This window comes from Pseudomonas sp. LBUM1676 (assembly GCF_059695605.1).
Genome location: NZ_CP166777.1, coordinates 1,439,043 through 1,665,956, shown reverse-complemented (window position 1 = coordinate 1,665,956; position 226,914 = coordinate 1,439,043). Strand labels below are relative to the sequence as shown.

Here is a 226,914-nt window from a genome sequence, read left to right as displayed (position 1 = left end):
CAGATCCACCCGCGCGGCAATCCGCTCGTTGTGCAAGAACGGCAACACGTAATAGCCATAGACCCGCTTGTGCCGGGGCGTGTAAATCTCCAGCCGGTAGCGAAAATCGAACAGCCGTTCGGTGCGGCTGCGTTCCCAGATCAGCGAGTCGAAGGGTGACAGCAGCGCACTGGTCTGAACCTTGCGCGGCACTTTCGGCTCGGGCAGGCAGAACGCCGGTTGGCGCCAGCCCTGAACCTCGCAGGTCAGCAAGTCACCGCGTTCGACCAACTCCGCCAGGCGCGGCCGGCTGTCTGCCGGACCCAGGCGAAAATAGTCGCGCAGGTCCTTTTCCGTACCGACACCCAAGGCCGTTGCCGCGTGCAGCAACAAACCACGCTGCGCCTCGGCTTCCGAGAGCTGGGGCTGCTGCAGAATCGTCGATGGAATCACCCGCTCCGGCAAATCATAAAGCCGCTCGAATCCGCGCCGCCCGGCCACGGTCACTTCACCGGCGGCGAACAACCATTCCAGTGCATGTTTCTCCGCGCTCCAGTCCCACCAGGGCCCTGCCCGTTCTTGCCGGGTCGAGAGACTGCCGGCCCCCAGCGCGCCAAGCGCCTGAACCGAGGCCAGCACCCGGCGTATCGTCTCCTGCTGCTCCCGGCCGAACCGCGCCAGTTGCTGATAGATATCCTCGCCACGGCTCGCGCGCAGCATGCGCCAGCGCATCAACGGGTACATCGACAGGGGCAGCAGCGAGGCTTCGTGCCCCCAATATTCGAACAGCGTGCGTTGCCGGCCCTGACCCCAGGCAGCCTGGTCAAGTAAATCAGCCGAGTAATGGCCGAGGCGGGAGAACAACGGCAGGTAGTGCGAGCGCACCAATGCATTGACCGAGTCGATCTGCACCGAACCCAGGCGTTCGATCAATCGATTGACCCGGGCCGACTTGACCAGCGGTGGCGGCTGACGCCCGGTAAATCCCTGGGCAGCGAGTGCCAGGCGTCTGGCCTGTTTCAAGGAAAAGCTCGAGGAAGTGGACATTCAACGGTCCATGGCGAGGTTTCTCCCCACCTTAGCGACCTGGGCATAAAACGCCAGCGCCGCCGTCTTATCGCTTGAGCGGATCGTCCCAGAACGGCCGGGCCGACTCCATCATGACCTCAGCCCGACTCAAGCCGATATCGCGCAGACAGTCGTCGCTCAAGCGCGCCAGTTCGGCGCGGTCCCTGCTCAATTGTCCCCAGCGCTTCAGCTGCGCCGTTGCCCTGGAGAGCGGCAGGCCGACCCTGCTCAAGGTCGTACTCAATGTCTGTAGCGTGCTGTTTCTTGCAGTCAATATTCGTTCCATGAAGTGACTCCTCTACGTCGAGGCGGCAGTCTTGGGCAGTTGTCGGATTCGCTCCAGCGAATGTCTATGACTGCCTGTTTCTGCTCGGCACAGACCCAATTTTTCCGGGCATTGCGCCTGAATCATGGGGTTGTGACCAAGCATGTCTCACCGACCATTGAGCTTATTTTCCATTGCTCAGGGGGTCTTGCCAGAAGTGTCGCTCGGCTTCCTGCGCGACATCCGCGCGAGTCAGACCGATATCCTTCAACGCTTCATCACTCATACCCGCCAACATTTCCCGTTCGCGGTGCAGTTCGTACCAGCGGTTGATCTTGTGCAGCAGGTCGGACACCAGGTGGATGGAGTGTTTTTCTACCGTGATAAAATCGTTTTGACCTTTCATCGTGTTGCCCTCCGTTTGGATGGCTCAAGTGTCGCGCCGGCGCTAAGATCAATCCAACGAATGTTTCTGATGCAACACATCTCGGAGATTGATGAATGTCCGCCTACCCGAGTATCGACACCGAAGTGCTGCGCACCTTTGTCGCCATTGCCGACCAGGGCGGTTTTACCCGCGCCGGTGAACACGTCAACCGCACCCAGTCCGCCGTGAGCATGCAGATGAAGCGCCTGGAAGAGGACGTGTTGCAGCGCCAGTTATTCCAGCGCGATGGACGGCAGGTGCGGCTGACGGCTGAAGGCCAGGTGCTGCTGGGTTATGCTCGACGCATCCTCAAGCTGCACAGCGAGGTGTTCAATACCTTGCGCGAACCGCACATGGTCGGCACGGTGCGCATCGGCACACCGGACGACTACGTCATGCGCTTTCTGCCGGGGATTCTGCGTCGATTTGCCCAGTCCTATCCGCTGATCCAGATCGAGGTGCACTGCGAATCATCAAAACAATTGCTGCTGCGCCAGGACCTGGACCTGTCCATCGTCACCCGGGAACCGGGCAACGAGATCGGCCAGTTGCTGCGCAAGGAGCGGTTTGTCTGGGCCGAAGCGCAGTGCTACAGCGTGCATGAGCAGACGCCGTTGCCGCTGGCGATGTTCAACAGCGACTGTTTCTGCAGGCTGTGGGCGTGCAATGCGCTGGACGCCATGGGCCGCGATTACCGCGTCGCCTACAACAGCTCCAGCCTGTCGGCGATCATGGCGGTGGTCAGTGCCGGCCTGGCCATCACCGCACAACTGGAAAGCCTTATCACCCACGACATGCGCATTCTCGGTGAAGCCGAAGACCTTCCGGTCCTGCCAGAGGCGAGCATCATGCTGCTGCGCAACCTGCACAATCCGTCGCCGATCACCGAGTGCCTGGCCGAGCACATCGTCGAAGGCTTCAAACTTTAACGGCGAGCATCACCGCGCACACCACCAGGAACCCGCAGAACAGCCCGCGCAGCAGCCGCTCCGGCAAGGCGTGGGCGACCTTCACCCCCCAACTGATGCTCATCAGGCCGCCGACCGCCAAGGGCACGCCGATCATCCAGTCCACTTCATGGTGCACTGCATAAGTGACCAGCGTGACACTGGTACTCGGTAATGCCAGCGCCAGTGACAGCCCTTGCGCAACCACCTGGCTGGTGCCGAATATACTGGTCAAAACCGGCGTTGCCACCACCGCCGCGCCCACGCCAAACAAGCCGCCCATGCTGCCTGACGCGGCGCCGAGGACACCCAGCCACCTTGGCGAATTGTTCATCTGCGCCGAAGGCGGCGAAGGGGTGATGAACATTCGCACCAGGTTGTAGGCCGACAGCGCAACCAGGAACGCAACAAACGCGATGCGCATGGTTTGCGCATCGATGCCGACCGCCCAGATCGAGCCGATCCAGGCGAAACAGAAGCCCATCGAAGCCAGCGGCAAGGCAAGGCGCATCTCGATCCGGTTGCGCTGGTGATAACGCCACAGCGCCAGCATGACATTGGGCACTACCATCACCAGCGCCGTGCCTTGGGCGATCTGCTGATCGAGGCCGAACAGCACGCCCAGCAGTGGAATCGCGACCAGACCGCCGCCGATGCCGAATAATCCACCCAGGGTTCCCAAGGCGGCGCCGAACACCAGGTACATCAAAAACTCGATCACTTGCCATTCCCTCAACGTCAGTGTGTTCATGCTACGCAGTCAGCTCTGGCAGGGAAACGCACAGCAACGCACAATGGCAATGCCAAATTCGCACAAGCGCAGACGATGCATGAATCCCAATCAATTGACCGAGCAACTGGGCCTGTTCCTCGACGTGCTGGAAACCGGCAGCTTTTCCGCCGCGTCCCGCCGCCATCCACTGACTCCATCGGCAGTGGCGCGACGCATCGACAGCCTGGAAAATGCCGTTGGCAGCCAGTTGTTCATGCGCAGCACCCACGCGGTGCGGGCGACACCGGCAGGATTGGCCTTTGCCGAGCGCGCGCGGCGGATCGTGGCAGAACTGCAGTTGGCCCGGGCGGAAGCGGTATCCCTCAGCAGTGCACCGGAGGGTCTGATCCGGATTGATGCGCCGGCAGCGTTCGGTCGGCTGCACCTGGCGCCGGTGATCGCCGATTTTCTGCTGCTCTACCCCGGCCTCGACGTGCAGCTGCATCTGATCGAGAGTTTTGTCGACATGCAGGGCTTGAACCTGGGCAAGGTCGACCTGGTGCTGCGCGCCGGGCAACTGGCCGACACCCGGCTGGTGGCCACACCGCTGGCCAGCATGGTACGTATCGCCTGCGCCAGCCCCGACTATTTGCAGCAACAGGGTGTACCGACTGATCCGGCGCAACTGGCCGAACATGCCGGTCTCGACTGGGAGGGCCTGGCGCCGCCCTTCGCCTGGCGCTTCGAGCGCGACGGGCACCTGCAGCTTCACCGCCCTGGGCGCATCCGCCTGAGCGCCAATAACGCCGAAGCGCTGCTCTGCGGCGCACTGGCCGGGCTGGGTGTCGCGCACTTGCCCACCTGGCTTACCAGCGAGCACTTGCTGCGCGGCGACCTGCTGCCGTTGTTCTGCGAGAACGGCCTGCCGCCACCAGAGACCACCGGCATCTATGCCCTGCGCCTGGAGCGACAAGCCGATTCACGCAGTCGCTTGTTGCTGGAATACCTCAAGACCCGCTTCAGCCCGGTGCCGCCGTGGGATCTGGCGCTGCAGAACAGCCTCGAGCGTCACTGATGCCTGGAATGCTTGCACCCGAATTATCTGGCGCGTTAAAGATTCGCCCGCTAGATTTGTCACGATCACTGATCAAGGCTTCGAAATGACCACCAAGCGCAACACCCCGGATAACTGCGACGAACTGCTGCTGGATAACCAGGCCTGCTTCGCCCTGCATTCCACCTCGTTGCTGATGACCAAGGTCTACAAGCCGCTGTTGCAGGCATTGGGTCTGACCTATCCGCAATACCTGGCGATGATGGTGTTGTGGGAACGGGACGGTTTGACCGTAGGCGAAATCAGCACGCGACTGCTGACGGATCCTGGCTCGCTGACCCCCCTGCTCAAACGCCTGGAGGTCGAAGGCTTGCTCAGCCGTACCCGCAGCCGTGAGGATGAGCGAGTGGTGATCGTTGAACTCACCGAGCAAGGCCGCGCCCTGCGGGACAAGGCCCGTGATGTGCCTCGGTGCATTCTCGGCGCCAGCGGGATGACGCTGGACAGGCTGCAGAAACTGCAAGCGGAGCTGCAGGAGCTACGCAGTAATCTGCAAGACAGCCTCTGATCCCAGCAACACCTCGATCCATTGTGGGAGGGCGATCTCGGATCACCTTCCTCAAAAAATTCACTGTCGAAGAACCCCTTTCCCGACCGCTCTGATTCTGCAATCCCCTCATACCTGAACTCGCGCCTGATCAGTCTCATCAAATCCTTTTCCGAAATTTAGCTTGCGCACTAAACATTAGCGCGATACATTCATTTCGCACTTATTTAGCGCGCAAACATTTAGCGTAAACAAACAGACCCGAACGAGGCTTTCTCCATGCAAACTCTCTACACCGCAATCGCAACCTCCACCGGTGGCCGTGACGGTCGTGCGGTTTCCAACGACAACATCCTCGACGTCAAGCTCGCCACGCCCAAGGAACTCGGCGGTGCCGGCGGCGCAGCGACCAACCCTGAGCAACTGTTCGCAGCCGGCTACTCCGCCTGCTTTATCGGCGCGCTGAAATTCGTCGCCAGCCAGACCAAACGCAGCATCCCCAATGACGCTTCGATCACCGCTCATGTCGGCATCGGCCAGATCCCTGGTGGTTTCGGGCTGGACATCGACCTGCACATCAGCCTGCCCGGCCTTGAGCAAGCCGATGCGCAAAGCCTGGTCGAAGCAGCCCACCAGGTCTGCCCGTATTCCAACGCCACCCGGGGCAATGTCGATGTGCGCTTGCACGTGACTGTCTGATCGTTGGGAACGAGCACTGTGCAACTCGAGGGACTGAAGAAATAACGCCGTACAAATGTGGGAGCGAGCCTGCTCGCGATGGCGGCGGCACCTTCAACATTGATGTCGACTGTTCTACCGCCATCGCGAGCAAGCTCGCTCCCACATGTTCTGCGTTGGTCTCTAAATCACAGCAGGCACAAAAAAGCCCGACTCAATGGTCGGGCTTTTTCATTCCTGAAGCGGTGCTTATTTCGCACGGCCTTTGTAGGAACCGCCTTCGCGGGTATCGATCTCGATCATGTCGCCGATTTCGATGAAGTCGGCAACCGACAGTTCGGTACCGTTCTTCAGTTTGGCAGGCTTCATCACCTTGCCGGAAGTGTCGCCGCGAGCGGAACCTTCGGTGTAGTCGACCTGACGCACGATGGTGGTCGGCAGTTCTACGGAAACCAGACGCTCTTCGAAGAAGATCGCTTCGCAGACGTCGGTCATGCCTTCTTCGACGAAAGGCAGAACGGCTTCGATGTCTTCAGCGTTCAGCTCGTACATGGTGTAGTCGGTGGTGTCCATGAACGTGTAAGTGTCGCCGCTGATGAAGGACAGGGTCGCTTCCTTGCGGTCGAGGATCACGTCGTCCAGTTTGTCGTCGGCGCTGTAAACGATCTCGGTCTTGTAACCGGTCAGCAGGTTTTTCAGCTTGGTCTTCATGATCGCGCTGTTACGACCGGACTTGGTGAATTCAGCTTTCTGAACCAGCCAAGGATCGTTTTCGAGACGGATCACGGTACCGGGTTTCAGTTCTTTACCAGTTTTCATTGCGAATATCCGAATTTGGATGGGATTTACAAAAATCTAGGCCGCGTATCATATCCAATTTACATAAAACTGTACCAGCGCCGCGGCAAGATCAGCCTGCAAGGCCTGTTCCAGACACCACGCTTCGGCATGTTTTTGCAGTTCGGGCCAGTGTTTGCGGGTCGATTGCCAGTGGTCGGTCATTGTCTCACCCGCGTTCCATGCCCGCCAGAGACCGCTGATCGCCTCGCTGGCAGGCGGCGAAAGACCTTTTACATAGCGCTCAAGGAAGGCCTCGAGCTTGTCCAGATGGACATCTTCTTCCTGCTGATAGATGTGCCAGAGCAACGGCCGCCCAGCCCATTGCGCGCGGACAAAGGAGTCTTCGCCGCGCACGGCGTTGAAATCGCAGCTCCATAACAGCTGGTCATACTGATCCTGTCGGACGAATGGCAGGACTTGCACGGTCAAGGCTTCGCGCACATGCACGGCGCCGGCCGCCAACCCGTCTACGCCCAACCAGCGTTCGACGTCTCCGAGAATCCGCCCTTCCGGTACCAGCAGATGGGTGGGCATCGAATCGCCCGCCAGGGTGTCGAGCCAACTCGCCAGCCCGGTATTCTCGTAGGCAAACAGCGAGATCAATTGCGCGCCCTCGGCGCGATCGATCCTCAGGCCTTGCAGGAATTTTCGCTGGGCCTCGGGACTTTGCTGAAACTGCCGACGCCGCTCCAGCAACCCGTTCTCACGCAATAACCCACCGGTGCCCTTCTCGAACCCGGGGAAGAAAAAGAACTTCTGCACGTGCTTGTACTTTACCGACGGCAAACCGTGGCAGCCAACGATCCAGTTCTCGGCGCTCAGATAGTCGAGATTCATCCAGAGCGGCGGTTTTTCCCTCGCGGCCATGGCGTCCATGTAAGCACCGGGCAACTGGCAAGCGAAGGCGGCGATGACCACATCAGCCGCCTCGGTGGGTTGCCAGTCGGCCGTCCACTGACGCACCTCGACCCCCTCTTGCCATTGCTGTGAGGCGTTGAGGTCGATGGCCGGACACAAGCGTTCAAAGGCGCGCAGATCATCGACCCACAGGCGCACCGCCAGCGAATGCTCGGCCACCAGTTGTCGGGCCAGGCGCCAGGTCACACCGATGTCGCCAAAGTTGTCGACCACGGTGCAAAAAATATCCCAGCGGGTTTTCAGTTCAGGCATTCCAGGCTCCCGTTGGCAAAGGCGCCGATTCTGCGCATAAATTACCCCGTACAGAAGACCCGACGGCGATTAATCTTCATGCGACAATCGCCACTGCCCGCGACCATCCGCCAGGAGGCAGCCATGCCCTACCGATCCAACCCGCGCCGGCCGTTGCCGATCCAGCTCAAGGCGTTGCAACTGAGTACCAGCATCGCCCTCGGTCTGTGGCTGGGATTCATGGCAATAGCGCTGACCGCCTGGCTCGCCTCGCGCCTGTTGTTCAGCGAGCAACTGGCACCCGTCGCCGCCGCGGTAGAGCAACTGGCCAAACCGCCGGTGGTGGCGCAGCCGGTGCCGGATATTCCACCCCAGAGCCCGCTGTTCGACCAGTATGAAGAGAATCTGCGCAAGAACGAGCAGCAGCAACGCCTCGATCAGGCTCGCGGCAGCAACCGCAACCTGGCCAATCCGAAATGCCAGTTCTGGCTGCAACAGGACCGCACCGCACCCAGCGAAAAAAGCCGGGCCAATGTCATGCAATTCTGCGACTGACCATGAATAAACACTCTGTCCACCAACTGATTCTCGACAAGCTGCGGATCGATCTCGACATCGCCGAGCGCGCCGCGCAAACCGCTTACGAAACCGCGACCCATGAAGAGAACATCGCCGAAAACAAGTACGACACCCTGGGGCTGGAGGCGTCTTATCTGGCGGCCGGACAGGCTAAACGGGTGGAAGAAATCAGGCAGTCACTCACGCTTTGCCAGAACCTGATTCTGCGCCCCTACGACAATCGGCGCGGCATCGAAGTCGGCGCCCTGCTCGGTCTGAAGGACGAGAAGGGTCGCGAGCAATGGCTGTTCCTGGCCCCCGACGCGGCCGGCTTGAAGATCGATCTGGTGGGGCAGCTGATCACCGTCATCACCCCTCGCTCGCCACTGGGCAAAAGCCTGCTGGGCAAGTTCGACGGCGACGAGGTGGAGATCCTGGTGGCGGGCACTCGGCAACAGTTCGCTGTCACCGAGGTGATCTAGGAGGGCAGGCGCTTAATGGACCGGTAGCTCGACGCCGTCGAACAGTTCTTCCAGTTCCTGCTTGTTGTGGCACTGAATGGCCTTGGCCATGACTTCGCGGGTCAGGTGTGGCGCAAACTTCTCGATGAAGTCGCACATGAAGCCACGCAGGAAGGTGCCGCGACGGAAACCGATCTTGGTGACGCTGGATTCGAACAGCTCGCTGGCATCGAGCATCACCAGGTCACTGTCGAGTTTGCTGTCCACCGCCATTTTCGCCACGATGCCCACGCCCAGGCCCAGCCGCACGTAAGTCTTGATCACGTCGGCGTCGGCCGCCGTGAACACCACTTTGGGTGTCAGGCCGCGATGGCTGAAGGCTTCGTCGAGCTTTGAACGTCCGGTGAAACCGAACACATAAGTGACGATCGGGTATTCGGCCAGGGCTTCGAGGGTCAGCTTCGACAGCTTGGTCAGCGGGTGGCCGTGCGGCACGACCACGCAGCGGTTCCAGCGATAGCACGGCATCATCACCAGATCGCCGAACAGTTCGAGCGCTTCGGTGGCGATGGCAAAATCCACGGTGCCGTCAGCGGCCATTTCCGCGATCTGCATCGGCGAACCCTGGTGCATGTGCAGGGCAACGTCCGGGTATTGCTTGATGAAATTGCTGATCACCGGCGGCAAGGCATAACGGGCCTGGGTGTGCGTTGTGGCAATCGACAGGGTGCCCTTCTTCTCGTTGGAGAATTCCTGGGCGATCTGCTTGATGCTTTCTACCTTGCGCAGGATCTCGCCGGCGGTGGTGATGATGCGCTCGCCGGCCGGTGTGACGCGAGTCAGGTGCTTGCCGCTGCGGGCGAAAACCTCGACTCCCAATTCGTCTTCCAGCAGGCGGATCTGCTTGCTGATGCCCGGCTGCGAGGTGTACAGGCTTTGGGCTGTTGCCGAGACGTTGAGGTCGTGGTGCGCCACTTCCCAGATGTAGCGCAGTTGTTGAAGCTTCATATCAATCCCTCAAAGCAGGTAGACGCCACGGGCATCAGCGACGGTATATAACTATATTAATGGTTTGAAGAATAAATCTAGAACTTTTTTGTCAAACTGCCGTTATTCGTGTTCTAGCGATCCCCTTGGCGCCGACGCTCCACCCGGGGTACCAGATAGACCGGCACCCGCGACAGTTGCAACACCCGCGCCGCGGTCCTGCCCAGCGGCGTTTCCGCGCCAGCCCCATGGCTATGACTACCTACGATCAACAAATCCACGGAGAGTTTCTGCGCCTGGTCGAGAATCACCTGCGACGGGTCGCCCTGCAGCACCCGCACCGCCTTGATCCGTTCCAGGTCCTGCACACCGTCCTCTCCCAGCTCCTCACGAAAGCTGTCGAGGACCCGCCGCTCGATATTGGCGATCACCGTATTCAAGCCCTGATTGTGAAACTCGTTCAGCGCCTGCTCATCGAGGTAACTCTGCAGCACCGACTCGGCGAACAGCCCCATCGGCTCGACGGCGTGCACCACATAGAGGTCGGCGTTGAATGTTTTCGCCAGCGCCAGGGCATGCTGCATCACCAAAGGCGCGTACAGGCCGAGGTCAGTGGCATATAGCATCGAACGAATCATATGACCTCCTCGAGTGCCAACATGGCGGAGATTGATTCAGCTTAGCAGTGCCTTGGCGAGTACGACGGGCCGTGCAACACCTTGAAGCGCAGGCTTAAACCTTTTGCTCGTTGCTTATGCCGTGGGGCACATGACCAGTGGCAACCACCTCGCGGGCCAACTCGCAGTGGCCGGCCTGATCGTCGAAAAACACGTCAGCGGCAAAGGCTTCGAGAAACGCCGACTTGGTCAGGCCGCCGAGGAACAACGACTCGTCCAGACGAATGTCCCACTCGCGCAAGGTGCGGATCACCCGCTCATGGGCCGGCGCCGAACGCGCCGTCACCAGGGCCGTACGAATCGGACAGGCGTCGTCGGGAAACTCGCGCTGCAACAGGTTGAGGGCGGCCAGGAAGCCTTTGAACGGTCCGCCGCGCAAAGGCTCGCGGGCCGCTTCGCGTTCGCTGGCCTGGAAGGCTTCCAGACCACCGGACTGATAGACGCGCTCCGATTCGTCGGAAAACAACACCGCGTCGCCGTCGAAGGCAATGCGCAACTCATCGCTGGCCGCACGACTGGCGCCGCCGGACAGAATGGTCGCCGCGGCAAACCCGGCATCCAGCGCACTGCGCACGTCTTCGGCATGGGTGGAGAGAAACAGGTCGCAGCCAAAGGCCTTCAGGTACGGATAAGGACTGCGCCCGCCGACAAAGGCCGCACGGGAAATCGCCAGGCCATAATGATGGATCGAATTGAACACCCGCAGCCCGGTGTCGGCACTGTTGCGCGACACCAGGATCACCTCGACCCGGGCGCGGCCCAGATGGGTATTGAGGTTCAGCAGTTTCTGCACCAACGGGAATGCATCGCCGGGCTCGAGGATTTCGTCTTCGTGTTCGATCTGATACTGCCGGTAGGCCTCGACACCGCTCGACAGATAGACCTTGTGGCTTTCGCTCAGGTCGAACAACGCTCGCGAGGAAATCGCCAGCACCAGTTTGTCGTCGATAGTTTTCGCCATGCCCTTCCCCCTCAGGTTGACCGACTCAGGTGTTACGTCGATCGATAAAACTCAAACTGCGGTACAACGCTTCAACTCGCGGCAACTCGCACCCTGCCGCCTTGGCCGCCGCCAGGGGCCGGGCGTAAATCGCCGCCAGCTCGAGCGGTCGGTTGTGCAGGAAATCGTGGTACATGCTCGGCCAGTAGTCGGGCATTTTCTCGGTCACTGCGAACAGGTGCTCGGCATAACCGGCAGGAATCTGGTGACCGCAGGCGGTTGCGCCCCGAACCACCTCGGCCATCAGCGCCTTGATCAGTTCCCGGCTGTCGGCATCGGCCATCAGGGGTGTGGTGCTTGCACCGAGCAGCACCGAAAGACCGTTATACGGGATATTCCACACCAGTTTTTGCCAGCGCGCCTGGTGCAGGTTCGTCATGGTTTGGGAGTCGATGCCAGCGGCGCGAAACAGCCTGGCGCCCTCCTCGAGAATGACCATGCGCGTCGGCTCATCGACGGCGGGACCGCTGTGGTAACCGACATGCACCGCGCCAAGTGCCTGATGGGTGATGATCCCGGGCCCGGCTCGATGGACGCAGATATAGCAGAGCCCTCCCAGCAGGTGCAGGGAATCGGGAAGCCTCTCGCGCAAGCTGTCTTCGACGTCCAGGCCGTTTTGCAACAACAGCACTTTGGCATTCGGCGCCGCAGCCTGAATGATCGCCGGCGCCAGATCCGCATTGCCGGTGGTCTTGGCACCCACCAGCAACCAGTCGCAGGGCGGCATGTCTTCGGCCGTCGAACAGGCCTGGACCGGGTTTAATGTCAGTGCACCATGCACCGCACTGTCGAGTTGCAACCCGCGTTCGGCCACGGCCGAAAATTCACTGCGCAACAGAAAATGCACATCGAAACCGGCTCGCGCCAGCATCACCCCATAAAACCCGCCGATCGCACCGGTTCCGATAATACCGATTGTCGGTTTGGCTACTGCACCCGTCATGGCAACTCCTCTGCTGTCCTGGTCAGCGCCTGACCTACGGCCACATTGAGATCGTCACGGGTCAGGCGTGATTTCAGTGTCCCAAAAAACTCACCGTCGCGTACCACGAACAGCGCGGGCAAATGTAAGACCTGGTAACGCTCGACGATCCCGCCATTGTTCCCGGCATCTATCCAGCACAACCGATCCACGTCCAGATCCAGGCGTGGCAGTCGCTCACGGGCAAACCGGCAACCGGCGCAGCCGATACTGGTGAAAATCACCAGCGAAACACCGCTCATCGCCAGCAGCCGTTGGTCGGCGTCGAAATCAGTCAGTTCCAATTCGACCACTATACTGGTGGGAACAATGTCAGATGGCCGACACATGGAGTCCGTGCTCATGGGACGTTTTCTTCCTCATCCTGACGATGTACCCGTTGAATTGACGTTGCTCACACCCGAGTGTATTTCGCGGCAACAGCTGCACACTATCAGCCTCGGGGGCATGGCTTGCAATTACCACCGTGCGTGGCGTCACGGAACGGCGCTGGAAGTGCGCATGCCGAGCGTGAACCCGGACCTGCGCTACCTGGGTTATGTGGCCTGGTGCCTGCGACGCAAGCACGGCTATCTGGTGGGCATCGCTTTCGTTGACGAGCAGACGCTATTCACGGCGCGAATGGGCGAGCAGGTGTGCCAGATCGAACGTTATTGCCGCATGCATGATACCCACAGCGACTTGCACGATAACCAGGCACTGGCCCTCGAATGGGTCCAGGAGCACGCCGACGAGTTCTCCCACGACACGGTTCGCCGGGCATTTGCACAACCAGTGCTGGAATAAGCGACGCTCTCGCAGGGTTTCCCAACGCGTTGTTGCTTCAAACCGGTGTCTGCCCATTGTCGAGCCACGGTGTAACGCGCTAAGGTTCGGCTCCCCGACGCGCTTAATTTGCTGTGCTCCGCCGCGCGGGTTCGCTGGCGGCCGGCACCCGTGACCTGACGAGTAAACGATGGCTGATTTACCGATCAACGACCTAAACGTCGCCTCCAACGAGACGCTGATCACTCCTGATCAGCTCAAGCGTGATATCCCTCTGAGCGACGCTGCCCTGCGCACCGTCACCCAGGGTCGCGAAGTCATTCGCAACATTCTGGACGGCACCGATCACCGCCTGTTCGTCGTCATCGGGCCTTGCTCGATCCACGACCTCAAGGCTGCCCACGAATACGCCGAGCGCCTGAAGGCACTCGCCGCGGAAGTGTCCGATACCCTGTATCTGGTCATGCGCGTGTATTTCGAGAAGCCACGTACCACCGTCGGCTGGAAAGGCTTGATCAACGACCCGTACCTGGACGATTCCTTCAAGATCCAGGACGGCTTGCACATCGGCCGTCAGTTGCTGCTGGACCTGGCCGAGATGGGCCTGCCGACCGCGACCGAAGCCCTCGACCCGATCTCCCCGCAGTACCTGCAGGACCTGATCAGCTGGTCGGCCATCGGCGCACGCACCACCGAGTCCCAGACTCACCGTGAGATGGCCTCCGGCCTGTCCTCGGCTGTCGGCTTCAAGAACGGCACCGACGGTGGCCTGACGGTGGCGATCAACGCCCTGCAGTCGGTTTCCAGCCCGCACCGTTTCCTGGGGATCAACCAGGAAGGTGGCGTGTCGATCGTCACCACCAAGGGCAACGCCTACGGTCACGTGGTATTGCGCGGTGGCAACGGCAAGCCGAACTACGATTCGGTCAGTGTCGCGCTCTGCGAGCAGGCGCTGAACAAGGCGAAGATCAAGCCGAACATCATGGTCGACTGCAGCCACGCCAACTCCAACAAGGACCCGGCCCTGCAACCGCTGGTGATGGAGAACGTCGCCAACCAGATCCTCGAAGGCAACCAGTCGATCATCGGCCTGATGGTCGAAAGTCATCTGAACTGGGGCTGCCAGTCGATCCCTAAAGACCTCGCCGACCTGCAATACGGCGTGTCGATCACCGATGCCTGCATCGACTGGACCGCTACCGAAACCACCTTGCGCAGCATGCATGCCAAGCTCAAGGATGTGCTGCCGAAACGCGCACGCACCTGATCGCTGCTTCAGAAAAAAAAAGCGCCAGACAAAAAAACGCCGGGCTGAGCCCGGCGTTTTTTCATGCGTTGGCGTTCACTGGCTCAGCTTCGCGGCATGTCGCTGGTGACGCTCCATGTAGCGCTCCACGTAGGAGCACGACGGAATGACGGTGTAACCCATTTCCTCGGCGTATTGCAGCGCCTGCTCGGTCAATGCCGCCGCAATGCCACGGCCACGCAGCGCGTTGGGCACGAAAGTGCGATAAATATCCAGGGTCTGTTTTCCCAGGTCCATATAGGTCAGGTAGGCACGATGACCGTCCACGGTGGTCTCGAACTGATGACCAGCCTGGTCATGGTGGATGGACAACGCCTCGCTCATCACTACTCCTCGCGGGTCTTGAATTCTGACCCCTACCTTACCGATGTTTTTCCGGCGAAGGAACATCTACGCCACCCCGTGCCTGAAAGGACACCGAGAAGAGCTGCACGATCTCGCGCAACCGGGCACGTACAAATAGTAGGCACCATTGGCAAAAATGCTCAAGGTACGCTCGTCATCATGCAGGTTGGCGGGTGCCGCTCCGAGTAGCGCAGGGACGGCTCGACCGGGTATTGCCCCAGGTCGGCGCCCGAACATTGCCGGATATTGAGACTTAGACGAACGCCCCTCGTTAAAGTCACCTCAACTAGGAGAAAGATATGAGAGGTGCCGCACACATGCTGAACAAAAGTGTAGACGAATCCATATAGACAGACTTTGCCCAAGACCGGTAAAACTGCTGCGGGCACGGGGAACTTTTTACCCGGGCTCGCTCAACTCGGGCCTCGCAGCTGGATATTTTTTAAACAATGCAGTTAAAAGTTGCTCGAAAAAGAATCAACGCCTACAATTTTTTTTGCTTCTTGCTACACGTCAGTTTACTTACTAGAAGTAATGGGTAGTATGTACGCCGGCCATTTCCTCACTCTGAGGAGACAGCTACTAAATAGAAAGTCCTTGAAGGGGAACACGATGAACAACGTTCTGAAATTCTCTGCTCTGGCTCTGGCCGCAGTTCTGGCTACCGGTTGCAGCAGCGTATCGAAAGAAACCGAAGCACGTCTGACCGCTACTGAAGACGCAGCAGCTCGCTCCCAGGCTCGTGCAGACGAAGCTTACCGTAAAGCTGATGAAGCTCTGGCTGCTGCTCAAAAAGCACAACAGACTGCTGACGAAGCTAACGAGCGTGCTCTGCGCATGCTGGAAAAAGCTAGCCGCAAGTAATAGTCCTTCGGGATTGTTATCAAGCCGACCCATTCATGGGTCGGCTTTTTTTTGCCTGCGGTTTCGTCCAGACAAAAAAAACCGCCGACGCGGTCAGCATCGGCGGGTTCGTTTCAAGCGTTATTGCAGTGGATCGAGCGGTGCACTCGTCATCATCGGCGCCGATGCGTCCGGCACGCCGATTTCCACCGGCAGGCCGTCTTCGGCAGCTACCACGTCGCGGACCACATCCCAATTCATGCGCAGGTTGTTGGTGATGTCCTCACGCTTGAGCATCGCATTGATCACCCCGGTGTGCTTGTCCACCACCGACGGGTTGCCCTGGTCGTCCAGTGGTGTGTGCGCTTCCAGGTAAACCTTGCCGCCACTGACGCCGAATTTGTACGGATCGCTGATGATGCGTACCGACGTGCCGACCGGCACCATGTCGGCCATTTCCAGCACGTTGTTGTTGAACATGCGGAAGCAGCCGTGGCTGGTGCGCATGCCGATGCCGAACTTCTTGTTCGAACCGTGAATCAGGTAACCCGGGGTACCCAGGGTGAACTTGAACGGCCCCAGCGGGTTATCCGGGCCTGCCGGCACTACGTTGGGCAACGGATCACCATCGGCGGCGTGCTCGGCCTTGATCGACGCCGGAGGGGTCCAGGTCGGGTTCGGCGTCTTGGCGATGATGCTGGTGTGGGCAATCGGCGAGCCCCAGCCTTCGCGGCCGATACCCAGCGGGAAGGTGTAGACCACGTCCCGGCCTTTGGGGAAGTAATACAGGCGGTACTCGGCCAGGTTGATGACGATGCCTTCACGCGGGCCTGGTGGCAGGATGAAACGCGTCGGCAGCACGATCTCGGTGCCGGCGCCCGGCAACCATGGATCGACCCCGGGGTTGGCCGCGACCATCTCCGAATAGCCCAGGTCGTAGGTAGTACCAAGGTCGGCGAAGGTGTCTTCGTACTTGGCCTTGATCACTTGCACCTGGCCGACGATGTCTTCACCGGGCGGTGGCAGGGGCAGTTCCAATGCCGCGACCGGACCCGCAACGCACAGGGCGGCAAGGGTCAGGCAGCGGGTGACGGCAGGAAAACGCGGCAACATCCGGAAAATCCTTCGCATGATCGACAAGGGTATAAAAACGGGATTGTACACCGGCGTCCGTTATTTCGGGGAGGTCGGGACTGTTACAGGCGATGCAAGGCAGCGGTGGGCTTGCCTGTGGCGAGGGAGCTTGCTCCCGCTGGGCAGCGAAGCGGCCCCATTCTCTAGCTAAAAAAGAAGGGGCCTGCTGCGCAGTCCAGCGGGAGCAAGCTCCCTCGCCACAGGGCCCTAGAGCTCGAAGCGCAACTCAGGCCAGATCGGCGACGTACCGCGTTTCTGCGATTCCAGAATGGCCCGGCACAGCGAGCACAGGCGCTGGTCCTGGAACACCCGGCGGTCAACGCTCGACCAGCGTGGCTGTGCGGGCAGCAGGCTGCCGCACAGGGTGCGGTCCGCCGAGCCGCCCAACTCCAGCTGACGGGTCACCAGATGCACCCGTACTTCCTGGCAGGCGAACAGATCCAGCTGCTCGTCAGGCTCGATCAGTTGGTAGGCAAAAAGTGACCAGGCGGGACGCGGCATCGGGGGCTCCAAATCGGGGGCGCCACCTTAGCCGAAACGCGACCGCTAGAAAAGCGTCAAAGCAGCGGTTTCAGTGCCGGCCAGACATTTTCCAGCAACTTGTCCTGGGCCCCTGCGGCCGGGTGCAGGCCGTCGGCCTGCATCAAGTCCGGATGCCCGCCTACACCGTCGAGAAAAAACGGCACCAACGGGATTTTTTTCTCGTCGGCCACCTTGGTGTACACCTCGGCAAAAGCCTTGGTGTAGCGCTCGCCATAATTGGGTGGCAATTGCATGCCGAGCAGCAGCACCTTGGCACCGCTGGCGCGGGAGCTGTCGATCATCGACGCAAGATTTTGTTGCAATTGCGTTGGCAGCATTCCGCGCAGTCCGTCATTGCCACCCAACTCGAGGATCACCAGCTCCGGCTTATGCTCTGCAAGCAGCGCTGGCAGGCGCGCCTGGCCGCCTGCACTGGTGTCGCCGCTGATGGACGCGTTGATCACCTTATCGTCGAAACCTTCGCGCTTGAGCCGTTGCTCGAGCAGCGAGACCCACCCCAAGCGGGTATCCAGGCCGAAACCGGCGCTGATACTATCGCCAACGATCAGGACTGTACCCGCCGCTGCGTTCTGGGCCACGCACATCAAGGCCAGGCCAGCACTCAAAAACCACACTCGCATCGGATTCTCCATGGGCGCAAGCATTCTCACCGCGAAGAACCTCAGCAAAGTGGTATCCAGCGCGGAAGGTGAACTGACTATCCTGCACGAACTCAGCCTGGAACTGAACAAGGGCGACAGCCTGGCCATCGTCGGCGCCTCCGGTTCCGGCAAATCCACCCTCCTCGGCCTGCTGGCCGGCCTCGACCTGCCGAGCAGCGGCGAAGTCACCCTTGCCGGGCAGGGCCTGAGCCAGCTCGATGAAGACCAGCGCGCGCGCATCCGGGCCGAACACGTCGGATTTGTCTTTCAATCATTCCAGTTGCTCGACAGTCTCAACGCCCTGGAAAACGTCATGCTGCCGCTGGAACTCGACGGTCGCAAAGACGCCCGGGAGCGTGCCACCGAATTGCTGCAACGGGTCGGCCTTGGCCAACGCCTGAGCCACTCGCCCCGCCAGCTCTCCGGTGGCGAACAGCAGCGCGTGGCCATCGCCCGCGCCTTTGCCGCGGAACCGGATGTGTTGTTTGCCGACGAACCCACCGGCAATCTCGACAGTCACACCGGCGAACGCATCAGCGACCTGCTGTTTGAACTCAACCAGGAAAGCGGCACGACCCTGGTACTGGTGACCCACGATGAACGCCTGGCACATCGCTGCCGGCGCCTGATCCGTCTTGAAGCCGGCCTGCTGGTCGCCCCCCTGGAGCCTTGATGGCACGCCTGCCGCTGTTGCGTCTGTTCAGCCTCGCTATCCGCCAACTGCTGCGCGACGCCCGCGCCGGTGAACTGCGGGTGTTGTTCTTCGCCTTGCTGGTGGCGGTGGCGTCGAGTACCGCCATCGGCTACTTCGGTGCCCGCCTCAACGGCGCGATGATGTTGCGCGCCACGGAATTTCTCGGCGCCGACCTGTTGCTCGAAGGCAGCTCGCCGGCGCGCCCCGAACAGATCAGAAGCGGCATCGAACTGGGCCTGGAACACGCGCAGGTGGTGGAGTTTTCCAGCGTCATCGCCACCGACAACGGCATCCAGCTCTCCAGTATCAAAGCCGCCGACGACGTCTACCCGCTGCGCGGCGAACTGAAAAGCACCCCCGCGCCCTTTGCCGAGGAAGAATCCGGTGGCGGGCCCAAACCCGGCGAAGCCTGGGTCGAAGGGCGGCTGCTGACCGCGCTGGACCTGAAGATCGGCGACAGCATCGACGTCGGCATGAAAACCCTGAAACTGGTGCGCGTGCTGACCTACGAACCCGACCGTGCCGGCAATTTCTACAGCCTCACGCCGCGCGTGCTGATCAACCTCGGTGACCTCGCGGCGACCGGCGTGGTGCAACCCGGCAGCCGGGTCAGCTACCGCGAACTCTGGCGCGGCACAGCCGAGGCGCTGGAAACCTATCGGCAACTGATCAAGCCCGGGCTGGCCCCCAACCAGCGCATACAGGATGCCCGCGACGGCAACCGGCAGATCGGCGGCGCCCTGGGCAAGGCCGAACGTTACTTGAACATGGCCAGTCTGGTGGCGGTGCTGCTGGCCGGTGTGGCGGTGGCGTTGTCGGCGACGCGCTTCGCCACCCGCCGATTCGATGCCAGCGCCTTGTTGCGCTGCCTGGGGCTGTCCCGGCGGGAAACCATGGTGCTGTTCAGTCTGCAGCTGACGGTACTGGGGCTCCTCGCCAGTATCAGCGGCGCCTTTATCGGCTGGCTGGCGCAGCTCGGCCTGTTCGCCTTGCTGCATGACCTGGTGCCGACCGATGTGCCTCCGGGCGGCCTGTTTCCGGGCCTCGCCGGGATCGGCACCGGGCTGGTGGCGCTGGCCGGTTTTGCCTTGCCGCCGCTGGCGGCGCTGGGTCGGGTGCCACCCTTGCGCGTATTGCGGCGGGACATGTTGCCGATTCCCACCAGCACCTGGATGGTCTACGGCGCCGCGTTGGGCGCCCTTGGCCTGATCATGTGGCGCTTGAGCCTGGACTTACTGCTGACCTTCGCCCTGCTCGGCGGTGGTGTGATTGCCGCGCTGGTATTGGGCGGTTTGCTGTTGCTGCTGCTCAAGAGCCTGCGTCGAATGCTCGCGCGTGCTTCCTTGCCGTGGCGCCTCGGGTTGGGCCAGCTGCTGCGCCATCCGCTGGCCGCCGCGGGGCAGGCACTGGCCTTCGGTCTGATTCTGCTGTCCATGGCGTTGATCGCCCTGTTGCGCGGCGAGTTGCTGGACACCTGGCAGAACCAGCTGCCAAAAAACGCACCGAACTATTTCGCGCTGAACATTCTGCCGGCGGACAAACAAGCCTTCACCGATCGGTTGATCGAACTGTCGGCGCAGTCTGCGCCGTTGTACCCGGTGGTTCCGGGGCGACTGATCAGCATCAATGGCGAGCCGGTGCAGGAAATCGTCAGCAAGGATTCGGCCGGAGATCGGGCGATCCAGCGCGACCTGAGCCTGACCTGGGCGGCGGACCTGCCGGCGGGCAACAAACTCACCGCGGGCAACTGGTGGCCCGAACAGGCGCCGGACGAGATCCCCGGCGTGTCGGTGGAAGGCAAGGTGGCCGAGAGTCTGAAGCTCAAGCTCGGTGATCACATGGTGTTTACCGTCGGCGGGATGAATCGCGAAGCGAAAGTCACCAGCCTGCGAGACATCAACTGGGACAACTTCCAGCCGAACTTCTTCATGATCTTCCAGCCCGGCACCCTCAAGGATCTGCCGGCGACCTACCTGACCAGTTTCTATCTGGCGGCCGGTCATGATCAGCAGATCGTCGACCTGTCCCGGTCCTTTCCGGCAGTGACGATTCTGCAAGTCGAAGCCTTGCTCGCGCAGTTGCGCAGCATCCTCGCCCAAGTCACCCTGGCGGTGGAGTACGTGCTGCTGTTCGTATTGGCGGCGGGAATGGCGGTGTTGTTCTCCGGATTGCAAGCGACCCTGGACGAGCGCATCCGCCAGGGTGCCTTGTTGCGAGCCCTGGGCGCTGAGCGACAGCTGCTGGTCAAGGCCCGGCGCATCGAGTTCGGCTTGCTGGGCGCGGTCAGCGGCCTGTTGGCGGCGCTGGGCTCGGAACTGGTGAGCCTGGTGCTTTACCGCTATGCCTTCGACCTGCCCTGGCACCCGCACCCGTGGTTGCTGGTGCTGCCATTGATCGGCGCTGTGCTGATCGGTGGCGCCGGTGTATTCGGCACTCGCCGCGCCTTGAACGCCAGCCCCCTGACAGTCTTGCGCGAGGGTTGATAGACTCAGGTCTTCTCACCACAAGAAGTTGCCATGAGCCGTTATCGCCCTCCCCGCACCGCTGGCACCGCGCTGATCACCCCCGAGGGTGAAGCGCGGATGCGGGCCGAATTCCATGAGCTCTGGCATGTGCGCCGCCCGCAAGTCACGCAGTCGGTCAGCGAGGCCGCGGCCCAGGGGGATCGCTCGGAGAACGCCGAGTACACCTACGGCAAGAAAATGCTGCGCGAGATCGACAGTCGCGTGCGCTTTCTCACCAAGCGGCTGGAAGCGCTTAAGGTGGTCAGCGAGAAGCCGAGCGATCCGAACAAAGTTTATTTTGGCGCCTGGGTCACCATCGAAGACGAGGACGGCAAGGAGTCGCGCTATCGCATCGTCGGGCCGGATGAACTGGATTTGAAGCTGGGCCTGATCAGCATCGACTCGCCGCTGGCGCGGGCGCTGATCGGCAAGGCACTGGACGCCGAAGTCCGGGTCCAGACGCCTACCGGCGAGCAGTGTGTGTATATCGTGGCGATCGACTATCCCTGAGCCGCAGCGCTCTGAGCCTCAGCGGCGGGTAATCAGCCCTTGCCGGGCAACCCGGGTCAGCTGCCTGATCACTTCCGGGGCGTCTTCACGACTTGGCGATTGAATCACCGCCAGATCAAAGCTGTCGCTGGCAAATCGAGCCAGGGATTCTCCGTCTTCAACAAACTGGATCAGGAAGGCTGCAGGTCCGCCGGTGCGACGTGGCCAGCCATCGAGATAACGCAACAGCGTCGGCTGGTGTTTGCCGCCCAGCAGGATCTTTGGATTGCGCTGGGTCAGGTGGGCCGTGATCGGCGCGGGGCGTATAACGGGGCTTAGTGCATTCATCGTGTCGTGTCTCAGCCTCAAAAAGTCTGCATGGCAGGTGAGAGGCAACACCGAACCAGCGCTTTAGCGGTATTTCGAAGCTTGCTTCAAGCTTCTGTCGGCAACTGAATGAGTCACCTGGCGCCCCGCAAGTAGCTGTTTAAATCGGCGCATGGGCAGCATCCTAGAGAAGCTGACCGGACAGTGTCAAGAATGACGCGCAACAAAAAAACGGGCTGCGCAATGGGGATATGTACATCATCAAGAGTCAGGCCGGCTGTCAGGCCGCCTTCGCCAGCAAGCTGGCTCCTACAGGTGATTGCGGTACATCTGTAAGAACGGGTTGGCTGCAAGGCCGCCTTCGCGGGCAGCCTCGCGCCTGCAGGGGAACAGCGCCGTCAACCAGCGATGGCACGATCGACCGACAGCTTGCCTGCACCTTCGATCAACACCGCGATACTGCCGCCCAGCAGGGCCAGGGCGAATTCATAGCCGTTGTTGGCCATGAACAACCCGTTGCCAATATGCACAGTGAAAATAGCGACCAGCGAAAGGAAAGTCAGACCCAAAGCTGCCGGGCGCGCCAGAAGGCCAATGATCAGGGCCAGGCCGCCGAAGAATTCAGTACCACCTGCCAGCGTCGCCATCACATAGCCTGGCGTCAGACCGATGCTCTCCATGTACTGCGCGGTGCCCGCCAGACCGTAACCACCGAACGCCCCGAAGAGTTTCTGCGCACCGTGGGCAGCGAAGATGATGCCGACGAAAATCCGCAGGACAGTCAGGCCATAGCCGGCGCGGGTAAACAGTACCTTGTTGATCAGTGTGCTCATGCTGTGTCATCCATTCAGAAGTGGGGTGTTGGTTGGCCGCTATATTAATCAGTAAATATCATGTTAAAAGCGCAAAAAACCCGCCGTAACAATCAGTTTATTCGATCATTTACGTAAGACCACTTTCGGCCCCCCGGGCTCCAACGACTCCCGCTCCCGATCGAACGCCAGGTAATACTTGTTCACGCTATTAACATAGCTGACGGCTCCCATTCCCACCTGCTCCATGGCGATGCGCTCCACCTGGAAGAACCACTGATTGGGGTTCAAGCCCCGTCGACGCGCTTCGGCACGCATGCCTTGCACGCGCTCCGGCCCCATGTTGTAGGCCGCCAGCACGAACGCCATGCGCTCGCGTTCGTTGAGTTTGGGGCTGGAAAAGAATTTGCGGCGGATCATAGACAGGTACTTGGCCCCGGCCTGCACATTGGCGTCGAGGTTCTGGATATTGTTGACCCCCACTCGCTGGGCCGCGGAGGGAGTGATCTGCATCAGGCCGGTGGGGCCGCTGCCACTGCGGGCATTGGGTTGCAGGGAGGACTCCTTGAACGCCAGCGCCGCCAGGTTCAGCCAATCCATGCCCTGGGCGTCAGCGTGTTTCTGCAGCACCGGTCGAAGTTTCTCCAGGCGCTGTCGATCAGCCTTGGCCAAGGGGTAGTGCACCCGATACAAGCGTCGATAGGTGCGCAGGAACGTGACGTCCTGATCCGATGGTTTTTTGTAGCCGGTCAGGAAGCGATCGATGCTCGCGCGCAACATCGAAGCATCGCGGCGCACGAACCAGAACTCTTCGCCCGGCTCGCTGATGAGCACCTGGCGATCAAAACGCAACTTGGGCAGGATCTTGCCCCAGCGCTCGGCAATCGGTTGTTCGACGATGGTCAGGTGAAAAATCCCGCCCTGGACCATTTCCAGTACATCCTCGACCGCCAGGCTGGGGTCGACCCACTCGATCTTCACGGGCGCCAGCTTGTGCAGCGCCAGCTTCTGATTGATCTGACTGACCGCGTCGCCAGCAGCACTGCCGGTGGGCAGCGCCAGGGTTTTGCCCGAGAGTTGTTCCAGACGGGTGTAGCGTCGCTCGCCCTTGATCCCGACCAGCAGCAAGGGTACGTTGCTCGAAATCGGCGCACTGGTGCTGACGGCGGAGCCTGGTCGCAGATCGAGCAGTTCCCCCGGCGCCACCAGATCCCCCTCGCCGCGCTGCAACGCACCGAGCAATTGATCCTTGGCCTTGGGAATGATCTTCAGGGTGATTTCCTGACCGTCACGGGCGTGACCGTTGAGGTACTGTTCGAAGGCGCGCAGACGATGATATTCGACGCCAATGGCCTGGCCCTGGACTTCGCCGGAGCTGTTTCGGCTCTGATTGACCAGCACCCTCAACACCCGGCTGCTGCGGATATCCGCCAGATCGCGGACCTTGACTGCCGGCACGGCTTGCAGCGGCCCGGCCAGACGCGCAACCGCCGGCATCGGCAGCAGCAGCGAACAACACAGCAGTAATAAAACCGAGGGACGTGTCATCCACTCTCCGCAAAGAATACCGGTTCGATCTCAAGCATTTTTCGTCGAGTCGAACGACAGAAACAGAGCGCTCCGGGCGCTGGCAAGGTGCCGAGAATTGGCACAGCAATAGCACATCGGCTAGCCGGAGCTGTCTCGCGACACCAAGAGACAGCATTAACTCATTGTAGTTCTTGGCTTTTCTGATAAATCTTCAGCTCTGATATGCTTTCCGGCCTTTGGTCCGAGGTAGCACCATGCAACTCATCGATATCGGCGTCAACCTGACCAACCCCAGCTTTGCCGACAAACACCAGGCTGTACTCGATCGCGCCTACGCTGCCGGCGTCTGCCAATTGGTGCTCACCGGCACCAGTGTCGAGGGCAGCGAACAGGCGCTGGAGCTGTGCCGCCAACTGGATGAAACGTCGCAACGCCTGTTCGCCACCGCCGGCATTCATCCCCACTCGGCCAGCGACTGGAACGCCGACAGCGCCCAGCGTCTGCGCGGTTTGCTCAAGGAACCGAATGTGGTGGCCGTGGGTGAATGCGGGCTGGATTTCAATCGCGATTTCTCGCCGCGTCCGCAACAGGAAAAGGTCCTGGAAGAACACCTGGCGATGGCGGTCGAACTGCAGATGCCGGTGTTTCTCCACGAGCGCGATGCCAGCCAGCGCCTGCTGGAGATCCTGCGTGATTACCGTGATCAGTTGCCGGCCGCGGTGGTGCATTGCTTCACCGGCGAGAAAAAGGCCCTGTTCAGCTACCTCGATCTGGATTTGCACATCGGCATCACTGGCTGGATTTGCGACGAGCGCCGGGGTACGCACCTGCATCCGCTGGTGAAGGAAATCAAACGCGGGCGGTTGATGCTGGAAAGCGATGCGCCGTACCTGTTACCGCGCAGTTTGCGGCCCAAGCCGAAAAATGGTCGCAATGAGCCGGCGTATCTCACCGAAGTGTTGCGCGAAGTGGCGCTGCATCGAGGGGAAAGCGAGGAAGAGCTGGCAGCCCACAGCACGGCGTGTGCGCGGGCGTTCTATGGGCTGCCAATGGTCGATTGACAAACTATCGACTTTTGACGCAAAACCGACCCTGTGGGAGCGAGCTTGCTCCGGGCGGCGTTCCGACGATAGCGGACTGGCATTCAAAATCAATTTTGACTGTTCAACCGCAATCGCGAGCAAGCTCGCTCCCACAAAGAATCCTATTCGCTGACCGGTACTTAGTGACCGCTGCGCATCATTTCCTTGGGTACATACTTGCCGATCTCGAACTTGCCGATCGCCGCGCGGTGCACTTCGTCCGGGCCGTCGGCCAGGCGCAGGGTGCGTTGCATCGCGTACATGTAGGCCAGGGGGAAATCGTTGGACACCCCTGCCCCGCCATGGATCTGGATCGCCCGGTCGATGACCCGCAAGGCCACGTTCGGTGCCACCACCTTGATCTGCGCGATTTCGCTTTTCGCAATCTTGTTGCCGACGGTGTCCATCATGTATGCGGCCTTCAATGTCAGCAGACGCGCCATGTCGATCTCCATCCGCGAGTCGGCGATCTTGTCGATGTTGCCGCCCAGACGTGCAAGGGGTTTACCGAACGCGGTACGGTTCACCGCGCGCTTGCACATCAGTTCCAGCGCGCGCTCGGCCATGCCGATCGAGCGCATGCAGTGATGAATCCGGCCAGGGCCAAGGCGACCCTGGGCGATTTCGAAGCCACGCCCTTCACCCAACAGGACGTTTTCGTACGGCACCCTCACGTTTTCGAACAACACTTCAGCATGCCCGTGGGGCGCGTCGTCGTAACCGAACACCGGTAGCGGACGCACGATCTTCACGCCCGGGGCATCCACCGGCACCAGAATCATCGAGTGCTGGGCATGGCGCGGTGCATCGGGATTGCTCAGACCCATGAAGATCAGAATCTTGCAGCGCGGATCGCAGGCACCCGAGGTCCACCATTTCTTGCCGTTGATCACCCACTCGTCGCCATCGCGCACGGCGCGGGCCGCCATGTTGGTGGCGTCGGAGGACGCCACGTCCGGTTCGGTCATGGCGAACGCCGAACGAATTTCACCGCGCAGCAGCGGTTCGAGCCAGCGTTGCTTTTGTTCTTCGTTGGCGTAGCGCACCAGCACTTCCATGTTGCCAGTGTCCGGCGCAGAGCAGTTGAACGGCTCCGGGCCCAGCAGCGAACGACCCATGATTTCCGCCAGTGGCGCGTATTCCAGATTGGTCAGGCCGGCGCCGAGTTCGGACTCAGGCAGAAACAAATTCCACAGCCCTTCAGCCTTGGCCTTGAGTTTGAGCTCCTCCATGATTGCGGTCGGCTGCCAGCGATCGCCCTCGGCAACCTGGCGCTCGAACACGGCTTCGGCAGGATAAACGTAGGTGTCCATGAACGCGGTCACGCGCTCACGCAGTTCTTGCACCTTGGGCGAATAAGCGAAATCCATGGGCAGCTCTACCTTTTAACAGGGGATTCAGAGGAGTTGTTCAGGTCATGCAATCGATGCTAGAACAGCTACGAAAATTTACCTAGCCTATTCTCGGCGTGTATTAACATTCATCACCGATATATGATCGACTGATCGTCAAGGCCACCCAGCCCACATAATAAGAGTGCAGTGCAATGAATCTGAGCAAGGTCGACCTCAATCTTTTCATCGTCTTCGACGCGATCTACACCGAAGCCAACCTGACCCGGGCCGGGCAGATTGTCGGCATCACTCAACCGGCGGTATCGAACGCTCTGGCCCGCCTGCGCGAGACCTTCAACGATCCGTTGTTCGTACGCACCGCCCAGGGCATGGTCCCCACTCCGATGGCCCAGAACATCATCGGCCCGGTGCGCAACGCCCTCTCTCTGTTGCGGGTCTCGGTGCAGGAAAGCCGCATCTTCAATCCACTGCAGGCGGTCAAGACCTACCGCATCAGCATGACCGACCTCACCGAAGCGGTGATCCTGCCGCCACTGTTCCAGCGCCTGCGTCGCCTGGCCCCCACGGTGATCATCGAGAGTTTCCTGTCCAAGCGCCGCGAAACCACCAAGGAACTGGCAGCCGGCCGCCTCGACTTCGCCGTCGACGCGCCGCTCAACACCGACCCACAGGTGCGCCACGTCAAGTTGATGGAAGACCGCTACGTGTGTGCCATGCGCAAGGGGCACCCCCTGGCCGCCAAGGAAAAGTTCACCCTCGATGATTATCTGTCCCTGACCCACATCCATATCTCCAGCCGTCGCAGCGGCCTTGGCCATGTCGATCTGGCACTGGGCAAGATGGGCATCCAGCGCAAGATTGCCCTGCGCTCCCAGCATTACCTGATGGCCTCGCAAGTGTTGCAGCAGACCGACATGGTCATGACCGTGCCGGAGCGTTTCGCCCGCCGCCATGACTTGTACTCGGTGAACTTGCCGGTCAACGACGTGCCGCCGGTGGAAACCCACCTCTACTGGCACGAAAGCACCGACCAGGACCCGGCCAACCGCTGGATGCGCGAACAGATGATCGAGTTGTGCCAGCAGGTGACGGCCCATGAAAAGAAGCTGGACAAGGTCCAGCAATGACCTCGCCCCCTGCCCAAACGCTCAACGAAGAAACCCGGCAACCTCGCTCGCCGCTGCCGCCAGATGCTGTTCATGAGTAAACCCCGAAGCCTTCAGGGGCTTCAAGTCATGATCTGCCGCCGGCAGCCAGAACACCTCGATACCCGGTGCCAGCCGGTAAGCCTCGACGGCCTCGCGATTGCCCAGCGCATCCCGCTCGCCCTGGACAATCAACGTGCGCGTTTTCAACGCCGCCAAATGCTCGACCCGCGGCTTTTCCGGTTTGCCAACCGCATAAAACGGATAGCCCAGGCACACCAGCGCATCCGCCCCCAGCTCATCCGCTAATAGACTGGCCATACGCCCGCCCATGGACTTGCCGCCAATGGCCAGACGCCCAGCGACATGGCGTCGCACCACGGCATGGACCTCACGCCAGCACTCCAGCAGTTTGGGGGCCGGGTTGGGTGGACGTTTGCCGCCATCGAGGCGCCGCTGCGCCATATAGGGGAACTCGAAGCGCAGCACGTTGACCCCCAGCGCAGCCAGGCGTGCGGCGATGTCGTCCATCCAGCCACTGTCCATCGGCGCACCGGCGCCATGGGCAAGGATCAGCGTCACGGTCTCGGCCGAACCCTGTGCGGCAGCCGTATTCCACAACCATCCGTGGTCACGTACACACTGCGCCCATTGATCCCCGTCAATACTGGCCTTGTGCTCTTTGTCCATGCTTGCCTCGCTTTTAGTCTGCCTATAACTCCAGGCGAAGAGAGCGTTGCCTTGCGCAAACGCGGCTCTTCAGCTGAACCGTGGATGGGGAACCATGAACACTTCTAACAGTACCGCCTACAACTACAAGGTGGTCCGCCAATTCGCCATTATGACGGTGGTGTGGGGCATCGTCGGCATGGGCCTCGGGGTTTTTCTCGCAGCCCAGTTGGTGTGGCCCGAACTCAATTTCGACTTGCCGTGGACCAGCTTCGGCCGCCTGCGCCCGTTGCACACCAATGCGGTGATCTTCGCCTTTGGCGGCTGTGCCCTGTTCGCCAGTTCGTTCTATTCGGTGCAGCGTACCTGCCAGACCCAGCTGTTTGCGCCGAAAATCGCCGCGTTCTGCTTCTGGGGCTGGCAAGTGGTGATCCTGCTGGCGGCGATCAGCCTGCCGCTGGGTTACACCACTTCCAAGGAATACGCCGAACTCGAATGGCCAATCGACATTCTGATCACCATAGTCTGGGTCGCCTACGCGGTGGTGTTCTTCGGCACGATCATGCAACGCAAGACCCGGCACATTTATGTGGGCAACTGGTTCTTCGGTGCGTTCATCATCACCGTGGCGATTCTGCACATCGTCAACAACGTTGAATTGCCGGTGAGTTTCACCAAGTCCTACTCGGTGTACGCGGGGGCGACCGATGCCATGGTGCAGTGGTGGTACGGGCACAACGCCGTAGGCTTTTTCCTCACCGCCGGCTTCCTCGGGATGATGTATTACTTCGTGCCGAAACAGGCCGAACGCCCGGTGTACTCCTATCGCTTGTCGATCGTGCATTTCTGGGCACTGATCACCCTGTACATCTGGGCAGGTCCGCACCACTTGCACTACACCGCGTTGCCGGACTGGGCCCAGTCGCTGGGCATGGTGATGTCGCTGATCCTGCTCGCGCCGAGCTGGGGCGGGATGATCAACGGCATGATGACACTCTCGGGCGCCTGGCATAAGTTGCGCAGCGACCCGATCCTGCGCTTCCTCGTGGTGTCGCTGGCGTTCTACGGCATGTCGACCTTCGAAGGGCCGATGATGGCGATCAAGACGGTCAACGCCCTCTCGCACTACACCGACTGGACCATCGGCCACGTTCACGCCGGCGCCCTCGGCTGGGTGGCGATGATCTCGATCGGCGCGCTGTACCACATGATCCCGAAAGTCTTCGGCCGCACGCAGATGCACAGCATCGGCCTGATCAACGCGCACTTCTGGCTCGCCACCATCGGCACCGTGCTCTACATCGCCTCGATGTGGGTCAACGGCATTGCCCAGGGCCTGATGTGGCGCGCGATCAATGAAGACGGGACGCTGACCTACTCCTTCGTCGAAACCCTGGTGGCCAGCCATCCCGGTTTCGTCGTGCGCCTGGTGGGTGGCGCGATCTTCTTCAGCGGCATGCTGCTGATGGCCTACAACACCTGGCGCACCGTGCGGGCCTCGCAGCCCGCCGACGTCGCCGCCGCCGCGCAGATCGCCTGAGGAGGCCGCCATGAAACACGAAACAATCGAGAAAAACGTCGGCCTGCTGATGCTGCTGATGGTGCTGGCCGTGAGCATCGGCGGCCTGACCCAGATCGTTCCGCTGTTCTTCCAGGATGTGACCAACAAGCCGGTGGAAGGCATGAAGCCCTACACCGCGCTGCAACTGGAAGGGCGCGACATTTATATCCGCGAAGGCTGCGTCGGTTGCCACTCGCAGATGATCCGGCCGTTCCGCGCCGAGACCGAACGCTACGGTCACTACTCGGTGGCCGGGGAAAGCGTCTGGGATCACCCGTTCCTGTGGGGTTCCAAGCGCACCGGTCCGGACCTGGCCAGGGTCGGCGGTCGCTACTCCGAAGACTGGCACCGCGCGCATCTGTACAACCCGCGCAACGTGGTGCCGGAATCGAAGATGCCCGGCTATCCGTGGCTGGTGGCCAATCAGCTCGACAGCAGTCACACCGAAAGCAAGATCAAGGCGATGCGCACCCTCGGCGTGCCCTATACCGACGATGACATCGCCGGTGCGACGGACTCGCTCAAGGGCAAGACCGAAATGGACGCGCTGGTCGCCTACCTGCAAGTGCTCGGCACATCCATCAAGAGCAAGAGGTGAGCCATGGCCATGCCCTTTGAAATAGTGAGCGAAATGAGCAGTGGAATGATCCGCGGCCTGGGCACGGTCGTGGTGTTCGTCGCCTTCGTGGGCCTGACGCTGTGGGTGTTCAACAGCAAGCGCAACCCGGCGTTCGCCGAAGCACGCCTGTTGCCCTTCGCCGATGAACCGAGACCCGACGACGCCCAAGAACCTTCAACAAGGAGTACCCGGCCATGAGCACTTTCTGGAGTACGTGGATCTGCGTACTGACCATCGGCAGCCTGATCGGCCTGACCTGGCTGCTGATCGGCACCCGCAAGGGCGAGACCAAGGGCAGCGTGGACCAGACCATGGGCCACAGCTTCGACGGCATCGAAGAATATGACAATCCACTGCCGCAGTGGTGGTTCATGCTGTTCGCCGGCACGCTGGTGTTCGCCGTGGGTTATCTGGTGCTTTACCCGGGCCTGGGTAACTGGAAAGGCATCCTGCCGGGCTACGAGGACGGCTGGACCGGCGTCCATGAATGGGAAAAGGAGATGAACAAGGCCGAGGCGAAGTTCGGGCCGATCTTCGCCAAATTCGCGGCCATGCCCGTGGAAGAAGTCGCCAAGGACCCGCAAGCGCTGACCATGGGCGGTCGCCTTTTTGCCTCCAATTGCGCGGTGTGCCACGGCTCGGATGCCAAGGGCGCCTTTGGCTTCCCGAACCTGGCCGACAGCCACTGGCGCTGGGGTGGCGACGCGCAGATGATAAAGACCACGATCCTCGGCGGGCGCATGGCCGCCATGCCGGCCTGGGGTGAGATCCTCGGTGAAGCCGGCGTGAAGAACGTCGCCGCTTATGTGCGTCACGATCTGGCCGGCCTGTCGCTGCCGGACGACAGCACCGCCGACCTGCACGCCGGACAGCAAGCCTACAGCACCACCTGCGTCGCCTGTCACGGCGCGCACGGCCAGGGCACTGAAGCCATGGGCGCACCGAACCTGACGCAACCGGCCGGTTTCATCTACGGGACCAGCCTGGCGCAACTGCAGCAGACCATTCGTCATGGCCGCCAGGGCCATATGCCAGCCCAGATCGAACTGCTGGGCAACGACAAAGTGCAATTGCTGGCCGCTTATGTGTACAGCCTGTCAAATGGACTGAATACAGAGCGTTTGCAGGCCGAAGGCAAAAGCGAATAATTCTTGAGCGCTACACTGTCGCATTCTCTCGGATGCGGCAGTTCCCTGCCCCTTTGCGACCCATTGTCGCACCCTCCCTTAGTCCTCCTTTCGGTTCCCCGGATTCGGGTCTAAGCTTGCTCCGATGAAGACTGGCATGAGCCGGCTCCAGGTCGATCTTACCCGATGTGTTCGACGAATTTGCTCGATGACAGGCCGCAAAGGCTGGTAGACACCGGCTGTCGTGCCAATTGCCATCAGCCGCCCGATCGTCACGTTTGAACACAACCCGTTACAACTGACCTGACCCCCTCACCCCTTTCGTCCGCTGCGGCATTTTGGCCGGGGGCAATTTTGTCCTTACGCCGCGCATGGAAAGGCCGCAGAATCAGCTTTTGAAAGCATTGACCCAGGTCATGGCGCGTTGCAATGACCCCCCGCTTTCTCCATACTTGCGGCCGATTTTTACTCCTAATAAAACACCCAAACCGTGGAACCTTAGAATGAGCACAGCAATCAGTCCGACTGCTTATAACTATAAGGTAGTCCGCCAGTTCGCCATCATGACGGTGGTCTGGGGGATCCTTGGCATGGGGCTCGGTGTCTTCATCGCCTCGCAACTGGTCTGGCCGGAGTTGAACTTCGGTCTGCCATGGACGAGCTTTGGACGCCTGCGCCCGTTGCACACCAACCTGGTGATTTTCGCCTTCGGTGGTTGTGCACTGTTTGCCACTTCTTATTACGTCGTGCAGCGAACCTGCCAAACGCGACTGATTTCCGACAGCCTCGCCGCCTTCACCTTCTGGGGATGGCAAGCGGTGATCGTCGGCGCGATCATTACCTTGCCGCTGGGTTACACCACCACCAAGGAATACGCGGAACTGGAATGGCCCCTGGCTATTCTGCTGGCCATTGTCTGGGTCTCCTACGGTCTGGTGTTCTTCGGCACCATCACCAAGCGGAACACCAAGCACATCTACGTCGGTAACTGGTTCTACGGTGCCTTCATCGTCGTGACGGCGATGCTGCACATCGTCAACCACGCCTCCCTGCCGGTGAGCTTCTTCAAGTCCTACTCGGCCTACTCGGGCGCGACGGATGCGATGATCCAGTGGTGGTACGGCCACAACGCGGTCGGTTTCTTCCTGACCACCGGCTTCCTGGGGATGATGTATTACTTCGTGCCGAAGCAGGCCGAGCGTCCGATCTACTCCTATCGCCTGTCGATCGTGCACTTCTGGGCGCTGATCACCCTGTACATCTGGGCCGGTCCGCACCACCTGCACTACACCGCGCTGCCGGACTGGGCTCAGTCTTTGGGCATGGCGATGTCGATCATCCTGCTGGCGCCAAGCTGGGGCGGCATGATCAACGGCATGATGACCCTCTCGGGCGCCTGGCATAAGCTGCGCACCGACCCGATCCTGCGCTTCCTCGTGGTGTCGCTGGCGTTCTACGGCATGTCGACCTTCGAAGGCCCGATGATGGCCATCAAGACCGTCAACTCGTTGTCGCACTACACCGACTGGACCATCGGCCACGTACACGCCGGTGCTCTTGGCTGGGTAGCGATGATCTCGATCGGCGCGATCTACCACATGATCCCGAAACTGTTCGGTCGCGCGCAGATGCACAGCATCGGCCTGATCAACGCCCACTTCTGGCTCGCGACCATCGGTACCGTGCTCTACATCGCTTCGATGTGGGTCAACGGCATCACCCAGGGTCTGATGTGGCGTGCAATCAACGACGATGGCACCCTCACCTACTCGTTCGTCGAAGCGCTGCAAGCCAGCCACCCTGGCTTCATCGTCCGCGCCCTGGGCGGTGCGTTCTTCGCCAGCGGCATGCTGTTCATGGCCTACAACGTATGGCGTACCGTACGTGCCTCGAACCCGGCTGAAGCCAAAGCTGCTGAACAGATTGCTGTAGTTGGAGCTCACTGATGAAGCATGAAGCAGTCGAGAAGAATATTGGCCTGCTGGCCTTCTTCATGGTTATCGCCGTCAGCGTCGGCGGCCTGACCCAGATCGTTCCGCTGTTTTTCCAGGATGTCACCAACAAGCCGGTCGAAGGCATGAAGCCTCGCACCGCCCTTGAACTGGAAGGCCGTGATATCTACATCGCCAACGGTTGTGTCGGCTGCCACTCGCAGATGATCCGCCCGTTCCGTGCTGAAACCGAACGTTACGGCCACTACTCGGTCGCCGGTGAAAGCGTCTGGGACCACCCGTTCCTGTGGGGTTCCAAGCGTACCGGTCCGGACCTGGCCCGTGTTGGCGGTCGTTACTCCGATGACTGGCAGCGTGCGCACTTGTACAACCCGCGCAACGTGGTGCCTGAGTCGAAAATGCCGGCCTACCCGTTCCTCGTGGAAAACAAGCTCGACGGCAAAGACACCGCCAAGAAAATGGAAGTCTTGCGCACGCTCGGCGTTCCTTACACCGACGAAGACATCGCCGGTGCACAGGATGCCGTGAAGGGCAAAACCGAAATGGACGCGCTGGTGGCCTATCTGCAAGGCCTGGGCACCATCATCAAAAGCAAACGGTGATTTAGATGGATATCGGGATGATTCGTGGCCTGGGCACCGTTGTTGTGATGGTGGCCTTCATCGGTCTGGCGTTGTGGGTATTCAGCCCCAAGCGCAAGTCGGAGTTTGAAGACGCGACCTTGCTGCCTTTCGCGGATGATCCCGAAGCCATCAAGCACGTCGAGCAAGCTTCTAGGAGTAACAAAGAATGACTACGTTCTGGAGTCTGTACGTCACAGTCCTCAGTCTCGGCACCATCTTCGCCCTGACCTGGCTGCTGCTGTCCACCCGCAAGGGCCAGCGCAGCGAAGCCACCGAAGAAACGGTTGGCCACTCCTTCGACGGGATCGAGGAGTACGACAACCCGCTGCCAAAATGGTGGTTCATGCTGTTCGTCGGCACCATCATCTTCGCCCTGGGCTACCTGGTGCTGTACCCGGGCCTGGGCAACTGGAAAGGCCTGCTGCCAGGTTACGACTACCTCGATAACGACAAGCAGGTCGCGTTCGCCAACGGCCAGCCTGGCTGGACCGGCGTTCACGAGTGGGAAAAGGAAATGGCCAAATCGGACGCCAGGTTCGGTCCGATCTTTGCCAAGTTCTCGTCCATGCCCATCGAAGAAGTGGCCAAGGATCCGCAAGCCCTGAAGATGGGTGGCCGCCTGTTCGCCTCCAACTGCTCGGTCTGCCATGGTTCCGACGCCAAGGGCGCCTACGGCTTCCCTAACCTGACCGACGCCGACTGGCGCTGGGGCGGTGAAGCGCAAGCCATCAAGACCACCATCATGGGCGGTCGTCATGCCGTGATGCCGGCCTGGGCTGAAGTGATTGGCGAGCAAGGCGTGGCTGATGTCGCCGCGTTCGTGCTGACCAACCTCGATGGCCGCAAGCTGCCGGAAAGCGCCAAGGCCGACCCGGTTGCCGGGCAGAAACTGTTCGCGGCCAACTGCGTGGCGTGCCACGGTCCGGCCGGCAAAGGTACGCCAGCCATGGGCGCCCCTGACCTGACCCACCCGGGCGCGTTCATCTACGGTTCGAGCTTCGCTCAGCTGCAGCAGACCATCCGTTACGGCCGTCAGGGCCAGATGCCTGCGCAAGAACAGCTGCAAGGCAACGACAAGGTCCACCTGCTGGCCGCTTACGTCTACAGCCTGTCTCACGGTGAGAAGGCTCCGGCGGAAGATGCCCAGTAACGCTTGATGCAATAAAAAACGGCCCCGCCAATGAGAATTGGCGGGGCCGTTTTGTCATGGGCGCCTTTTTCATAAATTGAAACCGATATTCGATACGCTTGCAGACCCGTCAGCGGTAACGTCGACAGACTTGGCGACCGACATGAAGCCAGTCTGCCAGGACAAGGAAGTCACTCACCATTAAACAAGGAATGCATCCAATGACTGATCATGAAAACAACGATGTCTGTAAGGGCCCGGTATTACCTGAGCCTGTGAAAGAAGAATCCCTTCCGGATCTTGAGCCCGTAACCATCGAATGCTCTTTACCCCCGGAACCTGAACCTGCGCCAACCTCGCAGCGTCGTACCAACTTTGCGGCTCCCGCCACCGGCAAAGGCAGCGGGATCGACAGCCTGGGGCAAGGAAACCTGCTTTAAGTCGTGCCCCTTGAGCGCAGCGGACAACCGCTGCGCTCCGAGAGAGCACGACGCTACGTCGGTGTGCAATTTCATTCAGCTATAGTCAATTGATCTGGATCATGATTTGTTACATCTGTTACACCATCCAGGCCCTTCCCCCAACGCGACCAAAGGTCGCACCCTTGAGCCAGAGCGACAGGCGTATCATTGCGCCACTGCTACACCCTTTTTGACCGCGGTCGGCACGTACTGACCGGGGCATTTTTCCACTGCCGTGGGATGCAATGATGAGCAATCAGATTCCGGTACACGACGTTACCCCGCCTGCCAAAAATACCAACAACAGCGTCGACCTCTACGCCTCACGGGAAAAGATCTACACCCGCGCCTTCACCGGCCTTTTCCGCAACCTGCGGATGATGGGCGGTGCCGGGCTGTTTCTGCTGTATTTCGGTACGGTCTGGCTGAGCTGGGGTGGCCATCAGGCGGTCTGGTGGAACCTGCCGGAGCGCAAGTTCTTCATTTTTGGCGCGACCTTCTGGCCCCAGGACTTCATCCTGCTCTCGGGGATCCTGATCGTCAGCGCGTTCGGCCTGTTCTTCATCACCGTGTATGCCGGGCGGGTCTGGTGTGGCTATACCTGCCCGCAAAGTGTCTGGACCTGGATTTTCATGTGGTGCGAGAAGGTCACCGAAGGCGACCGCAACCAGCGCATCAAGCTCGACAAGGCGCCGATGAGCGCCAACAAGTTCCTGCGCAAGTTCAGCAAGCACGCGATGTGGCTGTTGATCGGCTTCGTGACCGGCATGACCTTCGTCGGCTACTTCTCGCCGATCCGCGAACTGACCACCGATTTCTTCACCGGGCAAGCCGATGGCTGGTCGTACTTCTGGGTCGGTTTCTTCACCCTCGCCACCTACGGCAACGCCGGCTGGTTGCGTGAGCAGGTGTGCATCTACATGTGCCCGTACGCACGCTTCCAGAGCGTGATGTTCGACAAGGACACCCTGATCGTGTCCTACGACCCGCGTCGGGGTGAATCCCGCGGCCCACGCAAGAAAGGCGTGGACTACAAGGCCATGGGCCTGGGTGATTGCATCGACTGCACCATGTGCGTCCAGGTCTGCCCGACCGGTATCGACATCCGCGACGGCCTGCAGGTCGAATGCATCGGCTGTGCGGCCTGCATCGATGCGTGCGACAGCATCATGGACAAAATGGACTATCCGCGCGGCCTGATCAGCTACACCACCGAGCACAACCTGTCCGGGCAGAAAACCAATAAACTGCGTCCCCGTCTGCTCGGCTATGCCACGGTGCTGCTGGCGATGATCGCCTTGCTGGTCACCGCGTTCTTCATGCGCTCGCTGGTCGGCTTCGACGTCAGCAAGGACCGCGTGCTGTACCGCGAGAACGCCGAAGGCCGGATCGAAAACGTCTACAGCCTGAAGATTATGAACAAGGACCAGCGTGACCACACCTACTTGCTGGACGCCACTGGCCTGCCGGACCTCAAGCTGCAAGGCAAGCGCGAAATCAAAGTCGCCGCCGGAGAAATTTTCAGCCAGCCGGTCGAGTTGTCCAGCGCACCGGAACAACTGCCGTCGAGTACCAACGAGGTGACATTCATCCTCAAGGACGCCGATGACGCCAGCATCCACGTTGAAGCCAAGAGCCGGTTCATCGGCCCACAAATTCGTTGAGAGAAGTGATCATGCCCGCAGCAAATGCCACAAGTCCCTGGTACAAGCACCTTTGGCCGTGGATCATCATCGCCATCCTGGCCTGCTCGGTAGCCCTGACCTTGTCCATGGTGACGATCGCGGTGAACAACCCGGACAACCTGGTCAACGATAACTACTACGAGGCCGGCAAGGGTATCAACCGTTCGCTTGACCGTGAACTGCTGGCCCAGACCCTGCTGTTGCGCGCCAGCGTTCATCTGGATGGTGTGACCGGTGAAGTCGACGTACGTTTGAACGGCAACAGCGCACCGGCCACCCTGGAGCTGAACCTGATCTCGCCGACCCAGCCAGAGAAGGATCGCAAGATCACCCTCGCCCGCAGCGAAACCGAACAGGGGCGCTACATCGGCCAGGTGAACGACAAGGTCGAAGGCCGCCGCTTCGTCGAGTTGCTGGGCGTGCAGGAGGGGAAAACCTGGCGCATGTTCGAGGAAGAACAGGTCAGTCATGACAAGGATCTGCTGCTGGGTGATGAACCGCTGCAAGGCGCGGAAGACCTGAAGAAGTAAAGTCGCGCTTCGCGAGCAGGCTCGCTCCCACAGGGTTTTGTGAACACCACACATCCAATGTGGGAGCGGGCTTGCTCGCGAAGAGGCCCTTCCTGACGACACAGATTCAGCGACACTAGTGAAACCCCATGACCAGTCCAACCCCCTGCTACCACTGCGCCCTGCCCGTCCCGGCCGGCAGCCGCTTCACCGCAGCCGTCCTCGGTGAAACCCGTGAGTTCTGCTGCCCGGGTTGCCAGGCCGTGGCCGAAGCGATCGTCGCCGGGGGCCTGGACAGCTATTACCAGCATCGCAGCGAAGCATCGGCCAACCCCGAAGCCCTGCCGGTACAGTTGGTGGACGAGCTGGCGTTGTACGACCGCGCCGACGTGCAAGAACCCTTCGTCCGTCACGAAGGCGACCTCGCCGAAACCACTTTGCTGATGGAAGGCATCAGTTGCGCCGCCTGCGGCTGGTTGATCGAGAAGCACCTGCGTGGCCTGCCGGCGGTGGCCGAAGCACGCCTCAACCTGTCCAACCATCGCCTGCATGTACGCTGGGCCGACGCGCAATTGCCGCTGAGCCAGGTACTGAGCGAATTGCGCCACATCGGTTATGCCGCCCACCCCTATCAAGCCGACCGTGCCAGCGAACAACTGGCCAGTGAAAACCGCCTGGCCCTGCGCCAGCTCGGCGTCGCCGGCCTGCTGTGGTTCCAGGCGATGATGGCGACCATGGCCACCTGGCCGGAATTCAATATCGACCTCAGCCCCGAGCTGCACACCATCCTGCGCTGGGTCGCGCTGTTCCTGACGACACCGATCGTGTTCTACAGCTGTGCGCCCTTCTTCAAGGGCGCCATGCGCGACCTGCGCACCCGCCACCTGACCATGGACGTTTCGGTCTCGCTGGCGATCGGCAGCGCCTACATCGCCGGGATCTGGACCTCGATCACCGGGGTCGGCGAGCTGTACTTCGATGCCGTCGGCATGTTTGCGCTGTTCCTGCTGGCCGGGCGGTATCTGGAACGTCGCGCCCGGGAACGTACCGCCGCCGCCACCGCGCAGCTGGTCAATCTGTTGCCCGCTTCGTGCCTGCGTTTGAGCGCCGACGGCCAGAGCGAGCGGATCCTGCTCAGCGAATTGCGCGTGGGCGATCAGGTGCTGGTGCATCCCGGCGCGATCCTCCCGGCCGACGGCAAGATCCTCGACGGCCAGTCGAGCATCGACGAATCCCTGCTCACCGGCGAATACCTGCCGCAGTCACGGATGCCGGGCGATGCCGTCACCGCCGGCACCCTGAACGTCGAGGGCGCGCTGACGGTGCAAGTCCTGGCCCTTGGCCAGGACACCCGCCTGTCCGCCATCGTCCGCCTGCTGGACCGGGCCCAGGCCGAGAAGCCGCGACTGGCGGAAATCGCCGACCGCGCCGCGCAGTGGTTCCTGCTGCTGTCGCTGATTGCCGCCGCTGTCATCGGTTTCATCTGGTGGGAACTGGATTCGTCACGGGCGTTCTGGATCGTACTGGCGATGCTGGTTGCGACCTGTCCGTGCGCCCTGTCCCTGGCCACGCCGACCGCCCTCACCGCCGCCACCGGCACCCTGCACAAACTGGGACTGTTGTTGACCCGCGGCCATGTGCTGGAAGGCCTGAACCAGATCGACACGGTGATTTTCGACAAGACCGGCACCTTGACCGAAGGCCGCCTGGCGCTACGTTCGATCCGCCCGCTCGGCGCGCTCGACAGTGATCAATGCCTGAGTCTGGCCGCCGCCTTGGAAAACCGCTCCGAACACCCGATCGCCCGCGCGTTCGGTCGAGCGCCGCTGGCCGCCGAAGAAGTCCACAACACGCCCGGCCTGGGCCTTGAAGGATTGGTCGGCGAGCAACGCCTGCGCATCGGCCAGCCGGGTTTTGTCTGCGCACTCAGTGGCGCTGCCGTGCCCGTCATGCCCGATGAAGCCGGTCAATGGCTGCTGCTCGGCGACAACCGGGGGCCGCTGGCGTGGTTCGTCCTCGACGACCGCTTGCGCAGCGACGCCCCCGCCCTGCTCGCCGCGTGCAAGGCCCGCGGCTGGCGCACGTTGCTATTGTCCGGCGACAGCTCGCCGATGGTTGCCAGCGTCGCCCTGGAGCTCGGCATTGACGAGGCTCGGGGTGGCTTGCGTCCGGACGACAAACTGCAGGTGCTGCAACAATTGCACAAGGAAGGGCGCAAGGTGTTGATGCTGGGTGACGGGGTCAACGATGTGCCGGTGCTGGCCGCCGCCGACATCAGCGTCGCCATGGGCTCGGCTACCGATCTGGCGAAGACCAGTGCCGATGCGGTGCTGTTGTCGAACCGCCTCGACGCCCTGGTACAAGCCTTCAGCCTGGCTCGGCGCACCCGTCGGGTAATCATCGAGAACCTGCTGTGGGCCGGGCTGTACAATGGCCTCATGTTGCCCTTCGCCGCCCTCGGCTGGATCACCCCGGTATGGGCCGCGGTCGGCATGTCCATCAGTTCGTTGACCGTGGTGCTGAACGCCCTGCGCCTGACTCGCCTGCCGAGCGCGCCTGCCGTCAGCGCCACGCCACAAACCCGCCCGCTGCCGGCCTGAGCCGCGCGGGCATGGAGTGACCCATGCCAGCTCTCTACGTGATGATCCCGGCCGCGCTGCTGATCGTGGCCATTGCGATCTACATCTTCTTCTGGGCGGTCGACAGCGGCCAGTACGACGACCTCGACGGCCCGGCCCACAGCATCCTGTTCGACGACCAGGACCCGAACCACCAGGCAGCGGTCGACGAGGCCGGCGGCCAACCGGCCAAACCGGCCAAACCGGACGACAAGGCGCCTCCGCATGCTTGAGTTGGCGCCCCTGTTAGTGTCTGCGGTGATTCTCGGCCTGCTCGGCGGTGGTCATTGCCTGGGCATGTGCGGCGGCTTGATGGGCGCGCTGACCCTGGCGATTCCCCAGGAGCAGCGCAGCCGACGCTTTCGGCTGCTGCTGGCCTACAACCTGGGGCGAATTCTCAGCTACGCCGCGGCCGGCCTGTTGGTCGGACTGGCCGGTTGGGCGGTGGCCAACAGTCCGGCAGCGATGTTCATGCGCGTCATCGCCGGGCTGCTGCTGATCGCCATGGGCCTGTACCTCGCCGGTTGGTGGAGCGGCCTGACCCGCATCGAAAGCCTCGGTCGCGGCCTGTGGCGGCACATCCAGCCGGTTGCCAACAAACTGCTGCCAGTGTCGAGCCTGCCCCGCGCATTGCTGCTGGGGGCGCTCTGGGGCTGGTTGCCGTGTGGACTGGTCTACAGCACCCTGCTGTGGTCGGCGAGCCAGGGCAATGCGCTGGACAGTGCGCTGCTGATGCTCGCGTTCGGCCTGGGCACCTGGCCGGTGCTACTGGCTACCGGGCTGGCAGCCGAGCGGGTGACGGCGGTGTTGCGCAAACGCAGCGTGCGCGTGGCCGGTGGGTTGCTGGTGATGCTGTTTGGCATCTGGACCTTGCCTGGGCCGCATCAGCATTGGTTGATGGGGCATTAGATCAGCGGCGCGGCTTTCGCGAGCAGGCTCGCTCCCACAGGGGATTCGTGAACACCGCAAATCCAATGTGGGAGCGAGCCTGCTCGCGAAGAGGTCGTCACTGACAACACCGATCCTCACCTTGATGCAAATCAAGATGCCCATACGCTGCGCCCCCTAGACTCGCCCACACAGCCAGCCTATCCGGGGGAACGCCCGCATGATGCTCGACGCCATTCGTTGGGACACCGATCTGATCCGCCGTTACGACCTGGCGGGACCACGTTACACCTCGTACCCGACCGCGGTGCAGTTCGACGCTCATGTGGGCACCTTCGACCTGTTCCAGGCCTTGCGCGAAAGCCGCAAGGCCGTGCGCCCGCTGTCGCTGTATGTGCACGTGCCCTTCTGCGCGAACATTTGCTACTACTGCGCCTGCAACAAAGTCATCACCAAGGACCGCGGCCGGGCCGCCCCCTACTTGCAGCGCCTGGAACAGGAAATCCAGCTGATCGGCTGCCATCTCGACCCGGCACAGAAAGTCGAGCAGCTGCACTTCGGCGGCGGCACCCCGACTTTTCTCAGTCACGACGAACTGCGCCAGTTGATGGCCCGCTTGCGTAAAAGTTTCAACCTGCTGGACGATGATTCCGGCGACTACGGCATCGAGATCGATCCTCGCGAAGCCGATTGGTCGACCATGGGACTGCTCCGTGAACTGGGCTTCAATCGGGTCAGCATCGGCCTGCAAGACCTCGATCCGGCGGTGCAACGAGCGGTCAATCGCCTGCAAAGCCTGGAGGAAACCCGCGCGGTGATCGACGCCGCCCGAACCCTGCAATTTCGCTCGATCAACATTGATCTGATCTACGGTCTGCCAAAACAGACGCCCGAGAATTTCGCCCGCACCATTGACGAAGTCATCGCGTTGCAACCCGATCGACTGTCAGTGTTCAACTACGCGCACCTGCCGGAACGCTTCATGCCGCAGCGGCGCATCAACAGTGATGATCTGCCGACGCCAGCGCAGAAACTGGAGATGCTCCAGGGCACGATCCAACAACTGACCGCCGCCGGTTACCGCTACATCGGCATGGATCACTTCGCGCTACCCGACGATGAGCTGGCGATTGCCCAGGAAGAGTCGACCCTGCAACGCAACTTCCAGGGTTACACCACCCACGGTCATTGCGACCTGATCGGCCTGGGCGTATCGGCCATCAGCCAGATCGGTGACCTGTACTGCCAGAACAGCAGTGACCTGAACCAGTATCAAAACGCGCTGGCGTCCTCGCAACCAGCCACCCATCGCGGCCTGCTGTGCAACGCCGATGATCGTTTGCGACGGGCGGTCATCCACCAATTGATCTGCCATTTCCACCTGGAGTTCGCCCGGATCGAACAAACCTTCAACATCGATTTTCAAGGTTACTTCGCCGAACTCTGGCCGCAGTTGCAGCGCATGGCCGCGGACGGCCTGATCGAACTCGACAATGAAAAAATCAGCGTACTGCCTGCCGGACGATTATTGGTACGTTCGGTGTGCATGGTGTTCGATGCCTATTTGGGGCAACTCGATCACCAGCGTTTTTCACGAGTGATCTAAGCCTGCGGCAAAATCGCCAGGCGCTGGCCTGAATGTCCTCCCGTGAGTTACCCTTACGGCTTATGTGTGTTTTTTCCCACAAGGATTGAAGAAATGTCCGAGCCAGTAAAACTGCGCGCTCATAGCCAGGCCCATTGCAAGGATTGCAGCCTGGCCCCCCTCTGCTTGCCACTTTCTCTGAATCTGGAAGACATGGAAGCGCTGGACGAAATCGTCAAACGTGGCCGCCCGCTGAAAAAGGGCGAGTTCCTGTTCCGTCAGGGCGACACGTTCGATTCCGTTTATGCAGTTCGCTCCGGCGCCCTGAAGACCTTCAGCCTGAGCGATGGTGGCGAAGAACAGCTCACCGGTTTCCATCTGCCGAGTGAACTGGTCGGCTTGTCGGGCATGGACACCGAAAAACACCCGGTCTCGGCGCAAGCCCTGGAAACCACCTCGGTGTGTGAAATCCCTTTCGAGCGCCTCGACGAGCTGGCGCTGCAACTGCCACAACTGCGCCGGCAGTTGATGCGGGTGATGAGCCGCGAGATCCGTGACGATCAGCAAATGATGTTGCTGCTGTCGAAGAAAACCGCCGACGAGCGCATCGCGACGTTCCTGGTCAACCTCTCGGCCCGCTTCCGCGCCCGGGGTTTCTCGGCCAATCAGTTCCGCCTGAGCATGTCGCGCAACGAAATCGGCAATTACCTGGGGCTGGCGGTGGAAACCGTGTCCCGGGTGTTTACGCGCTTTCAGCAAAATGAACTGATTGCCGCTGAAGGCAAGGAGATCCATATTCTGGACCCGATCCAGCTCTGCGCCCTGGCCGGCGGCTCGATCGAAGGCTGACAGCCATGGTTGCGGCTGAGCGAAACGGTTCAGCCGCCGTTATACTGCGACGTTTGCAGCCTGCCAGGACACTTCGACGATGGTCTTCGACTCCTTCGACATCAAATCCCTGATCCGCCCCGTGATCGACTTCCCCAAGCCGGGCGTGATCTTTCGCGACATCACCCCGTTGTTCCAGTCGCCCACGGCCCTGCGCCTGGTGATGGACAGCTTTGCCCACCGTTATGTCGAAGCCGACTTCACCCACATCGGCGCAATGGACGCCCGTGGTTTTCTGATCGGTTCGGTGCTGGCCTATCAGTTGAACAAGCCGCTGGTGTTGTTCCGCAAGCAGGGCAAACTGCCGGCCGAGGTGCTGGCCGAGGGTTATGCGACCGAGTACGGCGAAGCCTTTCTTGAAGTCCATGCCGACAGCCTGTGCGAAGGCGATTCGGTGGTGATGTTCGATGATCTGATTGCCACCGGCGGTACGCTGATTGCCGCGGCGAACCTGATCCGGCGCATGGGCGCGCGGGTGCATGAAGCGGCGGCGATCATTGATCTGCCGGAGCTGGGTGGGTCGCAGCGGTTGGAAGATATGGGGATTGCTACTTTTTGCCTGACGCAGTTTGCATTGGACGATAAGTAAGGCGGCGTCTGCATTGACGCCGCAACACCCGAAACTTAAAGCCCCATCTGCTTACTGATAATCTCGTTCATCACTTCCCGCGTCCCACCGCCGATCGACAGAATCCGGTTATCCCGGTACAGCCGCTCCACCAGGCTGTCGCGCATATACCCCAATCCCCCCAGAATCTGCACCGCATCACGGGTAATCCGGTCTGCCGTGTCCGTCGCAAAATTCTTCGCCATGGAAATCTCCTTGATCACGCTCTGCCCGGCCGCCATTTTCGCCGCCTGGCGGTAGGTGAACTCTCGTGAGACTTCCAGCGCCGTGGCCATTTCCGCCAGGCGATGCTTGAGCACCTGGAACTTGCCGATGGGCTTGCCGAAGGCTTCGCGCTGACGGGCCCATTTCAGGCTTTCCTCCAGTGCAAGCTGGGCGGTCATGTTGGCCATCAGCGCCAGGGCCAGGCGTTCGCTCTGGAAGTTGCCCATGATGCAGGCGAAGCCCATATTCTGCGCGCCGATCAAATTGCTTGCGGGCACCGGGCAATCGTCGAAGAACAGCTCGGCGGTGTCCGACGCCCACCAGCCCATTTTCTTGAGCTGCCGACCCACGGTGAAACCGGGTGTGCCCTTCTCGATCAGCAGCAGACTGATGCCGCCAAACCCTGGCTCGCCGGTACGCACCGCAACCGTGTAGAAGTCCGCGCGCACGCCACTGGTGATAAAGGTCTTGCTGCCGCTGACCCGATAGCAGTCGCCATCACGCACGGCGCGGGTTTGCAGGTTGGCCACGTCGGAGCCGCCGCTGGGCTCGGTGATGGCCAGCGCGCTGATCTTCTCCCCGGCCAGCACTGGCGGGACCACGCGATCACGCACTTCAGGCCTGGCCCATTTGAGGATCGGCGGCAGGCCGATGTCCAACGAGCCCAGCCCCGCCACCAGGCCACCGGAACCGCAGCGCATCAGCTCTTCGCTGGCCGCGACCTTGGCGAACAGGTCACCTTCGTGGCTGCCGCCCAGAGCTTCGGGGTAGCCGATTCCCAGAATCCCCGCCGCACCGGCCTTGAGGTAGAGCTCGCGGGGGAAACTCTCGGCTTCTTCCCATTGGTCGATGTCGGGAAGAATCTCGCGTTCGACGAAACGCCTGACGCTGTCGCGGACCAATTGGTGGCTGGGATCGAAGTATTCCTGATAGGCAGGCATCGGCGAACTCCACTGAAGGTTCAGCGAAGTTAACCGAGCGCTTGCTTGGTTTTCAACAAGATTGTGTGAATCAGGTAGTTCCGACGAAGGCGTCAGTTCAGGCGCTACAAAGCGATCGGCTTACGCCCCGCAAACGAATGCGCCAACGTCCCGCCATCGACCAATTCCAATTCGCCGCCCAAGGGCACGCCATGGGCGATGCGCGAGGCGATCAGGCCTTTGTTGTCGAGCAACTGGGCGATGTAGTGCGCCGTGGCCTCACCTTCCACTGTCGGGTTGGTTGCCAGGATAACTTCAGTAAAGGTGCCCGCCTCTTCGATCCGCGCCAGCAATTGCGGAATACCGATGGCCTCAGGCCCGAGACCGTCAAGAGGCGACAGGTGTCCCTTGAGCACGAAATAGCGCCCACGGAAGCCGGTCTGCTCCACCGCATAGACATCCATCGGTCCTTCCACCACGCAGAGCAAGGTATCGTCGCGCCGGGTGTCGGCGCATTGCGGGCAAAGATCGTCTTCGGTCAGGGTGCGGCACAACCGGCAGTGGCCCACTCCTTCCATGGCCTGACTCAGTGCCAGGGCCAGGCGCGAGCCACCGCTGCGATCACGCTCGAGCAGCTGCAACGCCATGCGTTGGGCAGTTTTCTGACCGACACCTGGCAAAATTCGCAGGGCGTCGATCAGTTGGCGAATCAGAGGGCTGAAGCTCATGGGGGAAAAGTCCGACAAAACAACGAGACGCGGTTTATACCCGCGCCTCCATTGAGCGTCAAATAGCAGTGTCAATTACTCGGTCTGCGCGAGCCGAACCACCAGTTTGCCGAAGTTGCGTCCTTCGAGCAGACCGATGAACGCCTCGGGCGCATTCTCCAGACCATCGACCACATCCTCGCGGAATTTCACTTTGCCGTCACGCACCCAGGGCGCCATGGCGCTGATGAACTCCGGCTGACGATCGCCATAGTCGTCGAAGACGATGAAGCCCTGGATCCGCACCCGCTTGGTCAGCACGGTGCGCTGCAGTTGCGGCAGCTGATCCGGCCCGGTCGGTGCCTCGTGAGCGTTGTACGAAGCGATCAGACCGCAGAGCGGAATCCGCGCCTTGGGGTTGAGCAGCGGCAGCACCGCGTCGAACACCTTGCCGCCGACGTTCTCGTAATAGATGTCGATGCCGTCGGGACATGCCTGGGCCAGCTCATCAGCGAAGTTGGCGCTCTTGTGATCGATGCAGGCATCAAAGCCCAGCTCTTCGACCACGTATCGGCACTTTTGCTCACCACCGGCCACGCCGACCACCCGCAGGCCTTTGATCTTCGCCACCTGGCCGACCACCGAGCCCACCGCACCGGACGCGGCCGCGACCACCAGGGTTTCGCCGGCCTGGGGCTGGCCGATGTCCATCAGTCCCATGTAGGCGGTCATGCCCGGCATGCCCAGCACACCCAGCGCCATCGACGGGCTCGGCAGCCCGGAGGGCACCGGCATGATATTGCGACCGTCGCTGATGCTGTGGCTCTGCCAGCCGGTAGCGCCGACGACCAGATCGCCTTCGTGGAATTTCGGGTTCAGCGAGCGCTCGACCCGGCTGACCGCCCCACCGGTCATCACTTCGCCGATTTCCACCGGCGCGGCGTAGGACGGCGCGTCACTCATGCGCCCGCGCATGTAAGGGTCCAGCGACAGGTAAAGGGTCTTGAGCAGCACCTGGCCGTCGGCCAGGTCCGGCAGCGCTTGCCTTTCCAGGCGGAAATTCTCCGGCGTCGGCGCGCCTGTGGGGCGCGATGCCAGGACGATACGTTGGTTTAGAGTCAATGCTTCGGGCATGCGAGCGTCTCCTTGAACAAACAATTCGGTGGTATAGGGAGCAGACCGTCGTGGCGGTGTCGGGTTCGATGTTTCTGCCTTGCGCTGACCATCCATGGTTCATCGTTCATCGTGGATATGCAATCGGCGACGTGGCGTTGCCACCGCGTGCGGGAAGCATCAGTCAGGTTTGAATCCCTGGGCGAGCAACCAGCTGCGCACCACTCGCCCCTGCTCCACCGTCAACCCCGCCAACGCCTGTGCCGCCGGTTCGGTACGCAACCGCCGCAGCAACGGCGCCAACTCGATCCCCTGCACATGCCAGATACCCAATGGCTGATCGGCCGTGATCACCACCTCGGCCTCATCGACAAAGCCATCCCTGAGCACCGGCGCGCGCTCGATTCTCAGCGCGTTGAAATCCGCCTCGGCGTGGGCGAGCCCGGTATCCGGCCACTGTCGCCGCGCCTGCCAGAACGGTTGCTCCGACCAGCGCTGCTCATCGGCATAAAAATCGCGCCCGATCCGCGCAAATCGCAAAAACAACTGCTCGACCCGCTGCTGATGAAACCGTTGCGCCAGCGCCGCTCGTTCAGGTTTGCGCAACAGTGTGTTGATCACCGTAGGCGCCTGTAACGCCGAAGACAGCGACTGGAAAATCCCGTTGCCCGACAGCGGATCCACCGCCATGGCCGCATCGCCGACCCGAATCCAGTGCTCGCCACACACCTGCGGGCACAGAATCGCCGTGCTGCTGCGCGCATGCAGCTGCAGATCGAGCTCAGGCCCGTGCGCAAAAAAAACCTGCGCCAACGCCGAGTCCTGGCGTCGCTGACGGCAGTAATCGAGCAACTGCGCCTTGCCTGGCAACCCGGAACTGGCGACGTCGACCGTCCATTGCCAGTAACACTGGCCATCGGTGCGCCGCGCCATCCACACCCAGCCGTCCTCCAGGCTTTCCACGGCGCTGGCGGTGGTGCCAGGCGTGCCTTGCCAGCGATTGAGCAGGCTGACCGTCTCCGGACCGCGCAGGCCCTTGCCAAGCGCCGGCGCCTGACGGCCCCGGGCCTCCACCAGAAAATCCGCCAGCAGCGCCGGGCGGCCTTCGAGCTCGATCCGATGTCCCGCCGCCGACGTGTGAACCGTCAACACCCGGGCTTCGATCAGCTCGACGCCCGCCAGGCGCAGGTCCTCGCGCAGGCCTCGATCGAAGCACGGGCGATCCAATAGATATTCGATGTTTTGCGCGTGCTGCTGGCCGTTCCACGACACCTGGCGCTGGGAAGGCAACGCCGCCTCTGCCAGCGCCCGATTCAACCCCGCACCTCGCAGCGCCTCGAGCACCCGCACCGAAACGCCTTCCAGCGCGGCAAAGCGACGCCACTCACTGACCAGGGTCACGGCATGACCGAGCCGCCTCAACCCCAGCGCGACGGCCGCACCTGCCGGGCCGGCGCCAAGAATGACGATGGCGGTCATGCGCCGGAGCGCCGTTCAGGGCCGCGATATCGGGCATTTTCGCGCAACCATTCGATGACCTGTTGGTTGCTCGCCTGGGGATGCGCCACCAGGTAACCCGCAACGTGCCCGCTCAAGGCCGCACAGCCCAGACTGGCGCCGGATTGCCCCGGATACGTCCCGTGCACGCAGGCCGCGAAATCCGCCTGGGCACTGTTGAGCCACGACCATTCCTGCTCGGCGCAACGCGCGTCACCGGTGACCCGCAACACCTGTGGATAATTCGCCGGGTACACGCCCTCGCCCTGGGCCGGACTGGACGCACACAGCAGAATGCCCCGAGCCACCGCCGCGGCGCAGGCTTCGCGCAGCAGGCTGCGATCCTGACGCAGACCAAGGCTCAGGTTGATCAGGCGCACGTCCTGCGCCACCAGCCAGTCGATGGCCGTGGCGATCTGCAAGGCGCTGGTGACCCCACGCTGGTCGAACACCTGGCCCACGCAAAACACCGCCGCCGGCGCCCGCCGCCCGATAGCCTCGATCACGGCGCTGCCGTGGCCGAGCGGATCGTCGCGCAGATCGCTTTCTGCCAGGCCATCGGCCAGTAACGAGAACCGTCGCCCGGCGACCACCTGCACCCGCTGCGCCGCCGAGTGACCGCTGTCCACCACGCCAATACGCAACTCAGGCTTCATGGGGCACCGTTTTCGACGTCAACACGCCGTCGAGCAACTCAAAGCGCAGATCGGCATCGGCCAGGGTCGAAGGACGATGGCTGATGAGGATTCGCGTACGTGCGGCAAACAGCCGGTCGATGGCCTCGATCACTTCGCGCTCGGTGGCTTCATCCACCGCCGAAGTGGCTTCGTCCAGCACCAGGATCAGGGGGTCCTGCAACAGTGCCCGGGCAATGGCGATGCGTTGTTTCTGCCCGCCGGACAGCTGCTGGCCGCGCTCGCCCAAGGGACTGTCGAGGCCTTCGGGCAACGACGCGATCAAGCTGTCCAGTTGCGCCAGCCGCGCCACTTCGGCGATCGCCTCGCGGGTGGCATCCGGTGCGGCGTAGGCCAGGTTGTCGGCGAGGCTGCCTCGAAACAGCACGATGTCCTGACTGACCACGGCAATTCGTCGACGCAGCTGGAACAGGTCCAGGTCCCGCAAGTCGACCTCCCCCAGCAACACCCGGCCGGATTGGGGATCGTGGTGCCGCTGCAGCAGGTCGATCAAGGTCGATTTACCAACCCCGGAGCCTCCGCTGAGGGCGACTTTCAAGCCGTAGGGAATATGGGCTTCGATACCGCGCAGGGTCGTCGGGCGACCGGGATGGCTGAAGTGCACATTATCGAACCGCAGCTCGCCAGAGCTTGGCATCGGCTGCGGCGCATCCGGCGTGAGCACGGTCGGCTGTTCTCCGCGCAACTCCATGACCCGCCCGAGGCTGACGGTCATCCGTTGAATGGCGACGTAGAGCCCGAGCAGGCTCTGGACCGGTCCGACCGCCATGCCCAGGTACGTCGAAAACGCGATCAGCGCGCCCAGTTGCCAAGTCCCCTGCACCACCCAGTAACCGCCAATCAAGAACGCACAGGCCCTCGATAGCGACGTCAGGGTGCCGGGCACGGCCTGGGTGAAGAACTCGGTCACTTGCAGGCGCAGCAGCTGGCTCATGTAGCCCTGCCCCAGGGTCTCCAGCCGCCGCGCTTCCCGTTGTTGCTGGCCCGCGGCCTGGATGAATTTCATCACCGGCAAGGTCTCGACCATGAATGACGACATGTCCGCCGAACGCTCGCGCAATTGCCGCACATCGCGCTCGACCTTGCGCCGCATCCAGCGCAGCCAGAGCACGTCGAGGGGAATCAGTACCAAGGCCAGCAGCGAGAGTTGCCACGACAGGGTCACCAACATCGCCACGGCGACCACCAGACCGATCACGCTCGATACCGCCGAGAACAGCGAATCCACGGCAAAGCGTTGAATCTCCGCCACGTCGCCATCGAGGCGCGACATCAGGTCACCGATGCGCCGCTGACCGTAGAAACCCGGCGAGAGCTTTTGCAAATGTCGGTATAGATCATCGCGCAGGGCAAACAGAATTCGTCCGGACAGCCGCGTGTGCAGGTAACGATTGACCCCGGATAGCAGCGTCCCGAGCAACCCGGCCACGATCATCAGCCCGGCGATCAGCACCAGCATGGAAAAGTTGCGCGCCAGCAGGCCGTCGTCGATCAGCAACTTGGTCAGCCACGGCTGCACCAGCACCAGGGCCGAAGCACAGGCCGACAGGCCGAGCAGCCCGGCAATCGCCAGGCGATGGGGTCGCACAAAGCTGTAGAGCCAGCGCAACGCCGCTTGCAAGGCCTCGGGATCCTGGCTGTGGATCAGCCGAACGATCAGGCGCTGCATCACGAGCGCAACTGTTTGAGCTTGCGATACAGGGTCGCGCGACTGATGCCCAGAGCGTCGGCGGCGGCCGAGACGTTGCCCTGGTGAGTGTCCAGGGATTGGCGAATCAACTCCAGTTCGTTTTCGCGAATGCTCCCCGACTGAGGGCGTTCAGTGGCGGTCAACTCGTCGAGCATGCTGTCGGGCAAGTGATCGAGGGTGAGCACCGTGTCGCCCGGTTCACGCATGGCCAGCGCGGTGCGCAGGACCATCTCCAGTTGGCGGATGTTGCCCGGCCAGTGATAGGCGCCGAGCAAGCGGTTCAAGTCGTCATGCAAGACCATCGTTGGCGCGTCGAGTTTGGCCAGCAAGCGACCGACCAGGCCGCTGAAGTCGTCGCGTTCACGCAATGCCGGAAGCATCACGCTGATGCCGTTGACCCGGTAGAACAGGTCTTCGCGGAAATGCTTTTCTTCCACCAGACGCTTGAGATCGCGGTGGGTCGCGCAGATCAGTGCGACGTCGATGTCTTGCTCTTCGCCTGCACCCAGCGGGGCGACTTTGCGATCCTGCAGCACGCGCAACAGACGTGCTTGCAGGGCCAGTGGCATGTCGCCGATTTCGTCGAGGAACAAGGTGCCGCCGTGGGCCTGTTGCAAACGCCCGATCATCCCGCCGCGACGGGAACCGGTGAACGCGCCTTCGCGGTAGCCAAACAGTTCCGACTCGATCAGGCCTTCGGGGATCGCCGCGCAGTTCACCGCGACAAAAGGTTTGTCGCAACGGGCGCCGGCCATATGCAGGGCACGGGCGATGACTTCCTTGCCGGTGCCGGTCTCACCGAGCAGCAACACCGGCAGTTCATTGGCCAGACCCTGGCGGGCCATGCGCAAGGCCCGGGCATAACGGACGTTGCTGCCGGCCAGAGATTCGAGGTCCGGTTGGGCCTTGGCGGTTTTGGCGGTGGTGCGCGGTGGGGTGCTGACGTTGATCGAGCGCTGGGGCGCGCGCAGGGTCTTGTAGAAGAATTCGCCTTTGGCGGTCTGCAAGCTGCCGACACCGCCCTGGTGCAGACGCGATAACAGTTGCAGGCCATCGACCCCAAGAAACTCTTCGCAGCGTCGACCGACCAGCGCCGAGCGCTCGGCGCGCAACAACTGGCAGGCCTGGGCACTGACCGCGAGAATCTGCCCGCCGAGGCTCACCGCCAACAGGCCTTGCCAAGGGGATTCGAGGTATTGCCGACGGCTGTGGAACGCCAGCACGATCTGGTCCGGATAACTGGCGTTGAATACGCGGCTTTCGATCTGGCTGACGGCCATGGCCAGCAACGCGGTGCTGTCGTGGACGCGGCCCAGCGGGCCTTCGCGGGTCAGGTCGAGGACGCCGAGGATGTCGCCCTGCGGGCAATAGATCGGCACTGAGGTACAGGAGAAATCGGTCAATCGATCGAGGTAATGCTCGCCGCAATCGATCAGCGTGGGCCGGGCTTCCACCAGTGCGGTGCCCAGGGCATTGGTGCCGCGAGCGGCTTCGCTCCAGCAGGCACCCAGGGTGATGTCTTGCAGGCCGCTGCCCTTGAGCCGGTCCGCGCGCCCTTCGACGGCGAGGATTGTCGCGTCGGAATTGGCCAGGATAATCAGCCCTTCCTTGCCCTGGCGTTCAGCCAGATAATCGATTGCCGGCAATGCCGCGTCGATCAGCAGTCGATTGCTCGCCAGCAGCACGTCGAGGCTCGCACTCGATTCCAGCGCCAGCTCGTGCTTGGCATTGAAATTCACGCCATGGCTGAGGCTGCGTCGCCACGAAGCGTCGATTTCCGCCCGCAACACGCCATCCGGGACTTCGCCCTCGAGATGGAGTTTTTCCCGGGCCAGCCGGGCTTCGCGGTGCAGCTTGGGGGTAGTTGTTTTTATCAGCGTCATCAAGCGCTCCGGATCGGTCCGCTTTGCGCTCATTTTAAGTTCAGCGGCCTGGCGCAATCTTTACGTTAACGTCAGGGCTATGGCAAGTGCCGCAGAGCGCTTGTGTTCCGTCAGGTGGTCCGCGTTATTGTTCTTCGCGAGCAGGCTCGCTCCCACAGGTTCAGCGTCGTTCACAAATCTGCGATACAACTCGGTCGCTGTGGGAGCGGGCTTGCTCGCGAAAGCGGCCTCCCAGTCACCATCAAACTCAGAGCTGCCACACCTCGCAGTTCACAAAAAACGCCCGGGCATTATCCTCCAGACTCTCCAGATGATACCCCCCCTCCTGCACAATCAAACACGGCAAGCCAAGGCTACGAATCCGCTCGCCCAGCAGTGCAAACCCTTCCCGAGTCACGGCCACTTTGCTCTGCGGATCCAGCTCGAAAATATCGAACCCCAGGGACAGCACCAGCACCTCGGCACCGAAGTCCTTTACCGCGTGCAGCGCCACTTCCAGTTGTTCCAGGAAGTGCGCTTCACTCGCGCCATGGGCCATCGGCAAGTTGAGGTTGAACCCCTCGCCTTTCCCGACACCACACTCATCGGCGAACCCGGCCACCCCCGGATAGAAGTTGGTCGGATCGCCATGCACCGAGACATAAAGCACATCGTCGCGGTCGTAGAAAATCTCCTGGATCCCCTGCCCGTGGTGCATGTCGGTGTCGAGCACCGCGACCCGCGAAAAACCGTTGCGCAGCACCTGCGCCGCCACCGCCGCGTTATTGACATAACAAAAACCGCCCGCCGCTTCCGCCCTGGCGTGGTGACCTGGTGGACGGCACAAGGCGTAGGCGGCAGGTTCGCCATCGAGCAACGCCTGGGCGCCGGCGACAGCGCTCTGTGCCGACCAATAGGCCGAACGCCAGGTCTGCTCGCCCACCGGGCAACTGCCGTCGGCCAGGTAACGCGCAGCCTGGGCGAGAACTCCACGCAAGGCGTTGGGTTCGCGGACGAAGATGTTCGACATCACTTCATCGCCCCAGTCCTCGGGGACTTCTTTCCAGCGTTGATGGGCTTCCTGCAGGAACGCCAGGTACGCCGCGCCGTGGACCGCCAGCAGCGGATCGAGCCCGGCATCGGTCGGTTGCTCGACCGTAAAGCCCAGCGAATGCGAGGCCTGCACCAATCGTTGAGCACGTTCCGGGACTTCCTGTGGCGTACGCATCTGCCCGCGGGAGTAATAGCTGCGTGGATGGTGAAGCAATTGTTCGGGATGGAAAAAACTGCGCATGGGGTCGATACCTGTCAGTTAACGTAAATATTGAAACCGAGCGAGCCCTCCTGTGGGAGCGAGCCTGCTCGCGAATGCGGTTTAACATTCAACAGAGAGGGTGACTGACCCACCGCATTCGCGAGCAAGTCGGATCGCCGCACCGTCGCTCCCACATGGATTGCGTTTATTCAGCTCTTCCGGCGCGAGCCAGCACGGCGTTGAGCAGCACATCGGTGCCTTGTCGCACATCGTCGGGCAATACATCTTCCGCTTCGTTATGGCTCAAGCCGCCGACGCACGGGATAAACACCATGGCCGTCGGGCAGAACCGCGCCAGGTGAATCGCGTCATGCCCGGCGCCGCTGACAATCGATTGCTGAGCGTAGCCCAGCGCATCCACCGCCTGCTGCACCGCCGCCACGCAATCGGCGTCGAACGGCGTCGCCGGACTGATCCAGTGCGGCGTGATCGTCAGCTTCAAGCCGCGAGCGTCGGCGATTGCCTGCAGTCGTGCACGCACTTGCTGCTCCATCGCCTCGATGGCTTCGTCGCGGTGATGACGCAGGTCGACGGTGAAATTCACCAGCCCGGGAATGGTGTTGCGCGACGATTTGTTGATGCTCAATTCGCCGACGGTGGTCAGGCCCTCAGGGGCGAAATCGCTGGCCAACCCTTCGATCGCCTGAACCATCCGCGCCACCCCGGACAAGGCGTCCTTGCGCAGTGGCATCGGCGTCGTACCGGCGTGGGCGGCCATGCCTTCGACCCGCACGTCGAGCCAGCGAATCGCCTGACCGCCGCTGACCACACCGATACTTTTTGCGTTGTCTTCAAGGATCGGCCCTTGTTCGATGTGGGCCTCAAAGTACGCGTCCACTGCGCCACCCAGCGGGCGCTCGCCGGCATAACCGAGGCGCTTCAACTCGTCGGCGACGCTGATACCATCGACGTCCCGCACCGCCAGTGCCGCGTCCAGTGGCATGATCCCGGTGAATACCGCCGAGCCGAACATTGCCGGGGTAAAGCGCGCGCCTTCTTCGTTAGTCCACACCGCCACTTCCAGCGGCTTGCGGGTCTGGATCCCCAGATCGTTGAGGCAACGCACTACTTCCAGGCCGGCGAGTACGCCATACACTCCATCGAATCGGCCGCCTTCAGGCTGGGTGTCGAGGTGACTGCCCATCATGACCGGCGCAGCGTCCGGATCGGTGCCGGCGCGGCGGGCGAACAGGTTGCCGATGGCATCCACGCTCAGGGTCATGCCGGCTTCGCGGCACCAGTGGGAAAACAGTTCGCGACCGGCCTTGTCTTCATCGCTCAGGGCCAGGCGGCAACTGCCGCCACGGGCGGTGGCGCCGATTTCGGCCATGGCCATCAGACTCGCCCACAGGCGTTCGCCGTTAATCTTCAACATAAGTCACTCCACGAAAATTCAGCTGGAAACGATGATTTCTGTTGTAGGAGCCGGCTGGCTGGCGATAGCGGTGTGTCAGACGACATCGCTGTTGACTGTTCCGCCGCCTTCGCTGCGGTGCGGCGATCCGACAAGCCAGCTCCTACAGGGGTTCGTTGTTCGTAATGGATCGGCGTCAGGCGTTGGCCAATTCAATGCGTTCAGCACTGGCATGGCGACGGGCAAGGGAAAGAACACAGATCAGCGAAGTCGCGGCGATCAGGCTGTAGAACACCGCCATCGGCCACCATTGGCCGGCGAATTTGTGCGCCAGCATCGTGCCGATCAGCGGCGTCAGGCCACCGGCCAGGGCTCCGCAAATCTGATAGGCCAGGGAGATCGCGGTGTAGCGCACACGGGTCTCGAACATGCCGCTGACGTAACCGGCGATCACCGCGTAGAACGACGCCATGCACACCACCGCCAGGGCAATGCCGAGGATGATCAGCGGCGCCTGCGCCGAGCTGACGAGCACGAACATCGGGTAGGGAGACGCCATGGCCAGTAACGACACCAGGCACAGGAATCGGGTCGCGCCCATCTTCTCGGCCACCCACGCCGCCAGCGGCTGGATACAGAACTGAATGATCGCCACCACGAACAGACATTCGAGGATCAACGAGCGCGGCAACTCAAGCTGCTGGGTGGTGTACGCGATCATGAAGGTGTTGGTGAAATACACCCCGGCGATGCCCAGGGTGTTGGCGCCGATGCACAGCAACAGCGGACGCCACGCGGTGCGCAGGACCTCCATGACCGGTGCCTGCTCCTTGCGCGTACTTTTGCTGGCCAGTTCGCGGCTGGCGAGGAACTCCGGCGACTCATTCACACCCAGGCGAATCGCCAGGCCGACCAGCAACAACAGCGAACTGGCGAGGAACGGCAGGCGCCAGCCCCAGCTCATCAGGTCTTCTTCCGGCAAACGAGTGACCGCGCTGAAGGCCAGCAACGACAGGATCAGACCCGCCGGGCTGCCGAGTTGGGCAAAAGAAGCGAAGAAATTGCGACGACCTTTCGGTGCATGCTCGCCGGCCATCAACACCGCCCCGCCCCACTCGCCACCGACGGCGATGCCCTGGACGATGCGCAGCAGAATCAGCAGCACCGGCGCCGCCGCGCCGATTTGCGCGTAAGTCGGCAGCAAGCCGATGCACACCGTGACCACGCCCATCATCAGCAAGGTGATGATCAACGATTTCTTGCGTCCGATGCGGTCGCCGATGTGGCCGAAGATAATCCCGCCCAACGGTCGCGCAAAGAAGCCCACGGCGAAGGTGCCGAAGGCGGCCATGGTGCTGAACAACTTGTCGTCGGAGGGGAAGAACAGCGCACCGAACACCAGCGCGGCGGCAGTGGCGTAGATGTAGAAGTCGTACCACTCGATCATGGTGCCGATAAAGGCTGCGGCTGCCGCACGGCGCGGCTGGGACGAAGCTTGGGGCTTCATGGGTCGGACTCCTTTGCTTGTTTTTTTGGCAGGAGAGAAACGGCTGAATCAAGGCACTCTGGTGGCGCCTGTCTGGGGGTGATTTATCGGCCCGGGGCTATGATTAGTCAATTTTCTATTTATTATGCTAAGTATTACTACAGCTTATAATCGAGAGCCCCATGGCCGAACGCGATGTGCAACGCCTGCTCAATGACCGCCTGGACTGGAACCTGCTGCGCACCTTCCGGGTAATCGGCCAGGAACTGAGCATCAGCCGCGCCGCCGCCCGTTTGCACCTGACCCAACCGGCGGTGAGCCAAGCGCTCAAGCGTCTGGAAGAACAACTGGGGAGGCAATTGATCGCCCGCCGCGGGCCACGGTTTGCCTTGACCGAAGTCGGCGAGCAGATCTTCGAACTGGCCGGTGAGATCTACGGCCAGATGTCCCAGGTCAGCAGCGTGCTGGAGCAACCGGCCGACGAAGTGATCGGCAAGGTGCGCTTGCTGATCATCAGCCGGATCTTCTCCGAGCGCTTCGATGACTTCCTCGCGGACTTCCATCGCCAGTATCCGCGGGTGGATCTGGAAGTCGATGTGATGCGCAGTTCCGACATCGTCAGCGCCCTGCAGGAAAAGACCGCGACCCTCGGCCTCAGCCTCAATCGCCGCCCGCAACCGCGCCTGGAGCAACGGCTGTTCCTGCGTCAGCGCTACGCGTTTTTCTGCGGCAAGCACCATGCAATGTTCGGCCGGCAGAACGTGGTCGAAGGGGATTTGCAGCGGGAGAATTTCGTCAGCTTCACCAGTGACCAGATCGGCGGCATGCTCTCGCCGCTAACGATTTTCCGTGATCAGCAGGGGTTCAGCGGACGGATCGTCGCCTCGTCACAGAGCCTGGAAGAAGTCCGGCGACTGGTGATCGCCGGGTTCGGTATTGGCTGTCTGCCCGAGCACGTGGTGGCGGCGGACGTCGAAGCCGGATTGCTCTGGCGCCTGCCGCCCCGTGAAGGGATTGCCGATGTGGACATTCATTTGCTGTGGAACCGCGAGCAGCGCATGAGCCGGGCCGAGACGATTTTTATCGAGAGCCTGCAGCGCTGCCTGACGGCTTAAACGCGTAACACCTGCGCCAACGGCTCACCGGCCCGCAAGCGTTCTAGCAAGTGCGGCTCGGCAGCATCCGAGGCCAAGGCCTGATCGATGACACCGGCCGCCGTTTGCCAGTCCAGGAATAGCACGCCATTGTCATCCGCCAGCACCAGATCACCGGGACGCACGGTCACGCCGGCGCAGTGAATCGGCTGATTGATCTGACTGTCGCCACGACCGTGCAACTTGGTGGTCAGCAGGCTGGTGCCGCGAGCGAAGACCGGTAGCCCGGCTTCACGCAGTTCCAACAGATCGGTGACCGCGCCGTCCACCACAATACCGACCGCACCGGCGCAGCTCGCCGCGCAACGGGTGACGGCGCCGACCGGGGCGTGTTGCCAGTCGCCACCGGTGTCGATCACCAGCACATCGCCGGGCTGGATCAACGCCAGGGCCTGATTGACCGCGATGGCATCGGCGCCCACCAGTTTCAGGGTCAGCGCGCGGCCGACCATTTTCACATTGGGCACCATGGCCCGCAGTTGTGAGTCGGCAAAGCCCTCCTCGAGGAAATGCCCCAGGGTCGCAAAGCTCACGGTCTTGAACTGCTCGATCAGCTGCGACTCATTCATGTTGCGACTCCCTGACAATCAATTCGGCGACACAGTCGATTTCCAGCGACACCCCCCAAAGCGCCACGCAAACCGTGGTGCGAGCGGGCGGCGCATGGCCGAGTAATTCGCGGTACACCGCATTGAATGGTTCCAGTTGCGCGGGGTCGGTGAGGTAGGCGTTGACCTTGATCACGTGGCTGAAGTCGGACCCGGCTTCAATCAGGATCGCCTGCAAATTACGCAGGGTTTGCCGCACCTGCCCGGTGAAGTCGGCGGGCTGGTCATCGAGCCCGCTCTGGGCCGGAATCTGCCCGGCGGTGAACACCAGGTGGCCGCTGACCACCGCCTGAGAGTAAGGGCCGACCGGGCCGATGAAGCCCGGGGCTGACTGAATTCTGCGCATGTTATTGAGTTCCTTTAATCAGGCAACGGCCGATTTGACCGGTTTGAAGGCTGGATCACCGGCAGGCACCGCCGCCGGGATTTCACTGATGTCCCGCTTGAAGGTTTCGGTCAGCAGCAACAGCGCCACCAACGAAATCAACGCAGCGCCGATCATGTACCAGGCCACCGAAGAGCCTTTGCCGGTCGCCGCCAGCAATGCGGTGGTAACGATCGGTGTCGCCGCGCTGCCGAGCAGGCCGGACAGCATGTAGCTGATCGACAACCCGGAATAGCGCACCCGCGTGCCGAACAACTCCGCAAGGAAAGTCGCAATCGGCCCGTAGTTGGCGGCAAAGGCGGTCATCAACAACAGGTAACCGAAGATCACCAATGACAACTCTTTGGTGTCCATCAACCAGAACATCGGGAACGCCACCAGGGCTTCGGCCACAATGCCCGCGACAATGATCGGCTTGCGCCCGTAACGGTCCGACAGTGCGCCGAACACCGGCAACATGACGATGCACCAGGCGCAGGACAGCAGCACCACGCCGAGCATCACACTGCGACTGAAGCCGAGATTCTGTGTACCGTAGGTCAGGCCGAACGCGACGATGATGTTGAACGATGCACCGGTCGACATGGTGGCGATCCCGCCCAGCACCACTTGTTTCCAGTACTTGCGGAACACTTCGGCGAGCGGCATTTTCACCTGCACCTCGGCCTCCTTGACCTTGTTGAAGGCCGGGGTTTCCGAGATGTTCAAGCGGATGTACAAGCCCACGGCAATCAGCAGCACGCTGGCCAGGAACGGAATACGCCAGCCCCAGGCCAACAGGTCCTCGGGGGACAGCCACGCGGCAATCAGCAGGAAGGCCAGGTTGGCAATCATGGTCCCGGCGGGAACGCCGATCTGTACCCAGGAACCGTACAAGCCGCGTTTGTTGGCGGGCGCATGTTCCACCGCCATCAATACCGCACCGCCCCACTCGCCGCCCAGCGCCAGGCCTTGAATCACCCTTAGCAGCAACAACAGTATCGGTGCCCAGATACCAATGGCCGCGTAGTTCGGTAATAGTCCGATGGCGAAAGTTGCGGCGCCCATGGTCAACAGCGAAACCAACAACATCGACTTGCGTCCCAGGCGGTCACCGAAATGCCCGAACAATGCCGCACCGACAATCCGTGCCAGATACGCCGACGCAAACGTACCGAACGCCAATAAGGTACCGATCAACGGATCGAAGTCCGGAAAGAATACTTTGTTGAACACCAGCGCCGAAGCCGTGGCAAAGACAAACAGGTCGTACCATTCCACCGTGGTGCCGATCACACTGGCCACGGCGACTTTTTTCATGTTGGTTGCAACTTGCGCAGGTGCGCCGGACTTTTCTACAGGCGATAACTCGCTCATCACTGTCTCCAGGAGTTCATAGAGAACTCGTTATTTAATTGTTTTGACTGGCAGTAAAATGTTCGTAGTGAGGATTATTGTTGTATCTCGCCCAGTTAAGCGGGCGAGTTCGCAAGGCACTTTCTTGTTAATAACCCAATGTTCGGTCGGCGCAATTCAATAGGGGTTTACCGGCATTAAGACGGCGAAAGTTCTCCGCTACTTGTTCGGCGATGCAGTCGTGGGAAGCGGCCGATGCCATGTGTGGGGTGATGGTGACGCCGGGCATTGTCCAGAGGCGGTGATCGGCTGGCAGCGGTTCCTGTTCGAAAACATCCAGCAGCGCGCCGCGCAGTTTTCCTCGTTTGAGCGCGTGTTCGAGGTCGTCGATGTTCAGGTGCCCGCCCCGGCCGCAATTGATCAGCGCGGCGCCGTTGGCGAGTCGGTCGAACGTGGCATTGCCGAGGATGCCGCGGGTTTCATTGGTCAAGGGCAGCAGGTTGATCAGCAGCTCCAGGCCATCGAGAAACGGATTGAGCTGTTGCGCGCCGGCAAAGGTCTGCACACTCGGCAGATCCTTGCTGCGGCGGGCCCAGCCACGAACGTCGTACCCGGCCGCGGCCAGATCCTGGGCAATGGCGCTGCCCAACGACCCCAGGCCCATCACCCCGACCTTGAACTGTCTCGCCGCCCGTTGCAGCGGCCGCTCCCAGTGCTGTTGCCGTTGCTGCAGCAGCACCTGATCGAAGCCGCGGTGATAGTGGATCACGGCCCAGCGCACGTACTCGGTCATGCCCTGGCGGTGGCCAGGATCGACCACCCGGCACACCGGCAAATCCGGGCACGACGGGTCGTGCTCCAGGTGATCGATACCGGCCGCCACCGAGTGAATCACTTGCAGGTTCGGCAATGCGCTGAGGCTGCCCGGCAAGGGAAACCAGCACGCGGCAATCTGCGCATTCCTGGCCCGCGGATCATCCGCCAGCACGGTGGTGAGCTGTGGTGCGCTGCGGGCAAACGCGGCTTGCAGTTGCTTGAGCAGCAAGGTGTCGCGGGACAGCAGAACCACGGTGTTGATGTCGGTTTTCACGATAAGTAGGACTCACGCTGGGATTCGATCAGGGTTAGAGCGGCCTCCCAGGCCAGGTCGATGATGTTGTCCTGCTCATCGCGGTCAAACTGTTCGGCGGTGTGTGCGCAGACTTCCGGGGACGGGTACTGCAGCGCCGAACCACCGGCCAGCGCCGCCACCTGTGCCTGACAGGCGCGCTCCAGAAAGTGGATTTCCTGGAACGCCTGAGCCACCCCGGAACCACCGACCAGCAAGCCGTGATTGCGCAGGATCATCGCCCGGTGCGGCCCCAGGTCGGCAATCAAGCGCTCGCGCTCATCCAGCGACAACGCGATGCCTTCATAGGTGTGATACGCCAGCTTGCCGTAGAACTTCAGCGCGTGCTGACTGATCGGCAGCAGTCCATGCTTCTGCGCGGCAACGGCCATGCCGGCGGCAGTGTGAGTATGGATCACGCAGTTGAGATCCGGGCGGGCCATGTGGATCGCCGAGTGAATGACGAAGCCGGCGGCGTTGACCCGGTGACCTTCATAGTACGGATCGACCACTCGACCGTCCTGATCGATGCGCACCAGGTCCGAAGCACGCATGCGGTCGAAAATGACCCCGTAGCGGTTGATCAGAAAGTGATGCTCAGGCCCCGGAATGCGCAGGGTGATATGGGTGTCGATCAGATCGGTCATGCGAAAGTGCGCGACCAGGCGATACAGCGCCGCCAGTTCGCAACGGGCCTTCCATTCAACCGGGCCGATGTGTTCAGGTTTACTCACGAATACACCTCTTTAGCTGCGTGGGTGACGACCGGGTTGGCGCGCAGGCGGGCCAGGCCGCAAACACCGATCAGGGACAGGGCCGAGAGCAACGTGAAGAACACCGCCAGCGGCAACCATTGTCCGGAAAACTTGCTTGCCAGCAGCGTGCCGATCAGCGGCGTGGTGCCGCCGGCCAGTGCGCAGCTGAGCTGGTACGCGATGGAAATGCCCGAGTAGCGCAGGTGCACCGGGAATGCCTGGGTCATATAGCCGGCAATCACCGCATACAGCGCCGAAAGAATCACCACCGCCAGGGCGATGCCCAGGGTCATCAACACAATGTTCTGCGTGCCCACCAGCAGGAACATCGGGTAAGGCGTGACCATGCACAGCAGCGCGACGAGCTTGAGGAAGCGGCCTTCGCCGATGCGCTCGGCGAGCAGTGCCGAGAGGGGTTGCGAGAGCAGCTGAATGACCGTCACCAGGAACAGGCAATCGAGAATCGTTGAGCGGGCGATGCCCTGGTACTGGGTGACGTAAGTGATCATGAAGGTGTTGGTGAAGAAGAACCCGGCCGAACCGATGGTCACGGCGGCAGCTGCAAACAGGATCTGCCGCCAGCAGGTGCGGATCACGTCCTTGACCGGGTACTTGGCGGTCTCGTTGTTGTCTTTCGCCTTGGCGAATTCCGGCGACTCGTGAACCCCGGAACGAATCATCAGGCCGACCATCATCAGCACACCACTGGCGAGAAACGGCAGGCGCCAGCCCCAGGCGAGGAAGTCTTCGGGCTCCAGCGAGGTCACCAGACGGAAGGCGATCAAGGCCAGCAACAGACCGGCCGGGCTGCCGAGCTGGGCAAAAGAGGCGTAGAAGGTCTTGCGTTTGGCCGGTGCGTGTTCGCTGGCCATCAACACCGCCCCGCCCCACTCGCCACCGACGGAAATGCCCTGGATCAGGCGCAGCACGATCAAGCCGATCGGCGCCCAGATGCCGACACTGGCGTAGCTGGGCAACAGGCCGATGCCTGCGGTGGCCACGCCCATCAGGGCCATGGTCACCAGGAGCATTTTCTTGCGACCCAAGCGATCACCCAAATGGCCGAAGACCATGCCGGCCATGGGCCGGGCGATGAAGCCGACGGCGAAACTGCCAAAGGCGGCAAGCGTGCTCATCACCGGGTCGCTGCTGGGAAAGAACACCTGCCCGAGCACCAGCGCCGCCGCTGTGGCGTAAATGTAGAAGTCGTAGAACTCGATGGTCGTGCCAATAAAGGCGGCGGCCGCGGCTCGACGCGGTTGAGGGGTAGTGTGCATGCAAGGACCCTGTGTATTTATAGTTTTGGGCAGGTAGTGAAGGCTGGTTAACGGTTGCACTCTGTGGCGCTTGTGGGCTTTATCGCTTCCGTGCCAGGATTAGTCAATTTTCATATTCTTATCTTTACTATTAGCACTACTACTACATGGAATATTTATGTCCTCCACTAACCCGTGGGTCGGCCGCCGCTTTCTGAACGACCGCCTCGACTGGAATCTGTTGCGCACCTACCTGGTGATCGGCCAGGAAGGCAGCATGAGCCGCGCTGCGGCGCGGTTGCACATCACGCAATCGGCGGTCAGCCAGGCCCTGAAACGGCTGGAGGAACAGCTGGAATGTGTGCTGATTGCCCGCAGTGGACGCCGCTTCGATCTGACGGAAACCGGGGAAGAAGTGCTGCGCATTGCCGCGGAAATCTATGGTGATATTTCCCGACTGGGCACAGTGGTGGAGAGTCGCCACGACGACTTGGTGGGCAAGATTCGCATCCTTACCGTCAGTGGCGTGCAAGCACGACATTACGATGACTTCCTCGCCGATTTCCATGAAACCCACCCGAAAATCGAGTTTGAAGTGGAGGTGATGGGCAGCTCGAACATCATCAGTTCGCTGCTGCAAAAGACCGCGACCATCGGCGTTGGACTGTGCCGTTTACCGCAACCGCGACTGGAGCAACGCGTTCTGTTTCGTGAGACTTATGCGTACTTCTGCGGCCAGCGTCATCGACTGTTCGGCCAAGAGAACCTGACCCTGGAACAACTCGCGGCGGAGCATTTCGTGAGCTTCACCAGCGATCAGCTCGGCGGTAACCTCTCGCCGTTGACACTGTTTCGCGACCAGCAGGGATTTACCGGCAAGATCGTTGCTTCATCGACGAGTTTTGAAGAGATTTACCGCTTGATTTGCGCAGGGTTTGGTATTGGCTGCCTACCGACGCACTTGGTGCGGCGGGATGTCGAGCAAGGTTTGCTCTGGCGTTTGCCGCCGGAAGACGGAGTGGTGGATTTCGATATCCAGCTGTTGTGGAATCGCGAGCAGAAGATGAGTCAGGCCGAAACCGTATTCCTTGACAGCTTCCAGCACATGCTCAGCATTCGTGAGCCTGTGCTGTGAAGCCTCGATCGGTCAGACGTGAGGGTCGCCTGGTTTTTTGATCGGCGCGGCATATTGCGGCTTGAGGTGGCCGTCCTGGTCGAGCAGCCAGGCGTCCATGATCTGCCGCACCACGGGACCGGCGACGCGACCACCGGCCTCGCCGTTTTCGATCATCACTGAAATGACGATCTTCGGATGCTCGGCCGGGGCGAAGCCGACGAACAAGGCGTTGTCGCGGTTACGCTCCAGGGTTTTCGCCCGGTTGTAGCGCTCACCCTGCTTGATCGCCACCACCTGCGCCGTCCCACTCTTGCCGGCAATGCGGTACTGCGCCCCCGCCGCTGCCGCCCGGGCAATCCCGCGAGCGTCGTGCATGACCATCTGCATGCCGTGGTTGACCTGCTCCCAGTCACGCGGGTCCTTGAGCAGGATGTTCGGCATCGGATGCTCATCCACCGGCGCTACGCCATCCACGGTCCTGGCCAGGTGCGGCCGATTCCAGACCCCCTTGTTGGCGATCAGCGCAGTAGCCTGGGCCAGCTGCAGCGGCGTGACCTGCATGTAGCCCTGGCCGATGCCCAGGATCACCGTCTCCCCAGGGAACCATGGCTGTCGGCGCGTGGCGCGCTTCCAGGCCTGGGATGGCATCAGGCCAGCAGACTCTTCGAACATGTCCAGGGACACTTTCTCGCCGAGACCGAACATCGCCATGTAGTCGTGCAGGCGGTCGATGCCCAGCTTGTGCGCCAGGTCGTAGAAGTAGGTGTCGTTGGAACGCATGATTGCCGCGTCCATGTCCACCCAGCCGTCGCCGCTGTGGTTCCAGTTGCGGTATTTGTGGTCGAAATCCGGCAATTGGTAATAGCCCGGATCGTAGACGCGGGTCTGCGGGGTGACCACGCCGGCGTCGAGGCCGGCAATCGCCACTTCCGGTTTGATGGTCGAGCCGGGGGCATAAAGGCCGCGCAGTACGCGGTTGAACAGCGGCCGGTCGATGGAGTCGTGCAGCGCCGCGTATTCCTTGAAGCTGATGCCCGTCACGAACAGGTTCGGGTCGAAACTTGGCTTGCTGACCATGGCCAGCACTTCGCCGGTCGACGGGTCGAGTGCGACCACTGAACCGCGACGATCACCCAATGCCTGCTCGGCGGCTTCCTGGAGTTTGACGTCGAGGCTCAGGACGATGTTTTTGCCCGGGGTCGGATCGGTATGCTTGAGCACGCGCAGCACCCGGCCTTGGGCGTTGGTTTCGACTTCTTCATAGCCAACGTGGCCGTGCAGTTTCGACTCGTAGAATTTCTCTATGCCGGTCTTGCCGATGGATTGGGCGCCACGGTATTCCACCGTATCCAGGGTTTTGGATTCTTTCTCGTTGATACGGCCGACGTAGCCGATCGAATGCGCGAAGTGCGCGCCCATCGGGTAGTGACGAACGAACTGCGGTTCGACGTCGATCCCCGGCAGCCGGAATTCATTCACGGCGAGTACCGCGATCTGTTCTTCGCTGAGTTCGTAGAACAGCGTGACGGGTACGAACGGATGGCGCGCCTGCTTCATCGCCTTGTCGAACAGCGCGCGGTCTTCGGCTGGCAAATGCAGGAGGTTGATCACTTCGTCCAGCTCGCCCTTGATATCGGAGGCGCGTTCGCGGGTGATCGTCAGGTTGAAGCTGGGGCGGTTATCGGCCAGGACCACGCCGTTGCGGTCATAGATCAGCCCTCGGGTCGGGGTGATCGGCAATACGTGCACGCGGTTGTTTTCGGAGATCGTCGAGTGGTAGTCGAACTCGAGCACTTGCAGGACATACAGGCGCACGACCAGTGCGCAAGTAATGGCGACGACGAACAGGGCGCAGGCCATCAGGCGTTTGTTGACCAGGCGCGTCTCTTGTTCGTGGTCCTTGATCGGTATCGGTTCGGGCATTTCTGCAGCAGCTCTTTGACTGTAAAGGGGGTGCCGATCCTCAGGCTTGAAAATAGTCCATTAAAAAACGAGCTGCACCATACCAAAAACCGTGCGGTCATTTTAGAGCGATTTTTTCGGGATGGATGTTCGACGAAGGAATTCGGGGTAGTGCGGGGCCAAAAACAAAACCCCTACCTGCATACGCAGATAGGGGTTTCGGAATTTAATCTTGACGATGACCTACTCTCACATGGGGAAACCCCACACTACCATCGGCGATGCATCGTTTCACTGCTGAGTTCGGGATGGGATCAGGTGGTTCCAATGCTCTATGGTCGTCAAGAAATTCGGGTACTGAGTCGCGACCAGCTGGCCTCGCTTCAGCAAATTGGGTATGTGATAGCTTTCGGTGTTTGCAAGATTCGAACTTTCGGTTCATTTCGTCTTCACACACCGCAATCTGATGCTCTTTCGAGTAGTCAAATTGCTTGGGTGTTATATGGTCAAGCCTCACGGGCAATTAGTATTGGTTAGCTCAACGCCTCACAGCGCTTACACACCCAACCTATCAACGTCGTAGTCTTCGACGGCCCTTCAGGGGACTCAAGGTCCCAGTGAGATCTCATCTTGAGGCTAGTTTCCCGCTTAGATGCTTTCAGCGGTTATCTATTCCGAACATAGCTACCCGGCAATGCCACTGGCGTGACAACCGGAACACCAGAGGTTCGTCCACTCCGGTCCTCTCGTACTAGGAGCAGCCCCTCTCAAATCTCAAACGTCCACGGCAGATAGGGACCGAACTGTCTCACGACGTTCTAAACCCAGCTCGCGTACCACTTTAAATGGCGAACAGCCATACCCTTGGGACCGGCTTCAGCCCCAGGATGTGATGAGCCGACATCGAGGTGCCAAACACCGCCGTCGATATGAACTCTTGGGCGGTATCAGCCTGTTATCCCCGGAGTACCTTTTATCCGTTGAGCGATGGCCCTTCCATACAGAACCACCGGATCACTAAGACCTACTTTCGTACCTGCTCGACGTGTCTGTCTCGCAGTCAAGCGCGCTTTTGCCTTTATACTCTACGACCGATTTCCGACCGGTCTGAGCGCACCTTCGTACTCCTCCGTTACTCTTTAGGAGGAGACCGCCCCAGTCAAACTACCCACCATACACTGTCCTCGATCCGGATAACGGACCTGAGTTAGAACCTCAAAGTTGCCAGGGTGGTATTTCAAGGTTGGCTCCACGCGAACTGGCGTCCACGCTTCAAAGCCTCCCACCTATCCTACACAAGCAAATTCAAAGTCCAGTGCAAAGCTATAGTAAAGGTTCACGGGGTCTTTCCGTCTAGCCGCGGATACACTGCATCTTCACAGCGATTTCAATTTCACTGAGTCTCGGGTGGAGACAGCGCCGCCATCGTTACGCCATTCGTGCAGGTCGGAACTTACCCGACAAGGAATTTCGCTACCTTAGGACCGTTATAGTTACGGCCGCCGTTTACCGGGGCTTCGATCAAGAGCTTCGCGTTAGCTAACCCCATCAATTAACCTTCCGGCACCGGGCAGGCGTCACACCCTATACGTCCACTTTCGTGTTTGCAGAGTGCTGTGTTTTTAATAAACAGTCGCAGCGGCCTGGTATCTTCGACCGGCATGAGCTTACGGAGCAAGTCCTTCACCCTCACCGGCGCACCTTCTCCCGAAGTTACGGTGCCATTTTGCCTAGTTCCTTCACCCGAGTTCTCTCAAGCGCCTTGGTATTCTCTACCCAACCACCTGTGTCGGTTTGGGGTACGGTTCCTGGTTACCTGAAGCTTAGAAGCTTTTCTTGGAAGCATGGCATCAACCACTTCGTGTTCTAAAAGAACACTCGTCATCAGCTCTCGGCCTTAGAATCCCGGATTTACCTAAGATTCCAGCCTACCACCTTAAACTTGGACAACCAACGCCAAGCTGGCCTAGCCTTCTCCGTCCCTCCATCGCAATAACCAGAAGTACAGGAATATTAACCTGTTTTCCATCGACTACGCTTTTCAGCCTCGCCTTAGGGACCGACTAACCCTGCGTCGATTAACGTTGCGCAGGAAACCTTGGTCTTTCGGCGTGGGTGTTTTTCACACCCATTGTCGTTACTCATGTCAGCATTCGCACTTCTGATACCTCCAGCAAGCTTCTCAACTCACCTTCACAGGCTTACAGAACGCTCCTCTACCGCATCACCTAAGTGATACCCGTAGCTTCGGTGTATGGTTTGAGCCCCGTTACATCTTCCGCGCAGGCCGACTCGACTAGTGAGCTATTACGCTTTCTTTAAAGGGTGGCTGCTTCTAAGCCAACCTCCTAGCTGTCTAAGCCTTCCCACATCGTTTCCCACTTAACCATAACTTTGGGACCTTAGCTGACGGTCTGGGTTGTTTCCCTTTTCACGACGGACGTTAGCACCCGCCGTGTGTCTCCCATGCTCGGCACTTGTAGGTATTCGGAGTTTGCATCGGTTTGGTAAGTCGGGATGACCCCCTAGCCGAAACAGTGCTCTACCCCCTACAGTGATACATGAGGCGCTACCTAAATAGCTTTCGAGGAGAACCAGCTATCTCCGAGCTTGATTAGCCTTTCACTCCGATCCACAGGTCATCCGCTAACTTTTCAACGGTAGTCGGTTCGGTCCTCCAGTTAGTGTTACCCAACCTTCAACCTGCCCATGGATAGATCGCCCGGTTTCGGGTCTATTCCCAGCGACTAGACGCCCTATTAAGACTCGCTTTCGCTACGCCTCCCCTATTCGGTTAAGCTCGCCACTGAAAATAAGTCGCTGACCCATTATACAAAAGGTACGCAGTCACCCAACAAAGTGGGCTCCCACTGCTTGTACGCATACGGTTTCAGGATCTATTTCACTCCCCTCTCCGGGGTTCTTTTCGCCTTTCCCTCACGGTACTAGTTCACTATCGGTCAGTCAGTAGTATTTAGCCTTGGAGGATGGTCCCCCCATATTCAGACAAAGTTTCTCGTGCTCCGTCCTACTCGATTTCATGACTAAGAGATTTTCGCGTACAGGGCTATCACCCACTATGGCCGCACTTTCCAGAGCGTTCCGCTAATCTCAAAGCCACTTAAGGGCTAGTCCCCGTTCGCTCGCCACTACTAAGGGAATCTCGGTTGATTTCTTTTCCTCAGGGTACTTAGATGTTTCAGTTCCCCTGGTTCGCTTCTTAAGCCTATGTATTCAGCTTAAGATACCTAACTTATGTTAGGTGGGTTCCCCCATTCAGACATCTCCGGATCAAAGTCTGTTTGCCGACTCCCCGAAGCTTTTCGCAGGCTACCACGTCTTTCATCGCCTCTGACTGCCAAGGCATCCACCGTATGCGCTTCTTCACTTGACCATATAACCCCAAGCAATCTGGTTATACTGTGAAGACGACATTCGCCGAAAATTCGATAATACTCAATTAAGAGCAACTCACAAATTTTACCTTAGCCTGAGCCGTTACCAGTGAAAGTAACGTTCAGTCTATCTTTCTATCACATACCCAAATTTTTAAAGAACGATCTAATCAAAGACTAGAAATCAACATTCATCACCGTCTTGGTGGAATGCTCATTTCTAAGCTTTCAACAAACAGAAGCAGTAGTGGTGGAGCCAAACGGGATCGAACCGTTGACCTCCTGCGTGCAAGGCAGGCGCTCTCCCAGCTGAGCTATGGCCCCGTATTTCTACAGGCGTTTCCCACACAAGCAAAATTGGTGGGTCTGGGCAGATTCGAACTGCCGACCTCACCCTTATCAGGGGTGCGCTCTAACCAACTGAGCTACAGACCCAATTTCGAGCTACTCAGGCCGACCTCACCCTGCTCTTTACCACAAAGCATGGGGTGTGCTCTAACCAACCAAGCTACAACCCAATTTCGGGCTGCTTCTAAATCGTCTTCTTCAATGAATCAAGCAATTCGTGTGGGAACTTATGGAGCAGCTGATGTCGTCGATTAAGGAGGTGATCCAGCCGCAGGTTCCCCTACGGCTACCTTGTTACGACTTCACCCCAGTCATGAATCACACCGTGGTAACCGTCCTCCCGAAGGTTAGACTAGCTACTTCTGGTGCAACCCACTCCCATGGTGTGACGGGCGGTGTGTACAAGGCCCGGGAACGTATTCACCGCGACATTCTGATTCGCGATTACTAGCGATTCCGACTTCACGCAGTCGAGTTGCAGACTGCGATCCGGACTACGATCGGTTTTCTGGGATTAGCTCCACCTCGCGGCTTGGCAACCCTCTGTACCGACCATTGTAGCACGTGTGTAGCCCAGGCCGTAAGGGCCATGATGACTTGACGTCATCCCCACCTTCCTCCGGTTTGTCACCGGCAGTCTCCTTAGAGTGCCCACCATTACGTGCTGGTAACTAAGGACAAGGGTTGCGCTCGTTACGGGACTTAACCCAACATCTCACGACACGAGCTGACGACAGCCATGCAGCACCTGTCTCAATGTTCCCGAAGGCACCAATCCATCTCTGGAAAGTTCATTGGATGTCAAGGCCTGGTAAGGTTCTTCGCGTTGCTTCGAATTAAACCACATGCTCCACCGCTTGTGCGGGCCCCCGTCAATTCATTTGAGTTTTAACCTTGCGGCCGTACTCCCCAGGCGGTCAACTTAATGCGTTAGCTGCGCCACTAAGAGCTCAAGGCTCCCAACGGCTAGTTGACATCGTTTACGGCGTGGACTACCAGGGTATCTAATCCTGTTTGCTCCCCACGCTTTCGCACCTCAGTGTCAGTATCAGTCCAGGTGGTCGCCTTCGCCACTGGTGTTCCTTCCTATATCTACGCATTTCACCGCTACACAGGAAATTCCACCACCCTCTACCATACTCTAGCTCGTCAGTTTTGAATGCAGTTCCCAGGTTGAGCCCGGGGATTTCACATCCAACTTAACGAACCACCTACGCGCGCTTTACGCCCAGTAATTCCGATTAACGCTTGCACCCTCTGTATTACCGCGGCTGCTGGCACAGAGTTAGCCGGTGCTTATTCTGTCGGTAACGTCAAAACAGATACGTATTAGGTAACTGCCCTTCCTCCCAACTTAAAGTGCTTTACAATCCGAAGACCTTCTTCACACACGCGGCATGGCTGGATCAGGCTTTCGCCCATTGTCCAATATTCCCCACTGCTGCCTCCCGTAGGAGTCTGGACCGTGTCTCAGTTCCAGTGTGACTGATCATCCTCTCAGACCAGTTACGGATCGTCGCCTTGGTGAGCCATTACCTCACCAACTAGCTAATCCGACCTAGGCTCATCTGATAGCGCAAGGCCCGAAGGTCCCCTGCTTTCTCCCGTAGGACGTATGCGGTATTAGCGTCCGTTTCCGAGCGTTATCCCCCACTACCAGGCAGATTCCTAGGCATTACTCACCCGTCCGCCGCTCGCCACCAGGTACAAGTACCCGTGCTGCCGCTCGACTTGCATGTGTTAGGCCTGCCGCCAGCGTTCAATCTGAGCCATGATCAAACTCTTCAGTTCAAACATCTTTGGGTTTTTAAGAAACCCTAAACTTGGCTCAGCAATCGTTGGTTACATCTTTGATTTCTCGCGGAGTAACTTGTGATGCTGATAATCTTGTTGACTATCAGTCTGACTCCACAAGCACCCACACGAATTGCTTGATTCAGTTGTTAAAGAGCGGTTGGTTAAGATCTTTCGTCTCAACCGAGGCGCGCATTCTACGCTTTCCTCTGCTGCTGTCAAGCGGTTATTTTCAGAAGTTTTCAAAGTTTCCTTTGCAACTTCAACCACTTGCGCTTCCGATCTCTCGTTAGCGGGAGGCGAATTCTACAGCGTTAGTCGCTGCTGTCAACACCTCTTTTACACCGCTTCGACCGAGAAGATCGAATCGTTAATAAGGCGACAACACACTGCCCTACCAACTCCTTCCAGGCTTCGATAACCTGAAGCACCTCGCTGCCGAAAACTGCTTAACTCTTTGTTTACCAAGGAGTTTTCCGTTTCGACTGCGCCGGAAGTGGGGCGAATTATAGACTTCTAGATTCTGCCGTCAAGCCCTGATTACGCATTTCTATCAGGATGTTCGAAATCGCCGCTTATATATAGACGCGACGGCGACGAATGCGCAGTATATTGCCCAACACATACATCTACACTCTCGCTTCCTTCCTTGGACGATGCCACGCATGAACGACCAGCCCCGCAGTCTTGCCTCGACCCTGTTCTCGGTGGGCCTGCTAATAATAGCCATGGCATCGATCCAGTCTGGAGCTTCCCTGGCCAAAAGCATGTTTCCCGTTGTAGGTGCCCAGGGGACGACTACCCTGCGCCTTATTTTTGCCAGCGTGATCATGCTGCTGATACTGCGTCCGTGGCGGGCGACGCTCACGGCAAAATCCCTGCGCACCGTCATTGTCTATGGCATGGCGCTGGGCGGCATGAACCTCCTCTTCTATATGTCCTTGCGCACCGTGCCCCTGGGTATCGCGGTTGCACTCGAGTTCACCGGCCCCCTGGCGGTCGCCATCTATGCCTCGCGCCGTGCCATCGACTTCTTGTGGATCGCCCTGGCCGCTGCCGGCCTGATGCTGTTGATACCGACTGGAGCCACCTCCGCCAGTATCGATCTGGCAGGTGCCGGCTATGCCTTGGGCGCGGGTGTCTGCTGGGCGCTGTATATCCTGTTCGGACAAAAAGCCGGTGCCGACAATGGCGTACAGACCGCAGCACTGGGGGTGATGATCGCTGCACTGTTCGTTGCCCCGATCGGCATCGTCCACGCTGGTGCCGCCTTGCTGACGCCGTCGCTGATCCCCATCGCCATCGGCGTTGCCCTGCTGTCCACCGCACTGCCGTACACCCTGGAGATGGTCGCCCTCACCCGCATGCCGGCGCGGACCTTCGGCACACTGATGAGCATCGAACCGGCGATCGGCGCACTGTCCGGCCTGCTGTTCCTCCAGGAATACCTCTCACTGTCACAATGGATGGCCATCCTGTGCATCATTCTGGCGTCCGTCGGCGCAACCATGACCATGGGCAACGCCGTCAAGCCCGCCGTCGTAGCGGATTGATATCAGCCTTTAACGAGGGTCTGGTATTTACCGCGCAATTAGGCCATGTTTAAGACCGTAACCCGGTGCCAGACATGGATTTTTCAGGAAAGGGACATCGGAGACGCTTCCAGCGAAAGCGAATGCTGCCAAACCCGGGCATCAAGATCCGGGGACGCTATAAGGACAGTAATGAAACGAATGTTGATACTGATCGTCGTGTTGGCCGTTGCGGGCTGCGCGGCGACGTCGAAACCCACGATCAAACACGGCAAGAAAGGGCTGCACATCAACTGTTCCGGGCTGTCGTCCTCCTGGGACAAGTGCTACACCAGTGCTGTCAATTCGTGCGCCCCCAAGGGTTACAAGGTCATCGCCAAGTCCGGCGATACCGTGGAAGAACCTGGCGATTATCCATTTGGTCTCAATCCTGCCGGCTACACCAGCCGCAGCATGATCGTCATCTGCAAATAGGGTAATGCCGCCAAGTCAGGTGCGGGGACCGGCGATCTGGCGGCCTATCTCTTCGTAACTGGATTTCAACACCGAGCGCTGTACATCCGGGGTGGCCAACATACGCGCCACGACCAAGGCCCCGACGCATTGCGACAGAATTGCCCAGGCCAGGCTGTCGCTTCCCAGGATTCGCGCCCAACTCTGCTGGAGCCGACAGATCCAGTGCTCCGCCTGCTGGCGAGTCGCGATGTCCGAACGGGCAATCTCCGCTCCCAAGGCGGGCAAAGCACAACCGGATCCCGGATGCTCGACATGGGCCATGCTCAGGTAATGCTTCAGGCAACGCTCAAGCTTGCCCCGGTCCTGATCAGCCCCCAATCGGGCCAGGCTCTGGCCCAGCTCTCGCTCGACGATTGACGCGAACAGTTCATCCTTCGACGAGAAGTGGCTGTAGAAAGCCGCGCCACTCAAGCCGATCGCTTTCATCAAACTGTCGACACCTACCGTCGAAAAACCGGACTGCTTGGCCGACTCCGCACTGCTTTGCAGCAGCTTCTCTTTGGTTTCCTGCTTGTGACTGGCCGAGTACCGCATGTGCCTTACCCTCAGATTTGAACACCTTGACGCCTGTCGAATCGTAGCATAACGTTCGTTTAGTTAACGATCGTTCATCAAAGGGATCCAGTCATGAATAACAACAAGGTCGTACTGGTCGTCGGCGCAGGGGATGCCACTGGCGGCGCCATCGCCAAGCGTTTTGCCCGTGAAGGTTTTGTGGCCTGTGTCACTCGGCGCAGCGCGGACAAACTCCAGCCGCTGGTGGACGCCATCCAGGCCAGTGGCGCACAAGCCCATGGATTCGCCTGCGATGCGCGCAAGGAAGAAGAGGTGATTGCGCTGGTCGAGCAGATCGAAACCGAAATCGGGCCCATCGAAGCGTTCGTCTTCAACATCGGTGCGAATGTGCCGTGCAGCATTCTCGATGAAACCGCGCGCAAGTATTTCAAGATCTGGGAAATGGCCTGCTTTTCAGGATTTCTCAACGGCCGCGAGGTGGCCAAGCGCATGGTCACGCGTCAACGGGGGACTATTTTGTTCACCGGCGCTACGGCCGGCCTGCGCGGTGCGGCAGGGTTTGCGGCGTTTGCCGGGGCCAAGCACGGGATTCGCGCACTGGCGCAAAGCATGGCCCGGGAATTGGGCCCACTGAATATCCACGTCGCCCATGTCGTCGTCGACGGCGCCATCGATACTGACTTCATCCGCGACAGCTTCCCGGAGAAATACGCAACCAAGGATCAGGACGGCATCCTCAACCCCGAACACATCGCTGAGAACTATTGGTACCTGCACAGCCAACCCCGGGACGCCTGGACCTTCGAACTGGACTTGCGTCCGTGGAACGAGCGTTGGTAAGCCCATCCCCTACAACAATAATCAGAGCACATCGACCATGAGCAAAACCGTGGAGTTCTTCTTCGATCTCGGCAGCCCTGCTACGTATTTGGCCTATACCCAACTGCCTAAGATCTGCGCACAGACCGACAGCCAGTTGATCTACATTCCGATCCTGCTGGGTGGTGTCTTCAAAGCCACGGGCAACGCCTCCCCGGCGACCATCCCGGCCAAAGGCCGCTACATGTTTCAAGACCTGGATCGCTATGCCCGGCGCTACGGCGTGCCACTGAAATTCAACCCGCACTTCCCCATCAACACCCTGATGCTCATGCGTGCCGTCACGGGCATGCAAATGCGCCATCCGCAACGCTTTCAGGCGTTCATCGACTGCCTGTTCCACGCGCTCTGGGTTGAAGGCCGCAGCCTCGATGACCTGGCGACCGTCGCGACGGTGTTGACGCAGAACGGCTTCCATCCAGAAGAAGTACTGGCCCTGACCGCCGATGAGGAAGTCAAGGCCGCGCTCAAAGACAACACTGAAAAAGCAGTGCAACGGGGTGTATTTGGCGCACCGAGCATCTTTGTCGAGGGTGAGTTGTTCTTTGGTCAGGATCGACTGGAGTTCGTGATTGAAGCCCTGAGTTAAATCTCGACGACCAACCGCCCCTGAGCAGCGCCGGACACGAGCAGCTCATGGGCGGCTTCGGCGGTGTCCAGCGTAAACTGCCGAGGGTCGAGCAAAGGAAGTAGCTGGCCCGCTTCAATCAACCGAGCCGCATCCCGAAGAATCTGCCCGTGATGCTCCCGCCCCTTGCCAGTCAGCAGGGGTAACAAGGTAAAGACCCCGGAATAGCTCGCCCCACGAAACGACAGGGGTGCAAGACTGTGCTGCCCCCAGCCGAGGCAACTCAGCACATGTCCTTCGTAAACCCGCACGGCGTTGAAGGACGCATCCAGTGTTTCACCGCCCACCGTGTCGTAGACGATGTCGAAACCCTCGCCGGCCGTATGCTCGGCCACATACTCTTCAACCGACACCTTGCGGTAATCAATAAAGGTTGCGCCGAAACCTTCTATTACCGCCCGCTGCCGTTCAGAGCCAGTGGCAAACACCTCGGCTCCGAAAGCCCGGGCGATCTGCACGGCAACATGGCCGACCCCACCCGCCCCACCGTGGATCAATACCTTTTGACCCGCTCGCACCCTGGCCCGGTCCACCAACCCTTCCCACGCGGTGATCAGTACCAACGGCAAGCCTGCTGCCTCGCGCATGCTCAAGTTGTTCGGTTTGTGGGCCAGCAAGCGCGCATCGACTACCGCGAACTCTGCCAGAGAACCTTGGGCTCCGCCGATTCCGGTCGCCATCGCGTAGACCTCATCGCCCGGCAGCCATCCGCCGACGCCCTCGCCCACGGTCTCTACCGTTCCCGCCAGATCCATTCCCAACACCGCCGGCAAAGGTTGACGGGCATGAGCAGCCTGACCCGAGCGAATCTTTCCATCCAAAGGGTTCACTCCGCTGGCCTTGATCCTGACCAATACTTGACCCGCCTCAGGCACAGGCCGCGCAATGGAGGCAAAACGTAACGGCCCATTGGCCGAATCAACAATCAGAGCATGCATTTCGAGTAAATCAGTCATTTCGCGAATTCCATCGGAGGTGGCGGTAGGCCGATCTTCCTCTCACTCACTCATGCCGATAAGACGCCATATAGCTATAGTGAGCATGCCCCATTGGCATGAATGAGAAGCCCCGTGGATAAACTCAATGCAATGGCCATCTTCGTCCGGGTGGTCGAACGTGGCAGCTTTTCCGCCGTTGCCCGGGAACTGCAAACCAGCCAGCCGACCATCAGTAAAGTCCTGCGAGCACTGGAAACCGGGCTGGGTGGAAAACTGATTTCCCGCAGTACCCGACATCTGTCCCTGACCGACGAAGGTCAGCGCTACTACAACGAATGCCGGCAAATCCTCGCGGCCGTCGACGCCGCAGAACACAGCTTTCAGTCCGGGCGTGAAAGCGTTGCCGGTAACCTGAGAGTGGGTTCATCAGTGAGCTTTGGTCGCTTGCAGATTGCTTCGCGACTGCCGGACTTCCTCAAACAGTGCCCTCAGGTGCACATTGATCTGCAACTGAGCGATCAGAATCAGGATCTGCTCAGCGAAGGGCTGGATGTCACGTTCAGGATCGGCGAGCTCAACGACAGCGGCCTGATTGCCCGCCGTATCGGCACCACCCACCGGATGACCATTGCCGCACCTGACTACCTGGCGCAACACGGCCAGCCGCAAACTCCGGAAGAACTGAGCAAACACAATTGCCTGCAGTTCAACCTGCTAAACAGTCAAAACCTGTGGGTTTACGAAAAAGATGCCCAACGCCACGAAGTGCGGATCAAGGGTAATGCGCAAAGCAATAACTCTGAGGCTATCCGCGAGATGGTGTTGGGAGGGCTGGGCATTGCGCTGTCGCCAGTGTGGCTGTTCAGCGAGGATCTGAAGGCCGGGCGAGTGAGGGCGATCCTGCAGGATTACACTGCGCACTCGCTGCCGATTCATGCCGTGTCCCCGGCGAATCGTCGCCAATCCGCCAGAGTCAAAGCCTTTGTCGACTACATGAGCCAGGCGCTGGCAACAGCGCCTGAACTCCTGCCAATCAAATAGCAGCGGTTCGGGTGTGCAACCACTCCAGGGCTGCACCGTCGAGCAGCGGGCTCAGCCGTTCGCGCACTTCGGCGTGGTAAGCGTTGAACCACTGCTTTTCATCCTCGGTCAGCAGCGATGGCTCCAGGCAGCGGGTATCGATCGGGCACAGGGTCAGGGTTTCGAATTCCAGGAACTCACCGAATTCGCTTTTGCCCGCCTCGCGGTTCAATACCAGGTTCTCGATCCGCACACCCCAGCGGCCCGGACGGTAGGTACCCGGCTCGATGGAAGTGATCATGCCGGGTTGCATGGCGGTTTGCGGCGCGGCTGCCGCCTGATAGGCGATGACCTGCGGTCCTTCGTGAACGTTGAGGAAGTAACCGACGCCGTGACCGGTGCCGTGCCCGTAGTCGACACTTTCGGCCCAGATCGGCGCCCGAGCGATGGCATCCAGCAATGGCGAGAGGATGCCTTTCGGGAACCGGGCACGGGACAAGGCGATCACGCCCTTGAGCACCCGCGTGCAATCGCGTTTCTGTTCTGCGGTCGGCGTACCGACCGGGACCATCCGCGTGATGTCGGTGGTGCCGCCCAGGTATTGGCCGCCGGAGTCGATCAGCAACAGACCGTCGCCCTCGATCACCGCATGCTCTTGCTCGGTTGCGTGGTAATGCGGCATCGCGCCATTGGCGTTGAACGCGGCGATGGTGTTGAAGCTCAGGGACACATAACCCGGACGTCGGGTACGCGCGGCGGTCAGGTGTTCGTCGATGGTCAGTTCGGTGATGCGTTCACGACCCCATGCCGACTCCAGCCAGGTGAAGAATTCACACAGCGCCGCACCGTCCTGCTCCATGGCCTGACGAATGTGCTCGGCATCGGCCAGGCTTTTCTGCGACTTGGCCAATGTCGTCGGGTTGAGGCCTTCGACCAGTTTCACCCCGCTATCCAGGTTATCCAGCAAACCCGCCGTGACCCGCGCCGGATCAACTTGCAGGCTCGCGCCGCTTGGCACGGCCCGCAAGGCATCGGCCACTTCGCTGTAATCGCGCAGGGTCACGCCGTCCTGTTCGAGGATCGCGCGCAGCTCGCTATCGACTTTGCTCAGGGCGACGAACAAGGTGGCCTGCTGCTGGCTGATCAAGGCGAAAGAGACGAATACCGGGTTGAACGACACATCGCCGCCGCGCAGGTTAAACAGCCAGGCGATGTCATCGAGGGTGGCGATGAAATGCCAGTCGGCACCGCGTTCTTTCAACACTTCGCGCAGCTTGGCGAGCTTTTCGCCGCGGCTGACCGTCGCCTGCGGCGGCAAGTGTTGATAGATCGGTTCGTTCGGCAGGTTCGGACGGTCGCTCCAGACTTCGCTCAACAGATCGATGTCGGTACGCAGCCGCGCGCCGCGGTCCTCGAGCTTGCCACCCAGGGTACGCGCCGAGGCCACGGCCATCACCGCACCATCCACCGCGACGACGCCGCCTTCGGGGGTTTGCTCGGCCAGCCAGTCCAGCGGGCTCGGTTGACCCGGTTGCAGCTTGACCAGTTCAATGCCGCTGCCCTGGAGTTCCTTGGTCGCTTGTTCCCAATAGCGGCTGTCAGCCCAGACTCCGGCGAAGTCCCTGGTCACGATCAGCGTGCCGACCGAGCCGTGGAAGCCCGACAACCACTGCCGTCCTTGCCAATAGCCCGGCAGGTATTCCGACAGGTGCGGATCGGCCGACGGCACCAGCAGGGCATGGATACCCTCCCGGCTCATCAGCTCGCGGGTGTGCGCCAGGCGCTCGGGCACCGATCCATTGATCGAAGGCTGCGTACTCATCGTGTCTCCTGCTAACCACTTCATCATTATTGTTGAGTGCCGATCGAAGCCGGCGCTTTATGGCGCTGTCGCCCAGAATGCCGGAGCACTGGCGCAGGCCGCTTTAATCAGGTGTACCGCTTGATCGACATCCTGCTCGGTGGTGAAGCGTCCCAGGCTCAGGCGGATGGTGCGACTCGCCGAGCGCGCGTTGTGCCCCAGGGCCAGCAGCACATGGGAGGGCGCATTGCTGGCGGAGTTACAGGCCGAGGTCGCGGAAAACGCGATCGAGGTGCTCAGCGCCGCAGAGCTGAACCCGCCTTCGTTGAAGGTCAGGCTCAGGGTATGGGGAATGCGCTGGGTCGCACTGCCATTGAGACGCACGCCGGGAATGTCGAGCAGTGGTTCGAGCAAGCGTTCACGTAGACGCGTGATCATGGCTTTTTCTTCGTCGAACACTTGCGCCGCCAATGCGAAGGCCACGCCCATGGCGGCAATCTGGTGGGTCGCCAGCGTTCCGGAGCGCAAACCGCCTTCGTGACCGCCGCCGTGGATCTGCGCCTGCAAGCGCTGCTGCGCGCGAGGGCCGACATACAGTGCACCGATGCCTTTGGGGCCATAAATCTTGTGGGCGGAAAACGACATCAGGTCCACCGGCCATTCGGCCAGGTCGATCGCCACTTTGCCTGCGCCCTGAGCCGCGTCGACATGGAACAAGGCATCGCGATCACGCACGACCTGGCCAATGGCGGGGATGTCATTGACGGTGCCCAACTCATTGTTGACCAACATCAGCGAGACCAGAAAGGTGTCCTCGCGCATCGCCTCGCTGACCGCCTGCGGGGTGATCAGGCCTTCCGCGTCCGGCACCAGGTAAGTCACGGCAACACCGACATCCTGCAATTGCCTCGCGGTGTCGAGAATGGCCTTGTGTTCGATCTGGCTGGTGATGATATGGCCGCCGGGAACTCCGCGAGCCTGGGCCACGCCCTTGAGGGCAAGGTTGTTCGATTCGGTGGCGCCGGAGGTCCAGACGATCTGCTGCGCCTGGGCGCCTACCAGCTGCGCCACCTGCTGCCGTGCCTGCTCGACCGATTGCCGGGCCTGCTGGCCGAACGCATGGGAGCTGGACGCCGGGTTGCCGAAATTGCCGTTGAAACCCAGACACTCGACCATGACCTGGATGACCCGCTCATCCACCGGCGTGGTGGCGGCGTAGTCGAAATACAGTGGACGTTTATTCATAGAAGACTCGCAGAGCGTGTTCCGGGATCAGGAAGCGCGTTACCGAACGGTCAAAACGCAACCTCGTGAGCTGCGCCGATCGTCAAGAACGTTAGAAATACCTGATCAGAGGCCGTTAAAGAAGCACAACTTCATTTAAAAGTGCGTAGGAACGCTCCTGAAGTCGAGCTTAACAGGCATCGGGCAACCGGTTGAAGCAACGCGTCAGCTAAAGCTTTCAAGCAACATCGGATACAACGAAACCACGAGCAACGCCGCCATGCCCCAGTTGAACAGGCGCAACCAGCGGCGATCCTTCAGCACATTGCGCAACAGCGTGCCACAAGCGGCCCAGACACTGACGCTCGGCAAATTGATCAGAGCGAAGACCGCGGCGATCACGATCACATTGGTGAAATACCCCTGCATCGGCGTATAGGTGCTGATGGCACCGATGGCCATGATCCAGGCCTTCGGGTTGACCCATTGAAACGCCGCCGCGCCCAGGTAGCTGATCGGCTTGGCCTGCCCTTGCTCGCTGTCGGAAACCGGCCCCGAGTGAGCGATTTTCCACGCCAGGTACAGCAAGTACGCCGCGCCGATGTAACGCAGCACGGTGTAGAGCAATGGATAAGTCTGAAACACCGCGCCCAGGCCGAAACCCACGGCGACGACCAGGACGAAGAAGCCGCAGGTGATACCGAGCATGTGGGGAATGGTGCGGTTAAAACCGAAATTCACGCCCGATGCCAGCAACATGGTGTTGTTCGGGCCGGGAGTGATCGAGGTCACCAGGGCAAACAGGGCAAAGCCCAACAGCAGATCGAGCGAGAGTGTCATCGTTGGCAGTCCATCCGGGTCAGTCAGGTATCGACCCTATCGCACACCTGGGGCGAAACCCACGGACAGTTGCGTGAAACTTCGAGCAGTACAGTCGCTCAGCTTGGGCGGCCGTGAAGCTGTACGGCGCGTTCGGCATTCATTTCACCCTGTTTGTCGAAGCTGAACGACTGCTGCGGTTCGCCGAGCAGTTCGGCTTTTTTTGCGTGGTATTCGTCGAAGGACAAGCCGCGACGATTCAACGCCTCCAGCGCCAACTCCCTGCTTTCTTCAGCGGTGTAGGGCCGTAGTTCCGGGGAAACATGACTGGCGCATCCGGCGAGAACGGAGGCGGCGAGCAGCAGGATAGTGGCGAGTAGGGGTTTCATGTTCTGGTGTCCTGGAATCTGGGTTCGGGCAATGAACACAGGCTACTCGCGCCGTTGGCTGGGTAGAAATCAACGCTCTCGATAGTCGGTATCGAGATTTGATCGCTGCCCCCTGTAGGAGCCGGCTTGCTGGCGAAGAGGCCGTCGAACCCGGTGGAGATCTTGCGGCCGCCTTCGCTGCGGTGCGGCGATCCGACAAGCCAGCTCCTACACAAACCCCACATATTTCCAAATGATCTATAAATATCAATCATTGGTCTTTTGAGGAATAACAAACACCCTTTATAACAACTCCATCGCCGCAAAAACTGTTGCCCACGCAACTGTTGTCCAGGCAACAGTCATTCAACAAACAGCCCTTCGAATCGAACAGTGTCTTCCGACCGTTGCGCTGAAAGCCTCGTAAACCGGGGCTCCGAGGGATTGGTACAGCTTTTGCTCAGCCCAGTGACTACTCACTGCTCCCAGAGCAACTGTTTAAAAAGGAACTGATCATGTCGCGCCCATTGAAAGTCGTTGCCCTCTCCGGCGGTACCTGGCGGCCGTCCCGCACCCTGGTGCTGACCCAGGCGCTGCTGGCGCAATTGGCCGAGCAATTGCCGATCGAGAGCAAGTTGATCGAGCTGGGTGACATCGCCCGGCCACTGGGCTCGGCGCTGTCCCGCCAGGAGTTGAGTGCGGACATTGAAGCCGAGCTGCAAGCCATTGAGAACGCCGACCTGCTGATCGTAGCCGCGCCGGTGTATCGCGGTTCCTACCCGGGCCTGCTCAAGCACCTGTTCGATCTGATCGACTTGAACGCGCTGATCGACACCCCGGTGTTGCTGGCAGCCACCGGTGGCAGCGAACGGCATGCGCTGGTCCTCGATCATCAGCTGCGGCCGCTGTTCAGTTTCTTCCAGGCCCTGACCTTGCCGATTGGCGTCTATGCCACCGAAGCCGACTTCTCCAACTACCAGATAACCAGTGAACTGCTCAAGGCCCGCATTCAACTGGCTGCAGAACGCGCGGCGCCGTTGTTCGGCGTGCACCCCAAAAATCTGCTGAAAATCGCTTAAGGATTTGTTCATGGATGTTTTCTGGTTTCTGCCAACCCATGGCGACGGCCATTACCTGGGCACTACCCAGGGCGCTCGCCCGGTAACGCTCAACTATCTGAAACAGGTAGCTCAAGCTGCCGACAGCCTTGGCTACCACGGTGTGCTGATTCCCACCGGACGTTCCTGCGAAGATTCGTGGGTGATCGCCTCGGCCTTGGTGCCGCTGACCGAACGCCTGCGTTACCTGGTGGCGATCCGGCCGGGCATCATCTCGCCGACCGTCTCCGCACGCATGGCGGCCACCCTGGATCGGCTGTCCAATGGCCGCCTGCTGATCAACGTGGTGACCGGCGGCGACCCGGATGAAAACCGTGGTGACGGCATTTTCCTCGATCACAGCGAGCGCTACGAAGTCACCGACGAATTCCTGAAGATCTGGCGCCGGGTGCTGCAAGGCGAATCGGTGGACTTCGAAGGCAAACACCTGCAGGTGCAAAACGCCAAGGCGCTGTACCCGCCCGTGCAGAAACCCTATCCGCCGCTGTACTTCGGCGGGTCTTCCGAAGCGGCCCATGAGCTCGCCGCCGAGCAGGTAGATGTCTACCTGACCTGGGGCGAACCGCCGGCCGCCGTGGCGGAAAAACTCGCCGACGTGCGCGAGCGCGCGGCTCGCAACGGACGCACGGTAAAGTTCGGGATTCGCTTGCACGTGATCGTGCGCGAGACGGCCGAAGAGGCTTGGAAGGCCGCGGATAAACTGATCGAACACATCAGCGACGAGACCATTGCCGCGGCACAAAAATCGTTCTCGCGTTTCGATTCCGAAGGTCAGCGTCGCATGGCAGCACTGCATGACGGACGCCGTGACAACCTGGAGATCGCACCCAACCTGTGGGCCGGTGTCGGCCTGGTGCGCGGCGGTGCCGGGACAGCGCTGGTGGGTGATCCGCAGCAAGTGGCGGCGCGGATCAAGGAGTATGCGGACCTGGGGATCGAGAGTTTCATCTTCTCCGGCTATCCGCACCTTGAAGAGGCTTATCGCTTTGCCGAGCTGGTGTTCCCGCTGTTGCCCGAGCCGTATGCCAGTCTGGCCGGGCGTGGGGTGACCAACCTCACCGGGCCGTTTGGCGAAATGATTGCCAACGACGTACTGCCCGCCAAAGCCACGGCCTGACAAGCAATCCCCTGTAGGAGCGGGCTTGCCCGCGAAGGCGTCGTAACATTCAAAGTAGATGTCGACTGTACGAACGCTTTCGCGAGCAAGCCCGCTCCCACAGGGGATCTGCTTCGATCTCAAAAAGGAACCCCGCGTGACCGCCAAGCCGCAAAGCGCCCTGTTATCCCCCTTGCAAACCGCCCGCCAGTTGGCCGCCGAATTTGCCCTGACCGCCGTCGAACGCGACGAGCGCGGTGGCACGCCCAAGGCCGAACGTGACGCCTTGCGCCACAGCGGTCTGCTCGCCTTGAGCATTCCCACCCAGTACGGCGGCCTCGGCGCCAGCTGGAGTGAAACCCTGACCATCGTGCGCGAATTCGCCAAGGTCGACAGTTCGATTGCCCATGTCTTCGGCTTCCATCACCTGATGCTCGCCACCGTGCGCCTGTTCGCCCGGCCCGAGCAATGGCAGCCGTGGTTCGAGCAGACCGCGCGCAAGAACTGGTTCTGGGGCAACGCCCTCAACCCGCTGGATACCCGCACCGTGGTGAAGAACCTCGGTGGTTGGCGCGAGTTCTCCGGCAAGAAAAGCTTCTGCTCCGGCGCCAGCGATTCGCAAATGCTGATAGCCTCGGCTGTAGACGAAAGTGCTGGCGGCAAACTGTTGATCGCCGCCATTCCCAGCGGCCGCAGCGGCATCACCTTGCACAACGACTGGAACAACATGGGCCAGCGCCAGACCGACAGCGGCAGCGCGACTTTCGAGCGGGTGCGGGTCGAAGAGTCGGAGTTGCTGCTGGATCCGGGGCCGTTGAGCACACCGTTTGCCTGCCTGCGCCCGTTGATCGCCCAGCTGACCTTCACCCACATGTTCCTTGGCATTGCCGAAGGCGCTTTCGAAGAGGCTCGGCAATACACCCTCACCGAAACCCGGCCGTGGCACAAATCCACTGCTCAGGATGTGCGTCAGGATCCTTATGTGCTTGGCCATTACGGCGAGTTCTGGGTGGCGCTCGAAGGCGTCCGCCTGCTGGTTGAGCGTGCCGCCCATTTGCTCGACCAGGCCTGGGCCAAGGGCCCGAACCTCAGCGCCGAGGAGCGTGGGCATCTTGCCACTGCCATCGCCACGGCCAAGGTCGCCGCCACCCGCAACGGCCTGGAACTCTGTAGCCGGTTGTTCGAAGTGACCGGGGCGCGCTCCACTCATGCCTCGCTCAGCCTGGACCGGCACTGGCGCAACCTGCGCACGCAAACCCTGCACGACCCGGTGGATTACAAACTCCATGAACTGGGCGACTGGGCGCTGAACCAGTCCCTGCCGATTCCGACTTTCTATTCATAGCCTTCTCATGGAGCCTGCCCCATGCAACTGCTGACCCTACCGCCCTCGCCCGCCCTGGCCACTTCGATCCGCGCTACCGCGCAGGTGTTCGAAGACCCGAAATCCCAGGCCTTGCTCGCACACATTCAACAAGTCGCGCCAAGTGAAGCCAGCGTGCTGATCATTGGCGAAACCGGCACCGGCAAGGAACTGGTGGCGCGGCATATCCACAACCTCAGCGCCCGGCGCAACCGCCCTTTCGTGGCGGTGAACTGCGGTGCGTTCTCTGAATCCCTGGTGGAGGCCGAGCTGTTCGGCCACGAAAAAGGCGCCTTCACCGGCGCGCTTAGCGCCAAGGCCGGATGGTTCGAAGAGGCCGACGGCGGCACTTTGTTCCTTGATGAAATCGGTGATCTGCCGATGGCGATTCAGGTCAAGTTGCTGCGCGTGCTGCAGGAGCGCGAAGTGGTGCGACTGGGTTCGCGCAAGAGCATTCCAATCGACGTGCGGGTATTGGCAGCCACTAATGTGCAACTGGAAAAAGCCATCAACGCCGGGCATTTTCGCGAGGACCTGTATTACCGCCTCGATGTCGTCAGCCTGGAATTGAGCCCGCTGCGCGATCGCCCCGGGGACATCCTGCCGCTGACCCGACACTTCGTCGAAGCCTACAGCCAGCGCCTTGGCTACGGCACCATCACCATCAGCAAGGAAGCCGAACTCAAGTTGCGCAGTTACAGTTGGCCGGGGAATATCCGCGAACTGGAAAACGTCATTCACCACACCTTGCTGATCTGCCGCAACAGCGTGATCGAACGCGATGACCTGCGCCTGTCGAACATGCGCATCGAGCGTCAGGACGATCACCATTCCCAGGTCGACGACTCACCGGAAGCCTTGCTCGATCGGGCGTTTCAAAAGCTCTTCGAGGAACAGGCCGGCGCGCTGCACGAGAAAGTCGAAGACGCCTTGCTGCGGGCGGCCTACCGCTTCAGCCATTACAACCAGGTGCACACCGCTGCACTGCTGGGGCTGAGCCGCAACGTGACCCGCACCCGACTGATCAAGATCGGCGAGCTGGCGGTGAACAAGCGCCGGCCAACGGAAAACGTCCAGGGCGAGCGCTTGATGCAGTTGTCGATCTAGGCGCTCACCCTTGCTGCACCAGGTTGCAGTGCAGCGCATTGTCGTGGCTGCGTTCCAGGCTGTGCAGCACCTGGAACGAACCGAAGGTCACGGTTTTCGCCTGATGAGCGCGGATCAACTGCCAGAAGTCCTGTTCGCCGCTTTCAAAACCCTGAAACGCGGCTTCCCCGGCCTCGCGGGATTGCCATTGCAGATAATTGAGCACCCGTCGGCCGTCGTCGCTGGCCTGGATGCTGGCGCTCAGAAATCCGGTGTGGCACTGAGCCAGGCGCTCGGTTTGGGCCGACAGTGCCGATACCAGCGCCGGTTGTTGATGAGGTTCGATCTCGAATTCGATCAGCTGGGTGAAGCTGCGATTTTTCTCTGACGCCTGCATGAATAGCCCCCACTTACCTGTAAGACGGACCTTGCGATCCGAAGGCCTGCAGGGTAAAACCTCTAGTTAACTAGAGGTCAAGGGGCATTTTTCAAATGATCACCTCGCAAAACCTGCATCAGGAACTCACTGTCGGCCAAGTGGCGGCGCGCAGTGGTGTCGCGGTCACGGCCCTGCACTTTTATGAAGCCAAGGGCCTGATCAAAAGCAGTCGCAATCAGGGCAATCAGCGACGTTATCCCCGGGGAGTGTTGCGGCGAGTGGCGTTGATCAAGGTTGCCCAGCGCTTGGGCATTCCGTTGGCGGAGATTGGCGAGGCCTTGAAATCCCTGCCGGACAACCGGGCGCCGACGGCGGCGGACTGGAAGGTGCTGTCGGCAAGGTGGAGTCGGGATCTGGATGAGCGGATCAATCAGCTGACATTGCTGCGGGACAAGCTCAATGGCTGTATTGGCTGTGGGTGTTTGTCGATGGAGGCGTGTCCGTTGCGTAATTTTGGTGACGTGCTGGGGGAACGGGGGCCGGGGGCGCAGCTGCTGGAATCGGGGACAGATCAAACATAGGGGCGCGGCCTTCGCGGGCAAGTGGGCCTACCGTAGGCTACGATCTTTTGTGAACTTGAAGGCTGTTGAGGATCAAAAATCAAGAGATCGTCCGAACGCGGTCCGCACCTTCGGCAACTCCTGCTCCTGTTGGGCCGCAGACCGACGAAACCTCTTCAACTCATAACAAAAGGGAGAACCGTCATGAGCGTCAAACCCATTCCCGAAGGTTTTCACAGCATCACCCCGTATCTGGGCATTCATAAGGCTGCTGAAGCCATCGAGTTCTACAAGAAAGCTTTTGGTGCCACCGAAGTCATGCGCCTGTCGATGCCCGACGGCGGCATCGGCCACGCCGAACTGCGTATCGGCGATTGTCCGATCATGCTGGGCACGCCATGCGATCAAGGGCCTTTGAGCAATCCGGACACATCGCCCTCCGTCGGGCTGCACCTGTATGTGAACGATGTGGACAAGTCATTCAAACAGGCGATTGCAGCCGGCGGCATCGTGGTATCCGAGGTCAAGGACCAGTTTTATGGCGACCGTTCGGGGACCCTGAAGGATCCCTATGGGCATCTGTGGTTCCTGGCTACGCACAAGGAGGATCTGACTCAGGAGCAGATTGAACAGCGGGCGAAGGAGATGTTTCAGCAGGGTTGAGATATTAGTGTCTGACCGGGCCTCTTCGCGAGCAGGCTCGCTCCCACAGTTGATCTTGGTGTTCACGAATAATGTGTACACCGCAGATCCATGTGGGAGCGAGCCTGCTCGCGAAGAGGCCCGATCAGGCACCGCGTACCTCCTTGAACACACTTCATGAACAATCACACCACACTTTGCGACTTGTCCTACGGACCCGACAATTTCAGGATGCAGGCATTACAACAAGGAGGCACCCCATGTTTGCCGGATTCCTGAAAGACCAGCGCCACGTCAACGGTGTGGACATTGCCTATCGCATCGGCGGCAGCGGGCCGGGCTTGCTGTTGCTGCACGGTCACCCGCAGACCCACGTCATCTGGCACAAGGTCGCCGAACAACTGTCCCGGCACTTCACCGTGATCGCCGCCGACCTGCGCGGTTACGGCGACAGCGGCAACCCACCGACCAACGACCGGCACACCCACTATTCGAAACGCGAGATGGCCAAGGATGCCGTGGTATCTGCGAGGACTACCGCGCCGGCGCCGGCATCGATCTGGAGCATGACCGCGCGGATATCGAGGCCGGTCATCAACTGGATCTGCCGTTGCTGGTGCTGTGGGGCGCCTACATGCCGCCGCTGGCCATTTTTGGCGTGCGGCGGATTGTCATTACCAAGCAAAATCAGTTTTGATGGGAACGCGAAACATTTTCTTTCATATTCCCCTTCGGGATTTCCGACGCTCATTCGTCTTATATAGATGCAGTCGGGCCGCGTAGGCAAAAGCCACGGCCGGACCTTTCATGGACCTCAACGCTGGGAAGCCCGCAGCAGAGGCCCTCTCATCGAACCAAGACCTTTAATCATGTCGAAGAAATCCCGCTCCAAACTCTGGTTTCTGGTCCACAGCTGGCTGGCCTTGCCCATCTGGTTTTTCGTGCTGATCGTCTGTGTGACCGGCACCCTGGCGGTGGTCAGCCAGGAAATCGTCTGGCTGGCCAACCCGCAAATGCGCGCCAGCCAGCCGACAGACGATGCACCGCTGCTCAGTTATGACCAGATCATCGCCGCCATCAAGAAGGCCGAACCCGACACCTTGGTCGAGTCCATCAGCCGACCCGACGAATCACACTTCGCCCTCGACGTGGACGTCAGCTATCCCGATGGTCGCTCAGTGACGGTCTACGTCAACCCGTACAGCGGCGTGATCCAGGGCACCGCCCCGCAATTCAATTTCAAGGCGTTTACCCGCGCCCTGCATGGCTGGTGGCTGGTGCCGTTCACCAACGGCTATAGCTGGGGCTGGTACCTGGTGTCGTTCCTCAGCCTGCCGTTGCTGGCGTCCCTGGTCACCGGGCTGGTGGTCTACAAGCGTTTCTGGAAAGGCTTCCTGCGCCCGACCCTGCGCATCCGCCACGGCGCGCGGATTTTCTGGGGCGACTTTCACCGTCTCAGCGGCATCTGGTCGATCTGGTTCATCGCGGTGATTTCCGTCACCAGCACCTGGTTCCTGATCGAAGCCTTCATGTTCGATAACCAGATTTCGATTTCCACCGCGCCGGTAGCGCTGGTGGTCCCGCGCGAGAGCGTGCCGATGACCGCCGATGGCGCACCGGCACCGATGATCAGCCTGGGGGCCGCGACTGCACAGGCCAAGGCAAGCATTCCCGGGCTGGAAGACAGTTTTGTCAGCATGCCCGCCAATGCCTACAGTTACCTCTCGGTGGGTGGCCGCAGTTGGTACCCGCTGATATTCCAGACCGCCGAAATCAACCCGTACACCGGCGATGTCGGCGCGACCCGCCTGCTGTCGGACCGCTCGGGCCTGGAACTGGTCACCGAATCCATGCGGCCGCTGCACACCGGCGATTTCGGTGGCCTGTGGATCAAGCTGATCTGGTTCTTCTTCGGCCTGCTCCTGAGCATGATGGTACTCAGCGGACTATTGATCTGGACCAAGCGCACGGCGCTGGCCACGGCCAACGCCTTCAAGCGCAGCAACAAAACCCCGCGCAGCCAGACCGCTGCGGCCTCCAGCCGTGAAACCACGGAGGTCAGCCAATGAGCCTGTTCACCGCAGAAAAACCGGGTTCGAAACTGAGCCGTTTCTGGCACAAATGGCGTTTCCACATCAACGTCCTGCTGTTGCTGGTGCCACTGGGATTCATGCCCAAGTATTTCGCCGACGCCGCGCTGTTTCGGGGTGATACGGGCCTGGGCGAGCGGGAAGTCGGTGAAGTTCAGGTCGGACCCTGGAGCCTGCGCCTGGCCGAGTTGCGCAATGAAGCGCCGAGGCTCGATGGCCCGGCCGGCTATATGAAGAACTTCAATGCGGCGCTGTGCGACAGCTGCCGCGATCAGGTCAAGGCGACTTACCTGCGCATCGGCAAGCCACGCAGCCTGCGCGCCGCCGGGGTGATTTTCTTCGGCACGCCGCACCGCATGGGGGCAATGCTGCCGATCCCCGAGAAGACCAAGGCCGACGCCGAGCTGTGGATCACCATGGAAGGCTGGGACGGCGCCATGCATCAGGCATCCATTCCGTTGAGCCAGGCATCCCCGGCCACCCTCGCCTGGCTGAACACACAAGGAGGAAAACCATGATCAGTGCTATCCGACCGCTGAGTGCCGCGTTGCTGGTGCTTTGCGCCGGTTTCAGCGCCAGCGCCCTGGCCCACAACCCGATGTGCGAGTGCAAGGCCATCGACGCCGAGCAGATCCAGTGCACCGGTGGCTTTTCCGATGGCAGCGGCGCGCCGGGGGTGACCCTGGATGTGATCGGCTACGACGAAACCATCCTGGTACCGGGCAAGCTCGGTGCCGATTCGACCCTGACCTTCAAGAAGCCCGGCGCCGAGTTCTACGTGCTGTTCGACGCCGGTCCCGGTCACGTGGTCGAGATCGACCAAGCGGACATCGAGGCCCCATGACCACGCCAACCACCCACGTCGTGCGCCCGGCCGGAGCCGGTCATGAAACCCTTTATGTGCTGCTGTTGTGCCTGATGATCCTGGCGGTGGCGGGCTCGGTGGTCGCCTGGCGCGGTGAGTCCGAGGAGGTCAGCAGCGTCGGCAGCCATCAACTGGATGCCCGTCGCGACCTCAGCGCCTCCGAGCAAGGCATCTACGCCGACCTGCGGGTGACGCTGGACGAAATTCACCTGTTGCGTCAGGAACAGCAAACCCTGCCGACCCCTGAAGTCCTCGCCGACGAGGGCTTCGCGCCGTTTGCGAAGGACGCCAGTTCCGTCAGCCGTGGCGGCCATGCCTGGCAATTGCTCGACGCCAAGGCTTACTTCGGCCAGAGCCAGGCGCCCGCCGTGGCCGGCTCGTTTCTGATGCGCCTGAGCGCTGAGGACAATGCCCCGGACATCTGGCTCAACCCCGGCAAAGCCCTCGCAGCCCCGACCGATCTGACTGACGCCGCGCTCGAAAGCGCCGGCTGGCAGCAGATCGTCGCCCAATTCGATGCCGGCGTGACCCGCCAGCACCGGCACTGAACCCTCGCCTTCACCCGAGAGAAGACCGCTTTCCCATGTCCAGTTCATCTCAACGCTCTTTGCTGCGCCTGCTGCTGGTTGGCCTGGTTGCCTGTCTGCTGACCCCGCTGGTCAGTGCGGACGAGGCCAAGCGCCTGCGCATCGGCATCACCCTGCACCCTTATTACAGCTACGTGGCCAACATCGTCGGCAACAAGGCCGAGGTGGTCCCGCTGATTCCGGCCGGCTTCAATCCTCACGCCTATGAGCCCCGGGCCGAAGACATCAAGCGTATCAGCGGGCTGGACGTGGTGGTGCTCAATGGCGTCGGCCATGACGACTTCGCCGACCGCATGATCGCCGCCAGCGAAACGCCGAACGTGCCGGTGATCGAAGCCAACGAAAACGTGCCTTTGCTGGCCGCCACCGGCGTCGCCGCCCGCGGTGCCGGCAAGGTCGTGAACCCGCACACCTTCCTGTCGATCAGCGCCTCGATTGCCCAGGTCAACAACATTGCCCGGGAACTGGGCAAGCTCGACCCGGCCAACGCCAAGACTTACACCCAGAACGCCCGCGCCTATGGCAAACGGCTGCGGCAGATGCGCGCCGACGCCCTGGCCAAACTGACCCAGGCACCGAACGCCGAACTGCGGGTGGCCACCGTGCATGCGGCCTATGACTACCTGCTGCGCGAATTCGGCCTCGAAGTCACCGCGGTGGTCGAGCCGGCCCATGGCATCGAGCCGAGCCCGAGCCAGCTGAAAAAAACCATCGACCAATTGCGCGAACTGGACGTGAAAGTGATTTTCTCGGAGATGGATTTCCCCTCCACTTACGTCGAGACCATCCAGCGTGAGTCCGGGGTGAAACTGTACCCGCTGTCGCACATTTCCTATGGTGAATACACGGCCGACAAATATGAAAAGGAAATGACCGGCAACCTCAATACCGTGGTCCGGGCGATTCAGGAGTCGGGCGCATGACGGCGAAAGAAACTCTCAGCGACTCCCCTGTGGGAGCGACGGTGCGACGATTCGACCTGCTCGCGAAGTCGTCCAGCCATTCAACATCATCGCTAAATGAGATACCGCATTCGCGAGCAGGCTCGCTCCCACAGGGTTTGGGTCCGACGCTGGATTTTGCGCAGGTCAGCTTGACCCTCGGCCGCACGACGATCCTCGACCAGGTGACTTTCCAGGTCCAGCCGGGCAGCGTGCATGCACTGGTCGGCCCCAACGGCGGCGGCAAGAGCTCGCTGATCAAGACCCTGCTCGGGCAGATGCCGCATCAGGGTCGCCTGAGCCTGCAATGGCCGGGCACGCCCGGGACGATCGGCTACGTACCTCAAGCACTGGAATTCGACCGCGGCCTGCCGATGACCGTCGACGATTTCATGGCCGCGATGTGCCAGCGGCGGCCGGCGTTCCTCGGTTTGAGCAAGCATTACGCGGCAGCGATCGGTGAAGCGCTGGAACGGGTCGGCATGCAGGACAAGCGCAAGCGGCGCATGGGCGCCTTGTCCGGCGGTGAACGCCAGCGCGTGTTGCTGGCGCAGGGGCTGATTCCGGCGCCGCAATTGCTGGTGCTCGATGAACCGATGTCGGCCCTCGATGAAGCGGGCATCCGGGTATTCGAACGGCTGCTCGGCGACTGGCGCCAGAGCGGTATCACCGTGCTGTGGATCGAGCATGACCTGGAAGCGGTCGGACGTCTGGCGGATCGCGTCACCGGCCTCAATCGGCGGGTACTGTTCGATGCCACGCCAAAACAGGCACTGACCCCGGAACGCCTGCTGACCCTGTTTTCGACCCATCCACGGAGCGCTGTCTGATGAGTTACGAAGCCTTTCGCTTGATGGTCCAGGGTTGGGCCTCCGCGGGTTATCTGCCCGAGGCACTGGCCTATGGATTCGTGGTCAACGCCCTGCTCGCCGGCTTGCTGATCGGCCCGGTGCTGGGCGGCCTGGGCACGCTGGTGGTGGTCAAGCGCTTCGCATTTTTCTCCGAAGCGGTGGGTCATGCCGCGTTGACCGGCGTCGCCATCGGCATCCTGCTCGGCGAACCCTACACCGGACCTTACGGCAGCCTGTTCGGCTACTGCCTGCTGTTCGGCATCCTGCTCAACTACCTGCGCAATCGCACCGGCCTGGCGCCGGACACCTTGATCGGCGTGTTCCTCTCGGTGTCCCTGGCACTGGGTGCGAGCCTGCTGTTGATCCTGGCCGGCAAGATCAACGTGCATATCCTGGAAAACGTGTTGTTCGGCTCGGTGCTGACGGTCAACGGCAATGACCTGCTGGTACTGGCCATCGTCGGTTCGCTGGTGATGGCGCTGGCCTTGCCGCTGTACAACCGCATCATGCTCGCCAGCTTCAACCCGCAACTGGCGGCGGTGCGCGGTGTGGCGGTGAAGACCCTGGATTACCTGTTCGTGATTCTGGTAACCCTGATTACCGTGGCGGCTGTAAAAGTCATTGGCGCGATCCTGGTTGGCGCCCTGCTGGTAATTCCGGCAGCGGCGGCGCGTTTGCTCAGCCAGTCGCTGAAGGGTTTCTTCTGGTGCTCGGTACTGATCGCCACGGTGAGCACCTTGTGCGGGATTCTCGCACCCATTGTCTTCGACCTGCCGATCCCGTCCGGTGCCGCGATCATTCTGGTGGCCGGTATCGCCTTCGCCCTCGCCGCCATTGCCCGTGGCGTCGTCCCCAGTCTGAAAGGGAACCTTGGATAAATGTCTTTTTCTCTGCGTCAATTGACCCTGGCCATCGCCCTGTGCGGACTGGCCAGTACATCCTTTGCGGCGGACAGCGCCAAACCGCTGCGCGTGCTGGCGTCCTTGCCGATTACCTACGGTCTGGGCGAAGTCTTGCTCAAGGGCACCGACGTCAGCCTTGAACGGGCGGCGCCGGCGAACCTGCCCGGCAGCCGTCAGACCGCCTACTTCACGGGTCGTGGCGCACCGGCACTGGCCAAACTGGCGACCGACGCCGATGCAGTGATTGGCGTGCGTTCGCTGTGGGCGGATGATCCGCTGTACCCGATCTCCCGCCGCAGCAATATCCGTATCGTCGAAGTCGACGCAGCGCGCCCGGTGGACGGTGCCCTGCCCGGCATCGCCGTGCAGCCGGGCAACAAGGTCGACGGGTTGAACAGTCAGCCATGGTTTTCCAGCAACAACATGGGGCGCATGGCGGACGTGATGGCGGCGGACCTGGTGCGCCTGGCGCCCGAGGCCAAGCCGAAAATCGAGGCCAACCTGGCGGCGCTGAAACAGCGTCTGCTCAAGTTCAGCGCCGACAACGAGTCGCGTCTGGCCAGTGCCGATAACCTCAGCGTGATGAGCCTGAGCGATCATTTCGGCTATCTGGTCGGTGGCCTCAACCTGGAGCTGATCGGCGTCGATGCGCGGCCGGATGCCGAGTGGACAGCCGATGCGCTCAAACAATTGGGTGCGACGCTCAAGGACAATGACGTGGCGGTGGTGTTGCATCATCGGCAGCCGTCGGAGGCGGTGAAAGCGGTGATTGCCGAGGCTGGGAGTCGGTTGGTGGTGTTGAGCGTGGATGCGGCGGATCCGGTGGCCGAGCTGGAGGGGAATGTGGATTTGGTCATTAAAGGGTTGAGCGGGGTGTAACGTCAGTTAATCCGCGTCATCGTTCTTCGCCGGCAAGCCGGTCTCGCTCCCACATTGGATCTATGGCGTGACACAAATCCCCTGTGGGAGCGAGCCTGCTCGCGAAGGCGGCTTGATAGACAACACAAATTCCAGACCTGAAAAAACCCGCTGACTGTCACCCGTTCAGCGGGCTTCTTTATGGGCGGTGACTCAGTGAGCCAAAGCCGCCTGCTCTTCCATCTTCTGCCGCAGGCTCAGCGGCCGCATGTCGGTCCAGGTTTCTTCAATGTAGGCCAGGCATTCCTTTTTCAGGCCGCTCTTGCCCACCGTGCGCCAGCCGGCAGGCACGGCCTTGTAGTCGGGCCAGATCGAGTATTGCTCTTCGTGGTTGACCACGACCTGAAAGAGGATGTCCTCGCGGTCGAATACTGACGTCATGCTGTCTCTCCATCGCTGTAGGGTGGGCTGCACGCTGTGTGCAGCCGCTATGTAGAAGGAACGTTCCGAGGAGCGGAAAATTTAGAGGCTCGCGGTGGCGGCGGCCATGGCCCGGCCGAAAATCTCGGCGACCCGATCGATCTCCGCAGCGGTAATCACCAGCGGCGGCAGGAAGCGCACTACACCGCCGTGGCGGCCACCGAGTTCGAGGATCAAGCCGCGCTTGAGGCATTCGCGCTGCACCAGCGGCGCCAGGCGAGCAAAGATCGGCGGGTGGCCTTGGGCATCCGGCGCGCCAGTCGGGTCGACCAGTTCCACGCCAAGCATCAAGCCACGACCACGGATGTCCCCCAATTGCGGGAAGTCCCGCTGCAGGATTCGCAGGTGCTCGCTCAAACGTTCGCCCATGGCGGCCGCGTGCTCGCAGATTCGGTGTTCAGTCAGGTAGCGCATCACCGCGGAGCCCGCGGCCATGGCCATCTGATTGCCGCGGAAGGTCCCGGCATGAGCGCCCGGCAGCCAGGTGTCGAGCCAGTCGCGATAGACCACCACCGCCAGGGGCAAACTGCCGCCGATGGCTTTGGACAGCACTACCACATCCGGAATGATCCCGGCATGCTCGAAGGCGAACATCTTGCCGGTGCGGGCAAAACCGCTCTGGATCTCATCGACGATCAGCGCCACGCCAGCCTGTTCGGTAATCCGCCGCAAGCCGCGCAGCCAGTCGAGATCGGCCGGGATCACCCCGCCCTCGCCCTGCACCACTTCGACGATCACCGCTGCCGGCAACTGCACCCCGGCTTCGGGGTCATTGAGCAGGTACTCCAGGTAATTGAGGTTGACCCGCACCCCTTGCGCGCCGCCAAGACCGAACGGGCAGCGGTAATCGTAAGGGTACGGCATGAACTGCACGCCGTTACTGAGCAAGGCACCCAAGGGTTTCTTCGGCCCCAGGCTGCCCATCAGGCTCAACGCGCCCTGGCTCATGCCGTGGTAACCGCCCTGAAACGACAGCACGGTGCTGCGGCCGGTGGCGGTGCGCACCAATTTCAGCGCAGCTTCTACCGCGTCGGTACCGGTGGGGCCGCAGAACTGGATTTTCGCTTCGGCGGCCAACGTGGGTGGCAACAGGCCGAACAGGTCCTGGACAAACTGATCCTTGACCGGGGTGGTCAGGTCGAGAGTGTGCAACGGCAGTTCATCGCTCAGCACTTGCTGGATCGCTTCGATCACCACCGGATGGTTATGCCCCAGCGCCAACGTGCCGGCGCCGGCCAGGCAGTCGATGAACGTGCGGCCTTCGACGTCCTCGACGTAAATGCCCTTGGCGCGCTTGAGCGCCAGCGGGATGCGTCGCGGGTAGCTGCGGGCATTCGATTCCTGACGGCTCTGACGGGCCAGCAACGGCGATTCATTGAACTGATAAAGCGCCTCGGTCGATGCCGGAGTGATCCGGGCCGACTGATCTTCCACAAGGCTGGTAGCGACTGACATCTCTCGACCCTCAAAAAGGTTTTCCTGTTGTGGAAACGCATCAGGGTCCCAAGGATTTAGCCCCCCGGTCAGCGCTCCATGACGGTGGAGACAGGCCTTTGTGCATCGGAATGGCGTGAAGCCCCGCGACCATGAAGGTTTGGGCGCAGGGCCGATACCCCAGATGGCGGTAAAACGCTTCGCTGGTACGGGTGCTGTTGAGTCGCGCCTGGCACCACCCCTGATTGGTTAGCCAGCCTTCAAGGTCCTGCACCAGCGCTTGCCCAGCCCCGCGTCGAAACCATTCCGGCTGCACGTAACAGAAAGAGATCCTGCCGCTGATGGCGGCCATGGCGACGCCGACCGGCTTGTCCTGCAGGAGGGCGATGTTCAAGTACAACCGTGGATCGGTCAGCCAGCGCTGGACATGTTCGATGGTCTTGCTGTGAGTCCAGGTGGCAACGGTTTGCGGATTATTGCGGTGGTCGAGCGCACAACCGACGCGGATGGAGCGCTCGACGATGCGGCTGATGATGCCGGCGTCGGCGGAGGTTGCCTTGCAGACGTGTATCGATGCATCCATGGCGCTGTTACCTCAATCCATTGAGTCAAAGCTGGCGGGGACGATAGCGCTGTGGAGACCGGGTGGCTAATGGAGAGGAGTTACATTTGATGTTCAATGTAAAACCAATGTGGGAGCGAGCCTGCTCGCGGATGCGATCTGTCAGTCACATCATTGATGGAAGTGCTGCCGCATTCGCGAGCAGGCTCGCTCCCACAAGGGGTTTGGAGCTGTTTTCAGATGGGTTGCAATGGCATGGTCAACTTGACCCGCAACCCATCCGGCCGACTGTCGAAATTCAGGGTGCAGCCGCAACGCTGCACAATGGCCTGGACAATCGCCAGCCCCAAGCCACAGCCGGTGCTCTGGCCGTTGCGCCAGAAACGTTGGGTCAGGTATTGCAGGTCATCTTCGGCAATGCCCGGGCCATGGTCGCGCACCACGAACTGCACGCGGTTATCGGTGGTTTCCAGGCTCAGTTCCACCGGCCCGTCGCCAGGGGTGTGACGCAGGGCGTTGTCCAGCAGGTTGCGCAGTGCGGCGATCGACAATACCGCCGGCATTTGCACCGGGGCGTGAGAGAGTTTCGGCGGTACCTGGAATCTGATCCGCTGGCGATCCCCGCTGGCCGCGTCCTGAATCGCCAGTTTCGCCACCTGCTCGGCACTGCATTGCACACCGTCGTCGAACGACAGACTGCCTTCGACCCGGGCCAGCAGCAACAATTGTTCAAGGGTCCGGTGCAGGCGATCGGCCCCCTCCTCGGCCCGGGCCAGGGACTGATCCCGGGCCGCGCCGTCGGTCATGCGTGCCACTTGCAGGTGAGTCTTGATCGCTGTCAGCGGGCTGCGCAATTCGTGGGCCGCGTCACCGGTCAGGCGGCGCTCGCGCTCGATGGTCTTGCCGATTCGCTGGAACAGCTGGTTCTGGGTATCGAGCAAGGGTTGCAGTTCACTGGGCAGCGGCTGGATCTGCAAGGGCTCAAGGGAGTCGGCACTGCGCCTCATCAAGGCATCGCGCATGCGATTGAGCGGCGCCAGCCCCTGGCCGATGCCCAGCCAGAGCAGGCACAGGCAGCCCAGCAGCGCCACACCCACCGGTACCGAAGCAGCCAACAGAATCGACATGTTCAGGGCTTCGCGCTCGATCTGCCGGTCGGCCGTGGTAATGCGCAAATCGCCGCGAGCCAGGGTGAAACTGCGCCACGGCGCGCCGTCGATGATTTGATCGTGAAAGCCCATCTTCTCGGCTTCCAGGGTTTGCTGGGGGTCGGTGTGACTGCGGGCAAGAATTTCACCGCGCAACGAACTGACCTGGCAGGCCATGCCGCCGGGGATATTCAGTTGTTCAGCGCTGAAATGAGTGCCCTCGCCCTTGCTGGGCAACGCCGGCAATTGCTCCATCAGGCCGGCGACCATGCGCGCCGATGCCACCAGCCGCTGGTCGAGGGAAAACATCATCTGATTGCGCAAGTCGCTGAGCATCCAGGCCGCTGCCAGGGCCCAGATCAGCGCAAAAGCGGCACCCAGAGTGAGGCTCAGGCGCAAACGCAGGCTCATCACTTCGATTGATCTCCGCCATCCGCCGGGCCCAGGCGATAGCCCAGGCCGCGCACCGTTTCGACGATACCGTTACCCAGTTTGCGCCGCAGGTGATGGATGTGCACGTTAAGTGCGTTGCTTTCCAATTCGTCGTTGAAACCGTAGACACTGTCCTTCAACTGCTCGGTGGACAGCACCCGGCCACGGTTGTGCAACAAGGCTTGCAACAGCGACTGCTCACGACGGGAAAGATCCACCGGCTGGCCGCCGAGCGTGGTTTCGCGGCTGCTCGGGTCGTACGTCAGGGCGCCGTGCTCGATCAGGTTGACGCTGCGCCCGGCCACCCGCCGTAACAAGGTGTGCAGGCGCGCCGCCAGTTCGCGCAGGTCGAACGGTTTGAGCAGGTAATCGTCGGCACCGGCCTGCAGGCCGTCGACACGGTCGGTGACCGAATCCCGGGCGGTAAGGATCAGCACCGGAATCTCCAGGCCGTGATGACGCAACTGTTGCAAAAGCTTCAGTCCGTCCTCATCGGGAAGGCCCAGATCGAGCACCATTACATCAAACTCGGCAACCTTGAGCATCGCCCGGGCCGCCGAGGCGGTGGCGACGTGCTCCACCGTCAGCCCCTGGGCGGTGAGGCCGGCGACAATGCCGCTGGCGATAAGCTCATCGTCTTCGCAAACCAATACGTGCATGGTGAGCTCCATAAAAAACACGATTTGAACAAACCAGCATTAAGTCGCGATTATGTCCGGGACCGCGACGGGATAGAAGCAAAAATTCTGTCCGTAAATATTGCATGACGTTAGCCTTTACAGGCGCAATTCAGGCGCACGACTAAATACAACTACAAGCCCAACCCATCTTACCCTGCCAAATATCGCAACACATCCGCTTTAAAGAACACTGCATAACCCGCCCTTCAAGATGTAGCATCAGAGCCGCAACTCAACACCATCAAGACAGAAGTAAAAATAATGGATTGCGAATCTGCCGCATCGTGCCCATCTACTTTTAATCAACTTTCAAACATACAAAGCGGCTCAATAAATTTTTCGAATCCGAACAACCAAAAGGAACCGAATCATGTCAACACTTGAAAACTTTGTTGCTGTCGACTGGCGCGCAGGAAAAGACAAAATATTCTTCTTTTTTAAAGACAGCAATACTTACAGTCGATTCGATCTCGGCGATAACCGGGTGCCTCAGGGTTATCCTAGAAAAATCACCCATGGCAATTGGCACGATTTTCACGAATACGCCAAAGATCTGCGATTTGGATTCACCACCCGACATATCGAAGCAGAGTTCTCGGACAACACCGATCAGGATCAGCTTTGGCTCTTCTATTATGAGCGTGGCATCCCAATGGTCTGCAAGTATGATCAGGATGAAGACAAAGTCATCAGGCACCGCACCGTCGAGGGGTCGGTATGGCACGACATTCTTCCATATTTTAAAAACATCGTCGCAGGCACATGGTGGGAGGACCCGCTATTTGACCATAATACATTCAGATTTCTCATGAACAACGGCCAATCACTATCCGTTAAATTTGCCCGACGACTGAGCTTATCAAAACGAGTGAAGGTTGAACCCATCTACAAGGCATGGCCTGACCTGGAGCCCTACAAGCATCGGATCATCACCGCTGCACAAAACGATCGGACACTCGCTGATAGTTACTACTATATTTTCCTGACCAATAACGAGTACATCACCTACAACATTCCGGAAAACAAAATCGAATACGGCCCGTATAAAGTCGATGACAACACCTGGCCCGGACTGGTACGCGTACCAAGACTTGAAATGTCAGCTACAGCGTCTGGCTCTGGAGTTGAAGCTTCCGTCTCGGTGCCCGGTGATTAATCATGAGTTAATCGCCCCTCCCCATTGTGCACCTCACTTGCACAGACATCGGGCCTAGCCATGCGTCAACTGTTTTTCCTTTTTGCTCTCTTGATCTCGGGCCTGGCCCAAGCGGGGACCAATCCATTCGAAACCAAACCCGACTTTCTTCCGGTCGGCCAGGCGTTCATCCTGACTTCCGAGCGCCTGGACTCCGGGGAAACCCAGCTGTTCTGGCAGATCGCCGACGGTTACTACCTCTATCAGCAACGCCTGAAATTCGATGGCCTGCCCCAGGATCAACGGCCTGTACTACCCGAGGGCGAGTCGCACAGCGATGAGTTCTTCGGTGAGCAGCAGATCTATCGCCAGGGCCTGGAACTGAAGATCCCGGCAGGCGCGACCGGTCAGATCAAGGTCGGCTTCCAGGGCTGTGCCGATGCAGGTCTGTGTTATCCGCCGCAAACCCAGGTTGTGGATCTGGGCGGCAAAGCTGCCACGGCAGCGGTCGAAGCACCGGACCAGGCCTTGGCCAGCGGCCTGCAACAAAGGGCGCTGGGCTGGAGCCTGCTGGTGTTCTTCGGCCTGGGCTTGCTGCTGGCCTTCACCCCTTGTTCGTTGCCGATGCTGCCGATCCTGGCGGGTTTGATCGTCGGCAGTGGTGCCACGCCCAAACGCGGTTTTGCGCTGGCCACCAGCTACGTCGTCAGCATGGCGCTGGTGTATGCGGCAATGGGCGTCCTGGCCTCGCTGCTCGGGGCGAATCTGCAAGCGCTGTTGCAAAATCCCTGGTTGCTGGGCAGTTTCGCTGCCGTGTTCGTGCTGCTGGCGTTGCCGATGTTCGGCTTTTTCGAGTTGCAACTGCCAGTGGCAGTGCGCGACCGGCTGGAAAACGTTTCGCGCAATCAGCGCGGCGGCAGCCTGATCGGCGCAGGCGTATTGGGCGCGTTGTCCGGCTTGCTGGTGGGGCCGTGCATGACCGCCCCGCTGGCGGGTGCCTTGCTCTATATCGCCCAAAGCGGCAACGCGCTGCATGGGGGGCTGATTCTGTTCGCCATGGGCATCGGCATCGGTGTCCCGCTGCTATTGCTGGTGACCGTCGGCAATCGCTTCCTGCCCAAACCCGGCGCGTGGATGAATCTGCTCAAAGGCGTGTTCGGCTTCCTGTTCCTCGCCACCGCGCTGCTGATGCTGCGTCCGGTACTGGCCGAATCGCTGTGGGTCGGGCTGAGTGGTGCATTGCTGTTGGTCGCCGCCTACAGTGCCTGGAAGCAGTCGGAAGGTTTCGGTCGCGTCGCCCACCTGTTCGGCGCCAGTTCGCTGTTGCTGGGCTTGTGGGGCAGCCTGTTGATGATCGGTGCCGCCGGCGGCAGTGATGATATTTACAAGCCGTTGCAGGTCTACAGCGCAACAAACCCAAGCAGCGCCGCAAGCCCTGTGGACCACGACGCTTTCACCACCATCAAGGATCCCGCCGCCCTGCAACGGGAACTCGACGCGGCACAGACCCAAGGCCAATGGGTGCTGCTGGACTACTATGCCGACTGGTGTGTGTCGTGCAAGGTCATGGAAAAACAGGTGTTCGGCCAAGCCCATGTACTGCAAGCCTTGAGCGATGTGCGCTTGCTGCGGCTGGACGTCACCGCCGACAATGCCGCCAGCCGCGAATTGCTCGGCCGATATAAAGTGCCGGGGCCACCGAGCCTGCTGTGGATCGGTGCCGACGGTATCGAGCGCCGCAGCCAGCGCATCACCGGCGAGGTCAATGCCGACACCTTCCTGCAACGTTGGACCACCACCCGAGACGCCCGTTAATGCTGACTTTTACCCTCGGCACCTTTGCCATTGCGCTTAACCACCTGCTGTTGATCAGCGCCCTGGCGCTGGCGACCTTCATCGGCTGGCGGGTGGCCAAGCGCGGTGGCGAGAATCCCGAGTCGGTGCTGTTCAGCCTGTTCCTGCTGGGCATGCTGGCGGCGCGGGTGGGTTTTGTCGCCCTTTACTGGACCCATTATCGGGACGATCCGTGGCAGATAATCGACTTGCGCGACGGCGGTTTCCTCGCCTGGCCAGGCGTGATCGTGCTGCTGCTCGGCGCCTTGTATCGCGGCTGGCGGCGCCCCGGCCTGCGCCGTCCCCTGGGATTCGGCGTGGCCAGCGGTCTGGCGTTCTGGCTGCTGGCGACCTTCTCCCTGACGATTTACGAGCAAGGCACGCGCCTGCCGGAAATCACCCTGCGCAATGCCGCCGGTGAAACGGTGCAACTGGCCGACTACAAGGGCGGCCCGCTGGTCATCAATCTGTGGGCCACCTGGTGCCCGCCGTGCCGGCGGGAAATGCCGGTGCTGGAAGACGCCCAGCAACAGCGCCCGGACCTGACCTTCCTGTTCGTCAACCAGGCCGAAAGCATGCAAAGCGTCAGCACCTATCTGGAAACCCAGGGCCTGAGCCTGTCCAATGTCCTGTTCGACGGCAGCGGCCGACTGGGCCAGGCCGTCGGTTCCATGGCATTACCGACTACGCTGTTCTATAGCCCCGAAGGTCGCCTGCTGGGCAGCCATCTGGGAGAGCTGTCGGAAGCCAGCCTGGCCCGCGCCCTGGAAAACTTCGACACCCCTTCTCCTGCCATACCCGCCACCTCTTCAAGGAAACTGCCATGCCCCGCCTCCGCCACCTGCTGACGTTGACCCTGGGCGCCGCCCTGCTGCACCTGCCGTCGGTACAGGCTGCCGAAGAATTGCCCGAAGCGATCAAAAAGATCGAAGCCAAAGGTGCGAAAATCGTCGGCCAATTCGATGCCCCCGACGGTTTGCGCGGCTATGCGGCGCAGTATCAGAACCGTGGCATGGCGTTATACCTGACCCCGGATGGCAAGCATGTCTTGCTGGGCAATCTGTATGACGCCCAGGGCAATGACCTGAGCATCGCGCCGTTGCAGAAACTGGTTTACGCACCGATGGCGAAGGAAATCTGGGGCAAGATGGAAGCCAGCAACTGGATCGCTGACGGCAACAAGGACGCACCGCGGGTCGTCTATATGTTCAGCGACCCCAACTGCCCTTACTGCAACATGTTCTGGGAGCAGGCACGCCCCTGGGTGAAGACCGGCAAGGTGCAGTTGCGCCACATCATGGTCGGCATCATCCGTGAGGACAGCCCGGGCAAATCCGCGGCGCTGCTGGCGGCCAAGGACCCGCAGAAAGCCTTGCAAGACCATGAAGGTGCCGGCAAGGGCAGCTCGCTCAAGGCCTTGAAAGAAGTGCCACCGGCGATTCAGGCGAAGCTTGCGGCGAACATGCAGTTGATGGAAGAGCTGGAGTTGTCCGCGACACCGGCGATTTTCTATATGGATGACAAGGGCGAATTGCAACAGCAGCAAGGCGCGCCATCGCCGGACAAGTTGGTGAAGATTCTCGGGGCCAAGTGACCTCGGGGGCCTCTTCGTCGAAACGCCGCCCGGAGCCGGCTCCGGGCGGCGTTCCGACGAAAGCGTCAGCAAGATCGACTAATGTCTTGCAGCCAAAAACCTCAGCAACTCCTCCGTCACGAACGGCGCATTCTCCAGACTGGAGATATGCCCCGCCTCCGGCACCAGCACATACGGGCAACCGATCAACTCGGCCATTTCCCTGGTTTCCGACGGTGGCCGCGGTTGGTCCTGGTCACCGCACATCAGCAGCGTGGTGTCAGCGTTCAGTTCGCCCAGGCGCGACAGCAGATCATCCCGGCCAAACGTAATCCGCCCCATCGGCACGATACTGTTGCGCAGACGATCCGACGGCAGCGTCACCAAAGAAGCACGGAAATCCTGATAAAGCGCCGACTGCGGGTCGATACCCGGACGGAAGAAGATCGGCACCACAATATCCAGCACCTGCGGCGATATCACGCCGGCCTCTTCGATCTGCTTCAGCAACGAGAAATAATATTGGCGGGTCGGCTCGGGCTCGTGACCGAGATAGGTGTCCATCAACACCAGGCCGTTGATTCGCTGCGGCGCCGACAAGGCCAGACGCGCACCCCACATGCCACCGACCGACAGCCCCACCAGCGTGACGCGATCAATGTCCAGATGATCAAGCAAGGCCAAACCCTGACGCGCGATGTCATCCAGCGACGTGGTGCCTTCGGGCAGCTGCCCGGACTCGCCATGGCCCCACAGGTCCAGGGCGATCACCCGGTACTGTTGCGACAGGGCGGCAATCTGCGGCGCCCACATGGCCTGGTCCCACAGATAACTGCCGGCCAGCAGTACTGCCGGGCCAGTGCCTTGATCAATGTAGTGAAGCAGTTGTCCGTCTATGGTTACGAAGGGCATCGACTGTTTCCTTTGTGAAATGGAATTCAGCAAAAAAAGCAGAGGCAGACTGAGCGGAGCTGATGCGGCAGTCAACGGACAAATCTGCGCAGAATGTGCCGGCCCTTTCGCGAGCAGGCTCGCTCCCACAATGGACCTGCGTTTGCAGAACTAATGTGGGAGCGAGCCTGCTCGCGAAGGGGGCATTACAGTCGCTAGAGAACTACAACCCCTCCAACTCCGCCATCAGATCATTGAGGCGATCGACCTTCTCCTCAGTGATATCACTCGCCGCCAACCCGTCGATGTACTCCGCCAACTCCTCCACCGTGCTGCACTCGAACATCGCGCGCAGCGGCACATCGCGTTGCAAGGTTTTCTGCACCCGTGACGCGATCTGCGTCGCCAGCAGCGAATGCCCGCCCAGCTCGAAGAAATTGTCGCGCACGCCGAGCTTCTCGACCTTCAGCACTTCGGCCCAGATATCAGCCAAGGTCTGCTCAAGCGTATTACGCGGCGCCTGGTAGTCCTGGCTCTGCAACTGGCCGATTTCCAGCGCTGGCAGGGCCTTGCGGTCGAGTTTGCCGTTGGCGTTGAGCGGCATCCGCTCGAGCCACAGCCAATGCAGCGGCACCATGTATTCCGGCAGCTCGGCGCGCAAGCGTTGCTTGATGCGCTCCAGCCGTTCAGCCGGGTTGAGTGCCGAATCAGCGGCCACCAGATAGCCGACCAGATGCTTGCCGTTGGCACCTTCTTGCACACCGACTGCCGCTTCGCGAACTTCTGGCTGTTCATGCAGACGCGCCTCGATTTCACCCAGCTCGATGCGGTAGCCGCGAATCTTCACTTGATGGTCGATCCGTCCGACGTATTCCAGCACACCGTCACTGCGACGACGGGCCAGGTCACCGGTCCGATACAGGCGATCACCCGGCTCACCGAACGGGTTCGGCACAAACACCTGGGCGGTGCGCAACGGGTCGCTGACATAACCGCGCCCCACCCCGGTGCCAGCGACGCACAACTCGCCCACCGCCCCCAACGGCACCAACTCCAGTGCACCATCGAGCAGGTACAAACGGTTGTTGTCGGTCGGCGTACCGATCGGCAGGTAACTGCCGCGCGTCGACGCCATGTCGACCCGGAAGAACGCCACGTCATCCGAGCACTCCGCCGGACCATAGGCATTCACCAGCCCGATGTCCGGGTAGCGCAGCAGCCATTGATGCGCCAGTTCCGGCGGCATCGCTTCACCGGTCGGCAGCATCCAGCGCAGACCGTCGAGGCTCATGCGTTCCTGGGCGAGCATGCCCTGGATCAGCGACGGCACGCTTTCCAGCACGCTGATGCCCTGGCTCTGGACATGCGCCAGCAAACCTTGCGGGTCGTGGGCGATGGTGTTCGGCACGATGTCCACCCGGGCGCCGAACAACGGTGCGGCGAGGAACTGCCAGACCGAAATGTCGAAGCTTTGCGAGGCGGTCTGGGCGATCACGTCGGCTTCGCTCAGGTTCAGGTACGGCACCTTGCTCAACTGGTTATTGAGCATGCCGCGCTGCTCGACCATCACCCCCTTGGGCAAGCCGGTGGAGCCCGAGGTGTAGATCACGTAGGCGAGGTTGTCCGGGCCGCTGTAGAGGCCAGGATTCAGCACCGAGACAGCGCTCGCCTGCACCTCTTCCCAGACCAGCAACTTCGGCCTGTTGGCGCAACCGAACTCATCCAGCAAGGCCAGCGCTTGCTCGCGGCAAGCCTGAGTGCAGACCAGCAACGGCGTGCGGCTCAAGTCGATGATCCGGCTCAAACGCTGGCTCGGCAGGCCCGGATCCAGCGGCAGATAACCGGCGCTGGCCTTGAAGCTGCCGATGATCATGCCCAGCAGATCGAGGTTACGTTCGGCCAGCAACGCCACCGGTTGATCCAGCCCGACACCGGCGCCCATCAGTGCATGACCGAGACGGTTGCTGCGCTGGTTCAGTTCAAGGTAACTGTGTTGCTGATCGAGGCAGCTGGCGGCAATCCGCTGCGGATACCGCGCAACCTGCGCCTCGAACAATTCGACGTAACTCTGCTCCAGCGGGTAATCGTGCTCACTCTGGTTGCAGCCGTGGATCAGGAAGTCCTGCTCCTCGGCCCCCAGCAGCGGCAGATCGGCCATGTCACCGTGGAAGCCTTCGACCAACGCCAACAGCAGGCGCTTGAACTCGCCGAGCATGCGCTCGATGGTCGACTCGTCGAAATAACGCTGGTCGTAGGACAGGTGCAGTCCGAGGTCATCGCCCGGGTAGCACACCGCCGTCAACGGGAAGTTGGTGTGGGTACGGCCCGAGTCCGAGGTCGCGTTGAGGCTTTGCGCGCGGTCCAGCACCGAGACTTCCACCGGGGCGTTTTCGAACACGAACAGGCTGTCGAACAGCGGCTGGCCCTTGGGCAGCTCGCTGTTTTCCTGGATGCTCACCAGCGGCAGGTACTCGTACTCGCGCAGTTGCATATTGCTGTCGAGCAACGCGCTGAGCCACTGGTGAACGCTGCAGCGCTGACTGTCCTCGGGCATTTTCACCCGCAGCGCAATGCTGTTGATGAACAGGCCCACCGTGCGTTGCATCTGCGGCATCTCCACCGGTCGCCCGGCCACGGTAACGCCGAACAGCACGTCGCGATCACCGCTCAAGCGCCGCAATACCAGGGCCCATGCCGCCTGGGCAAAAGTGTTGATGGTCAGTTGATGGGCCTGGGCCAATTCCCGCAGCCGGGCGCCGTCACGCGCATCGAGGCGGGTGTAGCGGTCACCGACGAGCATGCCGCCGCTGTCACCGGCATGCTCACGCAGGAACGGTCGGTCACTCGGAATCGGTGTGGTGCGTTCGAAGCCTTGCAGGTTGTGCTTCCACCACTGCCGCGCCTCGGACAGGCTCTGGCGTTGCAGCCAGCCGATGTAATCGCGATAACGCGGCGGCACCGCCAGCTGCGCTTCCCGGCCTTCGCCGAGGGCGCTGTAGATCTCGAAAAAATCGTTCATCAGCAGCGAACGGCACCAGGCATCGATCAGGATGTGGTGATTGCTCATCATGAACCAGTAGCGCGCCGCACCGACCCGGATCAGGCGCAGGTGGAAGGGTGCCTGGTTGAGTAGATCGAAACCGGCCTCGCGCTCGCTTTTGAGGAGTGCCTGCAACGTCGGCTCGTGTTCGGTTTCAGCCATCGCCGTCCAGTCCAGGTACTCGATCGGCGTGCTGCCCGGCCTGTGGATAACTTGCAGCATGTCTTCGCCGACGTTCCAGCAGAACGACGCGCGCAAGGCTTCGTGACGGGCGATCACCGCCTGCCAGGCCTGAGCGAAGCGCTGCGGATCGAGCTCGCTGTTGATGCGGTAACGGTCCTGCATGTAGTAGAGGCCGGTACCCGGTTCCAGCAAGGTGTGCAGCAGCATGCCTTCCTGCATCGGCGTCAGCGGGTAGACGTCTTCGATGACCGCTGCCGGAACCGGCAGCGCATCGAGTTGTGGCTGGGTCAGTTTCGCCAGCGGGAAGTCCGACGGGGTCAGGCCGCCCGCACCGTCCTGCAGGCAATGCTCGATCAGGCTCTGCAGTTCAGCGAGATAAGCCTGCGCCAGTTCGCCGATGGTCTGCGGATCGTGACGTTCGGCGCTGAAGGTCCAGCGCAGCACCAGTTCACCGCCGTACACCTGACTGTCGACGCTCAGCTCGTTGGGCAGCGGCGCCTTCGGATCATGCGCAGCGCCGACCGGCTCATCCAGCGGCCGGAACAACGCGTCGCTGGCAAAGCTCTGGTCGAACTGGCCGAGGTAGTTGAAGGTGACAGGCGCCACCGGCAGTGCAGCCATGGACTGGCGGCACAGATCATCGGCCAGGTAACGCAACACGCCGTAACCCAGGCCTTTGTGTGGCACCGCCCGCAGTTGTTCCTTGATCGCCTTGATCGAGGCGCCTTGCCCGTCCACTGGTGTGAGGCGCAGCGGGTAGGCACTGGTGAACCAGCCCACGCTGCGGGACAGGTCGATCTCGTCGAACAAGGGTTCGCGGCCGTGGCCTTCGAGTTGAATCAGTGCCGATTCATCACCGCTCCAGCGGCACAACACGCGGGCCAATGCCGTCAGCAACAGATCGTTGACCTGGGTGCGATAGGCACTCGGCGCCTGTTGCAGCAATTGGCGGGTGCGATCGCTGTCGAGGCGCACGCTGACGGTTTGCGCATGACGATTCTGCCGACCGCCCTCGGGGCGTTCGCACGGCCATTCAACCACCGGCCCTGCCAGGTGCGACTGCCACCAGCGCAATTCTTCGCGCAGGGATTCGCTGCCGGCATACGCCTGCAAGCGCGCGGACCAGTCCTTGAAGGCGCTGGTTTTCGCCGGCAACTTGATTGTCTGCTGCGCGACCCGTTGGCGATACGCGGTTTGCAGATCGTCCAGCAGCACCCGCCAGGACACCCCGTCCACCACCAGGTGGTGAATGGCGATGAACAGCCGTTGCCGGTCCCCTGGCGCGTCGACCAACAGTGCGCGCAGCAGCGGTCCCTGTTCGAGGTCGAAGCTGCGCTGGGCATCGGCGAACAATGCGCTGCATTGATCCATGGACGGCACGCGCACTTGCCAGAGCACCGCCGCATCGGAAACGGCCTGGTGTTCGGCCGTCCATTGCCCTGCGACTTCAGTGAAGCGCAAACGCAACGCGTCATGCTGTTCGATCACCGCCAGCAGCGCCGCTTCGAGGGCATGGGGCTCCAGGGTCACGGTCGGCTCCAGCAGCAACGCCTGGTTCCAGTGCTGACGCTGCGGGATGTCAGTGTCGAAGAACCAGTGCTGGATGGGTGTCAGGCGGGATTCGCCGGTGAGCAGGCCCTGCTCGGCAGAGAGTTGTCCGGTACGGGTGGCCACGGCCGCCAGGGTCTGCACGGTCTGGTGCTGGAACAAGTCCCGCGGGCTGAAATGAATGCCCTGCTGCCGCGCCCGGCTGACCACCTGGATCGACAGAATCGAGTCGCCGCCCAGTTCGAAGAAGTTGTCGTTGAGGCCCACCTGTTCGACGTTCAGCACTTCGCACCAGATGCCGGCCAGGGTCAGCTCAAGTTCGTTGCCTGGCGCCACGTACTGCTGACGGTTCAGCTCCGGATCCGGTGCCGGCAGCGCGCGCCGGTCGAGCTTGCCGTTGGCGGTCAGCGGCCAGCGAGCCAGCAGGGTCAGGTGCGTCGGCACCATGTAATCCGGCAGTTGCGATTTGAGGTGAGCCTTGAGCGATTCGCGCAGTTCGGCATGTTGCGTTTCGTCCTGCCCGGCGACCTCGGTGAGCACATAGCCGACCAGCTGTTTACCGCTCGGTGCATCGAGTGCCAGCACCACGGCTTCGTGCACGCACTGGTGTTCCAGCAATCGGGTTTCGATTTCGCCGAGTTCGATGCGGAAGCCACGAATCTTCACTTGATGGTCAATCCGCCCCAGGTACTCGACCAGGCCATCGGCACGCTGGCGCACCAGGTCACCGGTGCGGTACAGACGGCCGCCATCAGCGGCGAAGGGATCGGCGACGAAGCGTTCGGCGGTCATGCCCGGACGCTGGTGATAACCCTGCGCCAGACCCGCACCGCCGACGTACAACTCACCGGTCGCGCCTTGCGGCACCAGTGCCAGGTCGGCGTCGAGAATGTAAGCCACGCGAGCACCGATCACGCTGCCGATCGGCACGCTGCCCAGGCCTTCTTCCAACTGCTCCGGCGCCAGGCTGGCCAGCGGCATGACCACGGTTTCGGTCGGGCCGTAGGCGTTGAAGAACTGGCTTGGCTTGAACGCCGCGCGAATGCGCTGCAGGTGTTCGCCGGTCAGGGCTTCGCCGCCGGTGATGCACATGCGCACCGGCAGCGTCTCGCCCTGGGTCGCCAGCCATTGCGCCAACTGGCTGCCATAGCTCGGGGTGAAGCCGAGGATGTTGATGCGGTGGCGGCGAATCAGCCCGCAGATTTCTTCCGCGTCCCATTGGCCCTGGGCCCGCAGGACGACTTGCGCGCCGCTCAACAGCGGCACCAGCAAACGCTCGGTGGCCGCGTCGAAGTTGATCGAATAGAAATGCAGCTCGCAATCGTCCGGGCGCATGCCGAAGCGCTCGATCACGGCCCGGCAGTGCATGGCGATTTCACCGTGGGACACCACCACGCCTTTGGGTTTGCCGGTGGAGCCGGACGTGTAGATCAGGTACGCCTGGTGCTGCGCCAGACTGATAAACGGCAGCTCACTGGCGGGATAGTTGACCAGCTCGGCGGCGTCTTCTTCCAGGCTCCAGCGGGCGACCGTTGGCGGCAGTTCACCGAGCGCTTCGAACATCGCCGCATCGCTGAGCAGCAAACCGATGCCGCTGTCTTCGATCATGTAGTGCAGACGATCCAGCGGGTATTCCGGGTCCAGCGGCACGTAGGCGCCGCCGGCCTTGAGAATCGCCAGCAAGCCGATGACCATTTCCAGCGAACGCTCCAGCGCCAGGCCGACCCGGACCTGCGGGCCAACACCCCGCTCGCGCAGCATCCAGGCCAGGCGATTGGCGCGGCTGTCGAGCTCGGCGTAACTCAGGGTCTGCCCGGCGAAGGTCAATGCCGGGGCATCCTTGCGGGCCAGCGCTTGCTCGCTGAACAGGTGATGGATGCACTGATCCAGCCGATGTTCGCCCGGCTCGACGCCGAGGCTGTCGAGCAGGTCCTGTTGTTCCGTGGCTTCGAGCAACGGCAACTCACTGACGCGCTGTTGTGGATCGGCCAGCAGCGCCTCCAGCAGGTTGCGCCAGTGTGCGGCCATGCGGGCAATGCGCGGTTCGTCGAACAGGTCGGTGCTGTAGGTCAGGCAGCAACCCAGGCGGTGGTCAAGGTCGGTGACTTCCAGGTTGAGGTCGAACTTGGTCGCCCGCGCGTCGTTGGCCAGGTATTCGACCGTCATGCCGGCCAGGGTGCGGCTCTGCTGGAATTCCCAGCGCTGCACGTTGCACATCACCTGGAACAGCGGGTTGTAAGCGGCGCTGCGCGGCGGTTGCAAGGCTTCCACCAGGTGGTCGAACGGCAGGTCCTGGTGGGACTGGCCTTCGATGACGGTGTGGCGAACCTGCTCGAACAATTCACCGACCGACATCTGGCCGTCGAGCTGGCAACGCAAGACTTGAGTATTGAGGAAGGCACCGATCAGCCCCTCGCTTTCCGGGCGAATCCGGTTGGCCACCGGTGCGCCGATGCGCAGGTCGGTCTGGCCGCTGTAGCGATAAAGCAGCACGGCCAATGCGGCGGTCATGGTCATGAACAGGGTCAGGCCGTTTTGCGCATTGAAGGCGCGAACCCGTGCGGCGAGGTCATCGCTGAGGTCGAAACGGAACAGTTCGCCCTGATGGCTTTGCACCGGCGGACGCGGACGGTCTGCCGGCAACTCCAGCAGCGGATGCTCACGACCCAGTTGCGCGGTCCAGTAGTCGAGCTGGCGTTGACGCTCACCAGACTCCAGCCACTGGCGCTGCCAGACGCTGTAATCCAGGTATTGCACCGGCAGTGGCGCCAGCGGCGATTCGCGGTCATCGACAAACGCTTCGTATAGCGCGCTCAGTTCCCGGGCGAAAATGTCCATCGCCCAGCCTTCGGTGACGATGTGGTGCAGGGTCAGCACCAGGTAGTGCTCGTGCTCGGCGGTCTTGACCATGCAGGCGCGCAGCAGCGGTCCGGTTTCCAGATCGAACGGTTTATGGGCTTCGTCATCGGCCAGTTGCTGCACCGCCCACTCGCGGCCCTCTGCATCCAGCTCGGTAAAATCCTTGCAGTCCATGCGCATCCCGGTTTGCGGGTGAACCTGCTGCCGGGCCACGCCGTCGATGCTCGGGAAGGTCGTGCGCAAGGTTTCATGGCGCATGATCAGCGCTTGCAATGCTGCCTCGAAACGCTCGACATCAAGCTCCCCGCGCAGCCGCGCCATGCCACCGACGTTGTACGCCGGGCTGTCCGGTTCCATCTGCCAGAGGAACCACATGCGCTGCTGGGAATAGGACAACGGCACCGCTTGGCTGCGGTCGACTGTTGCAATCGGTGGTTGTTGGTTGGTGTTGCCGCTGGCCTGGATCAGTTGCACCTGGTCGGCAAACGCACCCAGCTCGCTGTTCTCGAACAATGCGCGCAGCGGCAACTCGACGTCGCAGGCCTGGCGGGTCCGGGAAATGATTTGCGTGGCCAACAACGAATGGCCGCCGAGGGCGAAGAAATCGTCGCGCAGGCCGATTTGCGAAAGCCCCAGGACTTCACGCCAGATGCCGGCGATTTGCTGTTGCAGTGCGGTGACCGGTTCAACGTGTTCGCGTACCTGCCATTGCGGTTCCGGCAAGGCGCGGCGGTTGAGTTTGCCGCTCGGGCTCAAGGGCATCTGCTCCAGGCGCATCAGCTGCGCCGGAACCATGTATTCCGGCAGTTCGGCCGCCAGCGCGGTTTTCAGGCGGGTACTTTGAGCGTCTTCGGTTTCGCTGGTTTCAGTGGCGGTGTAGTAACCGATCAACTGACCACCGGCCGCCGTGTCGCGCACCAGCACCACGGCTTGTGCAACGCCGTCCTGGGCCAGCAACCGTGCTTCAATTTCTTGCGGCTCGACACGGAAGCCGCGCAGCTTGACCTGCTGATCGAGACGGCCGAGGTATTCGATCACGCCATCGGCAGTCCAGCGTGCACGGTCGCCAGTGCGATACAGGCGGGCGCCCTGCTCGCCCAGCGGGTCGACCACAAAGCGTTCGGCAGTCAGGCCCGGACGGCCCAGATAACCCCGGGCCAGGCCGATGCCACTGATGCACAGTTCACCGGGCACGCCGGCCGGAACCGGGTTGAGATCGCTGTCGAGCACACGGCACAGCACATTGCCCAACGGGCGACCGATCGGCGAGCGTTCGCCATCGGCGCTTGTGCAGTGCCAATGGGTGACGTTGATCGCGGTTTCGGTCGGGCCGTAGCGGTTGTGCAATTGCACCGCCGGCAGTTGCGCCAGCACCCGGTTACGCAGTTCGGCAGGCAAGGCCTCGCCACCGGAGAACACCCGCCGCAGGCTGGAGCATTGGGTCGTGAGCGGCTCATCGATGAACAATGAAAGCAGCGGCGGTACAAAGTGCAGCGTGGTCACGCCGTACGCTTGAACCAGTTGGGCAATGCGCTGCGGATCGCGATGTTCACCGGGATTGGCGAGCAGCAAGCGTGCACCTGTGATCAACGGCCAGAAGCATTCCCACACCGACACGTCGAAACTGATCGGCGCCTTTTGCATCAGTACGTCGGTTTCATTCAGGCGATAGCTGTCCTGCATCCATTGCAGGCGTTCGGCGAGGGCGGCGTGGGTGTTGCCGACGCCCTTCGGCTGGCCGGTGGAACCCGAGGTGTAAATCACGTACGCGAGGTTGTCACCGTGCAGGTGCAGGCCCGGTGCATGGCTCGGCCAGCTTTCCAGATGCAGGGCGTCCATGGCAATCACACTGACGCCGTCGGTGGCCGGCAGGCGATCAAGCAATGGGGTCTGGGTCAGCAGCAATTCGACGCCGCTGTCGCCCAGCATGTAGGCCAGGCGTTCGGCCGGGTAATCCGGGTCCAGCGGCACGTAGGCGCCACCGGCCTTGATAATCGCCAGCAGGCCGATCAGCAACTGCGGCGAGCGCTCGGCGGCGATGGCCACGCAGACGTCCGGTCCGACACCTTTGTCGCGCAGGTAATGGGCCAGACGGTTGGCCTGGGTGTGCAGCTCGGCGAAGTCCAGTTGGCCACCGTCCCACAGCAAGGCGATGCGCTGCGGGGTCAGGCGCGCCTGTTCGTGGAGCAGCTCCGGCAGCCATTGGCTGGCCTGGGTGCAGGGTGCGGCGCTCCAGCTTGCCTGCTGCTGGTGCTCGTTCGGGGTCAGCAGTTGCAGGTCGCCAATGGCGGTTTGTGGCTGCGCGCAAACCGCTCGCAGCAGGTTGCTGAAATGCTCGGCCAGGCGCTCGATGGTCGCGGTGTCGAACAGCTCGCTGGCGTAATCGAAGGCCAGGCTCAGGCGACCCTTCTGATCTTCCTCACTGTGCAGTTGCAGGTCGAACTTGGCTTCGCGGCTGTGCCACGGCAGTTCTTCGGCGAGCAGCCCCGGCAGACGTTTTAATGCGCCGAGGTCACGTTGCTGGTGGTTGAACATGATCTGGAACAGACCTTGCTCGCGAGCCTGCGGGAAGGCTTCGAGCAGCTGTTCGAACGGCAGGTCCTGATGGGCTTGGGCACCCAATGCCGCCTCACGGGTTTGCGCCAGCAGTTCGATGAAGGGCTGGCGCGAATCCACCTCGGCGCGCAGCACCTGGGTGTTGATGAAGAAGCCGATCAGGCCCTGGGTTTCCAGGCGCGGACGGTTGGCATTGGGCACGCCGATGCGGATATCGCGCTGGCCGCTGTAGCGGTGCAACAGGCTTTGGAACGCCGCGAGCAGCAACATGAAGGCAGTGGATTGGTTGGCCTGGGCCGTCTGGCGGATGGCGTCGCTCAGCGTAGCGTCCAGCTTCACGCAATGCCGGGCAGCGCTGCGCAAATGCTGCGCCGATCGTGGATGATCGGTGGCCAGGCTCAGGGTCGGATGCTCTTCACCCAACTGCGCCTTCCAGTAAGCCAGCTGCCGCTCGCCCTGCCCTTGCGCCAGCCATTGGCGCTGCCAGCTGCCGTAGTCGGCGTACTGGGTCGGCAATGCTGAAAGAGTCGTTTTTTGTCCCTGAGATGCCGCGGCATACAGGCGTGAGAACTCGTCGATCAGCACGTTCAGCGACCAGCCATCGGCGATGATGTGGTGCAGCGTCACCAGCAGTTGGTGATCCTCATCATCGAGGCGCACCAACGTCACCCATAGCAGCGGGCCTTTCTCCAGATCGAATTGGGTGCGGGCTTCGTCCTCACGGATTTGCAGCGCACGGGCTTCACGCTCGGCGGCTGGCAGGTCGCTGATGTCGATCAGTTGCAGGTTGAATTCGGCGGCGCCATCGACCTGTTGCAGTGCTACGCCATCACGTTCGAAGAAGCGAGTGCGCAAGGATTCGTGGCGCTCGATCAGGTGTTGAAAACTGGCGCGTAACGCGTCTTGATCCAGCTCGCCGCGCAGGCGCAAGGCACCGGGAATGTTATAGGCGCTGCTCTGCGGGTCCAGCTGCCAGGTGATCCACAGACGGTTTTGCGCCAGGGATTGCGGCATCGCTTCGCTGCGCGACAGCGTGGTGATGATGCCTTGGGCCAGGCCACCGTCATGCTGTTGCCCGGCGATAGCGGCGGTGAACGCGCCCAGGGTCGGCGCTTCAAACAACAGGCGCAGGTTCAGCTCCAGACCCAGTTCTTCGCGCACCCGCGCAACCACCTGAGTCGCGGCAATGGAGTTGCCGCCGAGCAGGAAGAAGTGGTCGTCGGCGTCGACCTGACTGACCTGCAATTGCTCGCACCAGATCTGCCCGATCAGGGTTTGCAGTTCCGAGCCGGATTGAGTATTTCCTTGCTTCTCGGTAGCCGCCGACGGGAACACCGCGTAACTGTCGAGGCTGCCATCCGCCAGGCGATTGCGGCAGGCCGAGCGTTGCAGTTTGCCGCTGGAGGTCTTGGGCAGCGCGCCCGGGTTGAGCAGCACCACCACGCTCGGCGCCTCCTGGTACGCCTCGGCCACGGCTTGGCGAATGGCTTTGATCAACGCCTCGGGCGGCAGGATTTTTTGCACGCTGCGGCTGATCTCCGCGGCGATACCGATGCCTTCCTGGCCTTCGGTATTGACGGCGAACGCGGCAACGCGGCCTTTGCGCACCACTTCCACTTCGCGCTCGATGGTCTGTTCGATGTCCTGCGGGTACAGGTTGTGCCCGCGCACGATCAACATATCTTTCAGGCGCCCGGTGATGAACAGTTCACCGTCGTGCATGAAGCCCAGGTCACCGGTGCGCAGCCAGGTTTTTTCTTTGTATTGAACAAAGGTCCTGGCACTGGCCTCGGGGTTGCGCCAGTAGCCGTGGGCGATGCTCGGCCCGGCGGCCCAGACTTCGCCGACCGCGTTGTCGGCCAGTGCATCGAGCGCTATCGGATCGACAATCAGCACCGCGTGATCCGGCTGGCTGATACCGCAACTCATGATCGCACCGCCCTTACCCGGCTCTGCACGGTTCTGCGCCAACGCTTGATCGTCTACCCGCAGGTTGCCTATCCCTTGGCCGCGAGGGCTGCCGGCGACAAACAGCGTGGCTTCGGCCAGGCCATAGGACGCCATGAAACTGTCCGGGGTGAACCCGCACGCCGCGAACTTCTCGGCAAAGCGTTCCAGGGTGTCGAGCCGAATCGGTTCGGAGCCGGAATACGCCACGCGCCAACCGCTCAGGTCAAGGCGCTCCAGGGCCGATTCACTGACCCGTTCGCTGCACAGCCGATAGGCAAAATCCGGCCCGCCGCTGATGGTGCCGCCGTACTCGCTGATCGCTTCCAGCCAGCGCAACGGGCGGCCGAGGAAGTAGGCCGGCGACATCAATACACAGGGCACTCCGCTGAAGATCGGCTGCAACAGCCCGCCGATCAGTCCCATGTCGTGGTACAGCGGCAGCCAGCTGACGATCACATCGTCGGGGTTCAGATCGATGCCGAAACCGTGGCGAATCAGCAGCTCGTTAGCCACCAGGTTGCCGTGGCTGACTTGCACGCCTTTGGGCAATGCGGTGGAGCCGGAGGTGTATTGGAGGAAGGCGATGTGCTCGCCTTGCAGGTCCGGCGCAACCCAGCGTTCGGCCAGGCTGCCGTCGAGCGTATCGACGCACAGCAGCGGCGGCGCGCCTTCGATTTGCAGCAAGGAATCGCGCAGGCCGGCGCTGGTCAGCAGCAAGCGCGGTTCGGCATCGCTGATGATCGACAGCAGGCGTTCCTGATGGTGACGACGGGTCGACTCCGGCGGATAGGCCGGCACCGCGATCACACCGGCGTACAAGCAACCAAAGAATGCCGCGACGTAATCCGGGCCACTGGGAAACAGCAGCACGGCGCGATCACCCAACTCAGCCTCGGCCTGCAGTGCGCCGGCAATGGTCCTGGCGCGCTGGTCCAGCTCGCGATAACTGAGCACCACAGCCTGATCCTCGGTTTCGGCGAGAAAACGCAAGGCCAGCCGATCCGGCGTCAGGGCCGCGCGGCGCTGGAGGGCTTGGACCAGTGTGCTGGGGAGTTCGAACGCGTCGGTCATGGGGTTTCCTGCCTGGATTCGGCTGTAGGAGCGAGCTTGCTCGCGAAAAACCGGAGAACGCCGCGGGGTGTCAGGTGCCCATCGTCATTGTTAACGACCTTCGCGAGCGAGCTCGCTCCTACAGGGTTATGAGGATTGCGCTGTGCTATTCACCAATGAGAACGGATGGCATCTTGAATTAATTAGTCGGCGGGCGGGATCGGCAGCCCCGCTGCGGTGCGGCAGCGTGTCGCAGTTCTCACTTTGCACCTTCGGGGAGCATTAATTCTCTTTCTCAATTGACAATCATTATCATTCAACATAATTTGTCGCTCGATGTGTAGGACGGCACCGGTCTTCCAGTCGTCCCACTAACCTATTTGCAGCAGGGTGATTTCCATGACGGAACAAGTGTCCACAAGCAGGTGCGATTCACCGCTACTTCAGGCATTCGTCGACAATCGACTGATTCTGGTCAAGATTGCAGCCCGCATAACCGGCTGCCGCTCGCGTGCCGAAGACGTCGTTCAGGATGCGTTCTTCCGCCTGCAATCGGCGCCGCAGATCACGTCCTCGTTCAAGGCTCAACTGAGCTACCTGTTCCAGATCGTGCGCAACCTGGCGATCGATCACTACCGCAAACAGGCACTGGAACAGAAGTATTCGGGGCCTGAGGAAGAAGGCCTGAACGTGGTGATTCAAGGCGCTTCGCCGGAAACCTCGCACATCAATTTCTCGACCCTGGAAAACATTGCCGACGCGCTGACGGAGCTGCCCAGCCGCACCCGCTACGCCTTCGAGATGTACCGCCTGCATGGCGTGCCGCAGAAGGACATCGCCAAGGAGCTCGGCGTCTCGCCGACCCTGGTGAACTTCATGATTCGCGATGCCTTGGTGCATTGCCGCAAGGTGTCGGGGAGTCGTGTGGATACCTTTGCCCGCCGTTAAAATCTGAAATTTGCGTCGCCCCCTTCGCGAGCAAGCCCGCTCCCACAATTGGATCACCTGTGTTCACAAATCCTGTGTTCAATGGAGATCAAACTGTGGGAGCGGGCTTGCTCGCGAAGACGGACTCAAGGCCGAAGCAGGTCTTGAGCCCTACCCATCAAGCCAACTCACACCGATCAAAAAACCGCTCCCGCCCCACCACCATCAACGCCGCCCGCTTGTGCGGAAAATCAAACTCTTTCTCGCAGTGGAAACGCTGGCCCTGCATGTATCCGATCATCTTGCCGTTATCGGCCCGTGGTTCGGCCACCACCCGCTGAGTACGCGGATCATCGAGAAACAGGTAATGCACCAACGCCGACAACCAGCTCGCCACCTTGTGCGGGCCGCGGTGATGCTCTTCACCGACGAGCATGTGAATGCCCCGGTCGTAATCACCCGCCTCATAGAACGGCGCGATGCGATCTTCCTTGGCCCAATAGGCTTCGAAATAGGCAAACGGCTGATCATCGAAACAGCCGATCAGCGTCAGGGTGTGGGGGTCGGCCTCGAGTTTTTCCAGGTACTCGCGATGCTGCTGCAGACTGCCCTCCTCCTGCCAGAAGCTCGCCACCCGCGCACTGTTCTGCCAACGATTGAACCGCTCCAGATCATGCTCGATGTCCACCGTGCGCAGGGAGATCCACGCGCCCAACCGGGCATCGAAACGTCGATAGACCTCGCCCCGAGGTTTGACCGGTCGCAACGGATGACGTTTGCCGCCACTGATGACCCTGTGCTGCGGATAGGGACTGGCCAGCGCTTGACCGAGCCAGGGTTGCGCCAGCTGCCAGAACAGGCTGCGCTCGCAGCGATACTGACCGGGGATTTCGGTGGGCACCAGCAATCCGCCGAGCAAGGCGTCAGTGGGGATCTCGTCCAGCTGCCACGTCAGGCGCAGGCAGGCAGGGTCGCGGGCAAACAGCCAATAACAGGCTGTCCAAAGCTCATCGCTAGCGGGGCGATCGAAGCCTTGCTCTGTCTGCACCCGCAGTTCGGGTTCGCGCGTCAGACGCAACCTGATCAGCGGTCGTCCATCCAGGTCGAGGCTCAGCCGGCTTTCGGTTTCATCAGCTACAAGACGGTTTCCTGAGGGCAAGCTCAGGGCAGTCAGGTCATTCGGATTGGACATGGGTCGGGCTCACGTTAATCGTCGACAGTTAGGGGTATAACGTGAGCCAGCCCTGAAAATTTACCGCAACTCGCCGCAGCCCTCAGGGTGATTTAACCCAGATTTCGCGGATGATGTAGTCATTCCCGATGCCAGTGGCGACATGGCTGACAACCTGCAATTCCATCTGCGATGAGCACGCTGTAAACGACCCCTCAAGCACTTGCGAATGACTAATCTGCGTCTCCGGCACAATGACCTGCGTTCCGCAATTGAGTGATAGAACTGGAAATGCATGCCAGCCCATCCAACGGCGCACGTCTAACCCAAAGCTATAGGTTCGTCCCACTTCCAGGTTTGCAAAGCTCTTTTGCAACAAGACACCAAAAGACTCTTCAGAGGACGTATGGTTAAACAATGAATGGCCAGCCCCATCCTTGGCGACAGTGAGATCTCGAAAATCGGCCCCCGCCTCCCCCCGCATCCAACCATTCCAGTTATCCGTCCCGTCTTGCGCACTGAACGTCGTTCTATCTTCATAAGGCGCCCGAATCTCAAGACTCAGCGGCGGAAACAACGCCGGGCAAGCATATTCGCTTTCCTCCAGTGCGGCCTGAAAAACAAACGTGAGGTGACTGCCGGGTTCCAGCTCCTGCAATTGCTCCCAACCAATGCTTCGACTCCAGCCAGCCACAGTTTCTGCCTGTGTAAGAGGCTCGGCGTCAACGACGCGCAACATCCTTGTGGAGCCGTCGAGATTTTTCCCTGAGATATGCAAAGTAGTGGGTTGACCGACCGTCATGGATCGCCAACGTGCCACCTCAACGGTGAAGTCCCCTTCGGGCTGCAGGATAAGTACGTTGCCGTCGGCTTGCGCAACAATGGGTCGTGGAAGGCGCGGAATAGAATTCAATCGGTGATTTGACATGGCAGACGTCCTTTCTGAATGAGGCTCAACCCATCAACGGGTTGAACACCGGGAAAGTCATCTAAGCGCGCGTTAAACCGAGCGTCTACTGTCAAATCTGACAGTCTGATCATCGAAAAGCTGCAAATACGACGAATGGGCGACTGCCGCTTTCAGGTGACAGAAGCGGTATCGGTCAATCCTGGAGAATCGGCACCACGGCAATCCTGTACGGATCGAAAATCTTCAGCATCTGACCGTTGTCGCGCAACCCTTGCAGCAACTTGCCGAATGCGGCGCCACTGATGGGCGCCGTCGGACGCAGGATGGCGTAGTGGTGATAGATCTGATCGACGCGCTCGGACACCAGCAACTGATCGGCGACCTGTTGGTTGCGCAGCAGGTAGTCGCTCAGATAAGAGCGCGTCACCAGGGCAATGTCCGCTCGCCCGCGCAGCACCATCAGCAGGTTGCTGTCATGGGAATAGGTCAGTGTGGCGTTGAAGTTCTGCGCGAGAAATTTCGGGTCGGCATTGAAATTGGAAAATTCGTAGTGATAGCCGCTGAACAGCGCCAAACGTTTGCCGGTCAGGTCGGCAAAATAGTTCTGTTGCCGCCCGGGTTCGCGTTGCGCGACAAAAATCTCGGCGTCTTCCAGCCCCATGTCTACGCTGGTGTGGGGAATGTCCTTCCAGCCCCAGTTCGGGTTCTCGAAGATCGCCATGTCCACCCGGGCTTGCTTGAAGTCACCGAAGCGCCGGGGAATGGACGTCGGCACCAGGACAAATTGATAGTCGCGCTGCGAGGCATTGAGCGCCTCGACCAACTGCGGGAGCAGGCCGGTGTCGGCACCGGTTTCGGGGCGAACCGTATAGGGTGGGAAATGCGCGGCACCGATCCGCACCAGTTCCGCGGCCTGGGACGGCAATACCCCTATCGACGAAAGCGCCGCCAGCAAAAACACCGAGGCCGTCCGAATTGGCGAAGACATCAAACAACCCACTCCCCAGAAATTACGCTTCAATCCATTCAAGCTAGGCGGTTTCGGCCACTTAGCCAGTTTCGTTGTGTCCGGACAACACTATTATTTTTCTGCCAGCACCAGAATCAACGCTTCATCGGCCAATTGATCGAGGCTCAGGCTGCCGCCGGCACGGAACCAAGTGGTGGTCCAGGACAGTGCCCCGGTCAGGAAACGTCGGGTAATGAACACATCGCCGCGGATAAACCCGGCGTCCTTGGCCTCGCCCAGCACCTGCAGCCAGAGCTCTTCATAGATGTCCCGCAGGGCCAGCACCCGCGCTTGCCCTTCTTCGGAGAGCGAACGCCATTCGTAGACCAGCACCGCCATGGCTTCGCCGCTGCCGCCCATGATCGATTGCAGTTCGCAACGAATCAGCGCCAGCACCCGCTCGCGCACGCTGCCGGCCTCGGCCAGTTCCGCGCGCATCAGCGCCGTGTTATAGCGAATGGTCTCCTCCATCACCGCCCGCAGGATTTCGTCCTTGCTTTTGAAGTGATGAAAAATACTGCCGGACTGAATACCGACGGCGCTGGCCAGATCGCGCACGGTGGTGCGCTCGTAGCCTTTGTTGCGAAACAGGTGGGCCGCCACTTGCAGCAATTTGCCGCGGGCGCTGTCCGGGTCGGTCAATTGGCCGTCGTCGACCAATTCGCGCATCACCCTCAGGGCTTTTTGCTCGTCCACCCGTTCTCTCCTACAGTCGATCAATCCAATACGCCGCTCGCCACTGAAACAGCGGGGTGGCGCGGGCAATTTAAGCTGGCCGGAGCGACCAAGCAAGCGCTCGGGCAGAAGATAGTTTAGCCGTTTACAAACCAAGCGCTTGCTTGGTAGTCTCGATGCACTGCTGTCGGAGGTGGCTATGGCGTTGACGGGGTCCAAAACTATTCGCATCGGTTGCGCCAGCGCCTTCTGGGGCGACACCTGTACCGCCGCTGCGCAACTGGTGGAAGGCGGGCGCCTGGACTATCTGGTGTTCGACTACCTGGCCGAGATCACGATGTCGATCATGGCCGGCGCGCGAATGAAAGACCCCCAGGCCGGTTACGCCAGTGACTTCGTCGAAGTCCTCGGTCCCCTGCTCACTCGGCTCGCCGAACAGAACATTCGAGTCATCAGCAACGCCGGCGGAGTCAATCCACAGGCCTGCGCCGCCGCCCTGCAAGCCGCCTGTGACCAGGCCGGAGTGGCGCTGAAGATCGCCGTGCTGCTGGGTGACGACCTGCAACCGCAGTTCAGACAACTGCGCGGCCCTGGACTGCATGAAATGTTCAGCGGTGCGCCTCTGCCGCCGATGTGCGTCTCGACCAACGCCTACCTCGGTGCGCCGGGCATAGTCGAGGCCCTGCGCCTGGGTGCGGACATCGTGATTACCGGGCGCGTGGTCGACAGCGCCGTGGTCAGTGGCGCACTGGTCCACGAATTCGGCTGGTCCTGGCACGACTATGACAAACTCGCCCAGGCTGCGTTGGCCGGCCACATCATCGAATGCGGCGCCCAGTGCACGGGGGGCAACTTCACCGATTGGCGTGACGTTCCCGACTACGAACACATCGGCTTTCCCATCGTTGAAGTCAGCGCCGACAGCCAGTTCATCGTCAGCAAACCCGAAGGCTCCGGCGGCCTGGTCACGCCATTGACCGTCGGCGAGCAGATGCTCTATGAAATCGGCGACCCGCAGGCTTATCTGCTGCCGGACGTGATCTGCGATTTCACTCAAGTCAAACTGGTGCAACAAGGTAGAAACGCAGTTCAGGTGCATGGCGCGAAAGGCTTGCCGCCGACCGGTCAATACAAGGTCAGCGCAACGTACCCGGACGGTTTTCGTTGCACCGCCAGTTGCCTGATCGCCGGAATCGATGCGGTCGACAAGGCGCGTCGGGTCAGCGCGGCGATCATCGACAAGACCTCGGAAATTTTCGTTCAGCGCGGCTGGGCGCCCTACAGTGAAGTGAACATCGAGCTGCTGGGCAGCGAGGCCACCTATGGCCCCCATGGCCAGCGCCAGGACAGCCGCGAAGTGGTGATCAAGCTCGCCGTGCGCCATCCGGACAGACAGGCGCTGATCCTGTTCTCCCGGGAAATCGCCCAGGCCGCCACCGGCATGGCGCCCGGGCTGACCGGGATCGTCGGCGGGCGACCGACCGTGTATCCGCTGATCCGGCTGTTCTCGTTCCTCATCGACAAAACCGCCTGCACCCTGGAAATCGACTTTGCCGGTCAGCGCCATCGGTGTGCCCTGCCCGCGGTCGATGGGCTCGATACCGCGGATTTGCCCATCCCCCTGGACCCTCCCAAACCCACGGGCCTGGCCGACGCCAGTGTCGCCCTGATCAAGCTCGCGGTCGCGCGCTCCGGCGACAAAGGTAATCACAGCAACATCGGCGTCATGGCTCGCGAAGCCGAATACCTGCCGTGGATCGCCGAAGCCTTGACCCCCGAAGTGCTCGTCGACTGGATGAGGCATGTCCTTGACCCGGTCCACGGCCGGGTCGAGCGCTGGTATCTGCCCGCCACCCACAGCCTCAACTTCCTCCTGGAAAACGCCCTGGGCGGTGGCGGAGTGGCCAGCCTGCGCATCGATCCGCAAGGCAAGGCCTTTGCCCAACAACTGCTGGAAATCCAGATTCCGGTGCCTCAGCGCATCGCCGACCAGGTCAACTAGAGGGCAGCCGCCGTGGCCTACGATTCGATTTTCAAAGCCGATCTGTTTGCCGGCCACAACATCATCGTCACCGGTGGCGGCAGCGGCATCGGCCGTTGCACCGCTCACGAACTGGCGGCCCTCGGCGCCCATGTGCTGCTGATCGGGCGCAATGCCGACAAACTGAAAAACGTCACCGCCGAGATTGCCGAAGACGGCGGCAAGGCCGACTGGATGACCTGCGATATCCGCGAGGAAGAGGCCGTCAGGCACCTGGTCAGCGAGTTGATCCGCCAGCACGGCCCGATTCATGGGCTGGTCAACAATGCCGGCGGACAATACCCGTCGCCCCTGGCCGCGCTCAATCAGAAAGGGTTCGAAACCGTGGTGCGCACCAACCTGGTCGGCGGGTTCCTGATGGCCCGGGAAGTGTTCAACCAGTCCATGAGCAAGCACGGCGGCGCCATCGTCAATATGCTTGCCGACATGTGGGGCGGCATGCCCGGCATGGGTCACTCGGGCGCCGCACGCTCGGGCATGGACAACCTGACCAAGACCGCCGCGTTCGAATGGGGTTACGCGGGAGTGCGGGTCAACGCCGTGGCACCGGGCTGGATTGCCTCCAGCGGCATGGACACCTACGAAGGCGCGTTCAAGGCGGTGATTCCGACGCTGCGTGAACACGTGCCGCTCAAGCGGATCGGCACCGAATCGGAAGTCAGCGCAGCGATCGTGTTCCTGCTCAGCCCCGCAGCGGCGTTTGTCAGCGGCAGCACCCTGCGCATCGACGGTGCCGCAAGCCTGGGCGGGCGCGCCTGGCCGATCCACCAGGCGCGCAACAGCACGTCATACAACGGTTTTCACCGGGCGTACCTGCCTGACGTGCTCAAGGACAAGGAATAAGCCATGCCGGTGATCCAGTCGCAAGTGGACCCCTTCAGCGAACAGTTCGCCCGCAATCGCGCGGCGATGCTGGTCGGCATCGAGCACGTGCGTCAGCTCGAACAGAACCTGCTGGACAAGGCTGAAGCAGCCAGGCCCAAATTCGACAAGCGCGGGCAATTGCTGCCACGGGAACGACTCAACCTGCTGCTGGACCCTGGCGCGCCCTTCCTCGAACTGGCGAGCCTGGCCGGCTTCAAACTGCACGACGACAAGGACGGCAGCTCGGCCGGTGGCGGATTGATTGCCGGGATCGGTTACGTGTCAGGCGTGCGGGTGCTGGTGGTGGCGAACAACAGTGCGATCAAGGGCGGGACCATTTCCCCCAGCGGTTTGCAAAAATCCCTGCGCCTGCAACAGATCGCCATGGAAAACAAACTGCCGGTGATCACGCTCGCCGAAAGCGGCGGCGCCAACCTCAATTACGCGGCGCAGATTTTCGTCGAAGGCGCGCGCAGCTTTGCCAATCAGGCGCGGATGTCGGCCATGGGCCTGCCGCAGATCACCGTGGTCCACGGTTCAGCCACCGCCGGCGGTGCTTATCAACCTGGGTTGTCGGATTACGTGGTGGTGGTGCGCGGCAAGGCCAAGCTGTTTCTGGCCGGCCCGCCGCTGCTCAAGGCGGCCACCGGCGAAGTGGCCACCGATGAAGAACTGGGTGGCGCCCAGATGCACGCGCAAATGGCCGGCACCGCTGAATACCTGGCTGAGAACGATGCCGATGGCGTGCGTCAGGTGCGCGAGATTGTCAGGCTGTTGCCGTGGAATGCGCGGTTGCCAGTCCCCCCTGCGCGACAGTGGGAAGAACCGCTCTACCCGATCGACGAGCTGCTCGGGGTGATTCCCGATGACCCGAAGAAACCCTACGACGTGCGCGAGATCATCGCGCGGATTGCCGACGGCTCGAACTTCCTCGAATTCAAGGGCGAGTTCGATCAGCAAACCATCTGCGGTCACCTGCAGATCCAGGGCCGCGCCTGCGGCTTTATCGGTAACAACGGCCCGATCACCCCCAAGGGCGCGAGCAAGGCTGCCCAGTTCATTCAGCTGTGTGACCAGAGCCAGACGCCGCTGCTGTTTTTCCACAACACCACCGGGTTCATGGTCGGCACCGAAGCGGAACAGCAAGGCGTAATCAAGCACGGCGCGAAAATGATCCAGGCCGTGGCCAACGCGCGGGTGCCTAAACTGACCATCGTCGTCGGCGGTTCCTACGGCGCCGGCAACTACGCGATGTGCGGCCGCGGCCTCGACCCGCGTTTCATCTTCGCCTGGCCCAACAGCCGCACCGCGGTGATGGGCGGCGCCCAGGCCGGCAAGGTCTTGCGCATCGTCACCGAAGCCAAGCAGCTCAAGGAGGGTCTGGTCCCCGACCCGAACATGCTCGACATGCTGGAACAGGTCACCGCACAGAAACTCGACAGCCAGTCCACCGCGCTGTATGGCAGCGCCAGCCTGTGGGACGACGGGCTGATCGATCCGCGAGACACCCGGACGTTGCTCGGGTACTTGCTGGACATCTGTCACGAGGCCCAAGTGCGGCCGTTGCAAGCCAACAGTTTTGGTGTAGCCCGCTTCTAGGGGCGATCAGAGGAGAACAATAAAAATGATCTTCACCCAGGAACACGAAGCACTGCGCCGCACCGTCCGCCAATTCGTCGACCGCGAGATCAACCCTCACGTCGAAGAATGGGAAAAGGCCGGGGGTTTCCCGATCCATGAGATCTTCCGCAAGGCTGGCGAGCTCGGCCTGCTGGGAATTTCCAAACCGGAAAAATTCGGCGGCATGGGGCTCGACTACAGCTACTCGATCGTCGCCGCCGAGGAGTTCGGCACCATTCATTGTGGCGGCATCCCGATGTCCATCGGGGTGCAGACCGACATGTGCACCCCGGCTCTGGCACGTTTTGGCTCCGATGAATTGCGCGAAGAATTCCTGCGCCCGGCGATCGCCGGCGAGCAGGTCGGTTGCATCGGCGTCTCCGAAGTGGGCGCCGGTTCCGACGTGGCGGGCTTGACCACCCGCGCCCGCAAGGATGGCGATGACTACGTGATCAACGGCAGCAAGATGTGGATCACCAATTCGCCGAGCGCCGATTTCATCTGCCTGCTGGCCAACACCTCGGACGACAAGCCGCACATCAACAAATCACTGATCATGGTGCCGATGAACAGCCCCGGAATCAGCCTCGGTTCGCACCTGGACAAGCTCGGCATGCGCAGTTCGCAAACCGCCCAGGTATTTTTCGACAACGTGCGCGTGCCGCAACGCAACCGCATCGGCCACGAAGGCGCGGGCTTCATGATGCAGATGCTGCAGTTCCAGGAGGAACGCCTGTTCGGCGCGGCGAACATGATCAAGGGCCTGGAATACTGCATCGACAGCACCATCGAGTACTGCAAGGAACGCAAGACCTTCGGCAATGCGCTGATCGACAACCAGGTCATTCATTTCCGCCTGGCCGAACTGCAAACCGAAATCGAATGCCTGCGGGCACTGGTCTACCAGGCGACCGAGCAATACGTCAAAGGCCAGGACGTCACTCGCCTGGCGTCGATGGCCAAACTCAAGGCCGGGCGCCTGGGCCGCGAAGTCAGCGACAGTTGCCTGCAATACTGGGGCGGCATGGGCTTCATGTGGGACAACCCGGTGGCCCGGGCTTACCGCGACGTGCGGCTGGTATCGATCGGCGGCGGTGCCGACGAAATCATGTTGGGCATCATCTGCAAACTCATGGGCATCCTGCCGGGGAAAAACAAATGAGTACTTTACCGGTTTGCCAGACCCTGCTGCTGGAGCTGCATAACGGCGTCCTGCACATCACCCTCAACCGCGCCGAATGCCGTAACGCCATGAGTCTGCAGATGGTCGCCGAACTGCGTGCGGTGCTGGCGACGGTGTGCGATGACCGGGCGGTGCGTGCTCTGGTGATCGGTGGTGCCGGCGGGCATTTCTGTGCCGGCGGCGACATCAAGGACATGGCCAACGCCCGCGCCCACGGCCCGAGCGCCTACCGCGATTTGAACCGTGCCTTCGGCGCGCTGCTGCAAGCGGTGCAACACGCGCCGCAAGTGGTCATCACCGTGTTGCAAGGCGCCGTCCTCGGCGGTGGCCTGGGCCTGGCCTGTGTCAGCGACGTCGCCCTGGCCGATCATCAAGCGCAATTCGGCCTGCCGGAAACCAGTCTCGGTTTGCTGCCCGCGCAGATCGCCCCGTTCGTGGTCCAGCGCATCGGCCTGACCCAGGCGCGTCGGCTCGCCCTGACCGCGGCGCGTTTCGATGGCACCCAGGCCAAGCGGATCGGCCTGGTGCATTTTGTCGAACATGACGCGCAAGCCCTGGCTGAACGGCTCGATGAGGTGCTGGCCCATGTGTTGTGCTGCGCGCCGCAGGCCAATGCGCGGACCAAGCAACTGTTACTGGCGAGTGCGGGGCAGCCGGCGGATGCGTTGCTCGATGAAGCAGCCGGATGGTTCAGCGAGGCGGTGACCGGGGTTGAAGGGGTCGAGGGGACCCTGGCCTTTGTGCAGAAGCGTAAGCCGGGGTGGGCCCTTTAAAAGCTTCGCGAGCAAGCCTCGCTCCTACAAGGGTTTTGTGGTGTCACACATCCTGTAGGAGCGAGGCTTGCCCGCGAAGAGGCCGTCACAATCACCGCAAAACCAAGGGAATAAAACATGCCCGCCCTCAAAAAAATCCTCATCGCCAACCGCGGTGAAATCGCCTGCCGCATCCAGCGCACCGCCCAGGCCCTGGGCTATCGCACCGTCGCCGTCTTCAGCGATGCCGACGCCAATGCCCTGCACGTGCAGATGGCCGACGAAGCCGTCAACATCGGCCCGGCCCCGGTGCAGCAGTCTTATCTGAACAGTGCGGCAATCATCGACGCGGCCCGGCGCACCGGGGCCGACGCGATCCATCCCGGCTACGGCTTCCTCTCGGAAAACCCGGGCTTCGCCCTCGCCTGCCAACACGCCGGCATCACCTTCATCGGCCCCAGCCCCGATGCCATCGAGCTGATGGGCAGCAAGCGCCTGTCGAAACTCGCCATGCTCAAGGCCGGGGTGCCCTGCATCAAAGGTTATCAAGGCGCCGAACAGGACGACGCGACCCTGGGCCGCGAAGCCGAACGCATCGGCTACCCGCTGCTGATCAAGGCCAGTGCCGGCGGTGGCGGGCGCGGCATGCGCCTGGTCCATGACGGCGCGGATCTGCTGGCACAGCTTCGCAGCGCTCGCTCGGAAGCGCTGCACGGGTTTGGCAGTGACGAACTGATCCTCGAACAAGCGCTGCTCGATCCCCGGCATGTCGAGGTTCAGCTGTTCGGCGACCGGCACGGCAACCTGATCTACCTCGGTGAGCGCGACTGTTCGATCCAGCGCCGCCATCAGAAAGTCATCGAAGAAGCGCCGTGCCCGGTGATGACCCGCGAACTGCGCCAGGCCATGGGCGAAGCGGCGCTCAAGGCGGGGCGCGCGGTGAGTTATGTCGGCGCGGGTACCGTGGAATTCCTGCTGGATGCCAGCGGACAATTTTACTTTCTGGAGATGAACACCCGGTTGCAGGTGGAGCACCCGGTGACCGAATTGATCACCGGCCTCGACCTGGTGGCCTGGCAGCTGCTGGTCGCCGAAGGGCTGCCACTGCCGCTGCGGCAGGAGCAGGTGCAACTCGAAGGCCACGCCATGGAAGTGCGCTTGTATGCCGAAGACCCGACCCAGGGTTTTCTGCCACAGACCGGGCGCATTGCAACCTGGGAACCTGCATTGCAGGGCGGCGTGCGGATCGACCATGGCCTGATCGAAGGCCAGGACATCAGCGCCTTCTACGACCCGCTGCTGGGCAAGCTCATCGCCCACGGCGCCACCCGCGAAGAAGCCCGGCGCAAGTTGTTGCGGGCCGTGCAGGACAGCGTGCTGCTGGGCGTGCAGAGCAATCAGCGCCTGCTCGCCAGCTTGCTGGAACACCCGCAGTTCATCAGTGGCGAATTCAGCACCGGGTTCATCCCGACGTATTTTGCCGACCATCGCTGCCTGCATCCCCAGGCACCCGCCGCTGAAGCGCTGGCGATCGCTGCGGCGCTGTTTTATCAGGCATCGGCGCAGGCTCACTTGCCGCCCCTGGCCGGTTGGCGCAACAACGCCAGCGTGCCCTTGCACTATCGCATAGGCGTGGAAGACCAGGATTGGCCGGTGCAATTGCACGCGGTGCCTGGCGAACCCTACCGGATTCAAGTCGCCACCCAGACCCTCGAACTGCAGGTTATCCAGTGCGACGGACGCTGGGCGACCCTGGAAATCGACGGCATCCGCCAGCGCCATGCCTACCGTCTGGAACCCGCGCAGCTCTTGCTGTTCACCCGGCCTGGCAGCCTGCGACTGGTGGATCGAACCCAGGCCCTGGTCGGCAGCCAGGCGAACGTCAGCTGCGGCACGCTCAAGGCTCCGATGGACGGCGCGATTGTCGACGTGCTGGTCGCGGAAGGCAGCCCGGTCAGCAAGGGCCAGTTGCTGGTAGTGCTGGAGGCCATGAAAATGGAGCATCCCCTCAAGTCAGGCATCGACGGCGTGCTCAAACGCCTGCAAGTCAGGGTCGGCGATCAGGTGAAAAATCGTCAGATATTGTTGGAGGTCGAATAAGCCGCTAGGCGGATCCGCCGGCTTTGGCTACGCTCAAGCCCTATCGGAACGCGGATACCAGGAACCCTGCGATGCTTCATTGGCTGGTCATTGATCTGGAAGCCACCACCGATCAGGGTGGCTGGCCTGTTACGGAAATGGAAATCATCGAAATCGGCGCCACGCTGGTGGACCGCAAGGGGCGGGAACTGGACTCATTCCAGTGCTTCGTGCGGCCCCTGCGACGACCCTTGCTGACACCGTTTTGCCGGGAACTGACGCACATCACCCAGGCCAACGTCGACGAGGCCGAGCCGTTGAGCGAGGTCTGGGCGGCGTTCGAAGGCTGGCTCGTCCAACATCAGGCGCAGCTGGAAGGCTGGGCCAGTTGGGGAGACTACGATCGCAAGCAACTGCTGCAGGAATGGCAGCGCCTGCAGATCGACAGCGCCCTGAGCCGGGTGCCACACATGAACCTCAAGCAACGCTTTGCCAAGGCCCGTCGGCTTGAACGCCCGCTGGGGCTCAACGGCGCCCTGCAACTGGCGGGCATGCAGTTCACCGGACAGCAACACCGGGCACTGGAAGACGCGCGCAATACTGCACGTCTGCTGCCACTGGTCCTGCCCCTCTAGCGCGTGACGGCACCCGGGGCCTTGTGCATACTGGCCAGCCTTTTTCAGCCTTTTTCAGCCCTTTTCGAGGAATCGCCCATGTTTAAAGTCAACGAGTACTTCGACGGCACCGTCAAGTCGATCGCCTTTGGCACCGCAGAAGGTCCGGCGACCATCGGCGTCATGGCGCCGGGCGAGTACGAATTCGGCACCAGCCAGCGTGAGATCATGCATGTGGTGAGCGGCGCCCTGACCGTCCAACTGCCCGACAGCAGCAACTGGGAAACCTTCGCCGCCGGCAGCCAGTTCAACGTGCCCGCCAACAGCAAGTTCCAGCTGAAAGTGGCTGTCGACACCGCTTACCTGTGCGAATACCGCGGCTAAACCCTGGGGTTTTCACAGCAAAAAAAATGCCCGCGTCCAAGGACACGGGCATTTTTTATGGAAGCCTTTATTCCAGGATCGTCACCGGCATGCCGACTTCGAGCTGGCCGTCGCCGTCGTTGACCAGATTCTGGCCGAACATCGCACCCTCTTCCCGGGCCCGGTACTTCTGCAAGGTGGCCAGAGGCTCACGGTCATCGCTGCGTAAACCGGTTTGCGGGTCGACGGTGGTCAGGATGCAGCGCGAACAAGGCTTGACCACGCGGAACTCGACATCGCCGATACGAATGCGTTTCCAGCCATCTTCGGCAAACGCCTCGCCGCCTTCGATCACCAGGTTCGGTCGAAAGCGCAGCATCTCCAGCGGGCGCCCGACTTTTTGCGACAGGTCGTCTAAAGAGGCCTGCCCGATCAGCAACAGCGGGAAACCATCGGCGAAGGCCACGCGATCGTCATCCGTGCCATAGCCCGCCTGAGTGATCCGCGCGCGCTCGAGCGGGATCTGCACCAGGCGAGTCGGCTTGCCAATGAACTCACTGACCCAGGCACCCGCCTCATCCCCGGCATCCGGCACCCTCAAACTGTCTCGAAAGATGGTCACGCCCCGCAGTTCAGCGTCATTGCCCGGTAAAACGATATCAATCGGCGAGCGCCCCGGAGCACCGAGGGTCAAGCCGCCTTCGGCATTCCACAGCGCCGACAGCTGACTCATCTGCCCCGCTACGCGCTGGCTGAGGAACCGCCCGCTGGCCTCGTCCACCAGCATCCAGCGTCGATCCCCGTCCAGCCCCAGCTTGTCCAGGCTGGCCTGCTGCAGGACCTCGCCCTTGCAGGATTTCAACGGATAACGATACAGCGCGCTCAGACGCAACATGGTCAACTCTCTGCGAGGCCAAAAACGCCACCCTATACGAGCTTGAGCGGCGAATCAAAGGCTCCCACAGGTTGCTCGCATCGTTATCAGGCCGGGACCTGGTCGAGCAGCAGGCGCTGGCGCACCACATCGACGAGTTTGTCCGGCTGGAATTTGGAGAGGAAGTTATCGCAGCCCACCTTCTTCACCATCGAGTCGTTGAAGCTGCCGGACAAGGAGGTGTGCAGTACCACATGAAGGCCACGCAGGCGCGGGTCGTTGCGGATTTCGGTGGTCAGGCGATAACCGTCCATTTCCGGCATTTCCGCATCAGTGAAGACCATCAGCAGTTTGTCGGTCATGTTCACGCCCGTATCGGCCCAGGACTTGAGCAGGTTCAGGGCCTTCAAGCCATCGCTGGCAACGTGCATTTTCATGCCCAGTTGCCCCAGGGTGTCGCGCAATTGCGAAATCGCCACGTTGGAGTCATCCACCAGCAGCACTTCACGACCGCGGGCGCGTTCCAGAAGCGGATCGTCGAGTTTGTCGCGCGATACCTTGGCGTTGTAGGGGACGATTTCGGCCAGGACTTTTTCGACGTCGATGATTTCCACCAACTGGTCGTCGACCTTGCTGATGGCGGTCAGGTAGTGCTGGCGACCGGCGCTGGTCGGTGGCGGCAGGATGGCTTCCCAGTTCATGTTGACGATGCGGTCCACGCCACCGACCAGGAATGCCTGCACCGAACGGTTGTACTCGGTGACGATGATGGTGCTGGCGGGGCTTGGCACCAGTGGGCGCATGCCGATGGCCTGGGACAGGTCGATCACCGGCAGGGTCTGGCCACGCAGGTTGACCACGCCGCAGACAAACGGGTGGCGCTGGGGCATCAGAGTCAGCTTCGGCAGTTGCAGCACTTCCTGAACCTTGAACACGTTGATCGCGAACAATTGCCGTCCGGCCAGTCGAAACATGAGAATTTCCAGGCGATTCTCACCCACCAGTTGCGTGCGTTGGTCTACCGTGTCGAGAATGCCGGCCATCAAGGACTCCTGGGCTTGTTCTGATGAATTCACTACAGGGGGTTATCGGCTGTTTTTGTCAGACCTTGACCCCCAGGAGAAACACCACGTCCAGGCACGGGTGCCTTGTACGCTCGGGCTTTACTGCCCCTCAGGCGTTCGGCTGCCACTCAGTAGCGGCGAGTTTTCCGGCAGATGCACGCGCAGTGCCGCCGCACGTGCGCAGAACCGCAGACTGTCGCCTTCCAGCGGTTCACCATCGAGGTTGATATAAAGACCTTCCGCAACCTTGATCTCGACCCATGGCAAACGGGCGCGCACGAACATGTTGTCGATACCGAAACCGTCAGCCAACAGGGTTTTCAAGGTGCCGACCAGTTCCTGTGGCGCAGGCAAAATGCTGATATCCAGCAAGCCATCGTCTGCCAGTGCGTCCGGGCACAACACATGCCCACCGCCCGCCTGCCGGCCATTGCCGATACCCAATGCCAGCAGCTCGCCACTCCATTGGAAGTCAGGGCCCTGCAACTCGCCATAGGCCGCGTGCAATTCACTGAAGCGTGATAAGCCGGTGAACAGATAGGCCGCCCCGCCGAGGATTTTTTTCAGGTCCTCTGAGGTGTTGGCTGTCACCTGGCTGCCGAAACCACCGGTGGCCATATTCAGGAACACCTGCCCGCCCACTTCGCCCAGATCGATGGCGCTCGGCGCGACGTCCAGTAGCTCCAGCGCCTGATCCGGCTCCAGAGGCACACCGGCGGCGCGGGCAAAATCATTGGCCGTGCCCAGCGGCATCAACACCAGGCTGGCCTGCGTCGGCTGTGCGGCCATGGCCTCGGCAATATCACGCAGGGTGCCATCACCGCCGCCGGCGATGATTTGCGTGTAGCCCGCTGTCATCGCCTCCTCTACCAGCCGTTGCGCGTCGCCGCCCTCCCAGGTCAGGCGCACGGCCAGATCCCAACCCTGCTGGCGCTTGCCCTCGACGGCGGCGCGAACCGCCTCGTTGAGCGCCTGCTTGCCATGCAGAATCAATAACGCCTTGCGTTCGCTCATTGTGCTCACTCCCATGAATTGAATTCCGTCTGGGAGATATTGACCTCATCGCCCTGCAGAAAAGTCGATAGAAATTGAATTAATTCAGATCGAGCGGCCTTGAATGCGACAAGCAGGGATTTTTCCTACAAACCGTTAGGAATCGGCTCAATTGACCAGCCTGCCGTGAGTGGTACAACGTGGCGACTGCAATTATCAGTCATCAGCAGAAACAAACAGGGAAGTCCATGCAAAATCATGACATCAGATCACCGGTCATTCCGGTCGTACCGCTTGCAGAAAAACGCGCCAATCTTCAAGCCGAGCTAAAAAACAGCGCAACATTCACGGGAGCTACCGGTATGGAGGCGCGCATCGCTGAACTGGAGACCCACCTCAAATACATCCGAAGAGACATGGATGAAGTGCGTGGTGACGTCAAATCGATCAAGCACCGACTCGTCTATTCAGCCGGCGGAACAGTCGTGGTGCTCGGGCTTCTGGTGTGGATCGCCAACAGCCGTTTCGACCAGCTCGTCATGCTCCTGGGTCGGTGAAGATCAGTCATGACGCAAGACCCGGTCTTTTAAACCGGGTTTGCGTCGAAAGATCATGGCGGATTTCAGCCCAGGACTTCACTCAGCGGGATGAAGCTGACCCAGTCACCTTCGACCAGTGTGCGCTCTTCCTGCACTTCAACCAGACCATCGGCCCAGGCGGCACTGCGCAGCACCCCGGAACTCTGATTCCTGTAGATGATGGCCCGGCCGTTTTCCAGCCGCCCACGCAAGTACTCGCGCCGATTGCCGGCTTTGGGCCAGGCAAATCCTGCCGGTACCTGAAACTTCAGGGGCTCTACTGCCTTCACCCCCAGACGGCGCATCAGATAGGGCCTGGCCAACAGGGCGAACGTCACCAGGGTCGACGCCGGGTTGCCGGGCAAGCCGATCACCGGGACGCCGCGAAAATGCCCGAAGGTCAGCGGTTTGCCTGGCTTGATGGCCAGCTTCCACAAGGTCAACTCGCCCTCTTCGCGCAAGGCGATCCCCAGAAAATCGGCCTCACCGACCGACACGCCGCCGGTCGAGAGGATCAGGTCGACGTCTTTCAACTCGCCCAGGCGGGCGCGAGTGGTCGCCAGGTCGTCAACCAGAATGCCGGCATCTATTACTTCACAGCCAAGGCGTTGCAACCAGCTGCAGAGCAATACCCGATTGCTGTTGTAGATCTGTCCCGGCCCCAGCGCCTGACCCGGTTCAAGCAACTCATCGCCGGTCGACAGGACGGCAACGCGCAGTCTGCGAATCACCTCCAGCTCTGCACACCCCAGCGATGCCGCCAATCCCTGTTCGATGGGCCCCAGGCGCGTGCCGGCAGGCAAGATCAACTCACCGACAGTGGTTTCCTGGCCTTGCGGGCGGATGTTTTGCCCCGGGGCCATGGGTTCGATGAAACGCACTCGCTCATCGGCCTGGACCTCGGTGTTTTCCTGCATCTCGACGCAATCGGCACCGGCGGGAACCGGCGCACCGGTAAAGATTCGTGCGCAGGTGCCTGGCTGCAAGGGATCCGGGGCCTTGCCTGCAAATATTTTCTGACTGACCGGCAACGGTTCTCCCGTCCAGTCGGCCACGCGCAAGGCATAACCGTCCATGGCACTGTTGGGCCACGGCGGCAGGTCAAGCGTCGACACCAGGTCCTCAGCCAGCACCCTGCCTTGTACCTGCGCCAACGGCAGGCGTTCACGCTCGCGAATCGGTGTGGCTTCAGCCATTTCAAGCAAACGGGCCAGCGCCACCTCGACCGCCATCAGGCTGCCGGCCTTGCCCGTCTTACCCGCGGGATTCACAGGGTGCCGCCTGTTTCAGATGAGGCACGAAATTGCACGGGCGGTGCCGCGAATCCAGCTGCTCGGCGAGAATGCCGTCCCAGCCAGTGCGCACGGCATTGGTCGAACCCGGCAAACAACAGACCAGCGTGCCATTGGCCAGGCCGGCCAAGGCCCGGGACTGAACGGTCGAAGAACCGATATCGGCCACCGATATCTGCCGGAACAGCTCGCCAAAACCGTCGACCTGCTTGTCCAGCAGGCAGCCCACGGCTTCAGGCGTGCTGTCGCGCCCGGTAAAACCGGTGCCACCGGTGATCAGCACGACTTGCACCACATCGTCGGCAATCCAGTTGGCGACTTGCGCGCGAATTTTGTAGAGGTCATCTTTGAGCAACACCCGGGCCGCCAGATTATGGCCAGCGGCGGCCAGACGGTCGACGAAGAGCTGGCCTGAGGTATCGGTTTCCAGGGTACGGGTATCGCTGACAGTCAGCACCGCGATGTTGAGCGGCGCAAAAGGTACATCAGCCTTGGCTTTCATAGGCTCGTCCTGTTGTAGGAGAAACAGCCCGGTGTTATATCACAGCGCCTCATTTTTTCGCCGCCCCCATGGAGACCTGCCATGACCTCGAACACGGATTTGCCGCCCTGCTCCATCCTGCTCCTGGCCGGCGGGCGCGGCCACCGCATGGGTGGTCAGGATAAAGGGTTGCTGGAATGGCACGGTGAACCGCTGATTGCTCACCTGCACCGCAAGACCCGCCCATTGAGCGATGACCTGATCATCTCCTGCAACAGGAACCTGGAACGGTACGCACTCTATGCCGACCGATTGGTCCATGACGACGAGGGGGATTTCCCGGGGCCTTTGGCCGGTATCCGGGCTGGCTTGAGGGCGGCCAGGCATCCGCACCTGATGATATTGCCCTGTGACGTGCCACGCATCGATTCCGCGCTGCTCCAGAGCATGCGCGAAACCGCCAGCCAGCATCCGGACAAACCGTTGATGCTGCGCCAGGGTGAACATTGGGAACCTTTGCTGTGCATCATACCCGTGGCACTTTGCGAAGCCTTTGAAAGTGCCTGGCGCGACGGTGAACGCAGCCCGGGTCGTCTGATGCGCAAGCTGGGTGCCCATGCACTGCAATGCCCCGACAATGACCCTCGCCTGGCGAACCTGAATACCCCGGAACTGTTAAGCAGCCACGACACTGTGTCAGACTGACACTACCCACGGAACTTGCACTCGTTGTACACGTCTCAAGCTCGGTAACCAAAAGCATTCAAATCGGAGACACACTCATGACTCAACGGACCCTTGCCACTTTCATGCTCGCACTGGGCCTTGCGACCCTCGCCGGTTGCGCTTCGCCTACAGTGATCACCTTGAATGACGGTCGCGAAATCCAGGCCGTCGATGCACCAAAATACGATGACGAATCGGGCTTCTACGAATTCGAACAATTGGATGGCAAGCATAATCGCGTCAACAAGGATCAGGTTCGTACCGTCAAGGAGTTGTAATCGTCGCGGTGATGACCAGATGCAGAAAGCCCGCTTTATGCGGGCTTTTTCGTGGCCAAAAAACGCTGTTCACCACTGCAACGTAATAGCACTTTCGAAGTTTCTTTCCTGCCCGCTCACCGGATCGACAAACTTCAGCCCCTGGGCAAGCAGCTTCAAGGGATTGGCATAGTCATCCACGACGTCCTTGAGCACCTGCGGATAGAACGGGTCATTGCAGATACTCGCGCCCAGGGCGGTCATGTGCACGCGCAACTGGTGTTTCTTGCCCGTCACCGGGTACAGCGCATAACGCCAGAGCTCACCGTTTTTCTCCCGGACCTCGACGGCCGTCTCTGTGTTGCTGGCGCCCGGACCTTCCTGCATGCGGAAGAACGGCTCGCCATCGATGAGCCGGCTCTTGTGCACCAGTGGAAAAGTGAGATCAGGTAAAGCCCTGGCAATCGCCTCGTAGCGCTTTTCGATCTGTCGCGCAGGAAACAATGACTGGTACGCCGATCGGCTCCGGGGGTTGGCTGAGAACAGCACCAGTCCCGCCGTATGCCGGTCAATGCGATGCAATGGCACCAGATGCGGGTTATCCAGGCGTCGAATCAAGCGTCGCAGCAGGGTCTGCTCGACGTATTCGCCAGCCGGTGTCACTGGCAGGTAATGCGGTTTGTCCGCCACCACCAGATGTTCGTCCGCGTACAGGATCGACTCGACCACCGGGATCGGCTTTTCGTCCGGCACTTCACGAAAATAGTGAATCCGCAGGCCTTCCTTGTAGGGGAGATCAAGGGCAATGGGTGCGCCATGTCCGTCGAGGACCCGCCCACGGGCGATTCTGTCCAGCCATTGTTCACGACCAATGGCACTGAAGTGTTCACACAGGCAGTCGAGCACGGTCTGCCACGAACCCGGCGGCAAGTAGAGCGTGCTGGCCTGGCTGTGTGCAGCAGAAAAAGATGAAGTGGACATACGAAAGCTCTGACCCTCAATACAGGGCGGTATTATCCGACAGTAGCCCGACCGAACCTAGAAGAGAATCCTCAAGCCGGTATGGACTGCGTCCGCGCTGCCGCTTCAGTGAACTCCTTGAGCCAGCGCAACACCTCGACCGCCTCCCAGCGACCCGGATCATAAAGGGCATACAACAACCCCTGGTAACCCACGACATCCAGTTGCCTGTGATAGCCGGCACGCTGGAACAAGGCTTCGATTTCGGCGAAACAGGTATTGAAATGCAATTTGTTGAACGGGGTTTTTCCTTCGGTGACCAGGCCATCCAGACGCAACTCGAGGACAGCCTCGCGCACCACGTCCGCCGACATCCGGTTCACGCTGTTCTTCAATTGTTCGACATTGACCAAGTTCATCCCTCTCACTTCTGGGATCGCCTGCCCAATCCCGCAGTGGGAGGGACGCATGACAGGCAACCGGAATAGCTGTATGAACATACAGTAACCGAATAACCTGCTTTTCGCCAATGAATGAAACGAGAACGGCGACGGGTGGACCGTCGCCGTGCGCCTGCGGTCAACCCAGGAACGCCACCACCTGATCGGCACTGAACGGCCAGCCCAGCTCCGCGCCGGTATCGACCCGCCGCAACACCGGAATACGCAGGCTGTAGGCTTCGTACCAGGTTTCGTCTTCGGCGATATCCACCAGTTCCACCAGCAGGCCGCGTTCGACAAACTCCATCAGCATGGCTTCGGCCACTTCACACAGATGGCACCCCAGGGTGCCGAACAGCTGACATTCAGGAAGCATGAGCGCTCAACCGAAAAATTAAGTGACTATTCTAGGCCGACCCTGAAAAGTCGTCGAGCCATTGAATGGTCGGTCCTGGCGCATCATCGGCCATGGCTGCGGCAAAACCCTGACGCACATCAGTCGCACCGAATGCCTTTTACCCGATGCTCATGGTTTTTTTGCCTCTACGCTTGAATAGCCGGCGCCCATCCCTGGAGTTTCCCGTGTTCGCCAACCTGCTGATCATCCTCGCCTCCTCCCTGGTGGTGATTGCCCTGTTCCAGCGCCTGCGCCTGCCGCCGGTGCTGGGCTACCTGTGCGTGGGGCTGATGATCGGGCCGACGGCATTCAACTGGGTGAATGAAAACGAAGATTTGCCCGACCTCGCCGAACTGGGGGTGGTGTTCCTGCTGTTCTCCCTGGGGCTTGAGTTTTCCCTGTCCAAAATGCTCGCGTTGCGCCGGGTGGTGTTCGGGCTTGGCAGCCTGCAGGTGTTGGGTAGCGGGATACTGTTGGGCGGCTTGCTGATGCTGTTCGGCATGCCGGTTACGCCTGCGCTGTTACTCGGTGCCGGCCTGTCCCTGTCGTCCACCGCCATTGTCAGCAAGGAGCTGGGCAGTCTCGGCGAGATTTTCAGCAGCCACGGCCAGAATGCCATCGCCGTGCTGCTGTTCCAGGATGTGGTGGCGGTGTTACTGCTGACGCTGGTGCCCGTGTTCGCCGGCAGCAGCGATCAGGCCTGGTACTGGGCGCTGCCACTGACGCTGGCCAAGACCGTAGCGCTGTTCGTCGGTCTGCTGCTGGCCAGTCGCTGGATACTGCCACGGCTGTTCCACGAAGTAGCGGCGGCCCGTTCCCCTGAGCTGTTCGTGCTGCTGGCGCTGGTCATCGTGCTGCTGACGGCCTGGCTGACTCACCTGCTCGGCCTCTCCCCGGCACTGGGTGCATTTCTGGCCGGCATGCTGTTGGGAGAAAGCCACTACCGGCACCAGATCGAAGCCGATATCCGACCCTTCCGCGACATCCTGCTCGGCGTGTTCTTCGTCAGTATCGGCATGCTGATCGACTTGCAGTTGTTCGCCAGCCACGGCCTGCTGATTCTCGGCCTGACTCTGGGGTTGCTGCTGCTCAAGGGCAGCGTCGTTGCGCTACTGGTCAAATGCCGTGGCAGCGATGGCGAAACCGCCTGGCGCAGCGGCCTGGCACTGGCCCAGGGTGGCGAGTTCTGCTTTGCGCTGATGGCACAGATGCAGGTGAACAAATTGATGCCCGCCGATTTTGGCGGCCTGCTGCTGGCGGCAACCTTCTGTTCGATGCTCCTCACCCCGTTGCTATTGCGCGCCGCGCCTCACATTGCGGCACGCCTGCACCGCAAGCCCAACGAAGAAGCGAAACTCGAGGAAATCAGCGCACTCAACGCCGGCTTGCATAACCATGTGGTGATCTGTGGTTATGGTCGCGTAGGCCAGTCAATCGGACGCGCACTACTCAATGCGCAGCAACCCTATATCGCACTGGATACTGATCCGGTGCGTGTCCAGGAAGCCGCCGCTGGTGAAACCTGTGTGCATTATGGCGACTCACGTCGCGGTGAACTGCTGGTGGCGATAGGGCTCGAGCGCGCCAGGCTGCTGGTAATCGCCGTAGACCAGACCGACATCGCTTTACTGATCCTCAAGGAAGCGCGGCGACTCAACGCGACTGTGCCGATACTGGTGCGCACGCGCGACGACAGCCAACTGGCCGAGTTGAAAGCATCCGGGGCCAGCGAAGTCGTGCCCGAACTGCTGGAGTCGAGCCTGATGCTCGCCTCCCACGCGTTGATCATGCTGGGATTACCCGCGCATCAGGTGCAGGAGCGGGCCGACCAGATCCGGCACGATCGCTATCGCCTCTTGCACGGCTTTTATCCCGGTGCAGACGATGAAGAGAATTGACTCAGTCCTGGCTGACAGCGCCGATCTTGTGCACCGACAAGTCCGCGCCGTAATACTCTTCTTCCTGGCTCAGGCGCAGACCATGGAACGCCTTGATCACGCCATACACGGTAAAGCCACCGACCAGAGCCACCACCACCCCCAGCGCGGTACCGATCAACTGGCTGATCAGGCTGACCCCGCCCAGCCCACCCAGCGCGCCCTGGCCGAAGATGCCGCAGGCGATCCCGCCCCAGACGCCACACAATCCATGCAATGGCCAGACACCCAGCACATCGTCGATATGCCATTTGCCCTGGGCGGCGGTAAAGCACCAGACAAACAGCGCACCGGCAACGGCACCGGTCACCAGCGCCCCCACCGGGTGCATCAGGTCGGAGCCGGCGCAGATCGCCACCAACCCGGCCAGCGGGCCGTTGTGCAGAAAACCCGGGTCATTGCGCCCGACGATCAGTGCCGCGACGGTGCCACCGACCATGGCCATCAGCGAATTCACCGCCACCAGTCCACTGATTCCTTGCAGGGTTTGCGCACTCATCACGTTGAAACCGAACCAGCCAACGATCAGGATCCACGAACCCAGCGCCAGGAAAGGAATGCTCGATGGCGCGAACGCCACCAGTTTTCCGTCGCGATAACGACCATTGCGTGGCCCGAGCAACAACACCGCCGCCAGCGCCAGCCAGCCACCCATGGCGTGCACCACCACCGAGCCTGCGAAATCATGGAAGCTGGCGCCGAAGCGTTCCAGCAACCAGGCTTGCAAGCCAAAGTTGCCGTTCCAGATCAAGCCTTCGAAAAACGGGTAAATGAATGCCACGATCAAGGCCGTCGCGCACAACTGCGGAACAAACCGGGCTCGCTCGGCGATACCACCGGAAATGATCGCCGGGATCGCCGCGGCAAAGGTCAGCAAGAAGAAAAATTTCACCAACCCGTAGCCATGATCGGCATTGATCACCGCCGCCGGTTGCATGAAGGTGACCCCATAGGCAATCCAATAGCCTATAAAGAAGTAGGCCAGGGTTGAAATGGCGAAGTCGCTGAGGATCTTCGACAGGGCGTTGACCTGATTCTTCTGTCGGACCGTGCCAACTTCGAGAAAGGCGAACCCGGCGTGCATGGCCAGTACCATGACCGCGCCGCCGAGAATGAACAAGGTGTTGGAGCTATGGATCAGAGTGTCCACAGCGCTTTGCAGATTTTCCATAGGATTGGCAGACCTGAAGGCTAAAAAAGCACCAAAGCAGTTCGCGCTGCCCCTTCGTGCACCAAGTTGCAACCTTCCAGGATCGATACGAGGATCCGGATGAGCCACTTTGGCGCACATGGCTGGACCTTATGCGCGAGTTGTCGTTATTTGAGTTAAGTTTTTGCTCGTTCATGCCCGGCAACAGCGCAACGGCGCTGACCGACGCACCAGGACATAGCAAAAGTTGTACCAGTCATTTGTACTGAACCTTCGCGCAAGGCTCATACTCGAACGCAACAGACAGCCACTTACGGAGATCCACCAATGGCCAGTATCAAGGCAAAGACTGCTCAAGAAATTCTGATGAATGATTTTCAAACACTGGTCAGTGACACCGAGCGGTTGCTGGAGCACACCGCAACGCTGGCGGGGGATCAGGCCGATGAACTGCGCTCGCAGATCCACGACAGCCTGCTGCGTGCCCGGGAAACCCTGAAGCTGACCGAAGACTCCCTGCGCGAACGCGGCAAGGCCGCCGTCACCGCCACCGAAGACTATGTCCAGGCCAACCCATGGCAATCGGTCGGGATCGCCGCCGGCGTCGGCTTTCTGATCGGCCTGCTGGCCACTCGGCGCTGATCATGGCGATCGGCGAACCCGGCTCGTCCGCGACGGGCCCAAGCTCCTCACCGCGGCGCCTGGGTGCCGCTTTTCTTGGACTGCTGCACAGCCATGTCGAATTGTTCGGCATCGAATTGCAGGAGCAAAAAGCCCGCACCGTCAGCCTGTTGTTGTTCGCAGGCCTGGCGCTGGTGTTTGCCTTGCTGTTGCTGGTGGGCTTGTCGACGCTGGTGTTGATCCTGTTTTGGGACACCTATCGCCTGCCGGCCATCATCGGGCTCTGCGTGTTCTATACGCTCGCGGCCATATTCTGCGCGATGCGCCTGAGAGCGGCGATTTTCGATGAATCCTCGCCCTTCCACGGCACTCTGGAAGAATTGGCCAATGATCGGGAGCGCCTGCTGCCATGAGCCTGCCTGAACTGTCTCACAACAACTCGCGCACGGAAATGCGCAAGGCGTTGATCCGTCTGCGTATGGAAATGCACCGCCAGGAAATCCGCCACGAATCCGCGCAACTGCTGCAACCCTTGCAGCGTGTGCGCGGGATGACGCAAAACCTGCACAATGGCTTCGGCATCAAACACGCCCCGCTCTGGGGCGTGGCCGCCGTGACCCTGCTGGGTTTCCTGACCGGCAAGGGCGCCAAGAGTGGCGGCACCAGCAGCCTGACCCGACTGGTTCGCCTGGGGACCACGCTGGGTCCATTGATCAGGCTGGTCATGCAAGGCTCCTCACGCAATCACTAAGCCAGTCTCCAGCGGCGGTATTGCACCGTCGCCGGGATGAACCGCTGTATCAGGCCATGGATGGCCGACGGTGTGCGTGTTTTTTCCTTGCAGGCCATGGCGCGAACCCGGAAGCTTAAGGATTCAGTCACCTGACGGAGAGAACCAGCCTTGGATTGGCAAACGTTGCTTACCCGCGAACGCCTCGGAAAGCCTCTGCACAGCCCGGAAGAGCTCGGCCGCAGCCCTTTTCACAAAGACCACGACCGCATCATTTTTTCGGGAGCGTTTCGCCGCCTCGGGCGCAAGACGCAGGTTCATCCAGTCACCAGTAACGATCATATCCACACGCGCCTGACCCATTCGCTGGAGGTCAGTTGCGTTGGCCGTTCGCTGGGCATGCGCGTCGGTGAAACCATTCGCCGTGCCCTCCCCGACTGGTGCGAACCCAGTGATCTGGGGATGGTCGTGCAATCGGCCTGCCTGGCCCACGACATTGGCAACCCGCCCTTCGGCCATTCCGGCGAAGACGCGATTCGACACTGGTTCCAGCAAGCCGCCGGCCGTGGCTGGCTGGATGCCATGAGCGAAGTCGAACGCGATGACTTCCTCAATTTCGAAGGCAATGCCCAAGGCTTCCGGGTGCTCACCCAGCTGGAATATCACCAGTTCGACGGTGGTACCCGGCTGACCTACGCCACCCTGGGCACTTATCTGAAATACCCATGGACCGCGAGGCACGCCGACTCACTGGGCTACAAGAAACACAAGTTCGGTTGCTATCAGAGCGAATTGCCGCTGCTGGAGCAGATCGCCCATAAACTCGGCCTGCCGCAACTCGAGGAACAGCGCTGGGCGCGTCACCCGCTGGTGTACCTGATGGAGGCCGCCGATGACATCTGCTACGCGCTCATCGACCTGGAAGACGGCCTGGAAATGGAGTTGCTGGAGTATGCCGAAGTCGAATCGCTGCTGCTGGACCTGGTGGGTGACGATTTGCCGGAAACCTATCGCCAGCTCGGTCCGCAGGACTCGCGCCGGCGCAAACTGGCGATCCTGCGCGGCAAAGCCATCGAACACCTGACCAATGCCGCGGCCCGCGCCTTTGTCGAGCAACAGGACGCGTTGCTGGCGGGCGTGCTGCCCGGCGACCTGGTGGAGCATATGCACGGCCCCGCCAAGCGTTGCGTGTTGAATGCCAAGGACATGGCGCGCAAAAAGATCTTCCAGGACAAGCGCAAGACCCTGCACGAAATCGGCGCCTACACGACCCTGGAAATCCTGCTCAATGCCTTCTGTGGCGCGGCGCTGGAACAGCACAACGGTCGCACGCCGTCATTCAAGAGCCGGCGCATCCTCGATCTGTTGGGGAACAATGCGCCCGATCCCTGCGGTCCCTTGCACACGTCGTTTTTGCGCATGATCGATTTCATCGCGGGTATGACCGACAGCTATGCCAGCGACATGGCACTGGAAATGACCGGTCGCTCCCACCATTGACGACAACCGGCTGATCGGCCATTTCGCCACCCGCACTGGCTGATCAGCACTTGAAAATCCAGGTACGCTCAACGCTCGCTGAATCCCCCTACAGCTTGAGGTAAGTGAACTGATCGTATGTCCGCAGTCTTCGCTCAATAATCACACTCCACTGTATTCGACAGATGAAGTGAGTAATCCTATGTTCGAAGTCGATCTGCGCATCCTGCTGGTAGAAGATCACCCTTTTCAGCTCCTGGCGACCCAGTACCTGCTTGAGAGTTACGGCTTTACTCAATTGACTCCCGCCGACAGTGCCGAAGGCGCACTGCAACACCTGTTCGGGGCGGCGCAACCTTACGATATTCTTTTGTGCGATCAATGCCTTCCCGACCTTCCCGGCCTGGAGTTGATCGAGTACGCCAGCCGCCGGGGGATGATCAGGCAAGCCATACTGCTCAGCAGCCTGACGCCCGCTGAACTGGATGGTTTGGCACAATTGGCTAACGAACATGGACTGCCTTTGTTGGGCTACTTGACAAAGCCTTTGAAACAATCCGAACTTCTAAACTTGTTGACCTTGGCCTCATTATAAAAAAAGTCTGAAACCGGCCACAACAATGCCCACTCAAACACAACTTGATACTTGCGAAACAGTAGTTAACACCCTCGGCTAAACACTGCCATTGTCACTCTCTTCAAAAAAAATCCGCCGGGTACGTAGTCCTAATCCGTTTCACATGTAGGAATCTTCCTATATTGCTGCTGCAGGTCCGTCAGTTCATGCGTCACCTCAACTATCTGAGCTAAGGTGCGCGCTTTATTTGCGCTCGTATGGGATTTGATTATGAACTCCGTTTTTATCGTCGACGATCACCCTGTCATCCGTCTTGCCGTCCGCATGCTGCTTGAACATGAAGGTTACAAAATCGTCGGCGAAACAGATAACGGGGTCGATGCCATGCAGATGATCCGCGAATGCATGCCCGACCTGGTCATTCTCGATATCAGTATTCCCAAACTGGACGGACTGGAAGTTCTCGCCCGCTTCAACCAAATGTGTACACAGACAAAAACACTGGTATTAACCGCCCAATGCCCGAAACTCTTCGGTATCCGCTGCATGCAATCCGGCGCCTCCGGGTATGTATGCAAACAGGAAGAGCTGAGTGAGTTGGTCAGCGCCATCAAGGCGGTATTATCAGGCTACAACTATTATCCGAGCCAGGCCCTGAGCCCTGTGCGTGGCGATGATGTGCATTATGCCGACCTGGAGTTATTCAAGGCAGTGAACGACCGGGAACTGATGGTATTGCAACTTTTTGCCCAGGGTCGCACCAACAAGGAAATTGCCAAAGGCATGTTTTTGAGCAACAAGACGGTCAGCACCTATAAAAAACGACTCATGCAAAAACTCAAGGCCAAATCCCTGGTTGAACTCATCGAGATGGCAAAACGTAACGCGTTAGTGTGAGGAACAGGATGCCCAGCCGCATAAAGGACTCGCTGATACTCATGACCGCTGGTTTATGCCTGAGCGCCTCGGTGTTCGCCCAGACCTCCAGCAATAGTCTCTCCCTGCTCAGTCGTTCATCGGCCGGACACCTGGAAGTCCAGTTGGATCAATCCCAACGACAATGGATCAAGAACAAGCGTGAACTGATTCTCGGCACGTCGGCCCCGGATTATCCGCCCTTCGATCTGGCCATCAGCGGTCACGAGTATGAAGGTTACACCGCCGATTACGCCGGGCTGCTGGGCGAGTCCACCGGTCTGCCCATCAAGGTCCGGCGCTTCGAGTCCCGGGGGGCTGCGATCGAGGCCCTGGAAAACGGCGAGGTCGACCTGCTTGGCAGCGCCAATGGGTTCGAAGCTCACAATGCCGACATCCTGCTGTCCGCCCCCTACGCCGTGGATCAACCGGTGCTGGTGACGCGGGAAGATGAAAACAGGTCCCTGGCCGATGGCCTCGCTGGCCTGCGTCTGAGCATGGTGTATCACTATTTGCCACTGGAGGAAGTCAGGGCTGTGTATCCGCAGGCGATCATCACCGCCTATCCGTCCTACCAGAATGCGATCAATGCGGTGGCTTTCGACGAGGCTGACGTCTTCCTCGGCGACACTATTTCAACCCACTACATGATCAACAAGGGCTACCTGAACAATATCCGCATGGCCAACTTCGGCAAACACGAAGCCCAGGGTTTCAGCTTTGCCGTGAACAGGAACGATCTCGAACTGCTCGGGATTATCAATGCGATGCTCAAGGCCGTTCCCACCAGCGAGCGAGAAAGCATTGCCAAACGCTGGAGCGCTGGCAGTGACATTCTGCTCACCGATCAGAAATTGCAGCTCAGTGACAACGAGCAACGCTGGCTGGCGCAACATCCGGTGGTGCGCGTGGTGGTCAATGAAGCGTTTGCGCCACTGACGTTTTTCGACAACGACGGCAACTTTCGAGGCATTACCGCCGACCTGCTCGAACTGATCAGGCTGCGTACAGGTTTGCGCTTCGACATCCGGCGCAGCCGAAGCGATGGCGAGATGATCGAGCAGGTCAACAATAATCAAGCCGACCTGATCGCCGCCCTGCTGCCCAGCGCCCAACGTGAAGCCAGCCTGAGTTTCACCCGGCCCTATCTGCAAAACTCCTTCATCCTGCTGACGCGCAAATCCGCCAGCAGCCCGACAACCCTTGCTCAATTCCAGAACAAGCGCCTGGCCATTGCCCAAGGCAATCCAATGATCGATGACGTGCGCCGCGAGTTCCCGCAGATCAGGCTGATTGAAACCCCGGACACCTTCAGCGCCGCCGAATTGCTGGTCGAAGGCAAGGCACAGGGTGCAGTGAGTTCACTGGTGGCTGCCAACTACTTCCTGTCTTCGCGGATTTTCGAGCACACACTGCGCATCAGCAGCACCATCGGCACCCGGCAGGCCGCATTCTCCCTGGCCACCGCCCGGGACGCCCGGGAACTGAACGCCATCCTCGACAAGGCGTTGCTGAGCATTACGCCAGAGGAACTGGGCATCATCAACAGCCGCTGGCGTGGCTATTCGGCGATATCGCAAAATCCCTGGCGCAACTATCACCGGGTGTTTTATCAGATCGTCATCGGCGCCGGCGTGCTGCTGCTGATTTCCATGGCCTGGAATGCTTACATGCGGCGGCAGATAAAGCAGCGTCAGGCGGCCGAGCGTGCGTTGAGCGATCAATTCGAATTCATGCGCTCGCTGGTCAACGGCACGCCCCATCCCATTTATGTGCGCGATCGTCAAGGGCTGCTGCAAAGCTGCAACGACAGTTATCTGGAGGCCTTCTGCGCGAAACGTGAGGAGGTCATCGGCAAAAGCGTCATGCAGGGCAACATGAGCAATGCCTTCGAAGCGCGGGAATATCAAGCCGACTACCAGCGCGTTGTGGCCGAGGGCATACCGTTGATTCTCGACCGGCCGCTGCATATCGGTGGCCGCAGACTGACGATCTACCACTGGATCATTCCCTACCGCGACTCGAGCGGTGAAGTGCAAGGCATCATTGGCGGCTGGATCGACATCAGCGAGCGGCGGCAACTGTTCGACGAGTTGCGCTGCGCGAAGGAACGGGCGGATGAAGCCAACCGGGCCAAGAGCACGTTCCTGGCGACCATGAGCCATGAGATCCGCACGCCGATGAACGCGGTCATCGGCATGCTCGAACTGACACTCAAGCGCATCGATCATCAGCACCCGGATCGTCCGGCCATCGCGGTGGCGTACAACTCGGCGAAAGACCTGCTGGAACTGATCGGGGACATTCTAGATATCGCGCGGATCGAGTCCGGGCGCCTGAGCCTGAGCCCGGAACGGGTCAATCCCGAAGAAATCGTGACCTCGGTGATACGGATTTTCGATGGCCTGGCGCGCCAGAAAAATCTTGAGCTGCTGCTGGAATTTCACCCTGCCAATCCGCTGGTCGATGTCGTCGTGGACCCAATGCGCTTCAAGCAGGTGCTGTCCAACCTGGTCAGCAACGCCATCAAGTTCACGGAGCAGGGTCAGGTCAGGATCAGCGTGGACCTGCAACCGACCGACGAGCCCGAGCGCGTGCGGATGCTGTTGCACGTTCAGGACAGCGGCATCGGCATCAGCGAACAGGATCGGCAACGGCTGTTCGAACCCTTTGCTCAAGCCGATCACTGCGCACAGTCAAGCAGAGGCGGCGCAGGCCTGGGCCTGGTCATCAGTCGCAGTCTGTGCGAGATGATGGGCGGCAGCCTCCAATTGAGCAGCCAGCCGGGTGTCGGTACCCAGGTCCGGGTTTCGCTGCTCCTGGCAGCACTGCCATGCGAACAGCGTCGGGAAGCCGTTGAAGCGCCCGTCCATTCCACGAAGGCGCCCTTGAATGTTCTAGTGGTCGACGATCATCCGGCCAATCGCTTGCTCATGTGTCAGCAACTTGAGTTCCTGGGGCATAGATTCAGTGTCGCTGCAGATGGCGAAGCAGGATTGCAGGCGTGGAAAGCACAGGTGTTCGATCTGGTGATTGTCGATTGCAATATGCCGATCATGAATGGCTACGAACTGGCCCGCGCCATTCGCCGACAGGAACAACAGGCGCAACGCCCGGCCTGTACCGTTCTGGGATTCACCGCCAACGCCCAGCCGGAAGAGATATTGCGCTGCAAACAGGCCGGCATGGACGACTGCCTGTTCAAGCCCCTGACGCTGACCGCTTTGAGCCAATGGGTTGAAGGCATCGAGCCGACCGTCCGCGATCCTGCGTTCAGCCGCAAAGGGCTGCATCAATTGACGGGGGGCAACCCGGTTCTGGAACAGCGACTGCTGACTGAACTGTTGAACAGCAACCGGCTGGACCGACAGGCGTTGTCGGAAGCCGGGGATCGGCAGTCATTCCTCGATCTGGCCCACAAGATCAAGGGCGCTGCGCGGATTGTCCAGGCCTGCCGCCTGATCGACAGCTGCGAGGCGCTGGAGCACGCCTGCCATGAAGATAGTGCCAAAGTCATCGAATGCAGCAACGCCATTGAGAGCGCCATGCTCGAATTGGAGCAGGCACTGCAGCAGCAGATTCGACATAACGACAACAGCACTATGAAAGAGGCTTGACTGTGCCTGGACGCGGAGCCGTGCGTTAACCCACCTGGAACCGATCGACGCCGCTGGATCGCTCAAGCCTGCTGGTCAAGGCAGGCTTGAGGGCATGATCAGCAGTCAGTCAGGCGCAGGAAAATCGCCGCCAGCTGTTCGATACCGGCTTGATCTTCAGCGGTAAACCGCGCGAGCTTCGGGCTGTCGAGGTCCAGCACGCCGATCAATCGGCCGTTTTTGACCAACGGCACGACCAGTTCGCTATTCGATGCACTGTCGCAGGCGATATGCCCCGGGAACGCGTGCACGTCTTCGACCAGCTGGGTCTGCAGGGTCGCGGCCGCAGTCCCGCACACGCCGCGACCGAACGCAATACGCACGCAGGCGATCTGCCCCTGAAACGGACCCAGCACCAGCTCTTCGTTGCGGTTGAGGTAGAAACCGGCCCAGTTCAAATCATCGAGCTGGTTGTACAGGAGCGCCGAAAACTGCGCGGCGTTGGCAATGAAATCCCGTTCATCGGCCAGCAATGACTCCAGCTGCGCCCACAGCATGCCGTAGCCTTCGAGCCCCTGGCCGCTCTGTTGTAAATCGATCATGCCTTGTGCTCCAACAGCTTGAGCCCGACCCAATAGCGGGCAAATTGATACGCACAGCGCCCGTTGCGGTTGCCCCGCCCCGTGGCCCAGCGCACGGCGAGAATATCCAGCGCTTCATCACGCTGCCACTCGAGGCCGGCCTTGCCGGCCAGTTGACCGATCCAATGCTCGACGACGTCGAGGAAGTGCTCCTGGGTAAACGGATAGAATGACAACCACAGGCCAAAACGGTCAGACAGGGCAATCTTGTCCTCCACCGCCTCGCTGGGGTGGAGTTCGCCGTCGACTCGTTTCCAGTTTTCGTTATCGCTTTCCTTTTCCGGCACCAGGTGGCGACGATTGGAGGTGGCGTAGAGCAACACGTTATCCGGCGCCTGTTCGAGAGAGCCGTCGAGCACGCTCTTGAGCACGCGATAATCGCCTTCGCCCGACTCGAACGACAGGTCGTCGCAGAACAGCACGAAGCGCTGGGGCAATTTGGCGATCTGTTCGACCACCCGCGGCAGGTCCGCCAGGTGATCGCGTTCGATCTCGATCAGCCGCAGCCCCGCGTTGGCGTGTTCGGCCAGCAACGCGCGCACCAGGGATGATTTGCCGGTGCCACGCGAGCCCCAGAGCAAGGCGTGGTTGGCTGGCATGCCATCGAGGAACTGTTGGGTATTGCGTCCCAATTGCTCCACTTGCCGGTCGACCCCGATCAGGTCGGATAAACGCGTGTCGAGGCTGACTTGCAGCGGCATCAGGAAACCGCTGCGCCCCTCGCGTTGCCAGCGCGCAGCCAGGCTGTGGGTCCAGTCGATGGCTTGCCGGGGGGCGGGCAGCAGTGGTTCGATGCGGGCCAGAACGGCATCGGCGCGTTCAAGAAAAGCATTCAATCGGGAATCCACGTCTTCTCCTCGGGCACGTTCACAGTAATGATGCGTTACAGCGATGACACACAGCGTACGATATCCGCTCCAGCCCTGGTAAACGGGCTGCGCGAGAACATCGGGATCCAATGCATGATCGACTATGCTTGAGCAGCGAAGGGAAACGGAAGTGGTTCAACACCCCATGGATATCAAGTTCACCAACCGGCTGTCCTACAAGCAAGCCCGGCTGACCGTGCTGGTCGGCTTTATTCTGGGCACGCTGCTCAGTCTGCTGCAAATAGGCATCGATTATGCCAGTGAAGATGCCTCCATCAACCGCGAAATCCTGTCTCTGCTGGAAATCAGTCATAACCCCGCTTCGCGCATCGCCTACAACATCGACGCCGAACTCGCCCAGGAACTGACCCTGGGCCTGTTGCGCTCGCCCGCGATCATCGGTGCGCAATTGATCGACAACAACGGTACGGTGTTGGCCAAGGTCAAACGCCCTGGCCTGCAAAGCGGCTATCGGGTGATCAGCGACTTCCTGTTCGGTGCCAACCGGCACTTCGAGGACCGTTTGTACCTGGATCATTTGCCGAATGAATCCCTGGGTACCTTGCGCCTGGACGTCGACACCTATGCGTTCGGCAGCCGGTTCCTGCGCCGGGCCGAGGTGACCCTGCTCAACGGCTTCGCCCGTAGCCTGCTGCTGACCGGCATCCTGCTCGCGCTGTTCTATGTGATGCTGACCAAACCCCTGGTACGGGTGATTCGTGAACTCAGCAGCCGCGACCCGCGCAGTGTCGAGCCGACGTGGCTGGAGTACCCGGCCGGTCACGAAAATGACGAGATCGGCGTGCTGGTCAAAGTTGCGAACCAGCAATTCGAAAACATCGCCACCGAAATCCAGCAGCGACGCAATGCCGAAAACCGGCTGACCGACTACCTCGGACAACTGGAAAACATCGTTTCGGCGCGCACGGCGGAATTGAAAGCGATCAACACCCGGCTCAGCCAGTCCAACCAGGAACTGGAGGTAGCCCGCAGCACCGCCCTGGACATGGCCGAAGCGCGTTCGGTGTTCCTGGCCAACATGAGCCACGAAATCCGCACCCCCCTCAACGGTCTGCTGGGGATGATCGCGCTCTCACTCGATGGCCCGCTCAATGCCGAGCAGCAGCAACAGCTGTCCATCGCCCATGACTCAGGCAAGGTGCTGGTGGAGTTGCTCAACGATATTCTCGACCTGTCTAAATTCGACGCCGGTCAGCTTGAACTCGAACACATTCCGTTCGACCTCGGCTCGCTGATCGAAGACACCGCCAACCTGCTGTCGCAGAACGCGGCGCCGAGCGTCGAGCTGACCTGTCTGATCGATCCGCACTTTCCGGCCCTGGTGCTCGGTGACCCGACCCGGGTCCGACAGATTGTCAGCAACCTGCTGTCCAACGCCCTCAAGTTCACCCGGTTCGGCCGAGTCGATGTGCGCCTGTCGACGTTCGGGGACGGCGTCAGAATCGAGGTCTGCGACACCGGTATCGGTATCGCCCAGGACGCCCAGGTCAAGATCTTCCAGCCCTTCACCCAGGCCGGTGCCGGCATTACCCGGCAATTCGGTGGTACCGGCCTGGGCCTGGCACTGACCTACAACCTCTGCGAAGCGATGCAAGGACGCCTCACCATCAGCTCCGAAGCAGGCTTCGGCAGCCAGTTCTGCGCCGACCTGCCGCTGCCTTGCCACACCCGCGCCCTTGCGCACGCGACGCTGCAGGGCAAAGTCATCGCGATCACCGCCGCGAGCAGCGGTCTGGCGGAATTGCTCAAGAGCCTGTTGCCGGGTTGGGGCCTGGAGTATCAGCAGCGGTCGATCGACGACTCGTTGATCGGGCTGGACCCGGACATGGTGATCACCGACTGCCCCGAATGCCTGTTCGGGCTGCGCCCCACCTGTACCGCGCCGATTTTGCTGGTGACCGCCTACGGCAGTTTCATGCCCAGCGAAGAAGCCAGCGCCCTGGCGCCCTTGCAGCAACAGGCGCGACCTCTGGCGCGTAATGCGCTGTATCAGACGCTGCGGCGGGTGCTACAGCCGGAAATCAACCTGATCAACGATGCGCGGCTCGATAATCGCTCCCCCCTGCGACGCGGACGGGTGTTGCTGGTGGAGGACAATCCGGTCAATCAACTGGTGGCCAAGGGCATGCTCGGGAAACTCGGCTGCGAGGTGATTGTCGCCGCTCACGGTGGCGAGGCGCTGGATCAACTGGAGCACGGCGAATTCGATCTGGTGTTGATGGACTGCAACATGCCGGTGATGGATGGCTATGAAGCCAGTCGGCAAATCCGCCGCAGCGGGCGCTGGCCACAGCTGCCCATTGTCGCCCTGACCGCCAATGCGATGTCCGAAGAACGCGAACGCTGCCGTGCCGCGGGCATGAGCGACTACCTGGCCAAGCCGTTCCGCCGGGAAGAGCTGGCCGCCCTGCTGGACTTGTGGATGCCGACTACGACAGTGCTTTGATCTGGCCCAACAGATGATCGAGGCCAGTACGCAGATCATTCAGGCGATCCAGGTCGACACCGCTGTCGCACAACAGCCGAGCCTTGAGCGGCCCCACCTGATCGCGCAACGCCTTGCCGCTGGGTGACAGGCTCAGGTGCACTTCGCGTTCATCCCGCGCCGATCGTTGACGCTGCACCAGCTGCAATTGCTCGAGGCGCTTGAGCAGCGGCGTCAGGGTGCCGGAATCCAGCGCCAGGCGCTCGCCCAGCGCCTTGACAGTCGGCTGCTCCGGTGCCGCTTGCTGCCACTCCCACAACACCAGCATCGCCAGGTATTGCGGGTAGGTCAGGCCAAGCTGATCAAGCATCGGTTTGTAGGCTCGGATGACTGCCCGGGACGCGGCGTACAGCTTGAAGCAGATCTGGCTGTCGAGCTTCAGGGGATCGACGGACAAGGTATTCATTTGAGCAGGGCTTCGATCTCGCGGCTCAGGTCCTGCGGCTTGGTCGCCGGAGCGAAGCGCTTGACCAACTGCCCGTCCTTGCCGATCAGGAACTTGGTGAAGTTCCACTTGATGCCCTGGGAACCCAGGACGCCCGGGGCGCGCTTTTTCAGTTGCACGAACAACGGATGGGCGTCGGCGCCGTTGACTTCGATCTTTTTGAACAGCGGGAAGCTGACGCCGTAGTTCAACTCGCAGAATTCGCTGATGGCCCCTTCGTTACCCGGTTCCTGCTTGCCGAACTGGTTGCAGGGAAAGCCGAGCACCACCAGGCCTTGATCCTTGTAGGTCTGCCACAGCTCTTCCAGCCCTTTGTACTGCGGAGTGAAGCCGCATTTGCTCGCGGTGTTGACCACCAGTACGGCCTTGCCGGCGAAGTCAGCCAGGGTCTTTTGTTCGCCCTTGATGGTGGTGCAAGGGATGCTCAGCAGGTTGTCGCTCATGGTTTTGGACTCTGAGTGCAGGGAGACGGGACAAACATAGCGAGCAATTGAATTGTGTGCAATTTAATAAATCAATAACCGGTTAACTGTGGGGATAATCCCATCTTCCATACTGGATTGCTTCCCTGTGGGAGCGAGCCTGCTCGCGAAGGCTGACTGACATCCAGCATTGATGTCGATTGACACGCCCTCTTCGGGAGCAGGCTCGCTCCCACAAATAGCCCGGTCTCGTATTACCCCCGTGGCACCAGGTCCAGGCACACGGAGTTGATGCAATACCGCAACCCGGTCGGCGGCGGACCATCCGGAAACACATGCCCCAGGTGCGCGTCGCATTTGGCGCAAACCACCTCGGTACGGATCATGCCGTGGCTGACATCCCGGATCTCGACCATGGCGCTGTCGCCGATCGGCGCATAAAAACTCGGCCAGCCACAGCCGGAGTCGAATTTGGTCCTGGAATCGAACAGCGGCTCGTTACAGCAGATGCAGTGATAGATGCCGTCGACCTTGCTGTCATTGTATTTGCCGGAAAACGGTCGTTCGGTGCCTTTGAGACGGCACACGTTGTACTGCTCCGGATCGAGCATCGCCTTCCATTCATCCAGGGTTTTCTCCAACTTTTCCATCGTCACACCTCGGCAGCTGAAAAAGCCCGATCTGTACCTTTTCCACGGATCGGGCGGCACGTATGATTGCGCCTCGTCAAACGCCAGTCTGGCAGCCAGACCACGCGCATTCAAACGGATTTATGGGTGCCGCATCACAAGGCGTCAGGCCTGTGTGATTACGCAGGATTCCCAGTACGGTCGTTCATACGCCGCCTGGATCGTTCATTTTCGGGAACACATCGCCATGCAGGTCAGCAAATCGAACAAGCTCGCCAACGTCTGCTACGACATTCGCGGCCCAGTGCTCAAGCACGCCAAACGCCTGGAAGAGGAAGGCCATCGCATCCTCAAGCTGAACATCGGCAACCCGGCGCCCTTTGGTTTCGAAGCGCCGGATGAAATCCTCCAGGACGTGATCCGCAATCTGCCGACCGCCCAGGGCTATAGCGACTCCAAAGGCCTGTTCAGTGCGCGCAAGGCCGTGATGCAGTACTACCAGCAAAAGCAGGTGGAAGGCGTCGGGATCGAAGACATCTACCTGGGCAACGGCGTTTCCGAGCTGATCGTGATGTCGATGCAGGCCCTGCTCAACAATGGCGACGAAGTGCTGGTGCCGGCCCCTGACTACCCGCTGTGGACCGCCGCGGTGAGCCTGTCGGGCGGCAACCCGGTGCATTACCTGTGCGACGAGCAGGCCAACTGGTGGCCGGACCTGGCTGACATCAAGGCCAAGATCACCCCGAACACCAAGGCGCTGGTGATCATCAACCCGAACAACCCGACGGGTGCGGTGTATTCCAGGGAAGTCTTGCTGGGCATGCTGGAACTGGCTCGCCAGCACAACCTGGTGGTTTTTTCCGACGAGATCTACGACAAGATTCTCTACGACGACGCCGTGCACATCTGCACCGCTTCGCTCGCGCCGGACCTGCTGTGCCTGACCTTCAACGGCCTGTCCAAATCCTACCGCGTGGCCGGATTCCGTTCCGGCTGGATCGTCATCTCCGGCCCCAAGCACCACGCCCAGAGCTACATCGAAGGCATCGACATGCTGGCCAACATGCGCCTGTGCGCCAACGTGCCGAGCCAGCATGCGATCCAGACCGCCCTCGGTGGTTATCAGAGCATCAATGACCTGGTGCTGCCGCAAGGGCGCCTGCTGGAACAGCGCAATCGTACCTGGGAACTGCTCAACGACATTCCGGGCGTGAGCTGCGTCAAGCCCATGGGCGCACTGTATGCCTTCCCGCGGATCGACCCGAAAGTCTGCCCGATCCACAACGACGAAAAATTCGTGCTCGACCTGCTGCTCTCCGAGAAGCTGCTGGTGGTGCAAGGCACGGCCTTCAACTGGCCATGGCCGGACCATTTCCGCGTCGTGACCCTGCCACGGGTGGATGAGCTGGACATGGCCATCGGACGTATCGGCAATTTCCTCAAGTCCTACCGCCAATAGGCGCACTGTCACCGTGCGACGGGTACTCAAGTCGCACGGTGATTGATTCAGCAACATATCTTTGCACCTTGTCTTTCCTCACGCCTTCCACGGCTGATTGAGGACAGGCTGCCTGCTCGCGCCTAACAACGACGGGGCCTGCAACCTTAATGGGCTGACAAACACTTCCCCCCATCGACGTCGGAAATGTCCTTCAAACAGCTAGACTCTTGCTGTAGGACACAGTTTGAAATAGTCACTCGGTTGAATAGCCCGGTGCAGCACCTTATATACCCCGCAGTACGCTACATCTTTAGCATGAGGAGATTTCTACAACCATGATGCGCATCCTGCTGTTTTTGGCCACTAACCTGGCGGTCGTGCTGATTGCCAGCATCACCCTGAGCCTTTTCGGCTTCAACGGGTTCATGGCGGCCAACGGGGTTGATCTCAACCTCAATCAGCTGCTGATTTTCTGTGCGGTCTTTGGTTTCGCCGGTTCCCTGTTCTCGCTGTTCATCTCCAAGTGGATGGCGAAGATGAGCACCAGCACCCAGATCATCACCCAGCCGCGCACACGTCACGAGCAATGGCTGCTGCAAACCGTTGAGCAATTGTCCCGGGAAGCCGGAATCAAGATGCCGGAAGTCGGGATTTTCCCGGCCTACGAGGCGAACGCCTTCGCCACCGGCTGGAACAAGAACGACGCGCTGGTCGCGGTCAGCCAGGGTTTGCTCGAGCGATTCTCGCCGGATGAAGTCAAGGCCGTGCTGGCCCACGAAATCGGCCACGTGGCCAATGGCGACATGGTCACCCTGGCGTTGATCCAGGGCGTGGTGAACACCTTCGTGATGTTCTTTGCGCGGATCATCGGCAACTTTGTCGACAAGGTGATTTTCAAGAACGAAGAAGGCCAGGGTATCGCCTACTACGTGGCGACCATCTTCGCCGAACTGGTCCTGGGCATCCTGGCCAGCTCCATCGTCATGTGGTTCTCGCGCAAGCGGGAATTCCGTGCCGACGAAGCCGGTGCACGCCTGGCCGGTACCAGCGCAATGATCGGTGCTCTGCAACGCCTGCGAGCGGAACAGGGGCTGCCGGTGCACATGCCGGACACCCTGAATGCCTTCGGCATCAACGGTGGCATCAAACAAGGGTTCGCCCGCATGTTCATGAGCCACCCGCCGCTGGAAGAGCGTATTGACGCATTGCGTCGTCGGGGCTGATCAGGCTCGGCACTAAAAGAAAAGGCCCGCAGTGATGCGGGCCTTTTTTTGTCTGCTGATTGTTGAGGTGTTCATTCTGGCCCCTTCGCGAGCAGGCTCGCTCCCACATTGGATCTCCTGTGAACACAATATTTGTGAGCACTGAGGTTACATGTGGGAGCGAGCCTGCTCGCGAAGGGGCCAGCACAAACAACATCAATTACCGGGCAGACACCCGATAAACCCGCTCCTCTAGCCGCGTAACCCCCGCCTCAAGGAACTTCCAGCTCTCACCCAGCACATCCTGGTCTTCCAGAATCTTCAGCGACCACAAAGCTCCGAACAACCCCTGCACTTCGTCATCGAGCACGGCAAACGGCGGACCCTCCATCTGTGCCTGGTCGTAATCCAGGGTAATCAACAGCCCCAGAGCATCCTTAGGCAAAATCCGGTTCAGATGAGCCGCGTATTGCTCGCGCATTGCCGGTGGCAGGGCAATCAATGCGGCGCGGTCGTACAGCGCGCTGCAATCGGCAACATCGCCGGCAGTCAATTCGAAGAAATCGCCACACCACAACTCGATGGAGCCTGCACGGTAGACCTTGAACGGCCCCTGCTCACTGACATCAGGGTCGAATTGGTGCTCACTGAAGAAATCCTCGACAGCCTTTTCCGACAGTTCGATCCCCAATACCTCGTGACCCTGGTGTGCCAGCCACAACAGATCCAGACTTTTCCCACACAACGGCACCAACACGCGAGCGCCCTCTTCCAGGCCCAGCTGCGGCCAGAACCGTTGCAGGTAAGGATTCACTTGCGGCAGATGGAAGCCGATCTGATTCGACTGCCACCGCTTGTGCCAAAACTCCGGCTGCATAAATAACCCCGAAAATTCGATCAAAACACCCTAAAACTTATATTAGATTTAGATCAATGATCTGACTGAAGATGACGCTATCTTAACTCCCAGGAGCTCATTCATGTTCCCCAGCCTGTATATCTCTCATGGTTCTCCCATGCTTGCACTGCAACCCGGTGCCAGCGGGCCGGCCCTCGCGCGTCTTGCCGCCGAATTGCCGAAACCCAGGGCCATCGTCATTGTATCCGCGCATTGGGAAAGCAATGAACTGCTGGTCAGCGGCAACCCGCAACCCGACACCTGGCATGACTTCGGCGGCTTTCCACAGGCCCTGTTCGAGGTGCAGTACCCGGCACCTGGCGATCCGCTCCTGGCGACAGAGGTTGTCGAAACGCTGGAAAACGCCGGCCTGCCCGCACGCATCGACGTCAAGCGACCGTTCGACCACGGTGTCTGGGTGCCCTTATCGTTGATGTATCCGCAAGCCGATATCCCGATTGTGCAAGTCTCGCTGCCCACCCGCGGCGGCCCGGCCCTGCAAACCCGGGTAGGCCAGGCCCTTGCCGGGCTGCGCGAACACGGCGTGCTGCTGATCGGTTCCGGCAGCATTACCCACAACCTGCGCGAACTGGACTGGCACGCCGGTCCGGAAAGCGTCGAACCCTGGGCCAGGGAATTTCGCGACTGGATGGTCGAGAAACTCGAGGCGAAGGATGAAGCCGCGCTGCACGACTACCGCCAGCAAGCGCCGAACGCCGCGCGCAACCATCCGAGTGATGAACATCTGCTGCCGTTGTACTTTGCCCGCGGCGCCGGAGGAAAATTCAGTGTGAGCCACACGGGATTCACCCTGGGCGCCCTGGGCATGGACATTTATCGCTTCGGATGACCAAACGAGCCTGCGATGGCCAGGCTCAGACCACATCAACCCCGACATGAATCGCATCATGGCGCCAGAACTCCAGGTCACAATCGATCAGCCGTTGATGCTGATCGTAATTGACCCGGGCAATCCGCAACCCCGGACTGCCCACCGACACCCGTAAAGCCGCCGCCGCATCCACCGACAGCGCCGTCGGCACGATCTCGAATCGCACCCGCCCGTAATGCAAATCGTAATGCCGGGCGTACAGCTCGGTCATCGACTGATTCAAATCGAACGCCAGAATCCCGGGAAAAAACTGCGGATTCAAATAATGCTCCACATACAACACCAGCCGCTCATCAATGCGCCGCACCCGGCAAATCTGAATCACGCTCGACAACGCTGGCAATTGCAACCAGGCACAGACCGCCGCCGACGCCGGCTGCAAGCGCGCCGATATCACCTCGGTGGACGGCACTCGGCCCTGGGCGCTGACCATGGCGTGAAAATGACTGCGCTGCATCAGGTTATAGGCCAGGCGCGGTGGCGATACGAACCAGCCCCGGCGCTCCTCCCGATAAATCTGGCCCTGGGCTTCCAGCTGTAGCAAGGCCTCCCGTACGGTGATCCGTGTGGTACCGAACAACTCACTGAGCTTGCGCTCGGCCGGCAACTTGCTCCCGGGCGCCAACAGGCCATGGTCGAGCTGTTCCTGCAGGACCTGCCCGATCGCTGTCACCGCCTTGGTTGTCTCGATGCGCATCAACGTTACCTATCTGGACTAGACCAGCGCTGTTTCAGGGCAGAACCACGCTTCAAACCGGTTCCATCGACTCTCTGCAAGCCTAGGCACTGCACATGACTGACAGATGACAAAGTTGCCGAACGGTTGCGCAAGATAACCTGCAATTTAATGGCCAAGTCCCTTTCATTTCAGCCTTTTAGCCATGGTCTACGCTTATCTCCAATCCTGAGATTTCCTGCGCAGTAAACAGGCGCAGGCCAGCGGTCGACATCAAAATGTCATCCGCCGCGCCTAGATTGGCTCAGGTATTGCTGACCTAGACCAACACGACCGCAATCGCAGCGTTGAAAACGCCCAAAGGAGCTTCGGATGAAACAGCTTTTCCTGGCATCACTGTTAGGCTCGACCATCGCCATGTGCACTGCCGCCATGGCCGCTGATACAGATTTGAAAACCCTGGAAGCCGCGGCGAAAGCGGAAGGTGCGGTCAACAGCGTCGGTATGCCCGACGACTGGGCCAACTGGAGAGGAACCTGGGAGGACCTGGCCAAGAAATACGGACTCAAGCACATCGACACCGACATGAGCTCGGCCCAGGAAATTGCCAAATTTGCCGCCGAGAAGGACAACGCCAGCGCCGATATCGGCGACGTTGGCGCAGCATTCGGTCCGATTGCGGTCAAGCAAGGCGTTGTACAACCCTATAAGCCAAGCACCTGGGAGCAGATTCCGGATTGGGCAAAGGACAAGGATGGCAACTGGGCACTGGCCTACACCGGCACTATCGCGTTCATCATCAACAAGAAGTTGCTGCATGGGTCCGACGCGCCAACCAAATGGGCTGACCTCAAGACAGGTAAATACAAAGTCTCCATTGGTGACGTCAGCACCGCTGCACAGGCTGCCAATGGGGTACTGGCCGCTGCGCTCGCCAATGGTGGCGACGAGAAAAACCTGCAGCCGGCGTTGTTGATGTTCGCCGACATTGCCAAACAGGGTCGCCTGTCCATGGCCAACCCGACGATCGCCACCATGGAAAAGGGTGAGATAGAAGTCGGCGTGGTCTGGGATTTCAACGGCCTGAGCTACAAGGCCAAGATGGCCAATCCGGATGATTACACTGTGCTGATTCCATCCGATGGCTCGGTGATCTCCGGTTACACCACCATCATCAATAAATACGCAAAAAACCCGAACGCCGCCAAGCTGACCCGCGAATACATCTTCAGCGATGCCGGCCAGATCAACCTGGCGAAAGGCAACGCGCGTCCAATCCGCGCCGAACATATAAAACTGCCGGAGGACGTCAAGGCCAAGCTGTTGCCGAACGAGCAGTACAAAGGCGTGACGCCGATCAAGGACGCGGACGCGTGGGAGAAAACGTCCAAGGCCCTGCCGCAGAAGTGGCAGGAAGAAGTCATCATCAATATGCAGTAACGCGGTAGCCCACTCTTTGCAGGGCTAGTGAAGATCCCTGTGGGAGCGAGCTTGCTCGCGATAGCGGTAGACCAGTCAACATCTTTGTTGAAGGTCAGTCCGTCATCGCGAGCAAGCTCGCTCCCACATGGACCGTGGTAAATCCGGATTTTCTGAATACTTGTTTGCGGAGTTCCGCCCCTATGAAGCACAACGTCATCCTTGTCGTGCTCGACGGTCTCAATTACGCAGTTGCCCGTCACGCCATGGGGCACCTGCAGGCTTACATCGGCGCGGGACGCGCGGCGCTCTACAAACTGGAGTGCGAACTGCCGGCCCTGTCCCGACCGCTTTACGAATGCATCCTGACCGGCGTGACACCGATCGACAGCGGCATCGTCCACAACAACGTCTCGCGCCTGTCCAACCAGCGCAGCATCTATCACTATGCCATCGAAGCGGGCCTGACAACCGCCGCTGCGGCTTATCACTGGGTCAGCGAACTGTACAACCGTTCGCCATTCGTCGCGGCCCGGGATCGCCACACCGACGACCCGGACCTGCCGATCCAGCACGGCCATTTCTACTGGAACGATCACTATCCGGATTCGCATCTGTTCGCCGACGCCGAAAACCTGCGCCTGCGCCATGCGCCGAATTTTCTCCTGGTCCATCCCATGAACATCGACGACGCCGGGCACAAGCACGGCCTCGACACCGCGCAATACCGCAACAGCGCCCGCTCGGCGGACATCATCCTCGCCGACTACCTGCAAGGCTGGCTCGATGCGGGTTATCAGGTCATGGTGACCGCCGACCACGGCATGAACAATGATCGCTCCCACAACGGCCTGCTCCCGGAAGAACGCGAAGTACCGTTGTTCGTTCTCGGCAATGCCTTCAGTTTCAACGCCAACGCCGCACCGAAACAGACTCAACTGTGCGGCACCGTCTGCGAACTGCTGGGCGTGGCTCACGACAAACCAGTGTGCCGGGAGTTACTCAAGTGAATGCCATGACGCGTGGCAAATGGCTGGCGATACTGTGCCTGGTGCCTTTCACGCTGTTCTTTATCGTGTTCCAGATCGCTCCGCTGTCGTGGGTGATGATCAACAGCCTGCAATCGCAAGAGTCTGGCTGGGGCCTGGCCAACTTCAGCAAAATCTTCAACTCCAGGTTCTATCTGCAGGCGATCCAGTACAGCCTCGAGATCAGTTTCTGGTCCAGCGTGTTCGGAATCATCATCGCCGTACTCGGTGCCTACTCCCTGCGCCGCGTCGACTCGAAACTGCGCAATTTCATCAACGCCTTCGCCAACATGACCAGTAACTTTTCCGGCGTGCCCCTGGCCTTTGCGTTCATCATCCTACTGGGCTTCAACGGTACCTTCACCATCATGCTCAAGCAGGCAGGGATCATTCAGGATTTCAACCTGTACTCGAAAACCGGGCTGATCATTCTCTACACCTACTTCCAGATCCCCCTCGGCGTGCTGCTGCTCTACCCGGCCTTCGACGCCCTGCGCGAGGACTGGCGCGAATCCGCCGCGTTGCTGGGTGCCAACGGCTGGCAGTACTGGCGGCACATCGGCTTGCCGGTACTGACCCCGGCGCTGCTCGGCACTTTCGTCATTTTGCTGGCCAATGCCCTGGGCGCCTATGCCACGGTGTATGCCCTGACCACCGGCAACTTCAACGTGCTGACGATCCGCATCGCGGCAATGGTCTCCGGCGACATTTCCCTGGATCCGAACCTGGCCAGCGCCCTGGCCATAGTGCTAGTGGCGTTGATGACCCTGGTCACGATCGTGCATCAGCTGCTGTTGAAGAGGAGCTACCATGTCTCGCGCTGAGCAGGGCCCTGTCGCTGTCTACCATCGGATCGTGGTGTACCTGCTGCTTGTCATCCTGTTGCTACCCCTGATCGGGACGCTGATCTACTCGATCTCCAGCAGCTGGTCGGCAACCATTCTGCCCAGTGGCTTTACCTTCAAGTGGTACGTGCAACTGTGGAGCGACCCACGTTTTCTGTATGCCTTCGGCCAGTCGTTGCTGGTGTGTGTCGGTGCCCTGATCCTGTCGGTGGTGCTGATTCTGCCGCTGCTGTTCGTGGTGCATTACCATTTCCCGAAACTGGATGCGCTGATGAACATCCTGATCCTGCTGCCCTTCGCGGTGCCGCCCGTGGTGTCGTCGGTGGGGTTGTTGCAGCTCTACGGGTCCGGCCCGTTCGCGATGGTCGGCACGCCGTGGATTCTGATTGGCTGTTACTTCACCGTGGCCCTGCCGTTCATGTACCGGGCGATCACCAACAACCTGCAAGCGATCAACCTGCGCGACCTGATGGACGCCGCCCAACTGCTCGGTGCCAGCACCTTTCAAGCGGCGTTCCTGGTGGTGCTGCCGAACTTGCGCAAGGGCTTGATGGTGGCATTGCTGCTGTCGTTTTCGTTCCTGTTCGGTGAATTCGTGTTCGCCAACATCCTCGTCGGCACCCGCTACGAAACCCTGCAGGTCTACCTCAACAACATGCGTAACAGCAGTGGCCACTTCACCAGTGCGGTGGTGATTTCCTACTTCTTCTTTGTGCTGGTTCTGACCTGGGTGGCCAATATCTTGAACAGGGACAAAAGCGAATGAGCTACGTCAGCGTCCAACACTTACGTAAAAACTACGCAGGCACCACGGTCTTCAGCGACATCAACTGTGAGATCAAGAAGGGTGAATTCGTCACCCTCCTCGGTCCGTCCGGTTGCGGCAAATCCACGCTGCTGCGCTGCATCGCCGGGCTGACCTCGGTGGACGGCGGCAAGATCCTGCTCGATGATCAAGACCTCGTCCCCCTGAGCCCGCAGAAACGTGGGATCGGCATGGTGTTCCAGAGCTACGCACTGTTCCCCAACATGACGGTGGAACAGAACGTCGCCTTCGGTTTGCGCATGCAGAAGGTCAACGCCGACGACAGTCACAAGCGTGTTGCCGAAGTGTTGAGCCTGGTGGAATTGAATGAATTTGCCGCCCGCTATCCGCATCAATTGTCCGGTGGACAATGCCAGCGTGTCGCCCTGGCGCGCTCTCTGGTGACCCGTCCGCGCCTGTTGCTGCTCGACGAACCCCTGTCGGCGCTCGATGCGCGGATTCGCAAGCACCTGCGCGAACAGATCCGTCAGATCCAGCGCGAACTCGGCCTGACTACGATCTTCGTCACACACGATCAGGAGGAAGCGCTGACCATGTCCGATCGAATTTTCCTGATGAATCAGGGAAAAATCGTACAAAGTGGCGATGCCGAGACCCTCTACACTGCGCCAGTCGATGTGTTTGCCGCCGGCTTCATCGGCAACTACAACCTGCTGGACGCCGACAGCGCCTCGAAACTGCTGCAACGGCCGATCACCCATCGCATCGCGATCCGTCCGGAAGCGATCGAGCTGAGCCTCGACGGCGAGTTGGACGCACAGGTGCGCAGCCACAGCCTGCTGGGCAATGTGATTCGCTACCGGGTCGAAGCCCGGGGCGTGGAATTGGTGGTCGATGTGCTCAACCGCTCGGCGGCCGATCTGCATCCCGATGGTCAGCGCCTGGCACTTTCCATCGATCCGGCGGCGCTGTGTGAGGTAGCCTGATGCCTTTATTGATGTCGATGCTGAAGAGAGAACTGCTTTGATGGCCCTGGCAATTTTTGATCTGGACGAAACCCTGATCCACGGCGACTGCGCCACCCTCTGGAGCGAGCAAATGGGCCGCCTGGGCTGGGTCGATCCCGAGCCGTTCATGCGCCGCAACAACGAGCTGATGGATGCCTACAGCCACGGCAAGTTGCGCATGGAGGAGTACATGAGCTTCAGCCTGGAACCGATGATCGGGCGCACGCCGGAAGAGGTCGCACATTTGGTAGGGCCCTGGGTGGAAGACTTCATCGAGCCGATCATCTTCAGTGATGCCACCCAGGCCATTGCCGCCCACCGCAAGGCTGGCGACCGGATCTTGGTGATTTCAGCGTCAGGTACGCACCTGGTCGGGCCAATTGCCGAACGGCTGGGTATCGACGAAATCCTCGCCATTGAACTGGAAGTCGCCCATGGGGTGTACAGCGGCAACACCCTCGGCACCTTGACCTACCGCGAAGGCAAGATCATCCGGTTGCTGGAATGGCTGGATGCGCAGGAGGAAAACCTGGAAGGCGCGAGTTTCTATTCCGACTCGCGCAATGATTTGCCACTGCTGTTAAAGGTGGATTTCCCGCACGTGGTCAATCCCGACCCGGTGCTGCTCGAACACGCCGAAAAAGCCGGCTGGCCGATCCATCTCTGGAAATAACCCACATCCCCGCAGGAGCGAGGCTTGCCCGCGAAGAACGATGACGCGGTTTGTCAGTTAGACCGCGTCATCGTTCTTCGCGGGCAAGCCTCGCTCCTACAGGGTTCGCCGTACCTGGCTTCAGCTCAGGCTTTCGTCGATCACCAACACCAGTTTCCCCGCCACCTTATTGCTCGCCAGTTCCGCAAACGCCGCTTCGGCATCCTTGATCGCAAAAGTCTTCGCCAGCTGCGCACTCAAACGCCCTTCGGCAAACAACGGCCAGACATGCTGGCCCAGGTCGCTGAACAGATCCGCCTTGAATTGCTCGTCGCGACTGCGCAACGTCGAACCCAGCAGTTGCACGCGCTTACCCAATACCTGCGCCAGGTCCAGCTTCGCCTCGCGGCCGCCCATCAGGCCGATCAATACCCAACGGCCATCGAGGGCCATCAGCTTGAGATTCAGCGCCGCGTAATTGCCACCCACCGGATCCAGGATCACATCGAACGGCCCCAGGTCGCTCAAACTGTCCAGATCGCCATTGCGCACCACACCACCCTGTGCGCCCAGCGCTTCACAGTACGCCAGACGCTCGGCAGAACCGACGCTGACCCAGCACGGATTGCCAAACGCTTTGCACAGCTGAATGGCAGCTGAACCGATTCCACTGGCTCCCGCATGCAGGAGAACTTTCTCACCCGGTTTGAGCGCTGCCAGCTGAAACAAATTCAGCCAGACGGTCGCGTAGACTTCGGGCAACGCCGCCGCCTCGGCCAGGGACAAACCTTCGGGTACCGGCAACACATGCCGTCCGTCGACAACCACCTCTTCGGCCATCCCACCCCCGGCCAGCAAGGCACAGACCCGATCGCCGCGCTGCCAGGACGAGCCCGGACCGACCTCGCTGATGACCCCCGAACACTCAAGACCCAGTACCTGACTGGCTCCCGGCGGTGGCGGATAAAGACCCGCCTTCTGTAGCAAATCGGCGCGATTGAGACCCGCAGCCGCCACTCGAATGCGGACTTGTCCCACATCACACGTAGGACTCGGCTCTTCCACCCACTCCACTTGACCTTCCACGCCTTGCAATGCTTTCACAGTGCCTCCATAGTGAGTCTGGACTGAGCCCGTAGCTGTAGCGCCGGGCTTTTTGCATTATGCGACCGGCCTTTACGGAACCGGCGACTTCAAAGACGGCCTAATATGCGTTATCAATTGTCCCCGCGTCGAATCAGCATGAAGCATTTGTTCCCCAGCACCGCCCTAGCCCTATTTATTGGTATCGGCCTGATGCCGATGTCGAGCAATACATTCGCAGCCAATAGCTGGGACAAGCTTCAGCCTGATCGTGACGAAGTGATCGCCAGTCTGAACGTCGTCGAATTGCTCAAGCGCCACCACTACAGCAAGCCGCCGCTCGATGATGCACGCTCGGTGATCATCTACGACAGCTATCTCAAGCTGCTGGATCCATCGCGCAGCTACTTCATGGCCAGCGACGTTGCCGAATTCGACAAGTGGAAAACCCAGTTCGACGACTTCCTCAAAAGCGGCGACCTGAACGCCGGGTTCACCATCTACAAGCGCTACCTGGACCGCGTCAAAGCGCGTCTGGACTTCGCCCTTGCCGAGTTGAACAAAGGCGTCGACAAAATCGACTTCACCACCAAGGAAACCTTGCTGATCGATCGCAAGGATGCCCCTTGGCTCAAGTCCACCGCCGAGCTCGACGAACTGTGGCGCAAACGCGTCAAGGACGAAGTGCTGCGGATGAAGATTGCCGGCAAGGATTCCAAGCAGATCCAGGAAACCCTGACCAAGCGCTACAAGAACCAATTGGCGCGTCTGGACCAGACCCGTGCCGAAGACGTCTTCCAGGCCTACATCAACACCTTCGCCATGTCCTACGACCCGCACACCAATTATCTGTCGCCGGATAACGCGGAGAACTTCGACATCAACATGAGCCTGTCCCTCGAGGGGATCGGCGCCGTGTTGCAGAGCGACAACGACCAGGTGAAAGTCGTACGCCTGGTGCCGGCAGGCCCGGCGGACAAGACCAAAATGGTTGCTCCGGCGGACAAGATCATCGGTGTTGCCCAGGGCAATAAAGAGATGGTCGACGTCGTCGGCTGGCGCCTGGACGAAGTGGTCAAGCTGATCCGAGGTCCGAAAGGCACCGTGGTGCGCCTGGAAGTGATCCCGGCCAGCAATGCGCCGAACGACCAGACCACCAAGATCGTCCCGATCACCCGCGAAGCGGTGAAGCTTGAAGACCAGGCGGTGAAGAAGTCGGTCCTCAAGCTCAAGCAGGATGGCAAGGATTACAAGCTGGGCGTCATCGAGATCCCGGCGTTCTACCTGGATTTCAAAGCCTTCCGTGCCGGTGATCCGGACTACAAGAGCACCACTCGCGACGTCAAGAAACTGCTGACCGAGTTGCAGAAAGAAAAGGTCGACGGCGTGGTCATCGACTTGCGCAACAATGGCGGCGGTTCCCTGCAGGAAGCTACCGAGCTCACCAGCCTGTTCATCGACAAAGGGCCGACCGTTCTGGTGCGTAATGCCGATGGCCGGGTCGACGTGCTGGAAGATGAGAACCCGGGCGCGTTCTACAAAGGCCCGATGGCGTTGCTGGTCAACCGCTTGTCGGCCTCCGCTTCGGAGATTTTTGCCGGTGCCATGCAGGACTACCACCGCGCACTGATCATCGGCGGCCAGACCTTCGGCAAAGGTACCGTGCAGACCATTCAGCCGCTGAACCATGGCGAACTGAAACTGACCCTGGCCAAGTTCTACCGGGTTTCCGGCCAGAGCACCCAGCATCAGGGCGTGCTGCCGGACATCGACTACCCGTCGATCATCGACACCAAGGAAATCGGCGAAAGCGCCCTGCCCGAAGCCATGCCGTGGGACACCATCCGTGCGGCGATCAAGCCTGCGCTCGACCCGTTCAAACCGTACATCACCCAGCTGCAGTCCGAGCATGACGTGCGCACGGCCAAGGACGCGGAGTTTGTGTTCATCCGCGACAAGCTGGCCCTGGCGCAGAAACTGATGTCGGAAAAAACCGTCAGCCTCAATGAAGCCGACCGTCGCGCCCAGCACGCCGATATCGAAGCCAAACAGCTGGCGATGGAGAATCTGCGTCGCAAGGCCAAAGGCGAAGAACCGCTCAAAGAGCTGAAGAAAGAAGATGAAGACCTGATCGCGGCTGAGCCAGACAAGACCAAGCCGGAAGATGATGCCTATCTGAGCGAGACCGGGCGGATTCTGCTGGATTATCTGAAGCTCAATACTGCGGTGGCCAAGCACTAGGAGGGTGGCGGTTTAATGCTGACGCTCCCGGAGCGTCAGCAGACAGTCATTGTTCTGGCGTGAAAAAAAGGACTGAGTGCACCTTGCACTCAGTCCTTTTTTTATTGCCCGAGATCTCCATGACTACACATCTCGTCGCAGTAAACACCGAACCTGTGGCGAGGGAGCTTGCTCCCGCTGGGTCGCGCAGCGGCCCCAATAGGGCGACTGCGGTCTTTCAAAAAAGCTCAGCGACGTGATTCAGGGCTGCTACGCAGACCAGCGGGAGCAAGCTCCCTCGCCACAGTATTTGGTAGCCCCCAAAGATGTGCCCGCACATAGCCGCCGAAACGGGATACTTCCGACAACCTTGCCCAGAAATTTCGGTCCCAAACGCAAAACATGCAGGGAGACTTCCTTCACGCTATGTTTGTTTGCCAGATACGCAGGTAATCAATCCGCAGCACCGCGAGACGCCAACGCTTTAAGCTTGATCTCAGCCAACGGATGCCCCGCCTTGGCAGCCATCTCCCAAAACCGCGCGGCTTCAATCGGATCCGGCGCCTTGCTCGCCGTTCCCGCCAGACTGATCACGCCCACCTGATACGCGGCCTTGCCATCGCCCGCCAGCGCCGCCAGGCGCAACAATCGGACACCTTCCTCGCGAGCACCAAGGCCGACGCCGCGGAAGGTCAGGATGTGGCCATAGAAGCTTTGAGCGCCGACATCACCGAGGTTCGCCATGCGTGCGAACTGACCTTCAAGCCAGCTCCAGCCACGGGGTTGGCGGACAAACCATGACCAGTGGAACAGCCGGCGGGCGAGCCAGTAACCGGCCCGCGCCTTGAGTCGTAAAAACACTCAGGCTTCCGCCGATTCGGGGTACTCGTATTCGAACACCCGCACCACTTCCGAGGCATGCCAGGAGGCGGCAGCGACACCGTCGGACGGTCCGGAAAAACGCCCCAGGCGTTCGACACATTCGAAGAAGCCGGTACGCGGCAGGCGGCTGGCACCCTGGCTGATCACCAGCGAACTGCGCAACGGCTGCTCGGCCTTGGCGTCCAGCGCCGCCAGATGCTCAAGGGCGGCGGTCAAGGTTTGCATGGCCGGCGTCGGCAATTGCAAACGCTCCAGCAACGCACGATACGTCAGCAGATGACGCTGGCGGCGCGCCTGATCCAGCTCACCCAGCAACCCGTCCCAATGATGACGACTGATGCGTACGCTCACGATTCATCCCTCCACCCCGGCACCGTCAATTCCCAGGCCAGGCTGCGGCGAATCGCAGCGTCGGGTTGACGCTCGCCACTTTCGATCAAGGCCAGATAAGACGGGCTGATGCCCACCGTGCGGGCCAGCGCCTCGATGGCGATGCCCTTCCCTTCGCGCAAACTGCGTAGTTGATCCAGACCCGGCAGAATCGGGTCGGGTGATGCCGCGTGACGCATTGCAGGCTCGCTCGGCGGCTGCGGATGCTGGTTGATGCCTGCTGCTTTCAGTAGAGCCTGATACTGAGCCCACGGCAGAACCGCATACTCGGGCTCGCCTTCGCGTGTGATTATCTGAATATCCATGACTTCCCCGTAGGACAACGACACTTAGCGAGTCGGCACTTTTCCCTAGAAGTGTAATCCTAACAGCGGCCAAGGTCGCGAGGGGTTTGAATATAAGGGAAGATCCTGAGTCGGCTCAGTGCTTCTTCGGGCTCTGAAGTTGAAGTTGCTCGGGGGTGTCGGGCAACCGCTCGACAACGGCGAGCTTCTCCGGCAGTTGGCGTTTGCGCCAGGCACGGAAGGCGTTGAGTTCGTCGTCGAGGACTTTCATCAGCCAGGCCAGCACGGCAATATCATCGAGCATGCCGAACATCGGGATGAAATCCGGAATCGCATCCACCGGAGCGAGGAAGTACAGCAAGCCTGCGACTACCGATATCAGGGCCTTCGGACTGATGGCACGGTACTCGCCTCGCCAATAGGCAAGGCACAGCGCCTGCAACAAGCGCAGATCGTCCTTGAGCTTGCCCAGCCGGTTGCCTTGGGTGGCACCTTTGCTGGCAACAGCGAACAGCAAGGTCGGCAAACGTCCACGAGCGAGCAGGCGCCCGGCGATTGGCAGAAAACGAGCTAAATTCCAGGGTGCTTTCATGTTTCCTCCCGCTGAAATGTTATCCACACAAATTGTGGATAACCTTGTGAACAGAGCTGCTTTTCACCGCTGAAGGCCCCGTTTCATAAGGGCCGAACTCAGATCGGGCGTTTTTTACTCACATAAAAAAACCCAATATTTCATTGACTTGGCGCTCTGGCGCGGATAGCACGGGCGTCCTCAATGGCTATGACTCCAGCGTTCAGCATCCGTTCGCTTTGTTTACCCTTGCCGAGCGCCAGATGCAACAACGCCCCGCATTAGCGAGGCGTTATTGTAGAAGCAGACGCCGATTACTTGGCAGCGTCGTCCTGTTTTGCCGGATCCTTGATCGCCATCAGTTCCAGGTCGAATACCAGCACCGAGTTGGCTGGAATCGCCGGGCTCGGGCTTTGGGCGCCGTAGGCCAGCTCGCTAGGAATGTACAGTTTGTACTTCTCGCCAACGTGCATCAGTTGCAGGCCTTCGACCCAACCCGGGATCACACCGCTGACCGGCAGATCGATCGGGCTGCCGCGCTCGACGGAGCTGTCGAAAACGGTGCCGTTGGTCAGGGTGCCGGTGTAGTGAACCGTCACGACGTCAGTCGGCTTGGGCTGTGCGCCCTCGGCTTTCTTGACCACTTCGTACTGCAGGCCCGAAGCAGTGGTGGTGACACCCGCTTTCTTGGCGTTGTCTTCGAGGAATTTCTTGCCGGCGGTTGCCGACTCTTCGCTCATCTTGGCCATACGTTCTTCAGCACGCTTTTGCAGTGCTGCGAAGGCTTCGACCAGCTCTTCGTCTTTAAGCTTCTGTTCTTTCTTGCCGACGGCATCTTCGATGCCCTGGGCAACGGCTTTGGAGTCCAGATCATCCATGCCTTCCTGAGCCAGGCTCTTGCCCATGTTCAGGCCAATCCCGTAGGAAGCTTTTTGCGCCGGGGTTTTCAGCTCTACGCTGGTCTGCGAATCACAACCCGCGAGTACCAGGCCAACCAAGGCCACCGCCGCCGCCAACCGATGCTGTTTCATGCTATTTCCTTGTTCATGCGCCTAAAGGGCAATCGAGTAAAGCCGCGAGCTTATCAGGCGGCCACGACCAATGGCTACCGGCATGAGAGCAGGAAATGTCTGATAAGTTCAGGGGTTTTGACGCATTGGCGGATTCAGAGGGTGAAGCTTCTGTCATCTTCGTCCTACGGGATCGAGCTTCTCGCGATGGACGATAACGATAACGCGTTTTTTCTGGAGGAACGCGTCGCCCTTTAGAGCCTCGCGAGCAAGCTCGCTCCTACAGTAAAAGATCGTGGGAAGGTTAATCAGTGCAAGGTCGGCAAAAGCCAATCTCCAGACAGCAAAAAGCCCGCATCAAGCGGGCTTTCCGTGTGGTGACCTGGCGTTCAGCATTCCAGATGACCGAATATGGCGCAGCGGACGGGACTCGAACCCGCGACCCCCGGCGTGACAGGCCGGTATTCTAACCGACTGAACTACCGCTGCGCGTAGCGTTGAAAGTGGTGGGTGATGACGGGATCGAACCGCCGACATTCTGCTTGTAAGGCAGACGCTCTCCCAGCTGAGCTAATCACCCTTTACCTTCGTTGCGGGGCGCATTGTGCCACAGATTTTCATAACATGTTGATTTAATTGATAAATATTTCAAAAAAATCTGAAAACCGGTGAAACGATGCATCCTGCAGGAACTTCAGACAGAAAAAAACCCGCGTGAGCGGGCTTTTCCGTGGTGACCTGGCGTTCAGCGTTCCAGGTAACCGAATATGGCGCAGCGGACGGGACTCGAACCCGCGACCCCCGGCGTGACAGGCCGGTATTCTAACCGACTGAACTACCGCTGCGCGTAACACTGAATGCGAATGGTGGGTGATGACGGGATCGAACCGCCGACATTCTGCTTGTAAGGCAGACGCTCTCCCAGCTGAGCTAATCACCCTTCACGTTCGGTGTGGCGCGCATTCTACGGAGCGCCCCCACCTCTGGCAAGCACTTTTTTAAATAATTTTTTCAGGCCTTCCAAAGGCTTAGCGAAGGGTTGGCCTATGGCGCCGCGAAGAGAATAATGCCCCCCTTTGCATATAAGGAGAGACTCACCCCATGTGGTTCAAAAACCTGCTTATCTATCGCCTGACCCAAGATCTGCCTGTTGATGCCGAGGCGTTGGAAACTGCACTGGCCACCAAACTGGCGCGTTCATGTGCAAGTCAGGAGTTGACCACCTACGGTTTCGTCGCGCCCTTCGGCAAAGGCGAAGATGCCCCGCTGGTGCACGTCAGCGGCGACTTCCTGCTGATCTCGGCCCGTAAAGAAGAACGCATCCTGCCGGGCAGCGTCGTGCGCGACGCGGTGAAGGAAAAGGTCGAAGAGATCGAAGCCGAACAGATGCGCAAGGTCTACAAAAAGGAGCGTGACCAGATCAAGGATGAAATCATCCAGGCCTTCCTGCCCCGCGCCTTTATCCGTCGCTCGTCCACCTTCGCCGCCATTGCGCCGAAACAGGGCCTGATCCTGGTCAACTCGGCCAGCCCGAAACGCGCCGAAGACCTGCTGTCCACGCTGCGTGAAGTGATCGGTACGTTGCCGGTGCGCCCTCTGACCGTGAAGATGTCCCCGACGGCGACGATGACGGAGTGGGTCACCACCCAGAAAGCCGCGGATGATTTCTTCGTGCTGGACGAGTGTGAACTGCGTGACACCCACGAAGACGGTGGCATCGTCCGTTGCAAGCGCCAGGACCTGACCAGCGAAGAAATCCAACTGCACCTGAGCACCGGCAAAGTGGTGACTCAATTGTCGCTGGCCTGGCAAGACAAGCTGTCGTTCGTCCTCGACGACAAGATGGTGGTCAAGCGCCTGAAGTTCGAAGACCTGCTGCAGGACCAGGCTGAACAGGACGGTGGCGAAGAAGCCCTCGGCCAACTGGATGCCAGCTTCACCCTGATGATGTTGACCTTCGGCGACTTCCTGCCGGCGCTGGTTGAAGCCTTGGGTGGGGAAGAGCTTCCGCAGGGGATATGAAGACAACCGGCTCCCCCTGAAGGAACCGGATCTAATGTGGGAGCGGCGGTGCGGCGGTCCGACTTGCTCGCGAAGGCGGTCTTACAGGCGACATAAATGTTGAATGTACCGGCCTCTTCGCGAGCAAGCCCGCTCCCACTCGTCACCGCAGTGGGCGCCGCCCTGGCCAGTGCGCATTTCTCGCCGCTGGCGGCCGTGCCAAGCGCGTTGTTCAGCGTCTGGCACAACATTTCCGGGGCGCTGCTCTCGACGTATTTGCGGCGCATGAGCGAAAAAACCGACAGGGAAAATGCCGCCCGGCAAGCCACTGACTAATCCCTGAACTTGATCCCCGGCTTAATGATGGGCACTCTATTGCGCACTGCGAGGACGACCTCGCGGCTCGATCGAGTCATCATTCTGGGGACGACCCCGTCAATCGATGGAGGTCTCACATGTCCTGGATCATTCTGTTTTTCGCCGGCCTGTTCGAAGTCGGCTGGGCCGTCGGCCTGAAATACACCGACGGATTCAGCCGCCCCCTGCCCACTGCGCTGACCGTTGCCGCCATGGCCATCAGCCTGGGTTTGCTGGGTCTTGCCATGAAGGAACTACCGCTGGGCACGGCCTATGCGATCTGGACGGGTGTGGGGGCAGTCGGGACCGTGATCGCCGGGATCATTCTGTTTGGCGAATCCATGGCGCTGTTCCGACTGGCCAGTGTGGCTCTGATCATTGCCGGGCTGGTCGGACTGAAAGTCAGCGCCTGACTGTTTGCAGCGGTCACTGAAAAGCCCGCCCCCCTGTCGATACCGGACAGAGGGAGCGGGCTTTTTCATTGCAGTGACTGACGGATCAGCTTTCGGCCAGCGCCATCCGCTCACGCATCACCGGGGCCGTCTGCGCCTGCTCAAGCTGCATGCAGCGTTCCAGGAACAGGAACATGTAGTCGTAGCTCTTGCAGACGGCGTGACGCAGTTCCGCCTGCAATGACTTGCTCGGGTTCATGCCCGCCAGCGTGCAGATGATTTCCAGCGCTTCCCACGGATGGGCATCGTCATACTGGGCATGCATCTTCAGCCACTTCATGGCCCGCTTGCGCTCTTCCTCAGGGAACGATGCCGCGTAGATGCCACTGGAACACACCAGCGCCGACCACTCCCCGGTCGCGCCTTCAATGGCGTAGTTGGTGGCCGCGATGGCAACGATCAGCGAATCCGCCGAACTGGTGTGCCAACACCAGTGGCTCAACGCATGCAGTTCCGGAGCCACCTGTTGCGCTTGCAGATCTTCCAGGCTGACACCGTGCGCACGGCTCCAGTGCACCCAGTAGTCGGCGTGATTGAGTTCCACGCGAATATTGCGCATCAGCCAGCGACGCGCCATGTCTTCGCCTGGATGGCGGGCAAAGCGAGTCTTGGTCAGGTTTTGTGCCATGTATAAAGCGAACTGTTCAACCACCGGCCAGCCACCAATCAGGTAGTGGCGCATGGTCTTTGCACTGAGTTTGTTATCACGCAGACGCTGGTACAGTTCGTGTTCGACAACCCGGCGCTTACTCTCGCTGCAATCCTGGATCAGGCGCTGGGCCCAGGCGGGATAACTTGCAGCTTCCATGAGTGGTCCGGTTCTGATGAATGTGTCGATCACTGTCGAGCTCCTTTTGATTGTGATTGTAAGGACCAGCGAGAGATTTCAGCGGAACGTGCCAGGCGCCTTGAACAACAAGGGCCGAGGCCGCGCAGGACGACTTTGCAGACTATCGCAGGTAAAGGGATGCGGGCGTTCAATCACATACCCTTGAGCGTAATCCACCCCGATCTCCAGCAATGCCTGCTCGATCTGGGGTGTCTCGACAAACTCTGCAATCGTGCGCTTACCCATGACATGCCCGATGTGATTGATCACTTCGACCATGGCGCGGTTAATCGGGTCGTCCAGCATATCCTTTACGAAACTCCCGTCGATCTTCAGGAAGTCTACAGGCAAATGTTTCAGATACGCGAATGAGGACATTCCGGCGCAAAAATCGTCAAGCGAAAAATGGCAACCTAACCCTTTGAGTTCATTGATAAATTTTATTGCGCTTGCGAGATTTGAGATGGCGCTGGTTTCTGTGATTTCAAAACAAATCATTTCAGGCGGAATCGCATATGCAACAAATTGTTCACGCAGAAAGTCCAGAAACGCCTCATCGCCGATGGTTGTGCCTGACAGATTTATCGCACACATCGCCAACGGCGGGCATTTGCGCTGCTCGGACCGGCATTGGGCAATGATCTTGAACACGTTCTCCACGACCCAACGGTCAAGGGAGGTCATCAGGCCATAACGTTCGGCGGCCGGAATGAAACTGTCGGGCATGATCATCCGCCCGGCCTCGTCATGCAGGCGCAACAGGATTTCGATATGCCCGCCATCCTGCCCGGTATTTCCAAGGGGTGCGATTTCCTGGGCGTATAAACAGAAACGGTTGTCTTCCAGCGCCATATGCAAACGTTGCACCCAGGCCATCTCGCCAAAGCGCAGGGACAGTTCCGAATCGTCGGCATGATAGACCTGAACCCGGTTGCGCCCCTTTTCCTTGGCCATGTAGCAGGCCATGTCCGCAGCGCGCAGCGAAGCTTCGAGGGTGGTCGGGCCCGGCGTGACATGCACCAGGCCGATGCTCACGGTGGTCACGAAGGGTCGGCCTTTCCAGACGAAGTGCAGGTTCTGTACGGTCTGGCGCAACACCTCGGCAATCTTCTCCGCAGCTTGCGGGGCACAGTTTTCCAGGAGGATGCCGAACTCGTCGCCACCCAAGCGGGCCAGGGTATCGCCTTCACGCAGACCCGATTGCAACAACGCACAGATATGGCGCAGCAACTCGTCACCTGCGGCGTGACCGCAGGTATCGTTGACCAGTTTGAACTGATCCAGGTCGAGGAACATCAGCGCATGGCGCCCCGCATGCCGGGTCAGATTGTGCAACGCCTGCTCCAGGCGAATTTCGAACTCGCGGCGGTTGGCCAGCCCGGTCAGCGCGTCGTGGGTCGCCTGCCAGGACAGATTGGCAATGTATTGCCGCTCCTGGGTCATGTCGTGCAGCACCAGCACAGTGCCACTGACCTTGCCGGCATTGCGGATCGGCGCGCCGACCAGGGTGACCGATACCGTGCTGCCATCCAGGCGCTGAATCAATTTGGAATGTTCGCTGCCACCGCTGAGTTGTCCGCTCAAGATGTGCTCGATCAGGGTAAAGTCATCGGCCTGCGCGTTCTCGTCCAGCAGATTGAACAGCGCGGCCAGTGGCAATCCCGTGGCCTGTTCGGCCTTCCAGTGCGTCAACGCCTCGGCGGCCGGATTCATGTACGCGATCGCGCCATCGACATCCGTGGTAATCACGCCATCGCCAATCGATTGCAGCGTGATCTGCGCCCGGTCTTTTTCCAGTTGCAGAGCGTCGGCGAACGCATGGCGTTGCTTGAGCAGCTTGTGGGTGCGCATCAACGCCAGGACAATCAAACCCAGGGCCGTGGCGAGATTGATCACCAGCAACAGCCGCAGTATCACCCGCGAACCTTCGCCCAAGGCATCGCTGAAAGCCTTCGCCGCCGGGGTCACGCCATCATTGATGGCGAATATCTGATCCTTCCAGCGCTTGATGTCGGCATCCGTGGCCTGGTTTGCGGTGATGCGCCGATGCATCTGCTGCGCAACGTCATCGAGTCGCACCAGGTAGGCATCACCCACTATCCAGAGGTCGATGGCTTTTTCCAGATAACTGAAGTGCCGGAAGTTGAGGTACAGCCAGATCAGACTGGAAACGTCATCCGGGTGATTGCCACCCTTGAGGATCGCCAATTGCGCCGCTTCGATATCCGGTGGCTGATGATCAAGCGCCAGGCGCAACTCGTGCCCTCCCTCAGGCACGGCAATGGCGTCCTCGTATTTGCGAAAAATCGCCTCGTCACGACTGTCAGCGTAGAGATTGAGGTAATAGATGGCGTCTTTCTGGCCCTTGGACCACAGGCTTTCACCTGCCACGTAGCCGCGAACCGCTGAAAGCATGTACAGACTGACGCCTCCCAGCAGCGCCTGAAACAGCACGACGGCGATAAAAGGCCAGACGATGCCCAACAACCGGGGCGTTCCGAGAGTCCGTGTCTGATTCATGGGGTCCCTTGCATTAGCACTGCCCGTTCGTCGTCCGGACGAAATCGCTACAGCCAGACTAGGATGGGTTCTCATTCTAGGCAAGCGGCACAGCTGAAGGGCAGCATAGTAGCAACGCGACGCCGACGAACTTCAGCGCGATGTGACGACGGTAGGGATACTTCACGGAATGTCCTGAGCCATTGATCTAGTGTTGCTGCAAATGCCCATAAAGCTTGGCGTACAACCCACCATCGGCGATCAATTGCTGATGGTCGCCATCCTCGGCAATCTGCCCGCCATCGAATACCAGCACCCGGTCGGCCTGTTTCACCGCCGACAACCGGTGCGCAATGATCAAGGTGGTGCGGTTGCTCAGGAACCGCGCCAATGCCTGGTGCAGGTTGTATTCGGTGGCTGCGTCGAGGGCGGAGGTGGCTTCGTCGAGAATCACCACCTTGGGCTCGGCCAGCACCATTCGCGCAATCGCCAGGCGCTGACGCTGGCCGCCGGACAGACGCACACCGGAACGCCCGACGATGCTGTCCAGGCCGTTGGGCAAGTCCCGAACCGTGTTGTGCAGTTGCGCAATTTCCAGTGCTTGCCAGCAGGCTTCATCGCTACGTTCGCGGCCCATGGTGAGGTTGGCGCGCACGGTGTCGTTGAAGAGCGCCGGATGTTGCAGGACCACGGCGACGTTTTCGCGCACGGTTTCCAGGCCAATCTCTTGCTGGGTCGAACCGCCGAAGCGGATGGTCCCGGCGAGGGGGGTGTACAGGCCCAGCAGCAGCTGCACCAGGGTGCTTTTGCCGCCGCCGCTGGCGCCGACAATCGCGACTTTTTCACCGGGGGCGATCGACAGGTTCATCTGGTTCAACACCAGTTCGTCACCGTAACCGAAACTCAACCCCTGGACCTCGATACCGACGGTTTCGCGGCCGTTGAACGGGTCGACCCCACCCGGGTATTCAGGCTCGTCGGCCCGCGCCAGCAACTCGTTGATCCGCGACAGCGCACCACCAGCCGCGTAGTAGGCGTATTGCAGGTTCAGCAGTTGTTCCACCGGACCGATCATGAACCACAGGTAGCTGAACACCGCCAGCATCTGCCCGATGGACAGGTCGGAAAACAGCACGGTGAGCATGGCGGCGGCACGAAAAATATCGATGCCGAACTGGAACAGCAAGCCGCTGGCACGGTTCGACGCATCGGTCTTCCATTGCGAGCTCACCGCGTAATCACGCACTTCACGGGCCCGTTGGCCGAGGCGTCCGAGGAAAAAGCCCTGGCGGTTACCGGCGCGTACTTCCTGAATGGAATCGAGGGTTTCGGTCAGCGCCTGGGTGAAACGCGAGGTGCTGTCGTTCTCGAGTTTCTTCAGGTGCTTGACCCGCTTGCCCAACTGCACCGTGGCATAGATCACCAAGGGGTTGAACAGCAGGATCAGCAACGCCAGTTTCCAGTGCATCCACATCAGAATGCCGGCCGTACCGACCAGGGTCAGCATGGCCACGAGGAAACGGCTGAGGGTTTCGCCGACGAACTTGTCCAGTGTGTCCAGGTCGGTGACCAGGTGGGTGGTCACCGTGCCGCTGCCCAGGCTTTCGTATTCACCGAGTGAAATGCGTTTGAGTCGCTCGATCAGGCGCACACGAATGCGGTACACGATGTCCTTGGCCAGCGCCGCAAACAACTTCGCCTGCACCACGTTGAACAGCAGGGCCGCGCAACGCAGGCCCAGGGTCACGAATAACATCAGGCCTATGTAGCCTGCGGCTTTCTGCCAGGCGTCGGGCAGCGCGTGGTTCATGATTTTCAACGCGCTGTCACCGTGGCCCAGCAGCACTTCGTCCACCAGCAATGGCAACAGCAAGGGGATCGGTACGCTGCACAGCGTCGCCAGCACGGCCACGCCGTTGGCGATCCACAGGGATTTTTTATGCTGAAGGGCCAGCCGCCGGATTTCCGCCCAGCTCAGACGATCGACACGCTTGGGTACTGGCGTGTCATCGGGCAGGTCATGCACAGGCAGCGCGCTCCAGCCAGCGGCCGAGCAACGGGGACAACACGCTCAGTGGCTGGTAGCCATTGGTCAACAGCGCCAGCTGACCATCACGTTCAGCCAGCAAGGTCGGGAAACCGGCGATGCCCAGGTCCTGGACCCAGGTGAAATCGGCAGCCGTAGCGGCATGCTGATCCGCCCGGTCGAACGCGGCGGCGAATTCGATGCGCGGCAGACCGGCCTGCTCCGCCAGTTCCACCAGCACATTGGCATGGGTGACATCGCGCCCTTGGGCATAGAACGCATGCTGAATCAGCCCGAGCAATGTCCACGCGCAATCCGGCGCCAGGCTGCGCGCCGTCACCAGCGCCCGACACGCTGGCTCGGTGTCGTAGACAAAGCCCTCGGGCAACGCGCCTTCCTGCTTGAATGGCTGGCCGGTGGCTTCGGTCACCGCCTGCCAGTGCTCAAGGATATAGCGTCGGGTGGTCGGCTCCAGCGCCGAGCCACTGCCGGTGCGCAAACCACCCACCACCAGATGCACCTCCACCCCAGCTGCGTGCGCCTGCTCGACCAGCGCGTTGGCTACCGGCGCAAAGCCCCAGCACCAGGAGCACATCGGGTCCATCACATAGAGCAGGCGGCGTGCAGACATGATTCAAGCCTCGGAAGGGGTTTGCTTGTAGTTGTAGCCGATCGGGTGAGGCATGTTGCGCGCCTTGGCCAGTTCGATCTGCTTTTGCCGGTCGATGGCGCTGCGACGGGTTTTCTCGCTCAGCTTATCCCAGCAATGGGGGCAACTGATGCCGGCCACGTAGTGCTCGGATGCGCGGTCTTCTACGCTGACGGGTGTGCGACAGGCGTGACATTGATCGTAGTCGCCTTCGCTCAGGTCGTGGCGTACGGTCACGCGGTTATCGAACACGAAGCAGTCGCCCTGCCATTTGGTTTCTTCCTGCGGCACCTCTTCGAGGTACTTCAGAATGCCGCCCTTGAGGTGATAGACCTCGTCGAAGCCCTGGCTGAGCATGTAGCTCGAAGCCTTTTCACATCGAATGCCGCCGGTGCAGAACATCGCGACTTTCTTGTGCACGGCCGGGTCGAAATGGGCTTTGATGTAGTCGGGGAATTCGCGAAAACTCGCCGTCTTCGGATCGATGGCGCCTTCGAAAGTGCCGATCGAGACTTCGTAGTCGTTGCGGGTGTCGATCAGCAGCACTTCAGGATCATTGATCAGCGCGTTCCAATTCTGCGGATCGACGTAGGTCCCGACCTTTTTGTTCGGGTCCACGCCTTCGACACCGAGGGTGACGATTTCCTTCTTGAGTTTGACCTTGGTGCGATAGAACGGCTGCTCATCGCAGTACGATTCCTTGTGGTCGATGTCGTCCATGCGTGGGTCGTTCTTGAGCCAGGCCATCAGCCCGTCGATGCCTTCGCGGCTGCCGGACACGGTGCCGTTGATGCCTTCTTCGGCGATCAGCAAGGTGCCTTTGATGCCGTTGTCGACCATCGCTTGCAGCAGTGGCTCGCGCAGGGCGACGTAATCTTCCAGGGTGACGAACTTATACAGTGCCGCCACGACAATCGGTTGTGTCATGGGTGATTCTCCAGGTGGCTACCCTCGTAAGGGGTGAACCGGATGCGAAAAAAAACGCGCCGGGTGAGCGGCGCGTTGCGGATTCTAGCAAAAATAAACCCTTCTGTAGGCGCTTGACTTACCGGCGATGGCGATCTTGAGCATGCCTTCGCGGGCAAGTCGGATCGCCGCACCGCTCGCTCCTACAGTTGACGATATTAGTGTTTGCTGCCGCCGGCACAGGTTGGCGAGGCCGGGGCCGCGTCCATCTGTGCCCATTCCTGTGGCGTATAGGTATGCAGCGCCAACGCATGGAACTCGCCCATCAGCTCGCCGAGCGTGCCGTAGACCTTCTGGTGACGCTTGACGCGATTGAGCCCTTCGAACTGCTGGCTGACCACCACAGCCTTGAAGTGGGTCTGCAACCCACGGCTGTGCATGTGGCTTTCATCCAGCACTTGCAGATGCTCGGGCTGTAACAGGCCCAGCGTCGATTCGATGCGTTGTTGCATGGTCATACCGGACTCCGCTTACGGCTTTTTCTTGGCTGGAGCGGCGCCTTTAGGCTCCAGCTCGGCCGTCATGTCAGCCAGCAGTTTGTTGACCACAGGCACTGCGCTTTCCAGCTTGGCCTGGGTCATCTGGGCCGATTGCTGGGTCAGCTGCGGCATTTTCTCCAGTACTTTCTTGCCCAGTGGCGACTTGTAGAACGCGACCAGGTCCTTGAGCTCGGATTCACTGAAGTTGGTGGTGTAGAGCTTGACCATGTCCGGCTTCAGCTTGTTCCAGCCAATGGCTTGGTCCAGAGCGGCGTTGGCTTTGGCCTGATAGGTTTCCAGCAGGGCTTTTTTCGACTCGGGGGCTTTGGTCTGTTCAAAGCGTTGAGCGAACATTTGCTGCACTTGCATGTACACCGGAGTGCCCAGTTTGTCAGCGTGCGCCAGGGTCAGGAAAGCCTCGGCACTGGCGTTGTGGCTGGCGGTATCGGCAAAAACAGGGCCGCTGGCGCAAACCAGTGCAACCGCGGTACAGATGGCACGAAGACGAGTCATCGAGTTTCCTTTTCTAGCAGGCGAGGTAAAACCCCAAGGGCGACCATTCTGCGCCTAAAAAACCGTGTGGCTCAACCCCAAGCCTTGTCGGGCCTGATTTAGAGGGGGTGAACGGTCAAATTCCAGACTGATGGAACCACAGCGATGGATCACGGCCTAAACTGCGCTATCAGACCTACAGGAGTGTGCATGATGAGCCGTATCGAAACCGACAGCCTTGGCCAGGTTGAAGTCCCGGATGAAGCCTACTGGGGCGCTCAGACGCAACGCTCGCTGATTAATTTCGCCATCGGCAACGAACGCATGCCGCTGGCGGTACTGCATGCGCTGGCGCTGATCAAGAAAGCCGCGGCGCGGGTCAATGACCGCAACGGTGACCTGCCCGCCGACATCGCCCGGCTGATCGAACAGGCCGCCGACGAAGTGCTCGACGGCAGTCACGACGACCAGTTCCCGCTGGTGGTCTGGCAGACCGGCAGCGGCACCCAGAGCAACATGAACGTCAACGAAGTGATCGCCGGCCGGGCCAATGAACTGGCTGGCAACCCGCGCGGCGGCAAAACCCCGGTGCACCCCAACGATCACGTCAACCGCTCCCAGAGCTCCAACGACTGCTTCCCCACCGCGATGCACATCGCCGCGGCCCAGGCCGTGCAACAGCAGTTGCTGCCGGCGATCAGCGAATTGTCCGGCGGGCTGGCCGAGTTATCCGCGCGGCATATGAAGCTGGTCAAGACCGGCCGCACGCACATGATGGACGCGACCCCGATCACCTTCGGCCAGGAGCTGTCGGCGTTCATCGCGCAACTGGATTACGCCGAACGGGCGATCCGCAGCGCGCTGCCGGCGGTCTGTGAACTGGCCCAGGGTGGCACTGCGGTTGGTACCGGGCTGAATTCGCCCCACGGCTTTGGCGAAGCGATCGCCGCCGAGCTGGCCGCCCTCTCCGGCCTGCCGTTCGTCACCGCACCGAACAAATTCGCGGCACTGGCCGGGCATGAGCCACTGACCACCCTCTCCGGCGCGCTGAAAACCCTCGCCGTCACCCTGATGAAAATCGCCAACGACTTGCGCCTGCTGGGCTCGGGACCGCGTGCCGGTTTCGCCGAGGTCAAACTGCCGGCCAACGAACCCGGCAGTTCGATCATGCCTGGCAAGGTCAATCCGACCCAGTGCGAGGCGCTGTCGATGCTGGCATGCCAGGTCATGGGCAACGACGTCGCGATCGGTTTTGCGGCGAGCCAGGGCCACCTGCAATTGAACGTGTTTAAACCGGTGATCATCCACAACCTGCTGCAATCGATTCGCCTGTTGGGCGATGGCTGCAGCAACTTCCAGCAGCATTGCATCGCCGGCCTGGAGCCGGACGCGGCGAAAATGGCGGAACACCTGGAACGTGGGCTGATGCTGGTGACGGCGCTGAATCCGCACATCGGTTATGACAAATCGGCGGAGATTGCCAAGAAGGCTTACGGCGAAGGGCTGACCTTGCGCGAAGCTGCATTGCAGCTGGGGTATCTGACGGATGAAGAGTTTGATGCGTGGGTGAGGCCGGAGAATATGCTGGAGGCTGGGGCCAAGGGCTGAGTGCTCTAGCGCCTGACAGTCCGTCATCGCGAGCAAGCTCGCTCCCACAGGTTTTGCGTCGACCACAATTTCGGTAGACGACACAACACCTGTGGGAGCGAGCCTGCTCGCGAAGAACGATTACGCGGTCTATCGACCCACCGACACCCGAACCCGACGAGCCCTGAGCCCGGCCATCAGCGAAGGCCCCAACGCCACCAGCGCCGACCCCAGCACCACCAGCACCGCCCCGCCATACCCCAGACCATTGATCGTCTCTGCCTGCACATACTCCGGCCACAACCATGCCGCCACCGCCACCGCCGCAAAGGTCACCAACGGCGTGATCGCCAGGGTTGCACTCACCCGTGAAGCTTCCCAATGCGCCAACGCCTCGGCAAACGCGCCATAGGCGATCAGGGTGTTCATGCAACAGGCCAGCAGCATCCAGCCTTGCAATGGACTGAGCTGCAGTGCCTCCAGCGGATGCACCCACGGCGTCAGCAGCAACCCGCAGAACAGGTAGATCACCATCATCACCTGAAACGAACTCCACACTGTCAGCAGTTGCTTCTGGCCCAGGGCATAGAAGGTCCAGACCGTGGACGCCAGCAATACCAACAGTACCCCGGTGGTGTACTCGGTCAGCGAGGTCAGCAATTCACTCAAGCGCTGGTTGAAAAACAAGGCGAAGCCAACCAGCAGCACCAGCAGGCCAATCCCCTGCCCCACGCTGAAGCGCTCCTTGAACACAAACAGGCTGGCGATCAGCAGCATGATCGGGCCCATCTGTACCACCAGTTGCGCGGTGCCGGGGCTGAGCAGGTTCAACCCCATCAGGTACAAGACGTAGTTGCCCACCAGACCGAGCACCGCCATCAACACCAGCCAGCCGCCGCGCGGACCGAGGACTTTGCGACTCGGCAGGCGCCCGGTCGCCGCCAGGCAAATGAACAGGCACCCGCCGGACACCATCAGCCGAAACCAGGTCACCGTCACCGGATCCATCACTTGCAGCACTTGCTTGAGCTTGATCGGCAGGATTCCCCACAACAGCGCGGTCAACAAGGCCAGGAACAGACCATAAACCCAGCGACCCGATGAAATGTGCATGCGAACCCCGAAGCCAATTGGCGAGAACCGTCATTCTAGGCCCGGAGCCGACCGGTACACAGGGACAGTTGGCGACTGGCCGCAAATGAAACTGTGCAGGTCGCACTCTTTAGATGTCGATATGCTAGATGTCGATATGCCGTCGATCGGTTAACCAGTCGCTTCAAGTGGTTAATGCATAAGCTCATTGGATCCACTAATTGCTACCTCACTTCAGGAGAACGCCATGTACGGCAAGCGAGCCCAGGACAACGCCCCCGCCACCCACTTTCGCAGTGACCGGATGTGCCGTGTGAATGGGGAGTTGTATTTCAGTACCCGGGAAAACACCCTGGAGGGGCCGTTTGAAAACCAGGAGAAGGCTGAATTCTACATTCAGGCTTATATAGAGCGGATGTTGCTGCGTAAGAATCAATAAATCGCGGCGCCTGCCTTCGCGAGCAGGCTCGCTCCCACACTGGATCTCTGTCGCACACCAGATCCCTGTGGGAGCGAGCCTGTTCGCGAAAGCGATTAACCAGGCTACACAGATCTTGCTGGCTTAACGCACCGCTTCAAACAACCCCGTAGCCCCCATCCCGCCCCCCACGCACATGGTGACAACGCCATAACGCAAACCGCGCCGCTGCAACTCGCGCACCAGGTGCCCGACCTGCCGCGAACCGGTCATGCCGAACGGATGGCCAATGGAGATCGAGCCGCCGTTGACGTTGTACTTGTCGTTATCGATCTCCAACCGATTGCGGCTGTACAGGCACTGGGAAGCGAACGCTTCGTTGAGTTCCCACAGGTCGATGTCAGCCACCTGCAAGCCTTTGGCCTTGAGCAGCTTGGGCACCGAAAACACCGGACCGATGCCCATTTCATCCGGTGCGCATCCGGCCACGGTAAACCCGCGAAAAAACGCTTTCGGCTTCAGGCCCAGCTCCAGGGCCTTTTCCAGGCTCATCACCAGGGTCATGGAGGCGCCATCGGACAGCTGCGAAGAATTGCCGGCGGTCACCGAGCCGTCTTCGGCAAACACCGGATTCAACCCGGCCAGGCTTTGCAGCGTGGTGTCCGGTCGGTTGCAGTCGTCGCGATCGACGATGCCATCAAGGATCTGCACCTGACCGGTGGCCTTGTCTTCAACCCGATATTTCACCGCCATCGGCACGATTTCATCGTCAAACAACCCGGCGGCCTGGGCCTGGGCCGTGCGATGCTGGCTTTGCAGGGCGTACGCATCCTGTTCTTCGCGACTGACGTTGTAACGCCGGGCGACGATTTCGGCGGTCTGGCCCATAGGGAAGTAGATGCCCGGCACCTGTTCTTGCAGCAGCGGGTTGATCAGGTTGTCGGTGTTGACGCTTTTCATGGTCAGGCTGATGGACTCGACGCCGCCGGCGACGATGATGTCGCTGCAACCGGAGGCGATCTGGTTGGCGGCGATGGCTATCGCCTGCAAGCCCGATGAGCAGAAACGGTTGAGGGTCATGCCGGCGGTGCCGACGCCCAAACCTGAGAGCACGGCGACATTGCGACCGATGTTGTAACCCTGGGCGCCTTCGTTGGAGCCGGCACCAACGATGCAATCCTCGACGCTGGCCGGGTCGATACCCGAGCGCGTCAACAAGGCGTCGACACAATGCGCCGCCATGTCGTCGGGACGGGTCATGTTGAACTTGCCGCGAAAGGACTTGGCCAGACCGGTCCGCACACTGTCGACGATCACCACTTCACGCATGGCACACCTCATTATTGTTGTCGGTTTAGAATGGACCGAGCATAGATCCACCGAATGACTGGCCGCGACAATCATTCACCTCGCGTATGCGTGACCATTGGCCTACCGCTTGTTTTTTTTCACCTTCTTGTCGGATTTCTTGAACGCTTCCTCTAGCGCCTGGTTGATTGTGCGTAATACCTTGACCCGGGCCCAGCGCTTGTCATTGGCCTCCACCAGGGTCCAGGGCGAGATCTCGGTGCTGGTGCGATCGACCATGTCACCGACCGCTGCCCGGTAGTCGTCCCACTTTTCCCGATTGCGCCAGTCATCTTCGGTGATCTTGAAGCGCTTGAAGGGTGTCTCTTCGCGCTCCTCGAATCGCTCCATCTGCGTCTGTTTGTCGATGGCCAGCCAGAACTTGACCACGATCACCCCGGCATCGGCGATCTGCTCTTCGAAGTCGTTGATTTCGCCATAGGCGCGTAACCAGTCCGCCGCGCTGCAAAAACCTTCGATGCGCTCCACCAGCACCCGGCCATACCAGGAGCGGTCGAACACGGTGAACTTGCCCCGCGCCGGAATATGGCGCCAGAACCGCCACATGTACGGATGCGCCCGCTCCTCTTCGGTGGGCGCGGCGATCGGCACGATGCTGTACTGGCGTGGATCCAGCGCCGCGGCCACCCGGCGGATGGCCCCGCCCTTACCCGCCGCGTCATTGCCTTCAAACACCGCGATGAGGGCATGGCGGCGCATGCGTTTATCGCGCATCAGGCCGGAAAACCGCGCCTGCTCGGTGATCAACTGTTCTTCGTAATCGGCCTTGTCCAGATTCAGGGTCAGGTCCAGGCTGTCGAGCAGGTTCACCTGATCGACGCTGCTGGCCAATGGCGCGGCGCTGACTTTGTCCGGGTGAATCCTGGGTCGCTTCAACGCACCTTGCAGGCCATCGAGCAGAATCTTGCCCACCGCCAGGCTGCGATAGCGCGGGTCCATGCCGGCGATCACATGCCAGGGCGCGTAGTCGCGGCTGGTTCGACGCAGAATGCGCTCGCCGTACTTCACAAATTTGTCGTAGGTTTGCGATTGTTGCCAGTCCAGCGGGCTGATGCGCCAGCTGTGCAATGGATCGTCGGCCAAGGCCTTGAGCCGCGCTTTCATCTGCTTCTTCGAGAGGTGAAACCAGAACTTAAAGATCAGCGCGCCTTCGTCGCACAGCATCTTCTCCAGCCGCTCGGCGGAGTTGATGCCTTGATCGAGCCGCGGATCCTTGTACTCGCCATGGACCCGGCTTTGCAGCATCTGGCTGTACCAGTTGCCGAAAAAAATCCCCATGCGGCCCTTGGCCGGGAGCATCCGCCAGTAGCGCCAGGCCGGTGGCCGCGCCAGTTCTTCGTCGGTCTGTTGATCGAAGGTCCGGACCTCGATCAGGCGCGGGTCCATCCATTCGTTGAGCAGCTTGACGGTTTCACCCTTGCCGGCGCCTTCGATGCCGTTGATCAGGACGATCACCGGGAAGCGCTTTTGCTGCTGGAGTTCGAATTGCGCCTCAAGCAACGCCTGGCGCAGCGCCGGCACTTCAGCTTCGTAGGTTTCTTTGTCAATGACGTGACCGATTTCAGCAGATTCGAACATGGACGGCTCCCTTCCCGGATTGAGCAAGACTAGCGGATTGACCTCTCCTTGGTGGGAGAAATCCCTTTTTTATCCTCCGCACGGATTCAGACTTGCCATGGATCAAGCACCATCCCGGCGATCGGCTAGAATGGCCGCCTTGCCGTTGCCGAGCCTGCCATGAAACCTGTATTGCCCCACGCCCAGCTCGACTGGGACGACCAAGGGCTCCCGCGTTCGCGGGTGTTCGACGATGTCTATTTTTCGGATAAGTCGGGCCTTGATGAAACCCGCTACGTATTCCTCGAGCAAAATAACCTGCGTGAACGCTTTGCCGCGTTACCAGTGGGCGCAAGGCTGGTGATCGGTGAGACCGGGTTCGGCACCGGATTGAATTTTCTCTGCGCCTGGCAGCTGTTCGAGCAGCACGCGGCGGCTGGTGCACGGTTGCATTTCGTCAGTGTCGAAAAATATCCCCTGGGCCTGCCAGACCTGCAGCGGGCGCTGGCCTTGTGGCCCGAACTCAAACCCTTCGCCGATCAACTGCTGGCGCAGTATGTGGCGATCCATCAAGGCTTCCAGCGTCTGAGCCTGGATAACGGCCGAGTCACCCTGACCCTGTTGATCGGCGATGCCCTGGAACAATTGCCACAGCTGGATGCACAGATTGACGCCTGGTTTCTCGACGGCTTCGCCCCGGCGAAAAACCCCGACATGTGGACCGCCGAACTGTTCGCCGAGCTGGCGCGCCTGGCTGCGCCCGGCTCGACCCTCAGCACCTTCACCAGTACCGGTTGGGTGCGCCGGCTGCTCAATGCCGCAGGCTTCAAGATGAAGCGCACGCCGGGCATCGGCCATAAATGGGAAATCCTGCGCGGCACCTTCGTCGGCTGGCCTGAACAAGCCCCGACACCCCTTGCCGTGAAACCCTGGTTCGCCCGCCCGGCGCCGCTGGCCGGCGAACGTCGGGCGCTGGTGATCGGTGCCGGCCTGGCCGGTTGCTCCACGGCCGCCAGCCTGGCCGCGAGGGGGTGGCACGTCAGTCTGCTGGAGCGTCACCATGCACTGGCGCAGGAAGCTTCAGGCAACCCTCAGGGCGTGCTGTACCTCAAGCTTTCGGCCCACGGCACGGCGTTGTCGCAATTGATCGTCAGCGGTTTTGGCTATACCCGACGCGTGCTTGAGCATCTGCATCGGGGTGTCGACTGGGACGATTGCGGCGTCCTGCAACTGGCCTTCAACGCCAGGGAAGCCGAGCGTCAGGCGCAACTGGCAGCAGCCTTTCCCGAGGATTTGCTGCACACACTGGATCGAGAACAGGCCCAGACGCGCGCCGGGATCGGTCTGCAATGGGGTGGCCTGTTCTACCCCGAAGGCGGTTGGGTGCATCCGCCCGCCTTGTGCCAATGGCAAGCCGCGCAACCGAATATCCGGGTTCTGACGCACCACGACGTGCTGCAATTGCGCCGTACCGACGGGCAGTGGCAGGCGTGGGATGGTGAAACGTTGCTGGCCGTTGCACCGGTGGTGGTGCTGGCCGGCGCTGCCGAGATCAAGCGTTTCCCCTACAGCAGCGAGCTGCCGCTCAAACGCATTCGTGGACAGATCACTCGTCTGGCGCAGACCACCGCAAGCCAGACGCTGAGCACTGTGGTCTGCGCCGAAGGTTATGTGGCGCCGGCACGCTTGGGTGAACATACCTTGGGCGCCAGTTTCGACTTCAACTCCGATGACCTCACACCGACAGCGGCCGAGCATGCAGGCAACTTGCAGATGCTCGAAGAAATCTCGATGGACCTGGTAGCGCGGCTGCAGGCCGATTCATTGCAACCTGAAACGCTTGAAGGTCGGGCGGCGTTTCGCTGTACCAGCCCGGATTACTTGCCGATTGTCGGCCCATTGGCGGACAGTCAGGCATTCGCCGAGGCCTACGGTGAATTGAGTAAGGATGCCCGGAAAACACCGGACATCCCCTGCCCCTGGCAGGTTGGTTTGTACGTCAACAGCGGCCACGGGTCGAGAGGGCTGATCACCGCCCCCTTGTCAGGCGAGTTGATTGCCGCCTGGCTCGATGATGAACCCCTGCCACTGCCCAGGGCCGTGGCCGAGGCCTGTCACCCGAATCGTTTTGCCTTGCGCCGATTGATTCGAGGCAAGGCCTGAGTGGTCAATCCAGTACAAAACAGCTCCTCAACTCCTGCGCCTTCATGGCCTCCTCAGTCAGACTTTTCAGCAGACCGTTCTCAGCCTGCTGTTTCTCATCCGCAATGCCGTCGACCTGCGCGCGATATTTAGCGCCCAGCGTCGCGATGCTTTCGCCACTACTCCTATGCTTCACAGCATTATTTACCGCCACTGCAATCCGCACTTGTGCCGTCCCTCCATTCGTCCGGCAACCCCCGCTTATAACTTATCGATCTAAAACTACCGCGAATCCGCCGGGTCAGTTTCAGAGTACCCGTCATTTTGGCGAGGTATCGATTGACCCTCCCCAACGGAAAAACCGGTAAGGACCTTATGTGCGGATTAGCTGGAGAATTACGTTTCGACCATCAACCGGCCGACCTGGCCGCGATTGAGCGGATCACCCATCACCTGGCACCTCGCGGCCCTGACGCGTGGGGCTTTCACAGCCAAGGGCCGATTGCCCTGGGCCATCGTCGCCTGAAGATCATGGACCTGTCGGACGGCTCGGCGCAGCCGATGATCGACAACCAACTGGGCTTGTCCATGGCGTTCAACGGCGCGATCTACAACTTCCCGGAACTGCGAACCGAACTTGAAAGCCTGGGTTATGCCTTCTATTCCGGCGGTGACACCGAAGTGCTGCTCAAGGGCTATCACGCCTGGGGCGAAGCGCTGCTGCCCAAGCTCAATGGCATGTTCGCCTTCGCCATCTGGGAGCGCGACGCCAAACGCCTGTTCATCGCCCGCGACCGCCTGGGTGTGAAGCCGCTGTACCTGTCGCGCACCGGCCAGCGCCTGCGCTTTGCCTCGGCCCTGCCGGCGTTGCTCAAGGGCGGCGACATCAACCCGATCCTCGATCCGGTGGCGCTCAATCACTACCTGAATTTCCACGCCGTGGTCCCGGCGCCGCGCACCTTGCTGGCGGGCATCGAGAAACTGCCACCGGCCACCTGGATGCGCATCGAAGCGGATGGCACCACCGAGCAGAAAACCTGGTGGACCCTGCCCTACGGCCCACACGCCGACGAGATGAACCTGACCCTCGAAGACTGGCGCGACCGTGTGCTCGACAGCACCCGCGACGCCGTAGCGATTCGTCAACGTGCGGCTGTAGATGTCGGCGTGCTGCTTTCCGGCGGTGTCGATTCGAGCATGTTGGTGGGGCTGTTGCGTGAAGTCGGCGTGGAAAATCTGTCGACCTTTTCCATCGGTTTCCAGGATGCCGGCGGCGAGCGGGGCGACGAGTTTCAGTACTCGGACCTGATCGCCAAGCACTACAACACGCAGCACCACCAACTGCGCATCGACGAAAAAGAGATCATCGAGCAACTGCCCGCGGCGTTCCGCGCGATGAGCGAGCCGATGGTCAGCCATGACTGTATTGCCTTCTATCTGTTGTCCCGGGAAGTGGCCAAGCACTGCAAAGTGGTGCAGAGCGGCCAGGGCGCGGACGAGTTGTTTGCCGGTTACCACTGGTATCCACAAGTCGACGGCGCCGCCGATCCTTACGCGGCCTATCGCGAGGCATTCTTCGACCGCAGCTACGACGATTACGCCGCCACCGTGCAACCGAAATGGCTGACCGCCAACGACGCCGCGGGTGACTTCGTCAAAGAGCATTTCGCACAGCCCGGTGCCGATGCGGCGGTGGACAAAGCCTTGCGCCTGGACAGCACGGTGATGCTGGTGGACGACCCGGTCAAACGCGTGGATAACATGACCATGGCCTGGGGTCTGGAAGCGCGCACGCCGTTTCTCGACTATCGCCTGGTGGAATTGTCGGCCCGGGTGCCGGGCAAATTCAAACTGCCGGACGGCGGCAAGCAAGTCTTGAAAGAAGCGGCACGGCTGGTGATTCCCAGTGAAGTGATCGACCGCAAGAAAGGTTACTTCCCGGTCCCTGGCCTGAAGCATTTGCAAGGCGACACGCTGAACTGGGTGCGTGAACTGCTGCTTGATCCGAGTCAGGATCGCGGCCTGTTCAAACCGGCAATGCTCGACCGCCTGCTAACCGATCCACAAGGGCAGCTGACCCCGTTACGCGGCTCCAAGCTGTGGCAATTGGCGGCCCTGAACCTGTGGCTCAGTGAACAAGGAATCTGATCGATGAAACCCCATGCCACGGCATACAGCCAACGCTTGTTGCGCGGTCAGGCGCCCTCCTACGAACGCTTGCAGGCGCGCCTGGCCGAAGACGGCAGCGAACTGGGCGCGGCACCGATCGCCGTGCATTGCGGCTGGGGCCGGTTGTTGATCGGCCACACCTTTGCCGACCCCGCCAGCCTCGCCCAGGAGTTGCTCAACGAGCAGCCGGGCGAACGCGACATCGCGCTCTACGTCGCCGCGCCTCAGCAAGTGCTGGGGCTGGAACCGGCACAACTGTTTCTCGACCCGTCCGACACCTTGCGTCTGTGGTTCAGCGACTACCGGCAGTCCACCCGGGTGTTTCGCGGCTTTCGTATCCGCCGGGCCCAGAGCGATGCGGACTGGTCGGCGATCAATCAGCTATACCAGCTGCGCGGCATGCTGCCGATCGACCCGGGTCTGCTGACCCCGCGTCACCAGGGCGGCCCGGTATTCTGGCTGGCCGAAGATGAGGACAGCGGCGCGATCATCGGCAGCGTCATGGGCCTTGATCATCACAAGGCGTTCAACGACCCGGAAAACGGCAGCAGCCTCTGGTGCCTGGCCGTCGATCCTCAATGCTCGCGGCCGGGGGTCGGTGAAGTCCTGGTGCGGCACTTGATCGAGCATTTCATGAGCCGCGGCTTGAGTTACCTGGACCTGTCGGTGCTGCACGACAACCGCCAGGCGAAAAGTCTTTATGCCAAGCTGGGTTTTCGAAACCTGTCGACCTTTGCCATCAAGCGCAAGAACAGCATCAACCAGCCGCTGTTCCTTGGCCCGGGGCCGGAAGCCGAGTTCAATCCGTATGCGCGGATCATCGTTGAGGAAGCTCACCGGCGCGGCATCGAAGTGCAGGTAGATGATGCCGAAGCCGGGCTGTTCACCCTGGTCCATGGCAGTCGTCGGGTACGGTGCCGGGAATCCTTGAGCGATCTGACCAGTGCCATCAGCATGACCTTGTGCCAGGACAAGAGCCTGACCCACAAGGCGCTGAAAAAGGCCGGCCTGAAGCTGCCGGCGCAACAGCTGGCGGGTAATGCGGACGACAATCTGGCGTTTCTCGATGAGTACGAGCGGGTGGTGGTCAAGCCCCTGGACGGTGAACAGGGTCATGGCGTCGCGGTGGATTTGCGAACCATTGAAGAGGTCCAGCAAGCCATCGAAGCAGCCCGCCAGTTCGACAGTCGGGTACTGCTGGAAAGTTTCCACGAGGGTCTCGACCTGCGGATTGTGGTGATCGGTTTCGAAGTGGTCGCCGCCGCCATCCGCCGCCCGGCGGAAGTGGTGGGCGATGGCCAGCATTGCATCGGTGCATTGATCGAAGCCCAGAGTCGGCGGCGTCAGGCCGCCACCAGCGGTGAAAGCAAAATCCCGCTGGATCACGAGACCGAACGGACCTTGCAGGCAGCCGGGTACGATTACGAAAGCATTCTGCCGGCCGGCGAGCATCTGTTCGTGCGGCGTACGGCGAACCTGCATACCGGTGGCGTGCTTGAGGATGTCACGGCGATCCTGCATCCGACGCTGGTCGATGCGGCGGTGCGCGCGGCGCGGGCGCTGGATATCCCCATGGTCGGGCTCGACCTGATGGTGCCGGCCGCCGATCAGCCGGAGTATGTGTTTATCGAAGCCAACGAGCGCGCCGGACTGGCCAACCATGAACCGCAGCCGACGGCTGAGCGGTTTGTGGATATGTTGTTTCCGCATAGTCAGCCGGCGGCTTCTTAGTGATGTAGCGCCTGGACCGGCCCCTTCGCTGGCAAGCCAGCTCCTACAGTTGACCGCATTCCCCTGTAGGAGCTGGCTTGCCAGCGAAGGCGTCAGTTCAGGCAACAAAGATTCTTTCCCCTCATCGAAACCATCGATGCGCTCAACTCATCAGGAGTTTCCATGACCAGCAAAATTCCCGAACCGGATCTCAACTACCTGCAAAAAGTCCTGCTGGAAATGCTCGCCATTCCCAGCCCGACCGGGTTCACCGATACCATCGTGCGCTACGTCGCCGAGCGCCTTGAAGAGCTTGGCATTCCGTTTGAAATGACCCGTCGCGGAACCATCCGCGCCACCCTCAAGGGCAAGAAAAACAGCCCGGACCGCGCAGTTTCCGCGCACCTGGACACCATCGGCGCGGCGGTTCGTGCGATCAAGGACAACGGTCGCCTGACGCTGGCCCCGGTCGGTTGCTGGTCGAGCCGTTTTGCCGAGGGCAGCCGGGTCAGCCTGTTTACCGATAACGGTGTGATCCGCGGCAGCGTGTTGCCGCTGATGGCTTCCGGGCATGCGTTCAACACCGCCGTGGATGAAATGCCGATCAGTTGGGATCACATCGAATTGCGCCTGGACGCCTATTGCGCCACCCGCGCCGATTGCGATTCGCTGGGGATCAGCGTCGGCGATTTCGTCGCCTTCGACCCGTTGCCCGAATTCACTGAAAGCGGCCACATCAGCGCCCGTCACCTCGACGACAAGGCCGGTGTTGCGGCCCTGTTGGCAGCCATGAAAGCGATCGTCGACAGCGGCGAAGAACTGATGATCGACTGTCATCCGCTGTTCACCATCACCGAGGAAACCGGCAGCGGCGCCGCAGCAGCGTTGCCCTGGGATGTCAGCGAATTCGTCGGCATCGACATTGCCCCCGTTGCACCGGGCCAGCATTCCAGCGAACACGCGGTAAGCGTGGCCATGCAGGATTCCGGTGGACCTTATGACTACCACCTGTCGCGCCACCTGTTACGCCTGGCCAGTGATAACGAGTTGCCCGTGCGGCGCGACTTGTTCCGTTATTACTTCAGCGATGCGCACTCGGCGGTGACTGCCGGCCATGACATTCGCACCGCCCTGCTCGCCTTCGGTTGCGACGCCACCCACGGCTACGAACGCACCCACATCGACAGCCTCGCTGCGCTCAGTCGATTGCTCGGTGCCTATATCCTCAGCCCGCCGGTATTCGCCAGCGACGCTCAGCCTGCGAAGGGGTCGCTGGACAGGTTCAGTCATCAGATCGAACATGACACGCAGATGGAAAGCGATACGCGGGTGCCGTCGGTGGACAGTCTGGTGGGGCAGCGGTCGGAGAGCTGATCCTGGTTTTTCTTTGCCTGAGAGATTGTCTTCGCGGGCAAGCCTCGCTCCTACAGGGTTTGGCGTCGATCACAATTGACTCGTACCCTGTAGGAGCGAGGCGTGCCCGCGAAGGCGGTGTAAAGGCAACTCATGGACCCGAGGCTAGCCGCAACCGATCATTCGCCGTAGCATCGCGCAATTGTTTAGCCGAGGTGCCCATGCTGATTCCCCATGACCAACTTGAAGTCGACACACTGACCCGTCTGATCGAGGATTTCGTAACCCGTGACGGCACCGACAACGGTGATGAGACGCCGCTCGAAACCCGCGTACTACGGGTTCGCCAGGCCTTGACCAAGGGCCAGGCACTGATCGTCTTCGATCCGGACAGCGAGCAATGCCAGTTGATGCTCAAGCACGACGTGCCCAAGCATCTGTTCGACTGAAATCTTCAGTGCGCTTTATTTTTTTTCGGCAGTTTGAGCTTGATGCGTTTATAGACCTCGGATCTGTGCACATTGACATCCCGCGGCGCTTCGACGCCGAAGCGCACAGTGCCGCCGTTGACGGCCACTATGCGCACGGAAATGTCGTCACCAATGGAAATCAATTCGCCCACAACGCGGCTGAGTACAAGCATGGCATTCGTCCTTCAGGATTGATTGACCCTGAAGATGCCCGGCGCACGGCAGGTCTTCAATGCAACGGCAGCAAATCAGACCCGCCCTACAGTTCAAGAACAACAGCTCCGAAGGAAACGTCCGACAAACCAGCGCAATGAAGGACCGATCCTTCAGACCGCTGAGAAGCGCGGTCCGAACAGGATGACACTCGCCCCGATCACGCACAGTGCCACCCCGATCCAGTCCGAGCCCAGCGGACGAATCCGCTCGACCACCGCCAGCCAGCCAATCGACGCAACGATGTAGATGCCACCGTAAGCGGCATAGGCGCGACCGGCATAGCTCGCTTCGACACGGGTCAGCAGCAGCGCAAACAGGGTCAGGCTGAGCAACGCAGGCACTATCCACCAGGCACTCTTGCCCTGACGCAGCCACATCCAGAAGGCGAAGCAGCCGGCAATTTCAAACAGCGCGGCGAGAAAAAACCACAGGTAATTGAGCATGCAGACGTCTCGCGAGGATGACCGATGGCGGCCACCCTAACGACGCTGTTGCCCAGGGGCAAGTTCAGCCTGTGGTTTGTTTGGCCTTGGCGCGCATTTTATCGGCCATGACGGTCATTTCGTCGTAGAGCAACTGCGGGTTCTTCTGCTTGAGCGCCCAGGCCATGCGGCCCTGTTCGTGAGGCAGAATCATGAACTCGCCGGCGACAACGTGCTGATGGATGTAGTCGGCAATGTCGGCCGCGGTGATCGGCGAGCTTTCCAGCAATTTACCGACCTGGGCCTTCATGGCCGGCGTCGGGCCGCGGAAGGAATCGAGCAGGTTGGTCTGGAAGAATGACGGGCACACCACATGCACGCTGATTTCCTGCTGCGCCAGTTCGATCAGCAGGCTTTCGGACAAGGCCACCACTCCCGCCTTGGCCACGTTGTAGTTGCTCATGGCCGGGCCTTGCATCAGGGCTGCCATCGACGCAATGTTGATGATCTTGCCTTTGCTTTTTTCCAGCAGCGGCAGGAAGGCCTTGCAGCCCTTGACCACGCCCATCAGGTTGATCGCGATCTGCCAGTCCCAGTCCTCCAGGGACAGCTCACTGAAGAACCCGCCCGAAGCAACGCCGGCGTTGTTGACGATGACATCGATGCCACCCAGTTTCTCTTCGCAGGCTTGGGCGAAGGCGGTGAGCTGGCTGTAGTCACGCACATCACAACGTTGGGTGAAACCGTCGCCGCCGGCGTCGCGAACCAGTTTCAGGGTTTCCTGCACACCGGGCTCGCTGACATCCGACAAGGCCAGCTGCCAGCCTTCACGCGCCCAGCGCAGCGCGATTTCGCGACCCAGGCCAGAGCCCGCGCCAGTGATCATCATGCGATTTTGCATAGCAAACAGCCTTGTTGTTCCGGGGAAGATGTGTCGAGTGTAGCGAAGGTCATTGCCCGACCCACGCTCCATCAGATTGCTGAATGGCCCAGGCAAACCCTGGAAGTGTCCGAACCAACTAATGCAGTAAAAACGAAATAAGCCTTTCTTCGAAAAACATTAAAAAAACTTGGAATTTTCTGTCATGCGCAACAGTCGGATTTTGTAAGCGGCCTGGTTTTATAGCATCCCGGCTGACAGTTAAACACCAGGTAGTTCCAGAACACTTCCAACAAGGAAATAAACATGGGCACAATTCTGATCATTATCCTGATCCTCCTGCTGGTAGGTGGTTTACCGGTCTTCCCGCACTCCAGAAGTTGGGGGTATGGCCCGTCGGGTATCATCGGCGTGGTGTTGGTGGTGCTTTTGATCCTGCTGTTGCTGGGCAAGATATAAAGGTTTAAAACAGGCAAAAAAAGAGGCCCTTCAAGGGCCTCTTTTTTATTGCGCGTCGACGGTCAGTCCGGCTTGCCGTCTACCACACCGGCGGTGTTGTCGATCAGGCTCTTGGTTGCCGTTTGCAGGAACGCTTCGAGCTTGAGTTTCAGCTCGGCCGTGCGCGGTGCCTCCGGAACTACCACGGCACGAGGTGTGGCACCCAGTTCGTAGTTGTACACCTTCGCAGCCATATCCTTATCCTTGGGCAATACCAGAATCTGATCGGCCGTGATAATGGCGGTGGTCTGCTCGCTGCCCGACGGTTTGATCACACCAAAACCGGTATCGCCTTCAGGCAGGTTCAACAGGTCGCGGCCCCAGCACTGATGGCGCACTTCGCCACCGATCCGGCCCATGATGGTCGGCACGATATCGACCTGAGTGCCCACTGTGTGGTCCAGGGTGCCGAACTTTTCCTGGATACCCGGTGCGATGAACAGCATCGGCACGTTGAAGCGGCCCAGGTCCATTTCGGTGATCTGGCGCTCGTTGCCAAACCCATGGTCACCCACGACGACAAACAGGGTCTCCTTGAAGTACGGCTCCTTGCGGGCCTTTTCAAAGAACTGGCCCAAGGCCCAGTCCGCGTAGCGCATGGCGGTCATATGTTCGTTCAGGCTACCGCGATCGGTCACGCGCTCGACCGGCAAGGGCGTCGGCAAGGCGTATGGCGTGTGGTTGGACAGGGTTTGCAGCAGGGCGTAGAACGGCTTGCCGTTTTCCCGCGCCTTGAGCTCGACCAGGCCCCGGTCGAACATGTCCTGGTCGGACACGCCCCAGGTCGGATCGGAGAACACCGGATTGACGAAGTCGTTACGGCCAATGAAGTTGGTCATGCCCTGGTTGCTGAAGAAACCCGACTGGTTATCCCAGGCAAAGTCACCGTTGTAGACGTACACGTCATCGTAGTCACGAGCGCTGAGCAATTGCGGCAAGCCGGACAGCTTGTGGCTCCCTTCAGGCGTTTGCATCAGGTATTCGAACCCCGGCAGGTTCGGGAAGCAAGCCATGGTGGCGAACATGCCCTGATGGGTGTGGGTGCCGTTGGAGAAGAAACGGTCGAACAGCAGGCCTTCCTTCGACAACTTGTCGAGGTAGGGCGTGATGTTGCCCGGTGCGCCCAGGGCGCCCACCGAGTGACCGGCCATGCTTTCCATCAGGATCACGACGACGTTCTTGATCGGCAGGGTCTTGTCGGCCGGCGGCGTGTAATCGCGACGCACGGCGGCAGTCTCGCCATCCACCAGCTTGTCGTCCGGCATTACCAGCAGGTCACGCACGATTTGCTGGGCCTGCGGCTGCGGCAGCTTGGCTTTCCAGATGTTGTCGCGATCTTCGGACATCCGGCTCTTGGCCGCGGCGACCAGCGACAAGGTACCGTTGAGGCCCAGCTGGTTGGCGAAATTGGAGTCGGTGGTGTAGACGTCGCCCCAACGCATCGGCGGGCCCTGACGCAGGGTGCCACGGGCAGCGACCACGCAGACCAGCAGGCAGACCACGAACACCGCGATGCGCGAATACCACGGGGCAATCTGGCGCGTGCCGACACTGCCGCCGCTGAATGGCCCGCGAGGACGGGTGGCGCGGTCGGCGCCCTTGAACGCCAGGGTCAGGATCACGGTGCCCACGGCCCAGGCCAGCAGGTAGCGAACCACCGGGAAACCGTGCCAGAGCATGCTGGTCACGGTTTTCGGGTCTTCCTTGATGTACTGGAAGACCAGGCCGTTGAGGCGCTGGTGGAACTCGCGGTAGAAGTCCATCTCCATCAAGCCGAGAAACAATGCGATGCTCGAGACGATGGTCAGCCAGAGACGGAAGAACCCGCGGGCGGCCATGGCCCGGGCACTGAACAGCGCCAGCAGCAGCGGAATGCTGAGGTACACCACCAGGCGCAGGTCGAAACGCATACCGTTGGTGAACGCTTCGAAAAAGGTCGAGGCCGGTGTGTCGAGCATCATCTCGCGGTTGTAGACCAGCAGCGCGACGCGCAGCAAGGTGAACATGACCATCATGACCAGGGCACACAGCAACGTGTAGGCCAGATGCGATTTGACGGTCGGTTGCAGCAGGCGACTTGAAGCTCGCTGCTGTCTCAGGGCGTCCGGGTTTGCCATGTCGTTTTAGGACCCATTGGAAGTTGAAGTTTCAAAAAAATACAGCGGCGCCTTGCCCTCTGTTGGCCAGTTCCCGGCCCCGGGGCTTGCGCGGTGCGCAAATGTTGCACGATCGTCCGCGGCATTGCCATTATTGATTACTGCCCGGTATGCGCGGCGCGGGCGAATTGTCTTGGAGGCGTTGTGAAAATTTCGTGCAACGCGATACTTGGATACAAAATAAAAGGCGGCCTATCGGCCGCGCGTCTCCTGTGGGAGCGAGCCTGCTCGCGAAGGACGTTAACGATGACGCGTGCTGTCTGGATGAACACGCCGCCCTCGGGTTCTTCGCGAGCAGGCTCGCTCCCACAATTGGATCGGGGAACATCCGTCAGGATCCTGTAACCCCCAACCCCAAACAACAAAACGCCCCGAGAAACCGAGGCGTTTTTTCAGAAGAGCGCTGCCATTACTTCTCGGCGCGTTCTTTCATGGCTTTCAAGGTATTGAACGGCGCGTCGACCACGAACTTGTTGGCCACCATCGACGGGATGCTGCCGCCCGGCTCGGTGTGCACCTGATACGTCACTTCGACCTGATCGCCCTTGGGCACGAACTTCCAGAAACCGTCGACCTTGGTGACCCGCACAAAGCCTTTCTCTTCGGGAAGGTACTTCGGCACGCCTTCGAGCTTGCGGGTCAGGCTGCCATCGGCGCCTTCGACGGTGGTGACGTGCAGCACCGAATCACGTGCAGTGACCGGCCAAGGCGTATTGAACTGAGTGTAGGTCCAGCTCTGATCGCCTTCGTGCTTGAGCAGCTTCTGGGTCTTGCATTCGTGAATCCAGGCGCAGGCGCCTGGCACGTCTTCCTGCAGTGCGCGCAGTTTGGCCAGGGTGGTCTTCATCAGCGTGACACCCCGGTAGGCCTTGTAATCGGAGCCAGCCACCTCGCTCAAGGAGACCTTGATGCCGTCCTGATCCTTGGCGACTGTCCAGTCTTCAGCCTGAGCGGCCGTGGTGGCGAGCATTACTGTCAAACCACACAACACAGCCATACGATGCAGCGAACCCATAATCTTATTCCTTATTGTTGAAGTTCCGTTCGTGGAACACATCACGCCGCGGTCATTTGCTCCCACCATCCCAGCAATTTGATCGCTTCGTCACTGCTGCTTCCGCAGACTTCGACATCGGCGGCAAACGCCGAACACACGGCAGGACGTTCCGCCCTACCGAAAATACTGCACAGATTATCCGCAGAAAGTTGCACGCAACGTTCTCCGGAGGCTTTGCCATTGGGCATGCCGGGGATCGGTGAACTGATGGAAGGGGCAATGCAACAGGCGCCACAGCCTTCACGGCATTTCATGACGACGAGCTCCTCGCGACGGGCGATGTGTTAAAGACGAGGCACAGGGTAACCGCTAAAACAGTTGTTTTAAATTGCCAGGACCCGGGTTTTTTCGCTCAAACAAGCGTGACTGACCAGTCTCCGACAAAGTGTCTGGCCTGCGGGTCACGGATGAGCAGGAATTAACGCTTGAACTCGAATTCCAGCGCTGCGCCCTCGACGTCCCGGCGCTCTTCGTTACGCAGTTGCAACTGCATTTCGTTGCTGATCAGCCGCCCGTTGAGCTGAAACGGAGTGCTGCCGGCCTTGTCGCCGAACATTTGCGGCAATACCGGATCGCGCCGTGGCAAGGGTACCGAACCGATGGGTTTCAGTTCCTCGGCCATCTCCTCGGGCAGGCTCAAATCCAGATCGGCCGAAGGAAGCCTGGTCTTCACCACTTCACTGGCGGATTTGGACTTGGACGCAATCGGCGCGCGTTTTTTCACCTTGGCCACTTTCTTTTTGACCGCTGCGGCTTTTTTAACCGGTGGCGCTGGTTTCGAGGTGGCACCGGCTGCCGGTTTTTCCTTAACGGGATCCGCCATGATGCCTTCTGCCTGCAAGGTCATCAGCAGGCATATCGATAGCCAGACGGCGGGGAAAATCGCTTTCATGGACCCAACGGCGCAAAGGGCAGAAGCCTTATGCTCGCCTGTTGCACGCAACAAGACAAGCGCGGACAGGAAGAACCTGCCCGCCCCGTCAAAAACCGCCGGCCATCTCTTGGCAGAGCTGGGTGGCAAGCATGCCCAGGGTCATCAATGCACGCTCGGCTTCCCGGTTCCAGGGGATGCCGCAGTTCAGGCGAATGCAGTGATTGAACTGTTCGGTGTTACTGAAAATCAGCCCTGGTGCAATGCTGATGCCCTGCTGCAACGCCCGCACATGCAGTTCCTGTGTATTGACCCTTCCTGGCAAACTGACCCACAGAATGAAGCCGCCGGTCGGTCGGGTCATCTGCGTGCCTTCCGGAAAATGCTGCTGCACCGCCAGCTGGAAGGCGCTGAGGTTCTTGCGGTACTCCTGACGGATGTAGCGCAAATGCCGGTCATAACCACCGTTCTCCAGGTACGCCGCAATGCCCATCTGCGTGACGCTGCAGGCCGAATGGGTGCTGAAGGTCTGCAAGCGCTGGATTTCCTGCTGGTACTTGCCGGCAATCATCCAGCCGATCCGCACGCCCGGCGACAGGGTTTTGGAGAAGCTCGAGCAATAGATCACCCGATCCAGCCGGTCGTAGGCCTTCAGCGCCTTGGTACGGCCCTGCTCGAACATCAGTTCGCCGTAGATATCGTCCTCGACAATCTGGATATCGAAATCCGAGGCCAGACGCAGCAGTTGCTTCTGGCGTTCTTCGGGCATGGTGCCGCCCAGCGGATTGCTCAGACGGGTGGTCAGCACCAGCGCCTTGATCGACCACTGGTTGGCCGCCAGTTGCAGGGCTTCGAGGCTCATGCCCGTTGCCGGATCGCTGGGAATCTCGATGACCTTGAGGCCCAGCAGGTCAGCCAGCTGCAACAACCCGTAGTAGGTCGGCGACTCGGCGGCGATCAAGTCGCCCGGTCGGGTCAGGACGCGCAGGGACATCTGCAGGGCATCGACGCAGCCGTGGGTGATGACCACTTCCGAAGGGTCGACCACCACACCGGCATCGCGCATGCGAATGGCCACCTGGCGCCGCAAGGGTTCGAAACCGGGACTGAACATGTAGCTGAACGCCCGCGGGCTATGGAAACGGGTGACCTTGGCCAGTTGCTGATGCAGCGCCCTGACCGGCAGATAATCGACGCTTGGCACGGCCGCGCCCAAGGGGAACACACCCTCGCGGCGGGATTCGACCAGCACTTGCTGAATGATGCTGCTGCGGGTGACCAGGCCGGGACGCTCGACCCGGGCGATATCCGGCGTCGGCGCCGTCAGGGCCGGCGTCTGGTGCACGTAGTACCCCGACTGCGGCCGGGCACGGATCAGCCCCTGATCCTCGAGATTGGCGTAGGCCTGCAACACCGTCGCATGGCTGACGTTGAGCTGCGAGCTCATCTTGCGCACCGAAGGCACGCGCTCCCCCGGTTGATAGACGCCACGGCGGATGTCTTCGGCCAGCTGTTGAGCAATACGTTGGTAAAGCAAGAGATTGGTCATGACGCAGCACTCGATTTCACGGGCATTTTATTCTTATGTGAAACAATACCGGAACAGTTTAGAAGTGTACGGGGACAGTTGCCACAATAGTCGACAGTACAGTGCAGTGTCAGCAAAATCTGTACCGCTTTGTGTAGCAGTTCTCAGGCGTAAAAAAACCCGGCGCTGCGGTGCAGGCCGGGTTCTCCAGGGACGCAACCCTTAGCGGGCAGCGCCGAGCTGGCCTTTTTCGTCGGAGAACACAATTTCCACCCGACGGTTCTGTGCACGGCCCCGTTCCGAGGCGTTCGCATCTACCGGGTATTCATCGCCGTAGCCTTCCACCTGGATGCGTTTGTCGTCGATGCCCAGGTCCATCAGCACGTTCGCTACCGATTGCGCACGGTCGCGGGACAGCTTGAGATTTTCCTGCTTGCCGCCGGTACTGTCGGCGTAACCTTCGATGCGCACCACGCGCTTGGGGTTGAGCTGCAGGAACTGCACGATCTTCAACGCCACGCGATTGGCCGAACTTTTCAACTCCGCTTCGCCGGTATCGAACAGCACATCGCCCAGGGTCATCACCAGGCCACGGTCGGTCTGGGTGGTGGCCAGCGCGAGAATCTGTTCTTCAAGCCACTTGCCCTGCTGCTGCACGCTGAGCAATCTGGATTCGCGCAGGGCCAGTTGCAGGCGCTGCCGCTCGAGTTCGAGCTTCGCCGCGCGCTCTTCGTTGAGCACCTGGTTGGTGTGCTCCCGGGCGATTTCGCTGTAGCGCTGGCTCAGATAGGCGTAATGCTTCACGTCGGATCCGCTGCCCCAGTAACTGGACAGACGATCGGCGCGGGCCAGGGACTCTCCGGCGCGAATCACGTCCTTGGGCGCGATTCGCAGCACGTTGGAATCTTCCTTGACCTTCTGGAAATCGACATCGGCCTGTTGCAACGCGGCCTCGCTGTGCTGACCGGCACAGCCATGCAGGCCTGCGCAGCCCGCCAGGATCAAACCGCCGAGTACTTTGCGCTTGAGGCTCATTGGGCGTCTCTCAATTGCTTGCGCAAACGGGTGATGCGGGTATTGAGCACGTTCAACTGTTCTTCGCTCTTGAGGGTCAGGACCCGGGCTTCGGCCAGGCGCGCGTCCAGCTCGGCCTGTTCGGCACGCATGCGCGCATGTCTGTAGGACTGGTCGGCCATGTCGCCCTGGGCCCGGGTGAATTTTTCTTCGGCCAGTTTCAATTCCGGCACGTCGGCGGCGGTGGCGCCCACGGCTTTGGCCTGGACAAGGGCCTGTTCGGTCAGGCGGATCTGTTCATTCGGCGCCGGATCGGCTGCACAACCCGCCAGAGCCAGAACGGCCAGGGCAGCGAAAAGAGGTCGAATACTCACTAAAAATCCCTACTGTTTTGGGGTACTGGCGGGTTGTTGCTGCTGCAGCTTCCAGCGCTCGACATTGCGCTGCAATGCGGCTTGCGCCAGTCCGGACGCGGGCAATTCTGTCATCTTTTTCGCCAGCTGTCCGCGCAACCACGGATCGTTGCAGGCAGAGTTATGGGAAACCGCGAGGAACAGCCCGGGTTTATCGACCGGTTGTGGCCGCGCGATCAGGTCATTGGCCATGCTCAGCGACTGCGCGGCCGCCATGCCCGAGTAGCGCCCGGCAAGGACAAACTCCACCTCGCCCAGCAGCAGTTTCTGGAAAGCCTGGGTCAGGTTGGGCGTACGGGCGAGGGTCAATTGTTGCTCGGCGAACGTGTCGAAAGCCGCCGTCGTCCTGGACTTTTCCGACAGGGCGCCGGGATGACCCTGAAGGTCCTGCGCCTGGTCGTAGACCAGGGCCGAGTCTTTTCGGGTCCAGACCAGGTAATCGTTTTCCAGCAACGGCGGATGAATGTAATCCAGGGATTCCAGCCCGCTGACGGTCAACGACGCATCGGCCAGCATGTCCATGCGCCCGCTGCGCACTTCGTCGATGGCCTGGGAGCGTTTGCCGGCGTAAAGCAATTGGACCTTGATCCCCAACTCCCCTGCCACGTGCTGCAACAGATCGGCACTGGCGCCGATCAGGTGCTTGGGGTTCTGCGGGTCTTGCCACAGGTAGGGCGGCGCATCCGGGCTGCCGGTGACTATCAGGCGTTCACACTTGCCCGCGGCACTGGACAACGTCGGCAATATCGCCAACCCCATCAGCAATGACCAGCCACACACTTGGCGCAGATCCATGGCAATACACTCCCCAAACCCGGTTATCTCCCCTGTAGGAGCGAGCTTGCTCGCGAAGGTCGTTAACGATGACGCGCGAGTTCTGGCAAAACGCGGCGCATTTGAAACCTTCGCGAGCAAGCTCGCTCCTACAGGGAGAGCAAAAAAAAAGCCCGACCAAATGGTCGGGCTCTTTATAAGTGAAGCCGCTGGATTAGACCAGCTTCTCCAACTCGGGGATTGCTTCGAACAGGTCCGCCACCAGGCCATAATCGGCCACCTGGAAGATCGGCGCTTCTTCGTCCTTGTTGATCGCAACGATCACCTTGGAGTCTTTCATGCCGGCCAGGTGCTGGATCGCGCCGGAGATACCGACCGCGATGTACAGCTGTGGCGCAACGATCTTGCCGGTCTGACCGACCTGCATGTCGTTGGGTACGAAACCTGCGTCGACCGCGGCGCGCGAAGCACCGACGGCAGCGCCCAGCTTGTCGGCCAGGGCGTACAGGTGTTTGAAGTTGTCACCGTTCTGCATGCCGCGACCGCCGGAAACGACGATCTTGGCAGCGGTCAGTTCCGGACGATCGGACTTGGCCAGCTCTTCGCCAACGAAGCTGGAAATCGCAGCGTCGTGAGCAGCAGCTACGGTTTCAACGGCAGCGGAACCACCTTCAGCAGCAACCGGATCGAAACCGGTAGCACGCACGGTGATCACTTTGACCGCAGCGTTCGATTGAACGGTAGCGATGGCGTTACCGGCGTAGATCGGGCGCTTGAAAGTGTCAGCGCTTTCGACCGAGATGATCTCGGAGATCTGGTCAACGTCCAGCTGGGCGGCAACCCGCGGCAGGATGTTTTTGCCGTTGGAGGTGGCGGCAGCCAGGATGTGGCTGTAACCAGCGCCAAGCTCGGCGACCAGCGGTGCCACGTTTTCCGGCAACTGGTGAGCGTAGGCGGCGTTGTCGGCCACCAGCACTTTAGCCACGCCAGCGATTTTCGCAGCGGCTTCAGCCACGGCGCCAGCGCCCTGGCCTGCAACCAGCACGTGAATGTCGCCGCCGATTTTAACAGCGGCTGCAACAGTGTTCAGCGTGGCCGGGGCCAGCACTTTGTTGTCGTGTTCAGCGATTACCAAGATAGTCATGATTAGATTACCTTCGCTTCGTTTTTCAGTTTCTCAACCAGTTCAGCCACCGACTTGACCTTGATACCCGCGCTGCGTGCAGCTGGCGCTTCGACTTTCACGGTCTTGTTGGTGGAGGCGGTGGAAACGCCCAAAGCGTCCGGAGTCAGCACTTCGAGAGGCTTCTTCTTGGCTTTCATGATGTTTGGCAGGGACGCATAACGCGGCTCGTTCAAACGCAGGTCGGTGGTGACGATGGCTGGCAGTTTCAGGGAAACCGTCTGCGCGCCGCCGTCGACTTCGCGAGTCACGGCAACCGTGTCACCGCTGATTTCTACCTTGGAGGCGAACGTGCCCTGACCGTAGCCGCTCAATGCTGCGAGCATCTGGCCAGTCTGGTTGTTGTCGCTGTCGATGGCTTGTTTGCCAAGGATCACCAGCTGTGGCTGTTCCTTGTCGACAACAGCCTTGAGCAGCTTGGCAACGGCCAGCGACGTCAGGTCTTCAGCGGATTCGACGAGAATGGCGCGGTCGGCACCCAGAGCCAGCGCGGTGCGCAGTTGCTCTTGAGCGGTGGTCGGGCCGATGGAGACGACGACGATTTCAGTCGCAACACCTTTTTCTTTCAGGCGTACGGCTTCTTCCACTGCGATTTCGCAGAACGGGTTCATCGACATCTTGACGTTGGCGAGGTCGACGCCGGAATTGTCCGCCTTGACGCGAACCTTGACGTTGTAATCCACAACGCGTTTGACAGCTACAAGAACCTTCATGGATTCCTCGTTACTCTCCGGTGAAAAGAAGTCGCCTAGGCGAACCTGGCGGTTTGATGCTCATCGGCGCAAGGGCACCTCTAAAAACGCTGGCAGGTGTATCGGGTGAACCTTGCTCTCGAGGCCTGATGACCGTTGGTCAGTGGTGACCGACGAGTCATTCATTACCGCGGCGTGTAAACTGCGCCCCTGGGGTCGCAACGCTTCACCTTGTACGGCCATCGCCCTGTCTTTAGAGGTGCTCTTGAAACCAACAGTCAGCCTACGGCGAGCGCAAAACCGCCCGTATCTTGACCGGAACACCTATTCCGGTCAATACGGCAAAATGGCCAGTCATAAGCCGCGTGACTTTGATTTCTGTGGCTTTGCGCCAATTCAAACAAACGTTTGTATTGGACGCTAGGAGTGGTGTAGATATAATGCGCCACCTTAAGAGAAAGGTGGGTTATCGATTGTCCTTTTCCTGCATCGGGCAGGAATTCATGGATGCGACACCAAACCTCCAATTAGAAAAAAAACTGTTGAGCCTTGAGTAGGAGATAACCTGTGGAACGCGAATACATGGAATTCGACGTGGTCATCGTCGGTGCCGGCCCCGCGGGTCTTTCCGCCGCCTGCCGCTTGAAGCAGAAGGCCGCCGAAGCCGGTAAGGACATCAGCGTCTGCGTGGTCGAAAAAGGCTCCGAAGTCGGCGCACACATTCTCTCCGGCGCGATCTTCGAACCCCGCGCCCTGAACGAATTGTTCCCGGACTGGAAAGAACTCGGCGCGCCGCTGAACACGCCAGTGACCCGCGATGACATTTTCGTGCTCAAGAACGCCGACAGCGGGCAGAAAATCCCTGACTTCTTTGTGCCCAAGACCATGCACAACGAAGGCAACTACATCATCTCCCTGGGCAACCTGTGCCGCTGGCTGGCCCAGCAGGCCGAAAACCTCGGTGTGGAGATCTACCCGGGCTTCGCCGCCCAGGAAGCGCTGTTCGACGAGAACGGTGTGGTGCGCGGGATCATCACCGGCGACCTGGGCGTAGACCGCGAAGGTCACCCCAAGGAAGGCCTGTACACCCCGGGCATGGAACTGCGCGGCAAGTACACGCTGTTCGCCGAAGGTTGCCGCGGTCACATCGGCAAGCAACTGATCAAGCGCTTCAACCTCGACAGCGAAGCCGATGCCCAGCACTACGGCATCGGCCTCAAGGAAATTTGGGAAGTCGACCCGGCCAAGCATCAGCCAGGCCTGGTCGTCCACACCGCCGGTTGGCCGATGGACATCATGGGCACCGAGAACACCGGCGGCTCGTTCCTCTATCACCTGGAAAACAACCAGGTGGTCGTGGGTCTGATCGTCGACCTGTCCTACAGCAACACCTTCCTGTCGCCATTCGACGAGTTCCAGCGCCTCAAGCATCACCCGGTGCTCAAGCAGTACCTGGAAGGCGGCAAGCGCATCAGCTACGGCGCGCGTGCCATCTGCAAGGGCGGCCTGAACTCGCTGCCGAAAATGGTGTTCAAGGGCGGCGCGTTGATCGGTTGCGACCTCGGCACCCTGAACTTCGCCAAGATCAAAGGCAGCCACACCGCGATGAAGTCCGGCATGCTCGCCGCTGAATCCGTGGCCGAGGCGCTGTTCGCTGAAAAGGACGGCACCGAAGAGCTGACCACCTACGTCGACGCCTTCAAGAAGAGCTGGCTCTACGACGAACTGTTCGCCAGCCGCAACTTCGGCCCGGCGATCCACAAGTTCGGCGCGATCGTCGGCGGTGGTTTCAACTGGCTGGACCAGAACATCTTCGGCGGCAAACTGCCGTTCACCCTGCATGACAACAAGCCGGACTACGCGTGCCTGAAGCTCGCGGCCGACTGCAAGAAGATCGACTACCCGAAGCCGGACGGCAAGATCAGCTTCGACAAACTCAGCTCGGTGTTCATCTCCGGTACCAACCATGAAGAAGAACAGCCGTGCCACCTGAAGCTGACCGATCCAAGCATCCCGATCGCCAAGAACCTGCCGCTGTACGATGAGCCTGCCCAGCGTTACTGCCCGGCCGGCGTGTACGAAGTGGTGACCAGGGAAGACGGCGAGAAGCGCTTCCAGATCAACGCCCAGAACTGCGTTCACTGCAAGACCTGCGACATCAAGGACCCTGCACAGAACATCACCTGGGTGGCGCCGGAAGGGTCAGGCGGCCCGACTTACCCGAACATGTAAGTCGAATGCCTGAACATCAAGGCTCCCGGAATGGGGGCCTTTTTGTTGCCCGCCATTCAAGCCACACCACACCCCCCCTGTGGGAGCGAGCCTGCTCGCGATAGCGGTGGGTCAGTCAACATTTATGCTGGATGATGAATCGCAATCGCGAGCAGGCTCGCTCCCACTGGGGATCAATAGTGGATCATGCCGCGCGTTCATCACCGGGATTGCGCTCGAAGTAGCGCTTGTACTCGCGACTGAACTGCGACGTACTTTGATACCCGACTCGATGCGCCACCTGCGCCACGCCCAATCCCTCGCCCAGCAATAACTGCTGGGCCCTGAGCAAACGCAAACGCTTCAAATACTGCACCGGCGACAACAAGGTGCTGCGTTTGAAATGCTCGTGAAACGTCGACGCACTCATGTTTGCGCAACTGGCCAGGGTCTCTACGTTCAGCGGCTCGGTGTAATGCGCATGTAGATGACTAAGGGACGCCGCGATCCGGGCGAACTGCCCCTGTTGCTCGACCAGCGCCCGCAGCACATCGGCTTGCGGACCGCGTAACGCGACGAACAACAACTCGCGCAATCGCGCCGGCCCCATGATCTGGCATTCCAGCGGATCGTGCAGGCAACGCAACAGCCTTTCCACACAACCGCGCATCGCATCGTCGAGCACCGCCGAGGTCATGGACTCCGGGGTCTGCGCCGGGATAGAGCGCCCGGGTGCCAGCCCCATGGCCAACACCAGTTCACCGAGCAACACCCGGTCGATCGCGATGGAAACGCCCAGCATCGGGCCATCCGGCGCCGAAAACGTCTCGCACTCGAACGGCACCGGCAAGGCCTGAATCAGATAATGCCCGGCGCCATATTCCAAGGTGCGCGGGCCCAGATACGCCAGTTTGCTGCCCTGGGCGATGATGACAAGACTCGGCTCGTAAATCTGCGGGCCGCGAGCCACATCACAACTGGCCCGCAAAACCTGCACACCCGGCAACGCCGTGGGAGCGAAACCATCGCGATTAGTCAAAGGCTGAATCAGCGCAACCAGCGTGGCATTGGCGTCGAGATGACGGGTCAACGACATGGGGAGCTCTTCACAAAAAGTCACGGAAAAAGGGATGAAAGCATCATCGCAGGTCTGCTGGCCAATGCGACCCGCTGCAAGCACATGTCGGAGGATTAGGCATGACACCCGGAGGAATCGCCATGGCTGAGGTCGGGTCCGGCGCCCAGAATGCGCCACCTCACCTGTCACAGCTTTCGCGAGGTTCATCATGTACACCGCTATCGGATACGCCGCCCAGTCGGCCACCACTCCCCTCGCCCCCGTGAAATTCGAGCGCCGCAGCCCACGGGCCGACGATGTCGCGATCGACATTCTCTACTGCGGCGTCTGCCATTCCGACATCCACCAGGCACGCAACGAGTGGGGCATTGCCGTTTACCCGCTGATGCCCGGCCACGAGATCGTAGGCAAAGTTACCGCCATCGGTACGAACGTCACCAGGCACAAAGTTGGCGACCTGGTCGGAGTCGGCTGCATGGTCGACTCCTGCCGCAGCTGCGAAGCCTGTCAGTCGAATCTCGAGCAATACTGCCTGGAAGGTCCGACCATGACCTACGCCACCCCGGACCGGATCGATGGCAGCAACACCATGGGCGGCTATTCCGACAGCATCGTGGTCAGCGAGCACTTCGTCGTGCGCATCCCGGAAAACCTCGACCCAGCCAGCGCCGCGCCGATCCTCTGCGCCGGCATCACCACCTACTCGCCACTCAAGCACTACGGGGTGAAGGCTGGCGACAAGGTCGGCATCCTCGGCATGGGTGGCCTCGGCCACATGGGCATCAAGTTCGCCAAGGCCATGGGCGCCGAAGTGACGCTGTTCACCCGTTCGGCGAGCAAGGCCGAAGAAGCTCGTCGCCAGGGTGCGGACCACGTGATCGTGTCCACCGATGCCGAGCAGATGAAGGCTGCAGCCGGACGTTTCGACTTCCTGCTGGACACCATTCCGGTGCAGCACGACCTCAACCCCTACCTCGATACGCTGCGTTTTGACGGCGTGCACATTCTGGTGGGCTTGATTGAACCGGTCGATCCACCGGTGCACGCCGGCAAGCTGGTGATGAGCCGTCGCATATTGGCCGGATCGCTGATCGGCGGCATCGCCGAAACCCAGGAAGTGCTGGATTTCTGCGCCGAGCACAGCATCACCTGCGACATCGAAATGCTCGATATCCGCCAGATCAACGAGGCTTACACCCGCATGATCGCCGGTGACGTGAAGTACCGCTTCGTGATCGACATGGCGACGCTGAAGGTCTAGACCTTAGCGCCGAGTTCTGCCGACAGCCGGGCTGTGACCCCTTTGATCAGGGGGATCAGCTCGGCCATTTTTTCCAGCGGCATATACGGCACGGTGCTGGCGATGCTGATGCCGGCGACGATGCGCTTGCTGGCATCGCGGATCGGTGCCGCCACACAGCGGATCGACGGCTCGTTGTCTTCAAGATCGAAGGCGTAACCACCCGCCACATACTCGAGCATGCGCTGCTGAAACTGCTCCCAGGATTGCTCCGGGTGCTGCGGCCAGAACTGATTTTTCCCACCCGCCGGCAAGCTGACCTGGTACAAACGCTGCCATTCTTGCTGCGTGTCATCGAGCATCAGCGCCTTGCCGATCCCGGTCCGCGCCAACGGCATGCGATGGCCGACCCGCGAACGCATTTCCGGGCCATTGCGCCCGGGATTCTTGTGCAGGTAGAGCACTTCATCGCCTTCACGAATCGCCAGGTGAATGGTGTCGCCGGTCAATGCCGACAGCTCATCCAGAAACGGCCCGGCCAGGGTTACCAACGGCAGTTCTTCCCGCGCCTGGAAACCCAGCTCGATCAGCTTGGGCCCCAACAGGTAACCGATTTGCGGCACCACCCGCAGGTAACGCTCGTCCACCAGGCAACTGGCCAGACGATGGGTAGTGCTGCGCGTGGTGCCGATCAGCCGGGCGATTTCCTTGAGATCACGGGCACCACTGGCCACGGCCTGAACCACACCCAAACCGCGAAGCAGTGTCTGGGTGCCGGTCGGCGCGGCGTCCTTGGCGATTTTCGGGGCGTCTTCCTGCATATCCAGCCTTTACCGTTGAGCGAGTGAACGGTCGGCATTATGGTCGTCCGACCGCTGCAACTACAACTTGATACGCTCGACCTTGCCGACCAGCAGGATGTAGGAAAGCGCGCCAATCAATGCCAGCACCGAGATATAGGTGATCGCCGGAGCAAACGAATCACCGGTGGCAAGGAAGCCGATGACGATTGGCGTAGTAATGGCCGACAGGTTGCCGATGAAGTTGAACACGCCCCCGGTCAGTCCCAGCAACCGTGCAGGGGCCAGGGTCGACACCAGCGACCAGGTGATCGAGGCCAGCCCGTTACCGAAGAACGCCAGGGCGAGGAAGGCAATCACCAGCGGTGTCGACTCGACGAAGTTGGCGCCGATGATCGAGGTGGAAATCAGCAGGCCGCCAATGATCGGCAACTTGCGGGCGAAACCCACGGTGTAGCCGCGACGGATCAACCAGTCAGAGAAGAACCCCGAGCACAGCACGCCGACGAAGGCCGCGAGAAACGGCAGCGACGCCAACAGGCCGGATTTGATGAAGTCCATGCCGCGATATTTCACCAGGTAGGTCGGGAACCACGTCAGAAAAAACCACAGTGTCGAGTTCAGGCAGAACTGGCCGAGGTAGATGCCCCAGAGCTTGCGTTTGCTGAGGACGATGCCGAGGTCGATCCAGCTGAATTTCGCCTTGGCCCTGGCGGTTTCGGCCTGGATATCCACCAGCCCGCCGCCCTCTCGGATCAGCTCGATTTCAGCGTCGTTGGCGCCTTTGAAATCCCGCGGCTCGCGATACACCGCGTACCAGATAACCGCCCAAATGATGCCCACCGCACCGGTGCTGACAAACACCATGTGCCAGCCGTATTGGTGCTGCAGCCACGCCAGTACCGGGGTCAGGAACGCCAGGCCGACGAACTGTCCGGAGGTGTAGAAACCGATGGCCGTGGCCCGCTCGCGCTCGGGGAACCAGGTGGTGACCACGCGGCTGTTGATGGGATACGCCGGCGCTTCCAGGGCACCGACTGCCATGCGCAAGACGAACAGCGCGATGAAGCTGGCAGCAAAGCCGAGCATCACCGTGGCAATCGACCACAGCAGCAGCGCGACGCTGTAGAGAATCCGCGGCGGGACTCGATCGACGAGCCAGCCGCCGGGGATCTGCATGGCGGCGTAGGTCCAGCCGAATGCAGAAAAGATCAGCCCGACATGGATCGGATCGATGCCCAGCTCACTGGTCAGCGCCGGGGCGGCAATCGACAGGTTGCTGCGGTCCAGGTAGTTGATCACCACGGTGATGAACAGCAGGACCATGATGAAAAAACGCTTGCGACTGGGCGTCACCAACGACGTCTGCCCGGTGAGGGTTTGCGGTTGCATGGGGATTGCCTCTTTTTATGTTTATTGAGGTCGATGTGGAGTCGGGGGTTGCCGCAAATCGCCCTGTCCATGGAGATCAAACTGTGGGAGCCAGCCTGCTGGCGATAGCGGTGTGTCAGTCACCCTAAATGCTGGGTGTACCGACCAAATCGCCAGCAGGCTGGCTCCCACAGGGATTTGCGGTGGGTCAGGGAGAACTCACCACTCGGCAAAACTGCCATCGGCATGGCGCCAGATCGGGTTGCGCCAGCGATGGCCGACCGCCGCGCGTTCGATCACGTATTCCTCGTTGATCTCGATCCCCAGGCCCGGGCCATTCGGGATTTTCACGAAGCCTTTGTCGTAGTCGAACACCCGTGGATCCTTGACGTAATCCAACAGGTCGTTGCTCTCGTTGTAGTGGATGCCCAGGCTCTGCTCCTGGATGAACGCGTTGTAGCAAACCGCGTCCAGCTGCAGGCACGCCGCCAGGGCAATCGGGCCCAGCGGGCAATGCAGCGCCAGCGCCACGTCGTAGGCCTCGGCCATGTTGGCGATCTTGCGGGTTTCGGTGATGCCGCCGGCGTGGGAAGCATCGGGCTGGATGATGTCGACGTAGCCTTCGCTGAGTACGCGCTTGAAATCCCAGCGCGAGAACAGCCGCTCACCGAGGGCGATCGGGGTGCTGGTCAGCGGCGCCAGCTCCTTCAGCGCCTCGTAGTTTTCGCTGAGCACCGGCTCTTCGATGAACATCAGTTTGTACGGGTCGAGTTCCTTCATCAGCACCTTGGCCATGGGCTTGTGCACCCGGCCATGGAAGTCCACGCCAATGCCGACGTTCGGACCGACCGCATCGCGCACGGCGGCAACGTTGGCCAGGGCCAGGTCGACTTTCTCGAAGGAATCGAGGAACTGCAGCTCTTCGGTGCCGTTCATTTTCACCGCGGTGAAACCCCGTTCGACGGCTTCTTTTGCAGCGCGAGCGGTGTCCGCCGGCCGATCACCGCCGATCCAGGAGTAGACGCGGATCTTGTCCCGTACCTGACCGCCCAGCAAATCGCTGACCGACACGCCCAGGGCCTTGCCCTTGATGTCCCACAACGCCTGGTCAATACCGGCCAGCGCGCTCATGTGGATCGCGCCGCCCCGGTAGAAACCGCCACGGTAGAGCACGGTCCAGATGTCTTCGATGTTGCGTGGGTCTTTGCCGATCAGGTAGTCGGACAATTCTTCGACGGCAGCAGCGACCGTGTGGGCGCGACCTTCGACCACGGGCTCGCCCCAACCGGTGACGCCCTCGTCGGTTTCGATCTTGAGGAAGCACCAGCGCGGCGGAACGATGAAGGTGGTGAGTTTGGTGATTTTCATCTCTGCTCTCTTTTTATCAATACAGCTCTTATAGATGTAGCGCTCGTAGCGCCAAACAGTCCTAGCGAAGGGCTTTCCAGGCAGCCACGTAGGCCTTGGCGTTCACCGCCACTTCCTCAGGAGTCATGCCCGGCTTGAACAACCCGGAACCGAGGCCGAAGCCTTTAACCCCGGCGTCGATAAACACCTGCATGTTGTCCGGCGTGATTCCACCGACCGGCGCCAGGAGGGTTCCGGCAGGCAACACCGCCAGCCAGGCTTTGACGACGGCTGGGCCCATCTGCTCGGCCGGGAACATCTTCAGCACGTCAGCCCCTTCGGCCAGCGCGGCGAAGGCTTCGGTCGGCGTCGCCACACCCGGCGACAGGTACAACCCCGCCGCCTTCGCCGCGCGCAATACCTTGGGATCGCTGTGCGGCATGACGATCACTTGCCCGCCCGCCGCTTTCACTTGCCCGACCTGTTCCGGCGTCAGCACCGTGCCGGCGCCGATCAGGCAATCGGCCGGCAAGGTACCGCGCAGGATGCGGATACTTTCGTACGGCTCGGGGGAATTGAGCGGCACTTCGATGACGCGAAATCCGGCGGCGTAAAGAACTCCACCTATGGCTGCCGCTTCTTGCGGACGCAGGCCGCGCAGGATCGCGATCAGACCGTTTTGCGCCAGTGCTTGCTTGAGCATGTCAGACCTCCAGTCGGGTTTAACGGGATGGGGTGGCTGTTATCAGCCCGGCGGCGACCGCCAACTGCCACAGGCCACGCTCGGTTGCTTGCTCGGCCAACGTCACGCGAGCGAAACCGCAGGCGTCGAGTGCGCGGCTGTAGCGGGTACACAGTTGGGTGTTGCCGATGAGGATGATCGAGGGCAGATGCACAGTGTTGCGGCGCCGGCGCTGTACGTTGGCCAGGGCAGACAGCTCATGGCCGATCAGCAGGCCGGACAGGTAATCCGGTTGCGCGGTGGCGCTCAGCTCGCCGGTCAATCCCAGGCTGCGGGCGCTGAACAGGGTCGACAGCGGACCGATCTCGCCGTCCGCCGACAGGGCCACTTGCACACCGCGATCGAAGGCTGCGCCATCGAAAGCCGCACCGCGTTGCTGGGTGCGTCCCAGAATGCTGTGTTCGCTGAGCACGGCAAAGATTTCGCCGGTCATGAAGGTATCGAAATGCAGGATGCAGCCGTCGGCGACTTCCACCCACTTCGAATGACTGCCCGGCAGGCCGATCAACAGATCAGCGCGCGCCTCGCTCGACAGGTTTTGCAAGACGCCAAGGACCTGGGTTTCTTCGCCGCGCATCACGTTCGGCAAGCGCGAACGCTGAATCACGCCCGGCACGATGTGTACATCGACTCCGCGAAGACTGCGAAGGGTGTGCAGTGAAGTTCCCAGATTGGCGACGTTGGCCGGGGTATCACGGTAGGCCGCTTCGCTCCAGCCCTGGGCGCTGCCGACCATGCCGCAGGCAATCACCGGCAATTCGGGCTGCGCGTCGAGCCAGTCACCGCAGGCCTCATCGAAGGCCAGTTCAAAACCATCGGTGCATTCCCGGCTGGCGACGATTCGTGGCGCCTTGGGCAGCTGCATGATGCCCGACGACAGCGAGCGCTGTTCGAGCACTTGGCCACCTTGGCCCAGTTTGTAAGCGCGTAATGAGGTTGTCCCCCAATCGAGCGCGATCAATTGCGCCAGCATCGATTCACCTGTTTTGGTTATTGGCAGTGAGTGAGCTGGACTATAAACCTAGCCGCGATTAAATCTCAATATATAAATATCAATCCCATATATTGGGAGAAGAACAAAAAAATCGCAGCCCCGGCCGCTCTTGCACATTTCGATATTTGCCGCCTTATTGCGGTCAATTACGATCCGTGCAGGAGCTGCCGAAAGCTGCGATCTTTTATACGAGGGTCAGTTACCCTCAGCGAAATCCCGCAACACCGCCCCATCCATCCGATACCGAACCCACTCTTCCTGCGGCTGCGCGCCAAGGGATTTGTAGAATTCGATCGCCTGTTTGTTCCAGTCCAGCACGCTCCACTCGAACCGTCCGCAATCATTGGCGCAGGCGATTTTCGCCAGATGGCGCAACAGGGTCTTGCCCGCGCCACCGCCGCGCTGTTCGGGGGTGATGTAGAGGTCTTCGAGGTACAGGCAGTTGCTGCCAAGCCAGGTGGAATAACTGAAAAAGAACACCGCGAAGCCGATCGGCGAGCCATCGCGCAGGCAGATCAGGCCGTGGGCCGTGGCGCCTTCGTTGAACAGGCTGCGCTCGATGTCGGCGACGCTGGCGATGACTTCGTGGCGGGCACGTTCGTAGTCGGCCAGTTCAGTGATGAACGCGAGGATTTGCGGTGCATCGCTGGGAGTCGCCGGGCGGATCTCGATCGTCATGGACGTGCCTTCGTCAAAGTTGGAAACGCCATACTAAATCCACAAGCGACGCTCGTCACATTAGAAATCTCCAGGGCAAGCAGTCGTGCCTCGCATTGCGGCAAACCTGAACCGTTCGTCGTTCATCAGGCACCAATCGAAATCGGGGACGGACCAATATCAGGTAAGGACTCTAAATCAAATGGAGACGACACCAAATGATCACATCCAGGTTGACCGCCCTCGCCCTTGCCACCCTGCTGTCCTCTGCCGCCTTTGCCGCCTTTGCCGCCAACACTGCCTCAGGCACCGGCCCGACCAACCCGGTCGAAAGCCCCAAAGCCCCCGCCATCCAAAGCGCACCCGGCATCAACACCAACGGCACGGGCGTCGACAGCAGCCTGCCTCCGTCCACGGGTACCGATCCGCGGACCCAGGGTAACGACGCGGGCCGTCAAGGTGGAGTGAACCTGCCAGACACCCGGACACCCGATAACGCCGACACCGGCGTCGGCTCGAAAACCACCACCGGTGGTTCGGGCTCCGAAGGCGGTGCCAGCCAATAGTTCGCCCATGCGACTGACGAGCAATACCTGTCCACATCCATGAAGAGGTAAGCATGAACGTCGATAAAAACCTTGAGAAAGAAGTCCTGACCCGCCTGCTGCACGCCCATCCCAGTGGCTTGGGCAAGGAGGTCCTGGACAATTACCGGGGGGAGAAAGTCGTGGCCAGCGCCCTCGCCACGCTGCAGGAACGCGGGTTGATTCAACATGGTCATGTGACCTGCAACGAGGCGGGTGAGCACGCGCTGAACTTGCCGATCAAACTCAGTGCCGCGGGGGTCGAGGCGGCACGCAAGCTGGAGGTTTGACAAGACGAATCAGGTTGCAGCCGTGCGCGGCTGCAACCGTTTGAAAGACTCTACAAGCAGCAGGAGAAATCCCATGCCTCGTGGAAGCAAAGACAAATACACCGCCGAACAAAAGCGCAAGGCCGAGCACATCGAAGACAGCTACGAGCAAAAAGGCGTCTCCAGGGATGAAGCAGAAGCTCGCGCCTGGGCGACGGTCAACAAGCAGTCAGGTGGCGGTGAACGCAAAGGTGGTTCGGGCCGCAAGAAACCGGCGAGTGCCAAGTCCGAAGATCGCCAGGAGTCTTCCCGACGTGCGGTGGCCAGCCGCGAGGGTCATTCGCGCAACAGCCAGGCTTCGCGCGATACCCAGACCGTGGAGAGTTTGAGGAAAGATGCCGTGGCGAAGAAGATTCCCGGACGCTCGAGCATGCGCAAGCAAGAGTTGATTGAGGCGTTGCGCAAGGCGGGTTAACGCTGAATTATGCGCTGACTTTGAGGGCCCCATCGCGAGCAAGCTCGCGATGGCGGCAGATCAGACGCCGGAGATGTTGCTGATCAACTCATCCACCTCAGCCACCCCGGGCGCTGTCGCCGGCCCCCACCGAGTCACCGCCAATGCCGCCGCCGCATTCGCCCGCCGCGCCGCCTCGAGCGCTGACAACCCCTGCGCCAACCCGGCCACGAACACCCCGGCATGCGCATCGCCGGCGCCATTGCTGTCCACCGCCACGACCTTGAATCCCGGCACATGCCGGTGATCGCCGTGCTGGCTGATCCAGCACCCTTGCGGGCCATCGCGGACCACCGTCAACACCCCGCTCGGCAGATGATCAGCCAACCGGCTCAACGCCTCGCCGATATCCGACGCTCCGGTGAACCGCAGCGCCTCGGCACTGTTGCTGGTCCACAGATCAATGCGCGGCAGCAAGGCCTGCATCATCGGTGCATCTGGCGAGTCCACCAACGGCCCCGGATCGAACACCACCTTGATCCCGCTCGCCAACGCCAGCACCCAATCCACCAACGCTTGAGCCTTGCCGATATGCAGCAGGCTGTAGCCGCTGACGTAGACATAGTCACCCGCCCCGGCCGGCACGCTCGCCAGGTCTTCGGCAGTCAACTCGCCTTCGGCGCCGATGTAGGAGATGAAACTGCGCTCGGCCGACGCGTCCGTCACTGCCACGCACAATCCCGTATCCCGTTCGGCGCTGTGGGCGATGCCGATCCGAATGCCTTGCGCCTTCATCGCCTCCCGGGCCAGGTCGCCGAAACGCCCGGTGCCATGGCGACCAAGATAGACCACCGGCAAGCCGTTGCGCTGGGCGGCCGCCATCACATTGAAGCCGCCACCGGCTTCGAAACTGGCGGATTGCGCCAGCACGTCGCCACCCGGTTGCGGCAGTTTATCCACGGCCATGACCAGGTCGATGATGACCTGGCCGGTGTGCAGCAATCTAGGCATGAGCATTCTCGACCCGCGCGGCGCGACGATCCTTCGCCCCACCGAGTACAAAATAAATCCCGCCAGCCACCAGCAACGTCACGATCCAGCCCAGGCCGTTATGACCCAGCCAGGAGTCGGACAGCACGCCGCGGAACCAGACGTTCTGCTCGGTGGTGCCGATGGTGGTGAAGCTGAAACCCAGCACGATCGCCACCGCCCAGGCGCCGAACGCACGCCACTCGACGCCGCCGCGGTACCAGTAGGCACTGCTCGGGCTGACGTCCAGCAGATCCTTGGGGCTGTAGTAATGCCGATGAATCAGATCGACCACGAAAATTCCGACCCACGCGGTGATCGGCACCGCCAACAGCGAAATGAAGGTAATGAACGGACCGTAGAAACTGTCCGCAATCAGCATGAAGTAAATCGAACCGGCAAAGATCGCAACGATATCGACCACCACTGCGTAGACGCGCTTGACCTTCAGGCCGAGGGTCAAGGTGGTCAAGCCGGCGGAGTACACCGACAGGTTGTTCGACAGCAGCAGCCCGCCGAACGCAGTGATCAGGTATGGCACGGCCATCCAGGTCGGCAGCATGTCGCGGATCGCGACGATCGGATCGGTGGCCGAGGCCAGGTCGTTGTTGCCCACCGACAGCAGCCCGCCGAGGGTGATCAGCAGTACCAGCGGGATCCCCGCACCGAACGCCGCCGATGCCACCAGGCGCACGGCCTTGACGCTGCGGTGTTGATAGCGCGACATATCGGCACCGGCGTTGGCCCAACCGATGCCGGTGCCGGCGGCCATGGTGCCGATGCCGATGATCATGGCGCTGAGCGGCGCCGGCGTGGCGTTGAACACCGCGCTCCAGTCAATGGTGGCGCAGAGGAAACCGCCCACCAGGATGTTCAGCGCACCGAACACGTAGGTCGCCCACTTCTGGATCACCAGCAAGGTCGCATGGCCGAGGCCGGAGACCGACAACGTCAGCAGCACGAAAATCGCGATGAACACCAGGGTCAGCAGCGGCGCGCTTTTGGCTTCCACCGGTGAGCCGAACAGGATCGAGCACAACGACAGCAGCACGAAGGCGGCCGTGGTGGTGTTGACGGTTTCCCAGCCCAGACGCGACATCAGCGAGACCAGGGTCGGGCCGATATTGCCGCGTACGCCGAAGATCGCCCGGGACAGGGTCAGGCTCGGTGCGCGCCCCCGACGGCCGGCGATGGAAATGATGCCGACCACCGCGAACGAACCCGCGGCGCCGAGGATGGCGACGATGATTGCCTGCCAGATGGCCAGGCCGCGAAACGCCACGAGGGTCGCGCCCAGCGGCAGGCCGAGGATGGAAATGTTGGCGGCGAACCAGACCCAGAACAGTTGCAGCGGATGACCGTTGCACTCCGCCTCCGGCACCGGTTCGATGCCCCGGGTTTCCAGTTGCCCGGCGCTTGGCCCGGCGGTCGATGAACTCATGAACAGATACTCCTGTTGCCTTTGTTGTGGTTGTGGGCAATTTCGGAAGACGAAACATTATCCCGGCGGTCCTGGCCGGATTCGTGCGTTCCATTGCGGTGAAAAAATCTGAGTGCGCGGCGCGCCCTTCGCGAGCAGGCTCGCTCCCACAGGGTATGGTGAAAACCTCACGGTACACGCGGTACCTGTGGGAGCGAGCCTGCTCGCGAAGGCGTCAGTACAGTCAACGCAAGGCCAACAGCCCCTGCACCAACGGTTCAAGATCAAGAGCATTCACGGCTTTGACTTTGTCGATCAACCCCACCGGCCAGCTCTCCATCCCCAGACAGCCCCCAAGCATGGCCCCGAGAATTGCCGCGATGGTATCGGTGTCCCCCCCCAGACCCGCCGCCATGCACAGCGCTTCGAAGGCATTCATTTCGCCGACAGCCACTTGCTGGGCCAAGGCAAAGGACACCACCACCGACTCCTGCGAGGCCACCGAGGTGCCGATCACGTCGTACAGCAAATCGGCGAGCATCGCCCTGTCGCTGTCGACACTGATGGTCCGTGCCCAGCTGATACGCGAAGCGATGCGTCCACCGGCGACCCAGTGGCCATGAC

At 60.6% G+C, this 226,914-nt stretch carries 213 protein-coding genes, 6 tRNA genes, 3 rRNA genes and 2 pseudogenes (2 of these 224 running past the window's edge); 104 read left to right on the top strand and 120 right to left on the bottom strand.

Annotated features, from left to right (window positions below; all coding sequences use genetic code 11):
• From ACA041_RS07775 to ACA041_RS07765, 3 genes are all read right to left on the bottom strand, one after another.
• Positions 1–1,026, bottom strand: partial view of a winged helix-turn-helix domain-containing protein gene (locus ACA041_RS07775; RefSeq protein ID WP_497440583.1) — the 5' portion only. 204 nt of this gene lie to the left of the window's left edge; only the first 1,026 of its 1,230 coding nucleotides appear in the window; it begins with the start codon at positions 1,024–1,026; its stop codon lies off the left edge, out of view.
• A gap of 67 nt (positions 1,027–1,093) precedes the next feature.
• The gene (locus ACA041_RS07770; RefSeq protein ID WP_497440582.1) at positions 1,094–1,333 is read right to left on the bottom strand and encodes a DUF1127 domain-containing protein; all 240 of its coding nucleotides are present in this window, start codon (positions 1,331–1,333) and stop codon (positions 1,094–1,096) included.
• 163 nt (positions 1,334–1,496) lie between these two features.
• Positions 1,497–1,718: a DUF1127 domain-containing protein gene (locus tag ACA041_RS07765; RefSeq protein ID WP_497440581.1), complete on the bottom strand. Its 222-nt coding sequence runs from the start codon at positions 1,716–1,718 to the stop codon at positions 1,497–1,499.
• 95 nt (positions 1,719–1,813) lie between these two features.
• Between ACA041_RS07765 and ACA041_RS07760 the strand changes: the two genes are divergently transcribed.
• The gene (locus ACA041_RS07760) at positions 1,814–2,668 is read left to right on the top strand and encodes a LysR substrate-binding domain-containing protein (RefSeq protein WP_497440580.1); all 855 of its coding nucleotides are present in this window, start codon (positions 1,814–1,816) and stop codon (positions 2,666–2,668) included.
• On the opposite strand, the gene ACA041_RS07755 is transcribed toward ACA041_RS07760, so the two are convergent.
• On the bottom strand, positions 2,658–3,407 hold the full coding sequence (locus ACA041_RS07755) for a sulfite exporter TauE/SafE family protein (RefSeq protein ID WP_497442023.1): 750 nt from the start codon (positions 3,405–3,407) through the stop codon (positions 2,658–2,660). The genes ACA041_RS07760 and ACA041_RS07755 overlap by 11 nt on opposite strands.
• A 109-nt stretch (positions 3,408–3,516) precedes the next feature.
• Between ACA041_RS07755 and ACA041_RS07750 the strand changes: the two genes are divergently transcribed.
• The 3 genes from ACA041_RS07750 (at position 3,517) to ACA041_RS07740 (ending at position 5,698) form a co-directional block, all read left to right on the top strand.
• Positions 3,517–4,473, top strand: a complete 957-nt coding sequence (locus ACA041_RS07750) for a LysR family transcriptional regulator (RefSeq protein WP_497440579.1) — start codon at positions 3,517–3,519, stop codon at positions 4,471–4,473.
• An 85-nt stretch (positions 4,474–4,558) separates the two neighbouring features.
• A complete protein-coding gene (locus ACA041_RS07745; RefSeq protein ID WP_497440578.1) occupies positions 4,559–5,020 on the top strand; it encodes a MarR family winged helix-turn-helix transcriptional regulator in 462 nt (153 codons plus the stop codon).
• 258 nt (positions 5,021–5,278) lie between these two features.
• Positions 5,279–5,698, top strand: coding sequence for an organic hydroperoxide resistance protein (locus ACA041_RS07740; RefSeq protein WP_497440577.1), 420 nt, complete (start codon positions 5,279–5,281; stop codon positions 5,696–5,698).
• Between the two features lie 228 nt (positions 5,699–5,926).
• Here the strand turns inward: ACA041_RS07740 and ACA041_RS07735 are convergent, their stop codons facing one another.
• Together ACA041_RS07735 and earP are read right to left on the bottom strand one after the other, a co-directional pair.
• Positions 5,927–6,496, bottom strand: a complete 570-nt coding sequence (locus ACA041_RS07735; RefSeq protein ID WP_007943632.1) for an elongation factor P — start codon at positions 6,494–6,496, stop codon at positions 5,927–5,929.
• Positions 6,497–6,544: 48 nt separating this feature from the next.
• The gene (gene earP / locus ACA041_RS07730; RefSeq protein WP_497440576.1) at positions 6,545–7,687 is read right to left on the bottom strand and encodes an elongation factor P maturation arginine rhamnosyltransferase EarP; all 1,143 of its coding nucleotides are present in this window, start codon (positions 7,685–7,687) and stop codon (positions 6,545–6,547) included.
• A gap of 123 nt (positions 7,688–7,810) precedes the next feature.
• Here earP and ACA041_RS07725 point away from each other — a divergent pair, with 123 nt between their 5' ends.
• Both ACA041_RS07725 and ACA041_RS07720 read left to right on the top strand, forming a co-directional pair.
• Positions 7,811–8,221 (top strand): hypothetical protein, encoded by a 411-nt coding sequence (locus tag ACA041_RS07725; protein WP_497440575.1) that lies wholly within the window; start codon positions 7,811–7,813, stop codon positions 8,219–8,221.
• 2 nt (positions 8,222–8,223) lie between these two features.
• Positions 8,224–8,706: a GreA/GreB family elongation factor gene (locus ACA041_RS07720; RefSeq protein WP_497440574.1), complete on the top strand. Its 483-nt coding sequence runs from the start codon at positions 8,224–8,226 to the stop codon at positions 8,704–8,706.
• A 12-nt stretch (positions 8,707–8,718) separates the two neighbouring features.
• Here ACA041_RS07720 and cysB read toward each other — a convergent pair whose 3' ends face one another.
• The 5 genes from cysB to ACA041_RS07695 form a co-directional block, all read right to left on the bottom strand.
• Positions 8,719–9,693 carry an HTH-type transcriptional regulator CysB gene (gene cysB / locus ACA041_RS07715; protein WP_497440573.1) on the bottom strand — a complete coding sequence of 325 codons (975 nt, stop codon included), beginning with the start codon at positions 9,691–9,693 and terminating at the stop codon, positions 8,719–8,721.
• Between the two features lie 113 nt (positions 9,694–9,806).
• Positions 9,807–10,310 carry a universal stress protein gene (locus ACA041_RS07710; protein WP_497440572.1) on the bottom strand — a complete coding sequence of 168 codons (504 nt, stop codon included), beginning with the start codon at positions 10,308–10,310 and terminating at the stop codon, positions 9,807–9,809.
• A 94-nt stretch (positions 10,311–10,404) separates the two neighbouring features.
• The gene (locus ACA041_RS07705) at positions 10,405–11,310 is read right to left on the bottom strand and encodes a 5'-nucleotidase (protein ID WP_497440571.1); all 906 of its coding nucleotides are present in this window, start codon (positions 11,308–11,310) and stop codon (positions 10,405–10,407) included.
• Positions 11,311–11,335: 25 nt separating this feature from the next.
• Positions 11,336–12,292, bottom strand: coding sequence for a putative 2-dehydropantoate 2-reductase (locus ACA041_RS07700; RefSeq protein ID WP_497440570.1), 957 nt, complete (start codon positions 12,290–12,292; stop codon positions 11,336–11,338).
• A complete protein-coding gene (locus ACA041_RS07695; RefSeq protein WP_497440569.1) occupies positions 12,289–12,675 on the bottom strand; it encodes a YbbN family protein in 387 nt (128 codons plus the stop codon). Before ACA041_RS07695 ends, ACA041_RS07700 begins: the two co-directional genes overlap by 4 nt.
• Between ACA041_RS07695 and ACA041_RS07690 the strand changes: the two genes are divergently transcribed.
• Together ACA041_RS07690 and ACA041_RS07685 are read left to right on the top strand one after the other, a co-directional pair.
• Positions 12,674–13,117, top strand: coding sequence for a PilZ domain-containing protein (locus ACA041_RS07690; protein ID WP_497440568.1), 444 nt, complete (start codon positions 12,674–12,676; stop codon positions 13,115–13,117). The genes ACA041_RS07695 and ACA041_RS07690 overlap by 2 nt on opposite strands.
• Positions 13,118–13,286: 169 nt before the next feature.
• Positions 13,287–14,363 carry a 3-deoxy-7-phosphoheptulonate synthase gene (locus ACA041_RS07685; protein WP_497440567.1) on the top strand — a complete coding sequence of 359 codons (1,077 nt, stop codon included), beginning with the start codon at positions 13,287–13,289 and terminating at the stop codon, positions 14,361–14,363.
• A gap of 75 nt (positions 14,364–14,438) precedes the next feature.
• Here the strand turns inward: ACA041_RS07685 and ACA041_RS07680 are convergent, their stop codons facing one another.
• Entirely contained in the window at positions 14,439–14,726 is a 288-nt protein-coding gene (locus ACA041_RS07680; RefSeq protein WP_162437525.1) for a GNAT family N-acetyltransferase, read from the bottom strand.
• A gap of 633 nt (positions 14,727–15,359) precedes the next feature.
• Between ACA041_RS07680 and oprI the strand changes: the two genes are divergently transcribed.
• Positions 15,360–15,611, top strand: a complete 252-nt coding sequence (oprI, locus tag ACA041_RS07675) for an outer membrane lipoprotei OprI (RefSeq protein ID WP_003172710.1) — start codon at positions 15,360–15,362, stop codon at positions 15,609–15,611.
• A 120-nt stretch (positions 15,612–15,731) separates the two neighbouring features.
• On the opposite strand, the gene ACA041_RS07670 is transcribed toward oprI, so the two are convergent.
• The 3 genes from ACA041_RS07670 to ACA041_RS07660 all read right to left on the bottom strand — a co-directional run bounded on the left by ACA041_RS07670 (position 15,732) and on the right by ACA041_RS07660 (position 17,887).
• Positions 15,732–16,703 carry a L,D-transpeptidase family protein gene (locus tag ACA041_RS07670; RefSeq protein WP_497440566.1) on the bottom strand — a complete coding sequence of 324 codons (972 nt, stop codon included), beginning with the start codon at positions 16,701–16,703 and terminating at the stop codon, positions 15,732–15,734.
• Between the two features lie 228 nt (positions 16,704–16,931).
• On the bottom strand, positions 16,932–17,225 hold the full coding sequence (locus ACA041_RS07665; RefSeq protein ID WP_003226812.1) for a hypothetical protein: 294 nt from the start codon (positions 17,223–17,225) through the stop codon (positions 16,932–16,934).
• Positions 17,226–17,281: 56 nt separating this feature from the next.
• Positions 17,282–17,887 (bottom strand): arylesterase, encoded by a 606-nt coding sequence (locus tag ACA041_RS07660; RefSeq protein WP_497440565.1) that lies wholly within the window; start codon positions 17,885–17,887, stop codon positions 17,282–17,284.
• Positions 17,888–17,897: 10 nt separating this feature from the next.
• Between ACA041_RS07660 and ACA041_RS07655 the strand changes: the two genes are divergently transcribed.
• Genes ACA041_RS07655 through greB form a run of 3 tightly spaced genes read left to right on the top strand, consistent with a single transcriptional unit; the run spans position 17,898 to position 21,616 of the window.
• Positions 17,898–18,581: an ABC transporter ATP-binding protein gene (locus ACA041_RS07655; RefSeq protein ID WP_064676583.1), complete on the top strand. Its 684-nt coding sequence runs from the start codon at positions 17,898–17,900 to the stop codon at positions 18,579–18,581.
• On the top strand, positions 18,581–21,085 hold the full coding sequence (locus ACA041_RS07650) for an ABC transporter permease (protein ID WP_497440564.1): 2,505 nt from the start codon (positions 18,581–18,583) through the stop codon (positions 21,083–21,085). Before ACA041_RS07655 ends, ACA041_RS07650 begins: the two co-directional genes overlap by 1 nt.
• A gap of 33 nt (positions 21,086–21,118) precedes the next feature.
• The gene (gene greB, locus ACA041_RS07645) at positions 21,119–21,616 is read left to right on the top strand and encodes a transcription elongation factor GreB (RefSeq protein WP_008031876.1); all 498 of its coding nucleotides are present in this window, start codon (positions 21,119–21,121) and stop codon (positions 21,614–21,616) included.
• Between the two features lie 18 nt (positions 21,617–21,634).
• On the opposite strand, the gene ACA041_RS07640 is transcribed toward greB, so the two are convergent.
• The 3 genes from ACA041_RS07640 to ACA041_RS07630 all read right to left on the bottom strand — a co-directional run bounded on the left by ACA041_RS07640 (position 21,635) and on the right by ACA041_RS07630 (position 24,282).
• Positions 21,635–21,943 (bottom strand): class I SAM-dependent methyltransferase, encoded by a 309-nt coding sequence (locus ACA041_RS07640; protein WP_497440563.1) that lies wholly within the window; start codon positions 21,941–21,943, stop codon positions 21,635–21,637.
• 377 nt (positions 21,944–22,320) lie between these two features.
• The gene (locus ACA041_RS07635) at positions 22,321–22,755 is read right to left on the bottom strand and encodes a DoxX family protein (RefSeq protein WP_064676579.1); all 435 of its coding nucleotides are present in this window, start codon (positions 22,753–22,755) and stop codon (positions 22,321–22,323) included.
• 105 nt (positions 22,756–22,860) lie between these two features.
• Positions 22,861–24,282 carry an MltF family protein gene (locus ACA041_RS07630; protein WP_497440562.1) on the bottom strand — a complete coding sequence of 474 codons (1,422 nt, stop codon included), beginning with the start codon at positions 24,280–24,282 and terminating at the stop codon, positions 22,861–22,863.
• Between the two features lie 236 nt (positions 24,283–24,518).
• Between ACA041_RS07630 and ACA041_RS07625 the strand changes: the two genes are divergently transcribed.
• A complete protein-coding gene (locus tag ACA041_RS07625) occupies positions 24,519–25,325 on the top strand; it encodes a TatD family hydrolase (protein ID WP_497440561.1) in 807 nt (268 codons plus the stop codon).
• Between the two features lie 161 nt (positions 25,326–25,486).
• Here ACA041_RS07625 and ACA041_RS07620 read toward each other — a convergent pair whose 3' ends face one another.
• Positions 25,487–26,716 carry an acyl-CoA dehydrogenase gene (locus ACA041_RS07620; RefSeq protein ID WP_497440560.1) on the bottom strand — a complete coding sequence of 410 codons (1,230 nt, stop codon included), beginning with the start codon at positions 26,714–26,716 and terminating at the stop codon, positions 25,487–25,489.
• Positions 26,717–26,892: 176 nt separating this feature from the next.
• Here ACA041_RS07620 and ACA041_RS07615 point away from each other — a divergent pair, with 176 nt between their 5' ends.
• Positions 26,893–27,828 carry a LysR family transcriptional regulator gene (locus ACA041_RS07615; RefSeq protein WP_497440559.1) on the top strand — a complete coding sequence of 312 codons (936 nt, stop codon included), beginning with the start codon at positions 26,893–26,895 and terminating at the stop codon, positions 27,826–27,828.
• Positions 27,829–27,849: 21 nt separating this feature from the next.
• Here the strand turns inward: ACA041_RS07615 and ACA041_RS07610 are convergent, their stop codons facing one another.
• Entirely contained in the window at positions 27,850–28,536 is a 687-nt protein-coding gene (locus ACA041_RS07610) for an alpha/beta family hydrolase (protein ID WP_497440558.1), read from the bottom strand.
• Positions 28,537–28,630: 94 nt separating this feature from the next.
• Here ACA041_RS07610 and ccoN (ACA041_RS07605) point away from each other — a divergent pair, with 94 nt between their 5' ends.
• From ccoN (ACA041_RS07605) to ACA041_RS07525, 17 genes are all read left to right on the top strand, one after another.
• A complete protein-coding gene (gene ccoN, locus ACA041_RS07605) occupies positions 28,631–30,055 on the top strand; it encodes a cytochrome-c oxidase, cbb3-type subunit I (RefSeq protein WP_497440557.1) in 1,425 nt (474 codons plus the stop codon).
• A gap of 10 nt (positions 30,056–30,065) precedes the next feature.
• On the top strand, positions 30,066–30,674 hold the full coding sequence (ccoO, locus tag ACA041_RS07600) for a cytochrome-c oxidase, cbb3-type subunit II (RefSeq protein ID WP_497440556.1): 609 nt from the start codon (positions 30,066–30,068) through the stop codon (positions 30,672–30,674).
• Between the two features lie 21 nt (positions 30,675–30,695).
• Positions 30,696–30,893 carry a cbb3-type cytochrome oxidase subunit 3 gene (locus ACA041_RS07595; RefSeq protein ID WP_497442022.1) on the top strand — a complete coding sequence of 66 codons (198 nt, stop codon included), beginning with the start codon at positions 30,696–30,698 and terminating at the stop codon, positions 30,891–30,893.
• Positions 30,890–31,843 (top strand): cytochrome-c oxidase, cbb3-type subunit III, encoded by a 954-nt coding sequence (gene ccoP, locus ACA041_RS07590; protein ID WP_497440555.1) that lies wholly within the window; start codon positions 30,890–30,892, stop codon positions 31,841–31,843. The genes ACA041_RS07595 and ccoP (ACA041_RS07590) overlap by 4 nt, the downstream gene beginning before the upstream one ends.
• A 482-nt stretch (positions 31,844–32,325) precedes the next feature.
• The gene (gene ccoN, locus ACA041_RS07585; protein ID WP_497440554.1) at positions 32,326–33,768 is read left to right on the top strand and encodes a cytochrome-c oxidase, cbb3-type subunit I; all 1,443 of its coding nucleotides are present in this window, start codon (positions 32,326–32,328) and stop codon (positions 33,766–33,768) included.
• Complete coding sequence (gene ccoO, locus ACA041_RS07580) at positions 33,768–34,376, top strand: cytochrome-c oxidase, cbb3-type subunit II (protein ID WP_460116903.1); 609 nt, start codon at positions 33,768–33,770, stop codon at positions 34,374–34,376. Before ccoN (ACA041_RS07585) ends, ccoO (ACA041_RS07580) begins: the two co-directional genes overlap by 1 nt.
• Positions 34,377–34,381: 5 nt before the next feature.
• Positions 34,382–34,567, top strand: coding sequence for a CcoQ/FixQ family Cbb3-type cytochrome c oxidase assembly chaperone (locus ACA041_RS07575; RefSeq protein WP_003175465.1), 186 nt, complete (start codon positions 34,382–34,384; stop codon positions 34,565–34,567).
• Positions 34,564–35,547, top strand: a complete 984-nt coding sequence (ccoP, locus tag ACA041_RS07570) for a cytochrome-c oxidase, cbb3-type subunit III (RefSeq protein ID WP_497440553.1) — start codon at positions 34,564–34,566, stop codon at positions 35,545–35,547. Before ACA041_RS07575 ends, ccoP (ACA041_RS07570) begins: the two co-directional genes overlap by 4 nt.
• 200 nt (positions 35,548–35,747) lie before the next feature.
• Positions 35,748–35,966 carry a hypothetical protein gene (locus tag ACA041_RS07565; protein ID WP_497440552.1) on the top strand — a complete coding sequence of 73 codons (219 nt, stop codon included), beginning with the start codon at positions 35,748–35,750 and terminating at the stop codon, positions 35,964–35,966.
• Between the two features lie 269 nt (positions 35,967–36,235).
• Positions 36,236–37,651, top strand: coding sequence for a cytochrome c oxidase accessory protein CcoG (ccoG, locus tag ACA041_RS07560; protein WP_497442021.1), 1,416 nt, complete (start codon positions 36,236–36,238; stop codon positions 37,649–37,651).
• Positions 37,652–37,662: 11 nt separating this feature from the next.
• Positions 37,663–38,202, top strand: a complete 540-nt coding sequence (locus tag ACA041_RS07555; RefSeq protein WP_497440551.1) for a FixH family protein — start codon at positions 37,663–37,665, stop codon at positions 38,200–38,202.
• A gap of 128 nt (positions 38,203–38,330) precedes the next feature.
• A complete protein-coding gene (locus ACA041_RS07550) occupies positions 38,331–40,781 on the top strand; it encodes a heavy metal translocating P-type ATPase (RefSeq protein WP_497440550.1) in 2,451 nt (816 codons plus the stop codon).
• Positions 40,782–40,804: 23 nt separating this feature from the next.
• A complete protein-coding gene (ccoS, locus tag ACA041_RS07545) occupies positions 40,805–41,032 on the top strand; it encodes a cbb3-type cytochrome oxidase assembly protein CcoS (protein ID WP_497440549.1) in 228 nt (75 codons plus the stop codon).
• The gene (locus ACA041_RS07540) at positions 41,025–41,708 is read left to right on the top strand and encodes a sulfite exporter TauE/SafE family protein (RefSeq protein ID WP_497440548.1); all 684 of its coding nucleotides are present in this window, start codon (positions 41,025–41,027) and stop codon (positions 41,706–41,708) included. The genes ccoS and ACA041_RS07540 overlap by 8 nt, the downstream gene beginning before the upstream one ends.
• Before the next feature lie 202 nt (positions 41,709–41,910).
• On the top strand, positions 41,911–43,293 hold the full coding sequence (hemN, locus tag ACA041_RS07535) for an oxygen-independent coproporphyrinogen III oxidase (protein ID WP_497442020.1): 1,383 nt from the start codon (positions 41,911–41,913) through the stop codon (positions 43,291–43,293).
• A 93-nt stretch (positions 43,294–43,386) separates the two neighbouring features.
• On the top strand, positions 43,387–44,121 hold the full coding sequence (fnr, locus tag ACA041_RS07530; RefSeq protein ID WP_497440547.1) for a fumarate/nitrate reduction transcriptional regulator Fnr: 735 nt from the start codon (positions 43,387–43,389) through the stop codon (positions 44,119–44,121).
• Positions 44,122–44,200: 79 nt separating this feature from the next.
• The gene (locus ACA041_RS07525) at positions 44,201–44,749 is read left to right on the top strand and encodes an adenine phosphoribosyltransferase (protein ID WP_497440546.1); all 549 of its coding nucleotides are present in this window, start codon (positions 44,201–44,203) and stop codon (positions 44,747–44,749) included.
• Between the two features lie 35 nt (positions 44,750–44,784).
• Here ACA041_RS07525 and ACA041_RS07520 read toward each other — a convergent pair whose 3' ends face one another.
• The 10 genes from ACA041_RS07520 to ACA041_RS07475 all read right to left on the bottom strand — a co-directional run bounded on the left by ACA041_RS07520 (position 44,785) and on the right by ACA041_RS07475 (position 57,652).
• Positions 44,785–45,933: an acyl-CoA dehydrogenase family protein gene (locus ACA041_RS07520; protein WP_497440545.1), complete on the bottom strand. Its 1,149-nt coding sequence runs from the start codon at positions 45,931–45,933 to the stop codon at positions 44,785–44,787.
• Positions 45,934–46,037: 104 nt separating this feature from the next.
• Entirely contained in the window at positions 46,038–46,640 is a 603-nt protein-coding gene (gene recR, locus ACA041_RS07515) for a recombination mediator RecR (RefSeq protein ID WP_497440544.1), read from the bottom strand.
• Positions 46,641–46,715: 75 nt separating this feature from the next.
• Positions 46,716–47,753, bottom strand: a complete 1,038-nt coding sequence (curA, locus tag ACA041_RS07510; protein ID WP_497440543.1) for an NADPH-dependent curcumin/dihydrocurcumin reductase — start codon at positions 47,751–47,753, stop codon at positions 46,716–46,718.
• 159 nt (positions 47,754–47,912) lie between these two features.
• Positions 47,913–49,211 (bottom strand): flavin-dependent monooxygenase QhpG, encoded by a 1,299-nt coding sequence (qhpG, locus tag ACA041_RS07505; RefSeq protein WP_497440542.1) that lies wholly within the window; start codon positions 49,209–49,211, stop codon positions 47,913–47,915.
• Positions 49,208–49,885, bottom strand: a complete 678-nt coding sequence (gene qhpE, locus ACA041_RS07500) for a subtilisin-like serine protease QhpE (protein ID WP_497440541.1) — start codon at positions 49,883–49,885, stop codon at positions 49,208–49,210. The genes qhpG and qhpE overlap by 4 nt, the downstream gene beginning before the upstream one ends.
• Positions 49,875–51,593, bottom strand: coding sequence for an ABC transporter ATP-binding protein (locus tag ACA041_RS07495; RefSeq protein ID WP_497440540.1), 1,719 nt, complete (start codon positions 51,591–51,593; stop codon positions 49,875–49,877). The genes qhpE and ACA041_RS07495 overlap by 11 nt, the downstream gene beginning before the upstream one ends.
• On the bottom strand, positions 51,593–53,497 hold the full coding sequence (locus tag ACA041_RS07490) for a sigma-54-dependent Fis family transcriptional regulator (RefSeq protein ID WP_497440539.1): 1,905 nt from the start codon (positions 53,495–53,497) through the stop codon (positions 51,593–51,595). The genes ACA041_RS07495 and ACA041_RS07490 overlap by 1 nt, the downstream gene beginning before the upstream one ends.
• Positions 53,498–53,744: 247 nt before the next feature.
• The gene (locus tag ACA041_RS07485; protein WP_497440538.1) at positions 53,745–54,770 is read right to left on the bottom strand and encodes a histone deacetylase family protein; all 1,026 of its coding nucleotides are present in this window, start codon (positions 54,768–54,770) and stop codon (positions 53,745–53,747) included.
• 166 nt (positions 54,771–54,936) lie between these two features.
• Positions 54,937–56,166: a Zn-dependent hydrolase gene (locus ACA041_RS07480; RefSeq protein WP_497440537.1), complete on the bottom strand. Its 1,230-nt coding sequence runs from the start codon at positions 56,164–56,166 to the stop codon at positions 54,937–54,939.
• A gap of 175 nt (positions 56,167–56,341) precedes the next feature.
• Positions 56,342–57,652, bottom strand: a complete 1,311-nt coding sequence (locus ACA041_RS07475) for an MFS transporter (RefSeq protein WP_497440536.1) — start codon at positions 57,650–57,652, stop codon at positions 56,342–56,344.
• Between the two features lie 161 nt (positions 57,653–57,813).
• Between ACA041_RS07475 and ACA041_RS07470 the strand changes: the two genes are divergently transcribed.
• Positions 57,814–58,746: a LysR family transcriptional regulator gene (locus ACA041_RS07470; RefSeq protein ID WP_497440535.1), complete on the top strand. Its 933-nt coding sequence runs from the start codon at positions 57,814–57,816 to the stop codon at positions 58,744–58,746.
• Here ACA041_RS07470 and ACA041_RS07465 read toward each other — a convergent pair.
• The 6 genes from ACA041_RS07465 to ACA041_RS07440 form a co-directional block, all read right to left on the bottom strand.
• The gene (locus ACA041_RS07465; protein WP_497440534.1) at positions 58,743–59,354 is read right to left on the bottom strand and encodes an RraA family protein; all 612 of its coding nucleotides are present in this window, start codon (positions 59,352–59,354) and stop codon (positions 58,743–58,745) included. The two genes, ACA041_RS07470 and ACA041_RS07465, sit on opposite strands and share 4 nt — an antisense overlap.
• Positions 59,347–59,739: a RidA family protein gene (locus tag ACA041_RS07460; RefSeq protein ID WP_497440533.1), complete on the bottom strand. Its 393-nt coding sequence runs from the start codon at positions 59,737–59,739 to the stop codon at positions 59,347–59,349. The genes ACA041_RS07465 and ACA041_RS07460 overlap by 8 nt, the downstream gene beginning before the upstream one ends.
• 18 nt (positions 59,740–59,757) lie before the next feature.
• On the bottom strand, positions 59,758–61,134 hold the full coding sequence (locus ACA041_RS07455; RefSeq protein WP_497440532.1) for an MFS transporter: 1,377 nt from the start codon (positions 61,132–61,134) through the stop codon (positions 59,758–59,760).
• A 127-nt stretch (positions 61,135–61,261) separates the two neighbouring features.
• Entirely contained in the window at positions 61,262–62,203 is a 942-nt protein-coding gene (locus ACA041_RS07450) for a 2-hydroxyacid dehydrogenase (protein ID WP_497440531.1), read from the bottom strand.
• The gene (locus ACA041_RS07445) at positions 62,200–62,955 is read right to left on the bottom strand and encodes a class II aldolase/adducin family protein (protein WP_497440530.1); all 756 of its coding nucleotides are present in this window, start codon (positions 62,953–62,955) and stop codon (positions 62,200–62,202) included. The genes ACA041_RS07450 and ACA041_RS07445 overlap by 4 nt, the downstream gene beginning before the upstream one ends.
• On the bottom strand, positions 62,952–64,253 hold the full coding sequence (locus ACA041_RS07440) for an MFS transporter (RefSeq protein ID WP_497440529.1): 1,302 nt from the start codon (positions 64,251–64,253) through the stop codon (positions 62,952–62,954). The genes ACA041_RS07445 and ACA041_RS07440 overlap by 4 nt, the downstream gene beginning before the upstream one ends.
• Before the next feature lie 157 nt (positions 64,254–64,410).
• Here ACA041_RS07440 and ACA041_RS07435 point away from each other — a divergent pair, with 157 nt between their 5' ends.
• Complete coding sequence (locus ACA041_RS07435; RefSeq protein ID WP_497440528.1) at positions 64,411–65,367, top strand: LysR family transcriptional regulator; 957 nt, start codon at positions 64,411–64,413, stop codon at positions 65,365–65,367.
• A gap of 12 nt (positions 65,368–65,379) precedes the next feature.
• Here the strand turns inward: ACA041_RS07435 and mrdA are convergent, their stop codons facing one another.
• From mrdA to ACA041_RS07405, 6 genes are all read right to left on the bottom strand, one after another.
• Complete coding sequence (mrdA, locus tag ACA041_RS07430; protein WP_497440527.1) at positions 65,380–67,272, bottom strand: penicillin-binding protein 2; 1,893 nt, start codon at positions 67,270–67,272, stop codon at positions 65,380–65,382.
• A 209-nt stretch (positions 67,273–67,481) separates the two neighbouring features.
• A 5S ribosomal RNA gene (gene rrf, locus ACA041_RS07425) occupies positions 67,482–67,597 on the bottom strand.
• A 156-nt stretch (positions 67,598–67,753) separates the two neighbouring features.
• Positions 67,754–70,645: ribosomal RNA gene (locus ACA041_RS07420) — 23S ribosomal RNA — on the bottom strand.
• 249 nt (positions 70,646–70,894) lie between these two features.
• A tRNA-Ala gene (locus tag ACA041_RS07415) sits at positions 70,895–70,970 on the bottom strand.
• Positions 70,971–71,004: 34 nt separating this feature from the next.
• Positions 71,005–71,081: transfer RNA gene (locus tag ACA041_RS07410), tRNA-Ile, on the bottom strand.
• Positions 71,082–71,246: 165 nt separating this feature from the next.
• Positions 71,247–72,785, bottom strand: a 16S ribosomal RNA gene (locus tag ACA041_RS07405).
• Together the 16S, 23S and 5S rRNA genes with 2 tRNA genes alongside form the textbook arrangement of a ribosomal RNA operon.
• 668 nt (positions 72,786–73,453) lie before the next feature.
• On the opposite strand from ACA041_RS07405, the gene rhtA reads away from it, so the two are divergent.
• Positions 73,454–74,341, top strand: coding sequence for a threonine/homoserine exporter RhtA (rhtA, locus tag ACA041_RS07400; RefSeq protein ID WP_497440526.1), 888 nt, complete (start codon positions 73,454–73,456; stop codon positions 74,339–74,341).
• A gap of 171 nt (positions 74,342–74,512) precedes the next feature.
• The gene (locus ACA041_RS07395) at positions 74,513–74,794 is read left to right on the top strand and encodes a hypothetical protein (RefSeq protein WP_497440525.1); all 282 of its coding nucleotides are present in this window, start codon (positions 74,513–74,515) and stop codon (positions 74,792–74,794) included.
• Positions 74,795–74,809: 15 nt separating this feature from the next.
• Here the strand turns inward: ACA041_RS07395 and ACA041_RS07390 are convergent, their stop codons facing one another.
• Positions 74,810–75,370: a TetR/AcrR family transcriptional regulator gene (locus ACA041_RS07390; protein WP_497440524.1), complete on the bottom strand. Its 561-nt coding sequence runs from the start codon at positions 75,368–75,370 to the stop codon at positions 74,810–74,812.
• A gap of 93 nt (positions 75,371–75,463) precedes the next feature.
• On the opposite strand from ACA041_RS07390, the gene ACA041_RS07385 reads away from it, so the two are divergent.
• Positions 75,464–76,192 (top strand): SDR family oxidoreductase, encoded by a 729-nt coding sequence (locus tag ACA041_RS07385; RefSeq protein ID WP_497440523.1) that lies wholly within the window; start codon positions 75,464–75,466, stop codon positions 76,190–76,192.
• 37 nt (positions 76,193–76,229) lie between these two features.
• A complete protein-coding gene (locus ACA041_RS07380; protein WP_497440522.1) occupies positions 76,230–76,820 on the top strand; it encodes a 2-hydroxychromene-2-carboxylate isomerase in 591 nt (196 codons plus the stop codon).
• Here the strand turns inward: ACA041_RS07380 and ACA041_RS07375 are convergent.
• Positions 76,817–77,815: a zinc-dependent alcohol dehydrogenase family protein gene (locus tag ACA041_RS07375; protein ID WP_497440521.1), complete on the bottom strand. Its 999-nt coding sequence runs from the start codon at positions 77,813–77,815 to the stop codon at positions 76,817–76,819. The genes ACA041_RS07380 and ACA041_RS07375 overlap by 4 nt on opposite strands.
• A gap of 102 nt (positions 77,816–77,917) precedes the next feature.
• Here ACA041_RS07375 and ACA041_RS07370 point away from each other — a divergent pair, with 102 nt between their 5' ends.
• Positions 77,918–78,838, top strand: coding sequence for a LysR family transcriptional regulator (locus ACA041_RS07370; protein ID WP_497440520.1), 921 nt, complete (start codon positions 77,918–77,920; stop codon positions 78,836–78,838).
• On the opposite strand, the gene ACA041_RS07365 is transcribed toward ACA041_RS07370, so the two are convergent.
• The 4 genes from ACA041_RS07365 to ACA041_RS07350 form a co-directional block, all read right to left on the bottom strand.
• Positions 78,831–80,639: an aminopeptidase P family protein gene (locus ACA041_RS07365; RefSeq protein WP_497440519.1), complete on the bottom strand. Its 1,809-nt coding sequence runs from the start codon at positions 80,637–80,639 to the stop codon at positions 78,831–78,833. The two genes, ACA041_RS07370 and ACA041_RS07365, sit on opposite strands and share 8 nt — an antisense overlap.
• A gap of 57 nt (positions 80,640–80,696) precedes the next feature.
• Positions 80,697–81,863 (bottom strand): aminotransferase class V-fold PLP-dependent enzyme, encoded by a 1,167-nt coding sequence (locus tag ACA041_RS07360; RefSeq protein WP_497440518.1) that lies wholly within the window; start codon positions 81,861–81,863, stop codon positions 80,697–80,699.
• 204 nt (positions 81,864–82,067) lie between these two features.
• Positions 82,068–82,682, bottom strand: a complete 615-nt coding sequence (locus ACA041_RS07355) for a LysE family translocator (RefSeq protein WP_497440517.1) — start codon at positions 82,680–82,682, stop codon at positions 82,068–82,070.
• Between the two features lie 98 nt (positions 82,683–82,780).
• Positions 82,781–83,050, bottom strand: a complete 270-nt coding sequence (locus ACA041_RS07350; protein WP_497440516.1) for a hypothetical protein — start codon at positions 83,048–83,050, stop codon at positions 82,781–82,783.
• 494 nt (positions 83,051–83,544) lie between these two features.
• On the opposite strand from ACA041_RS07350, the gene msuE reads away from it, so the two are divergent.
• The 4 genes from msuE to ACA041_RS07330 all read left to right on the top strand — a co-directional run bounded on the left by msuE (position 83,545) and on the right by ACA041_RS07330 (position 87,713).
• Complete coding sequence (msuE, locus tag ACA041_RS07345; RefSeq protein ID WP_497440515.1) at positions 83,545–84,108, top strand: FMN reductase; 564 nt, start codon at positions 83,545–83,547, stop codon at positions 84,106–84,108.
• Between the two features lie 10 nt (positions 84,109–84,118).
• A complete protein-coding gene (gene ssuD / locus ACA041_RS07340) occupies positions 84,119–85,264 on the top strand; it encodes an FMNH2-dependent alkanesulfonate monooxygenase (RefSeq protein ID WP_497440514.1) in 1,146 nt (381 codons plus the stop codon).
• Positions 85,265–85,400: 136 nt separating this feature from the next.
• A complete protein-coding gene (locus ACA041_RS07335; protein ID WP_497440513.1) occupies positions 85,401–86,588 on the top strand; it encodes an acyl-CoA dehydrogenase family protein in 1,188 nt (395 codons plus the stop codon).
• 21 nt (positions 86,589–86,609) lie between these two features.
• Positions 86,610–87,713: a sigma-54 interaction domain-containing protein gene (locus ACA041_RS07330; protein ID WP_497440512.1), complete on the top strand. Its 1,104-nt coding sequence runs from the start codon at positions 86,610–86,612 to the stop codon at positions 87,711–87,713.
• A 4-nt stretch (positions 87,714–87,717) separates the two neighbouring features.
• On the opposite strand, the gene ACA041_RS07325 is transcribed toward ACA041_RS07330, so the two are convergent.
• Positions 87,718–88,089: an antibiotic biosynthesis monooxygenase gene (locus ACA041_RS07325; protein WP_497440511.1), complete on the bottom strand. Its 372-nt coding sequence runs from the start codon at positions 88,087–88,089 to the stop codon at positions 87,718–87,720.
• 95 nt (positions 88,090–88,184) lie between these two features.
• On the opposite strand from ACA041_RS07325, the gene soxR reads away from it, so the two are divergent.
• The 11 genes and pseudogenes from soxR to ACA041_RS07270 all read left to right on the top strand — a co-directional run bounded on the left by soxR (position 88,185) and on the right by ACA041_RS07270 (position 96,388).
• Complete coding sequence (soxR, locus tag ACA041_RS07320) at positions 88,185–88,652, top strand: redox-sensitive transcriptional activator SoxR (protein ID WP_497440510.1); 468 nt, start codon at positions 88,185–88,187, stop codon at positions 88,650–88,652.
• Between the two features lie 183 nt (positions 88,653–88,835).
• Positions 88,836–89,294: a VOC family protein gene (locus ACA041_RS07315; protein WP_497440509.1), complete on the top strand. Its 459-nt coding sequence runs from the start codon at positions 88,836–88,838 to the stop codon at positions 89,292–89,294.
• A 239-nt stretch (positions 89,295–89,533) separates the two neighbouring features.
• Positions 89,534–89,904: pseudogene (locus ACA041_RS07310) on the top strand (alpha/beta fold hydrolase); the annotation flags it as partial.
• Between the two features lie 238 nt (positions 89,905–90,142).
• Entirely contained in the window at positions 90,143–91,342 is a 1,200-nt protein-coding gene (locus ACA041_RS07305; RefSeq protein ID WP_497440508.1) for a PepSY-associated TM helix domain-containing protein, read from the top strand.
• On the top strand, positions 91,339–91,881 hold the full coding sequence (locus ACA041_RS07300; RefSeq protein WP_497440507.1) for a PA2404 family protein: 543 nt from the start codon (positions 91,339–91,341) through the stop codon (positions 91,879–91,881). The genes ACA041_RS07305 and ACA041_RS07300 overlap by 4 nt, the downstream gene beginning before the upstream one ends.
• Positions 91,878–92,207 (top strand): hypothetical protein, encoded by a 330-nt coding sequence (locus ACA041_RS07295; protein WP_497440506.1) that lies wholly within the window; start codon positions 91,878–91,880, stop codon positions 92,205–92,207. Before ACA041_RS07300 ends, ACA041_RS07295 begins: the two co-directional genes overlap by 4 nt.
• Positions 92,204–92,776 (top strand): DUF6162 family protein, encoded by a 573-nt coding sequence (locus tag ACA041_RS07290; protein ID WP_497440505.1) that lies wholly within the window; start codon positions 92,204–92,206, stop codon positions 92,774–92,776. Before ACA041_RS07295 ends, ACA041_RS07290 begins: the two co-directional genes overlap by 4 nt.
• Before the next feature lie 35 nt (positions 92,777–92,811).
• Positions 92,812–93,738 (top strand): metal ABC transporter substrate-binding protein, encoded by a 927-nt coding sequence (locus ACA041_RS07285; protein WP_497440504.1) that lies wholly within the window; start codon positions 92,812–92,814, stop codon positions 93,736–93,738.
• On the top strand, positions 93,735–94,586 hold the full coding sequence (locus tag ACA041_RS07280; RefSeq protein WP_497440503.1) for a metal ABC transporter ATP-binding protein: 852 nt from the start codon (positions 93,735–93,737) through the stop codon (positions 94,584–94,586). The genes ACA041_RS07285 and ACA041_RS07280 overlap by 4 nt, the downstream gene beginning before the upstream one ends.
• Positions 94,586–95,485: a metal ABC transporter permease gene (locus ACA041_RS07275; protein ID WP_401213298.1), complete on the top strand. Its 900-nt coding sequence runs from the start codon at positions 94,586–94,588 to the stop codon at positions 95,483–95,485. The genes ACA041_RS07280 and ACA041_RS07275 overlap by 1 nt, the downstream gene beginning before the upstream one ends.
• Positions 95,486–96,388: a metal ABC transporter substrate-binding protein gene (locus ACA041_RS07270; protein WP_497440502.1), complete on the top strand. Its 903-nt coding sequence runs from the start codon at positions 95,486–95,488 to the stop codon at positions 96,386–96,388.
• Positions 96,389–96,580: 192 nt separating this feature from the next.
• Here ACA041_RS07270 and ACA041_RS07265 read toward each other — a convergent pair whose 3' ends face one another.
• The 5 genes from ACA041_RS07265 to ACA041_RS07245 all read right to left on the bottom strand — a co-directional run bounded on the left by ACA041_RS07265 (position 96,581) and on the right by ACA041_RS07245 (position 101,082).
• Complete coding sequence (locus ACA041_RS07265; RefSeq protein WP_134419182.1) at positions 96,581–96,808, bottom strand: MbtH family protein; 228 nt, start codon at positions 96,806–96,808, stop codon at positions 96,581–96,583.
• Between the two features lie 81 nt (positions 96,809–96,889).
• Positions 96,890–98,302 carry an aspartate aminotransferase family protein gene (locus ACA041_RS07260; protein WP_497440501.1) on the bottom strand — a complete coding sequence of 471 codons (1,413 nt, stop codon included), beginning with the start codon at positions 98,300–98,302 and terminating at the stop codon, positions 96,890–96,892.
• A 40-nt stretch (positions 98,303–98,342) separates the two neighbouring features.
• On the bottom strand, positions 98,343–98,864 hold the full coding sequence (locus ACA041_RS07255) for a GNAT family N-acetyltransferase (RefSeq protein ID WP_497440500.1): 522 nt from the start codon (positions 98,862–98,864) through the stop codon (positions 98,343–98,345).
• A 215-nt stretch (positions 98,865–99,079) separates the two neighbouring features.
• Positions 99,080–100,405 carry an ATP-binding protein gene (locus ACA041_RS07250; RefSeq protein ID WP_497440499.1) on the bottom strand — a complete coding sequence of 442 codons (1,326 nt, stop codon included), beginning with the start codon at positions 100,403–100,405 and terminating at the stop codon, positions 99,080–99,082.
• Entirely contained in the window at positions 100,402–101,082 is a 681-nt protein-coding gene (locus tag ACA041_RS07245) for a response regulator (protein WP_497440498.1), read from the bottom strand. Before ACA041_RS07245 ends, ACA041_RS07250 begins: the two co-directional genes overlap by 4 nt.
• 391 nt (positions 101,083–101,473) lie before the next feature.
• Between ACA041_RS07245 and ACA041_RS07240 the strand changes: the two genes are divergently transcribed.
• From ACA041_RS07240 to dsbG, 4 genes are read left to right on the top strand one after another with little or no spacing between them, the layout of a single operon-like run.
• Positions 101,474–102,259 (top strand): hypothetical protein, encoded by a 786-nt coding sequence (locus ACA041_RS07240; RefSeq protein ID WP_497440497.1) that lies wholly within the window; start codon positions 101,474–101,476, stop codon positions 102,257–102,259.
• 60 nt (positions 102,260–102,319) lie between these two features.
• Positions 102,320–104,053, top strand: coding sequence for a protein-disulfide reductase DsbD (gene dsbD / locus ACA041_RS07235; RefSeq protein ID WP_497440496.1), 1,734 nt, complete (start codon positions 102,320–102,322; stop codon positions 104,051–104,053).
• A complete protein-coding gene (locus tag ACA041_RS07230; RefSeq protein ID WP_497440495.1) occupies positions 104,053–104,919 on the top strand; it encodes a TlpA family protein disulfide reductase in 867 nt (288 codons plus the stop codon). Before dsbD ends, ACA041_RS07230 begins: the two co-directional genes overlap by 1 nt.
• Positions 104,895–105,665, top strand: a complete 771-nt coding sequence (gene dsbG / locus ACA041_RS07225; protein WP_497440494.1) for a thiol:disulfide interchange protein DsbG — start codon at positions 104,895–104,897, stop codon at positions 105,663–105,665. The genes ACA041_RS07230 and dsbG overlap by 25 nt, the downstream gene beginning before the upstream one ends.
• 78 nt (positions 105,666–105,743) lie before the next feature.
• Here the strand turns inward: dsbG and ACA041_RS07220 are convergent, their stop codons facing one another.
• Positions 105,744–106,556, bottom strand: a complete 813-nt coding sequence (locus tag ACA041_RS07220) for an alpha/beta fold hydrolase (protein WP_497440493.1) — start codon at positions 106,554–106,556, stop codon at positions 105,744–105,746.
• A gap of 202 nt (positions 106,557–106,758) precedes the next feature.
• The gene (locus ACA041_RS07215) at positions 106,759–119,742 is read right to left on the bottom strand and encodes a non-ribosomal peptide synthetase (RefSeq protein ID WP_497440492.1); all 12,984 of its coding nucleotides are present in this window, start codon (positions 119,740–119,742) and stop codon (positions 106,759–106,761) included.
• Between the two features lie 378 nt (positions 119,743–120,120).
• On the opposite strand from ACA041_RS07215, the gene ACA041_RS07210 reads away from it, so the two are divergent.
• The gene (locus tag ACA041_RS07210; RefSeq protein WP_033059180.1) at positions 120,121–120,669 is read left to right on the top strand and encodes an RNA polymerase factor sigma-70; all 549 of its coding nucleotides are present in this window, start codon (positions 120,121–120,123) and stop codon (positions 120,667–120,669) included.
• A 157-nt stretch (positions 120,670–120,826) separates the two neighbouring features.
• Here the strand turns inward: ACA041_RS07210 and ACA041_RS07205 are convergent, their stop codons facing one another.
• The 4 genes from ACA041_RS07205 to ACA041_RS07190 all read right to left on the bottom strand — a co-directional run bounded on the left by ACA041_RS07205 (position 120,827) and on the right by ACA041_RS07190 (position 124,434).
• A complete protein-coding gene (locus ACA041_RS07205) occupies positions 120,827–121,840 on the bottom strand; it encodes a GNAT family N-acetyltransferase (RefSeq protein WP_497440491.1) in 1,014 nt (337 codons plus the stop codon).
• Between the two features lie 82 nt (positions 121,841–121,922).
• Positions 121,923–122,747, bottom strand: a complete 825-nt coding sequence (locus ACA041_RS07200; protein WP_497440490.1) for a sugar-binding protein — start codon at positions 122,745–122,747, stop codon at positions 121,923–121,925.
• Between the two features lie 175 nt (positions 122,748–122,922).
• A complete protein-coding gene (locus ACA041_RS07195; protein ID WP_497440489.1) occupies positions 122,923–123,717 on the bottom strand; it encodes a substrate-binding periplasmic protein in 795 nt (264 codons plus the stop codon).
• Between the two features lie 93 nt (positions 123,718–123,810).
• Entirely contained in the window at positions 123,811–124,434 is a 624-nt protein-coding gene (locus ACA041_RS07190) for a TetR/AcrR family transcriptional regulator (protein WP_497440488.1), read from the bottom strand.
• A gap of 178 nt (positions 124,435–124,612) precedes the next feature.
• On the opposite strand from ACA041_RS07190, the gene ACA041_RS07185 reads away from it, so the two are divergent.
• From ACA041_RS07185 to ppnP, 8 genes are all read left to right on the top strand, one after another.
• Complete coding sequence (locus ACA041_RS07185; protein ID WP_497440487.1) at positions 124,613–126,415, top strand: acyclic terpene utilization AtuA family protein; 1,803 nt, start codon at positions 124,613–124,615, stop codon at positions 126,413–126,415.
• 12 nt (positions 126,416–126,427) lie between these two features.
• Entirely contained in the window at positions 126,428–127,297 is an 870-nt protein-coding gene (locus ACA041_RS07180) for an SDR family oxidoreductase (RefSeq protein WP_497440486.1), read from the top strand.
• Between the two features lie 3 nt (positions 127,298–127,300).
• Positions 127,301–128,917 carry a geranyl-CoA carboxylase subunit beta gene (gene atuC, locus ACA041_RS07175; RefSeq protein ID WP_497440485.1) on the top strand — a complete coding sequence of 539 codons (1,617 nt, stop codon included), beginning with the start codon at positions 127,301–127,303 and terminating at the stop codon, positions 128,915–128,917.
• 25 nt (positions 128,918–128,942) lie between these two features.
• Positions 128,943–130,100, top strand: a complete 1,158-nt coding sequence (atuD, locus tag ACA041_RS07170) for a citronellyl-CoA dehydrogenase (protein WP_497440484.1) — start codon at positions 128,943–128,945, stop codon at positions 130,098–130,100.
• Positions 130,097–130,894: an enoyl-CoA hydratase/isomerase family protein gene (locus ACA041_RS07165; protein ID WP_497440483.1), complete on the top strand. Its 798-nt coding sequence runs from the start codon at positions 130,097–130,099 to the stop codon at positions 130,892–130,894. The genes atuD and ACA041_RS07165 overlap by 4 nt, the downstream gene beginning before the upstream one ends.
• 117 nt (positions 130,895–131,011) lie before the next feature.
• Positions 131,012–132,973 (top strand): acetyl/propionyl/methylcrotonyl-CoA carboxylase subunit alpha, encoded by a 1,962-nt coding sequence (locus ACA041_RS07160; protein ID WP_497440482.1) that lies wholly within the window; start codon positions 131,012–131,014, stop codon positions 132,971–132,973.
• A 71-nt stretch (positions 132,974–133,044) separates the two neighbouring features.
• Positions 133,045–133,587 (top strand): 3'-5' exonuclease, encoded by a 543-nt coding sequence (locus tag ACA041_RS07155; RefSeq protein WP_497440481.1) that lies wholly within the window; start codon positions 133,045–133,047, stop codon positions 133,585–133,587.
• 78 nt (positions 133,588–133,665) lie between these two features.
• On the top strand, positions 133,666–133,950 hold the full coding sequence (gene ppnP, locus ACA041_RS07150; RefSeq protein ID WP_497440480.1) for a pyrimidine/purine nucleoside phosphorylase: 285 nt from the start codon (positions 133,666–133,668) through the stop codon (positions 133,948–133,950).
• 67 nt (positions 133,951–134,017) lie between these two features.
• Here ppnP and ACA041_RS07145 read toward each other — a convergent pair whose 3' ends face one another.
• The 3 genes from ACA041_RS07145 to yegS form a co-directional block, all read right to left on the bottom strand.
• Positions 134,018–134,824 carry an MOSC domain-containing protein gene (locus ACA041_RS07145; protein WP_497440479.1) on the bottom strand — a complete coding sequence of 269 codons (807 nt, stop codon included), beginning with the start codon at positions 134,822–134,824 and terminating at the stop codon, positions 134,018–134,020.
• A gap of 86 nt (positions 134,825–134,910) precedes the next feature.
• Positions 134,911–135,846, bottom strand: a complete 936-nt coding sequence (locus tag ACA041_RS07140; RefSeq protein WP_497440478.1) for a chemotaxis protein CheV — start codon at positions 135,844–135,846, stop codon at positions 134,911–134,913.
• A gap of 120 nt (positions 135,847–135,966) precedes the next feature.
• On the bottom strand, positions 135,967–136,881 hold the full coding sequence (gene yegS, locus ACA041_RS07135) for a lipid kinase YegS (protein ID WP_497440477.1): 915 nt from the start codon (positions 136,879–136,881) through the stop codon (positions 135,967–135,969).
• Between the two features lie 227 nt (positions 136,882–137,108).
• On the opposite strand from yegS, the gene ACA041_RS07130 reads away from it, so the two are divergent.
• Positions 137,109–137,417, top strand: a complete 309-nt coding sequence (locus ACA041_RS07130) for a hypothetical protein (protein WP_497440476.1) — start codon at positions 137,109–137,111, stop codon at positions 137,415–137,417.
• A gap of 65 nt (positions 137,418–137,482) precedes the next feature.
• Here ACA041_RS07130 and ACA041_RS07125 read toward each other — a convergent pair whose 3' ends face one another.
• Both ACA041_RS07125 and moaB read right to left on the bottom strand, forming a co-directional pair.
• Positions 137,483–138,670, bottom strand: a complete 1,188-nt coding sequence (locus tag ACA041_RS07125) for a molybdopterin molybdotransferase MoeA (protein ID WP_497442019.1) — start codon at positions 138,668–138,670, stop codon at positions 137,483–137,485.
• Positions 138,671–138,692: 22 nt separating this feature from the next.
• On the bottom strand, positions 138,693–139,232 hold the full coding sequence (moaB, locus tag ACA041_RS07120) for a molybdenum cofactor biosynthesis protein B (protein WP_497440475.1): 540 nt from the start codon (positions 139,230–139,232) through the stop codon (positions 138,693–138,695).
• Between the two features lie 81 nt (positions 139,233–139,313).
• Between moaB and mobA the strand changes: the two genes are divergently transcribed.
• Both mobA and ACA041_RS07110 read left to right on the top strand, forming a co-directional pair.
• The gene (gene mobA, locus ACA041_RS07115; protein WP_497440474.1) at positions 139,314–139,916 is read left to right on the top strand and encodes a molybdenum cofactor guanylyltransferase MobA; all 603 of its coding nucleotides are present in this window, start codon (positions 139,314–139,316) and stop codon (positions 139,914–139,916) included.
• Between the two features lie 77 nt (positions 139,917–139,993).
• A complete protein-coding gene (locus tag ACA041_RS07110; RefSeq protein WP_128871566.1) occupies positions 139,994–140,215 on the top strand; it encodes a YgdI/YgdR family lipoprotein in 222 nt (73 codons plus the stop codon).
• A gap of 69 nt (positions 140,216–140,284) precedes the next feature.
• Here the strand turns inward: ACA041_RS07110 and ACA041_RS07105 are convergent, their stop codons facing one another.
• The 3 genes from ACA041_RS07105 to ACA041_RS07095 all read right to left on the bottom strand — a co-directional run bounded on the left by ACA041_RS07105 (position 140,285) and on the right by ACA041_RS07095 (position 141,970).
• Positions 140,285–141,175: a pseudouridine synthase gene (locus tag ACA041_RS07105; protein WP_497440473.1), complete on the bottom strand. Its 891-nt coding sequence runs from the start codon at positions 141,173–141,175 to the stop codon at positions 140,285–140,287.
• A 71-nt stretch (positions 141,176–141,246) separates the two neighbouring features.
• Positions 141,247–141,567: a transcriptional regulator gene (locus ACA041_RS07100; protein ID WP_497442018.1), complete on the bottom strand. Its 321-nt coding sequence runs from the start codon at positions 141,565–141,567 to the stop codon at positions 141,247–141,249.
• A gap of 166 nt (positions 141,568–141,733) precedes the next feature.
• Complete coding sequence (locus tag ACA041_RS07095; RefSeq protein ID WP_497440472.1) at positions 141,734–141,970, bottom strand: glutaredoxin family protein; 237 nt, start codon at positions 141,968–141,970, stop codon at positions 141,734–141,736.
• 206 nt (positions 141,971–142,176) lie between these two features.
• On the opposite strand from ACA041_RS07095, the gene ACA041_RS07090 reads away from it, so the two are divergent.
• Complete coding sequence (locus ACA041_RS07090) at positions 142,177–143,889, top strand: cation:proton antiporter (protein ID WP_497440471.1); 1,713 nt, start codon at positions 142,177–142,179, stop codon at positions 143,887–143,889.
• Position 143,890: 1 nt separating this feature from the next.
• Here ACA041_RS07090 and ACA041_RS07085 read toward each other — a convergent pair whose 3' ends face one another.
• Complete coding sequence (locus tag ACA041_RS07085; protein ID WP_497440470.1) at positions 143,891–145,099, bottom strand: ammonium transporter; 1,209 nt, start codon at positions 145,097–145,099, stop codon at positions 143,891–143,893.
• A 306-nt stretch (positions 145,100–145,405) separates the two neighbouring features.
• On the opposite strand from ACA041_RS07085, the gene ACA041_RS07080 reads away from it, so the two are divergent.
• From ACA041_RS07080 to ACA041_RS07050, 7 genes are all read left to right on the top strand, one after another.
• Positions 145,406–145,720 carry an ElaB/YgaM/YqjD family protein gene (locus ACA041_RS07080; protein ID WP_128871571.1) on the top strand — a complete coding sequence of 105 codons (315 nt, stop codon included), beginning with the start codon at positions 145,406–145,408 and terminating at the stop codon, positions 145,718–145,720.
• 2 nt (positions 145,721–145,722) lie between these two features.
• On the top strand, positions 145,723–146,112 hold the full coding sequence (locus ACA041_RS07075; RefSeq protein WP_307332208.1) for a phage holin family protein: 390 nt from the start codon (positions 145,723–145,725) through the stop codon (positions 146,110–146,112).
• Positions 146,109–146,450, top strand: a complete 342-nt coding sequence (locus tag ACA041_RS07070; protein WP_497440469.1) for a hypothetical protein — start codon at positions 146,109–146,111, stop codon at positions 146,448–146,450. Before ACA041_RS07075 ends, ACA041_RS07070 begins: the two co-directional genes overlap by 4 nt.
• 150 nt (positions 146,451–146,600) lie before the next feature.
• Positions 146,601–147,929 carry a deoxyguanosinetriphosphate triphosphohydrolase gene (locus tag ACA041_RS07065; RefSeq protein ID WP_497440468.1) on the top strand — a complete coding sequence of 443 codons (1,329 nt, stop codon included), beginning with the start codon at positions 146,601–146,603 and terminating at the stop codon, positions 147,927–147,929.
• A gap of 181 nt (positions 147,930–148,110) precedes the next feature.
• Positions 148,111–148,503 (top strand): response regulator, encoded by a 393-nt coding sequence (locus ACA041_RS07060; RefSeq protein WP_497440467.1) that lies wholly within the window; start codon positions 148,111–148,113, stop codon positions 148,501–148,503.
• A 252-nt stretch (positions 148,504–148,755) separates the two neighbouring features.
• Entirely contained in the window at positions 148,756–149,382 is a 627-nt protein-coding gene (locus tag ACA041_RS07055) for a response regulator (RefSeq protein ID WP_497440466.1), read from the top strand.
• 8 nt (positions 149,383–149,390) lie between these two features.
• On the top strand, positions 149,391–153,017 hold the full coding sequence (locus tag ACA041_RS07050) for a transporter substrate-binding domain-containing protein (protein WP_497440465.1): 3,627 nt from the start codon (positions 149,391–149,393) through the stop codon (positions 153,015–153,017).
• Between the two features lie 98 nt (positions 153,018–153,115).
• Here the strand turns inward: ACA041_RS07050 and ACA041_RS07045 are convergent, their stop codons facing one another.
• Both ACA041_RS07045 and ACA041_RS07040 read right to left on the bottom strand, forming a co-directional pair.
• Positions 153,116–153,598 (bottom strand): GAF domain-containing protein, encoded by a 483-nt coding sequence (locus ACA041_RS07045; RefSeq protein WP_497440464.1) that lies wholly within the window; start codon positions 153,596–153,598, stop codon positions 153,116–153,118.
• Positions 153,595–154,485 carry an ATP-binding protein gene (locus tag ACA041_RS07040; protein ID WP_497440463.1) on the bottom strand — a complete coding sequence of 297 codons (891 nt, stop codon included), beginning with the start codon at positions 154,483–154,485 and terminating at the stop codon, positions 153,595–153,597. Before ACA041_RS07040 ends, ACA041_RS07045 begins: the two co-directional genes overlap by 4 nt.
• A gap of 166 nt (positions 154,486–154,651) precedes the next feature.
• Between ACA041_RS07040 and ACA041_RS07035 the strand changes: the two genes are divergently transcribed.
• Positions 154,652–156,973 (top strand): hybrid sensor histidine kinase/response regulator, encoded by a 2,322-nt coding sequence (locus ACA041_RS07035; protein ID WP_497440462.1) that lies wholly within the window; start codon positions 154,652–154,654, stop codon positions 156,971–156,973.
• Here the strand turns inward: ACA041_RS07035 and ACA041_RS07030 are convergent.
• From ACA041_RS07030 to msrB, 3 genes are all read right to left on the bottom strand, one after another.
• Positions 156,957–157,418 (bottom strand): MarR family winged helix-turn-helix transcriptional regulator, encoded by a 462-nt coding sequence (locus tag ACA041_RS07030; RefSeq protein ID WP_497440461.1) that lies wholly within the window; start codon positions 157,416–157,418, stop codon positions 156,957–156,959. The two genes, ACA041_RS07035 and ACA041_RS07030, sit on opposite strands and share 17 nt — an antisense overlap.
• Positions 157,415–157,900, bottom strand: a complete 486-nt coding sequence (locus ACA041_RS07025) for a glutathione peroxidase (protein ID WP_008009392.1) — start codon at positions 157,898–157,900, stop codon at positions 157,415–157,417. The genes ACA041_RS07030 and ACA041_RS07025 overlap by 4 nt, the downstream gene beginning before the upstream one ends.
• A gap of 233 nt (positions 157,901–158,133) precedes the next feature.
• A complete protein-coding gene (gene msrB / locus ACA041_RS07020) occupies positions 158,134–158,529 on the bottom strand; it encodes a peptide-methionine (R)-S-oxide reductase MsrB (protein WP_497440460.1) in 396 nt (131 codons plus the stop codon).
• Positions 158,530–158,755: 226 nt separating this feature from the next.
• Between msrB and ACA041_RS07015 the strand changes: the two genes are divergently transcribed.
• Both ACA041_RS07015 and htpX read left to right on the top strand, forming a co-directional pair.
• Complete coding sequence (locus tag ACA041_RS07015) at positions 158,756–159,967, top strand: pyridoxal phosphate-dependent aminotransferase (RefSeq protein ID WP_497442017.1); 1,212 nt, start codon at positions 158,756–158,758, stop codon at positions 159,965–159,967.
• Between the two features lie 317 nt (positions 159,968–160,284).
• On the top strand, positions 160,285–161,172 hold the full coding sequence (gene htpX, locus ACA041_RS07010) for a protease HtpX (protein ID WP_064676487.1): 888 nt from the start codon (positions 160,285–160,287) through the stop codon (positions 161,170–161,172).
• A 199-nt stretch (positions 161,173–161,371) separates the two neighbouring features.
• Here the strand turns inward: htpX and ACA041_RS07005 are convergent, their stop codons facing one another.
• Positions 161,372–162,028: a thiopurine S-methyltransferase gene (locus ACA041_RS07005; RefSeq protein WP_497440459.1), complete on the bottom strand. Its 657-nt coding sequence runs from the start codon at positions 162,026–162,028 to the stop codon at positions 161,372–161,374.
• Between the two features lie 103 nt (positions 162,029–162,131).
• Between ACA041_RS07005 and ACA041_RS07000 the strand changes: the two genes are divergently transcribed.
• Positions 162,132–162,899, top strand: a complete 768-nt coding sequence (locus tag ACA041_RS07000) for a DODA-type extradiol aromatic ring-opening family dioxygenase (protein WP_497440458.1) — start codon at positions 162,132–162,134, stop codon at positions 162,897–162,899.
• 25 nt (positions 162,900–162,924) lie between these two features.
• Here ACA041_RS07000 and ACA041_RS06995 read toward each other — a convergent pair whose 3' ends face one another.
• Positions 162,925–163,638: a UTRA domain-containing protein gene (locus ACA041_RS06995; protein ID WP_497440457.1), complete on the bottom strand. Its 714-nt coding sequence runs from the start codon at positions 163,636–163,638 to the stop codon at positions 162,925–162,927.
• Positions 163,639–163,989: 351 nt separating this feature from the next.
• Here ACA041_RS06995 and ACA041_RS06990 point away from each other — a divergent pair, with 351 nt between their 5' ends.
• The 6 genes from ACA041_RS06990 to ACA041_RS06965 all read left to right on the top strand — a co-directional run bounded on the left by ACA041_RS06990 (position 163,990) and on the right by ACA041_RS06965 (position 169,355).
• Positions 163,990–165,057 (top strand): ABC transporter substrate-binding protein, encoded by a 1,068-nt coding sequence (locus tag ACA041_RS06990; protein WP_497440456.1) that lies wholly within the window; start codon positions 163,990–163,992, stop codon positions 165,055–165,057.
• A 182-nt stretch (positions 165,058–165,239) separates the two neighbouring features.
• A complete protein-coding gene (locus tag ACA041_RS06985; RefSeq protein ID WP_497440455.1) occupies positions 165,240–166,046 on the top strand; it encodes an alkaline phosphatase family protein in 807 nt (268 codons plus the stop codon).
• A 5-nt stretch (positions 166,047–166,051) separates the two neighbouring features.
• Complete coding sequence (locus ACA041_RS06980) at positions 166,052–166,888, top strand: ABC transporter permease (protein ID WP_497442016.1); 837 nt, start codon at positions 166,052–166,054, stop codon at positions 166,886–166,888.
• Complete coding sequence (locus tag ACA041_RS06975; protein ID WP_497440454.1) at positions 166,875–167,675, top strand: ABC transporter permease; 801 nt, start codon at positions 166,875–166,877, stop codon at positions 167,673–167,675. Before ACA041_RS06980 ends, ACA041_RS06975 begins: the two co-directional genes overlap by 14 nt.
• Entirely contained in the window at positions 167,672–168,661 is a 990-nt protein-coding gene (locus ACA041_RS06970) for an ABC transporter ATP-binding protein (protein WP_497440453.1), read from the top strand. The genes ACA041_RS06975 and ACA041_RS06970 overlap by 4 nt, the downstream gene beginning before the upstream one ends.
• A 40-nt stretch (positions 168,662–168,701) precedes the next feature.
• On the top strand, positions 168,702–169,355 hold the full coding sequence (locus ACA041_RS06965; protein ID WP_497440452.1) for an HAD family hydrolase: 654 nt from the start codon (positions 168,702–168,704) through the stop codon (positions 169,353–169,355).
• A 120-nt stretch (positions 169,356–169,475) separates the two neighbouring features.
• On the opposite strand, the gene ACA041_RS06960 is transcribed toward ACA041_RS06965, so the two are convergent.
• Complete coding sequence (locus ACA041_RS06960) at positions 169,476–170,438, bottom strand: zinc-binding dehydrogenase (protein ID WP_497440451.1); 963 nt, start codon at positions 170,436–170,438, stop codon at positions 169,476–169,478.
• Positions 170,439–170,576: 138 nt separating this feature from the next.
• On the opposite strand from ACA041_RS06960, the gene ACA041_RS06955 reads away from it, so the two are divergent.
• Entirely contained in the window at positions 170,577–172,658 is a 2,082-nt protein-coding gene (locus ACA041_RS06955; RefSeq protein ID WP_497440450.1) for a carboxy terminal-processing peptidase, read from the top strand.
• A 432-nt stretch (positions 172,659–173,090) separates the two neighbouring features.
• Here the strand turns inward: ACA041_RS06955 and ACA041_RS06950 are convergent, their stop codons facing one another.
• The 9 genes from ACA041_RS06950 to ACA041_RS06910 form a co-directional block, all read right to left on the bottom strand.
• Positions 173,091–173,498, bottom strand: coding sequence for an SEL1-like repeat protein (locus ACA041_RS06950; RefSeq protein ID WP_497440449.1), 408 nt, complete (start codon positions 173,496–173,498; stop codon positions 173,091–173,093).
• Complete coding sequence (locus tag ACA041_RS06945) at positions 173,499–173,870, bottom strand: hypothetical protein (RefSeq protein WP_007945207.1); 372 nt, start codon at positions 173,868–173,870, stop codon at positions 173,499–173,501. It abuts the gene before it with no gap.
• A complete protein-coding gene (locus ACA041_RS06940; RefSeq protein ID WP_497440448.1) occupies positions 173,867–174,214 on the bottom strand; it encodes a helix-turn-helix domain-containing protein in 348 nt (115 codons plus the stop codon). Before ACA041_RS06940 ends, ACA041_RS06945 begins: the two co-directional genes overlap by 4 nt.
• A 115-nt stretch (positions 174,215–174,329) precedes the next feature.
• Entirely contained in the window at positions 174,330–174,785 is a 456-nt protein-coding gene (locus ACA041_RS06935; RefSeq protein ID WP_497440447.1) for a YkvA family protein, read from the bottom strand.
• 293 nt (positions 174,786–175,078) lie between these two features.
• Positions 175,079–175,795 carry a BamJ family beta-barrel-assembly machinery protein gene (bamJ, locus tag ACA041_RS06930; RefSeq protein ID WP_497440446.1) on the bottom strand — a complete coding sequence of 239 codons (717 nt, stop codon included), beginning with the start codon at positions 175,793–175,795 and terminating at the stop codon, positions 175,079–175,081.
• 391 nt (positions 175,796–176,186) lie between these two features.
• Positions 176,187–176,263, bottom strand: a tRNA-Asp gene (locus ACA041_RS06925).
• 15 nt (positions 176,264–176,278) lie between these two features.
• Positions 176,279–176,354: transfer RNA gene (locus tag ACA041_RS06920), tRNA-Val, on the bottom strand.
• A gap of 188 nt (positions 176,355–176,542) precedes the next feature.
• Positions 176,543–176,619, bottom strand: a tRNA-Asp gene (locus ACA041_RS06915).
• Positions 176,620–176,638: 19 nt separating this feature from the next.
• Positions 176,639–176,714 (bottom strand) — tRNA-Val (locus ACA041_RS06910).
• A 161-nt stretch (positions 176,715–176,875) separates the two neighbouring features.
• Here ACA041_RS06910 and rdgC point away from each other — a divergent pair.
• The 3 genes and pseudogenes from rdgC to sugE all read left to right on the top strand — a co-directional run bounded on the left by rdgC (position 176,876) and on the right by sugE (position 178,545).
• A complete protein-coding gene (gene rdgC / locus ACA041_RS06905; RefSeq protein ID WP_497440445.1) occupies positions 176,876–177,796 on the top strand; it encodes a recombination-associated protein RdgC in 921 nt (306 codons plus the stop codon).
• 144 nt (positions 177,797–177,940) lie between these two features.
• Positions 177,941–178,111: pseudogene (locus ACA041_RS06900) on the top strand (bile acid:sodium symporter family protein); the annotation flags it as partial.
• Positions 178,112–178,230: 119 nt separating this feature from the next.
• Entirely contained in the window at positions 178,231–178,545 is a 315-nt protein-coding gene (gene sugE / locus ACA041_RS06895; protein WP_027922462.1) for a quaternary ammonium compound efflux SMR transporter SugE, read from the top strand.
• An 85-nt stretch (positions 178,546–178,630) separates the two neighbouring features.
• Here sugE and ACA041_RS06890 read toward each other — a convergent pair whose 3' ends face one another.
• The 7 genes from ACA041_RS06890 to ACA041_RS06860 form a co-directional block, all read right to left on the bottom strand.
• Positions 178,631–179,392, bottom strand: a complete 762-nt coding sequence (locus ACA041_RS06890; RefSeq protein WP_497440444.1) for an iron-containing redox enzyme family protein — start codon at positions 179,390–179,392, stop codon at positions 178,631–178,633.
• A 78-nt stretch (positions 179,393–179,470) separates the two neighbouring features.
• On the bottom strand, positions 179,471–181,933 hold the full coding sequence (locus ACA041_RS06885; protein WP_497440443.1) for an EAL domain-containing protein: 2,463 nt from the start codon (positions 181,931–181,933) through the stop codon (positions 179,471–179,473).
• A 187-nt stretch (positions 181,934–182,120) separates the two neighbouring features.
• Positions 182,121–183,938, bottom strand: a complete 1,818-nt coding sequence (locus ACA041_RS06880; protein ID WP_497440442.1) for an ABC transporter ATP-binding protein — start codon at positions 183,936–183,938, stop codon at positions 182,121–182,123.
• Complete coding sequence (locus ACA041_RS06875; protein WP_497440441.1) at positions 183,931–184,569, bottom strand: DsbA family protein; 639 nt, start codon at positions 184,567–184,569, stop codon at positions 183,931–183,933. Before ACA041_RS06875 ends, ACA041_RS06880 begins: the two co-directional genes overlap by 8 nt.
• A 3-nt stretch (positions 184,570–184,572) precedes the next feature.
• Entirely contained in the window at positions 184,573–185,514 is a 942-nt protein-coding gene (trhO, locus tag ACA041_RS06870; protein ID WP_497440440.1) for an oxygen-dependent tRNA uridine(34) hydroxylase TrhO, read from the bottom strand.
• 197 nt (positions 185,515–185,711) lie between these two features.
• Positions 185,712–186,011: a BolA family protein gene (locus ACA041_RS06865; protein WP_475268108.1), complete on the bottom strand. Its 300-nt coding sequence runs from the start codon at positions 186,009–186,011 to the stop codon at positions 185,712–185,714.
• Between the two features lie 12 nt (positions 186,012–186,023).
• Positions 186,024–186,545: a DUF2059 domain-containing protein gene (locus ACA041_RS06860; protein ID WP_064676461.1), complete on the bottom strand. Its 522-nt coding sequence runs from the start codon at positions 186,543–186,545 to the stop codon at positions 186,024–186,026.
• A gap of 192 nt (positions 186,546–186,737) precedes the next feature.
• Here ACA041_RS06860 and ACA041_RS06855 point away from each other — a divergent pair, with 192 nt between their 5' ends.
• On the top strand, positions 186,738–188,132 hold the full coding sequence (locus ACA041_RS06855) for a class II fumarate hydratase (RefSeq protein WP_497442015.1): 1,395 nt from the start codon (positions 186,738–186,740) through the stop codon (positions 188,130–188,132).
• 129 nt (positions 188,133–188,261) lie between these two features.
• Here ACA041_RS06855 and ACA041_RS06850 read toward each other — a convergent pair whose 3' ends face one another.
• The gene (locus ACA041_RS06850; protein WP_497440439.1) at positions 188,262–189,224 is read right to left on the bottom strand and encodes a DMT family transporter; all 963 of its coding nucleotides are present in this window, start codon (positions 189,222–189,224) and stop codon (positions 188,262–188,264) included.
• 226 nt (positions 189,225–189,450) lie between these two features.
• Between ACA041_RS06850 and ACA041_RS06845 the strand changes: the two genes are divergently transcribed.
• The gene (locus ACA041_RS06845; RefSeq protein WP_497440438.1) at positions 189,451–189,642 is read left to right on the top strand and encodes a DUF6316 family protein; all 192 of its coding nucleotides are present in this window, start codon (positions 189,451–189,453) and stop codon (positions 189,640–189,642) included.
• Positions 189,643–189,765: 123 nt separating this feature from the next.
• Here the strand turns inward: ACA041_RS06845 and ACA041_RS06840 are convergent, their stop codons facing one another.
• Together ACA041_RS06840 and pap are read right to left on the bottom strand one after the other, a co-directional pair.
• Positions 189,766–190,950 carry a thiolase family protein gene (locus ACA041_RS06840; RefSeq protein ID WP_497440437.1) on the bottom strand — a complete coding sequence of 395 codons (1,185 nt, stop codon included), beginning with the start codon at positions 190,948–190,950 and terminating at the stop codon, positions 189,766–189,768.
• 102 nt (positions 190,951–191,052) lie between these two features.
• Positions 191,053–192,567 carry a polyphosphate:AMP phosphotransferase gene (pap, locus tag ACA041_RS06835; RefSeq protein ID WP_497440436.1) on the bottom strand — a complete coding sequence of 505 codons (1,515 nt, stop codon included), beginning with the start codon at positions 192,565–192,567 and terminating at the stop codon, positions 191,053–191,055.
• 159 nt (positions 192,568–192,726) lie between these two features.
• Here pap and mnmC point away from each other — a divergent pair, with 159 nt between their 5' ends.
• Entirely contained in the window at positions 192,727–194,709 is a 1,983-nt protein-coding gene (gene mnmC / locus ACA041_RS06830) for a bifunctional tRNA (5-methylaminomethyl-2-thiouridine)(34)-methyltransferase MnmC2/FAD-dependent 5-carboxymethylaminomethyl-2-thiouridine(34) oxidoreductase MnmC1 (RefSeq protein WP_497440435.1), read from the top strand.
• Between the two features lie 4 nt (positions 194,710–194,713).
• Here the strand turns inward: mnmC and ACA041_RS06825 are convergent, their stop codons facing one another.
• On the bottom strand, positions 194,714–194,914 hold the full coding sequence (locus ACA041_RS06825) for a hypothetical protein (protein ID WP_497440434.1): 201 nt from the start codon (positions 194,912–194,914) through the stop codon (positions 194,714–194,716).
• A gap of 149 nt (positions 194,915–195,063) precedes the next feature.
• Between ACA041_RS06825 and ACA041_RS06820 the strand changes: the two genes are divergently transcribed.
• The 4 genes from ACA041_RS06820 to ACA041_RS06805 all read left to right on the top strand — a co-directional run bounded on the left by ACA041_RS06820 (position 195,064) and on the right by ACA041_RS06805 (position 200,369).
• Positions 195,064–196,836: an N-acetylglutaminylglutamine amidotransferase gene (locus ACA041_RS06820; RefSeq protein ID WP_497440433.1), complete on the top strand. Its 1,773-nt coding sequence runs from the start codon at positions 195,064–195,066 to the stop codon at positions 196,834–196,836.
• Positions 196,837–196,839: 3 nt separating this feature from the next.
• Positions 196,840–198,588: an N-acetylglutaminylglutamine synthetase gene (ngg, locus tag ACA041_RS06815; protein WP_497440432.1), complete on the top strand. Its 1,749-nt coding sequence runs from the start codon at positions 196,840–196,842 to the stop codon at positions 198,586–198,588.
• Positions 198,589–198,750: 162 nt separating this feature from the next.
• A complete protein-coding gene (locus ACA041_RS06810; RefSeq protein WP_064676452.1) occupies positions 198,751–199,941 on the top strand; it encodes an osmoprotectant NAGGN system M42 family peptidase in 1,191 nt (396 codons plus the stop codon).
• 200 nt (positions 199,942–200,141) lie between these two features.
• Entirely contained in the window at positions 200,142–200,369 is a 228-nt protein-coding gene (locus ACA041_RS06805; RefSeq protein ID WP_497440431.1) for a YheU family protein, read from the top strand.
• Positions 200,370–200,374: 5 nt separating this feature from the next.
• Here ACA041_RS06805 and csrA read toward each other — a convergent pair whose 3' ends face one another.
• The 3 genes from csrA to ACA041_RS06790 all read right to left on the bottom strand — a co-directional run bounded on the left by csrA (position 200,375) and on the right by ACA041_RS06790 (position 201,929).
• Complete coding sequence (gene csrA / locus ACA041_RS06800) at positions 200,375–200,563, bottom strand: carbon storage regulator CsrA (protein ID WP_497440430.1); 189 nt, start codon at positions 200,561–200,563, stop codon at positions 200,375–200,377.
• Positions 200,564–200,716: 153 nt separating this feature from the next.
• On the bottom strand, positions 200,717–201,049 hold the full coding sequence (locus ACA041_RS06795) for a YnfA family protein (protein WP_497440429.1): 333 nt from the start codon (positions 201,047–201,049) through the stop codon (positions 200,717–200,719).
• 64 nt (positions 201,050–201,113) lie between these two features.
• Positions 201,114–201,929, bottom strand: a complete 816-nt coding sequence (locus ACA041_RS06790) for an SDR family oxidoreductase (protein WP_497440428.1) — start codon at positions 201,927–201,929, stop codon at positions 201,114–201,116.
• A 279-nt stretch (positions 201,930–202,208) separates the two neighbouring features.
• On the opposite strand from ACA041_RS06790, the gene ACA041_RS06785 reads away from it, so the two are divergent.
• Complete coding sequence (locus tag ACA041_RS06785; RefSeq protein WP_178084746.1) at positions 202,209–202,367, top strand: DUF3309 family protein; 159 nt, start codon at positions 202,209–202,211, stop codon at positions 202,365–202,367.
• 62 nt (positions 202,368–202,429) lie between these two features.
• On the opposite strand, the gene ACA041_RS06780 is transcribed toward ACA041_RS06785, so the two are convergent.
• The 10 genes from ACA041_RS06780 to ACA041_RS06735 form a co-directional block, all read right to left on the bottom strand.
• A complete protein-coding gene (locus tag ACA041_RS06780; protein ID WP_497440427.1) occupies positions 202,430–204,523 on the bottom strand; it encodes an LTA synthase family protein in 2,094 nt (697 codons plus the stop codon).
• Between the two features lie 448 nt (positions 204,524–204,971).
• Positions 204,972–205,577, bottom strand: a complete 606-nt coding sequence (locus ACA041_RS06775) for an START domain-containing protein (protein ID WP_497440426.1) — start codon at positions 205,575–205,577, stop codon at positions 204,972–204,974.
• A gap of 41 nt (positions 205,578–205,618) precedes the next feature.
• Entirely contained in the window at positions 205,619–205,873 is a 255-nt protein-coding gene (locus ACA041_RS06770; protein WP_497440425.1) for a YkgJ family cysteine cluster protein, read from the bottom strand.
• A 164-nt stretch (positions 205,874–206,037) separates the two neighbouring features.
• Positions 206,038–206,511 (bottom strand): translation initiation factor 2, encoded by a 474-nt coding sequence (locus tag ACA041_RS06765; RefSeq protein WP_497440424.1) that lies wholly within the window; start codon positions 206,509–206,511, stop codon positions 206,038–206,040.
• Positions 206,512–206,599: 88 nt separating this feature from the next.
• Positions 206,600–208,039, bottom strand: coding sequence for an aminotransferase-like domain-containing protein (locus tag ACA041_RS06760; RefSeq protein ID WP_497440423.1), 1,440 nt, complete (start codon positions 208,037–208,039; stop codon positions 206,600–206,602).
• 201 nt (positions 208,040–208,240) lie between these two features.
• Positions 208,241–209,053: an OmpA family protein gene (locus tag ACA041_RS06755; RefSeq protein ID WP_497440422.1), complete on the bottom strand. Its 813-nt coding sequence runs from the start codon at positions 209,051–209,053 to the stop codon at positions 208,241–208,243.
• A complete protein-coding gene (locus tag ACA041_RS06750) occupies positions 209,050–209,406 on the bottom strand; it encodes a DUF4398 domain-containing protein (RefSeq protein WP_497440421.1) in 357 nt (118 codons plus the stop codon). The genes ACA041_RS06755 and ACA041_RS06750 overlap by 4 nt, the downstream gene beginning before the upstream one ends.
• 9 nt (positions 209,407–209,415) lie before the next feature.
• Positions 209,416–210,240 (bottom strand): substrate-binding periplasmic protein, encoded by an 825-nt coding sequence (locus ACA041_RS06745; RefSeq protein ID WP_497440420.1) that lies wholly within the window; start codon positions 210,238–210,240, stop codon positions 209,416–209,418.
• 193 nt (positions 210,241–210,433) lie between these two features.
• Entirely contained in the window at positions 210,434–211,363 is a 930-nt protein-coding gene (locus tag ACA041_RS06740) for an electron transfer flavoprotein subunit alpha/FixB family protein (protein WP_497440419.1), read from the bottom strand.
• Positions 211,364–211,365: 2 nt separating this feature from the next.
• A complete protein-coding gene (locus tag ACA041_RS06735) occupies positions 211,366–212,115 on the bottom strand; it encodes an electron transfer flavoprotein subunit beta/FixA family protein (protein ID WP_150799770.1) in 750 nt (249 codons plus the stop codon).
• Between the two features lie 546 nt (positions 212,116–212,661).
• On the opposite strand from ACA041_RS06735, the gene ACA041_RS06730 reads away from it, so the two are divergent.
• A complete protein-coding gene (locus ACA041_RS06730; protein WP_497440418.1) occupies positions 212,662–214,326 on the top strand; it encodes an electron transfer flavoprotein-ubiquinone oxidoreductase in 1,665 nt (554 codons plus the stop codon).
• A 184-nt stretch (positions 214,327–214,510) separates the two neighbouring features.
• Here ACA041_RS06730 and ACA041_RS06725 read toward each other — a convergent pair whose 3' ends face one another.
• Positions 214,511–215,401 (bottom strand): AraC family transcriptional regulator, encoded by an 891-nt coding sequence (locus ACA041_RS06725; protein WP_497440417.1) that lies wholly within the window; start codon positions 215,399–215,401, stop codon positions 214,511–214,513.
• A gap of 190 nt (positions 215,402–215,591) precedes the next feature.
• Here ACA041_RS06725 and ACA041_RS06720 point away from each other — a divergent pair, with 190 nt between their 5' ends.
• Entirely contained in the window at positions 215,592–216,644 is a 1,053-nt protein-coding gene (locus tag ACA041_RS06720) for an NAD(P)-dependent alcohol dehydrogenase (protein WP_497440416.1), read from the top strand.
• On the opposite strand, the gene ACA041_RS06715 is transcribed toward ACA041_RS06720, so the two are convergent.
• From ACA041_RS06715 to ACA041_RS06690, 6 genes are all read right to left on the bottom strand, one after another.
• Complete coding sequence (locus ACA041_RS06715; protein ID WP_497440415.1) at positions 216,641–217,444, bottom strand: IclR family transcriptional regulator; 804 nt, start codon at positions 217,442–217,444, stop codon at positions 216,641–216,643. The two genes, ACA041_RS06720 and ACA041_RS06715, sit on opposite strands and share 4 nt — an antisense overlap.
• Positions 217,445–217,504: 60 nt before the next feature.
• Entirely contained in the window at positions 217,505–218,815 is a 1,311-nt protein-coding gene (locus tag ACA041_RS06710) for an MFS transporter (protein WP_497440414.1), read from the bottom strand.
• A 198-nt stretch (positions 218,816–219,013) separates the two neighbouring features.
• Positions 219,014–220,162 carry a galactonate dehydratase gene (dgoD, locus tag ACA041_RS06705; RefSeq protein WP_090186690.1) on the bottom strand — a complete coding sequence of 383 codons (1,149 nt, stop codon included), beginning with the start codon at positions 220,160–220,162 and terminating at the stop codon, positions 219,014–219,016.
• A gap of 61 nt (positions 220,163–220,223) precedes the next feature.
• The gene (locus tag ACA041_RS06700) at positions 220,224–220,844 is read right to left on the bottom strand and encodes a 2-dehydro-3-deoxy-6-phosphogalactonate aldolase (RefSeq protein WP_497440413.1); all 621 of its coding nucleotides are present in this window, start codon (positions 220,842–220,844) and stop codon (positions 220,224–220,226) included.
• Between the two features lie 19 nt (positions 220,845–220,863).
• On the bottom strand, positions 220,864–221,856 hold the full coding sequence (locus tag ACA041_RS06695; protein WP_497440412.1) for a 2-dehydro-3-deoxygalactonokinase: 993 nt from the start codon (positions 221,854–221,856) through the stop codon (positions 220,864–220,866).
• 216 nt (positions 221,857–222,072) lie between these two features.
• The gene (locus ACA041_RS06690; protein WP_497440411.1) at positions 222,073–222,555 is read right to left on the bottom strand and encodes a GNAT family N-acetyltransferase; all 483 of its coding nucleotides are present in this window, start codon (positions 222,553–222,555) and stop codon (positions 222,073–222,075) included.
• 197 nt (positions 222,556–222,752) lie between these two features.
• On the opposite strand from ACA041_RS06690, the gene ACA041_RS06685 reads away from it, so the two are divergent.
• The 3 genes from ACA041_RS06685 (at position 222,753) to ACA041_RS06675 (ending at position 223,862) form a co-directional block, all read left to right on the top strand.
• Positions 222,753–223,100, top strand: a complete 348-nt coding sequence (locus ACA041_RS06685; RefSeq protein WP_497440410.1) for a hypothetical protein — start codon at positions 222,753–222,755, stop codon at positions 223,098–223,100.
• Positions 223,101–223,153: 53 nt separating this feature from the next.
• Positions 223,154–223,408 carry a hypothetical protein gene (locus ACA041_RS06680; RefSeq protein ID WP_497440409.1) on the top strand — a complete coding sequence of 85 codons (255 nt, stop codon included), beginning with the start codon at positions 223,154–223,156 and terminating at the stop codon, positions 223,406–223,408.
• A gap of 73 nt (positions 223,409–223,481) precedes the next feature.
• A complete protein-coding gene (locus tag ACA041_RS06675; protein WP_497440408.1) occupies positions 223,482–223,862 on the top strand; it encodes a Rho termination factor N-terminal domain-containing protein in 381 nt (126 codons plus the stop codon).
• 60 nt (positions 223,863–223,922) lie between these two features.
• On the opposite strand, the gene ACA041_RS06670 is transcribed toward ACA041_RS06675, so the two are convergent.
• The 3 genes from ACA041_RS06670 to ACA041_RS06660 form a co-directional block, all read right to left on the bottom strand.
• Positions 223,923–224,852, bottom strand: coding sequence for a PfkB family carbohydrate kinase (locus ACA041_RS06670; protein ID WP_497440407.1), 930 nt, complete (start codon positions 224,850–224,852; stop codon positions 223,923–223,925).
• Positions 224,845–226,311 carry a purine-cytosine permease family protein gene (locus ACA041_RS06665; protein WP_497440406.1) on the bottom strand — a complete coding sequence of 489 codons (1,467 nt, stop codon included), beginning with the start codon at positions 226,309–226,311 and terminating at the stop codon, positions 224,845–224,847. Before ACA041_RS06665 ends, ACA041_RS06670 begins: the two co-directional genes overlap by 8 nt.
• 223 nt (positions 226,312–226,534) lie before the next feature.
• Positions 226,535–226,914: the 3' portion of an ADP-ribosylglycohydrolase family protein gene (locus ACA041_RS06660; protein ID WP_497440405.1), read on the bottom strand. The gene runs 619 nt beyond the window's last position; the window shows 380 of its 999 coding nt (coding positions 620–999); its start codon lies beyond the right edge, outside the window; the stop codon is at positions 226,535–226,537.

What these genes read in the sequence shown, in the direction of transcription:
- ACA041_RS06695 (WP_497440412.1), bottom strand. Translation starts at nt 221,856, where the DNA reads ATGCTGGCGCAATTGATCGCGCTCGATTGGGGGACAACCTCATTACGC.
- ACA041_RS07390 (WP_497440524.1), bottom strand. Translation starts at nt 75,370, where the DNA reads ATGCGGTACTCGGCCAGTCACAAGCAGGAAACCAAAGAGAAGCTGCTG.
- ACA041_RS07550 (WP_497440550.1), top strand. Translation starts at nt 38,331, where the DNA reads ATGACCAGTCCAACCCCCTGCTACCACTGCGCCCTGCCCGTCCCGGCC.
- ppnP (WP_497440480.1), top strand. Translation starts at nt 133,666, where the DNA reads ATGTTTAAAGTCAACGAGTACTTCGACGGCACCGTCAAGTCGATCGCC.
- ACA041_RS07070 (WP_497440469.1), top strand. Translation starts at nt 146,109, where the DNA reads ATGAGCCTGCCTGAACTGTCTCACAACAACTCGCGCACGGAAATGCGC.
- rhtA (WP_497440526.1), top strand. Translation starts at nt 73,454, where the DNA reads ATGAACGACCAGCCCCGCAGTCTTGCCTCGACCCTGTTCTCGGTGGGC.
- mobA (WP_497440474.1), top strand. Translation starts at nt 139,314, where the DNA reads ATGACCTCGAACACGGATTTGCCGCCCTGCTCCATCCTGCTCCTGGCC.
- qhpG (WP_497440542.1), bottom strand. Translation starts at nt 49,211, where the DNA reads ATGACCGCCATCGTCATTCTTGGCGCCGGCCCGGCAGGTGCGGCCGTC.
- ACA041_RS06745 (WP_497440420.1), bottom strand. Translation starts at nt 210,240, where the DNA reads ATGGATCTGCGCCAAGTGTGTGGCTGGTCATTGCTGATGGGGTTGGCG.
- ACA041_RS06875 (WP_497440441.1), bottom strand. Translation starts at nt 184,569, where the DNA reads ATGTCTGCACGCCGCCTGCTCTATGTGATGGACCCGATGTGCTCCTGG.
- ACA041_RS06765 (WP_497440424.1), bottom strand. Translation starts at nt 206,511, where the DNA reads ATGAAAGCGATTTTCCCCGCCGTCTGGCTATCGATATGCCTGCTGATG.
- ACA041_RS07200 (WP_497440490.1), bottom strand. Translation starts at nt 122,747, where the DNA reads ATGTCAAATCACCGATTGAATTCTATTCCGCGCCTTCCACGACCCATT.
- ccoO (WP_497440556.1), top strand. Translation starts at nt 30,066, where the DNA reads ATGAAACACGAAACAATCGAGAAAAACGTCGGCCTGCTGATGCTGCTG.
- ACA041_RS07735 (WP_007943632.1), bottom strand. Translation starts at nt 6,496, where the DNA reads ATGAAAACTGGTAAAGAACTGAAACCCGGTACCGTGATCCGTCTCGAA.
- ACA041_RS07610 (WP_497440558.1), bottom strand. Translation starts at nt 28,536, where the DNA reads ATGGACAAAGAGCACAAGGCCAGTATTGACGGGGATCAATGGGCGCAG.
- ACA041_RS06715 (WP_497440415.1), bottom strand. Translation starts at nt 217,444, where the DNA reads ATGCAGGAAGACGCCCCGAAAATCGCCAAGGACGCCGCGCCGACCGGC.
- soxR (WP_497440510.1), top strand. Translation starts at nt 88,185, where the DNA reads ATGATCACCTCGCAAAACCTGCATCAGGAACTCACTGTCGGCCAAGTG.
- ACA041_RS06770 (WP_497440425.1), bottom strand. Translation starts at nt 205,873, where the DNA reads ATGAAATGCCGTGAAGGCTGTGGCGCCTGTTGCATTGCCCCTTCCATC.
- ACA041_RS07365 (WP_497440519.1), bottom strand. Translation starts at nt 80,639, where the DNA reads ATGAGTACGCAGCCTTCGATCAATGGATCGGTGCCCGAGCGCCTGGCG.
- ACA041_RS06975 (WP_497440454.1), top strand. Translation starts at nt 166,875, where the DNA reads ATGTCTCGCGCTGAGCAGGGCCCTGTCGCTGTCTACCATCGGATCGTG.
- ACA041_RS07355 (WP_497440517.1), bottom strand. Translation starts at nt 82,682, where the DNA reads ATGACACTCTCGCTCGATCTGCTGTTGGGCTTTGCCCTGTTTGCCCTG.
- ACA041_RS06760 (WP_497440423.1), bottom strand. Translation starts at nt 208,039, where the DNA reads ATGACCAATCTCTTGCTTTACCAACGTATTGCTCAACAGCTGGCCGAA.
- ACA041_RS07665 (WP_003226812.1), bottom strand. Translation starts at nt 17,225, where the DNA reads ATGCCGCGTCCCGCCTGGTCACTTTTTGCCTACCAACTGATCGAGCCT.
- ACA041_RS06990 (WP_497440456.1), top strand. Translation starts at nt 163,990, where the DNA reads ATGAAACAGCTTTTCCTGGCATCACTGTTAGGCTCGACCATCGCCATG.
- ACA041_RS06965 (WP_497440452.1), top strand. Translation starts at nt 168,702, where the DNA reads ATGGCCCTGGCAATTTTTGATCTGGACGAAACCCTGATCCACGGCGAC.
- ACA041_RS07770 (WP_497440582.1), bottom strand. Translation starts at nt 1,333, where the DNA reads ATGGAACGAATATTGACTGCAAGAAACAGCACGCTACAGACATTGAGT.
- ACA041_RS07280 (WP_497440503.1), top strand. Translation starts at nt 93,735, where the DNA reads ATGACGGCGAAAGAAACTCTCAGCGACTCCCCTGTGGGAGCGACGGTG.
- ACA041_RS07305 (WP_497440508.1), top strand. Translation starts at nt 90,143, where the DNA reads ATGTCGAAGAAATCCCGCTCCAAACTCTGGTTTCTGGTCCACAGCTGG.
- ACA041_RS06810 (WP_064676452.1), top strand. Translation starts at nt 198,751, where the DNA reads ATGACCAGCAAAATTCCCGAACCGGATCTCAACTACCTGCAAAAAGTC.
- ACA041_RS07030 (WP_497440461.1), bottom strand. Translation starts at nt 157,418, where the DNA reads ATGAATACCTTGTCCGTCGATCCCCTGAAGCTCGACAGCCAGATCTGC.
- mrdA (WP_497440527.1), bottom strand. Translation starts at nt 67,272, where the DNA reads ATGCCCGAACCGATACCGATCAAGGACCACGAACAAGAGACGCGCCTG.
- ACA041_RS07565 (WP_497440552.1), top strand. Translation starts at nt 35,748, where the DNA reads ATGACTGATCATGAAAACAACGATGTCTGTAAGGGCCCGGTATTACCT.
- ACA041_RS06795 (WP_497440429.1), bottom strand. Translation starts at nt 201,049, where the DNA reads ATGCTCAATTACCTGTGGTTTTTTCTCGCCGCGCTGTTTGAAATTGCC.
- ACA041_RS07330 (WP_497440512.1), top strand. Translation starts at nt 86,610, where the DNA reads ATGCAACTGCTGACCCTACCGCCCTCGCCCGCCCTGGCCACTTCGATC.
- ACA041_RS07670 (WP_497440566.1), bottom strand. Translation starts at nt 16,703, where the DNA reads ATGTTGCCGCGTTTTCCTGCCGTCACCCGCTGCCTGACCCTTGCCGCC.
- ACA041_RS07105 (WP_497440473.1), bottom strand. Translation starts at nt 141,175, where the DNA reads ATGTCCACTTCATCTTTTTCTGCTGCACACAGCCAGGCCAGCACGCTC.
- ACA041_RS06940 (WP_497440448.1), bottom strand. Translation starts at nt 174,214, where the DNA reads ATGGATATTCAGATAATCACACGCGAAGGCGAGCCCGAGTATGCGGTT.
- ACA041_RS07440 (WP_497440529.1), bottom strand. Translation starts at nt 64,253, where the DNA reads ATGCACACTACCCCTCAACCGCGTCGAGCCGCGGCCGCCGCCTTTATT.
- ACA041_RS07725 (WP_497440575.1), top strand. Translation starts at nt 7,811, where the DNA reads ATGCCCTACCGATCCAACCCGCGCCGGCCGTTGCCGATCCAGCTCAAG.
- ACA041_RS06860 (WP_064676461.1), bottom strand. Translation starts at nt 186,545, where the DNA reads ATGACTCGTCTTCGTGCCATCTGTACCGCGGTTGCACTGGTTTGCGCC.
- htpX (WP_064676487.1), top strand. Translation starts at nt 160,285, where the DNA reads ATGATGCGCATCCTGCTGTTTTTGGCCACTAACCTGGCGGTCGTGCTG.
- ACA041_RS07435 (WP_497440528.1), top strand. Translation starts at nt 64,411, where the DNA reads ATGTCCTCCACTAACCCGTGGGTCGGCCGCCGCTTTCTGAACGACCGC.
- ACA041_RS07690 (WP_497440568.1), top strand. Translation starts at nt 12,674, where the DNA reads ATGGGACGTTTTCTTCCTCATCCTGACGATGTACCCGTTGAATTGACG.
- fnr (WP_497440547.1), top strand. Translation starts at nt 43,387, where the DNA reads ATGTCCGAGCCAGTAAAACTGCGCGCTCATAGCCAGGCCCATTGCAAG.
- ACA041_RS07110 (WP_128871566.1), top strand. Translation starts at nt 139,994, where the DNA reads ATGACTCAACGGACCCTTGCCACTTTCATGCTCGCACTGGGCCTTGCG.
- ACA041_RS07055 (WP_497440466.1), top strand. Translation starts at nt 148,756, where the DNA reads ATGAACTCCGTTTTTATCGTCGACGATCACCCTGTCATCCGTCTTGCC.
- yegS (WP_497440477.1), bottom strand. Translation starts at nt 136,881, where the DNA reads ATGAGCGAACGCAAGGCGTTATTGATTCTGCATGGCAAGCAGGCGCTC.
- ACA041_RS07095 (WP_497440472.1), bottom strand. Translation starts at nt 141,970, where the DNA reads ATGCTTCCTGAATGTCAGCTGTTCGGCACCCTGGGGTGCCATCTGTGT.
- ACA041_RS07265 (WP_134419182.1), bottom strand. Translation starts at nt 96,808, where the DNA reads ATGACGTCAGTATTCGACCGCGAGGACATCCTCTTTCAGGTCGTGGTC.
- ACA041_RS06885 (WP_497440443.1), bottom strand. Translation starts at nt 181,933, where the DNA reads ATGAATCAGACACGGACTCTCGGAACGCCCCGGTTGTTGGGCATCGTC.
- ACA041_RS07035 (WP_497440462.1), top strand. Translation starts at nt 154,652, where the DNA reads ATGGATATCAAGTTCACCAACCGGCTGTCCTACAAGCAAGCCCGGCTG.
- ACA041_RS06850 (WP_497440439.1), bottom strand. Translation starts at nt 189,224, where the DNA reads ATGCACATTTCATCGGGTCGCTGGGTTTATGGTCTGTTCCTGGCCTTG.
- ACA041_RS06755 (WP_497440422.1), bottom strand. Translation starts at nt 209,053, where the DNA reads ATGAGCCTCAAGCGCAAAGTACTCGGCGGTTTGATCCTGGCGGGCTGC.
- msrB (WP_497440460.1), bottom strand. Translation starts at nt 158,529, where the DNA reads ATGGAAAAGTTGGAGAAAACCCTGGATGAATGGAAGGCGATGCTCGAT.
- ccoP (WP_497440555.1), top strand. Translation starts at nt 30,890, where the DNA reads ATGAGCACTTTCTGGAGTACGTGGATCTGCGTACTGACCATCGGCAGC.
- ACA041_RS07215 (WP_497440492.1), bottom strand. Translation starts at nt 119,742, where the DNA reads ATGACCGACGCGTTCGAACTCCCCAGCACACTGGTCCAAGCCCTCCAG.
- ccoN (WP_497440554.1), top strand. Translation starts at nt 32,326, where the DNA reads ATGAGCACAGCAATCAGTCCGACTGCTTATAACTATAAGGTAGTCCGC.
- ACA041_RS06935 (WP_497440447.1), bottom strand. Translation starts at nt 174,785, where the DNA reads ATGAAAGCACCCTGGAATTTAGCTCGTTTTCTGCCAATCGCCGGGCGC.
- ACA041_RS06780 (WP_497440427.1), bottom strand. Translation starts at nt 204,523, where the DNA reads ATGGCAAACCCGGACGCCCTGAGACAGCAGCGAGCTTCAAGTCGCCTG.
- ACA041_RS06725 (WP_497440417.1), bottom strand. Translation starts at nt 215,401, where the DNA reads ATGTCGTTGACCCGTCATCTCGACGCCAATGCCACGCTGGTTGCGCTG.
- ACA041_RS07395 (WP_497440525.1), top strand. Translation starts at nt 74,513, where the DNA reads ATGAAACGAATGTTGATACTGATCGTCGTGTTGGCCGTTGCGGGCTGC.
- recR (WP_497440544.1), bottom strand. Translation starts at nt 46,640, where the DNA reads ATGAGCTTCAGCCCTCTGATTCGCCAACTGATCGACGCCCTGCGAATT.
- ACA041_RS07475 (WP_497440536.1), bottom strand. Translation starts at nt 57,652, where the DNA reads ATGAAGCCCCAAGCTTCGTCCCAGCCGCGCCGTGCGGCAGCCGCAGCC.
- ACA041_RS07480 (WP_497440537.1), bottom strand. Translation starts at nt 56,166, where the DNA reads ATGTTGAAGATTAACGGCGAACGCCTGTGGGCGAGTCTGATGGCCATG.
- ACA041_RS07075 (WP_307332208.1), top strand. Translation starts at nt 145,723, where the DNA reads ATGGCGATCGGCGAACCCGGCTCGTCCGCGACGGGCCCAAGCTCCTCA.
- ACA041_RS07680 (WP_162437525.1), bottom strand. Translation starts at nt 14,726, where the DNA reads ATGAGCGAGGCGTTGTCCATCCACCATGACCAGGCTGGTCATCAGTTC.
- ACA041_RS07000 (WP_497440458.1), top strand. Translation starts at nt 162,132, where the DNA reads ATGTTCCCCAGCCTGTATATCTCTCATGGTTCTCCCATGCTTGCACTG.
- bamJ (WP_497440446.1), bottom strand. Translation starts at nt 175,795, where the DNA reads ATGAAACAGCATCGGTTGGCGGCGGCGGTGGCCTTGGTTGGCCTGGTA.
- ACA041_RS07295 (WP_497440506.1), top strand. Translation starts at nt 91,878, where the DNA reads ATGATCAGTGCTATCCGACCGCTGAGTGCCGCGTTGCTGGTGCTTTGC.
- ACA041_RS07685 (WP_497440567.1), top strand. Translation starts at nt 13,287, where the DNA reads ATGGCTGATTTACCGATCAACGACCTAAACGTCGCCTCCAACGAGACG.
- ACA041_RS06980 (WP_497442016.1), top strand. Translation starts at nt 166,052, where the DNA reads ATGACGCGTGGCAAATGGCTGGCGATACTGTGCCTGGTGCCTTTCACG.
- ACA041_RS07085 (WP_497440470.1), bottom strand. Translation starts at nt 145,099, where the DNA reads ATGGAAAATCTGCAAAGCGCTGTGGACACTCTGATCCATAGCTCCAAC.
- ccoS (WP_497440549.1), top strand. Translation starts at nt 40,805, where the DNA reads ATGCCAGCTCTCTACGTGATGATCCCGGCCGCGCTGCTGATCGTGGCC.
- ACA041_RS07125 (WP_497442019.1), bottom strand. Translation starts at nt 138,670, where the DNA reads ATGGCGGTCGAGGTGGCGCTGGCCCGTTTGCTTGAAATGGCTGAAGCC.
- ACA041_RS06955 (WP_497440450.1), top strand. Translation starts at nt 170,577, where the DNA reads ATGAAGCATTTGTTCCCCAGCACCGCCCTAGCCCTATTTATTGGTATC.
- ACA041_RS07625 (WP_497440561.1), top strand. Translation starts at nt 24,519, where the DNA reads ATGCAACTCATCGATATCGGCGTCAACCTGACCAACCCCAGCTTTGCC.
- ACA041_RS07525 (WP_497440546.1), top strand. Translation starts at nt 44,201, where the DNA reads ATGGTCTTCGACTCCTTCGACATCAAATCCCTGATCCGCCCCGTGATC.
- ACA041_RS07210 (WP_033059180.1), top strand. Translation starts at nt 120,121, where the DNA reads ATGACGGAACAAGTGTCCACAAGCAGGTGCGATTCACCGCTACTTCAG.
- ACA041_RS07185 (WP_497440487.1), top strand. Translation starts at nt 124,613, where the DNA reads ATGGCGTTGACGGGGTCCAAAACTATTCGCATCGGTTGCGCCAGCGCC.
- ACA041_RS06735 (WP_150799770.1), bottom strand. Translation starts at nt 212,115, where the DNA reads ATGAAGGTTCTTGTAGCTGTCAAACGCGTTGTGGATTACAACGTCAAG.
- ACA041_RS07700 (WP_497440570.1), bottom strand. Translation starts at nt 12,292, where the DNA reads ATGACGGGTGCAGTAGCCAAACCGACAATCGGTATTATCGGAACCGGT.
- ACA041_RS07360 (WP_497440518.1), bottom strand. Translation starts at nt 81,863, where the DNA reads ATGAATAAACGTCCACTGTATTTCGACTACGCCGCCACCACGCCGGTG.
- ACA041_RS07495 (WP_497440540.1), bottom strand. Translation starts at nt 51,593, where the DNA reads ATGCAGCGCCTGATCGTTCGGCTGATCCACAGCCAGGATCCCGAGGCC.
- ACA041_RS07375 (WP_497440521.1), bottom strand. Translation starts at nt 77,815, where the DNA reads ATGACTGATTTACTCGAAATGCATGCTCTGATTGTTGATTCGGCCAAT.
- ACA041_RS07750 (WP_497440579.1), top strand. Translation starts at nt 3,517, where the DNA reads ATGAATCCCAATCAATTGACCGAGCAACTGGGCCTGTTCCTCGACGTG.
- ACA041_RS07540 (WP_497440548.1), top strand. Translation starts at nt 41,025, where the DNA reads ATGCTTGAGTTGGCGCCCCTGTTAGTGTCTGCGGTGATTCTCGGCCTG.
- ACA041_RS07195 (WP_497440489.1), bottom strand. Translation starts at nt 123,717, where the DNA reads ATGTCTTCGCCAATTCGGACGGCCTCGGTGTTTTTGCTGGCGGCGCTT.
- ACA041_RS07205 (WP_497440491.1), bottom strand. Translation starts at nt 121,840, where the DNA reads ATGTCCAATCCGAATGACCTGACTGCCCTGAGCTTGCCCTCAGGAAAC.
- ACA041_RS07655 (WP_064676583.1), top strand. Translation starts at nt 17,898, where the DNA reads ATGGGCGCAAGCATTCTCACCGCGAAGAACCTCAGCAAAGTGGTATCC.
- ACA041_RS07315 (WP_497440509.1), top strand. Translation starts at nt 88,836, where the DNA reads ATGAGCGTCAAACCCATTCCCGAAGGTTTTCACAGCATCACCCCGTAT.
- ccoP (WP_497440553.1), top strand. Translation starts at nt 34,564, where the DNA reads ATGACTACGTTCTGGAGTCTGTACGTCACAGTCCTCAGTCTCGGCACC.
- msuE (WP_497440515.1), top strand. Translation starts at nt 83,545, where the DNA reads ATGTCGCGCCCATTGAAAGTCGTTGCCCTCTCCGGCGGTACCTGGCGG.
- pap (WP_497440436.1), bottom strand. Translation starts at nt 192,567, where the DNA reads ATGTTCGAATCTGCTGAAATCGGTCACGTCATTGACAAAGAAACCTAC.
- ACA041_RS07615 (WP_497440559.1), top strand. Translation starts at nt 26,893, where the DNA reads ATGAATCTGAGCAAGGTCGACCTCAATCTTTTCATCGTCTTCGACGCG.
- ACA041_RS07720 (WP_497440574.1), top strand. Translation starts at nt 8,224, where the DNA reads ATGAATAAACACTCTGTCCACCAACTGATTCTCGACAAGCTGCGGATC.
- dsbG (WP_497440494.1), top strand. Translation starts at nt 104,895, where the DNA reads ATGCCCCGCCTCCGCCACCTGCTGACGTTGACCCTGGGCGCCGCCCTG.
- ACA041_RS07745 (WP_497440578.1), top strand. Translation starts at nt 4,559, where the DNA reads ATGACCACCAAGCGCAACACCCCGGATAACTGCGACGAACTGCTGCTG.
- ACA041_RS07385 (WP_497440523.1), top strand. Translation starts at nt 75,464, where the DNA reads ATGAATAACAACAAGGTCGTACTGGTCGTCGGCGCAGGGGATGCCACT.
- ACA041_RS07220 (WP_497440493.1), bottom strand. Translation starts at nt 106,556, where the DNA reads ATGCCCTTCGTAACCATAGACGGACAACTGCTTCACTACATTGATCAA.
- ACA041_RS07145 (WP_497440479.1), bottom strand. Translation starts at nt 134,824, where the DNA reads ATGTTGCGTCTGAGCGCGCTGTATCGTTATCCGTTGAAATCCTGCAAG.
- ACA041_RS07285 (WP_497440504.1), top strand. Translation starts at nt 92,812, where the DNA reads ATGTCCAGTTCATCTCAACGCTCTTTGCTGCGCCTGCTGCTGGTTGGC.
- ACA041_RS07080 (WP_128871571.1), top strand. Translation starts at nt 145,406, where the DNA reads ATGGCCAGTATCAAGGCAAAGACTGCTCAAGAAATTCTGATGAATGAT.
- ACA041_RS07380 (WP_497440522.1), top strand. Translation starts at nt 76,230, where the DNA reads ATGAGCAAAACCGTGGAGTTCTTCTTCGATCTCGGCAGCCCTGCTACG.
- ACA041_RS06740 (WP_497440419.1), bottom strand. Translation starts at nt 211,363, where the DNA reads ATGACTATCTTGGTAATCGCTGAACACGACAACAAAGTGCTGGCCCCG.
- ACA041_RS07760 (WP_497440580.1), top strand. Translation starts at nt 1,814, where the DNA reads ATGTCCGCCTACCCGAGTATCGACACCGAAGTGCTGCGCACCTTTGTC.
- ACA041_RS06690 (WP_497440411.1), bottom strand. Translation starts at nt 222,555, where the DNA reads ATGACGATCGAGATCCGCCCGGCGACTCCCAGCGATGCACCGCAAATC.
- ACA041_RS07740 (WP_497440577.1), top strand. Translation starts at nt 5,279, where the DNA reads ATGCAAACTCTCTACACCGCAATCGCAACCTCCACCGGTGGCCGTGAC.
- ACA041_RS07630 (WP_497440562.1), bottom strand. Translation starts at nt 24,282, where the DNA reads ATGACACGTCCCTCGGTTTTATTACTGCTGTGTTGTTCGCTGCTGCTG.
- ACA041_RS06995 (WP_497440457.1), bottom strand. Translation starts at nt 163,638, where the DNA reads ATGCGCATCGAGACAACCAAGGCGGTGACAGCGATCGGGCAGGTCCTG.
- ssuD (WP_497440514.1), top strand. Translation starts at nt 84,119, where the DNA reads ATGGATGTTTTCTGGTTTCTGCCAACCCATGGCGACGGCCATTACCTG.
- ccoO (WP_460116903.1), top strand. Translation starts at nt 33,768, where the DNA reads ATGAAGCATGAAGCAGTCGAGAAGAATATTGGCCTGCTGGCCTTCTTC.
- ACA041_RS07270 (WP_497440502.1), top strand. Translation starts at nt 95,486, where the DNA reads ATGTCTTTTTCTCTGCGTCAATTGACCCTGGCCATCGCCCTGTGCGGA.
- ACA041_RS07240 (WP_497440497.1), top strand. Translation starts at nt 101,474, where the DNA reads ATGTCAACACTTGAAAACTTTGTTGCTGTCGACTGGCGCGCAGGAAAA.
- ACA041_RS07575 (WP_003175465.1), top strand. Translation starts at nt 34,382, where the DNA reads ATGGATATCGGGATGATTCGTGGCCTGGGCACCGTTGTTGTGATGGTG.
- ACA041_RS06675 (WP_497440408.1), top strand. Translation starts at nt 223,482, where the DNA reads ATGCCTCGTGGAAGCAAAGACAAATACACCGCCGAACAAAAGCGCAAG.
- ACA041_RS07455 (WP_497440532.1), bottom strand. Translation starts at nt 61,134, where the DNA reads ATGAGCGAGTTATCGCCTGTAGAAAAGTCCGGCGCACCTGCGCAAGTT.
- ACA041_RS07460 (WP_497440533.1), bottom strand. Translation starts at nt 59,739, where the DNA reads ATGCGCAGAATTCAGTCAGCCCCGGGCTTCATCGGCCCGGTCGGCCCT.
- oprI (WP_003172710.1), top strand. Translation starts at nt 15,360, where the DNA reads ATGAACAACGTTCTGAAATTCTCTGCTCTGGCTCTGGCCGCAGTTCTG.
- curA (WP_497440543.1), bottom strand. Translation starts at nt 47,753, where the DNA reads ATGCCCGAAGCATTGACTCTAAACCAACGTATCGTCCTGGCATCGCGC.
- ACA041_RS06680 (WP_497440409.1), top strand. Translation starts at nt 223,154, where the DNA reads ATGAACGTCGATAAAAACCTTGAGAAAGAAGTCCTGACCCGCCTGCTG.
- ACA041_RS07485 (WP_497440538.1), bottom strand. Translation starts at nt 54,770, where the DNA reads ATGCGCAGTTTTTTCCATCCCGAACAATTGCTTCACCATCCACGCAGC.
- ACA041_RS06710 (WP_497440414.1), bottom strand. Translation starts at nt 218,815, where the DNA reads ATGCAACCGCAAACCCTCACCGGGCAGACGTCGTTGGTGACGCCCAGT.
- ACA041_RS07160 (WP_497440482.1), top strand. Translation starts at nt 131,012, where the DNA reads ATGCCCGCCCTCAAAAAAATCCTCATCGCCAACCGCGGTGAAATCGCC.
- earP (WP_497440576.1), bottom strand. Translation starts at nt 7,687, where the DNA reads ATGCCTGAACTGAAAACCCGCTGGGATATTTTTTGCACCGTGGTCGAC.
- ACA041_RS07060 (WP_497440467.1), top strand. Translation starts at nt 148,111, where the DNA reads ATGTTCGAAGTCGATCTGCGCATCCTGCTGGTAGAAGATCACCCTTTT.
- ccoG (WP_497442021.1), top strand. Translation starts at nt 36,236, where the DNA reads ATGAGCAATCAGATTCCGGTACACGACGTTACCCCGCCTGCCAAAAAT.
- ACA041_RS06855 (WP_497442015.1), top strand. Translation starts at nt 186,738, where the DNA reads ATGAGCCGTATCGAAACCGACAGCCTTGGCCAGGTTGAAGTCCCGGAT.
- ACA041_RS06845 (WP_497440438.1), top strand. Translation starts at nt 189,451, where the DNA reads ATGTACGGCAAGCGAGCCCAGGACAACGCCCCCGCCACCCACTTTCGC.
- cysB (WP_497440573.1), bottom strand. Translation starts at nt 9,693, where the DNA reads ATGAAGCTTCAACAACTGCGCTACATCTGGGAAGTGGCGCACCACGAC.
- dgoD (WP_090186690.1), bottom strand. Translation starts at nt 220,162, where the DNA reads ATGAAAATCACCAAACTCACCACCTTCATCGTTCCGCCGCGCTGGTGC.
- ACA041_RS07245 (WP_497440498.1), bottom strand. Translation starts at nt 101,082, where the DNA reads ATGCACGTATTGGTTTGCGAAGACGATGAGCTTATCGCCAGCGGCATT.
- ngg (WP_497440432.1), top strand. Translation starts at nt 196,840, where the DNA reads ATGAAACCCCATGCCACGGCATACAGCCAACGCTTGTTGCGCGGTCAG.
- ACA041_RS06700 (WP_497440413.1), bottom strand. Translation starts at nt 220,844, where the DNA reads ATGCTCAAGCAAGCACTGGCGCAAAACGGTCTGATCGCGATCCTGCGC.
- ACA041_RS07005 (WP_497440459.1), bottom strand. Translation starts at nt 162,028, where the DNA reads ATGCAGCCGGAGTTTTGGCACAAGCGGTGGCAGTCGAATCAGATCGGC.
- ACA041_RS07620 (WP_497440560.1), bottom strand. Translation starts at nt 26,716, where the DNA reads ATGGATTTCGCTTATTCGCCCAAGGTGCAAGAACTGCGTGAGCGCGTG.
- mnmC (WP_497440435.1), top strand. Translation starts at nt 192,727, where the DNA reads ATGAAACCTGTATTGCCCCACGCCCAGCTCGACTGGGACGACCAAGGG.
- ACA041_RS07140 (WP_497440478.1), bottom strand. Translation starts at nt 135,846, where the DNA reads ATGGCCGGCATTCTCGACACGGTAGACCAACGCACGCAACTGGTGGGT.
- ACA041_RS06790 (WP_497440428.1), bottom strand. Translation starts at nt 201,929, where the DNA reads ATGCAAAATCGCATGATGATCACTGGCGCGGGCTCTGGCCTGGGTCGC.
- ACA041_RS06865 (WP_475268108.1), bottom strand. Translation starts at nt 186,011, where the DNA reads ATGACCATGCAACAACGCATCGAATCGACGCTGGGCCTGTTACAGCCC.
- ACA041_RS07350 (WP_497440516.1), bottom strand. Translation starts at nt 83,050, where the DNA reads ATGAAACCCCTACTCGCCACTATCCTGCTGCTCGCCGCCTCCGTTCTC.
- csrA (WP_497440430.1), bottom strand. Translation starts at nt 200,563, where the DNA reads ATGCTTGTACTCAGCCGCGTTGTGGGCGAATTGATTTCCATTGGTGAC.
- greB (WP_008031876.1), top strand. Translation starts at nt 21,119, where the DNA reads ATGAGCCGTTATCGCCCTCCCCGCACCGCTGGCACCGCGCTGATCACC.
- atuD (WP_497440484.1), top strand. Translation starts at nt 128,943, where the DNA reads ATGATCTTCACCCAGGAACACGAAGCACTGCGCCGCACCGTCCGCCAA.
- ACA041_RS07465 (WP_497440534.1), bottom strand. Translation starts at nt 59,354, where the DNA reads ATGAATGAGTCGCAGCTGATCGAGCAGTTCAAGACCGTGAGCTTTGCG.
- ACA041_RS07155 (WP_497440481.1), top strand. Translation starts at nt 133,045, where the DNA reads ATGCTTCATTGGCTGGTCATTGATCTGGAAGCCACCACCGATCAGGGT.
- ACA041_RS07660 (WP_497440565.1), bottom strand. Translation starts at nt 17,887, where the DNA reads ATGCGAGTGTGGTTTTTGAGTGCTGGCCTGGCCTTGATGTGCGTGGCC.
- trhO (WP_497440440.1), bottom strand. Translation starts at nt 185,514, where the DNA reads ATGACACAACCGATTGTCGTGGCGGCACTGTATAAGTTCGTCACCCTG.
- ACA041_RS06670 (WP_497440407.1), bottom strand. Translation starts at nt 224,852, where the DNA reads ATGCCTAGATTGCTGCACACCGGCCAGGTCATCATCGACCTGGTCATG.
- ACA041_RS07290 (WP_497440505.1), top strand. Translation starts at nt 92,204, where the DNA reads ATGACCACGCCAACCACCCACGTCGTGCGCCCGGCCGGAGCCGGTCAT.
- ACA041_RS07765 (WP_497440581.1), bottom strand. Translation starts at nt 1,718, where the DNA reads ATGAAAGGTCAAAACGATTTTATCACGGTAGAAAAACACTCCATCCAC.
- ACA041_RS07300 (WP_497440507.1), top strand. Translation starts at nt 91,339, where the DNA reads ATGAGCCTGTTCACCGCAGAAAAACCGGGTTCGAAACTGAGCCGTTTC.
- atuC (WP_497440485.1), top strand. Translation starts at nt 127,301, where the DNA reads ATGCCGGTGATCCAGTCGCAAGTGGACCCCTTCAGCGAACAGTTCGCC.
- ACA041_RS07470 (WP_497440535.1), top strand. Translation starts at nt 57,814, where the DNA reads ATGGCCGAACGCGATGTGCAACGCCTGCTCAATGACCGCCTGGACTGG.
- ACA041_RS06775 (WP_497440426.1), bottom strand. Translation starts at nt 205,577, where the DNA reads ATGGGTTCGCTGCATCGTATGGCTGTGTTGTGTGGTTTGACAGTAATG.
- hemN (WP_497442020.1), top strand. Translation starts at nt 41,911, where the DNA reads ATGCTCGACGCCATTCGTTGGGACACCGATCTGATCCGCCGTTACGAC.
- ACA041_RS06720 (WP_497440416.1), top strand. Translation starts at nt 215,592, where the DNA reads ATGTACACCGCTATCGGATACGCCGCCCAGTCGGCCACCACTCCCCTC.
- ACA041_RS06820 (WP_497440433.1), top strand. Translation starts at nt 195,064, where the DNA reads ATGTGCGGATTAGCTGGAGAATTACGTTTCGACCATCAACCGGCCGAC.
- ACA041_RS06890 (WP_497440444.1), bottom strand. Translation starts at nt 179,392, where the DNA reads ATGGAAGCTGCAAGTTATCCCGCCTGGGCCCAGCGCCTGATCCAGGAT.
- ACA041_RS07015 (WP_497442017.1), top strand. Translation starts at nt 158,756, where the DNA reads ATGCAGGTCAGCAAATCGAACAAGCTCGCCAACGTCTGCTACGACATT.
- ACA041_RS07230 (WP_497440495.1), top strand. Translation starts at nt 104,053, where the DNA reads ATGCTGACTTTTACCCTCGGCACCTTTGCCATTGCGCTTAACCACCTG.
- ACA041_RS07635 (WP_064676579.1), bottom strand. Translation starts at nt 22,755, where the DNA reads ATGAGCACACTGATCAACAAGGTACTGTTTACCCGCGCCGGCTATGGC.
- ACA041_RS07045 (WP_497440464.1), bottom strand. Translation starts at nt 153,598, where the DNA reads ATGATCGATTTACAACAGAGCGGCCAGGGGCTCGAAGGCTACGGCATG.
- dsbD (WP_497440496.1), top strand. Translation starts at nt 102,320, where the DNA reads ATGCGTCAACTGTTTTTCCTTTTTGCTCTCTTGATCTCGGGCCTGGCC.
- ACA041_RS07260 (WP_497440501.1), bottom strand. Translation starts at nt 98,302, where the DNA reads ATGTCAGTCGCTACCAGCCTTGTGGAAGATCAGTCGGCCCGGATCACT.
- qhpE (WP_497440541.1), bottom strand. Translation starts at nt 49,885, where the DNA reads ATGAAGCCTGAGTTGCGTATTGGCGTGGTGGACAGCGGTCACTCGGCG.
- ACA041_RS07555 (WP_497440551.1), top strand. Translation starts at nt 37,663, where the DNA reads ATGCCCGCAGCAAATGCCACAAGTCCCTGGTACAAGCACCTTTGGCCG.
- ACA041_RS06665 (WP_497440406.1), bottom strand. Translation starts at nt 226,311, where the DNA reads ATGAGTTCATCGACCGCCGGGCCAAGCGCCGGGCAACTGGAAACCCGG.
- ACA041_RS07025 (WP_008009392.1), bottom strand. Translation starts at nt 157,900, where the DNA reads ATGAGCGACAACCTGCTGAGCATCCCTTGCACCACCATCAAGGGCGAA.
- ACA041_RS06840 (WP_497440437.1), bottom strand. Translation starts at nt 190,950, where the DNA reads ATGCGTGAAGTGGTGATCGTCGACAGTGTGCGGACCGGTCTGGCCAAG.
- ACA041_RS07165 (WP_497440483.1), top strand. Translation starts at nt 130,097, where the DNA reads ATGAGTACTTTACCGGTTTGCCAGACCCTGCTGCTGGAGCTGCATAAC.
- ACA041_RS07050 (WP_497440465.1), top strand. Translation starts at nt 149,391, where the DNA reads ATGCCCAGCCGCATAAAGGACTCGCTGATACTCATGACCGCTGGTTTA.
- ACA041_RS07370 (WP_497440520.1), top strand. Translation starts at nt 77,918, where the DNA reads ATGAGAAGCCCCGTGGATAAACTCAATGCAATGGCCATCTTCGTCCGG.
- ACA041_RS06805 (WP_497440431.1), top strand. Translation starts at nt 200,142, where the DNA reads ATGCTGATTCCCCATGACCAACTTGAAGTCGACACACTGACCCGTCTG.
- ACA041_RS06985 (WP_497440455.1), top strand. Translation starts at nt 165,240, where the DNA reads ATGAAGCACAACGTCATCCTTGTCGTGCTCGACGGTCTCAATTACGCA.
- ACA041_RS07255 (WP_497440500.1), bottom strand. Translation starts at nt 98,864, where the DNA reads ATGGATGCATCGATACACGTCTGCAAGGCAACCTCCGCCGACGCCGGC.
- ACA041_RS06685 (WP_497440410.1), top strand. Translation starts at nt 222,753, where the DNA reads ATGATCACATCCAGGTTGACCGCCCTCGCCCTTGCCACCCTGCTGTCC.
- ACA041_RS07650 (WP_497440564.1), top strand. Translation starts at nt 18,581, where the DNA reads ATGGCACGCCTGCCGCTGTTGCGTCTGTTCAGCCTCGCTATCCGCCAA.
- ACA041_RS07490 (WP_497440539.1), bottom strand. Translation starts at nt 53,497, where the DNA reads ATGACGCTGATAAAAACAACTACCCCCAAGCTGCACCGCGAAGCCCGG.
- moaB (WP_497440475.1), bottom strand. Translation starts at nt 139,232, where the DNA reads ATGAAAGCCAAGGCTGATGTACCTTTTGCGCCGCTCAACATCGCGGTG.
- ACA041_RS07710 (WP_497440572.1), bottom strand. Translation starts at nt 10,310, where the DNA reads ATGATTCGTTCGATGCTATATGCCACTGACCTCGGCCTGTACGCGCCT.
- ACA041_RS07695 (WP_497440569.1), bottom strand. Translation starts at nt 12,675, where the DNA reads ATGAGCACGGACTCCATGTGTCGGCCATCTGACATTGTTCCCACCAGT.
- ACA041_RS07520 (WP_497440545.1), bottom strand. Translation starts at nt 45,933, where the DNA reads ATGCCTGCCTATCAGGAATACTTCGATCCCAGCCACCAATTGGTCCGC.
- rdgC (WP_497440445.1), top strand. Translation starts at nt 176,876, where the DNA reads ATGTGGTTCAAAAACCTGCTTATCTATCGCCTGACCCAAGATCTGCCT.
- ACA041_RS07275 (WP_401213298.1), top strand. Translation starts at nt 94,586, where the DNA reads ATGAGTTACGAAGCCTTTCGCTTGATGGTCCAGGGTTGGGCCTCCGCG.
- ACA041_RS07325 (WP_497440511.1), bottom strand. Translation starts at nt 88,089, where the DNA reads ATGCAGGCGTCAGAGAAAAATCGCAGCTTCACCCAGCTGATCGAATTC.
- ACA041_RS07705 (WP_497440571.1), bottom strand. Translation starts at nt 11,310, where the DNA reads ATGGCGAAAACTATCGACGACAAACTGGTGCTGGCGATTTCCTCGCGA.
- ACA041_RS07640 (WP_497440563.1), bottom strand. Translation starts at nt 21,943, where the DNA reads ATGAATGCACTAAGCCCCGTTATACGCCCCGCGCCGATCACGGCCCAC.
- ccoN (WP_497440557.1), top strand. Translation starts at nt 28,631, where the DNA reads ATGAACACTTCTAACAGTACCGCCTACAACTACAAGGTGGTCCGCCAA.
- ACA041_RS06970 (WP_497440453.1), top strand. Translation starts at nt 167,672, where the DNA reads ATGAGCTACGTCAGCGTCCAACACTTACGTAAAAACTACGCAGGCACC.
- sugE (WP_027922462.1), top strand. Translation starts at nt 178,231, where the DNA reads ATGTCCTGGATCATTCTGTTTTTCGCCGGCCTGTTCGAAGTCGGCTGG.
- ACA041_RS07130 (WP_497440476.1), top strand. Translation starts at nt 137,109, where the DNA reads ATGCAAAATCATGACATCAGATCACCGGTCATTCCGGTCGTACCGCTT.